Consider the following 227,128-nt stretch of genomic DNA (forward strand, 5'->3'; position numbering starts at 1 on the left):
CATCCGGGTCAGAAAATAGAACGGGCTGACAATCTGCAGTGAGGATCGAAAGCGCAATACCGGGGGTTTTGGTCACAATGGCGTCGGCTTTGGGGCGATCTGCTGCCGGTGCATCTACTGTAACCACGTCAGGTGAATGGATTTGATGAACGCCCATCAAAGCCAAATCATCAACACCCATCGCATCCGCAACGCGTCGCCGGTTCAGCAGCACGATTTCGCGCTGATCAGAAGAACCAAGTCCGCAGTTCAAACCTTCAAACACCCCAGAGGAGGCGCCGCCTTTGCGGGTGAAAAAGCCATGTTTGACAGGCGCGAGCTGATCAGCAGTTAAAATTTCGAGCGTCATGCGTCCAGTCCCGGTGGTGGTGTGTGTGATTTCGAATATAAGCCAACCACTTTAAAGAGGGTGCCCATTTCGTCAGGGTGCGTCAAACGGCGATGCGCGGCAATCAAATTTTCCAGCGCATCCCCAGCCAACCCTTTTGACAAGGCCTGCGCCCGCGCAGTAATGCCGAGGCGCTCCAGAAACACCCCTTGGGGGGTGACTTTGCTAAAAGCGCAGTTTTCAGATGTGGCAGCCTGTGTCAGGGCTTCAAAGTCCACATGTGTGGTCAGATCAGCTTGTCCGGGCGCTTTAAGTGGGTCTGTAGGCGCATGTGCGCGCAACGCTTGCAAGGTATCTCCCAAAGAACGCCAATCACCGTAATCAATGATAAGAGCCGCACCGCCAGAATTTGAAATGCGTCGCGCGACCTCTTGAACAATGGGGCTAGCGGCATCGCAGATCTCGACGAGGTCGCCTTCGCGAGTATCTGTCAGGCGATGATCCAGCGCTTTTTGGGCGCTCGCTTGTGTAAGACCAAAGGTCAGTTCTCCCTCAGATTGCCCAATGCAGCGTTCGGCCCATTGGTCTTGTGTGCGAATGAACTGCCGTACAGGCAAGGCATCAAAAAATTCATTGGCCACTAGAAACAGCGGCTGTTCAGGCAATGTGGTCACCGTGTCGCTCCACTGCGCCTTATATCCCGTAAGTGCGGTTTCCTGCGCGCGCTGCAGGGTAGGGGAGGCCTCGACCATGTGAATTTGCATTGCGTCATGAAAGCCGGGCACAGCTTTGGTTGCGCGTAAAACATCTGCCATGAGGGTTCCGCGGCCGGGGCCAAGTTCTGCCAGGGTAAACGGAGCCGGTGCCCCCTGATCGATCCAACTTTGCGCCAAAGACAATCCGATCAGTTCACCAAACATCTGGCTGATTTCCGGTGCCGTCGTAAAATCTCCTTCGGTGCCAAAGGGCGTGCGGGTTGTGTAATAGCCGAATTCTGGATGTAGCAAACACTCGGCCATATAATCCGCAACCGATAGCGGCCCCTGTGTGGTGATGCGTTCAATTAAATGTGAAAGCAGGCTCATCGTGTAGATGTCTTTGTTTGTAAGGTCGGGCGTCTTAGAAGGAAGTAAAGACCTAGTGCAATCATTGGGACTGAAAGTGTCTGCCCCATCGTCACTCCGATACCGTTGATATGATAAGCTAGACCCAGAGGGTTACCGATCTCAACAAATTGCGCATCAGGTTGGCGTGCAAATTCAACAAGGAATCGCGCCAAACCGTATCCGGTAAGGAAAACACCTAAGATCTGGCCTGGCTTGTGAAAAGCACTGCGTCGGTAGACCATCCACAAAATGACACCTCCTAACAGGAGCCCTTCTAGGAGCGCTTCATAGAGTTGGGAGGGATGGCGTGCGCACAGGGTTCCAATGGCTTGGCCGCAATCCTGTGCCGCACGTCCCGGAAAAGCAACACCCCAGGGCAGGTCTGTTGCACGTCCCCAAAGTTCAGCATTGATAAAGTTCGCAAGCCGCCCCAACAGCAGGCCGGGGGCAACCGCATGCGCCACAAGATCTGCCATCTGTAGTTTTGCGATCCCATGACGATGGGCAAAGATCCAGGCTGCTACAACGACGCCGAGCAGCCCGCCATGAAAAGCCATGCCACCGGTCCAGATTTGCAAAATCTCGGCCGGATGGGCGAGGTAGTAGGCAGGCTGATAGAACAACACATAGCCAAGACGCCCTCCCAAGACGACACCAAGGATAATCCAGGTAATAAGGTCCTCGACCTGTCGTGCATCCATCGGCGATTTTTTATCGGGCCACAAAGGCGCCGTGCGGACGGCCATCACAGCCAGACGCCAGGCAATCAGAATGCCGACAATATAGGCCATGGCGTACCAGCGCAGGGCAAATTCAAAGCCAGCCACAGAGATGGTGAAAATCTCAGGTGATAAATTGGGGAAAGGGATCATTGCTTGCATATATGGTCAATGCCTGTGCTGAGAGCAGAAAGTCAACGGCTTGCCGAACCGGCTGTGGTTGCCCATATAAGGGGTAAGCTTCATACGGAGAAGACGATGCAAACACGCAACAAGATTCTGGACGATATTTCTCAACTTATGACAAACGCGATGGGCGTTGCTCAGGGCGCGCGCGACGAGGCGGAGACCGCTATGAAAAGCGTCATCGATCGCTGGCTCGCAGATCACGATTTTGTCACACGTGAAGAATTCGACGCAACGCGTGCGATGGCACAAAAAGCGCGCGAAGAAAATGAGACACTGAAGGTGCGCATTGCAGCGTTGGAAGATAAGCTGAATAATTGATGCGTTCGTCATAAATGTATCTTGCGATATATCTAGGCGTCCGACGGGCGCCCGTGATGTGCCCGACCTAGGGCACAGAGCCATATGATCACTTAAAAATCTGATATGATTTCCGCAAGCTTCATCGCGGATGGCGCTTGCGCGTGTGCGGCATTAACAGGTGTTGAAGAGAAAAATGCGCTTGTGAGGTCGTAAACCCTCAACGCTCTAGACGGTGCAACGAAATGACTCAAGCGAAGGAATAGCATATCAAGCACATCTGATATTGCAAAGGGGATGCAGGTAAAAGCCGTGCAGCCTGTGATGATCCTGAAAAGTCTCATTCTGCTTGCATGCGATTCGCAGACACATTTGGACAATGTATAATTTGGCAAAATCAAAAATACCCAAGACTATGGTTTGATCTGGGCCGTTGCGCCTATATACGCGAAAAGTTGCCACTATATGTGGGCGAAATTATATACCATCCACAACTTATTGAAGATATCCCCAGAGAGAGGGTTGCTATGATGGGTGACACCGGGCAGTCTATATCTTGTATTGGAGGAGCTCTCAGCCCCTTCAAGTAGAGCAGAAGTCCAGTCATTGGGGGTGTTGGAACTCTCGCGAAACTGGATTTGTAGAGAGGTGCCCCATGTCCCTATCTGAACACCAATTTTATGAAGAGACGCATCCAATTGATGTGGTTGAACATTTGGCTGCAGGCCATGACTGGGAATTTGACCGAATTGCCGAGGATCAGATTGCCATGGCGATTGAAGGGCAATGGCGAACATATTCACTGACTTTGGCGTGGTCTGACCCAGAGGAAACGCTGCGTCTTGTTTGTAGCTTTGAGATGGATCCACCGCAAAACCGCGTGTCGGAGCTTTATGAGCTGATCAATAAGATGAATGATGAATGCTGGACAGGGTCTTTTACTTATTGGCCTGAGCATAAGTTGATGTTGTATCGCTATGGCCTTTTGTTAACGGGTGGGCTGTTGGCAGGTTCCCAACAAATCGACAAGTTGCTTAATATTGCTGTTTCGAATTGTGAACGGTTTTATCCTGCAATTCAGATGAATGTGTGGGGAAAGCAAACCCCTACAAAAGCTATGCAGGTCGCCATTGCAGAGGGATATGGTCGGGCGTAAAGATTTCCCCAACGATTGAATGATGGGGAGAGGCGGATTTATGACGCAATCAGATCTGGCGACACGCGGCTTAGTGCTTTTGGGCTGCGGGAAAATGGGCTCTGCCATGTTGACGGGATGGCTTGAAGGAGGACTGCCAGCAGCCTCCGTCTGGGTTAAAGATCCACATCCATCTGATTGGTTAAAAACCACAGGCGTTCGGATCAACGAAGACTTGCCCCAAAGCCCCGCGATTGTGCTAATCGCCGTCAAACCACAGATGATGGGTGAAGCTTTACCTGCGCTGCAAAACTATGGCGGCGGACAGACCTTGTTTGTCTCGGTGGCAGCGGGGACATCTCTTACCACCTTCGAAGAAATATTTGGATCTCAGACACCGATTGTACGCTCAATGCCGAATACACCAGCGGCAATAGGCAAGGGTATTACGGCAATTGTTGGAAACGCCGCCTCGACTGCGGCGCATTTAGATCATGCTGAGGCGCTGTTGCAGGCTGTTGGACAGGTCGTGCGTCTTGACGATGAAGGACAAATAGATGCGGTTACGGGGGTAAGTGGCTCTGGCCCAGCTTACGTTTTTCATCTGATTGAAACCTTGGCAGCGGCTGGTACTGCGCAAGGGCTGCCTGAGGCGCTTGCCCTTAAACTTGCTAAAGCAACGGTCGCTGGGGCTGGTGCTTTGGCTGAAACCTCAGAAGAGAGCCCCTCACAATTGCGTGTTAATGTGACCAGCCCCAATGGCACGACACAGGCGGCTCTTGAGGTTTTGATGGATGAGGGAACGGGTTTTCCACCATTGTTGAATCGTGCAGTGGCCGCTGCCACCGAACGATCTAAGGAGCTTTCTCGTGGGTGACATTGCTTTTGATGATTTTTTAAAAGTCGATATTCGTGTTGGTCGGGTGATCAAGGCCGAACCTTTCCCGGAGGCACGCAAACCCGCCATCAAGATGTGGATCGACTTTGGCGCAGAGATTGGTGAAAAGAAAACCTCAGCCCAGATTACGGCACATTACGATGCCGACAGTTTGATTGGAAAAGAGGTCTTGGCGGTGGTGAATTTTCCGCGGCGTCAGATCGGTAAGTTTATGTCAGAAGTGTTGGTATTGGGCTTGCCCGATGCGCAAGGTGAGATCGTTTTAATAGGGCCAGACGGTACCATTTCAACGGATCTGCCGCTTGGAGGGCGCTTGCATTGAGTAAAGTCTTTATTACACGTCCGATGACGGCTGAGGTCGAGGCGCGGGCACGAGAAATCTTTGATGTAGAAATACGCGCCAAGACGTCGGTTATGGAGCCGTCGGAAATGTGCGATGTACTGCGTGAATTTGACTGTATTGTCCCAACGTTGGGTGATTTATTTTCAGCTGAAGTCTTGGCTGCGGCGGGGGATATTCGGTGTAAATTGCTGGCGAATTTTGGTGTTGGTTACAATCATATCGATGTGGCCGCAGCTAAGGCGGCTGGCATTGCTGTGACAAATACCCCTGGAGCGGTGACCGATGCGACAGCTGACATCGCGATGATGCTGATTTTGATGTCCGCCCGTCGGGCCAGTGAAGGGGAGCGCCTTGTGCGGGCGGGTGCTTGGCAGGGCTGGCATCCGACGCAATTGCTAGGACAGCATGTGGGTGGAAAACGGGTCGGCATCTTAGGCATGGGGCGCATCGGGCAGGCGATCGCGCATCGCTGTCATTATGGGTTTGGAATGAAAATCTCATATGTCGCACGCAGTGAAAAGAGTCTGCCTCACCCCGCTACCTTTATGAACTCCGTTGTTGATCTGGCCAGAGAGGTGGATTTTCTAGTGCTGGCAGTACCTGGTGGTGCAGAGACACGCCATCTGATCAACGCTGAAATCCTAGCTGCGATGCCACAACATGCCCATTTGATCAATATTGCCAGAGGCGAAGTTGTCGAGGAGGCTGCGCTGATAGCCGCCCTGCAATCTGGCCAAATCGCAGGTGCGGGGCTTGATGTCTATGAGTTTGAACCAAAAATTCCTGAGGCACTGACTGGGCTGAACAATGTAACGCTTTTACCTCATTTAGGAACAGCTGCGGAAGAGGTGCGCAGCGGGATGGGGTATATGGCGCTTGATAATGTTTTCGCCCATTTGACCGGAATGACACTGCCCAATTTGGTGGTATGAACAGCAGCAGGAAAAGGGGGCTCTCCCGCCTGCTCTGACATTGTGACCTATCGGCCTATGTCTCACCGTTGGGCGTGGCAGCGCATCTGCGGTGCGCTGCGGCAGTTTATTCTATTGGGCTTTGTACGAGAAGCGCAGAGGTTTAGCTTTCTGCCGACAGATCTCCCATCGCTTCGCGCCAATGCTTGCGACAGAGAGAAATATAGCTTTCATTACCACCAATTTGGACTTGATCCCCTGTGGTAATCGTGTGGCCATCAGGGGTTTGACGGATCACCATTGTTGCTTTCTTCCCACAATGACAGATCGTGCGCACCTCTCGCATCTCATCTGCGAGTGCAAGCAGTGTTGCTGAACCGGGAAACAGATTCCCCTGAAAATCCACGCGCAATCCATAACATAGGACAGGCACCCGAAGATCATCGACGACTCGGGCCAATTGCCAAACCTGTTCAGGGGTGAGGAATTGTGCTTCATCTACAAAAATCGCAGCCACACCACTCTGTGCCAACCGGGTGGTGATTTGTGCATAAAGATCATCCTGTGCATCAAACATGTCAGCTTCGGCTGCAATGCCGATCCGTGAAGCGATACGCCCAGTACCCGCCCGATCATCTATCCGAGCAGTGAGCAAATAGGTGTCCATATTATTTTCACGATAGTTGTGAGACGCCTGCAAGAGCACAGTGGATTTGCCTGCGTTCATGGTGGAGTAGTTGAAATAAAGCTTTGCCATGATTCCGGGTCTAATGTGCTTTTAAGGGGCGTGGAACCAGAAATAGACGCCAAAAGCATCGACGTTGGTAGATGGGGCGTAACAACTAAGAAATCAGGCGCATTTCGGCGCGTTTATTCACCTGAACATCAAGCATTGAGCCCACAGGCTTGTGTCATGGATGGTACATCCCGTACAGAATGCGCCTGACGTGGCAGAACAATTGCCGGAAACCAGCTCTACAGTCACTCACACCTGATTGGAGCCGAACATAGGCGTGTTTATCTGACACGGTCTTCAAAACACACACGCCCTTTTCCTCTAAGGGATGGTAAATAAAGTGTAACTCCCTTACAAAATATAAACTGGGAAAGATGAAGTATTCTTCCCCAGGTAACGATCAGGACGTCAGCGAGGACTGAAGATATGGCCGATATTTGCGCCTACTTGAAAAAGCACACAGAGGCTTTGGTAAAGGATGTGGGCATTGAAAATGCTTGTGCAATCACAGGCAAATCAAAGGCGACTCTTGGACGCTATTACTCTGACAATGCCGAGCATGCGGACCGCTTTATGCCAGTCGATGCAGTTGCCCGGCTAGAGGAGCAATCGTCTTTTCCTCATGTCACCTCTGCCTTGGCAGATCTGCGAAATATCACCTTATCGTATAATGAAACAACACCTGATTCGGCGCGAAATGGGAATGTGAACTCGGATGTGATCGCACTGAGCCAACGTTTCGCAATGTTGATGAGCGAATATCAAACAGCCATCGAAGATGGAATTATTACTGTAAATGAGACTAAGAGGTTGCTCAAAGAGACCGTCTTGCTTCAGCAGGTTTTGCTTGAGATGAAGCTGCACCTTGAAGAAGGTCCAGCCTAAACACCATAGCCCGCTCTTTAGCGGGCTATTTGCTTTTTAACGACTCTGTTAGATCAATGGCACCAATGGCACCCCTCCGCAGGCAGCTAGTGCGATGAGAGTTGAAAGGGCAAGCAAGACGCGCATGAGAGAGCTCCGAATATTACAAATGATGGCGAGCGTAGGCATTGGGCGTCTTCTGTCAACGGTGTACCTTCGCTGCAGAAGGCTGAGCATGTGCAAATTGCGAAATTTCGATGTTGTGGTGTCGTGGGCTATGGGTCAGGCTTTCGCGAATTGTACAAGCTGATCAATCGATTGCGCGAGATGATCCGGTTGTCCAATGCCTCTTGCAACCAACATGGCACCTTCAAGACTTGATACAAACATTGCAGAAAAATCATCAGGATCGATGGTCGTGATGATTTCACCATTTTCCTGACCTTTTCGCAGCACTTGGCTTAGCCAAAGTCGTTGTTCTTCAAAGAAACATTCAACTTCATAGCGGACCGTTTCAGGTAAGGTTGTCGCGTCTGAGGCTAAAATGCCTCCAAGACATACTCGACCATGGTCACGAAGGGTTGCGACAAATAAGTTTCCGTAGGCGGATAACATTCCAATGGCATTCGTACTGGGCAAAGCGTTTAGCGCGGTGCTGAAATCTTCCCGGTAGGTGCGTGCTGCTGCCCTGGCGAGTTCAGCTTTTGTTGGGTAGTGATAGTGGATGCTTGCACTTTTTATGCCGACCTCTGCTGCGACGTCGCGAAAGCTAAAGCCGTTGTAACCTCTATCCATCATTAGCTTTCGAGCGACGTTTAGAATCTCTGAGGCTTTTTCAGTCTGCATGGTTGGATATATCTCGCTACCTATCAAGTACTAGATAGAGGGTTGACGATAAGATCGTCAACCCTCTAAGAATTTATCTACCAAGTACTAGATAGATTCGGAGGGTGATAAATGTCTAGACTGATAACAAATCGACGTTCACTGTTGGTAGGGGGAGCCGCAGCCGCCTTGTCCGCGCCCAGTATTTTACGCGCAAACACACTGGGAGGCGGGCCATTGGGGCAGGGAAGCAAACCGTTAGAACATGGTGTCGTTACGGTTGCGGATTTTGGTGAAGTAAAGATCCATAGCTATCAAAGCCCTGACCTGACAGGGTGTGTGACAACTCACGTAATTGAAACGCCTGAGCGCCTCGTTTTCGTCGATGGACAAAGATCTGTGATCTATGGACAAGAGGTCCGTGATTATGCGGAGAGGACCGGTAAGCCTGTAGATCGCATGATTGTTTCACACCTGCATCCGGATCATTGGTTTGGGGCCTATCAGTTCCGGGATGTGCCGATTTATTCGTTTGCGGAGACACAAGCTGAAATTAACCAACTTGGTGATTTCTTTATTGAAATCAGTATTGCCTCACTTGGGAAACATGTCCCACCAAGCAAGGTTGTTCCAAACCATATCATTGCCCATGGCGCGACAGAGCTGATTGATGGAGTGACACTAGAATTCCGTCATGTCACAGATGCAGAATCTGATAATATGATGACGATTTATCTGCCTGATCAAAAGGTACTGATTGCTCAGGACATACTTTATAATAACTGCCACCTCTTTTGTGGGCACGGAAATTTCGATGGCTGGTCAGCAGGTCTGCGTGAAATGCAGGTAGATACAAGTTTTGATCTTGTGCTGCCCGGACACGGCCCAACAACTGGGTCACGACAGGCGATTGATGACGGTCTTGTATATCTTGACCATGTTCAAACAACTTATGCGGCTTCAAGCTCGGGAGATGAGCTCAAGGCCGCAATTTTGGAACGTTATCCGTCATATATGGCTGCTGGTTTGGTGGATATTCAAAACCTCTTTTTGTTCCCAAAATCCTGACATCCAACGCGGATCTCTGGTGCCTTTAATTTGAATTGCAGACCTGCGGGATAACGTGCCGTATCGTAGATGTTTGGCGATATGCTGAAAAGACAAACGCCGCAGTCAACTCCGACTGCGGCGTTTGTAAAATTTGGGACCTCTGCCGAAAAGATCAGCCCTGTAGTGACTTAACCTCTACGTCGCCCTCGGATTGGGCCTTGATAGCCAAGGCTGCAGCATGAGCACCAGCTGCGGTGGTGAAATAAGGAATTCGACCATAAAGCGCCACAGAACGCATTTCTTTGCTGTCTTCAACGGCTTGCGTGCCTTCGGTCGTGTTCATCAAGATTTGAACCTTACCGTCTTTGAGCAGATCTACGACATGGGGACGGCCTTCATAGACTTTGTTGGTCAGACCACAGGGAATACCTTGTCCATCAAGCCAAGCTTGTGTTCCTTGAGTTGCAACAAGCGTAAAGCCAAGATCCACTAGGGTTTGCGCAGCTTCGCGCATCTGATCGCTTTTATCAGAATCCTTGATCGATACAAAGGCACAGCCCTTGCGCGGAAGCACCATCCCAGCGCCCATTTGCGCCTTGAGGAAAGCGCCTGCAAAAGAGCGATCCCAGCCCATAACTTCCCCGGTGGAGCGCATTTCAGGACCCAAAATCGTGTCAACGCCAGGGAAGCGTGCGAAGGGTAGCACCGCCTCTTTGACTGAGAACCAGGGCATATCTGGATCGGCCAGGGTCATCGGATCTGCAATCGGTGTGTTGACATCATAGCCTGCATCCGGCCCATAAGGTGCGCGCATGGGGAAATTCGACAGAGGCTCTCCCGCCATTACACGGGCTGAGATGGACGCAATCGCACTGTCGGTCGCTTTGGCCACAAAAGGCACGGTCCGTGATGCGCGTGGGTTTACCTCAATCAGATAGATCTCATCATCTTTGATTGCGAACTGTACGTTCATCAGGCCAACCACATTCAGTGCAGTTGCCAAGGAATGCGCCTGATCTTTGATCCGGTCGATCACATCTTTGCTGAGAGAGTAGGGCGGCAGAGAGCAGGCAGAATCGCCAGAGTGAACACCAGCCTCTTCGATATGTTGCATGATACCTGCGACATGCACGTCTTTGCCGTCGCAGATCGCATCTACATCCAGCTCCACCGCGCCGGCCAGATAGCTGTCAAGAAGAACAGGGCTGTCGCCGGATACAACCACGGCCTCTTTAATGTAGCGTTTCAACTGATCCATATCACGCACGATTTCCATCGCGCGACCACCCAGGACATAAGAGGGGCGGATAACCAGTGGGAAACCAATCTTTTCCGCAATATCAATTGCCTGCGCATCTGTTGAGGCGATGCCGTTCTTTGGCTGTTTCAGACCCAGTTCATTGACCAGTGCCTGAAAGCGTTCACGATCTTCGGCTAAATCAATCGCGTCAGGAGAGGTTCCGAGGATCGGAATACCTTCGGATTCGAGCGCATTTGCCAGTTTCAGCGGAGTTTGGCCGCCAAATTGAACGATCACACCATGCAATGTACCTTTTTCCTGCTCAACGCGCAGGATTTCCATGACATGTTCCAGCGTCAGAGGTTCAAAATACAGACGATCTGAAGTGTCATAGTCAGTGGAAACCGTTTCAGGGTTACAGTTGACCATGATGGTTTCATAGCCCGCATCGGTCAGTGCATAGCAGGCGTGACAGCAGCAGTAATCAAACTCGATCCCCTGACCAATTCTGTTGGGGCCACCGCCAAGGATCACAACTTTTTTGCGATCAGATGGGCGTGCTTCACATTCGGCTTCCCCCATCATTGGGGTTTCATAGGTCGAATACATATACGGCGTTTGCGCTTCAAATTCTGCGGCACATGTATCGATGCGTTTGAACACAGCCTTTACGCCAAGATTATGACGGGCTCGCCGCACGTTATCTTCGTCACGCCCGGTTAGCGCACCAAGGCGCGCATCAGTGAAGCCCAGCATCTTGACAGCGCGCAGCTCATCTTCGCGGACGGGCAGGCCGTTTTTGCGAATCTCACGTTCCATATCGACGATTTCACGAATGCGATCCAGGAACCAAGGATCAAAGGCAGTGACGTTGTTGATTTCGTCGTTGGTTAAGCCGTGACGCATCGCTTGTGCAATTGTGCGCATCCGGTCAGGGGTTGTCTGGCTGATTGCTTTGATTACAGCAGCTTTATCGGTTGCTGCTGCGTCTTCCCAAAGGCCGACGGTCACACCGGGAATTGCAATTTCATCAAACCCTGTCAGGCCCGATTCCATCGAAGCGAGTGCTTTTTGCAAAGATTCGTGGATGGTGCGGCCGATCGACATGGCTTCACCCACGGATTTCATCGCGGTGGTCAAGTAGGGCTCAGATCCTGGGAATTTCTCAAACGCAAATTTGGGGATCTTGGTGACGACATAGTCAATCGAAGGCTCAAACGAAGCTGGAGTGACCTTGGTGATGTCATTGTCCAACTCATCCAGCGTGTAGCCCACAGCCAGCTTTGCGGCGATTTTTGCAATCGGGAAGCCTGTTGCTTTGGACGCCAGCGCTGAAGACCGCGATACACGCGGGTTCATTTCAATCACAACCATACGGCCGTCAGCGGGGTTCACTGCCCACTGCACATTTGAACCACCCGTTTCTACGCCGATCTCACGTAGAACGTTGATCGAATGGGTCCGCATGATCTGATACTCTTTGTCAGTCAGCGTCAGGGCAGGGGCGACCGTAATCGAATCGCCGGTGTGCACGCCCATTGGATCGACGTTTTCGATAGAGCAGACGATAATGGCGTTGTCCGCTTTGTCGCGAACTACTTCCATTTCGTATTCTTTCCAGCCCAATAGGCTTTCATCCACAAGGATCTGATTTACGGGTGAAGCATCCATGCCAGACCGGCAATAATGGATGTAATCTTCCCGGTTATAGGCGACACCGCCACCTGTGCCGCCCATTGTAAAGGCGGGGCGAATAATGGCGGGCAGGCCGATATCTTCCAGCTCTTGCAGGGCAAGGCGAATACCTTCGTCAAGGTCGGCATCGCCATTGTCTTTCTTTGGAGCAGTTACAATCGATGCACGGGGGTTTTCGATTCCCAAACGATCCATTGCTTCGCGGAACAACTTGCGATCTTCTGCCATTTCAATAGCATCGCGGGTTGCCCCAATCATTTCGACATCGAACTTTTCAAGCACACCCATTTCTTCTAGTGCAAGTGAGGTGTTCAGGCCGGTCTGCCCACCCATCGTTGGCAGCAAAGCGTCAGGGCGCTCTTTTTCGATGATCTTGGCGACCACTTCTGGTGTAATCGGTTCAATATAAGTCGCATCCGCCAGGCCTGGGTCTGTCATGATGGTCGCAGGATTTGAATTTACCAGAATGACCCGATAGCCTTCTTCGCGCAGCGCTTTACAAGCCTGTGCGCCGGAATAGTCAAATTCGCAGGCCTGCCCAATTACGATGGGGCCCGCCCCAATGATCATGATAGATTGAATATCTGTTCTTTTGGGCATGGCTCTTCATCCTTCGATTGTGCGGGCGCGATGGGCGAGTCGGAAAGGGTGCTGAGGTGCACCCAAATTGTCCTGCGTTATAGGGAGCGCGTGGAAAGGTGCAAGAGAAAGCGTGTCTGATCGTGTAAGTTCTGCAAAATGCACAGCGGTGCTTGGCAATTCTCTTTTTTCTAGACTTGGCACAGAGGGCGAAAACACTATATCGCCTGCCCATAATCACAGGATGACCATAGGGATCCTTATATGAGACTGCGTTTTGATCGTGGCCCACTTGAAAGCGGAACTGCTTTTGCTGCGCCACGCGAAATCATTCAGGCAGAATGTGCCGCAGAGGTCGCCTCGGCACTTGTCGCAATTGATGCTGCGCGGTCGGCGGGTGCGTGGATTGCGGGTTATGCAACCTACGAGTTGGGCTATGCTCTGGAACCCAAACTTGCGGCGTTCATGCCTTCTGATCGCGCATTGCCATTGCTGCGTTTCGGGGTCTACGATACCCCTCATTCAATAAACCACAAGTCGGGCGATGCAGCGTCATTGGTGCAATTTGCGCCGCGTTGGGATTTAGAACGCTATCGTACAGCGTTTGATGTGGTGAAAGAGAATATTGCCAGCGGTGATTTCTATCAGGCGAACCTGACCTTTCCAATAGATGCAGATGTCGAGGGGGATACTGAGGCGTTGTATGCGGCGCTTGTTGCGCGGCAGCCAGTGAAACACGGGGTGCTGGTTGAACAAGACGAATTGCCCGATCTCCTGTCGCGATCACCTGAATTGTTCTTTCGCACGAATGCGCAAGGGCAGATTGAAACGCGCCCAATGAAGGGGACGCAGCCCCGGCACGCAGATCCAATTAAAGACGCGGCTCATCTTAGTTTCTTGGCGACAGACGAAAAAAACCGTGCTGAAAACCTAATGATCGTGGATCTTTTGCGAAATGATATTAGCCGGGTTGCCGAGGTGGGCAGCGTTGACGTGCCGGAATTGTTTAAGGTCGAAACCTATGCAACCCTGCATCAAATGGTGTCGTTGGTGCGGGCCCAATTGCGTTCTGATGTCAAGCTTGGTGATATTTTTAGGGCTCTTTTCCCTTGTGGTTCGATTACGGGCGCGCCCAAAATTCGTGCAATGGAGGTTTTGGCAGACCTAGAGCCGTGGCCCCGAGATATCTATTGCGGCACCATAGGTTGGGCCGCCCCTGATGGTCGGTCTGAATTTAACGTCGCGATTCGTACTCTGATGGTAGATGGCACGCAAGCGCGACTGAATGTGGGGGGCGGGGTGGTCTGGGACAGCACTGCTGACGCAGAATATGAGGAAGCCTTATGGAAAACGCGCTTTGCCCAGCCGATCTGATCAGAAACGATCCCGATTTTCAGTTGATCGAAACATTTGGGCATGTGCCGGGACAAGGCGTCGCGCGGCTCTCGCTCCATCTGGCCCGGTTGCAACGTTCGGCTGACGCTTTCGGGCTGGCGTTTAATCAAGCAGAAATTAGACAAAGCTTGCAGGACAGGCATGGTGATACGCCTCAACGCGTGCGGGTAACGTTGTCTGTAGATGGCAGTGTTGAAGTAACCTTTGCGCCGATGCCTGATGCAGCGCGCGTCTGGACCTTTGCAATTGCACCTGATCGGTTGAATTCTGAGGATCCATTCTTGCGGTATAAGACCACCCGCCGGGCGCTGTATGATGACGCACGCCAGAACTTGCCACAGGGTATTGATGAGTGGGTGTTTCTGAACGAACGCGATGAGGTGTGCGAAGGGACTATCACCAATATCTCAATCACAACGGAGACAGGAACGCGTTTGACACCGCCGACCTCATCAGGGTGTCTGCCAGGGGTCTACCGGCAAAGTCGCCTCAACAAAGGTCTGGTACGCGAAGCTGTATTGACGCTTTCCGACCTGCATGCAGCCGCCAGTATTAATCTGACCAACTCTCTGCGTGGATCCATCCAGGCCCGCTGGGATCCGGCCTGTGCAGTCTTGCAAACTATGTAGAGCGAAACAGGGGCTCCCGCCCGTCGCCAGAGGCAAGTATTTGCCCCTGCTCCCGTTGGGCCAGGCATCGCGCCCTGATCGGGCACGATGGTGGCGACTAGACGCAACCGCGCCGCCCTTAAAAGGCAGCGCTATGCTTAGGGGAGATGTGTTGGATTGCGTGTGCAACCCAGCTAGAGTGCGTGGGCGCCCCTTTTTGTCATAAGTAATAGGCTGATGAAGCCGGGTTGCTTGACAACTGCGATGCAAACCTGTGTATCGGCAGAGACGGATTTTGCGCCTCATGCTTTTGCCATGTATGGCGCGCTTTTGAATGACGACCGGATCGATGAAAGGTCATGCTATGCACGCATATCGCAGCCATACCTGCGCAGAATTGAATAAATCCAACGTTGGCGAAACCGTTCGTCTTTCAGGTTGGGTTCACCGGGTTCGGGACCACGGCGGGTTATTGTTTATCGATCTGCGCGATCACTACGGCATCACCCAAGTCATGGCTGACCCTGACAGCCCGGTGTTTACAGAGATTGAAAAAGTTCGCTCTGAATGGTGTATCCGTATCGACGGCAACGTCATGGCGCGAGATGAAAGCCTTGTGAACACAAAAATCCCAACGGGTGAGGTTGAGGTATTTATTCGCGATATTGAGGTTCTGGGCAAATCTGAAGAGCTGCCTTTGATGGTTTTTGGGGAGCAGGAGTACCCGGAAGAGACCCGCCTGCGCTATCGTTACCTCGATCTGCGTCGTGAAAAGATGCAAAATAACATGTTGCTGCGTTCCAATATGGTACAGTCAATCCGTAAGCGCATGTGGGGCAAAGGATTCAACGAATACCAAACCCCGATCATTACAGCCTCAAGCCCAGAAGGTGCACGTGACTTTCTGGTGCCCTCACGCCTGCATCCGGGTAAGTTCTATGCGTTGCCACAGGCCCCACAGCAGTTCAAACAGCTGATGATGGTGTCTGGCTTTGATAAATACTTCCAGATTGCGCCTTGTTTCCGGGATGAAGATCCGCGCGCAGATCGCTCTCCAACCGACTTCTACCAACTTGACATGGAAATGTCCTTTGTCAGCCAGCAGGATGTGTTTGATACGATCGCGCCAGTGATTGCTGGTGTTTTCGAAGAATTCGGCAAAGGCCGAAAAGTGGATGCAGCCGAGGATTGGCCGCAGATTTCTTATAAAGATGCAGCGCTGTGGTACGGCTCTGATAAGCCGGATCTGCGCAACCCGATCAAAATGCAAGTGGTCTCTGAACATTTTGCCGGTTCTGGATTTGCGATCTTTGCAAAACTTCTAGAGCAAGAAGGCACAGAGATCCGCGCGATCCCTGCGCCCACCGGTGGGTCGCGCAAATTCTGCGACCGTATGAACAAATTCGCCCAAGGCGAAGGCCTGCCCGGCATGGGCTATATCTTCTGGCGTGAAGGTGCCGACGGTATGGAGGCTGCGGGACCGCTGGCGAAAAACATCGGCCCCGAACGGACCGAGGCAATCCGTCAGCAGCTGGGTCTGGGGGTTGGCGATGCAGCCTTCTTCTTGGGCGGCAAACCCAAGGCCTTTGAAGCTGTAGCGGGACGTGCGCGAAATGTGATTGGCGAAGAGTTGGGTCTGATCGATAAAGACCGCTTCGCCTTTGCGTGGATCGTGGATTTCCCAATCTACGAAAAAGACGAAGAAACCGGCAAGATCGATTTCGAACACAACCCCTTCTCAATGCCTCAGGGTGGAATGGAAGCGCTGTTGGCGGATCCACTGGCTGTCAAAGGCTATCAGTATGATCTGGCGTGTAACGGGTATGAGCTGGTTTCTGGTGCGATCCGAAACCACCGCCCCGAGATCATGTTTAAAGCTTTTGAAATTGCAGGATATGGCAAGGACGAAGTCGAAAAACGCTTTGGCGGTATGGTCAACGCCTTCCAATATGGTGCACCGCCCCACGGCGGGTGTGCTGCGGGTATCGATCGGATGGTGATGCTGTTGGCGGATGAAGCAAACATTCGCGAAGTTATTATGTTCCCGATGAACCAGCGTGCCGAAGATCTGATGATGGCAGCTCCGTCTGAACCGATGTCAGAGCAATTGATGGAACTTGGGTTGCGCGTAATCCCGCAAGATCAATAAGTCGCCGTTTGAACGAATGGAAAAAGGCTCGAAGATATTTAACCTTCGAGCCTTTTCTATGTCGGGGTATTGGGTCAAGTTTCCGTTTGGCGAGAAAAGGGGACGCTGCACTCGTTTTCTATCCTTTGATGATCGTACAAAACGGGTACCAATTGGCGATCTGCCTGTCTGTTTCGGCGAACTTCGCGGGCGAACTGACGGGCTTGACCATATAGAACAAGACCTAGAGCCAGACCTGAGACGCAAAATGTTTCTAGCATTTATATAGCGACCTTGTTTTCCAAGCGATCCTGCACAAGCCCGGCAATCAGCGTCTGTGCAGAATCCGTTATATCGCCACTCTTGCGGGCACTTGCGAGCCTGTCGGCCGCATCTGCAAGTGGGGTGTCTCCAATGCTGCGGGCAACTCCCCCAAGAAACTGTGCAAGGTAGTCGAGGTTTGCACTGCACTCAGCATCTGCCAGAATGTCTGCTGCATGCGCCATGTCATCCTGGAAGGCGAGCACATCGGGTTCGATGATTTCATCGCTCAGAGATCGCGGACCAGCCAGGCGCCATTCTTCGGGCAAGTGATCAATGATCGACTGCTGGAATGTCGCAAGGGCACTGACTGGTTTTTGTAAAAACCCATTGGCACCGGCGTCGCGTGCTTCATCTTCGCGACCGAGATCACCTGAAGTGCCAAGCAGAACGCTGACACGTGGTGTTGCGCTGGAAATTTCACGGATAAGATCAAGCCCAGATCCATCAGGAAGCCCGATATCTACAATCGCAACCGAGGGCCGATACGCCTTGAGGTGACGACGTGCTGATTTCACGCAATCTGCACGTCGAATACGTGCGCCGCTGCGCAAACATAAAAGGCGCATTGCTTCACATGCAAAGCGGCTGTCTTCAACAACTAGGATCGTTAGGCCGAGCAACGGACGTCGGCTGGTCGGCAACCGTTGGGCGGCAGAGAATAGTTCCGAATCTTCCATTTCAATACATGCTCCTCATCGCAGCTGATTCGACGCTAAAAAATATTGGCTAATTCTCGGTTAACAGGGCGCTTATCGGGGGGGGCTGAGCGCGCGTATCAGGACTGGTGTCGTTAACATTGTCGCCCGGTCTTGCTTCGCTGCAGCGCAGCGCGCATAGTTTGCGCTCCAAATTGACTTGAGTGGAGGAAGCAATGATTGGACGATTGAATCACGTGGCGATTGCTGTGCCGGATCTGGATGCAGCTGTGGCGCAGTATCGTGACGCTCTTGGTGCAACTGTTGGTGCGCCACAGGACGAACCAGACCATGGCGTAACCGTGGTGTTTATTGATCTGCCCAATACAAAAATAGAATTGCTCTATCCGCTTGGTGAAAATTCTCCAATTCTGGGTTTTTTGGAAAAGAACCCAGCAGGCGGAATTCATCACGTGTGTTATGAGGTCGAAGATATCCTGGCTGCGCGGGATCGCTTGCAAACGCAGGGCGCACGGGTGCTTGGCAATGGTGAGCCTAAGATTGGCGCACATGGAAAACCGGTTTTGTTTCTCCACCCCAAAGATTTCAACGGATGTTTGGTGGAACTCGAAGAGGTTTAGCGCTATGTCCAGCCTGTGCAGTTTGCACAGGCTTTCGGATCGGGGGATATCATGGGCGTGACATCAGGACTGGTACTTTATGCGGTTCTTTGGTTTTTGACGTTTCTGACTGTGTTGCCCATTCGGGTTAAAACACAGGGTGATCTGGGAGACGTGGTGCCAGGAACACATGCAGGAGCGCCTGAACACCATTATCTCAAGCAAAAAGCGTGGATCACAACTGGCCTTGCTGCGGTGCTGTGGGCGGTTATTGCTACGATCATTTTCAGCGGGGCAATAACCCTGAATGATTTCGACTGGTTCGACAGCATTCCTGATCCTCAATAGGAATAGATCACCAGATCAAGAGCGCGCACGCAAATTGTGAAAGATGTGCGTAAAGGTTGCTGCGCCCAAGACCGGTATAACAAGGTTTAACAATGGCACTGAAAGCGGTATCGCCATCAATGTGCCCGCAATCCAGATTGTGACAGCATGTTTGCGTCGCATCTTTTTCGCCTCGATAAATCCGATCCGACGGGCTGCTGCCAATGTGAAATATTCGCGGCCAAGCAATAGCCCATTCAGCGCCCAAAAGATCACCGGAGCCGCCACCGAGAAGGTTAGATACAGCACCAGTGCGACAAGATTGGCAAGAATGAGGAAGCCTAAAAAGACGATACTGTCTTTAATTCCGGCCCAAAATGGTGTGCTGGCTGCGCCCGGTAGATGTGAATAGTGTTTACGTTCAACGGCCTCTGCGACCTGATCCAACATCATTGATGTAATAGCCGAGGCAACAGGCACCATCAGGACCACAGACAGAAACAGCATGAATACAAAAGAGCCCCAGGATAAAATATTATCCAGCCAGGTGACCTGCCCAATGAGGGGCAGGGTCGATTCTGGGCCGACAAATATGTGAATCAACAGCAAGAATGCGACGTAGATCGCTGCAAGTAACACAAGCGCAAGACCAATGCCGGTCAGCAGAACTTTGCGAAACCGGGGATCACCGCTTTGTGCCAGTGCTTTTAGGAATGCGTTTAGGATCATTCAGAAACCCATTGTGTAATTGTATCCAGGGCCGGGCGAGGGCGCTCTGTCGGGCGGGGGCCCTCGGTTGCGATATGGATCAAACCTGCAATCCGCTCCCCTTCTTTTAGATCAAAGGCTTCTGCACAAAATCTGGCATCGTGGCTGGCCCAGCCGGACAGCCAGTTCGCTCCCCAACCGGCAGCAAGTGCCGCATTCAAAAGCGATAGGCAGACAGCACCAGCGGTATAGGTCTGTTCAATCGCGGGGACTTTGACCGATTGTTTTTGGCTCTCAACCACCGCAACTGCGAGCTGACTTTGTTCAAACTGAGTGCGACCTTTGGTGATATCTTCTGCAGATTTGTCCAGGCGTGTACCTGCCTTTGTTACCAGGTCAGCCAACCGAGGCATGGCTGATTTTTCCAAGATGACAAAACGAAAAGGCACCAGCATGCCGTGATCCGGCGTGCGGGCTGCTGCGGTCAAAAGCTCCGTTAACTGTTCGCGATCTGGAGCAGGTGCAACCAGCGTTTTTGCCGGGCGCGAGCGGCGTGTCATCAAAAAATCCAGAGCGGCATCGTTGCGATCAGGCATGTCTAAAACCTTTTTTCATGGCAAAGCCTACTTCGTTGTAAAGCAGCTTAATTTCAAGGGGATGATGCGTAGCTGGAGGGGGGTGTGACTGAGAAAAAGAGCCAAACCGCTCTGGCGTCGTGAGCACAGATAATTTGAGGCTGCTATCGCCCCTTGTCCATCTGAAAATCGATCTGCACAGCGCCTGTGCGGTGGTTGACCAGATAGCGCTATGCCACATTAAGACTTTTCTGGGACCAGACGATAAATTCCTTCCGGGAGATCCAAAGCTGCGGCCAGATCGCGAATTTGTTGATGGCTCAACTGTAGGTATTGTACTTCTTCACTTTGAGGATCGAGCTGCTCAACCGTGACGCATTCCGCAAAAACATTGACGGTCACATCTTCTTGAAGCTGGGTTTCGCCTTCATCGATGACGGTAATGACTGTGGAGTCAAATTCGTGTTCAATCGTAAACATATCTGCAGCTTGCCACCGGCGGGGTAAGCTTACAAGGATTTGCTTTGTCACGATATATTGCAAAAATGATCAAAGGTAGGGGGCTTTGTGTGATTGATCCCACCCCCAAAGCCGCGATAGTCTGACAGGGAGAGCTGCAAGGGGATCATGATGCGCCGATATGCACTGCTACTTGGATTATTGGTTGGGGCTTGCGATATTGTTCCCACTGTGAACACAGGCGGCTCACAGCCCGTGCCTTCGGTGGCGCCCTCCTCCGGGGTGACCCGTACAGGTTTTGCACGGGTCACAGCGCGGGTTGAACCTGTCGCGGAACGTGAATGCCGGGCCCGCGTGCGTGGGTTGAACTGTGATTTTCTCGTGCAGATTGACCGCAATCCAAATGCCCCGCCAAACGCGTTTCAAAGCCTGGACCGCAATGGCCGCCCGATTATCACCTTCACCCAGTCAATGCTGCGCCAGCTAGGCAACGATGATGAATTGGCTTTTGTAATGTCTCATGAGGCCGCCCATCATATTCGTGGCCATTTGAAACGACAGCGTGAAAATGCGGTGGCAGGGGCTGTTTTGCTGGGGGGGCTTGCCTCTCTGGCGGGTGGGACCGCAGCGGATGTTGCCAATGCTCAGGATCTTGGCGCGGCCGTTGGGGCGCGTGGATACTCAAAAGAGTTTGAACTGGAAGCGGATGAATTGGGCACGGTGATCACTCATCTCTCGGGCTATCGTCCCAGTGTTGGCGTCCAGTTCTTTTATCGCCTACCTGATCCCGGAGATCGTTTTTTAGGGACCCATCCGCCCAACCCAGAACGTATCCGCGTGGTGCAGGAAACAATCCGTAAAAATGGCCTGCGCTGAAGAATGGCAGAGCCAGAAGGCGTAACGCCTGACCTTTACCAGCTTGGCGTGGTGCTGACGGATCGCGGCTCTAAATACGCAGTGACCGGTGCGCCTGTAACTTCTCGTGCTGAGGTGGATGCGGTGTTACGCGCGCTAAAACGTGATCGTTCTTATGCGAAGGCTACCCATAACACATGGGCGGCCATTCTTCCTTCAGGGGGATTAAAAGCAGATGATGGAGAAAGCGGTGCGGGTATTGTCATCCTGCGTATGATGGAACGCGAAGCGATCAAAAATCATGTCATCATCGTGACACGTTGGTACGGTGGTAAAAAGCTTGGTGGTGATCGCTTCAGACGCGTTCAGGATGCGGTACGCGCGTATTTAGATACAAACAGTGCAAGCTGAATGACTTGATAAAGGTAATATCGCCGCCTTTGATGTGTATCAAAGCGTATCTCCCAAGATGTCTATGTAGTGTGTCCTGAATTGGTTGAAGCCTCAGGAGATCTACAATGACAGAGCACCGCATCAATGCAGAGCACGCAGCCCTTTTTGATCGGATGGGGCAGGCGCTTGGGCTGGATCTGGAAGAAGAGGCGATCGCAGGGCGGATGCCGTTTGATGAAATCGCGGATTCTGTTCTGCGTTGCAAAACCTGCGGTACACCACAAGCCTGCAAGCGTTGGCTCGATCGCATTGAAGGCAGCGCCGAAGTTGCAAGCGCAACTCCAAATTATTGCCGGAACAAGGAGCTCTTGTCCGAGCTCCTTGAAATGCAACGTTAGTTTCAGGATCCAGTGATCTGGCCCCAAAGGTCATATTCACCGGCTTCATCTACCTCAACCTGCACCAGATCGCCGACGTTCAACCCTTCTGTTCCTTCATCAATGAATAGATTTCCGTCAATTTCGGGGGCGTCAGCTTTGGTGCGGCAGGTGGCTATTCCTTCATCGTCGATGTCATCCACGATCACTTGTAAGGTCTTGCCGACCTTGGCCTCTAGTTTGGCCTCAGAAATCGCCTGCGCCTTTTCCATGAAACGTTCCCAGCGCTCTTGTTTGATCGCTTCTGATACATGATCCGGCAGTGCATTTGATCGCGCGCCATCGACGTTTTCATATTTAAAACAACCAACGCGATCTAATTGCGCTTCATCCATCCATTCAAGAAGATGCTGAAATTCCGCTTCGGTTTCTCCGGGGTATCCCACGATAAAGGTTGAACGCAGCGTGATGTCGGGACAGGTCGCGCGCCAGGCTGTAATTTCATCTAACGTTTTGGCCGCCGCTGCAGGGCGTGCCATCCGCTTTAACACATCAGGGTGGGCATGTTGGAACGGGATATCAAGGTAAGGTAACAGCGCGTTGCGATCATCTGCCATCAAGGGGATCAGTTCACGCACATGTGGGTAGGGGTAAACATAGTGCATTCGTACCCACAGTTCATCAGCAGGTGCAAGCCGCCCCAGTTCCCGTGATAGATCCTGTATATGGCTGCGGACATCGCTGTCTTTCCACGGGTGCGTGGAATATTTCCGGTCCAACCCATAGGCTGAGGTATCCTGCGAAATCACCAACAATTCTCGCACGCCAGAGGAGACGAGTTTCTCAGCCTCGCGTAGCACGGCATGCACAGGACGTGACGCCAGCTTGCCGCGCATATCGGGAATGATGCAGAATTTACACTTGTGATTGCAACCTTCTGAGATTTTCAGATAACTGAAATGACGTGGGGTCAGTTTGACACCAGCCGCAGGCAAAAGGTCTACAAACGGATTTGGCGCAGGGGGTACTGCCTGATGAACTGCATCCAGCACCTGCTCGTACTGATGCGGTCCCGTGACGGCAAGAATACGCGGGTGATGTTCGCGAATATAGTCTGGTTCTGCGCCCAGACACCCTGTCACAATCACCTTACCATTCTCTTTGAGCGCCTCACCGATGGCATCAAGGCTTTCAGCCTTAGCGCTGTCCAAAAAACCACAGGTGTTTACAATCACTGCATCTGCACCGGTGTAATCAGGAGAAATTCCATACCCTTCTGCGCGTAGCCGAGTGAGAATCCGCTCACTGTCCACTAGCGCTTTTGGGCACCCTAAAGAGACCATGCCCAAGGTTGGTTGGTCGGCGCGGGGACTGTCACCAATCTGTAGTTTGGGGGCGAGGTCCGGGCGGAGTTCTGGCGGATTGCTGGAGCGCGTGTCTGTCATGAGCGGGCATATACCTGCTGTATCTCTGTTTGAAAATGAAAGTTTTGCACCAGTGCAGCAATATGCGTGCCCGCGCTGAACTGTGCAATTTTTTGCGATGCGTTAGAACTTTGATTGCGCTGCGGTTCTTGGCTTTTTACTCTATGGTTAACGAAACGGGAGAAAATACCATGCGATGGGTCATACGCGGCATCTCAGCCCTTCTTTTTACAGCCGCAGCCTTGCTGGGTCTCTTGTTACTTTTACCAGGAGAGAAAATCGCGGGATTGGCAGCCGATCAGGTCGAAAAACAGACCGGACGTAAATTAACGATCTCGGGCCCTGTGCAATTCAGCTTCTGGCCAACCGTTGGAATTAAGGCAGATGGTGTCTGGTTTCAAAACGCTGGATGGGCAGGGCCGGATCCAATGTTTCAAGCCGAGCGGTTGAACATCGGTCTTGATGCGGCGGATCTTTTGTTTGGCACAGTGAATATCACCGAACTGACCGCAATTTTACCTGTTCTGAACCTCGCGGTGGATGCGGACGGGCGCGGGAATTGGGAATTTAGTCAGGCGCAGACTTCTGCAGCGACATCTGATCCTGAGACCACAACACTTCTTAGCGTTGCGCGTATGGGATTGCGTGGGGCGACGTTGCGATATGCGCCGCATGGTGAGGCCCCGATTGAACTTACACAGGTGGATCTTGATCTGAACTGGCCAAATCCCGATGCGGCCGCAGAATTTGATATCTCTCTGCGTCCGGCAGGCGCGCCTGTTCGCCTCACCGGGAATGTGGAAGATATGGCGGCCCTTATGAACGGAGCCAGCACCAGATCCCGCGTGGCTGCAAAACTTCCGGGCGGCAACGCCTTGTTTGAAGGTGCCATTGCGACAAATGGGCAGGTGCAAGGCCAGCTGACACTGAACAGTGACAATACAAGTGATGCTTTCCAAGCGGTTGGATTGGGGGATGTCGAGCTCCCGAATGGGATGGGGCAGCGTGTAGATCTTGCAACTGCGGTGACTTACGATGGTGTTGGGAAGCTAACGTTTGATGATCTCAGCGCTGATCTGGATGGCAATCGATTTACGGGAGAAGCGACAGTTGATCTGACACCTGAACGGCCCAATGTTGTGGCACGACTGACGGCGGATGCGCTGAATCTAAGCGAAGCTCTTTCAAGCGATGAAACCACGCCTGCATCCGCACCTCAAACGGGTTGGCCGACTGATAGAATTGACGCAAGCGCGCTTTCTTTTGCGGACGGAGATGTTTCTTTTACGTTCAACAGTTTGCGGGCAGGGGATCTACGCTTTGGGCCTAGTCAGTTGCAACTTTCTCTTGAACGTTCACGGGCAGTGATGAAACTGCAGCCCGCTGCCCTGTTTGATGGTCAAGTGCGCGGTCAAATGGTTGTAAACAATCGATCTGGTCTCTCGATCGGTGGCGATCTCAATTTCGAAGGCGTGCGGCTGGAACAGTTACTTGGTCAGACCGCGGGTTTTGATAAATTGAACGGTGAAGCCGTGGGACAGCTGCAATATCTTGCGTCGGGCAATTCGATAGACGCTTTGATGAAATCAGTGTCAGGCAAAGGGCGTCTGGATGTCGGCAAAGGATTTTTCACAGGTTTTGATCTGGAAGCCCTGATGAAACCCGGTGGAGGTAACGGGGGCAGCACAGTATTTGATGCGATGAAAGGAACTTTCGCGATGGAGGCCGGGATTTTGGACAATCAGGATCTCTTGATGCAAGTGAAAGGAATTTCTGTCGAAGGTGCGGGGCAAGTTTTGTTGGGCGTACAAGCATTGGATTACCTCTTTACACCCAAGGTGGAAACTGGCGATCAGTTGATTTCGATCCCTGTCAAAGTGACTGGCCCCTGGGCCGATCCAAAGATCCGTCCCGATCTCTCCCGCGCGGTTGCCCCCAAGCTGGAGGAAGTGAAAGAGGATGCAAAGCAAAAGCTTCGAGAGACCATCAGTGAAAAACTTGAATTGGACGTGACCCCGGATCAGAATGTAAACGAGATCCTGAAAGACCGGATTGAAAAAGAGGCAAAAGACCAGTTGCTGAAGTTTTTATCCGGCAACTAACGAATGTTTTTTACCGGATACGCAGGCGCTCCCGCCATTATGGCGGGAGCGCGGTCGCTTGCCGGAGGCAGGCGAAACGTCTTTGACGTTATTGTTCAGTCAGCAGGTTAAATGCGAATTGGATTGGCTTTGGCCAAAGCATCAAACTGCATCAGACTGTCCACAAGAGAGGGCATTTGATCCAGATAGATCATATTCGGCCCATCTGAAGGTGCCTGATCCGGGTCTTCATGTGTTTCAATGAAAACAGCTGCAATACCAAGCGAAACCGCCGCACGTGCCATCAAAGGTGCAAATTCGCGCTGCCCGCCCGTTGAACCACCTTTGCCACCAGGTTGCTGCACAGAATGGGTTGCATCCATCACCACGGGATAACCGCCTTTGGCCATCTGCGGCAGGCCGCGCATGTCAGCCACAAGAGTGTTGTAGCCAAAAGATGTTCCGCGTTCGGTCAGGAGTATCTTGGTGTTGCCCGTGCTTTCGACCTTTTTGACAACATTCTCCATATCCCAAGGAGCAAGGAATTGCCCTTTCTTGATGTTGATTGCCTTGCCTGTTTCACCAGCGGCCAACAACATGTCGGTCTGACGACATAGAAACGCTGGGATTTGCAGAATATCTACAGCGTCAGCTGCAAGCGCGCATTGCTCTGCTGTATGGACATCGGTCAGAACCGGCACTGCAAACTCTCTCCCGATATCGGCTAAAATTTGCAACCCAGCATCAATACCGGGGCCGCGTTTGCCGGATAGCGAGGTGCGGTTGGCTTTGTCATAAGAAGCTTTAAATACATATTGCGCGCCTGCTTTTTCACAGGCTTCTTTCATTTGCCCCGCAATCATTTGTGCGTGATCTGCGCTTTCCAGCTGGCAAGGGCCGGCAATGATAGTCAACGGTTGATCATTGCCAACAGTGATCCCGGCGATGTCGATATTTTTCATGATTATGACGAAACCTGTTCTCTGAGAATGGACGCGGTAAGCGAGCACATCAGATAAATACCGGAAAACACCAGAAACGCCAGAATGGTATTTTCGAACTTCCGTGGATAAGAGGGTTCTTCGCTGGCAACAGGTTCCACATGCGTGGTGAGATAACGCACTTGGCGGTTTGCCTCCATCTGCGTGGTTTGCCGTTGTTCGAGTGCTGCCTGCAGCATTAAATCACGGGTTGCCAGATCCATCTGAGCCATCTGGATTTGGACCCGCAGGTTTGCAAGAGAATTCTCTCCGGCTGAGGCATCTTGCATGCGCGCATTGAGGTTGGCGATCACAGCTTCCAGACGGCTAATATCACCTTCGACACCAGCAACTTTGGCGCGATTAGGGCGGCTGTTGTCCACCAAAGCGGCAAGTTCCAGCTGTTTCTCCTGCAGTTGCAGTTCAAATGTGCCGATTTGAGAGCGAAGAGACGCGATCACGCCTTCTGGGTCAAGAACGGACCCCTGTTGTTGCAGGCGGACCAGATGCTCTTGTGCGTCGCGACGTTGCGATTCCGCCTGTTCAAGCGCGGTTTCAGATTCAGATAATTGATCTGAACGTTTTTGACTGGAGAGATTATTGACGCGCTCCTGTGCATAAGAGATCAACTTGCGCGAAAATTCAGCTGCAATCTCTGGATCGGCAGCCGAAACCTCCATACGGATCACGCCTTCAGTCGGATCATACCCAATGTTGATGTTGCGCGTGTAGGCTTTGAACACATCTTCATTGGTGGCTTCAGAATCGAGCCGCTGAATAGGATCAATCCATTCCTGTGTGAAATGTGTGCGAAATCCGATTTCGTTATCCAAACGCAGCATTGCTTCTTTGGATTCCAAATAACCCTGAACCGCAATGGAATCCTGGCTCGTTGCAAATTGCGTGCCGCTTAACAGACCGCCAGCCCCGCCGCCGCCGTCTGCTGTCAAAACCAGAAATTCGGATTTTGAGGAATACATCGGCGTGGCGATTTTGGTGAAATAAATGCCTGCCGCCAGAGTTGGTATCAACACAAAGAAGGACAAGCGGCCAACCAACAGGGCAAGTTTCTTGCGCCGCCGCCGTGCAATGTCCTCTTGTATTGCTTTGATCTCTTTCGTGCGTCGTTCCGCCGGGCTCAGTTCGGTTGAGGGCAGAGAGGATTTTGCGGTGGGCAGTGTCTGTGGCAATTGAACCGCTGCGGGTGCCTCTGGGTTGCCCTCGGGTTGGGCGGTGTTTTTTGGAACGACCAGCTCCAGCATATTGGCATGTTTAAAGGGATCAATGCCTTTTGTACGAAGCAAACGCACAGCGTCAAAATCGGATGTCGCGGACAGTCCATGTTTTTGCGCAAGCCGCCGGGCCATACGAAGTTGGCGTCCGGTCAGGCCTTCGCGTTTGATAACCTCAATGTCGGTATCCATCGAGCGTTCTTGCGGATCCCGCAGCGCAGCCGCCATTTTCAGCTGAGCCCCCTTATCGTTGCCTGCAGCTTTAGGGGAGTCCGCCTCTGACGGGGACACCTGTTCAGCCTGAGGGCCTTCAATCGCCTTTGCGGTCGCAGGTGTTTCACTGCTGGGCGTGTTGCCGTTGCGGCGGATCCGAAACTTTTTAGCCTTGGGTTTCATAGTCATAGAGCTGTTTCGCTTCTTCCAAGGAGTCAAACATATACAACTGCCCGTCCAACAGCACGGCGGCTGTTCGGGCGAATTTCTCGAGGGTTTTGGCCTGATGAGACACAATCACAATAGTCGTTGTCTGCAATCGTTCTTCAAGAATGGAACCGGCTTTCTTGTTGAATTCCACATCGGTGGTGCTGGGCATGCCTTCATCGATCAGATAAATGTCGAAATCCAGGGCCAGCATCAAAGAAAAATTGAACCGTGCGCGCATCCCTGAAGAGTAAGTGCCAAGGGGCTGATCAAAATATTCCCCCAGACCACAAAGCCAGCGGCAATAAGCTTCAACATAGTCTGGATCAAGACCATAAAGCTTGGCGATGTAGCGTGCATTCTCCATAGCAGAGAGACGTGAAACCACCCCACCCATAAAGCCAAGAGGAAAAGAAATTTTGCTGCTTCGGCGAATTTCGCCCTCATCCGGTTTTTCTAAACCCGCCATCATATTGACAAGTGTTGTTTTGCCGGTGCCATTGGGGGCCAGAATACCCATTGAAGTGCCAAGCTCCACCTTAAAGGAGACCCGGTCAAGGATCACCTTGCGCTGTGTGCCCGTCCAAAAGGACTTGCTGACATTTTCAAACTCTAGCATCAGATATTCCGCTATGGTTCATCAAGACCCGTTCTGGGTTCCATCTATGGAGACCCCAAAAGGTAAAGCGCCCTATTGGTAAAACATCCCCATTAATTCAATATGTAGCGATTTGGGCTTTATTGTGTCTATTTGAGTCTTATTTTATCAAAATAAGATTAAATGTCTGTCGTTTATTACTGTGGCATTTGAACGCGTTGTGGGAAACGGGGAGTCGTATGAAAAAAACGGAGCATGGTAGCCTTGCACAGGAAATTCGAGGTTGCCGTCTTTGCGCAGATCGCTTTGCTGCCACGGCTACAGCGCATCGGCCCCGCCCGGTTGCATGGTTTAAACCTGGGGCGCGCCTCTTGATTGCGGGGCAGGCGCCGGGCTTGCGTGTGCATGAAAGTGGCAAACCGTTTACAGATGCCTCCGGCGATCGCCTGCGAGAATGGTTGGGGTTAAGCGATGATGCGTTTTATGATCAAAACCGCGTTGCGATTGTGCCAATGGCCTTTTGCTTTCCGGGCTATTCCGCCAAAAAAGCGGATCTGCCACCGCCTAAAATATGTGGGCAGACCTGGCATGACCGTGTGATGAAAGCGCTTCCCGAAATTGATCTGCGCATCCTTGTGGGAGGGCACGCGCATAAATATCATCTAGGGGTCAAAGGCGGCGTAACCGAAGTGGTTCAGAACTGGCGCGCTTATGCGCCAAACGTATTTCCCTTGCCACATCCTTCATGGCGCAATACCGGATGGTTGAAACGGAACCCCTGGTTTGAAAAAGAATTGCTGCCGGTGCTGCGCCGCCGGGTCAAGGAGGTGATGATATGAGCGAGACAACCCCGATTGATCAGGCTCACGCGGCGATGGAGTTGGCTCCGAATGACGCCAATGCACGCTTGCGATTTTACGAACGCTTGGCGGACAGCGAGCTGTTTTTGATGCTGGAGGCAGAACCTGAGGGCGAAAAGATTTCACCTGCGTTGTTTGAAACAGAGGAAGGACGCTTTGTGCTGGTGTTTGACCGCGAAGAACGTCTTGCGGAGTTTGCAGGTCAGGTGGTGCCTTATGTGGCGCTCTCTGGGCGGATGGTGACCCAGATGCTGGCCGGGCAGGGGATTGGACTGGGGGTAAATCTTGATGTCGCGCCTTCGGCCATTTTGATCCCTGAAACCGGTGTGCTTTGGTTGCAGGAAACGTTGGGGCACGGGCCTGAAGAGGTTGAGGCGGGTGTTGAGGAATTCTTACCGCCAACCGGACTGCCTGAAGCGCTATTGACGGCTCTGGACATGAAATTGGCAACAGCGGCAGGATTGGCCAGCAATGCGTATCTTGTTGCGCTACGATACGCCGGTGGTGGACAAGGTCACTTGTTGGGCTTTGTAGGGGCGCAAAAACAAGCCGAAAGTGCCTTGGCCAAGGCCGTATCAGAAGCACTGACCTTTTCAGGGATCGAGGTGGGGGCATTGGATGTGAGCTTTTTTGATGCCAAAGACCCTGCAGCTGCGCGTCTTGCACGTGCAGGATTGCGATTTGAGTTGCCAAAGGCAGAAGATCCCAAAAGTTTCCAACCTGTCGCACCCGGATCTGATCCTGATAAACCCCCGCGTCTTATTTGACGGTGTGAAACATCGGGGAGAGGCTGAGGGTTTTGCTGATGTCTCACATGAAAAGAGAGGGGCTCCCGCCCGTCATCAATTTCAAAGAAATCTCTTCCCGTTGGGCCAAGCGCCACCCTTCGGGCGGCGCAGATGGGACCGCCACGGTATATAAAAACACGCACCAGTTGGCGCGTGTTTTTGTCAAGATTTATTGCGGATCAAGATTGTTCGGATTCCAGCTTATCTTGAGTTTTTGTCTCGAAGTCTTCTGCACTGTGACGTTCATGTAGTTGCAGATGCAATTCTCCAAAAGAACGATTTACCATACGCCCCCGGAGCACAGCTGGTCGTGCATCAATGGCTTTTGCCCAACGCATAACGTTTTCATAGCTTTCCACATCGAGGAATTCCGCGGCCCCATAAAGGCGACCAAGCGCCAATTGGCCGTACCATGACCAAATCGCGATGTCGGCAATGGAATAGCTGTCTCCCGCGATGAATTCAGAATTGGCGAGCTGGCGGTTCAGAACGTCCAATTGACGTTTTGTTTCCATGGTGAAACGGTCAATCGGATATTGCCACTGTTCTGGTGCATAGTGATAGAAATGACCAAAACCGCCGCCAAGGTAAGGCGCGCTGCCCATCTGCCAGAACAACCAGTTCATCACCTTTGTACGCTCTGGGCCTGATTTGGGTAGGAAGGCGTCAAACTTGTCTGCAAGATGGACAAGGATAGAGCCGCTTTCAAATACTGGCAGGGGCGCTTCACCAGTGTGATCCATCAGTGCAGGGATTTTTGAGTTCGGATTGATATCAACAAAATCCGATCCAAATTGATCACCTTTTCCGATGTTGATCAGCCATGCATCATATTCAGCGCCATTGTGCCCGGCCGCCAAAAGCTCTTCGAGCATGATTGTCACTTTGACACCATTGGGGGTGGCAAGCGAATAGAGCTGGAACGGATGTTCGCCGACCGGCAGCTCTTTGTCATGGGTTGTGCCTGCAATGGGGCGATTAATGCTCGCAAATTCGCCACCATTGTCTTGCTCCCAAACCCAGACTTTTGGCGGCGTGTAGGGTGTCTCTGTCATAAGATATGCCTTATTTTTTGATCACTCGGCCTTGCTCAGGCCAGAAGTTCGAAATGGCAACACGTCCGGATACGTATCGTAGGGCTAAAATATGCAAGCGGATGAAAATTCCAATGACTGGAATGTTGTTTTTTCGACTTGTAACGAAAATTGCGAGTTTCGTAACAAAAGGTCCGCTTTCTACACAGACGCGTGTCCCCCCCTACGCAAAGCAAAAAAAAAGAATATGATATTGTCAACGGCGCCCAACAGGAGGGCGTACGGATCACAACCCTTAATTCAGGAGTTCACATGAAACGTTTTGCACTTGCTGCTCTCGCAGCCGCGAGCTTTGCCCTGCCAGCCTTTGCAGGTGACCAATATGTCGATGAAACCGGTTTTGCGGTTTCTGGTTACGATGTGGTTGCATACCGCAGCTTGGCTCAGTCCGCGGTCGGTACCTCACAGCCTGAAGCAATTCCCGGTAAGGCTTCGATCACAGCTGAATATAATGGGTCTACTTTCGCATTTGCGACCGAAGAAAATCGCGACAAATTTGTAAGCAACCCTGATTTTTACGCGCCTCAGTTCGATGGCCATTGTGCTTATGGTGTCGCTAAAGGTGGTAAAGTTCCTGGTAACCCACACCTGTGGCGGATCGTTGATGATAAACTGTACCTGAACATCACCAAAAACGTTGTTGGTTTTTGGGAAGAAGACATCCCGGGTAACATCAACTTAGCGGGTGGAAACTGGGTCGGCCTAGAGCCAACAGAGGCATCTGATCGCACCATCCCTAACTTTTCTTCCCCCGCACCTGCAAAGAAGTAAAATCTGATTTGATACAGATTGCGCGCGCTGCGTGATCTGTATCTTTAACAAAAAAGCGGAGCACTTGAAAAGGTGCTCCGCTTTTTTGTTGTTTATTGTTTCGGATTAAGTCTGCCCGTTGATAATCAAACGTGCCTCTTTGAAAGACACAAGGGTACGACTGTCTTCATCCCAAAGGTGCAGGCGCGCGTTTTGAAAACTTTCTGCAATTGTCATCCGGTTGCTGTCTTCCAGCGCGGAATGATCGTCCAACACCTCGGTCAAACGATAAAAGGGGATGCGACTGTTTAAATGATGTACATGGTGAATACCGATGTTAGCGCTAAACCACTGTAACACAGGAGGCATTACATAGTGCGAGCTGCCTTCAAGTGCGGCTTCATGCATATGCCAGTTTTCATCTTGTTCCCAATGTGTGGTTTCAAACTGATGCTGCACATAAAACAACCACATGCCAAGTGTCGCCGCGAGTAGGGTTGAAGGCACGAAAATGGTCAGTAAAGGCATCCAACCACCGATCATATAGACGCCTAGAAGCCAAAGGCCGAGCACCGCATTTGTCACCATTGCACTGATCCAGAACTGGCGATGTTCGGTTAATCCAAGCGGCAAGCGGTTCTGAAAGAAAAACAGATAAGCAGGTCCAAAGCCAAATAGCACAACGGGATTGCGGTAGACCCGGTAAACAAGCCGATCAAACCGCGACAGCGCTTTATACTCGGCGACCGTTTTTGTGTGGATATCCCCCATGCCGCGCCGTCCAAGATTGCCGGTGGAATTGTGATGTACCGAATGGGTTCGTTTCCAGACATCATAAGGCGTGAGCGTGACGACCCCTAAAAGGCGACCTGTCCAGTCATTGACGCTTCGTGTCGCAAAAAACGAACCATGGCCACAATCGTGCTGGATTGCAAAAAGGCGCAACAGGAACCCGGCATTGATCAGTGAAAGAAAAACCGCAAGAAATGGGCTAAAGCTGAGAGCCCACCAAGCCAGCCCCCACAAGCCCACAAAGGCACCAAGCGTCACGCTTAGCTCTAACACCGAACGGCGGGTATTGGGGTCGCGGTAGGCTGCAAGAAGTTTCACCCACTCACGCGCGTTGCGTGCTTCGGGCTGTTCGCCCCCGGTTTGTGTCGTTTGATCGAACATGCGCCTGCTTTTGTTATCTGATGGAAACGGCCAGGCATCCATGCGCAGCCATAAGGGGTCATCATACGCATCTATGATGCGCCTGCCCATTGAAGAAAGAAAGGCCCCAATAGAACGTGATCCGTTGTGACACAGTCTCTGGAGGGTTAAAAGGAAAACGCCCCGTTCGGTGTCGAACTGGGGCGTTTTGTCACCGGGCAAAGCGAATCGCTTACCGCTTGCGATCGCGCCGGTTGTTCATAGGTTGGAACGCTACACCAACATGTGCCTCGCAATAGGGTTTGCCTTGCTGCACCGGTAGGCCACAGAACCAGAAATCTTCGGTTGCAGGATCCCCGACCGGCCATTTGCAAGTGCGCTCGGTCAGCTCCATCAAGGTCAGCTTTTTGGCCTTTTTCTCAATCTCGTTTACCTTGGCGAGCGCTTCAGGGCTGATTTCATTCGCCGAGGGTTGCGGAGGGAGAGGCTGGCCAGCAGGGATAATCTGCTTGCGTGCAGGCAGGCTGGGCTTGGAGGTTGCTGCAGGCGCAGGAGTTTGTGGGCGTGCAGGCTCCGTTTTGGGTTGTGGTTTGGGCTTTGGCGCTGCTGCTGCAGGTTTTGGTGCAGGCGCGGCTGCCGCAGCAGACTTTTCTTTAGCCTCTGTGGTCTTTGATGTGGTGGTCGCACGGTTGGACAATCCCAGCCGATGGACCTTGCCAATCACCGCGTTACGGGTCACCCCGCCCAGCTCTTTGGCGATCTGGCTGGCCGATTGCCCTTCGCCCCACATTTTCTTGAGCAGTTCAACGCGCTCGTCTGTCCAGGACATTGTTTGCCTTTCCAAGCTAATAGCGGCCCCAGGATCCTGCGGCCGCCATCGAATTCCATATCAGCTGCTCATTCTAGCGAATCAAGCCCGAGTTACAAGGCATCTTGCGCCTTGTGGTGAAGAAGCTATGCAAGGGGACAACAGACAGGCGAGGGTAACATGGCACAAAGCGGGTACAAAGTGGAATTGGGCGAGCGCAGATTTGGCCGTATCAATTGGCTGGGCATGCGGACTCTTGCGCAACGCGAGATCAAACGATTTTGGGTTGTCTGGACCCAGACGCTCATGGCGCCCATGGTGACTGCGGCGCTTTTTCTGTTGATTTTCAATATCGCAATTGGTCCAAGCCGGGGCGATGTAATGGGCGTGCCGTTTCTTCACTTCCTCGCGCCGGGCATTTTAACGATGACAGTGATCCAAAATGCCTTTGCAAATACATCCTCTTCCATTGTGATTTCAAAAGTGCAGGGCAACATTGTTGATACCTTGATGCCCCCTTTGTCGGGAGTGGAACTATTGCTTGGCTATCTTGCAGGTGCTGTTGTGCGTGGGCTTTTTGTGGCCTCTGGTATCGGGATCGGGCTGATGCTGGTGTTGGGTCTGGTGCCAGCACATCCACTGGTGGCGCTCGCCTTTGTGGTGTTGGGTGCTGTGTTTCTGGGCGGCGTCGGCATCATCGCTGGGGTCTTTGCTGATAAATTTGATCAGATGGCCGCCATTACAAACTTCATTGTTACGCCGCTCGCCTTTTTATCGGGGACGTTTTATTCAGTTGCCGCATTGCCTCCGGTTTTGCAGGGGCTGTCGCGTGTCAATCCGGTGTTTTATCTCATCGATGGTGTGCGATTCGGTGTTATCGGAACCTCTGATAGCTCTCCGATGTTGGGGGCGATGGTCTGTCTTGGGGCTTGTGGCGCAGTTTGTGCTCTGGCGTGGTGGATGCTGCGCACAGGATATCGCCTGAAAAATTGATATATCGCGATTTGTTCTTTCTGAAACCCGGTCTGCTTAGCTGGCCGGGTTTTGTTTTGGGGCGAGCCGACTTGAGGCTTATAAAAATAGGACGAATTGAAGGAATAAGCAGCCATAAAGGCTTCACAACATAGATTTCCTCCGTTATGGAAGCTCTCATGATCAGATTTGTCACATCCCTGACGCTACGACGTCGACGTTGAAACAACACTACAGGGCCATTGCGCTCTGATTTGATCATTGTGCCCAAAGATTGGACGCATAACCTCCTTAAATGATTGACCCTTTGGCTTGGCTGTGTACAGCTTTGGCCTTCCATTCCGAGAAAAGGATGATCCCGATGATCGCATCCGTATTGCCCACCTATTCGCGCGCGCCGCTTCAGTTTGTGAAGGGTGAAGGCTCTTGGCTGATCGAAGCAGATGGCCGCCGATTTTTGGACCTTGGGGCAGGGATTGCGGTGAATGCGCTGGGTCATGCACATCCAAAACTTGTGGATGCACTCACAAGTCAGGCGCAGAACCTATGGCATGTCTCTAATCTCTACGAGATCCCGCAGCAACAGGCATTGGCAGACACATTGGTCGACAACAGCTTTGCCGATACGGTATTTTTCACCAATTCAGGCACGGAATCTTGTGAACTCGCAGTGAAGATGGCGCGTAAATATTTTTACGAAAAAGGAGAGCCTGATCGGGTTGAGATCATCACTTTTGACGGCTCTTTTCATGGCCGCTCTGCTGCTGGAATTGCTGCTGCGGGTTCTGAGAAAATGACCAAAGGCTTTGGTCCTTTGTTGCCGGGTTTTGTGCACCTTACCTTCGGGGATCTGGATGGTGTGACCAATGCCATTACGGATAAAACGGCTGCCATCCTCATAGAGCCCGTGCAAGGTGAAGGCGGTATTCGCCCCGTGCCGGATGCAGAACTGAAGACGTTGCGCGCTTTGTGTGATGAACATGGCCTCTTGCTTATTTTTGACGAAGTCCAATGTGGAGTGGGCCGAACGGGCAAGCTGTTTGCGCATGAATGGGCAGGCGTGACGCCTGATATCATGATGGTCGCCAAAGGGATTGGCGGTGGGTTCCCTCTGGGGGCTGTGTTGGCCACCGAAAAGGCCGCCTTTGGTATGACGGCGGGCACCCATGGTTCGACTTATGGCGGCAACCCTCTGGGCTGCGCGGTTGGAAACGCGGTTTTGGACGAAGTTACCTCTGACGGGTTTCTGAATGAGGTGAACCGCAAAGCCGGTCTTTTGCGCCAAAAGTTGGAAGGTTTGATTGCACAACATCCGGCAGTTTTTTCAGAAGTGCGCGGTGTGGGGCTCATGCTGGGGCTGAAATGTATCGTGACAAATATGGATGTTGTGCAGGTGGGCTATGACAATCAGTTGATTACCGTACCTGCGGCTGACAATGTCATCCGCCTTCTGCCTCCTCTTACACTCACGGATGACGATATCGATGCTGCTCTTGATTTGCTGGACAAAACCGCAGCCCAGCTCAGCGCTGCCTAATGCCTCGGTGCTGTTGGGCGCTTGCGTCCATAAGTGAGGCCTGAAACGAAAGACATATGAGATGAACCACTTTCTTGATATTCACAGCACTCCTGCAGATGAGCTGCATAAGATCATTGCGCAGGCAGGGGCGATGAAACAGGCACGTCTTGGGCGCCCCAAAGGTGCGCTTGATGATGCGCAACCGCTGGCTGGCCATATGGTTGCTTTGATTTTTGAGAAACCTTCGACCCGGACGCGTGTGTCCTTTGATGTGGGGGTGCGCCAGATGGGCGGGCAGACCATGGTCTTGTCTGGCAAAGACATGCAGCTTGGTCACGGTGAAACCATCGCAGATACCGCGCGTGTGCTCAGCCGTTATGTTGATCTGATTATGATCCGAACCTTTGACGAAACCGTGCTAACTGAAATGGCTGAATACGCCACTGTGCCGGTTATCAACGGGCTGACCGACCGCACCCACCCCTGCCAGATCATGGCAGATATTTTGACCTATGAAGAGCATCGCGGATCGATCAAAGGCAAAAAGGTCGTCTGGGCGGGGGATGGCAACAACGTTTGCGCCTCCTTCTTGCACGCGGCTGGCCAATTTGGCTTTGATTTAACCTTTACAGGCCCTGCGCAACTGGATCCAGAAGATGAGTTTGTGGGCCTTGCCAGACAACAGGGATCAACGATTACTATCGAACGTGATCCAGTTAAGGCGGTTCAAGGGGCTGATTTGATTGTCGCAGACACTTGGGTGTCCATGCACGACAGCCAGTCTTCCAAAGAACGTCGCCACAATATGCTGCGCTCGTATCAGGTGAATGACGCGCTGATGGCACATGCGAAACCCGATGCATTGTTTATGCACTGCCTGCCTGCGCACCGTGAGGAAGAGGTTACGTCTTCGGTAATGGATGGCCCCCAGTCGGTGATCTTTGACGAAGCCGAGAACCGCTTGCATGCACAAAAGGCTGTCATGCGCTGGTGTCTTGGGGTCTGAATTCCCTTCTTGAAATGGGACCGGCCCTTTTATGGGCCGATCCTCGAAGTTAGTTACTGGTTCAGTAATCTACCACTGTGTGGATTATCGATTACCATCTTCCAACTGCCATCTGATTGCTTACGTAATACAGCGACTGAAAGCCCAGACTGCTTTATTTCTTGCCCGTCTGGTGTATGTCCTGTCATCGACCAAGGCGCAATGTGCATGGCAATGTCACCGTTTACGACCACCTCATGTCCGGCGACATAGTCAAAGGTAGGGTTTATTGCGCTTAACTCTGTGAAGAGCCTCACCTGTTCGCCCGTATCGGGTTGGGGCGTATCGGGTTCAAAGACGATAGTGGCTTTTTCCTCGTAACTTTCCATTACGCGTGCGATGTCACCGGCTTGAAAATACTGGGTCATCGTTTCGATTGAGCCAATTACATCTTTTTGATCTTGAGTCATTATTTTGTGGTCCTCTGCAAGAGTTTGAGTTGTGCTGAAAGCGAGCGCGATCAGCCACGCGCAGGCGTGTTTCATGGATGTCTCCTTCTGTGTGGTAGCGGGTGGATTTAACCAGGTGGATCTATGAGTTTTAGAACCGCATTGGCGTAGTCTTTGAGAGGGTGTAACGGTCCTGTTGCCCGTTGAAGCTTCGCTGTTCTAAGAACAAATGCTGCTTTTTCTGCTGCTACTTTTACCTCTGTAAACGAGGGGGCATCTGAGAGCTCTGCCGAGGGTGTGTGCCCTATGCGTCCTATTGCCATCGCAGCTGGTAAACGTTTAGAGCAAGAGCAAGGGGCCGAAGAATTGGCCAAGCCGCAGGTTTGCGCGGTAAAGGCTTGAACCTGCTTGCGGGCTCGTGACAAACGTTTGCGAAAATTAGCCTGAGAAATTGAAAGCACATCAGCAGCATCGACATGTTCAAATTCTAATACCTCTCCCAATATATAGGCGGCGCGGTGGGGAGGGTCTAAGCACAACAACATCGCCATTGTACATTTTAACCGCAACTCATTCAGCATCACATGATCATCTGGCGCTGCAGCATTTTCATCCGCAAGACCATCGAGCAAATCATCGGCGAAAGCTGAAAACGTAAGACCTGGATCTTTCGTCAGCACTTTGCGCGCAGTCAAAAGATAATTTGTCGCGACACGGTAACTCCATGTTTCAAAACTACTTTGCCCCTGAAAGGTCGAGAGCTTTGTGATAACGCGAATAAGAATTTCTTGGGTGGCGTCCTGCGCCAAATCGGGATCTGCCAGCATTCGCAGCGATAGTTTATAAAGCCGCGATTGCATCCGTCGAACAATCAATTCCAGCGCTTTTGCATCTCCTGCTTGGGCTGATGCGACATCTGTCTTACTTATCTGTTGCATGTCGTTTGCTATGCTCTCTAAGTGTCTCATGATTTATTAGACACGCGCACGGCTTAATGTGTGACAAGAAACTTTTGAGGTCTTGATCAGGCTGTCGCAATTCTGCTCTTTATCGACGTGCTTTATCCTGAAATCCAGCGCAGCAACGCATAGATCAGGGCTGAGATCAACGCTGAGGCCGGGACAGTCACAATCCACGCGGCCAAAATTGTCATGAAATGACTGCGGCGTACCAGCTTTCGACGGCGGCGTTCTTCGGCTGCAATATGTTCAAAAGCGCTGGCCTTACCCTTTTTGCGGCGTCGTCTGTCCTGAAACCATTCTCTAAAAAAGCCCACTCCAAAAACGGCGCCAACTGCTGTGTGGGTTGAAGAGACAGGCAATCCCAAAGCGCTGGCCACAATCACCGTAAAGGCTGTCGCCAAAGACACGCAAAAGGCGCGCATTGGATTAAGCTTAGTGATCTGACTGCCGACCATTCGGATGAGTTTGGGGCCAAACAGAAACAACCCAAAGGATATCCCAAAAGCGCCGATGATCATTACCCAGGCAGGGACGGGCGCATCAGCTGAGATTGCTCCTGTCTGCAGCGTTTGGACAATGGCGGCGACGGGGCCAATGGCATTGGCAACATCATTTGCCCCATGCGCAAAAGACAGCAGAGTCGCAGAGAGGATCAGTGGCAGAGAGAATAATGCCTTGAGCGATTTGTTTTTATTGTCCAGCCCTTTGGACTGGCGGTAAATAATTGGCTTTACGATAAAAAAAGTTAGCGTGCCGGTTCCTAAACCAAAGGGAAGAATGGCTGTTAGTGGCACTTCAATCAGACGTCCCAGGCCTTTGTGGATCAGATAGGTGATAAACACTCCGGCCATGACAGCTACAAGCACCGGTAACCAACGCTGTGCGGCCGCGATCCGGTCTGTCTGATAGAGGATTTGTACCTTGATAAAGGCGAGAAAAGCGGCTGCGATGATCCCGGCCAAAATTGGGGAAATTACCCAGCTCAGACCAATCAAGCCGACAATTTTCCAGTTTACCGCCGCTATGCCTGCCGCAAAAAGCCCGGCCCCAAGCACGCCGCCAACCACAGAATGCGTGGTGGACACCGGGGCACCGATCCAGGTCGAGAGGTTTACCCACAGTGCTGCTGCCATCAATGCTGCCATCATGGCCCAGATAAAGGTTGTGCTGTCAGACACGCTGCCCGGCAGCAGTATATCTGTCGCAATGCGTTTGACGACGGCATCTCCAGCCAGCAAAGCCCCTGTGCTTTCGGCAATTGCTGCAATCAAGAGCGCCCCCCCCAACGTCAGCGCACGGGCGCCGACAGCTGGTCCCATGTTATTGGCGACATCATTGGCGCCAATGTTCAGCGCCATATACGCCCCAAATCCAGTTGCTGCGATGATGAGGATGGGATGGCTTTCAGTGCCAAGAAAGACGGATGCCACAAGCGCGGCAAGCACCACAAAGGCGAGCGCCATCCCTGTTGCGATTAAGGGGCGCGAAACATAAGCCGTCGCAAGTTCAAGCTGGGAAATCCGTTTCAGGTCTTTGTCGAGCGTTTTCCAGTCAACCGGTTCTGGCATATCGCTCATTTGATTATCCTCGCCTGTTCGGAGCTCATGCGCAAGGCCTGCCCGTCATCTGGAATTGATGCTTTGGATGATTATAGCGCGCGCAACACGGCTTGCAATTCAGGTTCGGCGACCAGCGTGGCGGCTTTGACGGGGGTGAACCACGCCCGTTTGCGTTCGGACACTTCAGGAAACTCATCAGCCAGATGTCCGACCTGCACCTCGTAGATCAGAACGGTGACTGGCTCTATCGCGCCATGTTTCAGGCGTTTGTCGTAATTATATGTTCCCAGAGGAGTAGATGTAATGCTGGATTCTGTCACGCCAGCTTCTTCCCAGGCCTCCTGCAAAGCGGCTTCTGCACAGGTCTTGCCGTTCATCGGCCAGCCTTTAGGGATAATCCAGCGGCCGGTGTCGCGGCTGGTGATCAGCAATACCTCTTTGTCCCCGCCATTTTGGCGAAGGCACAGCGCTGCGGTCTGCAAGCGCCGGGGGCGAAAAATCATAGGTCTGAGATATTCTTCCCAGACCCCATTGAGCGTGTGGATCATTTGCTCGGCCTAAGGGGTGCAATCTGGTTGTTACGACAGCCTGTCGGTGATCGCTTGTTTATATCGTAATTTAAGGTAAATAGAGCTTTAAAGCCATCATTCAAGATCAATTTTAGAGAGAAACACCTCCAAATGGTGTGCTTTATGACGGTCTGCGCTTTGCGCGCAGGGTTGGGTCTGCCTGTGTCGGATCTTCCGGCCACGGATGTTTGGGGTATTGTGCTCGCATATCTTTGCGCACATCCGCATAAGATCCCGCCCAAAACCCCGGTAGGTCTCGAGTGATCTGAATGGGGCGTTGTGCGGGGGACAAAAGAGTCACTTTTAATGCAATTCCTGCAACGACGGGATGCTGGGTGACGCCAAACATTTCTTGCAACCGAACCGAGATTTCCGGGATATCGCTGCCGTAATCAATTGGAATTTTGCGTCCCAGAGGTGTTTTGAAACTGCCGGGAGTGGCGGCGTCTAACAATTGGGTCTGTTCCCAACTCAGCGCGGCTTGCAAGGCTGGCAAAAGATCAAAGCGTTTCCAGTCGTCAGCACTGCGGACATTATTTAACATCGGCAAAAGCCATGTCTCCAGATCTGCCATTAACCCTGGGATCGAGAAATCAGGCAGGTCATGACCGTCAGAGCGCACCAATTGCACCCGTGCAGCCAATCTTGCTGCCGCGCCGGTCAGCCGCAGACCTAAATCGCGCACGCCCTCTAACATGGCCACCGCGACCTGGTCGTCTGGCGCGTTTTTCCAGATTTGATCGTCCAGCAGGATTGACCCAAGTCGTTTTTGGCGGCGGGCAACCACTCGGCGATCCCGTTTAGACCACTCACAGAAGGAGACATCTTTTGTCTGTGTTTCAAATAGGGCACGGATATCACTCTGGCTGATCTGACTTGCCAGTCGAATGCGCGCTTCACGTGGATTACCATCCGTATCTAAGGCGACCACAAAAGGTGCATTGGCCAGCGGGTCCTCGTTTGACAAAATACAGCCTTTGCCCCCCGACAGGATATAGCGCGGCGTATCCCCTTTGCGCTTTTGGCCGATGCGATCAGGGTAGGCTAAGGCAGCCATTGCGGTTGTGGTCAGGTCCGATGTGGGCACATGTTTTACCATTTGACCCAATCGTTTTGTTTCGGCTCTGATCCGTTCAATCACTGGCCGGTTCAGCTGATAACGGTATCGTTGCGCAAAGCCTTTTGGGTCTTTCAATGCTTTTAATCGCAGCCCAACATCGCTTGGCGCACCCCGCAAAGGGTCGCGCTCAGACAGCAGCGCGGCCAGTGGGGCCGCGTCAGCTCCTCCTCGCAGCAGCATATGGCCAAGACGGGGGTGCAGTGGAAGTTTTGATAAGGCTTTACCGTGATTTGTAATGCGGCCCCCAACGTCTAATGCACCAAGCATCATCAACAGGTTTTGTGCCTCAGCCATGCTGCCTCTTGGAGAAGGCGTCAGAAACATCAAGTCGTCAGAGGCGGCCCCCCAAAGAGCCAGCTCCAGCGCCAGCCCCGCAAGATCGGCCGATTCGATTTCTGCTGGTGGAAAGGCGGCTAAAGCCCCTTCTTCTCCTTTGGTCCACAACCGGTAACAGATTCCTTCTGCCACACGTCCCGCACGCCCTTGTCGTTGCACGGCTTCCGCGCGTGTGACTTTTTCAGTGACCAATCGTGACATGCCAGATCCGGGGTCAAATCGCGCGCGGCGGGCCTGTCCCATATCAACCACCACGCGCACATCCTGAATGGTCAGCGACGTTTCCGCGATGGAAGTCGCTAGAACCACTTTGCGCCCAGACTTGAGCGGCTGAATGGCCGCTTGTTGTTCCGCAAAGGGCAGGGCCCCAAACAGGGGTCGAATCTCACAATGGGCAGGCAATTTTGTCTGTAATTGCTTGGCCGCACGGCGAATTTCACCTTCACCGGGCAGAAACACCAAAATACCGCCGCCAATACTGCGCGTGTCATGCTGCGCCTGAACCACCAGATCTACCAGCGCGTCCAGCCTGTGCGCTTGTGCGCTCAATGGTTTTTCCAACCAACGGGTTTCAACCGGAAAGCTGCGCCCCTCAGAGGTGATCATAGGTGCTTTCATCAGATCAGCCACCGGGCCTGCATCCAATGTTGCGGACATCGCCACCAAGACCAGATCATCTCGCAGTGCTTCGGCCACTTCAAGACATAAGGCCAGCCCAAGATCCGCGTTGAGAGAGCGTTCATGAAATTCATCAAAGATCACCGCGCTCACGCCGGGCAAGTCGGGGTCAGATTGCAGCATCCGGGTCAAAATGCCCTCGGTCACAACTTCTATTCGGGTCGCGCCCGACGTCTTTGATGCGCCACGCATCCTGTACCCAACGGTTTCTCCTGCGGTTTCGCCCAAGGTTTCCGCCATACGCTCTGCTGCGGCACGCGCCGCCAGCCGTCTGGGTTCCAACATCAAGATCTTGCCCTTAATTAGCCCTGAATCCAGCATGGCAAGCGGCACGCGGGTGGTCTTCCCCGCGCCTGGCGGAGCCTGTAGGACGGCACGACTTGTGGTGCGCACAGCATTCAGCAGCGCGGGTAAAGCATCATCGATGGGAAGGTGAGGGCTATAAGTCTTCATGGGGATGTTATTGCGGGGCTCTCTGCAAAGGTCCAGAGCAACAAGCCTGCGAAAAGATCCGAAAGAATGCGCAACGGCACTGGAAGAATCTTACGTAGCGCATGAAACTGTTGCAACGGCATGGCAATAGGGGGCTCTGGTGCAGATCACAGAATTGGCTCAACGGGTCGTAAATGGAGAAAGACGTGCGCTGGCGCGCGCAATTACCCTCATTGAAAGCGCCCGCAGTGATCACCGCGTGGATGCAGAGGCACTTTTGACGCAGCTTGCGACAACTCCGCGTGAGGCGTTACGCATCGGCTTGTCTGGCACGCCGGGTGTGGGGAAATCTACTTTTATCGAATCCTTTGGTATGATGCTGATCGGGTTGGGTCTGCGCGTGGCGGTGCTGGCTGTTGATCCCAGTTCGTCTCGTTCTGGTGGATCCATTCTTGGGGATAAAACCCGTATGGAACACCTGAGTCGCGAGAAAAATGCCTTTATTCGTCCGTCACCTAGTCAGAATTACCTTGGAGGTGTTGCGCGACGTACCCGAGAAGCCGTGTCTTTGTGCGAATCTGCAGGTTTTGACGTGGTTTTGATCGAGACGGTCGGGGTTGGGCAGTCTGAAACCGTGGTGTCTGAATTATCAGATCTCTTTTTGTTGCTGTTGGCGCCAGCTGGCGGGGATGAATTGCAGGGTGTCAAACGCGGCATCATGGAAATGGCCGATATGATTCTGGTGAACAAGGCTGATGGCGCGCTGAAACCCACCGCAACGCGCACCTGCGCGGATTACGCTGGTGCCCTGCGTTTGATGCGAAAACGCCATCAGGATCCCGAGGGGTATCCCTGTGCCCATATGGTTTCAGCGCTTGAAGAAAACGGACTTTCAGAGGCTTGGGAGCGGATGCAACACCTGCTCAATTGGCGGCGTGAGCATGGGCATTTTCAGGCCCGCAGATCACATCAGGCCCGTTATTGGTTTGAGCAAGAAGTGAAATCAGCCCTTTTAGCGCGTCTGGAAACCTCAACCGCGCAGCGCATGATGGAAGGTCTGGCTGAACAGGTCGGGCAGGGGGTGGCCTCTCCCACACAGGCAGCGCGACAGCTATTGGACGCTTTATAAATCGATAATGGCGGTGTTTTGTGTGGAATTTAAAGGTTCAATAAAGGGGTTGCGCATCAAGGTAGAAAATTTGCGCAAGGAAATCGCCGAAACCGTCATAAATCCGGCGTAGATGGCTTGACCCTTTGCCAAAATCCTCCTAAACGCATCCAACCAGTTTTCGGGCGCAGCCAATGGCCGCGCCCTAGTGATTTGGCGTTTAATGCAGAGACCCGAATTTGTGTCGCTGATGAGAATGCCGCAGATACGAAGGATGAACCCATGTCGCGCCGTTGCGAATTGACCGGAAAAGGCCCGATGACTGGCAACAATGTCAGCCATGCGAAAAACAGAACCCGTCGTCGGTTTCTGCCAAATCTGAATGATGTTACCCTGCAGTCCGAAACTTTGGGCCGTGGCATCAAGCTGCGCATTTCAGCAGCAGCTCTGCGTTCTGTTGACCACCGTGGTGGTCTGGACGCATTCTTGGCAAAAGCAAAAGACGAAGAGCTCTCAACCGCAGCTCTGAAAGTGAAAAAAGAAATCGCCAAAGCACAAGCTGCTTAAGCACAAGCTTCTTTCTGAGATTTTTTAAAGCGCCGTACATCTGTGATGTGCGGCGCTTTGCCGTCTTAATGCTTTGAAAACCCGGCTTGAGCTTACCAGCGTCAGCGGTCATACAAGCGCTATGTGGAACCGTTTGCGCCTTTATATAGTCGTTGGTCTGTCTCTGTGTCTTGCAGGGGTCAGCAATAGCGCTGTGGCACATATCGGGATGCGGGATGTGCAGGGCCAATTCGTCATCTGCACGGGGCAGGGTGTTGTCACGATATACGTGGACGCCAATGGAGACCCGGTTGAACCAACTTCGGCTGCGCAGGTCTGTCCTGACTGTCTTTTACTGTCGTGGGATCTGAGTTTTGCATCTGAAGCGGGAGTGCCGCTTAGTTTGCCAAAGCAAACACAGCTATACGTCGCGTTAGAGCAGTCTATCGTTCTCACGCTTGATGGGTTTGCACTGGCGCGCGCGCCTCCGATGGGGGTCTGTTTCAGCCATAACGACACCCACAAATATATATAACGGAGACGAATAGATGTCTTTGAAAACACTTCTTCTCGCCGTGACAGCGGCAATTGCGTTCAGCACAGCCAGCTTTGCAGATCACAAGTCCGTCGAAATTGAGGACGCCTATGCGCGCGTCTCTTCCCCCTCTGCGAAAACCGGTGCGGCCTTTCTGCATATCACCAATCATACCGAGGTCGATGATCGTCTTATTGGCGTGAAATCAGATGTGGCTGCACGGGTTGAATTGCATACCCATGAAGCAGGCGACAATGGTGTTATGCGCATGATTCACGTGGAAGAAGGTTTTGATCTTCCTGCAGGGAGTGAACATGTGCTGAAACGCGGTGGCGACCACGTGATGCTTATGGGGCTCAACCGCAGCCTGGCACATGGTGATGTGGTTCCAGTCACTCTGGTTTTTGAAAAAGCGGGTGAGATGACCGTCGACATCAAAGTTGACCTAGAGCGCAAAGCGCAGCACGGCGCAGGGCATACGCATGGGCACGGCCATTCTGATGGTAATGTCGAACATGATCACTCAAAACATCATTGATTTGATCTTTCTTCTTTTTACGGCGTAGCATCTATGTGCTGCGCCGTATTCTTTTTCAGGATAGTAATGTGCGACTGAACGCGGATCTAAAGGAGGGCTGCCGCTCATGACAAAGCGCATTTTATTCGTGTGTTTGGGTAATATCTGCCGCTCCCCTGCCGCCGAAGGCGTGTTTCGCGCACTCTGCCCTGAGGTCGCATGTGACAGCGCAGGCACCGCCAGCTGGCACAGTGGCAAACCACCTTACGAACCGATGCAAGAGGCCGCGCACAGACGAAATGTTGATCTTAGCGCATTGCGCGCGCGACAGTTTGCAGCATCTGACTTTGATGATTTTGACCTGATCATTGCAATGGATGACAGCAATCTGGAAGACATTGATGCCCTCCGTCCGAAAGGCCATAAAACCCCGGTTAAGCTGTTTACGGATTATGCGCCTCAAAGTGGCATGGATCATGTGCCAGATCCATATTACACCCGGGATTTTGAAAGCTGCCTCGATCTGATTGAAGAGGCAGCTCAGGGTTTGAAAATAACGCTTTAACGCGCTCAGATATCTAGAGTGCGGAAATTCCCTGCCAGCCAAGGAAGGCGGCTAACAGCCGGATCAATGGCTTGCGTTTGGGCAAGGCGCAGAACGGTTGTGGCAACATCACGTGGTACACGATCGGCCCAATCTGACGCCGCAAACATTGAAATTGTGCGCGCACATGATCCGATCGGCAATGGGAAGACATCCAGCTGATCATGAAACCGCACTGCCCGCATATAGCCAAGCGGCGTCGTTATGGTCCAGCCAATCCGCCGGGCTACCATCGCCATCAGCGCAAGATGTGAGCCAATTTCAAACCGCTCTTCATACTCCAGCTTGTTGCGCTGCAGATGGGCTTCAATCTGGCGTGAAATCAACTGTTCCCGCTCATATCGAAGGAAGGGCAGCCGGTTCATCAGGTCGGTCTCGCTGGATGGGTCTTTGAAGAATCCCCGAGGAGCCACTAGGATAAACGGATCTTGAATCAACGGATACTCGGTGATCCCATCGCGCAGCTCTCCAGTGGATGCGCCAACCGCAAGGTGCAATTCACGTGCGCCAATCGCGCGGCTGATTTCCAGACTGGACGCCGTGATGATTTTAAGATGTGAATGCGTCAGGCTGTCTGCCAAAATTGTAGCGAGCCGTGGCGTAAGATCGTTGTCAAAATCGTCAATCAACCCAATTGTCAGCGTGCTGAGGTGGGTCAGATCCATAACCGTCAGCTCGCTGCGCGCAAGGCGCAACTCTGATAAAACAAGCTCTGCGCGACCTAAAAAGCTCCGCCCTGCGGATGTTAACACCATCGGTCTGCGCGCATGGTCCACCAACTCGCCTCCAAGCGCCTTTTCAAGGTTGCGCAATTGCTGGCTGACGGCGGGTTGGCTGAGCCCAGTGATCTCAGCGGCTTGTGCAACTGATCCTGTCTTTGCGAGAGCTTCAAAAACCTCAAGACCGCGGAGCGTGACCCCTTTTAACAACATTAAACCACTCCAAAACTACCTTTAAATTACTTAAATATTTCCCTTAGGTCAGGAAAGGTGCTTGAGATGGTGATTTTCCCCCTGATGCAGGTAAGAAAAGTTCACCTAAATATATGAATTAAACATAAAAAACGTGCCCTGCTGAGGACACGTAAGGCGGGTTTTATCCGCATTGACGCACGGCAGAAGTGCCAAAGCTTTTGTAGCGTCTCCATAGGCGTTCATCACTGCTGCGATCAGATTGTCGTGTCTCTTGGGCTTCGTCCGGGTTGGCAAACCAACGGGCGACAGTGCGCTGCTCTGACCGGTTCAGCGTGGCATCTGCGACCCGGCCAATACAGCGGCACAGGGCGCGGCTGGCGGCGCGGTCGGATTGATGACATGCACGTTCTACATCTGCAAAAGCGATAGACGCGGGGGTAAAGGTTGCCAGCGCAAGGCTGGTTGCAATCATAAATCTGAGGGGCATGCCTGTTTTCCCAAAAGTAACTCCACACGCCCTGTTGCCGAGCGTTTCCAACACTATGGCCGAGCCGCCGGCAAAGTGCAATTGCAACGGTTTAGACCAATGTGTGTTTCGTGAAGGCCATTCTGGGCAGAGAACCTCCTAAAGGACACCAAACAGGCGTAGGCCGATTTGAACTAATGAGTACAAGAATGCTCCAATGCCGCTGGCAAGGCGGAGGGACTTAGCTCTATTGCTGTCGAAAACGTCCGCCCCTTTGGCTTCAAGCGCTTGGATCTGGTCCACCAAGAGCGCCATTTTCGAAGCGCGGCTGAAAATTCGGGTCGAAACATCCGCGCCCGGCAGGGCTGGTGCGCCATTCGACGGGGGAGTGATCGCATCGTTGAGCAGTTCGGAAATGTCAGCTGCAAAGTCATCCGCCAATCTAGCCTCAGACATCTCTTCAAGAATTGGTTTCGCCTGCTCCAGCGTGTTGCGATCTTCCTCAGACAGTTCTTGTATGGCGAGCTTTGCGTATTCTTGCCTGTTTTGGGCGACTTCGGGGTGGTTTGATCGAATGCCGCGTACAGCGTCCTCAACGGAAGACAGTAGCGCAGTGTTATCGGTATTCTCTGGCAACCACTGATCTTCATGAATCTGTTTGCGCAGGCTGGTCGCAACTCGGGTTAAGGCGAGTTCAGCGTTTTGCGGATCATCACGATATTTGCTGAGAACACGTTTGATTTTGCGTGCATCGCCCATATCCGCCCGAAGGCCGTTGTGGCCATCCAGACAATCCTCCAACGCATCTTCGACCTGATCCAACAGCGCTGACGTAAAGGGCGCATTTTCAACAGGGATCGGGACCGCATGGAATTTCCTGATTTCGGGATTCAACTCGATGGTTTCCGCCATCGGCAGTTGTTCCGCCAGCCACTCAGTCTTGATCCGCTCAATCTCCCGCGCGACGGCTTCGGGGCCTTCCTCCCAAATGGGATCGGGGATCAAAGCCACCCGGCGTTGAAGCTCCCAGTCGAGTGGTTTGCCGTCTAGGAAACCTTGGTACCAATCCATCCAGAAGTTGGTGCCTCGCATACACAGCTCTTCCCAAGCGCAGAGATTAGCTTTGTCACCTACACCCACAATTGTCTCGCGTAATTCCAATCGGGGCTTTTGTAGCGATGCGGAGAACAGCTCTATAGCATTTTTGCACTGCGAGATGAAATGCGCGTCGCCTTCCATGCTGAGAATTAAGCTGTTTTCTATGTGGCTGATGGCGATAGCGTTCGGATCGTCATCTACGGAGTAGAGAGGGCGTGAAAGCTGGTGATCGATATGCTGTGCAGCTACAATCACTGGAGACGAGTTGTCTCTCTTTAGCAGCATAGATTCAATCGCAGCGTCGACCTGCATCTGTGTTGGCAAGAGGAGGCGTTTGTCATTTCGGCGTACCGTTGGCGACGGGATTACGTATCGAGCATTGTGCACGTAGGTGCGCGACAAAATGCGCTCCTGAAGTGATTGGAGTGCTTGGGTGTTCAGTTTTTTTTGAGTTCGATCGTATTGTGTAGCTCTACGCCCATCGAGAGAAGGGCACGTGCTTCGGGCAGTGCGTCTAGCCAGTCAATTTGAGATGCGTATCTTAGTGAGCGCATGGCCATTCGCCAACCTGTGACCCACGAAAAATGGCGGTGTTTTCGTTCTAAGGCATAGAGTAAAGACGTAGACAAATTAGCTTTCCTTTTGGGCCTTGCGTTGCACACAAGATCCTTGACCAATCCAATATTTCAAATCATATCCCTCACCTATGACAGAGCTCTCGAAAATCCGCAATTTCTCCATCGTCGCGCATATCGACCACGGTAAATCCACTCTCGCTGACCGGCTCATCCAAGAGACCGGCACGGTGAAAGACCGCGATATGAAGGAACAGCTGCTTGATAGCATGGATATCGAGCGCGAGCGTGGCATCACCATCAAAGCCAATACCGTGCGTATCGACTACACCGCCGATGACGGTGAGGAATACGTACTGAACCTGATCGACACCCCCGGCCACGTCGATTTCGCCTATGAGGTCTCCCGCTCAATGCGCGCAGTTGAAGGATCCTTGCTGGTGGTGGATTCAACGCAAGGGGTTGAGGCGCAGACGCTGGCAAATGTCTATCAGGCGATTGAGGCGGATCATGAGATCGTGCCGGTTCTGAACAAGATCGACCTGCCGGCCTCAGACTGTGATCGCGTCGCAGAACAGATCGAGGATGTGATCGGCATAGATGCAACCGAGGCCATTCAGGTTTCCGCCAAAACGGGGCAGGGCATCCGCCCTACGCTGGAAAGCATCGTTAATAAACTGCCCGCGCCCCAAGGCAATCTGGATGCGCCGCTCAAGGCGATGCTGGTTGACAGCTGGTATGACGCCTATCTCGGCGTGATCGTTCTGGTCCGCATCATGGATGGCACGCTGAAAAAAGGCATGCGGGTCAAATTCATGTCCAATGACACCCTGCACCATGTGGACCGCGTTGGGGTCTTCCGTCCTGAAATGGAAATGGTCGACAGCCTCGGCCCCGGCGAAATCGGATTTCTGACGGCCTCGATCAAACAGGTGCGCGACACCCGCGTGGGCGACACCATCACCAATGATCGCCATGGCACTGAGGTGGCGCTGGACGGCTTTAAACCCGCACAGCCGGTGGTCTTCTGTGGTCTTTTCCCGGTGGACAGTGCCGAATTTGAAGACCTGCGCGACGCGATTGACAAGCTGGCGCTGAATGACGCGTCCTTTAGTTTCGAGATGGAAACCTCCGCCGCGCTGGGCTTTGGTTTCCGTTGCGGCTTCCTTGGCCTCTTGCACCTGGAGGTGATCCGCGACCGGATTGAGCGCGAATATAACATCGAACTGATCACCACCGCGCCTTCTGTGATTTACCACATCTTTATGAAGGCCAAAGAAGGCGAAGAGCCGGAGCGGATTGAACTCCACAATCCCGCTGACATGCCTGATATGTCAAAGGTTGATCACCTGGAAGAGCCGCGCATCAAGGCGACCATCATGGTGCCGGATGAATACCTTGGCGATGTGCTGAAGCTGTGTCAGGATCGCCGCGGCATTCAGGAAGACCTAACCTACGCAGGCACCCGCGCCATGGTGGTCTATGATCTCCCCCTGAACGAGGTGGTCTTTGATTTCTATGACCGTCTGAAATCTGTGACCAAGGGCTATGCGTCCTTTGATTATCAGATGACCGGCTACCGCGAGGACAATCTGGTCAAGATGTCCCTTCTGGTGAACGATGAACCCGTGGATGCGCTTTCAACCATGGTGCACCGCGACCGCGCTGAAATGCGGGGCCGCGCCATGTGTGAAAAGCTCAAAGATCTGATCCCGCGCCACATGTTCAAAATCCCGATCCAGGCAGCCATCGGCGGCAAGGTCATCGCGCGCGAAACACTCTCAGCCCTACGTAAAGACGTAACGGCCAAATGTTACGGCGGCGACGCAACCCGGAAACGCAAATTGCTGGACAAGCAGAAAGCCGGTAAGAAGAAGATGCGCCAGTTTGGTAAGGTGGATATCCCCCAAGAGGCGTTCATCTCAGCATTGAAGATGGATGATTGATTTGGTATCAATTTGATACAATGGAAAGTCGGCGCAAGTTTTGCGCCGATTTTTTTGTTTGTTGTGAGGTATCAGGTGACAAAGATTGTTGATGTTTTTCGCTCGAATAGAGTTAGGGCTCGTCAAGAAGCCTTTGAGCTTATGTGGGACAATCTGGAAAACAGCATTTGGTGGAACCATTATGCTGAGTTGGACCAGCGAGAGAAGGGGATCGAAAAAGTCCGTATTCAATACGATCACTATCACCCGACTCTCGTGTCCTTTCAGACGGCGTTTACTCCGACGGTCTTAGAAATTGAGAATGCGAAGATCCGAGAAGTTTTACAATTCGGTGCCGGTCGGAGGCTGCGCTCGATCTATCGTGCTGCCAATAAATTTGCGGACGTTGCCTATCCTAAACGAACTGATGTGGCGACGGAAGATGAACAAGCTGATCTCGACGATGCTCTAATGCTCATTTACATTGGCATACCTGCATTTTTCGATGCGCTTTCTGTCGCTTCCTATAGATCCGTAGAACCAAAAAAGTTTGATGAGAAGAGCGCGGATCTTTTTAGTAAAAAGTACATGCACGCGATAGATCTAGCGTTATTACACGAAGAAATCTCGCCCTATATTTCGTGGTATAAACGTTTAACTCAGCAACTTCGGCATCGTTTCGCTCATCGCATTCCACCCTATGTACCCTCTGCTATTCACGGTCAAAGAGATACGAGGAAGTATGAGGAGTTGCAAGGAGAGTATCGTTTGGCCATGGAGGAGCAACGTTTTGATGATCTTTCGTGCATTATGCGGCAGCAAGCCGAGCTTGGTAAGTTCTGTTCAATGATTTACTTCATTGAGGATGACGCTCAAATGCATCTTCAGAGCACGGTTCTCAATGATCTACTTACTTTTCAATTCGTTGCTTTGACTCTCTTCGAGCGGTTGTTGGAATTGCCGGGTTTTTACGAAAACTCATCTTCGGCGTAAGTCGGCTCTCTAATTGTCCCCGGTCGCGGGACCGGGCAGCCCCCGCCCGCCCCCTAGGCGGGGTCTTTGCCCCCACATCGGCCGGACGCTGCCCTCAGCGCTTGAGGCGATGTCAGTGCGATAAACTCCCGTTTGCAGCATCACCCAGATGCCACGATCTGGGATAAAATACGGGGTCTTTGCCGCCGCTTATCTAGGCATTGTCCTCAGCTATAGAGAACCTCTCCAAAATCACAGCGTGTCTTGGACATCCTGCGCAGCACCAGTGATGGCTTGGCCTGCCTTTTGCAGATCACGGCCTGCGCCTTTGGTGGTTTCGCAGGCAGATAGCGCGACCAGCGCGCAAAGAATCACAGCACTTCGGATCATCAGTTTTTGTCCTCTTGTTCTCGTATCTTGCCACTCTGCACGTAATGCGTGCCTTGTGACGGTTTGTCTCATGCATATGCTTGTGTGGATTTCTTATAGTAAAAGCATCTGCGTCTTACTGAATTTGCCGCAGTTTTCCTATATTTTCAAGGTAAGGTCATGTCACTTCTGGTCCAGAAAATATACCTGTGCAAAGAGGTTACACTCTTTACGCCTCACCAGATCCAGTGAGTTTTGCAGGTGGAGCTTCTTCATTAACTTTAATGTTAGAAAAGTTGAATTTGTGAGGTTTGGGGCGCAATGGATTTTGCCGCGCAACGATTGCTTTTAGAACAGCTCCGGCACAATATTGTCGCGGGCGCCTCCTCCAATACAACGCCCATTCCGGGTCTGCAGGCCGACAATCCTGGTGATTGGCATCTGGATGAAGTTTTTGATCATCTTGATGCAAAGGCGCAGGAAGAGCTACGCCAGATCGAAGCAGCTCTTGCCCGGCTGACTGAAGGGTCATACGGGTTCTGCCATATCTGCGGCGATCCCATTGATGATCACCGCCTTGAAACAGACCCGGCCAATCCAATCTGCTCAAATTGCAAACCCTGATCTCTATCTGCGTAACTGATGCGGGAGCTTTGGCTTTTCTTTGGAGTTTTATGAGCATAAAGGGAAACAGACCTTTGTGATGGAGCCCTTGGATGCCGTGTTCTTTGTGTGCAGCTGATGCGCCTTTGTCGTTTTTTGCCGTAACCGGCGGCCCGACTGGGTCGGGCTGCGACATCTGTGCAATCTGTGAGGAGCAGATTGAAGGGGAACTGGACCCTAACCAGATGCGCGGTCTTGCCACTGCAATGTGGAGCGAAGATCCAGCAACGCAGGTACTGGCGGCCCGATTGCTTCAGCGTTTGTCTGATGAAAACTGGGCGCGTGATCTTGCTGATCAGCTTTGGCTTGATGATGAAATGCGGGCTTGGGTGGCTGCCGTGTCTGTGCCGCATCGCGATGCCAACGGAACGGTCCTGAAATCCGGTGATAGCGTGGTTTTGATCAAAGATCTGCCGGTAAAAGGCGCTGGGTTTACTGCCAAACGCGGTACGGCTGTGCGTAATATCTCTCTTGTAGCTGATGTGCCTGAACACATTGAAGGCCGCGTGGAAGGTCAACGCATTGTGATCCTGACCCAATATGTGAAACGAAAATAACTCACCTTTGTCTCAACTGACACAGGGAGAGGTTCCGCCCGTTGCTGCCACTGCAGCGATGTGGCACAAGCAAACCAAACGACTGAACAGACGAGTTTAGCCCATGACCGATTTTGCCGAACGTCGCCGGATGATGGTAGACACCCAGGTGCGCCCTTCTGACGTAACCAAATACCCGATTATCGAATCCATGCTCTCCGTCCCGCGCGAGGCCTTCGTTGGTGAAAGCCAGATCGAAGCGGCCTATGCGGACCAGAACGTGCCCCTCGCGGAAGGGCGTGTGCTGCTTGAAGCGCGAACGCTTGCGAAGACACTGGATGCTCTGGATATCACCAATGAAGAGCTGGTGTTGGATGTGGGCTGTGGCCTTGGGTACTCCAGTGCGGTTGTTGCCCGTATGGCGCAGATGGTGATCGGCGTTGAAGAAGATCAAGATCTGGCTAAAGAAGCGCAGGCACAACTTTCCGAAGTGGGGGTTGATAACGCAATCGTCCACGAAGGCCCGTTGGCTGCAGGGGCTGCTGAGCATGGCCTATATGATGTGATTTTGGTGCAGGGTGGTGTTGAAACTTTGCCATCAGCATTGGTCGATCAGTTAAAAGAAGGCGGCCGTATTGCTGTACTCTTTATGACCGGAGCTTTGGGTGAAGTGAAGATTGGCTACAAAGCCAATGGAGCTTTGTCCTGGCGCTTTTCCTTCAATGCCACTGCGCCTGTTTTGCCAGGGTTTGCTGCTGAAAAAGAGTTTTCTCTTTAACAACGTCGCAGATTTCAGCTTTTCGTGATAGACTGTGATCTGAGCTACATACGATCTTGTTCCGCTCGCCTAACGATCTGATCGGGACAAGATAACAAAAACTGTATTCAATCAGGTGCATAAGATGCGAGCGACATTTCTAAAAAACAGGTCTTCATTTCAGAAGTTAAAGAAGCTTGTGCAGATCGGCGGTGTTGCCGCAGCGCTTGCGGTTCCGGTGACAGCGCGCGCGGATAATCTGACGGATGCAATGATCGGGGCCTATAACAGCAGTGGTCTGTTGGAGCAAAACCGGGCCTTGTTACGGGTGACAGATGAAAGCGTCGCAACCGCACTTGCGGCATTGCGTCCTGTGGTCAACTGGACAGTACAGGTTGCCCATCAATTCAATCGCACACCGAATGTTTTTGGTGGTATCTCAGAGAACGAGACCAATTCCGCCTCGACCAACCTGAACCTTAGTTGGGTGGTCTGGGATGGTGGTCAACGTCAATTTACACGCCTTGCGGCAGAACAGGCCGTTCTGGCAACGCGCCAGTCTCTTTTGAACATCGAACAGCAGGTTCTGTTTCAGGCGGTTCAGGCATATGTGGGTGTGCTCACCCAGCAGGAAAACGTGCGTTTGCGTGAAAGCAACCTGCGTCTTTTGCGGGAAGAATTGCGCGCTGCAAACAACCGGTTTGAGGTCAAAGACGTCACGCGCACCGATGTAGCTTTGGCGCAAAGCCGTGTCGCCGGGGCGCAGGCTGCGCTGACACAGGCGCGCGGGGATCTGGAAGTCGCAAAAGCCACTTATAAAGAGATCGTTGGCCGCGCACCGGGCCCTATTCAGGGACAACCCCCACTGCCAAAAGGACGTACAAATCTGTCGGCGGCGCAATCTTTTGCGATGCGCAATCACCCTATTATTCTGGGGCAGCAATTTGCCGTAAAAGCGGCTGAATTGACCACCCGCGGCAGCAAGGCTGCGCTTGGTCCAACTGTAACCCTGAACGGGAATATTGGATTCACCGATACGCGGGGCACCTCGCGCACTTCGTCAACCTCAGGGGCTGCTTTGGTTTTGTCGCAGAACCTTTATGCAGGTGGTGGTCTGGCGTCAGCGAAACGGGCGGATGTTGCCCGTCTGGATGCCGAAAAAGGCGCGTTGATCACTGCGCAGCGCGGTGTTGCAAGCGGTGTTGCGGGCTCTTTTGCGGGTCTGGAAGCTGCAACAGCAAGTCTGGTGTCTTCAAATGAGCAGGTTCGGGCCGCGCGATTGGCTTTTGAGGGCCTGCGCGAAGAGGCGACACTGGGGGCACGAACCACGTTGGATGTGCTTGAAGCCGAACAGGATTTTCTGGACGCGCAGGTGATCCGCATTCAAGCCAGGGCAAATCAGGCGCTTGCGGCGTATTCGCTGTTGCAGGCACAGGGCTTGCTAACGGCTGAAAATCTGGGTCTCGCGGTCGAGATCTACGATCCAACGCTTTATTATAACCTGATCAAAGACGCTCCCGCCGAGCGCAGCAAACGCGGTCAGGATTTGGAGCGCGTTCTAAAAGCACTGGGTAAGAATTAACGGAGGGTTTTGTTCATAATTTGTTGAATCTATTGTGCGAACGCACAACCGTCGCTACAGTTGCTGCAGAGCACAAGGTAGATTGAGCAGTTATGTCAGATCCCGTTCAACAGGCAGATGTCGAAGATGTTCTGTCCTCCATTCGCCGGTTGGTGAGTGATGGCAGTCAAGAAATCGTAAAACCAGTTTCGCGCCCTAAATCAACGGCGCCACGTCTGGTTTTAACCCCTGCATTGCGTGTATCGGAGGGTGTGAAACCCGCAGCCTCCAACACCAAAACTCAATCAGAAACCAATCCTGACCGCCCTACGTCGCAGGTTTATTTGTGCGAACCTGGGCACCGTGCAAGTGGCGACACGGATGCGCCGTGGCAAAACCCAGAAGCCAAGCTTTTTGATGCGGCAGGCGTGGGGCAACCCGCTGCTGAAACATCTGAAACTGTAGAACACCAAGAAGCAACCATCGTGTGGCGGCCTCGCCCTGAACGTGAGGCGTTGCAAAACGCGGCTCAAAAAGCCGCCGCGGTTGTCCAAAAACTGGCAGAACTTGAAGCCGCAAGCGGTGCTGCACCACAGGAGTCATGGGAGCCTGCCGCGCGTACCACACCGCCTTTCGGTGCGGATCTCACCTCAGAAGTGACGTGGGATACCGAATCAGACGCCGCTGAGAAAGAGACACCTTCTGATACCAGCGCAGCCGAAATCATCGCAGACCCAAGAGAACTGCAAGACGATGTGGAAGAGCGCACCATCGAAAAGGTGGCTGAGCACGTCGAAGAAACTCTGATGGATGAAGACGCCCTACGCGAAATGGTCACTGATATCGTGCGCCAAGAGCTGCAAGGCGCACTGGGCGAGCGTATCACGCGCAATGTACGCAAATTGGTGCATCGTGAAATTCAGCGCGCATTAGCCGCACGGGATCTGTTGTAACCGGCGCCATATAGGCGTCGTATCATCGTGCAAGCTGTAGCAGCTGATCAAGATCCATATAGGTTTCCAGATGCGCAGCCAGATCATCAAGTGCTGCGTCGACACCGGCATCATATCCAATTTGGCTGCTTTGGCCAAAATCGGCAAGAAATGCAGCTCGAAACGGGTCTGATGCGAACAGCCCATGCAGATAAGAGCCGCGTACACGCCCATCGGCGGACATTGCGCCTTCTGTCCGCGCACCAATCTTTAGCCAGGCTCGGGCACAATCTGCCCCTGTGGTTGCCCCCATATGGATTTCATACCCTTTGACTGGGATTTTTGTGTCGCGCGTTGTCGCCTCTACAAGTGTGACGCGTTTTTCGCCCTGCATTGTGGTTTCCACATCCAACAGGCCAAGCCCGTCAACACGGCCCGCACGCCCATCCACGCCCTCGGGATCATGGATGGATTGGCCCAGCATCTGATAGCCGCCGCACAGTCCTAAAACATGGCCGCCGCGTCTGTGGTGTGCTTTGATATCAATGTCCCAGCCCTGCGCACGCAGATAGGCAAGATCGCCAATCGTAGATTTGCTGCCGGGGATCAAAATCAGATCGGCGTCGCCGGGCAGGGCCTGACCTGGGGGAATAATCTCAACACTTAGATCAGGTTCGGTGGACAAGGGATCCAGATCATCAAAGTTTGCCATGCGCTCCAGCTGCGGCACGACCACCTTAAATCCACCTCCGCGATGAGAGGCAATATCCATCATGTCTTCGGCCGGAAATTTCCACGCGTCCCAAAACCACGGGATCACGCCCAACGCAGGCCAGCCTGTGCGTTTTGCAATATCATCGCGCCCGGCATCAAACAGGCTGAGGTCGCCGCGAAACCGGTTCACAGCAAATCCAACGACTTGATTAAGGTCACTTTTCTCTAAGACCGCCTGAGTGCCTACAATTTGTGCAATCACCCCGCCACGGTGAATATCCCCCATGATCACCACTGGAACATCGGCAGCGCAGGCAAAGCCCATATTTGCGATGTCACCTTTGCGCAGATTGGTTTCCGCAGGCGATCCGGCCCCTTCGATCAAGACCAGATCAGTGTCGGCGCGCAGGCGGCTATAGCTTTCCAGTGCGGCTTCCAGCAGGCCAGCTTTGTCCCGCATAAAAGAACCGGCCGCCCGTGTGCCACGTCGTTTGCCCTGAACAATTATCTGCGCCCCGGTCTCGGTTTCCGGTTTGAGCAGGATTGGATTCATATCCGTATGCGGCGCACGTCTCGCGGCAAGCGCTTGCAGTGCCTGAGCACGGCCAATCTCTCCCCCTTCGGGGGTAACAGCCGCATTGTTTGACATATTCTGCGGCTTAAATGGCGCAACGCTCAACCCCCGGCGCGTATAGGCGCGGGCAAGGCCTGCAACGATCAAAGATTTGCCAACATTGCTGCCGGTGCCTTGGATCATGATGGACTGCGCCATAAAAATATCTCCTACTGCGGATCAGTGCCGCGCGTGATTCCGGTGCCGAAACATAGACCTGTTAGGATCTGAAATGAATACGCCTGCTCACCTCTTAGTCGGAGCTGCGCTCTTTGGGCGCAAACAGGGCAAGGCCCCCTTCGCGGCAGCTCTGTTTGGCTCTTTGCTGCCTGATCTGTCGCTTTATGTGATGGTCAGCTGGTCCTTGTTTGTACAGGGGATTTCACCCCGTGTGGTTTTCGGCGAACTCTATTTTTCTGAAGACTGGCAACAGGTTTTCGCCATCGACAATTCCATCCCGCTTTGGTTGGTCTTACTCGGGCTTGCTTTATGGTCGCGTAAATTCTGGCTGGTTGCACTTACAGCTTCGGCACTTTTACATGTCGGTCTTGATTTCTTCATGCATGCTGGCGACGGGCGGCCAAATTTCTGGCCTTTCAGCGATTGGGTGTTTCACAGTCCCGTCAGCTATTGGGACAGCCGATATTATGCGGGATGGCTCGCGCCTGTGACCTTTGCTGCAAGCACGGTGTCCTGTGCTGTTTTAATGCCGCAGCGGGGCTGGAGGATGCGGGGGCTTATTCTTGTCTTGTGGTTTGCAGAATTATGGACGACTTGGCGAATGCTGACGTTTTTCTGAACAGCCAGATCGCAAGACTTAAATTTAAGGGCCTTAAAAAATAAAAACGCGCCCCCCACGGACGCGTTTTTACGCTTAAAGCAAATTTTTGACCCAAGCGGAAATTATGCCGCTTCAGCCTGCGCTGCATTGCGGCGCTCGCTCTCTTCACGAGACAGCGCAACAGAGGTCCGTACACCGCGGCCTACAAAATCCATCAAGCCTTCGACCACGCGCTCGTTGGGATCGATACCCGCGCAGCTCAGCACTTCACGACCGTCGCGCGACCGCGCCCAGCGTGCAATTTGTTCGGGGCCATTGCCGTATTTTTTATCGTCAGCAATTGCATCATCTAGTGCGGCCAAAACAACCGCTGCAAACAGTTTGCGCGCGCGGTTGCCTTGCTCGTTATTATAAGCGGAGCCGTCAACGAAATCTTGCATCTCGTTTCCTTTGTTGTTCTTGGTATTGCATTTCGGCGTGACGCTCCTTATGGCGAAATTGTGACGATTCGGATAGCCTGTATTTGCATATCTTCCATGCATTTAATGCATATCTAACGCTTTGCAATTTTCCTGATGTACATCCGATGGAACGCCAGCTTGCCAGCTGTCCTTGTGGCAGATATAGGGGCTTAAACCTCGTCATCAACCATCCGAAAGGCTTTCTCATGCCCAAAATCAACGGCAACGAAATCCGTCCCGGCAATGTTCTGGAACACAATGGCGGCCTGTGGGCTGCTGTAAAAGTGGATCATGTGAAGCCTGGCAAAGGCGGCGCGTTTGCTCAGGTCGAGCTGCGCAACCTGCGCAACGGCTCTAAACTGAATGAACGTTTCCGCTCCGCAGACAAAGTAGAACGCGTGCGCCTGGAACAAAAAGACCAGCAATTCCTCTATGAAAGCGATGGAATGCTGGTGTTCATGGATGCTGAAACCTACGAACAAATTGAATTGCCTGCAGACCTATTGGGCGAACGCCGCCCGTTCTTGCAGGATGGTATGACCATCGTTGTTGAATTCTACGAAGCCGAAGCGCTGAACGCGACGCTGCCACAAAAAGTCACCTGTCAGGTGGTTGAGACCGAACCAGTGGTGAAAGGCCAAACCGCAGCGAATTCTTTCAAACCAGCGGTTCTGGACAATGGTGTAAAAGTCATGGTGCCCCCCTTCGTTGGACAGGATGAGATGATCATCGTGAACACCGAAAGCATGGAATATTCCGAACGCGCCTAAGGCCGATTTTACAGCTGATTTTGCGAAAACCCGTGCTATTTGGCGCGGGTTTTCTGTATTGCCTAATATTTGTGCGTTGATATGAACCAGTCTCGCAGAGGATCGGGTCGGGAGGTTAGAAAATGGATCTGCAACAACTGGTGACGCAAATTGCAAAGGATATGATAGCGCGCCGCGATCGCGGGATTGTCGCTGACTATATTCCAGAGCTGGCGTCGATCGATCCGGATCACTTTGGCATAACTATCGCCTTGCCGGACGGGCGGATTTACTCGGCAGGGGATAGCGATACCCGATTTTCCATTCAATCTGTGTCGAAACTGTTCACGCTGGCCATTGCTCTTGGCAAATTGGGAGACCGTTTGTGGCAACGTGTTGGGCGCGAACCTTCGGGCCAGCCGTTCAATTCCATTTTGCAGCTGGAACACGAACAGGGTATACCGCGCAATCCGTTTATCAATCCGGGCGCTTTGGTGGTAACCGATGCCATACTGCAGGGACATGAACCACGCGAAGTGCTGGGCGAGGTCTTGCGTTTTATTCAAAGTGCGGCTGGCGATGGTGATATCCGTATTGATGAAAATGTCGCCCGATCTGAAGCCATGCATGGAGATCGCAATCTGGCGCTGGCTCATTTCATGGCCGCACATGGAAATTTCTTCAATCCACCGGAAAAAACCTGCGGTACTTATTTTCATCACTGCGCGATTGAAATGACCTGTGAACAGCTGGCGCGGGCAGGGAGATTTCTGGTGGGCGGAGAGGGGGCGCCGCGTTTGATTTCACCGGCAAGTGTGCGGCGCATCAATGCTTTGATGCTGACATGTGGCCACTACGATGGATCAGGTGATTTTGCTTACCGGGTTGGCTTGCCGGGCAAAAGCGGCGTTGGCGGTGGTATTTTGGTCATTGCACCGGGGCGCGCTGCAATCAGTGTGTGGTCGCCCGGATTGAACGCCCATGGCAATTCCCATCTTGGAACCCTTGCGGTGGAACAATTGGCGCGGGCGACCGGCTGGTCAATCTTTGGCTAGTCTTTTGCGCGAGACTAACTGGGAAGGTGGAGCGAAAAGCCGCATTCATCCATCATTTTGCCATAAGCTGCGGTGAATCCGCTGAGCGAGGCTTCGTAGATCATATCATTGCCAATCCAGCTCTCAACGTAACTCCCCTTTTTCATCGCGCGCAACATGGGCAAAGTGTCACCCTGCTGCAATCGGCTTTGGGCTTCCGCAAGGCCTTCGTCGTTGATCCATCCCGCTACAGGAGCCGCGATGTAGAATTCGCGATCAAAATCAAACAAGAAATCAACGGTTTGCCCATCCTGCATCTGCGTTGGGTAATGGCGCGGTGCGATTTCGCGCAGAGTGGCCATGGGATAGTGATAAGGCGGTCCAGCATCGCCTGCGTAGACTTCAAGTGTCAGGATGGGGTCTCCATCACCCCCAGTCCAGGCTCTGCATGTGACATAGGTGTCTTCGACACCGCGTGGGGCTTCAACTTGAACACTCCAATCCCGAAATGCCCAATACCCCTCAGCGAAACCAGAACCGGCAGTCAGTCCCAAACAGCATCCAAGCAACACAGATCGCATACCGGCTTTCCTCCACATGTAAAACCTAAGTGGAGACTATATGAAAAGATGTGAGTAAAGCTTTTACGCAGAGGCGTTTTGCCGGGATTAATCTGGGTTGGTGTTCCACCGCAGCTCTGCAGTTTCCGCCTTGAGCACGCCGCGCGCGCGATCAAAGCGCAAATAGGCAATCGCTTTTGACCCGCTTTGCGAATACAATGTGCCCGCAGTCTTTTCGCCAGCCCTGATATCGCTGCCAATAGGGGCTTGCCCCGTGATCTCTACGGTTTTTAGACCTTTGCGCAGCTCAGTTTTGTGTTTCATCCGGGCTGTGACCTCTTGCCCGACATAGCAGCCTTTGCGGAAATCAACGCCGTTCAAGGTTTCAAAACCGGCCTCCAGAATAAAGGTATCAGGAGTCAGCTCTATTCCGGTTTCTGGGATGCAATGGGCCACCCGCAGGGCGGTCCAATCGGTGCCATCGCTTTGGTCTGTATCGCCATAAAGACGCCAGCCAAGCGCGGGATGACGAGGATCTATGAGCCCGCCTTCTGGCATGTCGCCCGTTCCGCGTGCGACCTTTAAAGGGCTCTCTTCAATTGTGACATCTGCGCGCAGGCGATACATTGTCAGCCGTTTTAACGTGGCCTCGGCACTTGTCGCATCGATGTCCAGCAAGATGCCACCGTCTGTATCTGCGCTCAGGAAGAAATCAGCTAGAAACTTTCCCTGTGGCGTCAAAAGCGCTGTGTAAACAAGGCCCTGATCGATTTTTTCCACGTCATTTGTCACCAGCCCTTGCAAAAAGGAACGGGCATCCGGGCCGGTCAGGCGGTAGATCTTGCGCGAGGATGTCATGAAACCTCCATTGGGTCGTCATCAGGTGTCACGCAGCAAGATATAAGCAACGTGTGAAAGATGTGAAGCAGCTGCATCAAAAGAACCTCTGATGCGATCAGTTATCCTCTGAAAAAGCGCTTTTTGAGCTGGCCAAACCACCCCAGAGAGGGTGGGGAAGCTGGCGCATTTTCAGGGGACGGAAATGGCGCAGGTGCAGGGGTGTCGGAGCTGCTGTCCTGAAATTGCAGCCGGTAGAGATCAGCATAAAGACCACCGCGCGCTAAAAGCTCTTCATGGTTGCCCTGATCAACAATTTGACCCTGATCCATCACGATAATCTTGTCGGCGGCGCGAATGGTCGACAGACGGTGTGCAATTACCAGCGTTGTGCGCCCCCCTGCAAGCCGTTCAAGCGCGGCTTGAACCACCTTTTCAGATTGTGCATCAAGGGCCGAGGTTGCTTCATCCAGCAATAAAATCGGTGTATTTCGCAACAGGGCGCGTGCAATGACCACGCGTTGGCGTTGCCCACCTGACAGGGCAGATCCGCGCGGACCAACGGGGGTATCTAGCCCCTCTGAAAGATTGGGCAAGAAATCAGACACATGTGCGGCGTCCAGCACCTTTTGCAGTTGTGCGTCATTCACATCTGTGCGCCCCAATAAGATGTTTTCGCGCAGGGTTTCATCAAACAAAAGCGCGTCCTGGGTGACGACGGAAAACAACCCGCGCAAAGCGGTAAGGTCCATATCAGTCACTGCAGTACCCGCAATGCGCGCGCTGCCGTTTTGTGGATCTACAAGGCGTGTCAGCAGGTTGAAGATCGTTGATTTGCCCGCGCCTGAAGCCCCCACCAAGGCGGTGGTTTTACCTGCTTCCGCCACCAGTGAAAGATCGTGCAGGATTTCTGTTTCTCCGTAAGACAGACGGATGTTGTCCAAACGAATTTCCGGCAGGCCCTCGGGTACAGATTTTGGAGTCGCAGGTGACAGAAGGCGGATGGGCATATCCATCAGGTCTTTGATCCGCTCTAGCGCAGCCGCCGCAGCCTGCCAGGTGCCTGACACGGCAGCAAGGCGGCGCATGGGATCAAAGGTGAGGCCAATTGCGGTGAAAAAGCTCATGAATTGGCCAACAGTTTTCTCGCCAGCAATGATTTCACTGCCGCCGTACAGAACCACACCCATCACACCAAGGCCCGCCATGATATCAATCATGCCCGTGATGGAAGAGGTGCCAAAGTTTGCACGTACCTCAGCGCGGACAAAATCATCCATATGTTTCCCAAAACGGCGCTGTTGGTAGGGTTCAAGACTGTTTAGTTTGATCGGAATGATGCCGTGAAAGATCTCATCCAATCGGGTGGAAAGTGAGGCTCCAAGATCACGAGCCTGAGACGCTTTGCGACGGACGTAACGCTGAACCGATGAAATCGGGATTAACAGCAGGGGCAAACCTACAAGCATGAGGAGTGTCCATCTCCAATCCACCATCAGGGCCACGTAAAGGGTCGCCAGCAGCTGAGTGATATCGCGCCCGGCACCAGTAATTAGTGCGCGCCAGACCGCGTTGATGCTGGTCACATCGCTTTGCACCCGTTGAATCAATGCACCTGGGGGATGATCTTTGTGAAAGGCGGGGTCTTGCTGGATAAGACGCGCCAACATGTCTTTGCGCAGGTGTGCGGCTGAGGTCTGCGAGATCTTGGCCAGAAGAACCTTCTGACAGACGGATGCCACGCCACGTACCGAGAAGATAATCAGAAAGGCCATACTGACCCAGAAAAGAGCGTCCGCATTGCCTGCGACGAACACGTGATCAAACATTGGCTGCATCATATAGGCAAGCCCCCCAACCATTGAGCCTTCGATCAGCATGAAGACGACAGCAATGGCCAGAAGTCCCATGTGTGGGCGCAGATAGCCGCGCCACAGCCAAGGCAAGAGCTCGCGGGAGGATTTATGGGGGGTGCTCATCTGCGGCTCTGCCTATGTCGTTCTTGGAGTCTGCGCAGGGGCGCAAAGACGGTTTCAGCATTTAAGCAGCTCTTGGCAGCGGTGCAAGGTTTCGCATCACTGGAATGGTACGTGATCTTGAGATGGGAGGGCTCCCGCCCCATTGGGCGGACGGCTGCCCCGTCCTGACCAAATGCGTTGGGCGTAGCGCCGGACCCCACGGGCCCGGCGCGGTCGACCCATTCAAACAGGGTGTGCGCGACGGGCTTGTGCAAGTGCACTGGGAAGAGCAGAGGCAAATTTTTCCAACACCACGCGTGGCGCACAGCTGACGCGAATGCAGCGGTTTTGTGGGGCGGCAAAGGGCATACGTACAAAGACGCCTTGGGCGATGAGTGCCTCAAGAACCTCTTTGGCAAAGGCCTCATCCCGCCCGCAATCAATTGCAACAAAATTTGTTGCTGATGGCAGAGCTGTCAGACCATTGCTCTGTGCCACCTCATATATAAACTGGCGGGCGTCTTTCAGTTCTCTTTGAATATGAGCCAGCCAGTCTGGATCTTGAAGGGCCGCGAGAGCGGCTTTTTGTGCCAGTAGATTGACGCCAAAATGATTGCGGATTTTGTTAAAGGCGGCAATCAGATCGGGATGGCCAAGTGCATAGCCAATGCGCAGGCCCGCCAGACCATGGGCTTTGGAAAAGGTGCGCATTCGGATCACGCGTGGATCTTCAAATGCAATGTCACACAATGCATCCGTTGGCGCGCACTCTATATAGGCTTCATCCAAGATGAGCAGTGTGCCTGTCGGCAGGTGATCCAGCGCTGCAACAATGTGTTCGCCCTTTAGATAGCTGCCCATTGGATTGTCAGGATTGGCAAAGTAAATCAGTTTCGCACCGGTGGATTTCGCCCGTTCGATCAACGCCAAAAGATCTTCGCAGTCGTCTTTATAAGCTACCGTTTCAAGAGATCCGCCGCAGCCTGCAACGTGGTAGTTAAACGTGGGGTAAGCGCCAAGTGAGGTCACAGCCACGTCGCCGGGGCCGATCAAAAGGCGAACCAAGGTGCCAAGGAGCCCGTCAATTCCCTCTCCAACAGAGATATTATGCAGGTCACATTTGTGATTCTGCGCCAAAGCGTGACGCAGATCATGACATTCTGGGTCAGCGTATTTCCAGACCTCAGTTGCGGCCTGCTGGATGACATCAAGTGCCTTGGGGGAAGGGCCAAATCCGTTTTCATTTGCGCCAAGCCTTGCCTGAAACAACTTCCCAGTGGCCCGTTCTTGGGTTTCGGGACCAACAAATGGCGAGGTGGCGCTGAGGCTGGCAGCAAGAGGGGTGTAACGAGGGACTGTCATCGTTGCAGTAAAGCGAGGTTTGAAGGTGAGAACAAGGTGAGCAGGGCCGGATTTTGTACGCCTCCCGGGTTCTTTGGCGCGAAACCCAAAAACTTTGGATACGTTAGCGCAACCGGTCGTTGTGATGCGCAAAAACCGGAGTATAGACAGGCAAATTGTTTTTCACGCGGAGTAAGACGTTATGGCCAACGGTGTTTCAACACAGACAGAACAGCTCGATCGTATTACGAACGGCAAAGGGTTCATCGCAGCGCTGGACCAATCCGGCGGCTCGACCCCGAAAGCGCTGGGCCTTTATGGTGTGGCCGAAACAGCTTATGCCAATGATGACGAAATGTTTGGCGAAATCCACAAGATGCGTACGCGGATCATCACGTCTCCGGCCTTTGCTAAAGAGAAAGTACTGGGTGCGATCCTGTTTGAAAAAACGATGGATAATGTGATTGATGGTACCCCCGTTGCGCAGTACCTCTGGGACAGCTGTGGGGTTGTTCCCTTCCTTAAAGTGGACAAAGGGCTGGATGCGGAGGCAAACGGCGTTCAGGTTATGAAACCGATGCCGGATCTGGACGCGTTGCTAGCGCGCGCAAAGGATGCGGGGATCTTTGGCACTAAGATGCGTTCCGTGATCAAAGAAGCGAATGTTGAAGGAATCAAATCTGTGGTTGCACAGCAGTTTGAGGTTGGAAAACAGATTGCCGCAGCGGGCCTTGTGCCTATCATCGAGCCCGAGGTGGATATTCATTCCACCACCAAAGGTGAGGCTGAGGTGCTGCTGAAAGGGGAGATCCTGAACCAGTTGAACGCGCTGGAGGAGGGCACCAAAGTTGCGCTGAAGCTGACGATCCCGACCGAAGCTGGCATTTATGATGCGCTGGCGGATCATCCCGCCGTGGTGCGTGTGGTTGCCCTCTCTGGCGGCTATTCCACCGCGGACGCCTGCGAGAAACTGGCGCAAAACTCCAAGATGATCGCCTCCTTCAGCCGCGCTCTGACCGAGGGTCTGAATGTTGCGATGTCGGAAGACGAGTATAACGCGGCGCTGGGCGCGAATATCTCAAAGATCTACGACGCTTCGCTGTAAGGTTTTCCGCGCAGGTTTTAACCTGTTACGAAGGATCTAGCACCCCGTGCCCTCTAACTGTGGCGCGGGGTGTTTTCGTGTGGGCAATGGAGCAAAATGTTGCGCACACGAAAGAATGGGTCAGGAGGGATGATGCACTTTCCTAGGCAGCGAACCTTCGTGCTTTACGTGGCGAACTCGGGTTTCGAGCCCAAAACAACAAATGCTGCACTTCGGATCAAGAGCCACAGAGTGTGGATTGCTAACGTTATTCACGTTCCAAGCCTAACACCGGTCATGTCGGCCATGACTTTCGCAGACCCAGCTCCAAAGTATCCCTGCGAAGAGCCTTTGATCTCGGACCAAAAGTATCACGAATCCTATTGTCAGGTCATTCGCTGCAAAAAAGCTTCGGCCGTATCGATGTGTTTGTGTTTGACTTCTGGTGACATGCGTTGTGCCGTTCGACACATCATTGCCCAGCGTGGATTCTTGGCCAACCTATCGGCATGTTTCAGGATAAAACGCCAATACAGAGCGTCCCATATATCGGCCCAAGGTCCGGTGCCCCAATGACTCATTTTACGAATGTAGTTTGAACCGGAAAAATATGGCTTTGTGGTTATCAGCCCGCCATCGGCGTGCTGGCTCATAGCATAGGCATTTGGAACCATGACCCAATCGTAGCTGTCGACGAACATTTCCATAAACCAGCGATAGACGGCGTCCGGGTTAATCTCGCACATAAACATAAACCCACCCAAAACCATGAGCCGCTCTATGTGGTGGCAATACCCCGTTTTGAGCACGCGTTGAATCGTATCATCCAGCGGGCCTATACCCGTGGTGCCGTCGTAAAAGGCCTGGGGCATGGGGCGATTGTGGTCCCAATGGTTTGTCGTGCGTATCTGGACCCCAAGACTATCATACGTCGCGCGCATGAACTCGCGCCAGCCGATGATCTGGCGAATGAATCCTTCGGTCGAGTTCAGTGGAATTCCCTTGCGATCTGCATGAGTAAGCGCTGTATCCACGACCTGCTGCGGTGTCAAAAGCCCAATGTTCAGCGCAGGCGTGAGAACCGCATGCCAGAGCCAGCTTTCGCCTTCGACAATGGCATCCTCGTAATCGCCGAAACGTTCAAAACGCCGTTCCAGAAACTGGACTAGCCAATCTGCCGCTGCTTTGTGCGATGTTGGATAATAGAGCGTGTCAAGGGTGCCCAAAGCGTCCGGAAACTCAGCGAGCACCTGTACCCGCGCGGCGTCATCAACCTCATCATGAACAGGCCAATCGATCCAAGGTAAACTTGTCAGCTGCCTTTTGGGGACCTTTTTCCGGTTGTCTTCGTCAAAGCTCCATTTCCCACCAAGCGGCTGATCCCCATTCATCAAAACATCCATGCGGCGGCGCTGGCTTTTGTAAAACTCGGCCATGAACCAACGTTTGCGACCAGCCGACCATGCCAAATTGTCAGCCCGTGTATTCAAAAAGCCCGGAGAGGGCTTAAAATCAAGCTTGATACCAGTGATCGCCGCCGCTGTTTTCAAGCGCTTTTCACATATAAAATCAACGGGCTCTGCCATGGTGACTTGATTGAAGCCACACTGGCGCAGCTCTTCGAAAAGCCGCGTAGAGGCCCCTGCATGTGCCTCGTACTTACAGATCTTAGCCTTGAAACCCCGGCTCTTTAGATCGTCACGATACCGCGTCATAGAAGCTCTGTGCAACCAAAGCTTTTGCTTGTGCATTGTGGCCGGATAAACCGCATCTCCAAAGAAAAGAGGATCTTCAAAAAGCACAACCTGATCGGTCTGCGAGGACAGGCCGGGATGTTGGGCAAAAAGCTGGTTAGGAAGAATAATGGTGGCTGAAGACATGAGGGGCTCGTGCAATTAGGCTAGCTGGTCAGCTTCATCTGGTTCAAAATTGAGGGAATCTTTTTTTTCAGACTGAAAAATCCCGCTTTTGCATGGGGCCAGGCAAAAGCATCACTTGGTCGCACAACCCTGTGCAGAGTGATACCCGCGCTGTTCAGAACAGGTTCTGCGCGATCCAATCTGGATCGTACCGGCCCCACAGGGGCGTATGCTGTTGCAATTGTCGATACGTCAGCAGCCTTGGCCGCATTGAGCAGCGTGATAGACCAATCTTCGGCCCGTTCAGCAAGCTGTGCAAACGGGCCCAGAGCATTGTTCATTGCACCTATCGCAAACTCCTTTGCCGGACGCCCCAACGAATTTGGAGAGCGACCTTGGGTGGCCGAAAGGCCAATCACGGCAGCAGGCGCGGATGACATAAGGGCCGCGCCCGACAGGTCCTCTTCAGTCAAGAGTAAAAGATATGGGGAGCACGGCTGAGTTTCACACAATGAAAGTGAAACACGCGGATGATCCACCTGCTCGGTCAGCGGCTCTGCCGAAGTCGCCAGCTCTCTGGGGTTGAAACGGCCTTCGGTGAATTTTGCAATGTTGTCGGCGCGTGCCAGATAGATCTTATCTTTGGTGTGTAACCCACCAACCCAACGCCAGCTCAGCGTATTTGACGCCGGATCACCGTCCAGCAGGTGCCGCAGAAAGAAGTCTGCACCAAGCTGCCACGGTAGGCGCAGCGTGAAAATCCAAATCGATGCGAACCACATGCGTGCATGATTGTGTAGGTAGCCGGTCTTAATTAGTTCACGCACCCAATGATCAAAGCAATCGATACCGGTCTTTCCGGTCACCGCGATGTTCACTTGGGTCTGTAACGCAGCATCACGGCCTAACACCTGTACCAGATCAACGAGATCGCGTTGATACTGGGTCCAAACGCTTGGGCGCTGTTCCAGCCATCCTTTGAAGTAAGTGCGCCAGAACACTTCCTGTATAAACTTTTCTGATGCGTTGGTGCTGTGTCTCGCCAAAACCCGTTGAAGGACCTCTGTCTCAGTGATCAACCGGTGCCTGAGCCAGGGCGAAAGGCCCGAGACATTGCTGCGTCTTGCAGCCCCAAAATCATAGTTGCGCATGTTTGCATAATGTCGCCCGGTCCGCGCTACGAACTGCTCCAACCTTTTCAGGCCCTCTGCACGTGTAGGTTTGAAGCTAATGGGCTCGGATCTTTCGGCAAATTCTGGAAAAATCTCGCTCATCCGGTCGACCGGCATTTTTTCGAGCAGAACTTCACCTCGTCCCAATGCTTCGCCCATTTCTTACGCCAGGTGAACGGGCGCAGGCAGACGGGGCAGATCTTTTGTGGCAAGTTGGCTTTTTTCCGCATCTTCATGATGGATCTCCAAATGGCAGGCTGAGCTGCGCGGGATTGTCCCCACTGCGTGCTTTCTTGCGCGAGCCTTTTCTATTTTTACGGCTTGCATGCTTGGCAGAAATTGCTCTTGCTTCCGTGCGAAACTCTGTGCTGCGCCGGACACCCCAGACACGTTCACGGGCTGTTTTCGCCGCTGCAAGATGGTCGAAAACACGCTTTGGGTAGATGGTCCCAACGATCTGTTGCGCATTGCTGGCGATCCAAGGCTCATGGATATGCTCATCCGAGACATGTGCCAACTCTGGCACCCATTTGCGAATGAACACGCCCTGTGGATCCTGATCGTACCCCTGTTTGACTGGATTATAAATGCGTACTGTATTGATCCCGGTGGTGCCGGATTGCATCTGAACTTGGCTCCAATGAATGCCCGGTTCGTAGTCAGTGAACATCCGCGCCAAATGCAAACCGGGTGCCCGCCAGTCTAGCCATAGATGATAACTGGACGTGGCCATTACCATCGCTCGCATCCGAAAGTTCAGCCATCCCGTGGCCCGCAAGGATCGCATACAGGCATCCAAAAAGGGATAGCCGGTCTCGCCGTTTGCCCAAGCCGCCAACAGTTCCGAATCCGGCTGGGTGGGCCGCAGCCCGTCGTAAAGACGGTGCAAGTTTTCAAACTCGATACGCGGTTCGTCTTCGAGTTTCTGTATAAAGTGGCAATGCCAATGCAATCGACCAGAGAATGATCGAAGTGACTTGCGCCAGTTCGTAGCGTGTGGCGGTAATGCGTTACGTTGCAGTTCTGTTGCCTGCGCCACCTCGCGCATCGAAAGCGCCCCCCAGGCAAGATATGGTGATAGCCGAGAACAAGCGACGGCCCCTTGTACTGGACTGGACATTTCGCGTTGGTAGCGTTCACCTCGCTGTGTCAAAAAGCTGTTCAGCCGTTCCAACCCAGCACGCCGCCCGCCAAGTTGCCGTTCCGGACATGGATCCTCCGCCAATCCAAGGTCGCACGCAGTTGGGATAGACCCAAGCTCGACTTGGACAGGTTCCAGCGCGATAGGGGAAGAAACCTGTTGCTGCATGAACTTATCCCAGCGTTCTGCCCATCCATTGCGCGATTTAAGCCTGCGAAACACACCATGATTTTGCACCTCGTACTGTCGCACGCCATGCTGCCTGCACCACGCGGCAACCCGCAAATCCCGGCGATAGGTCCAATCATTTCCGGTTTCTTCATGTGACCAAAGGCCTTCTATCGGGGTGAATTTCCTCAGCTCAGCCAATATCGAAGTGACCTCGCCCACGCGCACGACAAGAGGTTGGCCAAGTTTGCCAAGGCTGGCGCGCAACTCAGTAAGTGTCTCAGCAACAAAGGACCATTGCCGCGCTGAGGCATCCGACTGTTTCCAAAGTTCAGTTTCCACTGCGTAAAGCGGTAGAACAGGCCCCAAGCGCGAGGCTTGCGACAATGCAGGGTGATCTTCTACCCGCAAATCACGTTTAAACCAGACGATCTGCACAAAGCCTCCAAACTTTTCTTAGTTTGAATACGTGTGCTGACCTGAAATGGATCAAGTGATATCGAACACCAGTTTCTACGAGCGCTATGAATTGCACCAAGAGGCCGTTGGCTTTCTATAGGTCGATGTCAGTAACTTGCCCATTATAGCACTGCGAAATCACGCGGCGAAGGTCCGCTACCGTAATTCGCACCAGAGGCCTTGGGGCTGCGTCCAGCTGAGCGCTGTTTTTCAAGCAAGTCTTACAGAATTTGGTTCGCTATCATTGTTCTCGTGCGAAACAAAACGCCTCGGAGTTTTCCGAGGCGTTTTTCAGTTCTGTTTTTGGCCTTAGACCAGACGGGAGGCGTCTTTGGCGGCGCGGACGAAATCTTTGAACAGGGGGTGCGGCTCAAAGGGTTTGGATTTCAGTTCGGGGTGGAACTGAACGCCGATGAACCAGGGGTGGTCTGTCCACTCCACAATCTCGGGCAGGCGGCCATCAGGGGACATGCCCGAGAACTTCAGGCCGCACTCTTCCAGTTTTTCACGGTACTTGATGTCCACCTCATAGCGGTGGCGGTGGCGTTCCTCGATTGCGGTGTCGCCATAAGCAGAGGCCACACGAGAGCCCTCGGTGAGGGTGGCGTCATACGCGCCCAGACGCATGGTGCCGCCTTTGTCGTCGCCGACTTTGCGTTCAACCTTGTGATTGCCCTGCACCCACTCTTTCAGGTGGTAGACCACGGGCTCAAAACGTTTTTTGCCAGCTTCGTGGTCAAATTCTTCAGATCCGGCTTCGCTGATGCCAGCCACGTTGCGGGCGGCTTCGATCACGGCCATTTGCATCCCCAGACAGATGCCAAGGTAGGGCACGCCATTTTCACGGGCGTATTGCGCGGCTTTGATTTTGCCTTCGGTGCCCCGTTCGCCAAAGCCGCCGGGGACCAGAATGGCGTGATAGCCCTGCAGGTAAGGAGCCGCGTCTTCTTTATCAAAGAGTTCAGCATCCACCCATTCGATACGCACTTTCACCCGGTTGGCCATGCCGCCATGGGTCAGCGCTTCGGCAATGGATTTATAGGCGTCTTCCAGCTGGGTGTATTTGCCCACGATGGCCACGCGCACTTCGCCTTCGGGATTGTAGATACGATCCGCCACATCTTCCCAGCGGGCAAGGTTTGGCTTGGGCGCTGGCGCAATGCCAAAGGCATCCAGCACGGCCTGATCCAGACCTTCGCGGTGATAGGCCAGCGGCGCCTCATAGATCGATTTCAAATCCTGCGCGGCAATCACGCTGTCAGGGCGCACATTGCAGAACAGCGCCAGCTTTTCGCGTTCTTTCTTTGGGATTGGACCTTCGGAGCGGCAGACCAGAATATCAGGCGCAAGACCGATGGAGCGCAACTCTTTAACCGAGTGCTGGGTGGGTTTGGTTTTCAATTCCCCCGAAGCCTTAATGTAAGGCAGCAGGGTCAGGTGCATAAACAGGCATTCGCCGCGCGGCTTGTCCTGCGCAAACTGGCGGATGGCCTCAAAGAAGGGTAGGCCTTCGATGTCGCCTACGGTGCCGCCGATTTCACACAGCATAAAATCCACTTCATCTTCGCCGATTGAGATGAAGTCTTTGATTTCATTGGTTACATGGGGGATCACCTGAATGGTTTTGCCCAGGTAGTCGCCACGACGCTCTTTCTCCAGCACGTTGGTGTAGATCCGACCTGATGAGACCGAATCTGTCTTGCGGGCAGGAACACCGGTAAAGCGTTCGTAGTGACCCAGATCCAGATCGGTTTCCGCACCATCATCGGTTACAAAAACTTCGCCGTGTTCAAACGGGCTCATGGTGCCGGGATCGACGTTGAGATAGGGATCAAGTTTGCGCAGGCGGACGGAATAGCCGCGGGCCTGAAGCAAAGCGCCCAGAGCGGCGGAGGCCAGCCCTTTGCCAAGCGAAGAAACCACACCACCAGTGATGAAGATGAAACGCGCCATAAGTGTTCGGCTGCCCCCGTGAGAGTTGCAAGATAAGAGAATGCCCGGTGGTCAAAAAACCACTGCACCACGGGACTTCAGTATATATGAGATTCGCTGCGCATACGCAAGGGAACCGCAAGATGCTGTTACGGTTCCCGAAATCCAGTCAAGGTATAGGTTATTACTCGGCGCTGGGAACCAAAGGTGCGCTGTCTGCCGCTGAAGGAGGCAAAAGATCACTACCCAAAGGAATGCTTGGCGCTGCAGGTGTGCCTGTATCGCTAGGTGGCAGGAGAGAACCATCAAAAACCGAGCTGCCAGAGGACTTCTGTGCAGAAATCACAGTCAGGGTAATGGATGTACAGATGAAGGCAATCGCCAAAATCCAAGTCAGCTTGGTCAGCGCTGTGGCTGCCGCCCGGCCAGATACGGCTCCGCCGCCACCACCGCCGCCCATGCCAAGGCCGCCGCCCTCAGAGCGTTGCAGCAATACGGCCGCAATAAGGCCCAGAGCCAGAAGAAGGTGGATAATAAGTACAACGTTTTCCATGGGACCCTGCGGCTGTTGGCTGAGTATCGGCAGGTATGTAGGCAAGAATGACGGAGGGAGCAAGTAGGAAATGCGTGCTTATTGGCTTCGGTTGGGCTTGTGCATGTCCCGATCAAGGTCTCGCTGTTCTTGTCCTATGTCAGTTCTGTGAATTTTGGGTTCCCTCCTGCGATTTGCCTCGCTATATGGGGCTCTGGTTTTATCCAGCACTTAAACACCCAACATGCAAAGGACCTGAGATGGCCAATGTCGTGGTAGTCGGCGCCCAATGGGGCGATGAAGGAAAAGGCAAGATCGTTGACTGGCTCAGCGAACGTGCCGATGTAATCGCGCGCTTTCAAGGCGGACATAACGCGGGCCACACGTTGGTGATTGACAGCAAGGTTTACAAGCTGCACGCGCTGCCCTCTGGCGTTGTGCGCGGCGGTAAACTGTCGGTGATCGGGAATGGTGTGGTTCTGGACCCCTGGCATCTGCTGAAAGAGATCGCCACCGTGCGTGAGCAAGGTGTTGAAATCACACCTGAAACGCTGATGATTGCGGAAAATACGCCGCTGATCCTGCCCATTCACGGTGAATTGGACCGTGCGCGCGAAGAAGCGGCCTCAAAAGGCACCAAAATCGGCACCACGGGTCGCGGTATTGGCCCAGCATATGAAGACAAGGTTGGCCGCCGCGCTGTTCGTGTTGCAGATCTGGCGGATGATGCAACGCTAGAAGCACGTGTGGATCGTGCATTGCAGCACCATGATCCTTTACGCAAAGGTCTGGGCATTGATCCTGTCGACCGTGACGCGCTGGTGGCACAGTTGAAAGAGATCGCAGCAGAGATTCTGCCGTTTTCCGCTCCGGTCTGGAAAGTGCTGAACGAAAAGCGCAAATCCGGCAAACGTATCTTGTTTGAAGGCGCACAAGGCGCGCTTTTGGATATTGATTTTGGCACATATCCTTTTGTGACGTCCTCCAATGTGATTGCAGGACAGGCGGCAACGGGTGTGGGCATTGGTCCAGGATCCATTGATTATGTGCTGGGCATCGTAAAGGCATATACAACCCGCGTCGGCGAAGGGCCGTTTCCAACCGAGCTGGAAGATGAAGACGGCAACCGACTGGGCACGCGCGGTCATGAATTTGGCACCACCACGGGGCGCAAACGTCGCTGTGGCTGGTTTGACGCCTGCCTTGTGCGCCAGACCTGTGCCACCTCTGGCATCACCGGTATTTCTTTGACCAAGCTGGATGTGCTGGATGGGTTTGAAACGCTGAAAATCTGCGTGGGCTATGATCTGGACGGCGAACGTCTGGATTACCTGCCGACGGCGGCTGATCAACAAGCGCGCTGCACACCCATTTATGAAGAAATGCTAGGTTGGAGTGAAAGCACCGAAGGGGCGCGCAGCTGGAATGATCTACCTGCTAATGCGATCAAATATGTCAAACGCATTGAAGAGCTGATCGATTGCCCAGTTGCCCTGTTGTCAACCAGCCCTGAGCGGGACGACACCATTCTGGTCACGGATCCGTTTGCGGACTGATGGCGGACGGGCTGAGTTATAAAGCACGGCGGCGATTGTCTTTGGTGATCCTGTTGTTGGGATTGCCGACCTATATCATCGCCGCAGTTGTTGTGGTTGGCCTGTTTGACAGGCCACCTTTGCTGCTGGAACTGGCAATTTATGTTGGCCTTGGCGTGCTATGGGCTTTTCCTTTTAAGTTCGTCTTTAAAGGGATTGGCAAAGCTGACCCGGATGAGGACACGCCTGAATAAAGCGAGTGCTTTTGGGGAATAGCAGATATAAAAACGGCGGCTCATGTCAGAGCCGCCGTTTTTGTTTGATGTTCTTACGTATGATTTAGCCAGCTGCGCTGCCGGGTTGAAATCCGATAGTTTCAGCCGCTGAAAACCGCCCATTTGCGGCGCGTGCGATTTTTCCTTCGCGCAACAGCTGACCAAAGGAACGCAGGCCATCCTCGCGGTTAAATTCGCTACCGCTTGCACGCAGTTTGTTCATCAAATCCGGACGCGAGAACACCTCGTGACCTTCAACAAAACTGAGGTAAGAGGCTGCGGCTTCTAGTAGCTCGTGCAACTCGACCGCACCGGCATCACGGGCGTAATCGGCAAAGGCGCTTGGGCTTGCCTGTGCGCTGGCCCCTTGTGTCATCATGCCAGACCGGATTCGGCGCGGGCGGACAGGGGCGGCAGAGTGCGCAGCCTCGTCTTCGCCCGTGATACGTTGTTCGGCCACCAGTTTGAGCGGCGCAGGGCGAGATTCGCCTTCGGGTATGCGCGGCGTGTCGCGTCGTTTGGCGACCGGGCGGCGCGGTTGTACCACGCTGGCCAGATCCTTACGGTAGACTTCTTCTTCGTCTTCCGTGGTGGCGCCCGTTGTATCATCGTCCTGTGCGGCAGCGACGGCTGCGCGCATGTGGCTATAAGTCTCGCGAGAGGAGCTGGTTTCTGGATCACCAAGCATCTCATCGGCCGCATCCATCAGGCGCGACACATCGCTTTCTGTGGTTGGCTGATCGCGCGAGATCGCAGGGGCTGTTTCGGCTTCTGTTGGGGGTTCCTCAACAGGGACGGCTGTCTGTGCCTCAACCTCATCGGGCTGGCTGGCAGAAAGCAGGTCTGCTTCGACTTCAGCAAGTTCACGACGCAGATCTTCCTCGTCTTCCTCACTCAGCGTTGAGAATTCTGCACCGGGAACTGGGGACGGCTCTGCCTTTGGAGCAGGTACTGGTTCTGAAGGTGGTTCTGCGGTTTGCTCTTGGGTTTGGGGAGCTTCATTGAGGGTGCCATTTGAAACGGCCTCATCCACTGCAGCGCGTTTTACCCGGATCAGGCGACGGCGGCGTTTGGGTTGCGCGTCTTCTGTTGCTGGCTGCTCTTCAGCCGCGCTGTCAGCTTCGGCTTCTGGCTCTTGTTGTGTTTCGCGTTTCGCATCCAGTTTGCGCAGGGCTTTTTCGATTGGGTCATCGAATGGATCTGTATCCGCATCAGAGACCTCATCTGCGGCGACTTCCTGAACACGTTCCTCGACGACATCTTCTGCGATGTCTTCAAGAGGCGGGGTGTTCACAGGGGTTCGAGATACGACCGAGCGGATACGCTGAAGTTTAGAAGCGATGCTTTCTGCCTGCTGACGGGGCTTTTCGGCCTCTTCTGCGGCGATATCTTCGGCTTCCGCCTGACGCACCTGAGAGACCATTTGTGCAACGGCACTATCAACATCGTGCGTTTCCGCCAAATCGACGAACTGTTCATCCGGTGTGCTATCTGCAAAGAAGTCTGAGGCGTCATCAGGGATGTCTGAAAGCGTGCTTTCTTCTTCGTGTTCCGCTTCTGTAATGTCTTGCGCTGGTTCTGTAACCTCTGCCATTTCAAAGGTTTCAGGTGCAGTCGCTGCGCTGTCTTCTTCAACAGGGGCCGGATCGTTTTCTGCCTGCTCCACGGCCACATCGACTGGATGCGCCTCAATGGTTTCAGCAACGGGAAGGTCGTCGACAGGTTCAGATTCAATGGGTGTGGCTTCATCCGGTGTGACGATATGTGTTTCTTCAGCAGGCGCAGCTTTTGTGTCTGCAATTTCTACAGCGGGTTCTTCGATAACGGGTTCCGGTGCCTCAGGTGCATCTAATGTGGCGGCGCGCAGGTGGACACCTTGATCGCTTGTGCTGGCCTGCACTTGGCGGGCGATTTCACGCTGCGCAATCCGGGCCAGCATATCGGCATCAGGTTGCGGTGGCTCTGCTCCAAAATATCGATCATCGGCAGCCAGATCCCGAAAATACTCAGCAATGACCTTCATCGTGCCAAACGAGTCTTCGAACCCCTCCAGCGTACAGGAAAAGGTTCCGTAAGATACTGTGAGTACTTTGTTGTTCTGTACCATGTTTCAGCCCGTCCTCGCTGCAGATGTTCTGTTCATCATATTGGTCAGAGCGTCAAATTATGCTCGAATCCATGCAATTGTTCGTATCTTTTTGTGTTCAGATTGTGGCTGCGGCCCGAATCTGAAAGGAATAGGCCATGACACAGCTGATTGTAGAACAGGCAGGCCCGGTCACTTTAGTTGGCGGTGGGGCGCTGCAGGCCGAGGATTTACGCGTGGCCCAGACGCTCGCACCTTATGTGGTTGCAGCCGATAGTGGGGCGGATCAGGCGCTTGCGCAAGGGGTCAGGCCGGATCTGACGATTGGAGACTTGGATTCCATCAGCGCCGAGGCGCGGGTGCGGCTGGGCGCTGCAGGTTTATGCCATATTGGCGAACAAGACAGTACAGATTTTGATAAAGCGCTGCGCGCAATTTCAGCCCCCGTTGTTTTGGCCGTGGGATTTCTGGGGGCTCGATTGGATCACCAACTGGCGGTCTTGCACAGTTTGGTGCAGCCCGGACGTTCGCCCTGTATTCTGATCGGAGCTCATGAGATTGTATTTCACCTCACACACAGGCTGGAGGTATCCTGTGCGCCCGAAGAACCCGTTTCCTTATTTTCGCTTACAGGCGTGCAGGGGCGCTCCACGGGATTACGCTGGCCGATTGATGGGCTTACCTTTCACCCCATGCAGCAAATCGGCACATCAAACAAAGCTCAAGGCCCCATCACGCTAGAGGCAGATGGGCCGGGGATGTTGGTGATGTTGCAAAAATCACATTTAAAAACTGTGATGGCTCAAGTGTAGATTTAGCAATTGGGCACATTGACGGCGAGCCCGCCCAAAGAGGTCTCTTTGTATTTCTCATGCATATCGGCGCCGGTCTGGCGCATGGTTTCGATCGCAACATCCAGTGAAACGAAATGTTGGCCATCGCCGCGCAGCGCAAGGGAAGCGGCTGAAACCGCTTTGATGGCACCTAGCCCGTTGCGCTCGATGCAGGGCACCTGAACCAGACCTTTGACAGGGTCGCAGGTCATGCCCAGATGATGTTCCAAAGCGATTTCAGCGGCGTTTTCCACTTGTTCCGGGCTACCACCCATCACCGCACAGAACCCGGCCGCGGCCATGGCTGAAGCTGATCCAACCTCGGCCTGACAGCCTGCCTCAGCGCCGGAAATAGACGCGTTGTATTTCACCAGGCCGCCAATTGCAGCGGCAGTGAGCAGAAAATCCTCGATATGGTTTTCTGAGGCGCTTGGAACATGGTCTAGATAATACCGGATCACAGCGGGCAAAACACCAGCTGCACCATTTGTGGGAGCGGTGACAACCTGTCCCCCAGCGGCATTTTCTTCGTTTACGGCCATGGCATAAACGCTCATCCAGTCGTTGATCGTATGCGGTGCGATGAGATTCATACCGCGTTCGGCTTGTAACTGATCATAGATCCCCTTGGCACGGCGGCGCACATTAAGGCCGCCTGGAAGGATGCCATCACGGACAAGGCCACGGTCAATGCAATCATTCATCACCTGCCAGATGCGGGCGCTGCCAGTTTTTAGCCTGTCGGCGCCGGTGCGCGAGATTTCGTTTGCGCGCTTCATCTCGGCAATAGTTTTGCCACTAGAACGGGCCATTTGCAGCATTTCTTGGGCTGTTTTAAAGGGGAAGGGCACCGGTGCGCCTTCCTCGGTCGCCTGTCCGGCGTCCAGCTCTTGCTCGGTCAGAACAAAGCCACCGCCAATGGAATAAAACACCTGTTGCAGGATCACGTCACCCTGGGCGTCGGTTGCCATCAGGATCATGCCATTGGCATGGCCGGGCAGGGCGGTATCGTAGTCAAAGATCAAATCCTGTTTGGGATCAAACCGTAAAGATGGCAGGCCTGCTGGCTGCAAATGATGTGTCTTGCCGAGCTCTAAAAGCGCGGCTTCAGCTTTTGTGTCGTCATAGGTGTCAGGTAGAAATCCTGCGAGGCCCAGAATGGTTGCGCGGTCAGTTGCATGCCCCACACCGGTAAAGGCCAAAGACCCATGTAGTGACGCCCGCAGGCCGGAAAATTCGAAAGGAGAGGCGCGCATCATGTCAAGAAAGCGCGCTGCCGCCACCATTGGTCCCATGGTGTGCGAGGATGACGGACCAATGCCAACTTTGAACATATCAAGGATGGAAAGAAACATCGGCAATTCCTGTGTTGCTGCCGTACTTGGCAGGAGGGTTCGTGTGTTTCCTATCGGAAACAGTGTTGATATGACAATAATTAATTTACTCTTGATCGATGTAATGGAATTCACACTCGCCCGACCAAAACGCGCTGGCTATATTGAGGCTAGGCTTTTCTTGCCAATGGAACCAATTTGATGACTTTAGATCTCCCTCCGATCGATATCGCAAAATATGTCGCCGCAAAACGGGCGGCGGATATGGTGGAAGATGGTATGAAGGTTGGTCTGGGTACAGGATCAACTGCTGCCTGGCTGGTGCGCTGTCTGGCAGAGCGTGTGCAGGAGGGATTGGCCATCAAAGGTGTGCCAACCTCACAGCGCACGGCGCGTCTGGCACAGGAAGCGGGGATTGAGCTGATCACCTTGGAGGAGGCCCGCTGGCTGGATATAACCATTGACGGCGCTGATGAATTTGATGGGGAACTGAACCTGATCAAAGGCGGCGGCGGTGCGCATCTGCAGGAAAAGATTGTGGCGACGGCTTCTGATCTGATGGTGGTGATCGCTGATGTGGGCAAGGCGGTTGATGCGTTGGGCGCTTTCCCCCTGCCGGTAGAGGTTTTACAATTTGGCTGGCGCACCACGCAGATGTTGATCGAAGAGATGTTGGTTTCTACGGATGTTTTGGGCCGCAGCGCCAGCTTGCGGATGGGTGGACAGACACCCTTTGTGACGGATGAAGGCAATTACGTGCTGGATTTGCATTTGCATCGTATTGGTCATGCGCGACAGCTGACACTGATGCTGAACCAGATCCCGGGTGTTGTCGAAAATGGCTTGTTCATTGATATCTGTGATCGTGTGGTAATCGGCCATGGGGATGGTCGCGTGGTTGTGCGCGATATCAATTTGGGTACCGAAGAGGTGAGCCATATGGAGAGTGAGGCCGAAGACAATCTCTTTCGGGATCTGTAACGCAATGTAAGAGATCCTCTGTTTTATATCCTGTGTGCACACGCTGGAGATGAGGTTGTGCGCTTTACTTGCCTTTTTGATACAGAACTGCGGCAAACCCGCTCAATTTAACGATTATACTTCGAGTTTGGGTTGAAAATGCCCGTTAAACGACCACTTGGGCGTATGGCATTTGGGTTCCGCTTGTGGGATACCAATCGAAAGATATCTGAAGGGGCGACTTCCATGAGCTTTGATTACGATCTATTTGTCATTGGCGGCGGATCCGGTGGTGTGCGCGCGGCACGTGTTGCAGCGCAGGGCGGCGCAAAAGTCGCCTTAGCCGAAGAAGACCGCTATGGCGGCACCTGTGTGATCCGGGGCTGTGTACCGAAAAAACTGATGGTTTTTGCCTCAGAATACTCTGGAATGGTAGAAGATGGCCGCGCCTACGGCTGGGATCTGTCCAATGGCGGTTTTAACTGGGACACATTCAAGGGCAAGCTGCACGCGGAACTGGACCGTTTGGAAGGCGTTTATCGCAACATTCTGAAAAACAACGCAGTTGAAACCTTTGATCAACGTGCCAAACTGGCGGATGCGCATACGGTTGAACTGGCGGACGGTACGAAAAAAACTGCAAAGCACATCCTGATCGCAACTGGCGGTTGGCCGATGGTGCCAGACTTTCCCGGATCTGATCTTGCGATCACATCAAACGAGATCTTCCATCTTGAAACCCTGCCGGAAAGCATTCTGATCGTAGGCGGCGGCTATATCGCGTCTGAATTTGCGGGTATCATGAACGGCCTTGGGGTGAAAACCACGCAGTTCTACCGAGGAGAGCAGATCCTGCGCGGCTTTGATGAAGAAGCGCGCAATATCGTGGCCGCAGGCATGGGGGAAGCCGGTGTTGACCTGCAATTGAACACCAATGTGGTGTCAATGGTCAAAGAAGGTGACAAGATCCGTGTCACCGACACAAACGGCAAAGAAACCCTGTTTGATCAGGTTATGTATGCCACCGGTCGTGTGCCCAATGCGAAAAACCTCGGACTTGAAGAGCTGTGCATTGAACAGGCGCGCAATGGTGCCATTCAAGTGGATGCCTATAGCCAGACGGCTGTGCCCTCAGTCTATGCGATCGGGGATGTGACGGACCGCGTAAACCTGACGCCTGTCGCGATCCGCGAAGGCATGGCGTTTGTGGAAACCGTGTTTAACGGCAACCCAACAAGCCCGGACCATGATCTGATCCCAACCGCGATCTTTACCCAGCCTGAAATGGGGACTGTTGGCCTGTCAGAAGAGGCAGCGCGCGCACAGGAAGAGATCGAGGTTTATTCAGCCTCGTTCAAGCCAATGCAGCAGTCCTTTGCAGGACGCGCACAAAAAGTGCTGATGAAGCTGATTGTGTCGAAGGCAAACCGCAAAGTCTTGGGCTGTCATATCGTCGCACCAGGTGCTGGTGAAATGATCCAGCTGGCAGGTATTGCCGTGAAGATGGGGGCAACCAAAGAAGATTTTGATCGTACCGTGGCTGTGCACCCAACCATGTCAGAAGAACTGGTTACGATGAAGACGCCAACGCGTTAAAACGGTCGTGTTAAGATTGGTGCGTTAAACTTGATTTTTTACGCATAGCGAACACATCAAAGAGATTGCTGCGCCTTTGCGCAGCCCCAAAAGGGATAGGAGACAAATGGCGGGCAATAATGGTGGCCCCTGGGGGGGCGGAGGCTCTTCTGGCGGTGGCGGAAACCGGGGTAATAATGGCGGCGGCGACGGTGGTCGTGGTCCCGAAGATCCCCAGATCCCCGAAATCGATGAACTGGTGAAAAAAGGCCAGGAGCAACTGCGCGTCTTGATGGGCGGTCGCGGTGGTGGCAATGGCGGCGGCAAAGGTACCGGTGGTGGCGCAGGCGGCGGCGCGCCCATGTTCACCAAAGGTGTTCTGGGTCTTGGCGCAGTTGCAGCTGTGGTTCTTTGGGGTGTTGCAAGCTTTTACACAGTCAAACCCGAAGAACAGTCAGTTGAGCTGTTTTTGGGGGAATATTACGCGACTGGTAATCCAGGTCTAAACTTTGCGCCTTGGCCGGTTGTCACCCGTGAAATCATGCCAGTGACCCGGGAACAGACCGAAGATATCGGAACGGGTGCACGCGGTGGTGATGCGGGGCTGATGCTCACCGGAGATGAGAATATCGTAGACATTGATTTTCAGGTGGTCTGGAATATCAATGACGCGGCAAAGTTCCTGTTTAATCTGCGCGACGCACGTCCAACCATCCGTGCGGTGTCTGAATCAGCGATGCGTGAAATCATCGCGCAGTCTGAACTTGCTCCGATCCTGAACCGGGACCGTGGTGCGATTTCACAGCGTCTGGAAGAGCTCATTCAATCCACGTTGGATAGCTATGATTCCGGTGTGAACATCGTGCGCGTCAACTTTGACAAAGCAGACCCACCATTGCCGGTGATTGATGCCTTCCGCGATGTCCAGGCTGCGGAACAAGAGCGCGACCGTCTGCAGAACGTAGCGGATGCCTACGCCAACCGTGTTCTGGCGGAAGCGCGTGGTGAAGCTGCACAGCTGCTGGAAGAAGCCGAAGGCTACCGTGCACGCGTTGTGAACGAAGCCGAAGGTGAGGCAAGCCGTTTTGCAGCCGTTCTGGCCGAATATGAAAAAGCGCCAGAAGTGACACGCAAGCGTCTTTATCTGGAAACCATGGAAGAAGTTCTGGGCCGCGTGGACAAGATCATTCTGGACGAACAAAACGGCCAAGGACAAGGCATCGTGCCTTACCTGCCTCTGAACGAACTCCGTAGATCCGGGGGAGACAACTGATGAACAAGAGCAATTTTCTGATTGTTGCCCTCGTTGTGATTCTGGGCGCGGTGTTGTCTTCGGTGTTTATCGTTGATGAACGTGAAAAGGTTCTGGTGCTGCGCTTTGGTGCGGTAAAAAGCGTGAAGGATGAGCCCGGACTGGCGTTTAAGCTGCCATGGCCTGATACGGTTGTGCGTTACGATGACCGTATTCTTAGCCTTGATGTAGAACCGCTTGAGGTGACACCTCTGGACGATCGTCGTCTGGTGGTCGATGCCTTTGCACGCTACCGTATTTCCGATGTGGAACAGTTCCGCGAAGCAACCGGTGCTGGTGGCGAACAAGCAATTGCTGTTGCAAGCCGCCGTTTGGATTCCATCCTGCGTTCGCAAACGCGCGAAGTTCTTGGATCTGTGTCGTCAAACGATATCCTGAGTTCTGACCGGGCCGCTCTGATGCTGCGCATCCGCAATGGTGCGATCCAGAATGCACGTGCCGTTGGCCTTGAGGTGATTGACGTGCGTTTGAAACGCACCGACCTGCCGACTGACAACCTTGGCGCAACTTTCGAACGGATGCGGGCTGAACGTGAACGTGAAGCAACCGACGAACGGGCCCGTGGTAACGAGGCCGCACAACGTGTGCGCGCGCAAGCAGATCGTACCGTGGTTGAGCTAACTTCCGAGGCACGTCGTGAAGCCGAAGTGGTTCGCGGTGAAGCAGATGCGGAACGCAATGCGATCTTTGCGGAATCCTATGGCCGTGATGTGGAATTCTTTGAATTCTACCGTTCGTTGAACGCCTATCGCTCTGCGCTTCAAGCGGGGAATTCTTCGATGGTTCTGTCCCCGGATTCGGACTTCTTCAATTATCTGAAGTCTTCTGGCGGTATTTCGGCTCAGTAAGAGACTGATTTTTAGGTGCTTTTACCCAGAAAAGGGCCTGCAGATTTGCGGGCCCTTTTGCGTTCTTCAGACCGGAAAAGAACGATATGTTTGGGAAAATATATTTCAATCATTTTCACGTCGTTTTGAAAGCGTGCAACAGTCATTGCAGGATGCGCGCAAGTCACTACATTAAATCAGAGGTCTGCGCCAGGATCGGCACTGCTAGAACACGCAAGGCGAGATAAGGTGTTGGGACCAAAAATAATTCACGTGATGACGAGGAGTAGATCCGTGCGTTCACAGGCAATTGCAAAGCAGCTCTCAGATGGCCGTGCCCTTCAGTGGCGCGTGCTTTGGGGCATGATGCTGACCACCCTTTTTGTGCTTGCGCAGGCGTTGACCGCGCAGGCGCGCCCAGAAAGCTTGGCCCCCCTCGCGGAGCAGGTCAGCCCCTCAGTGGTGAATATCACCACAACCACAGTGGTCGAAGGGCGCGCAGGCCCGCAAGGGATCGTGCCCGAAGGTTCACCGCTGGAAGATCTGTTCCGTGACTTTCAAAACCGGGGCGATAATGGCCCACGCCCCCGCCGTTCGTCCGCGCTGGGATCGGGATTTGTCATCTCAGAGGACGGTTTTATCGTCACCAACAATCACGTGATTGAAGGTGCAGATGAGATCGAAATCGAATTCTTCCCCGGCGAAGGTCAGCCCAAAGAGCTGTTGCCCGCTAAGGTGATCGGTACCGATCAGAATACCGATCTTGCGCTGTTAAAGGTCGAGGCGCCATCACCACTGAAATTTGTAACCTTTGGCGACAGTGATACGGCACGGGTTGGTGACTGGGTGATTGCGATGGGCAACCCTCTTGGTCAGGGGTTTTCGGTATCGGCTGGGATTGTTTCAGCCCGCAATCGTGAACTGCAGGGCAATTATGATGACTTTATCCAGACTGATGCAGCGATCAACCGGGGCAACTCTGGTGGGCCTTTGTTCAACATGGATGGCGAAGTGGTTGGCGTAAATACCGCAATCCTGTCACCGAACGGTGGCTCCATTGGAATTGGCTTTTCCATGGCCTCAAATGTAGCCAGCAAGGTCGTTGCACAGCTGAAAGAGTTCGGTGAAACCCGTCGTGGCTGGCTGGGTGTTCGCATTCAGAACCTTGACGAAGATGTTGCAGACGCGATGGGCCTTGATACCGCGCGCGGCGCTTTGGTGACGGATGTGCCAGAAGGCCCAGCTGCAGAAGCCGGCCTGTTGTCGGGCGACGTGATCCTGTCATTTGACGGTGTCGAAGTCGAAGATACACGCGGTCTGGTGCGTCAGGTTGGAAATACGGATGTTGGAAAAACTGTTCGTGTTCTGGTCTTCCGCGATGGCAAAACAGAGACCCTGCGTGTGACACTGGGACGTCGTGAAGATGCGGAACGCACCTCTGATTCCGAAGAAGTACCTGCGCCTGAAGGCGAAGATGAAACAACCGAAAAAGAACTTTTAGGCCTGACCGTTGGGGTGCTGACAGACGAGATCCGCACTGAACTTAACGTTCCAGAAGGCACAGATGGTCTGGTGATTCTGGCGGTGGATGAAGCATCTGAAGCTTGGGAAAAAGGCCTGCGTGCTGGGGATGTGATTACCGAAGCGGGACAGGAAAAGATTGCTGATATTGCATCACTTGAATCGCGGATTGATGCGGTGCGTGATGCAGGGCGCAAATCGCTGCTTCTGCTTATTCGCCGCAATGGTGAGCCGCGCTTCGTTGCGCTGAACCTCAGCGAATAATCGTATATCTCTTTAAGAAATGAAACGGGCCAGAGCATCTGCTCTGGCCCGTTTGCGTTTGTCGATGATCATCGTGTTTCTGGTGGGTGCCCCACCGCAGTTTGAAAATGGCGCGGGATTTCTCTGGTGATCTGATACCACTGTGACTGTTGCGTGCGTAATTGATGGGCGTCAAACGCGGTTTGATCCTTGAATATTTCAAAGACCCGAAGGCGGCCTGAGACGGCATTATCTTCGCTGACTTCAAATGTCAGGCAACCACGTTCGGCACGTGTGAGCGCAACATGCGTTGGCAGGGCAGCCATCACAGTGGCGTAAAGGGTTTCAGGAATATCGATATATCCAGTGAGAAAAATGCGGATGTCGGGGGCTGAGGTCATCTTTAGGCTCATCGATATCGGGTTATATCAGGTCAGGTTCGGCCAGTTCTTCAAGGCCGGGGCGATCAAGAATTTCGATACCACCGCGTGACACCTGCACAATTTCAATGCGTTTCCAGCCTGACAAGGTTTTTGAAACAGCTTCGCGCGTAGCTCCAATGTATTCGGCCAAATCAGATTGGGACAGCGCCAAACGCCCTTCGCGCCCTTCAGGGGAGAGATGCAGCAATTTGCGCGCCAGTCGCACAGGGAGTGGCAAGAACACTTGTTCGTTAAATTGCGTACTCATCCAGCGCATTCGTTGACCTGCCAAACGCAACAGATCTTCGGCAAGGTCGGGGTGGCTTTGCAGCTGTGCGATCACATCCCGGCGACGCAGGCGACGTAGAACCGAGGGGACAGTTGCATGGGCTGAAGCCGTGCGCACGCCCGGATCAAACAAAGCGATTTCTCCAAAAACAGCACCAGCCTGAATGCGGTCCAAATTGTGTTTGCGCCCCGATGCTGCGAGAATAGAGAGTTCCAGCTCCCCTTCCATCACCGCATAAAGTGATTCACCGGGATCACCCTGAGCAAAGAGGATTTCACCTGCCGCGATGCGAATCTCGGTCGCTTGGCTGTCGAGCATGTCACGCAGCCGTTCAGAGGCACCGGACAAGAACCCGGAAATTGGCAGTTGGGCCATGTTGTTTCTCCCTGGGCTGGTTGGACTACAGTTTGATCGTAACAAGCCCTAGTTTTCGTGCATTCTCTAAAGACAACTGGTCGCTGTCTAGCCCTAGTGTGTTTTGGTAGCGTCGAATGGCTGTCTGGGTGGGCCGATCTATTGTCCCGGTGATGCGGCTTGTAAAATGCCCCCGTGCGGCGAGGGCGCGTTGAAGTGTGGCGACTGTATCTGGAGACAATTGTGCCGGGCAGAGTGTTTGAAACCATGTCTCAGAGCGAGGGCGCAGGATTTCCTGTTGCGTTGAACTGCGCACAATCGCCGGCTTTGTGACGTTACCGTTTGCATCAAGTTCAGCAGGGCGGATGATTTCCTGACGTGTTACGGTTTCGACAATTGCAGGCGTGATTTCAGTGTCCCAACAGGTGCCTTCAGGTGCGCCGGGCGGGGTTTTGATGGCTGCGCCGCGTACCGCTTGTCCCGGTAAAACCGGGGCGAGTTCCGTACAGGCTGAGACAGCCATCGCAAGGAATGTAGTGAAAAAAATCGGGCGCGATCGGGAGGGCGGCATAGGACGTGTCTTTATTGGGCCTGTTTGTGGCGTATTGCATTGCACCCTAAACCGGATTTTGATGTAGGACCAAGGGACAAAGCAATTTCTCTAAGCTGTTGCGGTAAATCCAACAGGATAACAACAAAAACCTGCGTGGGCCTGATAAAATAGACTGGTCTGGCAAAGGTGCCTTGGATAGACAGTTTTTGAGTACCGAAAAAGGGAATGAGATATCATGGCAAAAATCACTTACATCGAGCACAACGGCACCGAACATATGGTGGATGTGGCCAATGGCTTGACCGTGATGGAAGGCGCACGTGACAACAATATTCCGGGCATCGAAGCGGACTGTGGTGGCGCTTGTGCTTGTTCTACGTGCCACGTCTATATCGCGCCGGAGTGGGTCGAAAAGATCCCTGCGAAAGATGATATGGAAGAAGACATGCTGGATTTCGCGTTTGAACCAGATCCTGCCCGCTCACGTCTGACCTGCCAGATCAAAGTGAGTGATGCGCTGGATGGTCTGATTGTTCACATGCCTGAAAAGCAGATCTGATGCGGACCGGAGCCAAAGCGCGGCGTCTGAGTGAGCGCTTGTGGCTCCGACCCGTTCGCCGCGCGCTGAAAGCTATGTACGTGTGGGCAGTGGTGTTCGTTTGTGGAGCGGGCAGTGGTTTGGCCGCAAACGAGGTGATTTCCGCAGAGTTTGCAGACCCCACACGCCGCTATGGCCATGCGGTTCTGGGCGATGATGTAGAATATAGCACACTGGTTTTGCGGTCACGAGGCGCAAGCTCAAGCCTCTTGAACCATGCGGTTGTCAAAGATGTTGTTGTACGCGTGAGATTGCCCCTCGATCATGTGTTTGAGGATCTCACGCCGCGCCTTGTGGATATTACAGGTGATGGTTCCCCCGAGGTGATGGTTGTTGAAACGGATGTGGCGCGGGGGGCGCAGCTTGCCATTTATGATGCAGATGGCGAAAAACTGGCTGAGACGCCGCATATTGGTCGCACACATCGCTGGCTGGCGCCCATAGGTGCTGCCGATCTTGATGGGGATGGACACATTGAGGTGGCTTATATTGATCGGCCACATCTCGCCAAAACACTTCGGGTCTGGCGCTACAAAGACGGGCAGCTGCAAGAGGTCGCAGAATTGCGGGGCTTGACCAATCATGCGATCGGGCAGGATTTTATCACCTCGGGCATTCGCGATTGCGGTGCTGGACCAGAACTTGTGACGGTTGATGCCGGGTGGACGCAGGTTATGGCGACGCGCTTGGTTGCAGGCGAACTGACAAGCGCTGGGATCACGCAATTTACAACGCAACAGGCTTTTGCGGACGTGTTGGCCTGCCACCACTAACCGTCCGACCCTGTTTTCGAAAGCCTGGCGAGAGAACGTTGAAGCGCCGCACCAAAGGTGCGGCGCTTGGCCCAACGGGCGCGGATCGCAGATCCTGACGCCGGGCGGGAGCGCTTGCGCTGTTAAAGTGCGCGCCAGCCGATGTCGCGGCGACAAAACCCCTCTGGCCAGATAATCTGATCAAGTGCTGCATAGGCGCGGTCGCGGGCTTCTTGCAGATCTGCGCCACGGGCTGTGACGTTCAAAACGCGCCCGCCTGTTGCCAGGATCTTGCCCTCTTCAGACTTGGTGCCTGCATGAAAGACCATGTTCGAACTGTCTTCCGTCAACCTATCTAGCCCTTTGATCTCGGTACCTTTTTCATAAGAACCGGGGTAACCATTGGCTGCCATAACAATTGTGATGGCGTGATCCTCAGCCCAGTTGACCTTGGCCTCTGCCAGACGGCCTTCAGCTGCGGCCTGCATCAGATCCAGAGCTTGTGCGCCAAGACGCATCATCAGGACCTGACATTCCGGATCTCCAAAGCGCACATTGTATTCCACCAGACGGGGCGCGCCATCTTTGATCATCAGACCCGCATAAAGAACACCCTGGTAGGGCATGCCACGATCTGCCATCGCTTTCATCGTGGGTTTCACGATTTCCTCCATGGCGCGGGCTTCAACCTCTGCCGACAGGACTGGTGCAGGAGAATAGGCGCCCATGCCGCCGGTGTTCAGACCGGTGTCCCCTTCGCCAACCCGTTTGTGATCCTGAGCGGTGCCGATTGAAAGCACGTCCTCGCCATCGACCAGAACAAACAAAGAGGCCTCTTCGCCGTCCATAAATTCTTCGATCACCACTTCAGCACCGGCACCGCCAAAGGCACCGCCAAACATATCATCAATGGCATCCAGCGCGGTTTGTTCGTTCATTGCAACGATCACACCTTTGCCAGCCGCGAGGCCGTCGGCCTTTACCACAATCGGGGCACCATTGGCGCGCACATGCGCTTTTGCGGCTTCGGCATCGGTGAAATGCCCATAGCCTGCGGTGGGGGCGTTCGCCGCATCGCAAATCTCTTTGGTGAAACTTTTGGAGGCTTCCAGTTTCGCAGCTGCTTTAGAGGGGCCAAAGACCAGAATACCTGCTTCGCGCAAACGATCCGCAACACCTTCAGCCAGCGGCGCCTCTGGGCCAACGATTACAAAATCAATCGCGTTTTCTTCGGCAAAACCAACAACTGCGCCACCATCATTGATGTCCAGCGTTGCACAATCTGCCAGCTGCGCAATGCCTGCATTGCCGGGGGCGACAATCAGCTTGTCACATTTTGGGTTCTGCTTCACTGCCCAGGCCAACGCATGTTCGCGTCCGCCGCTGCCGAGGATAAGGATGTTCACGCCGCTCTCCACTTGCTGTGCTTTGGCGGTGGTCTAGTGGCAAGTGACCGCTGAGGCAAGAGAAGGCTGCTTTGCCTTCACTGTTAGATGCGTCCGGGATTGGCCTTTGTAGGTCTGCGCGCTATAGCAAGGAAAAGACCTTGGACGGCTGTCTTCGGGCCGTCCTTTAACGCCAGTCCACCCTTTAACGAAAGAGCATTGCCCGTGGCTGATTTGTTTGATGAACCGCAAGCCGGACAAAACACGCCTGAATTCACAGTGTCGGAAATCTCAGGCGAGGTGAAGCGTACGCTGGAAGGCTCCTTTGGTCGGATCCGCGTCAAAGGTGAAGTGGGGCGCGTGTTCAAGGCGCGATCTGGCCATATCTACTATGATATCAAGGATGATCGCTCGGTTCTGGCCTGCACCACTTGGAAAGGGCAGATCGCCAATCTGTCTGTGGTGCCCGAAGAAGGGCTGGAGGTTGTGGTCACAGGGCGGCTTACAGCGTTTGGCGGTCAATCGAAATACAATATGAACGTGGATGAAGTTGCCGTCGCGGGACAGGGCGCGCTGATGGCCCTGCTGGAAAAACGTAAAAAGCAATTGGCCGCGGAAGGCTTGTTTGAGGACAGCCGCAAAAAACCATTGCCCTATCTGCCGCGTTTCATCGGTGTTGTGACTTCTCCCTCTGGGGCAGTGATCCGCGATATTCTGCACCGCTTGCGGGACCGGTTTCCCCGCAAGGTGCTGGTTTGGCCGGTGGCGGTGCAAGGGCAAAACTGTGCCAGCGAAGTTGCCCATGCCATTCGCGGATTTAATCAGTTCACACCGGGAGGGGCGTTGCCGCGCCCGGACCTGATCATCGTCGCGCGGGGTGGTGGATCAATCGAGGACCTTTGGGGCTTTAACGAGGAAATTGTTGCTCGGGCTGCTGCCGAAAGCGAGATCCCGTTGATTTCTGCGGTGGGGCACGAAACGGATACAACGCTGATTGATTTCGTCTCTGACCGCCGCGCGCCAACGCCAACGGCGGCAGCAGAACTGGCGGTGCCTGTACGATTAGAACTGGCAGCTTGGATCAATGATCAAGGGGCGCGTGCAGTGCGGGCTGCGGGACAAGCGGTGCAGCTACGGCGTCAGCGCCTGAATGACCTATCGCGGGCAATGCCGCGTGCGGAACGTTTGCTGGAAAGCCCGCGCCAGCGTTTGGATCAGGTTGCAGACCGTTTGCCCAATGCGCTGATTGCAGGTGTGCAACGCCGCCGGGTGAGCTTGTCGGAGCGTGGCGCCAGCCTGCGTCCTGCAACCCTGCAGCAATTGGTTGCACGACGTCAGGACGGGCTGCGCAATCTTTCGGCGCGGTTAACTCTGCGACCCATTGTGCAAGATGTTGCGCGCAAGGGCGAGGCTTTGCAGGCTTTAGCGCAGCGCTTGGACAAGGCGCAGACGGCACGGGTGGAACGGCAGAAACAGCTGCTTGAAGCGTCAGGACGACAGTTGGAGATCCTTAGCTACAAGGCGACCTTGGCGCGGGGCTATGCTGTTGTACGCAATGAATCCGGAGTGATCACAACGCGCGCGCAGGCAGAGGCTTCAGAGACCGCGTTGAACATCGAATTTAACGATGGTGTTTTGCCGCTTTCTGAAAAGTAAATTTTATAACATTAGGTTATGGCGTCCAGCCGAGGGTGCATCACCCGCCGCCACAAAGGCGGGTAAAGCGCGATGACTGCCATAACCGGCAGTGAATGGGGCAGCTGTGGCATCTCGGAGGTGAGATCCAGCGCAGGAAAGGACTTGCGTGGATTGATATGATGATCAGAGTGGCGCGGTGCGTTGAGCATCATCGCAGATGAATACCAGTGCGGAGCGTTCCAGGAGTGGGCAGGGCCAACCGGTTCATAGCGTTGATTGGCGCTCATTTTACGTGTTAGCCCATAGTGTTGCACGTAATCTGCAAGCAAAATCTGGGATTGTGCAAAGATTGCGATGAAAACCCAGATGAACACACCGTATGTCCCTGCGATGAAGGCGGCAGAGGTCAGCGTGATCGTGCTCCACATGAGGTAGGAATAATAGGGGTGCAGATGTTTGAGGCCGCTTTGTCCTGTACGCAGATGTTTTTCAGCCTGAAAACCCGCGCGAAATGAGCCAATCCAGGCGCGGGCAAAGAAGGCATAAAACCCTTCGTTAAATCGGGCTGAATTGGGATCTGCAGGCGTTGCTACATGTACATGATGCACCCTGAGATGGGCTGAAACGTGATGACCAATGAGCAACGTGCCGTAGATCATTCCCCCCAGCATGCGTTTGATCCGGCTTGATGCGTGAATAAGCTCATGCGCGTTGGGATGTGAAATCTGACCTGAAATCAAACCAATAGAGAGCATCAGCGGCATCGCCTCTGAGAGAGGAGCTTGTGCGATTAGAGACAGGCCAAGACCGATCAGGGCCAGATGAGCGTAGGCCAGCAGAACGGGAAGACTGCGCGCACCGGTTGTGCTCTGTGTCTGTTTGCGGCGCCCCAAATGGTCTAGGAGAAAAACACCAGCTGTGACCCAAAGGAGCGCAAGGCTGGGCCAGATGCCACCAATCCAACCCGCACAAAGTGCGGCAATCGGGGCCGAAAGGCTTGCCATATAAAACCAGTGCATCATGAGGCTCCTAAAGCGGGGTTTGGAGGGGTTTACAGCGCAAATATCATCACGACGAGACATTTATGTGGTGTTTTTTGGCGGCTGAGGGCGCTTGGCCTTTGCAACCGGTGAAAATCCCCATTAGGTGAAGGTTCAGTTTAATCTGCGGAGTGCGCGATGGCCTTTTTCTCAAAGCTCAAGGATCGGCTTTTTAAATCTTCCTCAAAGCTGGAAGCGGGGCTGGATGCCATTGTTGAGGAAGGCGCGTCTGAGACACCAAAACAGGAGGGCACCCTGGATGCACCCCCTGTGCACCCCCCGTACACCGATCCAACGCCAGAACCAACAGCTGAGCCTGCGCCTGAGCCCGTGCCAGCAGCTGTGCCTACACCAGAACCAGCGCAGACCAAAGCGGAAACACCGGCTGATGAAGCCCCTACAAAACCGCGCGGTGGTTTGCTTGGGCGTCTTATGGGGCGCAGCAGTGAGAGTGAACCGCGTCGGGTTTTGGATGATGACATGCTGGAGCAGCTGGAAGAGCTGTTGATCGCCTCGGATATGGGCGTGGATACGGCGCTGCGCGTGACCTCCAACATGGCAGAGGGTCGTCTGGGAAAACGCCTGTCGAGCCGCGAGATCAAAGAACTATTGGCCAAGGAAATTGCTCAGGTGATGGAACATGTGGCCAAGCCTTTGCCAATCTATGCCAAACGCCCTCAGGTGGTTTTGGTGGTGGGGGTCAACGGTTCTGGCAAGACCACGACCATTGGCAAACTGGCGAGTCAGTTTAAGGCCAGTGGTAAGAACGTGGTGATTGCGGCGGGTGATACCTTCCGCGCCGCAGCGGTCGAACAATTGCAGGTTTGGGGGGATCGCGCGGGCGTTCCGGTTTTGACCGCGCCAGAAGGATCGGATCCGGCAAGCCTTGCCTTTGATGCGATGACGCGCGCCGAAGAAGAGGGCGCGGATCTGTTGATGATCGACACCGCAGGGCGTTTGCAGAACCGGGCCGATCTGATGGAAGAGTTGGCCAAGATCGTGCGCGTCATTCGCAAAAAGGACGAAAGCGCGCCGCACAATACATTGCTGGTACTGGATGCGACCACCGGTCAGAACGCGTTGAGCCAGGTTGAAACCTTCCAGAAACTTGCAGATGTCTCTGGTCTTGTGATGACCAAGCTGGACGGCACCGCAAAAGGCGGCGTTTTGGTGGCCTTGGCAGATAAGTTTGGCCTGCCGATCCATGCTATTGGCGTAGGAGAGCAGATCGAGGATCTGGATGCCTTTGATCCCGAAGAATTTGCCGCAGCGCTGACCGGTTTGGATACTGGTTCGGATAAAGGCTGACTGCGCAGTGAGGGGCGCATATCCAAGCCGCATTGGCGTGACATATGAGTGATTGGCTGATCTCACTTGAGGGGACAGAAGCTGGTCACACGGCAGCGCTGATCCTTGCCCTCTCTGCAGCGCTTTTGCATGCGATTTTTGGAGCGCTTCAAAAGGGGCGGCATGATCCATGGCTGTCACGGGGGGCAATTGATGCGTCATACGCGGTGATGGCTGCTCCGTTTGCGCTGTTTGTTGTGCCCTGGCCGGAACCCCATATGTGGCTGATCTTTGTCGGCGTCTGGGTGATCCATATGGGGTATAAGCTGTTGCAGGGCTATGCCTATACGATGGGCAGCTACACTGTGGTTTACCCTGTTGTGCGTGGTACGGGGCCGTTGTTTACGGTTTTTGGGGCCTATCTGATTTTCAGCGAAAGCTTCACAGGGGTGCAGTGGTTTGGCGTTGCGGTGCTGCTGGCGGGGATCTTTGGGCTGGCACTGTACAATTATCTGTACCTCGACAGTAATCGTGAAACCCTTGGCGCGGCGCTGGCGCTGGCCTTTGCCACAGGCCTGTTTGCAGCGCTTTACACCACCTATGACGCTTACGGCATCCGCGCGACAGCGGATCCGTTTACCTTTCTAGCCTGGTTCTTTTTGATTGATGGGCTGGCCTTTCCGGTGATTGCCTATCGCCGCTGGCGGGCTATGGCCGTGCGCCCTGATGTGGGGCCTTTGATGCTGCGCGGGGTGATTGGCGGGCTGGTTGCCGTGGCCTCGTTTGGATCGGTGATGCTGGCGACCCGTCTTGACAAGGTGGGTGAGGCGGCCGTCCTGCGTGAGACCTCCACCGTGTTTGCCGCCCTTATTGGCTGGGTGTTTTTAAAAGAAACCGTTGGCCCCAGACGTGTTGCGCTGATGGCCTTGATTGCGCTGGGCGCTGTCATAGTTGAGATGGGCGGATAAAGCCGCGTTTGAATACAGGAAAGAAGACATGAGTGATCAAAAATCCAAGTCAATGTTGAAACCCCTGCTGGAGTTTGGCCCGGTTGTCTTGTTCTTTGTTGCTTATCTGAAGCTGAAAGATGAGGTCTTTCAGATTGCAGGCACCGAATACAGTGGGTTTATTCTGGTGACAGCCGGGTTTGTGCCCTTGATGGTGATCAGCACACTGGCTTTGTGGAAGCTCACCGGGCATCTGTCAAAGATGCAGATTGCCACGCTGGTTCTGGTGGTGGTCTTTGGCGGCTTGTCGATCTGGTTCAATGACGAACGCTTTTTCAAGATGAAACCCACGATGATCTACCTGTTGTTTGGCGGTATTTTAGGGGTCGGCCTCATGCGCGGGCAAAGCTATCTGAAAGTGGTGATGGAAGAGGCCTTGCCGATGCAGCAGGAAGGCTGGATGATCCTGACCCGCCGCCTGTGTCTTTTCTTCTTTGGTCTTGCGGTGTTGAACGAAGCCATCTGGCGCACCCAAAGCGAAGAGACCTGGGTGTATTTCAAAACCTTCGGCCTGACGGCGGCGATGTTTGCCTTCTTCATGGCGCAAAGCCGGGTCTTTCAGACCTATGGGATTGAGAAGGAAGAGTGAAGCTTCGGTAAAACGCTGGGAAATTTTTTAGTGCTTGGCTTCTCCATCAAGAAGAAATTCAGTTTGCTGATGCTTCTGATTTTAACTCTGACTTTGCTCCATAGTTATTTTGTGAGCTACAAGGCCACGGCACAACTCACTCAGCAAGCAAATGCGACATTGTTGGTCCAGCCTATGTTTGGTTTTCATAGCGACTGGCAGCGGACATTCATCGTCAATGATGGGCAGTCGACAAAGTCTATACAGCTGTTTGAAGATACAGGCTGGTGGAGCGGGTCCAATTTGTATCTGCATACGTCAGGAACATATGTTGTTCATGAGGGACAAAACGGATGCTTTGGGTTTGCCTTGAACCCTCTTACCTACGATATTAGAGATTCAATTAGCTGTGAAAAAAGACCTGAGTTAACCGCAGATGCTTCTAAAGCAGTATCACGGTTAGATGGCTATCCTGCCTCGCCCTACTATGAAGGTCTTTTCTATATCGGACGGTTCGTTGAAACGAATAGGGTTGGTGCTTCACAAGAAGACCAACCCAGGTCAAAACCTGTCATATTTCAAACATTTATTGAACACTCTGAAACTGAGTTGCCAGACATATTATAAGTCCGGGTCTGGTCCTAGAGGATCAGGATTTGAAATCGTCCTGCACCCATGTGTCTGATTTGTCTTTGCGCAGGTCTGCAGAAAGGGCGCGGCCTTTGCGTAGGGCGGGGCGCTCCCATAGCAGTTTGAGCCAGCGGGCGAGGTGGGGTTTGTCGTCAAGGCTTTGCTCTTGGCCTTCCCACAACGACGCCCAGGGCCAAATTGCCATATCAGCGATGCTGTAGCTGTCCCCTGCCACATATTCGGATTTCGCCAGCTGCCGGTCCAGAACGCCATAAAGGCGCGCGACCTCGGTGCGGTAGCGATTTTGTGCGTAGGGAATGGGATCGGGGGCATATTTCAGAAAGTGATGCGCTTGCCCGGCCATAGGGCCGACACCGCCCATTTGCCACATCAGCCATTGATCAATGGCGATTTGTTCGCGGGGGCTTTTGCCATAGAACTGGCCGGTCTTGCGGGCAAGGTATTGCAGGATTGCGCCGCTTTCGAACAGGTTGATGGGCGCGCCATCTGGCCCGTTTGGATCCGTGATGGCGGGCATCCGGTTGTTGGGGGAAATTTCCAGAAAACCCGGAGCAAACTGATCCCCTTTGCCGATGTCGATGAGAGTGACCTCATAGGGAAGGGCAAATTCCTCAAGCGCGATGGAGACCTTCCAGCCGTTTGGAGTGGGCCAATAATAGAGGTGAATGGGGTCTTGTGCAGTCATCAGAGCCTCGTGGTTGCGCAGGTTGGTCAACTGGACCATGTTTTTGCCTTTGATGACAAGGTGAAGAATGCCGCGGACTTTTAATTGGCTTGTACTTATTGGTTTGCACTGCTGCATATGTATGGGACTGAATAGGCCTCTTTGTGTGTTTCGTTTGACGATTGTTGGGTTCAGAGCTATCCCGCTTTGCGCGAGTGTGCGCTGAAGTGTGCATTTTGAATGACGAGTGTGATCGTGCAAGTCCGCAGGATCGTCGTGACTAAAGACTGAAGAAAATCATGAAAAAAAATTATAGCTTTTACAACTGTATTTTTGACCTGCGCGCAATGCATGTCAGCAGAAACTCAATCAACTGGGGAAATCCCAACTGGCAAAGCCTTGGAACAGCAGCTTTCTGGGAAGCGGGTGCTTGTTGAAAACGCGCCAAAGGGCACATTCCTGAGCTTTCTGAAGGGCGGTGTTTTGAAACAGGAAAGTCGTGGTTGGCCAGACGAATTGGACCGTTGGGAAATTGAAGGTCAGATGCTGTGTTTTGAAGGTCGTCGGCCGCGCAGCTGTGCGGTGGTTACGAAGCTCACCAATCATGACTTGTTTCTGATTGAACCTGGAGCGGAAGAAAACCGGCAGACCGTAGAAATGCATTTTGTCAATCAAGACGGTGTGCTGTTGCAGGATGTGATTGCCTACGATGGGGTGCTGGCTGGAAAATTGCGCGGTCGGGTCATTACAACCGAAGACGTTAATCCATCAGAAATTCTTAAAGGCAGCAAAACGGTGTGGGACTTTGAGACCAAAGACAGGGTGTCAATGACCGCCTTTGACGCGTCTGGATTTCCTTTTCCGGGGGGAACAGTTGTTTATAATTCAAAAGACAATGATCTATGCCTGACCCCACCAGATGAAAAACCGGTTTGTATACGTGTAGAGGTTTCGGGCAGTGATGTGCGTATGATACCTCTGCAAAATGGCGCGCTTGTTGAAAAAGAGGCGATGGTCGGCACCATCGAGTAAAAAGCGCATATCTAATCAACGCTAGCACAACAGCGATGCTAGCGTTGACTTTGTCAGGTTAGATTTTTGATATATTTGAAATTTAATCTGTCCTGAGCCAAGACGTATGAAACGATAACGGTGAACTTAAGCGCCTTGAGCGTCTCTTATGTTTCCTTGCAACTTTTCTAACATTCCAGCACCAGTCATTTCGCGTCTTTCGGCGCGCTCTGCAGCTGCTTTTGCGCGTTCGTATTCACGCTTTTCTGCTTTACTGATTATTCCATCTTTATTCTTGTCAAAATCCTTAAGTTTTGGATCTTTTGTTGGGTCATCAGCCTGGCTCGATGGGGGCATTAGATTAGAAGCGAGGGCGGCGCCAATCTTCATTATAACTCTTTCGTATCTAGTAATTTTAGAATTGGCATAACGTCATACGTTTAGGTAATTTTGAATTAAATTTTTTATAAGGTCTTAAATTATATGATTATTTTACGATAAAATTTGCGTGTACGGTGTTCGATAGGGGAGGCTAAAGTTGCATTTGATTGAGGAAAGAATAGCTGGCTATTTTAGGCGTATGGTTGGTGTCTTCCCTCTTGACGCATTGCGCCTTGACGCGTAGCAGAAGAACACTGCATTTGTTCAGGAAGTGGCGATTTGTACCGGATTGCGGGCCACGTTAAATAAACCGCTAAAGAGGTCAGGACGAGAAGGACTCCCTTTCGCTTGGCCGAACGGGAGTTTTTTTATGTGCCGTTCAGGAGGGCATGAGATGAGTGAGACTTGGAACAAGCGCACCAAATTGGTGCACGGCGGCACCCGTCGCAGCCAGTATAACGAGGTGAGCGAAGCAATTTTTCTGACGCAGGGCTTTGTTTATGACACGGCAGAGGCTGCAGAGGCGCGGTTTATTGAAACCGGCCCGGATGAATTCATCTATGCGCGCTATGGCAACCCAACGGTTGATATGTTTGAAAAACGCATCGCGATGCTGGAGGGGGCAGAGGATGCCTTTGCTACAGCATCCGGCATGGCGGCCGTCAATGGTGCGCTGTCCTCTTTGCTGAACGCAGGCGATCACATCGTTTCAGCCAAGGCTCTGTTTGGGTCATGTCTTTATATCCTTGAGAACATCCTGGCCAAAAACGGTGTTGAGGTCACGCTGGTGGATGGCACCGATCTTGAGGCCTGGCGCGTGGCTGTGCGTCCAGAGACCAAAGCGGTGTTTTTTGAAAGCATGTCCAACCCGACGCTGGAAGTGATCGATGTTGCGGCCGTGGCTGAAATCGCCCATGCGGTTGGGGCAACTGTGGTTGTGGATAACGTCTTTTCGACCCCGGTTTTCTCAAATGCGATTGCGCAGGGGGCGGATATTGTCATTTATTCTGCGACCAAACATATCGACGGGCAGGGTCGGGCGCTGGGTGGTGTTATTCTGGGCACCAAAGAGCTGATCCGCGGCACTGTTGAGCCCTATATGAAGCACACCGGCGGGTCGATCAGCCCGTTTAATGCCTGGGTGATGTTGAAAGGGTTGGAAACGATCACGCTGCGTGTGGGGGCACAATCCGAAAGCGCCTTGCAGATTGCCACAGCCCTGTCGGGGCATGCGGCGTTGGAGCGCACCATTTATCCGGGTCTGAAAGATCATGCGCAGAATGATCTGATCCAAACTCAGTTGGACGGCAATGGCGGCACTGTGTTGTCGCTGGATATCAAAGGCGGCAAAGACGCGGCGTTTAAGTTCCTGAACGCGCTGACCATTCCGGTGATTTCTAACAATCTGGGCGATGCGAAATCCATCGCAACCCATCCTGCGACAACCACGCACCAGCGCCTGTCTGATGAGATGAAAGAGGATCTGGGTATTACACCGGGTCTTGTGCGTTTCTCAGTGGGTTTGGAAGATGCTGAGGACTTGATTGCGGATTTGAAGCAAGCCCTTGACGTGTCTCAAGCGTAAGTTGTCGTAAAATAGATGTTTAAATAAACTTGTAAATGGGGGCTATATGCCCCCATTGGTATAAATAGGCATTTGACGAGAGTATTTATGCCTGCGTACAATTTTTCAGCGATTTTACGGTCGCATTTTTTTTGAAGTTACTTGTCTTAAACCTATATAGAAATCGAACAGGCATGCGAGGCCTTGAGAAAGAGCAAGGGGTAGTCCCAATGAATATGCATTCCCGATCCTCCAGTGAGGAGAGCCCGGACCGCGATGCCGCTACTGCAGCGCTGGAAACTTTGCGTGCCTGGGCGCACAAGGCAAGCGCGACTGAGATTGCAGAGCTGGATCCAGCCGTCGCACGTCTGTTGCCCGGGCAGGATGTGAGCAACTACCCAGACCTTTCCCGCCACTATCCTGAGGCTTTTGAAGTCACCCCGACCTACCGTGAAACGTTGCCTGATTTGCAGAATGGCCCCTCTAGCCTGATTAAGGGCGCAAAAGAGCAGATCCAGCATGTGGGAATTTCAAACTTTCGCCTGCCGATCCGTTTTGCGGGACGTGATGGCGGAATGCAGACGCTTGAAACAAGTGTGACGGGCACCGTTAGTCTGGACGCGGAAAAGAAGGGCATTAACATGTCCCGGATTATGCGCTCGTTTTATAAACACGCCGAAAAGACATTTAGTTTTGAAGTGATGGAAGCGGCGATTGAGGATTACCTGACCGATCTTGAAAGTCTGGACGCACGTTTGCAGATGCGCTTTTCCTTTCCGATGCGGGTTGAAAGCCTGCGTTCGGGGCTAAGCGGTTATCAGTATTACGACATTGCGCTAGAACTGATTGAGCGTGAGGGCCAACGACAGAAGATTATTCATCTGGATTACGTGTACTCCTCCACATGCCCTTGTTCACTGGAGCTGTCTGAACATGCAAGGCAGGCGCGTGGGCAATTGGCGACACCGCATTCGCAGCGCTCGGTTGCGCGGATTTCGATTGTAATTGACCCAGATGCAGACTGTTTGTGGTTTGAGGATCTGATCGATCATTGCCGCAAGGCTGTGCCGACCGAAACGCAAGTGATGGTGAAGCGTGAGGATGAACAGGCTTTTGCAGAACTGAATGCAGCGAACCCTATTTTTGTTGAGGATGCGGCGCGTCTGTTCTGTGAGGTACTGCAAAATGATTCGCGGATTGGGGATTTCCGGGTGATGGCAAGCCATCAGGAAAGCTTGCACAGTCATGATGCGATCAGCCTGCTGGTGCAGGGCGATACTTTTGCGGCGCAAAGTGTGGACCCCTGGCATTTTGGTACATTAATTCATCGCGGCTGAGTGTGATTTGCGCAGGCCGGTAAATTTACGCTGCATTGCGGCATTTTTATGCTGCAATACGCATTTCTCCTGTTAGTCTGGATTTGAGGCCTGTTGTTTGGGTCTTAGGTGCTAACGACTGAGGAATATGCCCTGCGTGATCCGTGCTTTGGATTTTGCGCAGGCACAAGGAGACATCGATGATCCGCTTTAATCCCTTTTCCGAACCAACAATGACACCTCAGGAATGGGCTGGGCTGCTGGCGGGACGTCAATTGCGCGCGTGGCGTGCGCTTGCTGACGCAACAGCGCAGCTGCCTTATCAGCAAATGCGTTATGCCCAATCCATGATGGAATTGCAGCGCGCGTTCTGGACTGTTCCTGACGCCGAGGCAGGGACTGAAGCGCCTAAAAAGGCCGCCGCCGCGCCTGCTGCAAAAACGAAGCCTGCTCCCAAACGCCGGGCCAAGCCAGCAGCAAAAGCGGCAGCAAAAACAACCACGAAATCTACGGCAGCTCAGCCTGCGACAAAAGCAGCGCCCAAACCTGCTTCTGTACAAACCAGTGCAAATACAAGCACGGCTCCAAAGAAAGCAACGACACGACGGGCTGCGCCAAAGGCTGCTGCGAAAGCAACAACAGCGGCTGCGAAACCGGCTTCACCGGCTGCTGCGAAACCTGCAGCGCCTGCGAGCACGAAAAAGCCTGCCTCTGCAGCCTCTGCAAAATTGGCGGCTGCGCCTAAATCTGCAGCGGCCAATCTGGCGGCAAACAGAGCCGCCACTGCAAGCAAAACAGCACCGTCTGAAGCAGGTTTTGCAACGAAACGGGAAAGTACACCGCAAAACACTGCTTCGGCACCAGCGCGTAAAAGCACCCGTACGCCGTCTGTGCCGCCTAAAATGCCCGCACAATCCGGCCCAAAGTCCTCTTGAAGGTGATTGCAACGGGTTGACAGCGCAGCTGCGTCACGCCAACGCTGCGCCTTATGTTGGATCTTCGTCCCGTTGGATATGTCATTGGCCTGCTGGTCATAATTCTTGGGGGAACCATGGTGTTCCCCTTGCTACTTGAACTGTATGACGGGCGAGGGCACTGGCCCGTATTTCTACAGAGCGGCGTGATCACCATTCTTGTGGGGGGGCTGTTGGCCCTGTCCTGTGCAAGCGGGATGAAACAGGGGTTGGATATCCGCCAGACCTTTTTGCTCACAACCGGGGTCTGGGCCGCATTGCCGGTTTTTGGCGCTTTGCCCTTGATCATGGGGGAAACAGATCTGCGATTTGTGGATGCGTTTTTTGAAGCGATGTCTGGCCTGACGACGACCGGGTCGACTGTTTTATCCGGATTAGATGATTTGCCACGCGGACTGCTGTTTTGGCGCGCGATTTTGCAATGGTTGGGCGGTATCGGGATTATTGTTGTGGCGATGGTGTTCCTGCCCGAGCTGCGGGTTGGGGGCATGCAGATCTTCCGCTCCGAAGGGTTTGATACCATGGGCAAAATCCTGCCGCGTGCTCAGGTGATCGCACGGCAGATTTCCTTGATCTACGTTGGCATAACATTGGCCTGTGCCATGGTTTATGGAGGATTGGGCATGGGGCCGTTTGATGCGCTGGCCCATGCGATGACAACGACGGCAACGGGTGGTTTCGCCAATTATGATGCCTCATTTGGGGCGTTTTCCGGGGCAACGGAGTATGCGGCTGTTGTTTTTATGATCCTCGCGGCGCTGCCGTTTGTGCGGTATGTGCAGCTGATCAACGGCAACAGCACACCGTTGTTCAAAGATGCGCAGATCCGTGGGTTTTTGCTGACCTGTGCGGTTTTGCTGGCAGTTGTTGCGCCGGTTTTGGTTGTGCAATCTGAACTGCCCTTTGAACAGGCCCTGCGGGAAGGGTTGTTTAACACTGTCTCTATCCTGTCGGGGACGGGCTATGCGAGCGCGGATTACATGGGATGGGGCAATTTCCTGATCATGGTGTTTTTCTTTATCGGTCTTATTGGTGGGTGTGCGGGATCAACGGCCTGCTCGGTAAAGATCTTCCGGTATCAGCTGTTGTTTGCTTCTATCCGGGTGCAAATTCAAAAAATCCGTTCACCCAATGGGGTCTTCTTTCCGCGCTATGAAGGGCGGCGCGTGGATGAGGATGTGCTCAGCTCGGTGATTTCCTTCTTTATGTTCTTCATCCTGACGCTGGGGGTCGTGGCCTGGCTGCTGGCGCTGACGGGGCTGGATTTTGTCACCGCAGTTTCCGGAGCTGCTACAGCGGTTGCCAATATTGGCCCTGGCCTGGGCGATACGATCGGGCCTGCCGGCAATTTTTCGTCCCTGAATGACACCGCCAAGTGGATTTTGATCGCGACCATGTTGATTGGCCGGTTAGAGCTGCTTGCGGTCTATGCCATCTTAACCATTCGTTTCTGGAGAGCTTAAATGCGCAAACCACTTGGTGCCCAAATCTCACACATGTTGAGCGATCACGGTGTCGAGGTCATCTTTGGGGTGCCCGGCGTGCACAATCAAGAGATGTACCGCGGCATTGATGAGGCGGGTATTCGCCATGTTTTGGCGCGCCACGAACAGGGCGCGGGGTTTATGGCAGATGGCTATGCTCGCGCCACGGGACAGCCGGGGGTGGCGTATGTGATCACGGGGCCGGGTTTGACGAATATCATGACGGCGATGGGGCAGGCCTATTCAGATTCTGTTTCGATGCTGGTTCTGTCTTCTTGCCTTGATGAAGTCGATGCACAGAGGGGGCAATTGCATCAGATGAAGGATCAGCGCGCGGCTGCGGAAACCGTGGCAGATTGGTCTGTGCAATGCGCAACACCTGCCAGCACCTACCGGATGATTGAACGGGCCTTTGAAGAGTTTGAACTGGAACGCCCACGCCCCAAACATATTCAAGTGACCCGTGGCGCGCTGGAGGCGGTTGCGGATCCAGCTGCACCGCCTGCAATGCCAGCCATGCGTGCAACCAGCGGTGCGCCGGATGTCGCCCCTGTGGTTTCGCTGTTGGGGATGGCCAAACGCCCACTGTTTATTCTAGGGGGCGGTGCGCAAAAGGTGCTGTGGCGCGATGTGTTGGAACCGCTGGGCATTGCGACCTTTACAACCATCGCCGGGGCGGGGGCTGTTGGGCTGGATTATGCGCTTGATTTTGGTAGCAGTTTGGCGCGTGGTAGCAGTGCAGATGTGATCGGATCGGCGGATCTTGTGGTGGCGATTGGCACGGAATTGGCTGAGGTTGATCTGTGGCGGGATCATCTGGGGCATACGGCGTCTTTGGTGCGGGTTGATCTCGATCCTGAGGTTCTTGCGGATGAGCATGCGGCGCAGATCAAACTGTGCAATGATGCAGAAAGCTTTGCCCGCGCCTTTTGGGACGCAACTAAAGACCGCCCAGCAGCGACGGGTTGGGATGCGGCAGAGGTGCAGACAGCACGTCAGCGTTGGCGCAGCGAAGTTGAGATGGAGCGTCCCGGCATTGTGGCGATTTGTGACGCGTTGCGGGCCGCGGTGCCACTGGATGCAATGATCTATTCAGACATGACCCAGTTTGCCTATGTGGCGAACGAGGTTTGGCCTATGTCACGCCCGAGGCATTGGCATCACCCTGCGGGTTTTGGCACGCTTGGCTATGCGCTGCCTGCTGCCATTGGCGGGGCTGTGGCACGGCCCGGAAAGCCAACGCTGGCGATTGCGGGGGATTATGGGTTTCACTATACCCTGCAAGAGCTGGGGGTTGCGGTTGAGCTTGGCCTGCCGTTGCCAATCCTTTTGTGGGACAACGCCCGTCTGAAAGAGATCGAGGAAAGCATGGAGCGTGCGCAGATCGCGCCCTTTGCTGTTGCTGCAAAAAATCCTGATTTCTGTAAACTGGCAGAAGCTTTTGGGGCAGCCTCTGTTGCGCCAACCACGTTGGAGGCGTTGCAAGAGGCCTTAAAGGCAGCTTTTGTGGCGGATGGCCCGACATTGATCTATATGACCCCAGCCCTGACGCAGGGCTGATAGGACTATAAAAACAAGGGGGGCTTGCGCTTTGTATTGCTACAATACGCAAGCTTGCTCTTGCATTGTACCAGGTTTACATACCCCCGAACTGTTAACCGCGAGCGCATGGAGAGTTTTGACGCATGCCCGTACTAGTGATGAAATTCGGCGGAACGTCCGTCGCCAATCTGGACCGCATTCGCCGCGCTGCAAAGCGTGTGGGTGTTGAAGTGGCAAAGGGCTATGACGTGATTGTCATCGTTTCTGCCATGTCCGGTAAAACAAACGAGCTGGTGGGCTGGGTCAACGAGACATCGCCCCTGTATGATGCGCGCGAATATGATGCGATTGTCTCCTCTGGTGAGAATGTCACAGCTGGTCTGATGGCATTGACCCTGCAGGAAATGGGCGTACCGGCGCGCAGCTGGCAGGGTTGGCAGGTGCCGCTGAAAACAGATAGCGCACACAGCCAAGCGCGGATTGAAGAGATCCCAACCGACAATCTGAATGGCCGTTTTAACGAAGGTATGAAGGTTGCTGTGGTTGCGGGCTTCCAGGGCATTAGCCCAGAGGGGCGTATCACCACGCTGGGGCGTGGCGGGTCTGATACCACAGCAGTAGCCTTTGCGGCTGCCTTTGGCGCGGAGCGGTGTGATATTTATACTGATGTGGACGGGGTTTACACCACGGACCCCCGGATCTGCACCAAAGCACGCAAACTGGATAAAATCGCCTTTGAAGAGATGCTGGAACTGGCGTCTTTGGGGGCCAAAGTCCTGCAGACACGATCCGTCGAGCTGGCGATGCGCTACAAGGTGAAGCTGCGCGTCCTTTCGAGTTTTGAAGAACAATCCGACGAGGCCGGAACGCTGGTCTGCGATGAGGAGGAAATTATGGAATCCAATGTAGTCAACGGCGTTGCCTATTCTCGCGATGAGGCAAAAATGACCTTGGTGTCGGTTGCAGACCGTCCGGGCATCGCGGCAACGATCTTTAACACCCTGTCTGATGCTGGCGTGAACGTTGATATGATCATTCAGAACATCTCTGAAGAGGGCCGCACGGATATGACCTTCTCATGCCCCACCGATCAGGTTGCACGCGCGGAACAATCGCTTGTTGCGATCAAGGATCAGGGTGAGCTGAATTATGCGGAACTGGTTGCAGATACGGATGTGGCCAAAGTGTCTGTTGTTGGCATTGGCATGCGCTCACAATCTGGTGTTGCAGCCAAGATGTTCAAAGTGCTGTCGGATGAAGGCATCAATATCAAGGTTATCACAACCTCTGAGATCAAAATTTCTGTTCTAATCGACCGGAAGTATATGGAACTTGCCGTGCAGGCGCTGCATGATGCGTTTGAGCTGGATAAAGCCAGCTAAGCCATTGGCTCCTTTGGGCGGTGGCACCGGAGGAGCTAATTTTGTTTAGATATTTGATTGCACTAATTTTCACCTTGGCTGGGACTGGCGTGCAGGCTGAGCCTTTATTCCCCAATTCTGTCGTGTCCAATGACCTTGAATTTATCAAGGTGAGTGACCCCAGCGCGCTTGCGTCTTTGGCACTTGTGGGGCGGGACAGACGCGAAATGCCGGGCAAAGCCACACCGGGCTTGTTTTCCGATAACGTGTTTATTTTTGAGGCCAGCTACAGTGATGGTGCAGTACTAGAATTCTGGGCGCACCGGCGTTTTAAAAGTGAGGCGCGTGCGTTGAAAACGGTCGCACCCGTGGCCTGTGCGGTTGGGCGTTTGCCGATTAAGATGCGGCAACATCTGGATCATGTGGTGTTGCACACAGGGGATCACACGGCACATGCCGAAGATCTGGGACGGTTTTTCATGATCTATGAGAAAAACGTTGCGAAACGCCTGCGTACCCATGATCTGGATGAGACGGTGTTCCATGAAAGTGTTCATGCAACACTTGATGTGCCCCATGCCAAAAGCAGAGCCTGGCGGCGGGCTCAACAACGGGATCAGGCGGTGTTGACCGCTTATGCGGCAGACCATCCCAAAGGCGAAGATCTGGCTGAGACAGCGCTTTTTGCCTATACGCATTTCAAAACACCGGGACGATTGCCGGATGAGGTGACGGTGGCGATGACGCAGCTTGTGCCTGCGCGGTTAAAGGTGCTGGAGAAGATTTTACCTCTCAAAACGGCAAGAGATGGCGGATCAAGTCACTGCCGTTGAACCAAGCTTGCGCAAATTGGCGGCTTGTACCTTTCGAATTTTCCTGCAAAATTACCATATATAGTATTTGCTCTGCAATGGGGTGCCAAAATCATGTCCGAGACAACAGAAAGCGAGAGCCGAAAACTGCTTGGTCGGTTGCGTGAGGCGTTGGCAGCTGAGGATGCTGGTCAGGAACGGTTGAACAAGATCACGGGCCTGATTGCCGATAGCATGGGGACGGAAGTCTGTTCGATCTATCTGTTTCGTGATGCGGAGACCTTGGAGCTTTGTGCGACCGAAGGTTTGAATGTTGAATCCGTGCATGAAACCCGTCTGCGCATCGGTGAAGGTCTTGTGGGCCGGGTCGCAAAGACCGCAAAGGTGATAAATACGCCTGACGCGCCTAATGCCAAAGGGTTCCGTTATATGCCGGAAACCGGCGAAGAGCGGTTTTCAGCCTTTTTGGGGATTCCGGTGCAACGCTTGGGCGAGATGCTGGGCGTTTTGGTTGTGCAATCGCGTGAGGCACGCGAATATTCTGCTGATGCGGTCTATGCGCTGGAAGTTGTCGCGATGGTTCTGGCAGAGATGACCGAGCTTGGCGCCTTTGTCGGGGAAGGAGCCGCGATGTCTCCGTTGCATCAACGCCCGGTGCAGATCCCCGGTGTTTCTGCGCAGGAAGGTGCCGCAGAGGGGCACGTGTGGCTGCATGAACCCCGCGTGATTGTCACCAATCCAATTGCGGATGATCCAGAGAAAGAACTGGAACGTTTGAACGATGCGGTGGAAGAGCTGCGTGTTGGCGTCGACAAAATGCTGGAGATGTCGCAAAGCGGTGACAAAGAACAGTTAAAGGTTCTGGAAGCCTACCGTATGTTTGCCAATTCCAAAGGCTGGATGCGCCGGATGGAGGAAGACATTGCGCGCGGTCTGAGTGCTGAGGCGGCTGTTGAAAAGGAACAATCCGTTGCACGCGCACGGCTGTCGCAGGTGCAGGATTCTTATCTGCGCGAACGACTGAGCGATCTGGATGATCTGTCCAACCGCTTGCTGCGAATTTTGACCGGGCAGGGCAGTGAGACGGGGGTCGAGTTGCCAGATGATCCTATTTTGGTTGCCCGCAATATTGGTCCAGGCGAGTTGCTGGAATATGGTCGCTCGCTACGGGGGATCGTGCTGGAAGAGGGGTCTGTTGGATCTCATGCTGCGATTGTTGCGCGGGCGCTGGCGATACCACTTTTGGTGCAGGCGCGTCGTGCCACAACCGAAGCCTTGAACGGTGATCATATCATGGTTGATGGCGACAGTGGTCTTTTACATTTGCGCCCGGATGAGAGCGTAAGTGCTGCCTTTCGCGATAAAATCGCAATGCGCGCCCAAGCCAATGAGCGGTACGCATCCATTCGTGAAAAGCCTGCGGTGACCAAAGATGGCGCGCGTATTAAGCTGTTGATGAATGCAGGGTTGATGGCGGATCTGCCTTCGCTGGAAACATCCGGGGCCGAAGGGGTTGGACTGTTTCGCACCGAATTGCAATTTCTGACTCAAAATAAAATGCCGAAACGATCAGATCTGGTGGCGCAATACAAAAAGGTATTGGATTCCAGCAAAGGCAAACGGATTGTGTTTCGCACGCTGGATATCGGTTCAGATAAGGTTTTACCTTATATGACTCCCACGGATGAGCCAAACCCGGCGCTGGGCTGGCGTGCGATCCGGGTTGGGCTGGACAAGCCGGGTGTGATGCGGATGCAGCTGCAGGCCTTAATCCGGGCAGCAGAGGGGCGGCCGCTTACGATCAAATTCCCATTTATTGCCCAAGCAGATGAATTCCGTATGGCGCGGGCTGAAATTGATAAGACACTGGAACGCGAACGGATCTTGGGTCACACTTTGCCAGAGCGGTTAGAGGTGGGAGCGATGCTGGAAACGCCTTCTATGGCGTTCTCTCCGCAGAAGTTCTTTGATGATGTGGATTTCCTGTCCATCGGTGGAAATGATCTGAAACAGTTCTTTTTTGCAGCGGATCGCGAAAATGAACGGGTGCGAAATCGCTATGATACGCTGAACGTTAGTTTCTTAAGCTTTATTGAGCGCATCGTAGAGCGCTGTGAAATTTCCAGCACACCGCTGAGCTTTTGTGGTGAGGATGCTGGTCGCCCCATCGAGGCTGTATGTTTCGCAGCGATGGGGCTACGAACACTGTCGATGCGTCCGGCGTCGATCGGGCCTGTAAAATCACTGTTAATGCGGGTTAATCTGGATGATCTTCGCGCAATCATTTCCAGCGCGCGGCACCGGGGTGTTCAATCCGTGCGCCCGGCGATCATGGATTACCTGCGCGAGGTGTAATGTGCGGCCTGCAGATCTGCTTCTGCAGGCTGTTTTTAGGGACCGGCTGCGGAGACCGGTGCGTAAACCCTCATAGGTTTTTAGATCGGCAATCCGCGCAGCCCTGTGATCAGGTCTTCAATCGTGTTTGTGCGCTCCTTAAAAGAGGTTTTTGCGCGGCTGACTTTGTGTTTCCAGCAGCGTTGATTAACCGATTTCTGTTCGCACCAAGGCAAGAAAGGCTTTTAACGCGTTTGATCGCAATTGGCCGGAAGGGGTGACTGTATAAATCCCACCTGTGCGCAGGGACCATTCCGGCAATAGTTGTACAAGAGCACCCGTGGCCAGCTGATCCTGAACCAGAATATCAGGCAATATTGTGAAGTACCGCCGGGATTGAACTGCTGCCAGAACGGCCATGGTGATGTTCATTTTTACGACGGGGTTGAGGAGCACATCGCAAATGTCGTGATCCTGAGTAAAGCGCCAGGGCGCGATTTCGGCGACAGCGGTGTTGAGTATAAGCGGTATCTGAGTCAGATCTTTGGGGTGTGAAATCTCATGATCCGCTGCAGTGGCGGGTGCTGCCACGACAATTTCACGGAAAGTGTTGATTTTGCGGGCCACGTTGCCAGTTTCACGAAGCCAGCCGATCTGAAAGCTGAGGTCCAGACGTTCACTGATCAGATCCTGTCGTTCATCGCTCAGTAATAGGTCCACTTGCACCTGCGGGTACATCTCCTGAAACCGGGTGACCAATGGGCTAATGAAATCCAAACCAAAATCAACTGGGGCTGTAATGCGCAATAACCCGCGAGGTGTTTGATCGCGTTCTGCGACTTGATCAAAGGCATTTTCAACGGTGGTTAGTGCGCCACGCGCACTTGAATACAGCAGGTTGCCTGCCTCAGTTGGGGCAACTCTGCGGGTGTTGCGCAACAAAAGGGATTGTCCAATGTCAGTTTCCAGCATTTGTATTTGCTTGCTCACCACGGCTTTGCTGACGCCAAGGCGCTCGGCGGCGGCGGTGATCGTTCCTTCTTCTACAACAGCAGTGAAGTAGAGCAATCTGTTTAAGTTTGGGCGCATTTTGTCATCTTTTTGCTGACAGTGAATTTCATTAATATCTGTATATTTGACAAAGGCAGACGTCTACCTTGAAGACACAGAAACAGGAGGTGTACATGCCGCGGAAGTTCACCATCATTTACGATACCTATTGTGGCTGGTGCTATGGCGCAGCGCCGGTTTTTGATGCCCTACTTGACACGGGGGCTGAGGTTGAGGTGCTGCATCGGCATCTGTTTCAGGGCAGCAATGCGCCCAAGATGTCAGAAGGCAAAGGGGATTATATCTTAAAAGCTGATGCGCAGATCGCGGCATTGACCGGGCAGACCTTCAGCCAGACCTATGCCGAGAAGGTCGTGATGTCGGGCAAGGAAGTCTTGGAATCTGGATATACAGCACAGGCAGCGGCGCTTGTACATGATCAAGGCGCGCGGCGTGAGTTTGAAATTCGCCACAAACTGGAAGTGCTGCGTTACATTGATGGCGTGTCTGCCCAAGATCGTGACGCGGTTGTAAGTGCGCTTGTGGATCTGGGGATTGAACCTGCTGAAGCTGAAAAGATTGGTACCCCAGAACTGGCAGAACGCGCGCAGGTTCTTTCGCGCAAAGCGGATCAGTTGATGCAAGAGATGGGATCTTTTGGCGTGCCAACGGTTCTATCACATGATGAAACTGGAACCGAAATTGTGAATCACAGTGCCTTTTATGGCAATCCCAGCGGTGTTTCTACACTGCTGTCTTAAAACGAAATATCAATTGATTGGAGTGTTCCAATGACTTTTACACGACGTGACACGTTGCGTGGCCTAATGGTGATCCCGCTTGTTGGGGCCATGGGCACGGGGCTGCAGGCGGCAACGCCAATTCAATGGGCGGATTTCAGATCTGACCAAAATGATTTCTTTCGTGCGCCAGTTCTGTTGACCGGGCAGGAAGAGGCGATTTTGCTGGACGGGACTTTTAACTTTCCGTCCGGTCGGGCGCTGGTTGAGCAGATCCGGGCCAGTGGCAAACGATTGAGCACTATTTTTGTCAGCTGCAATGACCCAGATTACTATTTTAGCCTGACTGAGGTTGTAAAAGCCTTTCCTGAGGCGCGTGTGATTGCAGCTCCCGATACTATTGCGCTGATCAAGAAGAAAGCGCAGGGAAAGCTGGATGTATGGGGCCCACGCCTTGGTGAAAATGGTCCGCAAACTCTGGAAGAACTGGTTATTCCTGAACCGTTTGATGGGGATCACCTGGAACTGGAAGGTACACGGATCGACATTGTGACCTCTACGACAATGGCGGACCGGCGGTACCTGTGGGTGGAAGACCTACAAGCCGTGTTTGGCGGGGTTTATGCGTTTCAAGGATTGCATGTCTGGGTCGCGGATACGCCAACGCCAAAGGAACGCGCGAACTGGATTGCTGAGCTGGATACGCTGATCGCCTTAAATCCAAAGATTGTCGTTGCGGGTCATGCGCGCGAAGGCGGCAACAACGGTGTGGAAAGCCTTGTTTTTACTCGTAACTATCTGCGTGTTTTTGAGGAAGAGCTGGCAAAAGCATCTGACAGCGCTGCGCTGATTGCGGCAATGCAAGCGCGTTTCCCTGAATTGGGTCTTGGCGCAGCCCTTGAGATTGGCGCGAAAGTTGCAACTGGCGAGATGAAATGGGGCTGAAGCCGCAAGGGGCATCGGTTAGCGGGACCGATGCCAGAATTGACAGGTAATAAGGATTTAAATCCATGAACATTCTATTGATTGGTGCCTCCGGTATGGTTGGCAGTCGTGTGTTGAGCGAAGCGGTCGCGCGCGGACATTCTGTTGTCGCGGCGGGTCGGAATCCTGATAAAATTGAACAACAAGATGGTGTACGTGCGATTGCGCTTGATGTTGAAGACACTGACGCAGTGCTTGCTGAGGCGGCAAACGCAGATGTGGTTATTTCTGCTGTCAGCCCGCGCAACTCTGGTGATGCGATTCAGGATGCGATCAACTTTACCACTGTGTTGATCAAAGTGTCCGAGCAGACCGGCAAGCGGATTTTGATGGTGGGGGGCGGTTCTTCTTTGGTGATGCCAGATGGTACAAGCGCATTAGAGCTGACGCCTGATTTCATCCTGCCTGAGGCCACAGGAATGCGCAAAGCTTACGCGATGATGGTGGATGCCGATATCGATTTCACCGTACTTGCCCCGGGTGGCATGATCGAACCAGGGGACCGCACAGGGGAGTTCCGCACGTCTGGTCGGGTAATGTTGACCAACGCGGAAGGCGGCAAAAGCCGTATTACTGCCGAAGACTATGCAATCGCGATGCTGGATGAGGTTGAAAACCCCAAACATTACCGATCAATCTTTAACGTTGCCTATTAAGCAGTAAAATCGCCCCTCCTTTGGGGTGTACATGTTTTATAATAACCATTTATGGCGCTATGTCTCTGGCATAGCGTCATTTTTCATGGTTATCTATTTTGACTGTGCTTTTTCTTTTGGCACCTATGCTTTGCCTATTGCTATTTTGCGACAAGTTTTGTCGTTTTTGTTCGCATCTTTGGCAAGTTGTTATTTTGTATTGATTAGCAAAGGTTCGCGCGTTTTAACTTGGCTTAAGGATCAATGGTCTCCGCTTAAGAGAGACACAATTGACAAAACAGGGGGTCGTGTGACCGAAGGTAATACTGACGCGGCATTCGTTGAATTCCAACGTGTGCAAAAGTCTTACGACGGGGAAAACCTTGTTGTAAAAGATCTGAACTTGGCGATGCCAAAGGGCGAATTTCTCACCATGCTGGGGCCATCAGGGTCTGGTAAGACCACGTGTCTTATGATGCTGGCAGGCTTTGAAACAGCGACGCATGGTGAGATTTTGTTGGATGGGCGGCCCATCAACAATATCCCACCGCACAAACGTGGCATCGGGATGGTGTTTCAGAACTACGCGCTGTTTCCGCATATGACCGTCGCCGAGAACCTGTCGTTTCCGCTGGAAGTCCGTAAAATGGGCAAATCTGAGCGGGAAGAAAAGGTGCATCGTGCGCTTGATATGGTGCAGATGGGGGCTTTTGGGAATAGACGTCCGGCGCAGTTGTCAGGGGGGCAGCAGCAGCGGATCGCCCTTGCTCGTGCTTTGGTGTTTGAACCTGAACTGGTGCTGATGGATGAACCTTTGGGTGCGCTTGATAAGCAGCTTAGAGAGCATATGCAGTTTGAGATCACCCGTCTGGCCCATGAGTTGGGCATCACGACGGTTTATGTTACCCATGATCAGACCGAGGCGTTAACTATGTCAGATCGCGTTGCTGTGTTTGACGATGGGCGCATTCAGCAATTGGCCCCACCGGATGAACTGTATGAAGCGCCTGAAAACAGCTTTGTGGCGCAGTTCATTGGTGAAAATAACACGCTAGAGGGCGTCGTGACCGCCATTCGGGATGATACATGTGTCGTACGACTGGATGATGGGTCTGAAATAGATGCAACACCTGTCAACGTGCAGGAAGTGGGGCAGCGCACCAAGGTCTCTATTCGTCCAGAGCGTGTGGAGTTTAACAAAGACCGTTTGCACGCGGATGCGCATACATTGAAGGCGGTTGTAAAGGAATTCATCTACATGGGAGATGTGTTCCGGTTTCGCATGTCGGTTGCGGGCAATGATGATTTCATTGTCAAAACTCGGAATGCGCCAGACGCTGTGCGCCTGAGCCCGGGCCAAGAAGTAGAGATTGGCTGGCTGACACGGGATTGCCGGGCGCTTGACGCCTGAGCAGAGTTTTAACGACCAGCCGATGAAACCCGTGCATCGGTTGCAGACCTAAACCTACGGGAAATCACTGGGAGTCGCAGATGAAATCAACCAGAACCCTTCTGACTGCAGCCGCCGCTTTGGCAACTGCTGCAGGGAGCTTGAGCGCGGAAGAGATGACCATTGTGTCGTGGGGCGGCGCATATGCAAAATCACAGCTGAAAGCCTATCACGAACCCTATTCTGAAAAGACTGGCATCACCATTTTGAATGATGACAGTTCAGCGGAAGCAGTGGCCAAGCTGCGTGCGATGAATGAAGCGGGGAACATCACGTGGGACGTTGTGGATGTGGTTGCCTCTGATGCAATCCGTCTGTGTGATGAAGGTCTGGCGCTTGAAATCGATGCAGATACGCAGCTGGCAGCTGCGCCAGATGGCACATCCGCGTCAGAAGATTTCGGTGACCTTTTGGTCAGCGAGTGCTTCATTCCTCAGATCGTTTATTCAACCACATTTGGCTATCGTACAGATCTGGTTGGTGACACGCCGCCCGCAGATGTGTGTGCGGTCTTTGATCTGGACGCTTACCCCGGCAAACGCTCACTGGAAAAGCGCCCCATCGGCAATATGGAATGGGCCTTGTCATGTGATGGCGTTGCCAAGGATGACATCTATGATTTGCTTGAGACGGCTGAAGGTCAGGATCGCGCTTTGGCGAAACTGGATACCATCAAAGACAGCGTGATCTGGTGGTCTGCCGGCGCGGATACGCCACAGCTGCTGGCGGATGGTGAAGTTGTGATCGGATCAACCTTCAACGGCCGTTTGTTCAGCCTGATTGAAGAGCAAGATCAGCCTGTTGCCATGCTTTGGGATGCGCAGGTGTTTGATCTGGACGGTTGGATTATTCCTGCAGGTCTAAGCCCCGAGCGGGAAGCACGTGCGCTGGAATATGTAAAGTTTGCGACAGACACGCAGCGTCTGGCAGATCAGGCGAAGTATATTTCTTATGGTCCGGCGCGTGCCTCTTCTGCGCCGCTGGTTGGTCAGCATGCTGAACTGGGGATCGATATGGCGCCTCACATGCCAACAGATCCGAAGAATGCGCAGAACACTTTCCTGTTCAACTATGAGTTCTGGGCGGACTATCGTGATGATATCGACGCAAAGTTCCAGGCTTGGTTGGCGAAATAAGCCTTTGAGCTGAAAATTTTTTCCGGGGCGGTACGCGTCCGCCCCGGATACTTGAAAGTATGAGGCAACAATGACAGACGCAGGCAGCTCTACCGGCCCGATGCGCGCCGCTGATGGCACCCCGTTAAAGCAATCGCTTGCACGGTCTTTGCGCCGCCAGAAACTGCGTGCTTTGATGCTGATCGCACCGCTTCTGGTGTTTGTGATGCTGTCCTTTATTATTCCAATAGCCTCTATGCTGTTTCGTTCCGTGGAAAATAGCATTGTGTCAGAAACGCTCCCGCTGACGGTTGAAGCGTTGCAGGATTGGGATGAACACGCTGGTACATTGCCAGACGAGGCGGTTTATGACGCTTTTGTGCGTGATATGATTGTTGCCATTGAAGCAAAGAAACATACACGCCTTGGATCTCGCCTGAACTACGAAGAGACGGGAATGTCATCTATGTTCCGTCGGTCCGGGCGTAAGATCAAGCGGCTTGATCCTGACACAGATGGCCCTTTTAAAGAGCAGCTTATCGATATCCACAAAGGGTGGGGTGAGGTTCAGACGTGGAGCACCATCAAAACCCATTCCCCAGAGCTGACCAACGGGTATTTTCTGAATGCCATTGATATGCAGCGCACCGCCGAAGGTGCACAGGCCCAACCGGAAGATAAACAGATTCTGATCCGGCTGTTTGGCCGCACGCTGTTTATGTCGCTTGTCATTACCGGGTCGTGCATCCTGTTGGCTTATCCGGTGAGTTATTTGCTCGCCACCTTGCCGATGCGTACATCAAACCTGTTGATGATATTGGTGCTTTTGCCGTTTTGGACCTCGCTCTTGGTACGCACCTCTGCCTGGAAAGTGATGCTGCAGCAGCAGGGGGTGATCAACGAGACCTTGGTATGGCTTGGCTTTATCGCGGATGATGCGCGGCTGGTTATCATCAATAACCAGATTGGTACGATTGTTGCGATGACCCATATTTTGCTGCCGTTTATGATCTTACCGATGTATTCGGTGATGCAGACCATTCCGATTACGTATTCACGGGCGGCAAAATCGATGGGAGCCACCAATTGGACGACGTTCTGGCGGATTTACTTCCCACAGTCGGTGCCTGGTATCGGGGCGGGGGCAATTCTCGTGTTTATCTTGTCAATCGGATACTACATCACCCCTGAGATCGTAGGCGGCACCAAAGGCGTCTTTATCTCGAACCGGATTGCCTATCACATCTCGTCCTCGCTGAATTGGGGGCTTGCTGCAGCGCTTGGAAGCATTCTGTTGGCTGTGGTGCTGCTGTTGTACTGGGTCTACGACAAGATCGTGGGCATCGATAATGTGAAACTGGGATAAATTTAATGGCTGCACTTACTCCAATTTCACGCAAACCTCTGTCTATGGTGCTGCCAAGCGTAGCAGGTATGGGGGCTTTGATCGGGGTCTTTATCGGGGCTGGCAATGGGTCTGTCGCTCTTGGTCTTGTGGCCGGGGCAGCCGTTGTGACGGCGCTTGCCTGGGTCTTTGTAACTTATCTGCAGAATGAGACACTGGCACGCTGGGGCAGTGTTATTGGTTTCGGCGCTTTGGGCTTTGTGTTTGCCGGCGCGCTGGGCGCGCTTTTGGGCCTGATGGGCGGGTGGTTGATCGGCTGGTTTATCTACTGGCTCTATGAGGGGCGATATCGCCGGAAACTGCTGCCTTATCTGACGCCAAAACAGGTATTTTTTCATTACCTGTTTCGTGTGATCTGTGGTTCGATTTTTGTATTTCTGGTGACACCTATTCTGGTGGTCTTGCCGCTATCATTTAATGCGCAGGATTTCTTTACCTTCACGCCTGAAATGCTGCGGCTGGATCCTGAAGGGTATTCGCTGAAACACTACCGGGATTTTTTCACCAACAACGAATGGCAGCGCAGCTTTAAGAATTCTTTGATTATTGCACCGCTTGCAACGTTGATTTCGGTATCTCTTGGCACGCTTGCAGCCATTGGGTTGAGCCAGTCCCATGTTCCGGGGCGGCGATTGATTATGGGGATTCTGATTTCCCCGATGATCGTGCCTTTGATCATATCTGCGACAGGTATGTTCTTTTTCTACAGCGATATTGGTCGCTTTCTTGAAGGCAGCCTCGGACTTAACAAAACCTTTGTTGGGTATCTCAAAGTGGTTTTGGCCCATGCGGTATTGGGTATTCCATTTGTGATCATCACCGTAACCGCAACCTTGGTGAGCTTTGATCGCTCTCTGACGCGCGCAGCCGCCAATATGGGGGCAGGACCTGTACGGACATTTTTCAAAATTCAAATGCCGCTGATCCTGCCAGGGGTGATCTCAGGTGGGCTTTTTGCTTTTATCACTTCATTTGATGAGGTTGTGGTTGTTCTGTTTGTGGGATCAACCAACCAAAAGACGCTCCCCTGGCAGATGTTTACGGGGCTGCGTGAGCAGATCAGCCCAACCATTCTTGCTGTGGCGACAATCCTTGTTGTTTTATCCATCGCTTTGCTGACCACGGTTGAACTGTTACGACGTCGTTCTGAGCGTTTGAGAGGACTGTCGCCAAGCTGATACATCCTTGTAATGCTGACCTATGACGCCAAGCGAATCATCTGTTTCTCTGGTAGGTATAATGACTTTCGCGTGATATAAGCCTATTTTGACGATACCTTTAATTTGAAAATTCGAAATACTCAGACCTAAATTCAACGCATTTTAAAGTGTGCAAAGGCTGTAATTTTAGGTGTTCGCTGCCATGAGGATGTCAAATTTCCATTTGATATCAAAGCATAACTGTAAATAAGTGTCAGTGGTCGTGATGACGTATCGCCATTTCCTATAGAAAGTACGTAAAGGTATTTTTACAAAGCATATTTTGCGGCAAAGTTTCTTTAAGGAAGTGCTGTCTAGCTAAGGATTATCCCCGCGCGTGGGCGCTGGGAGGGGAAACTGTACTTAGATAGAGAGCACTACATATGACCAGCTTTTCACGCCGTACACTGCTACAAGCCACAGCTGCAATTGCAGCGTCACCCGTCCTGATGCAAGCCAAGGCAGCTTATGCTGCTGCTGCGTATCATTTTGTTCGTATCGAAGGTCTTGCAGAGCAGGCCGTCGGCGAAATCGTTCTGAAAGAACTGTATCGCCGTGCTGATATGGATATCACAATTACCGCAATGCCGGGCCGTCGCGCGCTGCAAGAAGCTGCTTCTGGGAATAAAGATGGCGAAACCCTCCGTGTTTATGCGCTGGGTGAGAATAAACCTTCGCTGATCCGCTTGGAAACGCCTCTGTCCAGCCTGCAAACTGTTGCCTTTTCCAAAAAGGGCGCGGATATTTCGCTGAGCTCAAAAGAAGATCTGGCAAACTATCGCAACATTATGGTCAAAGGTGTGCTGCATACTGAGGCGATCACCAAGGGTATCAATGGTGTGCAATCTGCGACCGACGCAAGTTCTATGTTCAAAATGGTGAAAGTTGGCCGCGCAGATCTGGCCTTGACCAGTGGCTTTGACGGTTTGGTTTGGGTTGAACGTTTGGGATATGGCAACGACATCGAAGTGGTCAATCCTGTACTGAACGACCAGCCTTTGTATCACTATGTTCATGAAAGCAAGCGCGGTGTGCTTGACGTTCTGGAGCCGCTGGCAGCTTCCCTTGAAGCTTCAGGTGAGTTGAACGAAATCCGCTCATCAGCGGAGCAGGCGTTCCTGTCCGAGCTCTAATTTTCGATGTTTAAAAGGGGCAGCTTCTTAGAGGCTGCCCCTTTATTTTAAAGCACTAACGGACCGCTTCAATGGGACCCTCAGCACTGCCAGAGATGAACTGTGCGACATAGGGATCACCGCTTGCATCCATATCTGCAACAGGGCCAGTCCATTTGATGACACCTTCATGGAGCATGGCCACGTTATCGGCAATCGCGCGTACTGATGTCATGTCATGCGTGATGGTCATCGCAGTTGCGCCCATTTCGACAACAATTTCACGGATCAGATCATTGATCACACCTGACATGATCGGATCTAGCCCGGTGGTTGGCTCGTCAAAAAAGATAATCTCTGGATCTGCTGCAATGGCGCGGGCAAGGCCTACACGCTTTTGCATGCCACCTGACAGCTCAGCGGGCAACCGATCTGCAACATCAGCCTTTAGCCCCACGCGCCTTAATTTATCAATTGCGATCTCGCGGGCTTCGTCTTTGGGCCGTTTGAGTGATCCACGCAGTAGGCGAAAGGCGACATTTTGCCAAACTGGCAGAGAGTCAAAAAGGGCAGCGCCCTGAAACAACATGCCAAAGCGGGCCAGAAATGCGTCACGGTCGCCTTGTTCGGCTGGTTTTCCATCCACATAGATTTTACCGTGATCGGGTTGGATCAAGCCAAGAACAGATTTCAGGGCGACGGATTTCCCAGTTCCTGAGCCCCCGATGATGACCATCGAGGTTCCTTTGGGAATTTCCAGTGTGAGGCCCCGGAGCACCTGATTGGAACCAAAAGACTTATGGACGTTCTCAAGACGGATCATAGGGAAAAGAACACTCCTGTGAGCGCAAAGTTTGCTGCAAGTATCAAGACTGCCGCTGCTTCAACTGAGCCTTTTGTTGCGCGTCCCACACCCTGTGCACCACGCCCTGAGTTCATCCCATAATAGCATCCCATTAAGGCAGCGATTGTGCCAAAGGCTGCGCCTTTAGCAAGCGAAGAGATGATATCGCGCAATTCAAGGAAATTGACGGTATTCTTGAGATAGGCAGCAGGGTTAAAGCCCAGACTTTGCGTTGAGACCACATAGCCCCCCGCGATCCCAATGATATCACCAACCGCGACCAAAGCAGGCACGGTCAAAAGGGCCGCCAGTACGCGTGGCGCGACAAGATATTTCATTGGATGCGTAGATAGGGTGACCAGTGCATCAATCTGTTCGGTCACCTTCATCGTCGCAATTTCTGCAGCAATAGAAGAGGTCACGCGTGCAGCGATCATCAGGCCTGCAAGAACGGGCCCCAGCTCTCGCACCATTCCAATTGCGACGATCTGTGGAACCACGGCTTCGGCATTAAATCGCGCCCCACCAGAATAGATCTGTAGGGCCAAGGCCCCGCCAGTGAACACGGCAGTCAGGCCCACAACCGGGAGGGACAACCAGCCGACCTGCAACAAGGCAATCAGAAATTCCCGAGGGTAAAATGGCGGACGCAGCATATGGCTGAAGGTTGACACGGAAAACAGCATCACCCGCCCGATTGAAGCCAAAGCAGCCATGGTGGCACGACCTAGACGGGCAAGAAGTGTCAGGGGGAACATCAGGGAAATTAACCTTTGTAGGTGCGGGCGTAGCGTTGCCCCAGTGAGGTTAAGATTTCATAGCCAATGGTTCCAGCAGCTTCCGCCACCACGTCAACTGTTTGGGTTTCTGTCAGCAGACCTAGGGTATCTGGAACGACCTCTAAATCAGTGACATCCACGGTGATCAGATCCATTGAGACCCGCCCCACAATCGGGCAGGGGGTTTGACCAGAAAATGCCTGAATGCCGCCAGATCCCATCGCACGGATCAACCCATCCGCATAGCCAGCTGCGACAGTTGCAATCCGAGAGGGGCGTTTGGCTGTCCATGTGTTGCTGTAGCCGACAGTTTCCCCTTCGACGACGTCGCGGACCTGTATCACCGGTAAATCCACCGTGACGACGGGCATTGCTTCGGTGAAGGGGGCGCCGCCATAAAGGCCGATACCGGGGCGGCAGAGGTCAAAGTGATACTTTTGTCCGAGCAGCAGGCCACCGGTTGCGGCGAGCGAACGTGGCACCTCTATACCGTCGGTAAGTTCGTGAAACACCTTCAGCTGCTGCGCATTCATTGGATGATCAGGTTCATCAGCGCAGGCCAGATGTGACATCAGCAAAACCGGACGTTGGCTAAGGGCAATTTCAGCCACTGCGGCCCATTCACCGGCTTCCATACCCAGACGGTTCATACCGGTGTCGAGCTGGATACCAAAAGGATGACCCGGCAGAGCTTCAAAATGGCGCAAAAGTTGATCAAGGGAGTTTAGCATCGGTGTAAGCTGAAACTCTTTCAACAGTTTGGTGTCGCCCTCCATATGGCCAGAAAAGACCGAAATGCCGGGGCCTTCGCCAATGGCCCGGCGCAGGGCGATCCCTTCTTCTGCAGCGGCCACAAAGAAATTGCGCGCCCCAGCAACAGCCAGCGCTTTGCCAGCGCGGCCTGCATCAATGCCATAACCATTTGCCTTGACCACTGCGGCGGTTTCGCAATTGGTCTTTGCATCCAAAGAGCGCCAGTTGGTGACGAGCGCATCGAGATCGATTGTCAGTTTTGCCGTACTCATGCCCCTGTTCATGACATCTGCGCGTGGCAGGTCAAGTGGAATGTTTGTACGCACACAGCATGAGCGGGATCGCTGACCTATTTTATAAGCAATGCGTGCGTGTAGGGGGGCACATCGTTGACAGAAATCCGTAAAGGGCGGTTAGATTAACCGGCAAACTTGATAGGAGCGGTCATGGAACTGACGCATATTCTTGCCTTTAATCTTGCACTTTTTGCGGCGATGATCAGCCCCGGTCCGGCGTTTCTGGTGGTGGTGCAGAATACATTGTCCTCTGGGAGACGGGCGGGCAGCGCAACCGGGTTTGGTTTGGCTTGCGTTGCTGCTCTGTGGACGACAGCTGCCTTACTGGGGTTAGATGTTGTTTTCACGCTGTTTCCCTGGGCCTATGTGGTGGTGAAAACGATTGGTGCGCTATACTTGTTATATGTCGCCTATGCCACATGGCAAAGTGCGTGTAAGCCGGTGGTCGATCACGCAAAGCCGATGCATCATGCCTTTCGTCAGGGCTTGATGGTCAATGCATTGAATCCAAAATCGGTGTTATTTGCAGCTGCGGTTTTGGTGGTGATCTTTCCCTCAAATATGAGCCTGTTGGAAAACGGCTTTATTATTGCGAACCACTTGATACTAGAAATTATCTTTTACACGGCGTTGGCCTTCTTCATGAGCCGCCCAGCAGTGAGCAAAGGGTATCTGGCTGCAAAACTATACATCGACCGCTGTTCAGCGGTGGCTTTAGGCTTGCTGGGCGGACGGTTGCTGATTGGTAAGTGAAAGGAGTAACTGGTCTCAGATGTAAAAAATTGATTAAAAATAGAGGATGACAGGTATGAATTTAATTGCAGAGGTGAACAGGTGTTGGAGCTGGACAGGGCTTCAAGCTGTTTCCGTTGAGGCAATGAACAGCTTTGGAAACCTGCTGATTTGTGATGCGCAGGGACAATATCGGCGTATTTGTCCGGAGGAACTCACATGTGAAATCGTGGCAAGCTCGGCGCAAGCTCTGTCAGAATTATGGTCTCACGAGGACTTTGTGCTTGATTGGGAAATGACCGACCTAGTGCAGTTGGCGCAGGCGCATCTTGGGGAGCTATCCGAAGGTTGGGTGTATACTTTGATTATCCCGGGGATGTTTGGGGGCGCCTATGAGGCCACAAATATGCACAAAGTGCCGCTGAGTGAGCTGATCGAGCATTCGGGCGCGTTTGCCCTCAAAGCCCAAGAGATCCCAGAAGGTGGGCAGATACTGTTTGATGTTGGGCATTGAAGCCATTGTCGCGGAGCAAAAGCGTCCTTTCTTCTGCGCGATGGAGACGAAACGGATGCTGAAAGTTGCGGCGATAAGATCGTCCACGTCCGAGGGGCGATCAGGAGGTTTATCAGCCTCAGGATTGCTGCGGTAGCTTTCAAAGCGAAAGCCAGCGTTCTAAAGTTTTTCGACTTTTTACCATTGTGCGATTTCTGACTGTTTCGGAACCTGCAACGAGCGGCTCATCATACAAACGTCTCCACCACGTTGCGGGCATCCGTGGGCGGGAGCCTCAATACTCCTCCGGCCCCTGTTGCCAGGGTTTAGCCAGATTCCCAAAGCGGGTGAATTGCGCTTCAAAAGATAGTTCGACCGTACCGATGGGGCCGTGACGCTGTTTGCCGACGATGACTTCGGCCTTGGCGTGTAGCCGCTCCATCGCCTGCTTCCATTCTTCCATTTTATCTAGCTCGTGATCACCGGGTTTTTCACGTTCTTTGTAGTATTCCTCGCGGAACACGAACATCACGACATCGGCGTCCTGTTCGATCGAGCCGGATTCACGCAGGTCTGACAGCTGCGGGCGTTTATCATCGCGGCTTTCCACCTGACGTGACAGCTGTGAGAGGGCGACCACGGGGATGTTGAGTTCCTTGGCTATGGCTTTCATGCCCATTGAGATCTCGGCGATCTCGTTCACCCGGTTATCCGACATGCCGCGGCACAGCTGCAGGTAGTCGATGACCAGAAGGTCTAGACCATGTGTGCGTTTCAGACGGCGCGCGCGCGCGGCAAGCTGTGAGATCGGGATTGCAGGTGTGTCATCAATAAACAGGGGGCAGGCTTCCAGATCTTTTGCAGCCTGCACAAAGCGGCGGAACTCCCCTTCGGTCATGTCGCCTTGGCGGATCTTATGTGAAGAAATTTCAGAGGCTTCCGCCAGAATCCGCCCTGCCAGCTGTTCGGCGGACATTTCAAGGCTGAAGAAACCGACCACGCCCCCATCAACGGCACCCTCGGTTCCGTCTGCCTTTTGCCCGCGTTTATAGGCTTTTGCCACGTTAAAGGCGATGTTGGTCGCAAGCGAGGTTTTCCCCATCGAGGGGCGTCCGGCGAGGATCAAAAGGTCGGAAGGGTGCAGACCACCAAGCTGTTTATCCAGGTCCGCAAGCCCTGTGGAAATCCCAGCCATACCACCGCCGCGCTGATAGGCTTCATTGGTGACATTGACCGCCTCGGTGACCGCTTTGAGGAAGGATTTAAAGCCGCTTTCAGACTGGCCCTGTTCGGCCAATTGATACAGCGATTGTTCCGCTTCAACGATCTGCTCTTTGGGTTCAGATGCAACATCAACCCGGCGCGCCTTGTCTGCGATGGAATTGCCAAGCGATATCAGCTCGCGCCGGATTGCCAGATCATAGATCATCTGGGCATAGTCACGCACCGCAAAAGATGAAATCGACGCCCCGGCAAGTTTCACCAAATAAGACGGACCGCCAAGTTCTTTCAAACCAGCGTCGTCTTCCATAAAGGCCTTAAGGGTCACAGGCGACGCCAACGCATTTTTAGAGATCCGCGCAGCGGCAACTTCGAAAATACGCGCGTGAACCGGATCGTAGAAATGTGATGAATTGATCGTTAGTGCGATGCGATCATAGACATCATTATTGGTCAGGATCGCGCCCAGCAACTGCTGCTCAGCCTCCACCGAGTGAGGCAGCTCATTGGACCCAGCGGCCTCATTGTGATCCATTGGCATGGGAAGGGGAGCTGTGTCACCTTCAAAAGATTTGATCTCGTTCATGGGCCTGATCTTTGTGCAGGGTCAGCAAGCTGACGGGGTGTTGGGCGCTGTCAGTATCGCAGAACGGGGAGGGGGGGCAACATGTATAAATCTGTGGATAGATTGTGGATCTTGATTAGCCAGATCTATGTCCGCGCAGCTTGATCGCCAAAGGCATCATTCCAGCTACTAAAATTGCGGCAAACAGGAAAGGGGCACCAGGCATATAGGGGCCGACTGGATCAACGGACGCCTGAAACAGTGCAGTCATGACCAAGGGCGATATGATCGCAGCGACTGAGGACAGCGAAGCAATCACGCCTTGGACAACACCTTGTTTGTTGTCGTCCACGGTGTTTGACGCCAGGGCTGTTAGCAAGACCGGCACAAGATCTGAAAACGCGGCCAGTACGATGAAAATGGCCAAGGCAGCCAGCGTTGAGGTAAAGCCAAACCCAATCATACTGATCACGGCAGCGGCTATGCCTAACATCAATGTGGGAAAATTCCCGATCCATTTGAGGATCACAGGCATGAGGCCCGCCTGAAAGGTTGCCAATAGAATGCCGTAAACGGCCAAAGAAAGCCCGATATAGAGCGTTGACCAGCCAAAAACCTCACGGCTCCAGAAGGCCCAAATTGTTGGGTATACGAGGTTTGCGAATTCAAAGGTGAAGATACAGATGAGCGGGATCGCAAGGCCGGGGCTTCGGAAAGCATCAAGGATGGATTTAAACGGATTGAGATCCCGCTTTCCAAATGGGCGGCGTTTGTCTTTGGGCAGGCTTTCTGGAAGGTTGAAATAGCCAAAAAGCGCGTTGCCCCCAGATAGGAAAGCGGCCAACCAGAAGGGAGCGGTTAGGCTTATTTCGGCAGCAAGGCCACCAATGGCGGGGCCCAGCACAAAACCGATGCCGAACGCGCCTCCTACCAAGCCAAAATTGGCGCTCTTTTCTTCAGGGGATGATATATCGGCAATATATGCCGTTGCGGTGATGTAGGTTGCTCCGGCAAGTCCCGCAAGCGTGCGACCGATCAGAAGCAACCAGAAGCTGCCTGCGAGGGCCATGATCGCATAATCCAGCGCCAGCATAGAAAGAGCAGCGATCAATATGGGGCGGCGTCCAATTTTGTCAGACAAGCTGCCAACAACGGGACCGCACAAAAAGAGTGCTCCAGCGTAGGCAGCCATCAGTAAACCACCCCAAAACGCGCCTTCACCCGTTGCTCCAGCGCCGACACGTGCCATCAGATCTGGCATGATGGGAAAGACGATGCCGACGCCAATGGCGTCAATCATCAGTGTTATAAGAATAAAAACAATAGCGCGGTTTTTGAACATAATCGCCTGTCTATCAGGAGTTTTTAAACGCGAGCGTGTGGGTGTTGGAGCAGCAATCAGAGTATTGAAACGCGAGAAGATCAGTTTCGCAGAATGTAAAAACCCGGCCAAGGAGACCGGGCTTTTGTTGATTATTTTTTGTTGGCTTCCTGCCAGGCGCGGGGATCGTTCAGGAATTTTTCGACCTCAGCCAGAGTTTCTTCGCTAAAGGATTTCTGCGCCTTGGCCTCGGCCAGCACATCCCACCAGGTGCACAGGTAGTGCAGCTCAACTCCGTGATCACCGAGGCGTTTTGTGGTTTCAGGGAAGATATCATAGTAGAAAATCACCGCCGTGTGGCCGCAGGTGGCGCCCGTGTCGCGGATTGCGTCCACGAATGACAGTTTCGAGCCGCCATCGGTGGTCATGTCTTCCACCAAGAGCACGTTTTGCCCCTCAGACATCGCGCCTTCAATGCGGGCGTTCTTGCCGTAGCCTTTGGGCTTTTTGCGCACGTAAGTCATGGGCAGGGCCATGCGCTCTGCGACCAATGCGGCAAAGGGGATGCCTGCGGTTTCACCACCTGCGATGTTGTCGAAGGCTTCAAAACCTGCGTTGCGCATTACGGTGATGGTCATGAAATCCATCAGGGTGGAGCGGATGCGGGGAAAGGAAATCAGCTTGCGGCAATCGATATAGCTGGGCGAGGGCAGGCCCGAGGCCAGCGTATAAGGTTCGTCAGTGTTGAAATTCACCGCGCCGATTTCCAAGAGCATCCGGGCAGAGAGACGGGCGATTTCTTCTTTTGAAGGATAAGAGGAGGGGATCATGTGGCATCACCTTTGCGCAAGCGAGACTGGTTTTTCTGCTGATAGCGGAGGTGTGGGGGCGATGTCGAGGGGGCTTGCTGTGCCCTTCTTGGCTGTCTTCGTCTCCGCCACCTACCATTTTCATTCAATTCTGTTGGCACTCATTCAACCCCTTACGGGGCTGTTTTTGTTGGTTTATCTGCATTCGTTGTTGCTATTGAATTTTCTTCGATTAGACTCATTTTTATTCATTGCGTGGTAGGAATTGTGGTATTTGATGGCTGCTCTGAGCGGAAAGTTGACGAAGAATCTGGTGCGAACACTCGGCCCTGGTCGCCATGGCGACGGGGGCGGGTTGTACCTTGTTGTTGATCCATCCGGCGCTCGGCGCTGGATTGTTCGCGTCACAGTGAAGGGTCAGCGCAATCGTGAAGGCAAGCCGTTGCGAACTGATTTTGGCCTTGGTGGCGCGGATGTTGTGACACTGAATGAAGCGCGTGACCGAGCTCTAGAATATCGCCGCCTCGCAAAGCAAGGCATCAACCCGCGCTACAACGGGCGACAGGAGATACCTTGCTTCGAAGAGATTGCGCGGCAAGTTCACATTGAACGCTTGCCGACGTGGAAGAATCCTAAACACGGCCAGCAGTGGATCAATACTCTAGCCGACTATGCATTCCCCAAAATAGGCCGTCTGCCTGTTTCTGAGATCGGTCAACCGGAAGTCCTGCAAGTGCTATTGCCAGTCTGGACTGAGAAACATGAAACTGCAAAGCGGCTTGCACAGCGGATAAAGGCCGTTCTCGACGTGGCGAAGTCAAAGGGATTTCGTGACGGAGAAAATCCTGTGACCACGATCCGCGATGCTCGTGTTCTGCCGCAAGTTAAGCAGAAGGTGCAGCACCACAAGGCCATGCACTGGAAAGATGTTCCCGCTTTCTATGCGGAACTGGCGACCAAAGATGTGATGGCAGCAAAGGCGCTTATGTTCACCTGCCTCACCGCTAGCCGTACAAGCGAAGTTCTCCATGCTCGTTGGGAGGAATTTGATTTTGACCAGCGGCTCTGGATTGTTCCGGCGGCTCGGATGAAAGCGGACCAAGAGCACCGCGTACCTCTGACACCAGAGATGTTATCAATCATTGAGCCACTCAAAGCCCTACGGTCCGATATCGTTTTCGAAGGACAAAAGCGCCATAAACCAATGAGCAACATGGCCATGCTGATGCTGCTTCGCCGAATGAAGGTGGAGGGTATAACGGTTCATGGGTTTCGTTCGACGTTTCGGGACTGGGCAGCAGAACAGCCTGGAATTCCTAGAGAAGTCGCTGAAATGAGCTTGGCGCATCAAGTTGGTTCCGAGGTCGAACGAGCATATGCAAGGTCTGACCTTCTGGAGAAGCGTCGAGAGCTCTTGAGGCTTTGGAGTCGTTTTGTTGCCGGAGCCTCAAATGGCTGATCTGCTCGCTCCAACCGAAGGGCACGAGTTTATCAGTCCGCAGGAAGCCCAATGGCTGGCTGTTGACGCATTGTTTGTTTCTTTGGCGCGCCAATTAGAGTTCGATGAGGTCTTTGGTGGAGGACTATCAAAGTACTACCAGGTCTGGTTGCTTGAGATCGCAAAAAAGCAAGGTCGCACTGCGGGGTTCACACAACTTAATAAGCTTAAAGCGACCGAGCGTTCACGCGCAGTGTTCGACGATCCGAAAAATAGTGTGTGGCGGGTTATTGAGGAAGACTTGTTGCCTTTGAGGATGGTAATCGAAGGCGTGATGAGTGGCGCAAGTCAAAAAGACGCAATGGAGCGTGTCTCAGAGGCTCTAATGCGACCAGACGGGTTCCGTACCGAATTTGTTAATGATCCTGAGTTTGCAGATGCCATGCCGAAAACGCTACGGCATTCTAGTGTCAAACGCCTTGAACAGTTGTGGCGGAAGTATCGAAGTGTCTTTCATTACATCCTTATTTGGCACGCTGGTTTCTTACGGACCCGCGCCGGGCATGAATTGGAGCCCGTCCCGGACGCTTTGAGAGCCTTCAGAAAAATCTCTTCCCGAATAGAGGCTTCCTCAAGAACCAAGCGCCTTCTGTTGCCTGAGCCAACAGTGTTGAAGTTCGTCAGTGCTGCCGATTACGCGGCTTCCATGAGAGATTCCTAAAACCAAAATAGGTTTTTAACCGGGAACAAAACTGGACAGCATTCGATCAGATGCAATCTCGCAAGGAATGATTGAATGCGACCGAACATATTTGAAAATGATCGACTGTACGACGATACCGATGAAGAGCTTGATGTCATCGCGCCTCGGTCAAAACGCGCGCAGTGGCGACACCGAAGGGTCGGCCCAAACTTCATGCGATTTGGGCGGCGCATCAAGTATCATGGCGCAGACCTAAACTCGTGGGTGAATAAAGCTTTGGTTGTCAACGAAGCTCCCGCTTCATAGACGACAAAACCCCGCTTGCGCAGGGCCCTGTTTCGTTAGCTTTAACACCTGAATCTTAACAGAGCCGCAGCGCATTTCCAAGAAAATCATGAGCCGAAAGGCTGACAGAACGCCGGACCCTGTTCCGGTGAGCAAGGGAGATTTGCCAAATGGCTAAAAAAGATTTTGTGATGATCGAGACCGCCCTACTTCGAAGGAAGAGCTTCCATTCGCTAGAAACATGCTCAGAGCGAAATGCTTACCTAACAGCGACATTGAGCAGTCAGGCCAATTACATCGGCGTCTTTAGGTATCCCCTCGACTGGTTCTCAAGCGAATCCAAGATTCCCTCAGAAGAATTGGTTCGGGTTGTAGGTCGCCTCGAAGACGCTGGGCTGATCGAGTATGATGAGGCTGAGGAAAATCTCCGGCTTAGGGACTGGTTCTACACTTCAAACATTCGTACGAGTGCGAACACGGTGAAACGCGCAGCACGCGATTTTCTCAAATCCGATGTGCCACGCATCGCAAGCGTTTCGAGAGCAACTGCCGAATTCGTTGTGGCTTCGTTGAAAGGTGTCAGCGGATATGGACACGAAAGCGATCACGGCCCCAAGGTTTTGGAGGTCCTTCGTGATTTCTTGCGCAGCGCAGTCAACGAGTTTCCGGAGCTTGAAGCATCCCTAATAGCAGAGATGGAGCTACACGGAGCCGGGGTGAAGCTCGGCTTTGATGAGGTGTTTCTGGGCTTGGTAGAGGGGGAAGCAGTTGCAGCGCGGACCATTTGCGTGCCCCCTCCGAAGGGGCTTCAAAGCGGCTCCGATGACCCTTCGAAGTACAGGACAACACCAGATCATACTGAAACCAAAAATATAGGAAAACCTGACGCTTCACCGCAAACTTCCGTCAGCCAGAACCGAGCTCAAACTTCCTTTGGCCCCACAGCATCCACATTGAACAGCCCGCTTGCATTGGCAGCAAAGAAGGTGTGCTCGTCGAACAGGCAGCCTTAAGTGCGTGAATGCCAACCTGCAAAATCCGTCTCGACATCGCCCGCCATCAGGCAGGGGAGGGAGGGGTTTTGCGCCGCCCAATGGGCGGCACGCAAAGATCAGAATGATCTGCGCAGGCGAAGCCGGAGTGGGATCGAAGGGGAACCCTCGACCGCTCTTTTTAGGACTGCCAGCGGCAGGATGAAAAAGGGTAAGCGGGTTACTCTTTTTTAAAAAAGTAACAGAAAAGCGGGGATCAAATATGGGTAAGTCAGGAGCCGCTAGAGTAACAGCCCACGACTTAGCTTAAGGAACTGTCATGCAAGATCACGAAGAGCGCAACGATCAAGCTGGCTATCGTAGAAGTATACGTGATGCACGCCCTTATGTCTTCTCTCCATACGCAGGGCCAGAGGCACCAGATCCGTTTATCGAAACCACCAAGAGGTGTTCGGCCAATAAGGATGATCGGATCAATGAAATTTTGTCGCTCGTTGAGGAGAAACCGAAGGGCAGGAACTTCACGATCATGGATGCTTGTAGTGCTCATGTCGCGGGTGCGAAGAAGAGTGCCAATGCCAAGAAGGTGTTCTTGCATGGGTTCATGCAGTTCCCGACCGACTTGAAAATTACGGACCGCAATCAGCGACTGATGCTCGCTATAGCCGTGGATTTTGTGAACCAAACTTACGGCGGTAATGCCGTTTTTCATGCACGGATTGATCGAGATGAGAAAGGCCAACACGGCGTCGATGTCTTCTTTGCTCCGAGGTATGAAAAACACACTGCATCCAAAGGCACAGAGCAATGGATATCCCTTTCGAAATTTTCCAAGGAAAACGCGCGAAAGCGATACGGCAAACGCCAAAAAGAAGTGAAGAACAAGAAGACGGGCAAATTTGAGCCGGTCTTTGGTGCTAATCGTAAGCCAGTCATGGTTTGGAACGATGCCGATGTTTTTCAAGGCAGGGCTCTTCAAGACGCATGGTTTGAACATTTGAAAGCGCACGTTGGTGGGAAGTATGAGATTGAGCGTGGCAAGCCTAAGAAAGGCCGAGGCTCCGACCGCCTGTCGCCGGAAGACTATGCGGCAGAGCAGGAACAGCAAAAGCTGTTGGCAGAGATTGAACGCCAGATCCAGACTAGACAAGAAAAGGCCCAGCTGGGAGGCCGTCGCCAAGAGGTCGCAGCTCAACTGATCGAACAGGCGCGCGAAAAAGCAGAGGTCGCGGCTCATCAAGCCGCCGAAAGCATTGTAGCCGATGCACAAAAGAACGCTGATGCATTCATGGATGGAATTTTCCAAGGAGCAGAGAACGATGCACGTGCAATCACACACTCAATGCTATCGACTGATGTAAAAGAGTTTTTGGAAATCAAAGAAGAGAATACTCGACTTCAGGCCGAGGTCATTCGCCAGGGCAAGACAATAAAACTGTTGAGCGAAGTCCTGAAAACGGTCTTGCCAGCAGGGCTGCGTAAGCTAGTCAGAAGCGCGTTTGACGCCGGTTGGGAAAAAATCAATCAAGATACCAAACCGAATGGTAGTGGTGAGCAAAGCAAGCCAAGCATTTGAGCTGCAACAACAGATGCCGTTTCGCTTGGGGCTATGCGCTATGGTTGTGGTGTGACGCTTGAAATTCGCTTAAAGAGAAATCTGAATGCCATTTGAGAAGTCCTTATGTTTCAAGTTGATCGCCCCAAAAACAAACTACGCCGTCTTGAAGAACGCAAATTCTCTGATCTTCAGCTTAGGGAGCGCGAGCATCTCCAAGAATGGCTTGCTGACATGCCGGAAGCACTTGGAGAGGAACTGCTAGTTATACAAAAGGAGTTTGATGGCTTTGCCGATACCAGGGAGCGTCTCGATCTGCTTGCGCTCGACAAGGATGGGCAGTTGGTCGTTATCGAGAACAAGCTCGATGACTCGGGAAGAGACGTTGTTTGGCAGGCGATCAAATACGCAGCTTATTGCTCGAACCTGAAGAAGGCTGAAATCATCGAAATTTTTCAGCAGTATCTTGATCGATACTGTGACGGTGGCAACGCATCGGCATTGATTTGTGAGTTTCTGGATGAGGTTGAGCTGGATTCTGTGGTGCTAAACCCTGGCAACCAACAACGTGTCATGTTCATCGCGGCCAACTTCCGTAAGGAGGTCACATCGACTGTTATGTGGCTCTTGGGCCATGGCATTCGCGCGCAGTGTTTCCGGGTTGTCCCTTACACATTTTCCGAAGAGTTGTTTGTGGACCTTCAACAGATCATCCCGACCCCAGAAGCGGCTGATTTCATGATCGGCATGGCGTCAAAGGAAACAGAAGAAAAATCGGCGCAAGGCGCGCAGCGCCGAAGCCATAAGCTTCGCTTGGAGTTTTGGGAGCGCGCCCTTGATGCCCTACGAGAGCAAGGTCTTTCCCGCTATCAAAACATAAGCCCGACAAAAGATCACTGGTTGAGCTCAGGGACCGGGGTTTCGGGCTGTGTATACAGTCTGATTTTCGGCAAAGATGAGGCGCGCGTGGAGCTGTCGCTGCAGCGTTCCTCAAAGGTCGAGAATAAGTGGATCTATGATCAATTGGTGTCTGCACAATCAGCCATTGACGCAGCCTTTGGTGCTGAGATGGATTGGCGGCGAATGGACGATAAGAAGTCCAGCAGAATTCAATTTGCGAAGTCGTTTGACGGCTTCAATCGCGAGTCTTGGCCGGAAATGATCCGCTGGTTGGGCGTACACATAGAAAAGCTCGAAGCTGCATTCGCACCACCCTTGTCAGAGCTCAACAACCGCCTTAAATCGGGTGAAGCAGGTAAGTGACAAACACTGCGAACGACGGAAGATTTAGGAAAGAGTGCGTTAGCACAGTTCCTTTCGCGCTTCTGCGTCAGCCCAGTGCTTATTGACTGGCAACCCGCGTGCTCGTCGCTCAACGTCTGCAAAACAGATGGGAGTGAAGTCCCAGACATCAACACCGACGTTCACTGAATTCCGGCTCCCGCGCCAATTTTTGTGTACGTGACCAAAGAGCTGTAGCGCTCCTCGGCGAGCATGGTTCCATGTGATCATTGGGTAGTGGCACAGCGTGTTGTTCTGCTTAAGTGTGCCATCCCGCACTTCAGATAGATGTCCAACAGAGTTCCAGGGCAGCTCAAGGGTAAGAGGACCATCGTGGTTCCCAATGACCAAGTGCTTTTCCTTGCCTGGAAGTTGTTCAAAAGTTCGAAGTAGATAGCTTTCGTCTTTGGCTGCAGGTCCAAAAGCGAAGTCACCGATGACCCACAACACATCTTCCGGCCCCACAACTTTCCACATGTTTTCAATCAGGATGCCATCCATGTGAGATGTCGATTTGAAGGGGCGGGCGCAATGGGAGATGACGTTTTCATGGCCGAAGTGTGTATCGGCTGTGTACCAGATGGCCATAGATGGCCTCCTACTGATTCAGAAATTTCGACGGGTCAAAAAGTGTTAAACGATACCAAACCGATGGCGTTCGGAATTCGGTAAGCGGCGACCCGTTGTCGGATCTACCAACTTACCTGTTTCAGTGTAAGTGATCCTAGCCTGCTCGTTTAGGTCTTCGACGCTTCCAAGGGGTGGCTTGGGCTTCTCGCCCGAACGGAAGCTAACCGCCTCACCCCGCACCTGTACCTCGAAAAGGGTACCGTCTCTGCGGATTGCCCAGCCATAGAATGAAAGCTGTGCGTTGAGTTTAGAGATCGCAATGTAGCGCTTCAGCTTTGGGCCAAGACCAACACCGGGAACACTGTTGATCTCAGCCAGGCGGGATTTGGCAATTATGCTCATGTCCGCAAACTGTTCTGAACCAGCTTCGATTTTACCATCTAGGTATGCATCAAACATGTGAAAAATCCTCGGCGCAAAGCGATCATTGATAAAATGATACGATAAGTCCGTAGACGATTAAACATCTTTCTTGCCGTTAAGGGGGATGAGAAATCGGTTCACAGCTCATGACTTTGGGAAAAACCTGAGATCGGCCCGCAAGGCGCAAGGCTATTCGCAGGAAAGCTTTGCTCATGCGGTTGACTTGGATCGTACGTATATTGGTGGAATCGAGCGGGGGGAACGAAACCCCGGCCTCAAGACTGTCATCAGAATAGCCGACGCACTAAAGCTTGATGTTGCTGACCTCTTTCGGCTGCAGGGTTAAGCTGCTCACTCCCGAGGTCGAACCACTAGCTCAAGATCGTTGGCTTCTAATAGAGCGAGGACGGTTTCTAGCCTAACACCTTGATCTCCGTTCTCAACTTTAGAAACGGTGGCCTGGCGCAGGTCAGCTTTCTCAGCAACTTCGGCTTGAGTCATTGCCGATGCTTTGCGCGTAAGGGCAAGCACATTTCCTAAGCTTTGTGGACTTGAAATCAGACTACTCATTTGTCCTGCCATTTAGCTCACTTCGCACTAGGCACTATACGCTTTTGCGTATAAATGTATAGCCATAGCATTGCCGAGAGGTCACGATATTGGCGTAATTAGCGCCCCTAGGAGTTAGCTAGAAAATGTCTTTGACGCCTGAAGAAAAGAAAAAACTCAGCGAGTCTGACATTTGCGATTTGTATATTACTCCGGCGCTTAAACAAGCTGGTTGGGATCCTTTCACACAGATTAGGCGAGAGGTTACGCTGACGCCCGGGCCCATCATTGTTCGAGGCAATATGTCGTCTCGAAACAAGAAAAAAAAGAAATTTGCCGATTACGTGTTGTCTTGGGAGCCTTCTCTCCCTGTCGCGGTCCTAGAAGCGAAAGACAATAATCACTCTGTCGGGCACGGGATGCAGCAGGCGCTTGGTTATTCTGAAATTATGCAGGTTCCCACAGCGCTTAGTTCAAATGGGGATGGGTTTGAACAACACAACAAGCATCCTCAAGCAGGTGAGGACATTGAAACTTCGCTTCGCCTTGATCAGTTTCCTGAGCCGCGAGTTCTTTGGCGCCGATACAAGTCGTATCGCGGGATAGAGGGAGACGAACAAGAACTGTTGATGGAGCCTTACCACGACGACGGTTCAGGCAAAGAGCCTAGATACTATCAAGCCGAGGCTATTAATCGAACCATCGAAGCAATAGCCAAAGGGAAAGACCGGGTCTTGCTTGTTATGGCTACCGGTACCGGAAAAACCTACACGACTTTTCAGATCATTTGGCGGCTTTGGAAGGCCGGAGCGGCGAAGCGCATCTTGTTCCTCGCTGACCGCAATATCCTTGTGGACCAGACGTTGGTGAACGACTTCAAACCCTTTGGCTCGGTGATGGCCAAGATTGGCAACCGAAAGATCGATCCATCCTACGAAATACACCTAGGCCTCTACCAATCTCTTACTGGGAAAGCCGAGGCCGATAAAACATTTAAGACCGTTTCACCCGACTTCTTTGATCTGATCGTTGTCGACGAATGCCACCGTGGCAGCGCGTCTGAGAACTCGGAATGGCGCGAGATTCTGGAGTATTTCACCGGAGCCGTCCAAATCGGGCTTACTGCCACCCCGAAGGAGACCAAAGATGTCTCAAGCAGTACTTACTTTGGAGAAGCGGTCTACACCTATAGCCTCAAGCAAGGGATCGAGGATGGCTTCCTGGCTCCATACAAGGTGGTGAAAATCGACATTGATAAAGATGTCGAAGGTTGGACACCTCCACCTGGCACAGTTGATGATCTTGGAAACCCACTCGAGGATCGCCAGTACAACCAGAAAGATATGGATCGAATTCTGGTTCTGAACCAACGAACGAAGCTTGTAGCGGCAAGAGTGATGCAGCTACTTAACGCGACTGATCCCTTCAGCAAGACAATCATCTTCTGCGAAGATATCGATCACGCTGAACGTATGAGGAAGGCCATCGTGAATGCGGCAGGCCAGCTCGCAATAGACCATCCTCAGTATGTGCGACGTATTACCGGAGACACCAAGGAAGACGGAAAAGCTGATCTGGACAATTTCATCGATCCAGAAAGCAAGTTTCCGGTTATCGCGACGACCTCTGAGATGCTCACTACTGGCGTTGACGCCAAGACCTGCAAGTTGATCGTTTTGGACAAAAACATCACCTCAATGACGACTTTCAAGCAGGTCATTGGCAGAGGGACGCGTGTCGATGAAGAGCACGGAAAGTGGTACTTCACGATCATGGACTTCAAGAAGGCAACCGAGCTCTTCAATGATCCAGAATTTGATGGCGAAGCTGTAGTCATCTATGAACCGAGTGATGACGATCCGCCGGAACCACCAGATCCGCCAGTCGGTCCAGAGGACGATGAAAATGATGCCCCAGATACTTCGGGCACTACCAAACTGGTCGTAAGTGGCGTGGAAGTTGAAATCATCGCCGAGCGGGTCAGCTTCATCGGGCCGGATGGCGCTTTGATTACGGAATCCTATAAGGAGTTTGCAAGAAAGCAGATGTTGACGGAGTTCGCATCGCTGGATGATTTCATCAGAAAATGGAATGAAGCCGACAAGAAAGCCGCCATCATCGCGGAGCTCGAAGAACACGGGATTTTACTTGAGAACCTGGCCGAAGAGGTTGGCAAGGACTTTGGCGACTTCGATATGCTTTGTCACATTGCATATGATCAGCCGCCACTTACAAGGGCGGAACGCGTGAATAAGGTGAAGAAGCGCAACTACTTCACAAAATATGGCGATCAAGCACGCAAAGTTCTGGCGGCGCTGCTAGACAAGTATGCCGATGAAGGTGTGAAAACCATCGAAGACGCTCGGGTCTTGCGCCTTGAACCTTTCGATGAGATTGGAACGCCGGTCGAGATCATTAGAGATGTTTTCGGCGGTAAAGAACAATATGAACAAGCCGTAAGAGAGCTTGAAGAACAACTATTTAGGCAGGCAGACGGATAAATGGGCGACCTAACAAGCATCATCAAAGCAATCCAGGACATCATGCGCAAAGACGTTGGTGTCGATGGTGATGCGCAGCGTATTGGTCAGATGGTTTGGATGTTTTTCCTCAAGATACTCGATGATCGTGAGCAGGAACTTGAACTCATCGACGACGGCTTCGTATCGGCTTTGCCTGAACACCTGCGCTGGCGTAACTGGGCGGGAAAACGCGAGGGGCTAACAGGAGAAGGGCTTTTCGATTTTGTTCAGGATACTCTGTTTCCCAAACTGAAAGCCCCTGTACAAATTCAGGGGCCGCAACGCCAACAAGCGCTGATCATCCAGCGTGTGTTCGAAAACGCTTACAACTACATGAAGTCCGGCACGCTTTTACGCCAGGTCATCAACAAGATTAACGAGATCGACTTCAACAACCGGGAAGATTGGCACACGTTCGGCGGCATCTACGAACAAATTCTGCGCGACTTGCAAAGCGCCGGGAATGCGGGTGAATTCTACACGCCGCGCGCCGTTACTCGTTTTATCGTGAACCGCGTTGACCCCAAACTGGATGAAATCGTGTTCGACCCTGCCTGCGGTACGGGTGGTTTCTTGACTTGCACAATCGACCATAAGAAAGAGAAGTACGCTAGGACCAACGATCAACGAAAGTTGCTGGCCAAGACCATCCGAGGCGTTGAGAAAAAGCCTCTACCTTACATGCTTTGCATGACCAACATGATCCTGCACGGGATCGACACGCCATCAAGCATCCGGCTCGATAATACGCTCGCCAAGCCCTACCGTGACTATGGCGACAAAGACCGCGTTCACTGCATTATCACCAACCCACCCTTTGGCGGAACCGAAGAAGACGGGATTGAGCAAAACTTCCCGTCCGGCTTGCGCACCCGTGAGACGGCCGATCTGTTCATCGCAATAATCATCAAGCTACTAAAGAAGCATGGCCGCGCCGCCGTCGTTCTGCCAGACGGCTTCCTCTTCGGCGAAGGCACCAAGACGCGGCTGAAGGAAATGCTGCTCTACGAGTGCAACCTACACACCATCGTTCGCCTGCCCAACGGCGTTTTCAACCCTTACACTGGTATCAAAACCAACATCCTTTTCTTCACCAAGGGTGAGCCGACGACTGACGTTTGGTTCTACGATCATCCCTATCCAGAAGGCGTGAAAAACTACAACAAATCCAAACCCATGCGGTTTGAGGAATTCCAGCCCGAGATTGACTGGTGGGGGGATGAGGCTGATGGGTTCAAGGCGCGAAAGGAAACCAACCAGGCTTGGAAGCGGAGCGTTGAGTACTTCGAACAGCGTGGTTTCAATCTCGACGACAAGAACCCTTTTGAAGAGGCGAAGAAAGATCTGAATCCCGACCATCTGTTGGCAGATTATCAGAACGCACAGGACGACATCCAAAAGCTGCGCGACCAGCTAAAGGCGATTTTGTCGAACGCGCTGAACGGTGACCGCTCATGACGGATGTGAACCAGTTGATCACCGACCAACTAGATACCTGGACGGCTGCCACCGAGAAGAAATCCAGCGCGGGGCGCGGCAATGGAGGCGGTGTCAGCCTTCATGGGATCAAGAAGCTGAGAGAATTGATTTTGGAGCTGGCGGTCCGAGGAAAGCTGGTTCCGAACGACACGACAGACCATTCATCTGAGATGCTGCTAGATGGATTTCGCCACCGGCGTATGCAGGGCATAAAGGCGAAACGCTACAAAAAGCAAAACTTGGGAGAACCGCTTTCGGCCTCTGACCAACCATTTGATGTTCCGGCATCCTGGAGTTGGTCTCGTATGGGCGAGATCGGGTTTGTATTTAACGGAAACAGCGTAAGCGCGCGCGCCAAAGCTGAGAAATTCAGCGCTCCAGATGGACTTCCATTCATTGCTACAAAGAACGTCGGATACGGTTTTGAGCCTTTGGACTACGACGTGGAGGCATGGATACCCGTAAATGAGCCAAAATTTAAGGTGGCTCTAGCAAACACACCGCTCATTTGCTCAGAGGGTGGTAGCGCAGGTAAGAAGTGTGGTCTGACTGACCGAGATGTCTGCTTTGGAAACAAGCTATTTGCCTGCGAATTCTATGGCGAGTTCGTCTCCGAATTTCTTTTGGCTTGGTACCAATGTCCCAGCTTCTTCTCCCAATTTTCTAAAAAGATGACAGGCATCATCGGTGGAATTTCTCTTGCTAAATTCTTGCGACTGCCGGTGCCAGTGCCGCCAATTAGTGAACAACAGCGCATCGTGGCGAAGTTGAATGAGCTGATGGGACTGTGTGATGTATTGCAGCGGCAAGCCGAGCACAGCCAAAAGGCGCACCAAACCCTCGTCGAAACCTGCCTCGCCACCCTCACCAACAGTCAATCCCCCGAAGACCTTACCAAAAATTGGACCCGCATCGAAGCCCACTTCGACACGCTCTTCACGACTGAGGAGAGTGTACAGGCACTTGAAGCCGCCATTATAGAACTCGGTGTGACAGGCCTTCTGGTACCCCAAATTGAAGCAGATGAGCCAGCCACACTCTTGTTAAAGCGGGTCGCTAAGGATATCGCCGCATACTCAAAGTTGAACAAAGTCAGACCGGTTAAGCCAGCTAAGGTCGTTGAGCAGGAAAGTCAGGCTGAGCGTCTTCCTTCGGGTTGGGTTGAAACTCGTCTTTCTTCATTGTTTCGGGTGGTGACAGATGGCGATCACCAAGCACCACCCCGTGCGAGCGATGGTGTTGCGTTTCTAACTATCGGAAATATCAGCTCAGGGCAGTTGAACTTCGAGGGCTGCCGCAGGGTTCCCGATGATTACTACAAGGGATTGCCAGCCTATAGAACGCCCGGTTTGGGTGACATTCTGTATACAGTAGTTGGCGCGACCTATGGTCGTCCGGTGCTTGTTGAGACCGAAGAGCAGTTTTGTGTTCAGAGACACATTGCCATACTCAAACCATCTGTTGAGTTGGACGTCGACTATTTAGTGTGGATGTTAAAATCTGCGTGGGTCTACAATCAGGCACGCGAAGGGATTACCGGATCGGCGCAGCCCACTCTCGCACTCAAGCCTCTCAGGAATTTCTTAGTCTTACTCCCCCCTCGCGCGCAACAAGAACGTATTTCTGCTAAAATCAAACAGCTGCATCAGCTTACGGCGCGACTTCGCGAGAGAATTTCGGTATCGACCGAAACACAAGTCAGTTTGGCCAATACCATTACCTCCAAAATTCATTGAGAAAACATGCAATTAAAATCTGTACGGTGCTGTGAGCACAAATGCCGTAGCCAAGTTACCTCAACCTCTTTGCTTTGCGAGAGGGTTGCCCATGCCCTGGCCTGATTTTACTGAGCTCACCTTTGGTTTCGCTTTCCTGCGCGAGCTGGAACAAAATTACGTGCTTGGCGGTAAGTTCCCCAAGGCCCCTGACTTTATCAGCCAAGGCGCAGAGGCGACTAAAGGCTATGACGTCGAGGTCACCCTAGATGGTTCAACCCCAGTGTTTCTGCAGCTGAAACGCTCCTACGTGCTTGTTCAGAAGAACGCACGGGAGATACAGCAAGGGCTCTATACAGCGCCGAAAGTCTATCGGATGAAGTTGCACAAGAATGGCAAGTACCGCCAACACAAGGCGCTGCAGGGGCTCGAAGCGCTCGGTAACGCGGTCTACTACGTGACTAGCCAGATACACACACCCAAGGAATTCTCGGACGCTTATAGTGCCGGAACGGTCGTGTCGCAGGCCTCGGCTATGTTCGCACCGAATGAGATCGTTTTGCCGGACGATACGAAGGATCATCACGTCAGCTTCAAGCCGCATGATAGTTTTGGCTACGTGTATTCCAAAGAGCCGTACCAGTTTGAACGAAAGTTTCAGAGCTTTGATAGCTGGCTTCCGACTGTTGGGCGGCGCGCGCGAAGTGCGAAAGAGAACCGGCAACTACTTGAAAAGACAGTTGAATTTCTGAAGAAGAAACGTAGGCCTCGCGATCCAGTTCTGCAAATGATCCGCGACCAACCGCTCGAAGCACAAGCCGCGATCCTCGCCTATTTCATCCTTGATGCTCAACTGACGTTTATGAAGGTCTGAAGATTTACCACCATGCGCCTGAAACATGTTTCGATCAAAGAATACAAAAACCTAAAAGATCTTGAGGTCGATTTCGCCGGTGACGGTTTTCTCGATGTTTTTGTCGGCAAGAACGGCTCTGGCAAGTCCAACTTCCTCGAGGCGCTTCTCGAGATATTCAACCATCTCTATGAATTTGACCCAAAGGAGCTCGGGCCGGGTTTCGAGTATCGGCTGGTCATCGAAGTCCGTGGGGGCGAACACGTCTACCAATGGTCCGAAGGCGAGCTTCTGGATGGTGAAGGCAACAAAACGACGCCAAGTGAAGTTGCGCTGCCGGACCATGTGATCACCTATTATTCCGGCCAGAACGGAACGATGGACGCGCTTGGCAAAGCCTATGTTGATCGGTTCTTACGTAAGATCAGAACCGCGAGTTTCGGTGATCGTCGCAAGATCATTCAGATCGGACCCGACTACAAAGAACTCCTGTTGGCGGTGCTTCTGTTGCAGCGGGAAGAATGCACGGCGCGTCAGTATCTGCTTCAAAAGCTTAGGATCAACTCTGTGGGAGACGAGCTGCGGCTCGTATTCAAACGCCCGCGATATGCGAGTGGAAGCAAGCCTGAACGCTTCGACGTTGACGCGGACGACAAAACAGCCGGGCGTTTTTGGCGAGCTGAAGGCCCAACGAGAGAGTTTTTGGAGAGGCTTTGGTCCTGTAAAAGCGACGGCCCGGCAGATGGAGCGGTCAGGACCGAGGGGTACTTAAGCGACGACGACGAGCATATCATCTACTTGAACGTTGCCAAATTCCAAGATGAGTTTGCAGGGGATAGCGCGGAACAGCGCTTTCATATGTTCGACAACTTATTGCTGATAGACATGCTGAAAGAAGTGTCGTGCTCACTTCAAATGGAGGACGGGATCAGCGGTGCGATCAGTCACTTTAGCGATGGTCAGTTCCAGTCGATATACATTCTGGCGGTGACAGAACTCTTCAAGAATTCGGATTGTGTGACACTTTTGGATGAGCCGGATGCTTTCTTGCATCCCGAGTGGCAGCATGAATTTTTGCAGCAGGTTGTAGCCGTTTCTGACGAGGCGGCAAATACCAACCATGTTCTCATGAGCAGCCATAGCGCTTCGACGATAGCATCTCGCGTGCAAAGTCGAATTCGCCAGTTTGATATGTCGACTGGGTCAGCAAAACTCAAGGAACCTGCAAAAGCCGCCGCGATTGATGCTCTTTCCTGCGGTATGATTTCCTTCTCTGATGCGGATGCAAAGATCAGCATCTCAGACAACCTCAAAGACTACGACGGTTCGGTCCTGTTTACAGAAGGCCTGACAGATCAGATCATTCTTGAGAAGGCATGGCAAAAGCTCAATCCTGGTGTCACTCAGCCTTTCGCAATTCAGGCTACATTTGGATGCGATTTCCTGAGGCGTTTATTACTTGATGAAAGGTTCTGCGCCGAAAACTCCGAACGGCATCTCTTTGGCCTGTTCGACTTCGATGAAGCCTTTAAACAATGGAATATCAAATCAAATTTTTCGCGACATCTGCAGGAAGATGTGACCTTAGGCTTAGTGAGGCAAAAGTTGGCCAACGATCAGGCCACTCCTCTTAACGTCTATTTCATGCTGCTTCCTATTCCTGACCCCCACCCGCTAAGAGATCAGGTTGTAAACCCCGCCACGGGCCACCACTATAAAGCCGAGTCTAGGTTTAGCATTGAGATGATGTTCAATGGCCTTGAAGGTACAGACGAGTTCTTCGTAACAGACAATAAGCGTCCACGTTCGCAGTGCCTAAAGTTCTCGGATAGCCAAAAAAACCGCTTCGCAACCGAGGTAGTTCCGGAGTTTCCCGAGGCGGCCTTCGAGCCATTCAGGCCAATTTTTAACTTCATACTCTCCAAGGTCGAGAACCATGAAGAAGAAAGTGACGTGGTGTGAATTGTGGTATGAGTGATGGAGCATCTGAAAATATTGACTATTTACAGTGATTTATCGCAATAGTTAGCCTCCTATCGTCGCATTCGAATTTCTTTGAGGTATTTTTATGGATTGGAAAAGGTATTTCCGTTCGGCAAAGGGTAGGGCGGCTCAGCTTGCGAGAGCAGGCCTTTCGTTACTTAATCAACGGATGCTCAAACGTTCGCAGCGATACTTGATCGTCTGGACCCAGCGCTACCCGTTCGGATTTTTCGCCATTGTTGCGATGGTTGTTGTGATTTTGTGGCTCCTTAATCCTATCTACATCCGCTGGCTTTCTGGGACCGTCGAAAAGGCTGGACCGCTTGGAGATTCTTTTGGCGCGTTGACATCTTTGTTTACGGGGGCTGCTTTTGTTGGATTGATTGCAACCTTGATGCAGCAACAGCGTGAAATACGAATGCAACGCCAAGATCTGAAACTGCAGCGGGATGAAATGAAGGCCGCGCGGGAGGAGTTGGCCGGGCAAAAAGGCCAGATGGAACTACAGAACCAGAGCATTAAGCAACAGATGTTTGAGCAGACGTTTTTTAATCTGTTGAATGTGTTCAACAGCTACATTGCGGATCTAACGCAAGCAACGCAAAATGAAGGTAAAGAGCCAAAGAAAGGCCGAGATCAACTGGAGTATATTCAGGCCTCATTGACCGGAGATTATGGGTATACCCAGACTAAGACACGACAGATCGCAAATAAATTTCTGGATAGATATAATCAATATTCTAACGATTTAAATAGCTATTTTCGGTTGTTGTATAATATCATTCGCCTTGTCGATGAAAGCCAAGTTGATGACAAAAAGAGGTATGTTGATATCCTCAGGGCTCAACTATCGGACAGCGAGTTGGTGTTAATTGCACTTAATTCCGAACGCCCTGAAGGCGCTAAGCTGAAAGAGCGGGCAGAACGGCATAAACTGCTAAAGCACTTGCCCAAAACGATCAATGACCTGCCAACTGCTGATGTATGTAACGCTGTTGCAACGCTTTCAAAAGCAGAGTGCGAAAATGAATAAGGGAGGCGATGCCTCCCTTACGTGTTTTATTCAACGTTCCAATACACGTCGAACCCCGGATCAAAAACGGTGACGGGGCCGGAGCCGCCGATGATTTTCTCTGGAAACTTCACCGGGCTGTCCTGTTTGGTCAGGGTCAGTGTTTCGGTATTCTCTGACAGGCGGTAAAAGGCGGGGCCGTTTTGTGAGGCAAAGCCTGCGAGCTTGTCCAGTTCGTTTTCTTCTTCAAACACATGCGCCAAAAGCGACATGGTGTTGGTTGCGGTAAAGCAGCCGGCACAGCCGCAGCCGGTTTCTTTGGCGGCGTCCACGTGGGGCGCGCTGTCGGTGCCCAAGAAAAAGCGTGCATCACCTGATGTTGCCGCACCGCGCAGGGCAAGGCGGTGTTCTTCGCGTTTGGCGACGGGCAGGCAGTAGTAATGAGGGCGAATACCACCGGCCAGAATATGGTTCCGGTTGATGATCAGATGGTGCGTTGTGATGGTTGCGCCCAGGTCGGTGTCATTGGACTTCACATAGTCCACGCCGTCTTTGGTGGTGATATGCTCCATCACCACGCGCAGGCCGGGGGTGGATGTGCGGATGGGATCCAGCACGCGATCAATAAAGACGGCTTCGCGATCAAAAATGTCAATATCGCTGTCAGTGACCTCGCCGTGTACGCAAAGCGGCATGCCGATTTCGGCCATTTTCTCCAGCACGGGGCGGACTTTGTCAAAATCCTGCACCCCTGACGCGGAGTTGGTGGTGGCGCCTGCTGGATAAAGTTTCACTGAGGTCGCAATGCCTGCTGCATGGGCTGCTGCGACGTCTTCTGGATCGGTGTCTTCGGTGAGGTAGAGCACCATAAGGGGATCAAAACGCATTCCGTCGGGCAATGCAGCTAAGATGCGATCACGGTAAGCAGCGGCCTGTGCGCCGGTCACCACTGGGGGGACCAGATTGGGCATGATAATGGCACGAGCAAAATGGCGGGCTGTTTCGGGCAAAACGGCTTTCAGCATCGCGCCATCGCGCAAATGCAGATGCCAGTCGTCAGGGCGGGGGATGGTCAGCGTCTGGGTCATGGGGCTGCGTTAGCACATAGCATTTAAAAGGAAAAGCAAGGGTCACTCACCGCATGTGTTGTAAAGGGCTTCAATAGGGCCAGATGTCTTGGCCGAGTGCTTCAATTGCAACTGTGATCCGTTCAAAGCTTTCCTGCGCGCGGCGCACGCTGTGACGGGCGCGAAGGTAACCGTGTACAAGGCCGGGCTCATTGATCCAATGCGCTTTGCCGCCGGCGGTTTGGATTTTTTGACAGTAAAGCTGTGAATCGTCGCGCACGGGATCACAATCCGCGGTGATCAGCACAGTAGGCGGCAAGCCTGAAAAATCCGTATCAGACAGGGGGGCGAAACTGGGATCATTTTCAGGTAAGACCCCATCACATCGCAGGTTTTGGAAGGTTTTTATGTCCTTGCTGGTCAGCATGGGGGCCTGCGCGTGTTCTTGGTATGAAGGGAGCGAGGTATCTTGACCAAGGACTGCATAAATCAGCACTTGGCCCAGAATGTTTGACATGTTTGGGCGTGATTGATGCGCAAGTGCGGCACAAAGGTTGGCACCAGCACTGTCTCCGGCAAGAACGATGTCTTCTTTGTAGGTTTGATTGACCCAATTGAGCGCGATCTGAGCATCGTTGAGCATGGTTGGGTGTTTGTGTTCGGGTGCGAGCCGATAGTCTACAGCAATGACGCGATAGCCGGTCTGCGCGCAGATTTCGGCACAAATGTCCGTATGACTGTCGAGACTGCCCAAAACAAAACCGCCCCCGTGGAGATAAAGGACGGTGCGTGTGGGAGAGCCTGCTGTGTATTCGCGCAGCTTGATATCTGCGATATCGAAATCTTGTCGCTTGACCTGCGGCGGATAAGGGGCGCGAAAGTGCCGGGCCATGTCTTCATAGGCGCGGCGTTGTTCCGGAATGGGAAGGTGTTCGCTTTCGTCAGGGTAACATTCACCCGTTGTGCGAATGAAGCGCCAGGTTTCTTCGTCGATCCGCCGTTCATAATCCATGGGCTTCCCTCATCCTGCGTCTATCCAGAGTAGCGCTATTGCGAGGAAAGGGAAGCAAAAAGCCTCAAAACAGGGCACCTTGCCGATACGCTAGGGGAATTTAGCGTATCGGTATCGAACAGTTCCTTACAGTTAGGTGGTGACATCCCAGGGGCGCGTAAAGCCCCCAAGCACGCGGCTGATCTCTTCGTTTGATGTTTCTGCGGCGTCAACCTGAGCCACAAGCCCGCGTGATTTATCGTCAATGACTTGGGTGACGCGGGCTGTCAGGTTGGCCTGTTCCAATGCGGTGTTGTAGACCCGCGTGATGGCCTCTTTGCGCAGATCAGGTTTGAAGACTTTACCCACCGCTGTTTTGGGCAGTTCGTCTAGGATTGTTATGTGTTTTGGGAGGGCCGCACGTTCTTTGACGTGGGTTTCACAATGAACGCGTAAAGCCTCACTGGTGATATCCGCGCCATCGACCAATTCAACGTAAGCGCAGGGTAATTCACCTGCATAGGTATCAGGCTGGCCGATTGCACCGGCAAAGGCAACGGCTTCGTGTTTCAAAAGCGCTTCTTCTATTTCACCGGGGTCGATATTGTGTCCGCCCCGAATGATCAGATCTTTGGCCCGTCCCGTGATCCAGAGGTAGCCGTCTTTATCAAGGCGACCCAGATCACCTGTGCGCAGATACTTATCCTGATGATAAAGATCTTTGTTTTTGACCTCTTCCGTATAGGTGTGACCAGCATAGACGCCGGGGCTTGAAATGCAGATTTCGCCAACCTGATCTACGCCGCATTCGACTGGCACGTCCGTATCAGATGTGATGATTTTGACATCTGTATAGGGGAAAGGAATCCCGATTGATCCCACGCGCTTTTCACCTTCAACGGGATTACAGGAGACTAGGCATGTGGCCTCGGTGAGGCCATACCCTTCGACAATATTGATGCCTGAGAGTCCTTCAAAGCGTTTAAACAGCTCAAGCGGCATAGGCGCAGAGCCGGAAAAAGCGATTTTCACCGATGAGATATCTGCATCGACTGGGCGTTGCATAAGAGCCGAGACCGCCGTGGGCACGGTGATCATAAAGGTGATGTTCCAACGTTCGATCAATTTCCAAAAGTTGTCAAAAACCCCGTCGCCGCGATAGCCTTGCGGTGTTGGAAAGATGACATGCGCCCCTGAGGCCAATGCAGCCATGACAATCACATGACAGGCAAACACATGAAAGAGTGGAAGAGGACACATGATGTTGTCGTCTTCTTTGAATAGGAGTGTTTCACCAATCCAACCATTGTATATGAGGCCGCTGTAGCGGTGTTGGGCCACTTTCGGCATGCCCGTGGTGCCGCCTGTATGAAAATAGCAGGCGACGCGATCTTCGGTACTATCTGCAAAGGCCAGGGTGGTCGGTTGGCGTGCGATTTCGGTGTTGAAGTCTTTGAAAGTGATACGGTTTAATGCGTTTCGATCAAGCTTGGGGCGGATAAAGGGAACGATCCATGATTTTGGAGGGCTGAGATAGCGGTTCAGGTCCACTTCGAGAACAGTCTCTACATTCGGCGCGTCAGCGACCGCTTGAAACACCTTTTGAGGCACATCCGTTTTGGGGAACGGCTTTAGTGTGACGACAACTTTTGCACCTGTTTCACGTAAAATAGAAGCGATCTGGTCGGGGTCAAGGAGGGGGTTGATCGGGTTGACGATCCCCGCAATGGCACCACCGATAAAGGTAAATAAAGTCTCGTGACAGTTGGGTAGAACATAAGCCACAACGTCTTTTTCGCCGATCCCAAGAGTGCGAAACAGATTGGCAGTCTGGACTATCCGATCCTTGAGAGGGCCCCATGTGAGCGTTTCGGCTTTGTCTGTCGGGCCCGACAATATCTGATAGCTTGAGGCATTGCTGTTTGGAAAACGACCAGCCGTTTGTTCCAACAACGCATAAAGCGTCTTTGGCATATTGCGCGCCTCGTAAGGCATTTCCTGTTCAAATAACTTGCAGTCTTGAGCCTGCGCAAAAGCTACCATTCTTATACTCTCCTCCCTAGTGGACCGCATCTAGAGTGAAATGCAGTCTATTTAGGATGGGAGTATTTTGATCACTGTGCAAGCTCTTGTAGAGATTGCCTAACGTCACTTCCGTCTGTGAATTGCAGCCGCGCAAGCCGCGCATACAACCCGCCCTGTGCGACAAGTTCATCATGAGTGCCGGTTGCGACGATGGCGCCATCTTCCATTACGACAATGCGATCGGCTTTTTTGACGGTGGCCAAACGGTGCGCCACGACCAGCGTAGTGCGCCCTTGGCTGAGTTCATCGACGGCAGCTTGAACCAGTCGTTCACTTTCTGCGTCCAATGCGGATGTGGCTTCGTCCAACAGCAGAACCGGGGCGTTTCTTAAAATAGCACGAGCGATGGCGATCCGTTGTTTTTGCCCACCAGACAGCATGACGCCGCGCTCACCAAGGAAACTGTCGTAACCATCAGGCAAAGCGGTGACAAAGTCATGGGCTGCGGCAGCACGGGCCGCGGCTTCGATCTCATCATTTGTGGCGTCAGGGCGGCCAAAGCGAATGTTTTCGCGTGCTGAGGCGGCAAAGATGACGGGGTTTTGAGGCACCAAAGCCATATGTTGACGAAAGGCGCTGCGTTGCAGCTGATCTAGCGGCAGCCCGTCCAAAAGGATCTGGCCAGCGTTAGGATCATAACAGCGCTGGAGAAGTTGTATAATTGTGGTCTTTCCCGCGCCAGATGGCCCAACAAACGCGATGGTTTCCCCCGGTTTGATATCCAGTGACACCGCATCAAGGGCTTTTGCATTTAACCGTGTTGGATAAGAGAATGTAACATCTCGAAATTCAATCTGGCCTTTTACGGTGTTGGGAAGCATTTGAGGGGCGACGGGATCTTTGACGCTGTCCTCAGTCTCTAGCAATTCTATCAAACGCTCTGTGGCACCTGCCGCGCGCTGCAGTTCGCTCCAGATCTCTGAAAGCGCGGCGACAGACCCCGCGACCAGGATTGCGTAGATCACAAATTGGATCAAAACGCCTTCGCTCATGCGGCCCGCGCGTACATCGTTTGCACCGATCCACAGCACGCCTACGACACCGGAAAACACAAGGAATATAACGATCACGGTCAAATACGCACGTGTGCGAATGCGGCGTTGTGAAACCATATAGGCGGTTTCGGTCAGGTCTGCGAACTGGTCGCGACTTGCCTTTTCATGGGTAAAGGCCTGAACTGTTTGCACGGCACTTAAAGCTTCACCCGCGTTTCCGGACGAGGCTGCAATCCAATCCTGATTTTCTCGGCTGATGCTGCGCAGCTTACGCCCTAAAAATAGAATAGGCACCACGACGGCCGGGACGATAAGCAGAACCAGGACGGTCAATTTGGCAGATGTCAGGAGCATCAAAACGAGCCCCCCCATAAAGATCAGCATATTGCGCAAGGCGATAGAAGCTGATGAACCAAGCACAGATTGGATCAATGTTGTATCGGTGGTGATCCGGCTGAGCACTTCACCGGTCATGATCTGTTCAAAGAATGCCGGGCTCATTGCAATGGTGCGATCAAAAACGGCCTTGCGAATGTCCGAGACCACGCGTTCCCCCAAGCGTGTCACCAAAGCATAGCGCAGCCCGGTCCCTATGGCCAATAGCGCAGCGATCGCCAAGGCCGCCATGAAATATTGATTGAGCAAAGCTGCTTCTGACAGGCGAAAGTTATCAACAACGCGCCGCACTGCGAGAGGCAGAGTAAGAGAAACAGCTGCTGTCAGGACCAGAGCAGCAAGGGCTGCTGTCATCAATAGGCGATAGGGGTAAATAAATGGCCAAAGCGCCTGCAGAACACCAATTTTGCGCGACGTTGCACGGTCTTCCTGCGATTGCGGAGCTTTTGCCATGGAGAATCCTTCGCGATGGTTTGTCGGCGTTAGAAGCCAGCAGCTTCATGACCTTCACCAAGGCAGAGGTCAAGCAGTCAAAATATCGCGCTTTGGAGGTGACCAGAAAGGTTTGATCGATTGAAGCAAAGAGGGGGCTTAGATCGTCGTCATGGGCTTTTATATTATGCAATCAGGTACAATATAATCTGTTCGCGGGGCTTACTATTGTGAACACGCGAAGTGTTCAGCAGGCTTCAGTGTCTATGTCATGTTTTTATTCTATTTCAATGACTTGATGTACTTTATCACTGGGGTGGATCGCTTAAAACAGCTTTACCTCGGAGGAGGCGTATATAGCTAAGAGTTTCTTTTGAACAAAAACATCAGAGCGACCAGGGTTAGAATAACAGCTGATGATACAAATGGATACATTAGCAAACAGACCCAGAACGGGAAGCTAAATTTGAAATAACAAATAATGGACGTGATCAGTCCTATAAGAATACCCGGAAACGCCGCTGCCCAAATCATTGAAATTCCACTCCCACGAGCATCAAGTTAAACGTACCTCTACTATGAATTGAAAGTGCTCAATAGGTTAGTTTCGCTGATAAAAAGGCTATATTACGTGACGTACTGCATATGTACGCAATCTTGCATCTATAATTCAAGTCTGAGGTGGATACCTATTTCGTGAAGAGTTGCACGCAGATAACAGGGAATGATGCAATGTTATTTTGGTTCAAGGTTTTAAGAAAGGTAAATAGTGGCGCGTGGTTCAGCTTGAGGCGATGTCGGCGCGTTTGGCAGGACAGTTACTTAGGTCGGGTTTATACTTTATTCTCTGTGGGTGCGAAGAAGGGTCTGAGCGATCAAAGAAGGAACCTCTGATAACGCTCCAATGACAGGGAGTGTTACCCCCTGAAACGCAGCCTCTGTTAAGCCTTCTGGGATGTCTTCTTGCACGTGGTCGCCAGCTTGCGCAAAAAATGGCAGACAAAAGCTTTGCGGTGGCAGCGCCTTGGCTGCCTCTGCAATTGTTGGGCGTTCTTCAACAAATCCACAAGAGATCTGAGGTCCGGGAAGTTCATGCCGGAGCGCCGCCGCAAAAGCTTGCGCAGCATTGGCGGCGCGAGGTCCGCGTGCCGAGCCATGTGCTGCGAGCAATATTTGGCTTTCTTCAGGCTTCCAACCTTGATGTATGAAAGCACTAGACAAAGCTTGAGCCGTGAAATGCGGTAAGTTTGGGTCTAGGCCAAAAGGTTCAGCATAAGTTACGGCGATGTCTTTCAGACGTTTCGGTAGAACATCTGCGGTAAACCAACCTTTGGCCATAAAGAAAGGATAGATCACGGCACCGGGTTCAACTTGTTGTTCTAATCTTTCAGGTGTTGAAAGCGTCGCAGATCTGACTTCCCATCCGGGTAAATGCGTGGCCACTTGTTCTGCAAGCTCCGCAAGTTTTTGTTCTGGGGGACGCGGGGCCGAGGGCTGGCCATGAGAGGTCAAAACAGCGAGAGGCATAGGTATTCGCACCTGTGTTACAAACAGTATTTGAACCAGAAATAGAACACAAAAGCCAAAAAGCGAACTTGTTCGATAAAGATTTTATCGACGTAAATGCAAAATGCTCATGTGTTGAACAACCCGCCAGAACAGAAATGGGAAAATTCTTGCAAATTAGTTGGTTGACCTTCTCTGAGGCTTCCCATAAATGAAGGTTCAGAAATGAGCGGGTATGGTGAAATGGTATCATAAGAGCCTTCCAAGCTTAAGGTGCGGGTTCGATTCCCGCTACCCGCTCCATAAAAATTCTTTCACACAAAATAGAACTCAGCAATAATGCATACGTAGTTTTGCTTTTGTATTGTTCACATTGATTCCCCCACGAAACGCCACACATAGAGTCTTTGCGGGGCGAGCAAGGCACAGATTAAAATGGTAGGTCGAACTTACAGATTTCACATGCGTGCGCCCAAGCGGTTTGCGGTTGTTGAGCGTCGAAAAGAGATCGATCTTTCACTAAAGACGTCGGACTTGCTGCATGCAGAAGCCAAAGGGCTAGAGCAGGAAAAAAGTCTGCAATCTATGTGGGAGGCCCGCATGGCTGGGCTGAACCCTGATTACGAAGCGATCATCAAATACTGCTAAGCTATGTGGATTACATATAGTCCGATTGAAGAGCAAAACGACGATGAATTTCTGTCGCGGATGAAGAGCCTTGACCCAAAAGACAAGATTCAGGCGCAATCGCTCATGGGAACAGTAAAGTCTTGCGGGCTACTCGTTTCCAAGTGGCGTGACGCATACGAGAGAATCGACAGCTATCGCCTCAAGAGCAAAAATGAAGAGCAGTGGCGCATTTGGAGGATACCATTCAATCGGGCTGCTGCTCTTTTGGGGGAAATTTGCAGTGATCTGCAGTTGCAGGAAATTAAAGCTCATGAAGGTTTACCATTCCGTGATCACCTTCGCGCCCAGGTCGAGAGTGGAAAGATCACAGCAAACACCGCCAATCGCATGATTGGATCGCTGCAAAAGATGTTCAAGGAAATTTGCCGCGATGAAAAGCTTGTCGTAGTGAACCCATTCAACGACCTGCGCCTTAGGGAGGCAAAGACTAAAGGCAGACCCATATGGCACAGGGCTAACCAAAGGTGGTCTCGTGAAAGCCCACGCAGAACACATCGATGGTGCCCGAGTTAACAAGGGTGCATCCAAGATCGCACGTCATGCCTTCCTGCAGTTCCCAACAGATCTCGACATCACTCCAGAGACTGAGCAGATGATGCTCGATCAGGCAGTCGAGTTCGTGAACCAAACGCACGGCGGCCAGGCAGTGTTTCGTGGGCGGCTTGATCGGGATGAGAAAGGCAGACACGGGGTCGATGTATTCTTCGCACCGCGTTACGCGAAGACAACAAAGCGCGGTAACACGGACTGGATCAGCCTTACGAAATTCGGAAAGGAACGGGCCGTCGAAACCTTCGGGCAAAAGCCGCTCCGAAAGAAGAACAATGAAGGGGAGTTCAAACCAGTTGAAGACGACGACGGCAATCCGGTGATGGTCGATTGCGATAGCCAATACTATCAGGGGCGGGCGTTTCAGGATCTATGGTTCAAGCACCTGCGGGATCAGGTCGGCCTGGATTGGGTGGAACGCGGGAAAAGGAAGCTCGGCCGCGATCAGGATCGGTTGGCTGTTTCGCACTGAAGGTCGTGGCGCGGGCAATCACACAGAGTATGACCTTCGCGCTCCCGCCAAAATCATCCCGTTTCGCCCGAAGAAAAAGGGTGCACCAGTGAGCTTTTCGGAAGGTCGAAAGGGCTCATCGGCGGTAGGTAAAGGGCGCATGGGTGAGCTTTCCTATATAGAGATAGAACAATCCAAAGAACAAAACCCCGCGCTTGAGCCGGATCTGCCGGATGGAGGGCCATCCGGCTCGGCGCGCGGGGGTGGTGCGCCAACCGTTTTCGTTTCTCGCCAATCTTTCGGTTGCCGCCAGTGGGAGCAATTCACCGAGCGAATGTTTGGCGCATGGATCGACCGGGTACTTCCCGAATCCATCGAAAATGGAGAACGCGGATATTGGTTGCCTGCCAAGTTCCCCCCAACCAACAAACACGACTGGCCCGAGTGGCGTAGCTGGCTAATCAATTCGGGCTGGACCCTGTTTGCACCTTCGAATCAGGAGTTTTGCCATGCGGTTTGAGCAAAGAGCAAGGCGACCCATGTCATACGCTGGCGCTGTTGACACGGGACCTTGCGAGAGGTGGCAAGCCTCCCCTTCGAACCCCACCGGCGGAGGCACGCCCCACGCCAAAGCACCGCTCACCGAAACCTTCGTCTTTCGGTGCAGCGCTGCTGAAAAGGTCGAGCTTCGCGCAAAAGCCGAAGCTGCGGGTGTACCTGCCGCGACCCTTCTACGTGAAGCCCTGGGGCTGACAGAGGCTCGTCGTCGCAAGCCAGCACCCAGTGTTGATCCTACGCTCGTGCTGGCCGTTGGACGCATAGGCGGCAACCTCAACCAGATTGCGCGATTTGCGAACCGGGCGCTTTTGGCTGGGCGCGTTGACCTAAATACGCTTGCAATGGCCCGCCAGCTGGTTGTGATCGAGCGCCAGCTTGCTCTGATACTTGATGAGGCACAGCAATGCTGATCAAGTTCTTTTCCAACGGCAAGGGCGCGGGCGCTGGTCCAGTCGGCTATCTCGTAGCCCGCGAGGTGCTGGCCTATGACGCCAATCGCCATCTGATCCGCGATGCTGAGGGCCAACCAACGACGGTCACACGCGACCCTTTGCCCGAAGTGTTGCGCGGCGATCCTGCACGCACCGAGGCCCTGATTGACGCTAGTCGCAATCAATGGACCTACCGCGCGGGCGTGATCAGCTTTGCCGCCGAGGACGCACCCAGCGAAGCGCAGCAGGCCGAGGTCATGGACGCCTTCGAACAATTGGCCTTCTCCGGGCTGGACGGCGAGCAATACGACATGCTCTGGGTCCGTCACAGCCACGAAGGCCGTATTGAGTTACATTTCTGCAGCCCGCGTTTGGAGCTGACCACGGGCAAAAGTCTCAACATTGCGCCACCCGGCTATCAGACCGCTTATGACAGTCTGCGCGACCTCATGAACAAGACGCATGGCTGGGCCGACCCGATGGACCTAGATCGCGCACAGGAAGTCCAAGCCACCGTTGAAGCCCCAACGCGGGCACAAGGTCGCGAAGAACTGCACGAATGGATTTTGGGCCAGATCAGTGTCGGCACCATCAGCGACCGCGCCAGCATGGTCGATGCTCTGACCGAGGCAGGTTTCGACATTCCCCGCGCGAGTAAGAATTACATCACCGCCAAAGACCCCGACACGGGCGAACGCTGGCGATTGAAAGGAGAGATTTTCCATGACGACTGGCAAGCCGAACCGCCTAGCCGAGAAATTGAACGCGGACCTGGAAGCGATCCGCAAAGAGCACGCCGACTTGATGGCTTTACAATTGCAGAGCTTCAGGAGCGATATTCAGGACAGTGTGAGGCTCGCGCGGGATACAATCGAAACCGATACCAGCACGTTTCTGGATTGGAGCGGGAGAGCCTGGCAGGACCACATCAACACGATCAGGCGTTTGATGCGGATTTCACCATGGATGGTGGGCTTGGCGTGTCTGTTGATGGTAACGATGTAGGGCAGCACAAATGTCTGTAGTTCAATCTCATTCTAAGGCGAAGCAAGTAGTGTCTCTGCTGATTTCAGAGGCCAGAAAGGCAGGTTGGTTACATGCAAGATTTGAAATCCGTCCAGACGGAAGCGTGACCGTTGAAGCAGGCATGAGGGAGCATGTTGGAGCGGATGATTTCTTTGTTGAAGATTTACGAATGAAATAATGACACGCACAGCATTACCCAAATACGTCTATTCGGATCGAGGTTATTTGCGGTTCATTCGCCGGTCTCGCGGGCAGTCTGTCATGATGAAAGAGACTTTCGGATCCGTTGAGTTTTGGGAGCACTACAACAGGTTGGTGAATGGAGCTCCTGCAGTCAGTTCGGGGCGTCGAACATTCGAAAACCTCATCCTAAGCTATTATAAGAGCAAGAAATTTGAAAAGTTAAAGCCAAGAACCAAACAAGACTACAGAACCTATATCGGTCATATCCGGGAAATTTGGGGTGAAAAAGACCCAGCGAAGATCGAGACCAAGCATATTTATGGTTTGCAACAAGCAAATGCTGACAAGTGGAGGCGAGCTAACTACCTAGTGCAGGTAATGGTGGTCCTCATGAATCACGCTCGCTTGATTGGGTTCCTTCCACGTGATCAATCCAACCCTGCCCACGGAATACCTCTTCTTGAGCAGGAGGGGGATGGTTGGGAACCGTGGCCTGATAAGTTGCGGAAAGAATTTGAGCAAAAAGCGACACCACGGGCTAGACTCGTATACGAACTGAGCATTGGTCTTGGTCAAAGAATTGGAGACACGCGTAAAATCCGGTGGTCTGACATCCAAGATGGCGCTTGGGATTTCAATCAAGGGAAGACTGATAAGCCACTTTGGATACCTTTGACCAAGAGGCTGCAAGATTTCTTATCAGAGGTTCCGAAGGCTGGAAGTACTGTGCTCACAAATCGCTCTGGAGGCCCCGCATCTTATCGCTCTTTAGCTGGAGAAATGAGGGACGTGAAAGCTGGTTTGGAATTTGACCGAGCGCAAGAGTACGTGACTCACGGCCTTCGAAAGAATGCAACCATAGAGCTCTATCTAGCTGGTTGTGACGACGAGATGGTCAAAGCGGTGACAGGACATTCTGGTGTGGAAATGCTGAAAAAGTATGGTGGTCAAGTTCGCCAGAGAGAGCTGGCAAGGCGTGCGCAGATCGCTCGCAATTCAAAAGAACAAGACGGGACCGAAACGTGAAAGTTTCAACGGTTGTTTCAAAAACGGCAGTGAAGGAGAAGAAGGATGACGCAAGTCATTGATTTTATTGGAGGCGAGTACCGGAATCGAACCGGTGTACACGGATTTGCAATCCGCTGCGTCACCACTCCGCCAACTCGCCTTTTCTATGACTTAATGTGTGTCCGTGGTGTTGTTCACACTGTCTAGGCCATTCTTTATGGATGTTTCTATTGGCTTGCAACCTAAAAACAATACTTCTTGGTGAGCTCTCTCCGAAATTCGGACACAGACGTAAGCTACGATTTGTTGTCTGCAGATTTTCGACGAGAATGAGATCAGAGATATTGAAACGAAAGAACCACAGCCCTGAATTAAGGCGAAAGTCCTGCTTGAAGCATTGAAGAGCGAATGGGTCGAGTTCTACGCTCACAAACGTCCACGCAGTGCCCATGGTGGCAACCTCCTAGCTGTGATCTATTGGCTGAGATAAAGACGAAACCGAACCCGGTCCCGGTCCGCAGGAGCAAAGAGTAGCTTAAGCTACGCTGAAAACTGCCCAAACATTGGAGATTAGATAAGTATCCACTCCTCTTCGCGATTAGTAGCAAGACTCGCCATCCCTTCGTGGAAATCGAGGGGTTTTAAACTTAGCGACCACTAGGTTTTACGAATTTTAATAATTTGGTTGAAAGCGAACAAGCCAGCGAGTGGCTGGCTTGTTGGCGGAGAAATTATATCGTTAAAAGCGCGCTCCAGATCAGTTACCGGCGCTTTCCATTTTGCGGTTGGCGACGACGCTTTCGAGCCAACCCAGACGCATCTCTGGAACAGAGCTCAGTAGGAGGTCTGTGTAGTCGTCAAAGGGGGGAGAGAGGACTTCGCTTTTGCTGCCATAGCGTTGCAGATTCCCTTGGTACATCACCGCGATCGTGTCGGAGATCGCGCGCACTGTCGCAAGATCATGGGTGATGAAGAGATAGGCAACATCTTCGGCTTTTTGCAGGTTGAGTAGGAGTTTCAAAATGCCGTCTGCAACCAAAGGATCCAGTGCTGAAGTGACCTCATCACAGATAATTAACTTTGGTTTTGCCGCCAAGGCGCGTGCGATACAGACGCGCTGCTTCTGACCTCCAGACAATTCTGCGGGATAACGATCTAGGAATTTTTCTCCCAGTTCGATCTCATCCAGCAATTCAATCACACGTTTGCGTTTTTCTGCGCCACGCAGGCCAAAATAGAATTCAAGCGGGCGGCCAATGATGGTTCCAACAGTCTGGCGCGGGTTCATCGCAGTATCTGCCATTTGGTAGATCATCTGCAACTCACGCAGGTCATCACGACTGCGGCCAGCCAGTTCAGGCGACAAAGTGCGCCCGGCAAAGCTGATTTCCCCGGCACGTGGCGGCAACAGCCCCGTTATGACACGCGCTAGCGTGGATTTTCCCGATCCGGACTCGCCGACTACGGCAAGGGTTTGGCCAGGGTGCAGTTCAACAGAAACGTTGCTCAGCACGTCATGTGTAAGACCCTTGTAACGCGCAGAGATCCCATCAACCTTGAGCACCGGATCTGAGTTTGGGGTTTTTTCCTCGTGTTCGATAGAGCGAACAGAGACAAGCGCTTTGGTGTACTCTTCCTGAGGGTTGTTAATAATCTGATCAACCGAGCCATATTCCACCATGTCGCCCATACGCAGGACCATTATATCATCACTGACCTGAGCCACGACAGCGAGATCATGGGTGATGTAAAGTGCGGCAACACCGGTGTCTTTGATGGCTTCTTTGATAGCCATCAACACATCGATCTGTGTCGTAACGTCAAGTGCGGTGGTTGGCTCATCAAACACAACCAGATCGGGTTCAGGGCAGAGTGCAAGGGCCGTCATACAGCGCTGCAGCTGGCCTCCTGAAACCTGATGAGGGTAGCGATCACCAATATTGTCGGGATCTGGCAGGCCCAGTTTTGCAAACAGGGTGCGTGCGCGAGCCTCTGCCTCGTTGCGGCTGAACTTTTTTTGTTCAACAGCGGCTTCGATCACCTGTTCCATGATCTTCTTGGCAGGATTGAAAGAGGCAGCTGCGGATTGCGACACATAGGTTACCTCTGCGCCACGTAGGGCGCGTATATCACCCAGTTTTGATTGCAGGATATCGCGCCCATTCACCCAGACTTCGCCACCAGTTAGCTTTACGCCGCCGCGTCCATAAGCCATGGAGGCCAGACCAATTGTGGACTTTCCCGCACCTGACTCTCCAATGAGGCCAAGAACCTTGCCACGTTCAAGGTCAAAACTGACCCCGTGGACGATCTCGATATCACGTGGTTTCTCACCCGGCGGGAAGATGGTCGCGCCAATCTTAAGGTCGCGCACTTTGAGTAAAGGTTCGCTCATCCGCGGCCCCCTTTCAGAGAGGTGGTTCGGTTCAGGACCCAGTCAGCGACCAGATTCACTGAAATGGCCAAGGTTGCGATGGCAAAAGCAGGGATCAGCGCAGCAGGTATGCCGTACACAATGCCTTCTTTGTTTTCCTTCACGATGCCGCCCCAATCAGCCTCTGGTGGCTGAACGCCAAGGCCAAGGAATGACAATGTGGAAACAAACAGAACCATAAAGATAAAGCGCAGTCCCATTTCGGCAATAAGCGGCGAAAGCGCATTTGGCAGGATTTCACGGAAAATGATCCAGCCGGTTTTTTCACCTCGAAGGCGGGCTGCCTCGACATATTCCATGACAGAGATATCAACCGCGACCGCCCGCGCCAGACGGTAAACGCGTGTGCTGTCCAAAAGCCCCATGACAACGATTAGGATTGGTATGGTGACAGGCATGACCGACAGTACAACCAAGGCAAAGATCAGGGTTGGGATCGACATGATGAGATCGACAAAACGCGATAGGAGCTGATCCGCCCATCCGCCAACAACAGCTGCAAAAAAGCCAAGAATGGAGCCGATCACAAAGGAAAGCAGTGTTCCTGCCGTCGCAATAAAGATGGTTGTACGGCCGCCGTAGATCATACGGCTCAGCAGATCACGCCCGATGTTATCGGTGCCTAAAAGATAGCTGCTGCTTGCTGGTTCCCAGACGTCTCCAACAATTTCACCAACGCCATAAGGCGCGATGAGAGGGGCAAAAATTGCCATAAAAAAGTAGATGCCGGTAAAGAACAGCCCGATTTGTGCTGAGATAGGAATGTTCTTCATTTGGGATGCCTCAGACGTGGATTGGCAAGGATCGAAATGATGTCAGCCAGCATATTGAGACCGATATAGACGGCTGCAAAGATAAGGCCGCAGGCTTGCACGACTGGAACGTCCCGCTTTGATACATGATCAACCAGATATTGCCCCATGCCGGGGTAAACAAAGACCACTTCGATCACCACTACCCCTACAACAAGGTAGGCAAGGTTCAACATGACAACATTGACGATTGGTGCAATCGCATTAGGGAAGGCGTGGCGGTAGATCACCTTAAAAGAAGACAGGCCTTTCAGCTCGGCCGTTTCAATATAGGCGGATTGCATCACGTTCAAAATGGCGGCACGTGTCATACGCATCATATGGGCTAACACCACCAAGGTCAGAACTGTGACGGGCAGGGCGATTGCATTTAACCGTTCAAGGATCGACATGGAGTCATTCACCATGGCGACCGAGGGGAACCATCCAAGGCGTACCGAAATAAAGAACATCAGCACGTAACCGATCAGAAATTCGGGTATCGAAATCGACGCCAACGTCACCGCTGAAATCAGTTTGTCGGGCCAGCGGTCCTTGTAGCGCACCGCGAGAAGGCCGAGGAAAATCGCAAGAGGCACCGAGATCAAAGCAGCCCAGAAGGCCAAGAACAGGGTGTTGCCTAGGCGCTTGGAGATGCTTTCGGCAATGTCACGCCCATTTGTAAGCGCAGTGCCAAGATCACCTTGGAGCGCATTGAAGAGCCATGAGAAATAGCGTTGCAATGCAGGCTCGTTCAAGCCGAGTTCACGACGCATGTTTTCCAGCGCTTCTGGAGTGGCAGATTGACCGAGGATGGACTGGGCAACGTCCCCTGGTAGGATCATCGTTCCCGCAAATATCAGCGCTGACGCTGCAAATAAAAGCAGGAGGCCCAGCACAAAGCGCTGGGCAACCAAAGCGATTACCGGATGCATGAACTGGGCCTTATGCCTTCAGCCAGCATTTGATTTGCGCCGCATTGTTCATCAATGGGCTGTTGGGGTCGACGGCATACCCGCCAACTTTGTCAGAAATCGCGTCCACAAAGTCGTTAAACATCGGGCAAATTACGCCGCCTTCGTCGCGCAATGTACGTCCCAGTTGCGAATAGATCTCTTTCCGTTTTGCGGGGTCGACCTCCGCACGTGCGGCAAGAATTTGCGCATCAAAGCTTTCGCGCTTCCAGCGGGTGTCGTTCCAATCCGCGCTAGAGAGATAGGCGGTTGAATACATCTGGTCCTGAACAGGACGACCTGACCAGTAAGACGCACAGAACGGTTGGGCATTCCAGACTTCGGACCAGTAACCGTCGTTTGGTTCACGCTTAATCTCAAGCGGAATACCTGCGGCCTGTGCAGACTGTTGGAACAGAGCCGCTGCATCAACCGCGCCTGGGAAGGCACCATCTGCAACACGCAGAATGATGGGCGATCCATCATGACCTGATTTTTTATAGTGCTCTGCTGCTTTGGCCACGTCATATGTACGCTGGGGAATGCTATCATCAAACAGCGGATAGGCTGCATTGATTGGCATATCGTTGCCAAGCCCACCGTAACCCCGCAGGATTTTGTCAACCATCTCTTGGCGGTTGATCGCATATTTCAGCGCCAGACGCAGTTCGTTTTCATTGAACGGGGCAGTGTCCACGTGCATAACGAATACATAGTGACCTGGGCCAGCGACGTTCTTCACATGCAGATTGGGTGCACGATCCAGCAATTTCGCGATCTTTGGTTCAACCCGGTCAATCATGTGTACCTGACCAGATTGCAAAGCTGCGGTTCTTGCAGTCGCATCGTTCAACACAATCGTTTCAACCTCGTCGGCGAATCCGCGATTGTCATCCCAGTAGTTTGCAAACTTTTTGAACTGATGGCGCACACCGGGTTCATCAGCGACAACTTCATACGCGCCTGCGCCAATGCCTGCGGCGGGGCTGTCAAAACCACCGTCGGGCTGGATGACGAGGTGGTAGTCAGAAAGAAGATAGGGCAGGTCAGCATTGCCGGTTGCCAGATTGACGATGAAATTGTCGCCATCGGCTTTCATGGACTCAATGCCGCGCAAAAGGCCAAGCGCGCCTGATTTACTGTCTTCGTTGGAATGACGCTCCATTGTGCGCAAAACATCTTCGGCAGTTACGGTCTTGCCGTTGTGGAATTCCACACCCTTGCGGATTTTAAATGTCCAGGTTTTTGCATCGGCCGAGGATTCAACGCTTTCTGCGATACGAGGGTCAATCGTGCCTTCAGCGCTGGTTTCAACAAGACGCTCACCAAAGGTGGTAACGTTTGTGATCGGCAGCTCTGACGCAACGGTTGCAGGGTCAAGCGTATCGGTGGATCCGCCGCCGCCTCGACCGACTTTGAGGAGGCCGCCGCGCACGGGACCAGCAGCGTCAGCTGCGGTCGAATATAGATTACCTGCAACCACGGCACTGACGCCCAGGGCAGCAGCTTTGCCCATGAATTCACGCCGTGTCATTTTTCCTGCGGTTACACTGCGTGACAGGTGATCAAGTTGGTCTTGCATGGAGTTCTCCCTGTTGAACTTTATTGCTTTACGCATCTTTTCCAGCGCGATGATTGAAGAGATGCGCTTTGGATGCAACCCGGCAAGTTCAAAAAGCGACACAAGGTGCGTCGGTTTCAGGTCTTGCGGAGTATTGTTTTTCCAAATTTATGTCGCAAAGAAAGGTTTAGGGGTCGTTTGTAAAGAGCTGAGCGTCTTTAAAATCAGATGTAGGTGAAAAAAGCGACTTTTATCTACCGATTTACGTCAGAATGAGAAGATGTCACTTTTTAGTCATTAATTGAGAGAATTACAGGCTGATGGCACGAACTCTGACTAAGCATTCAGAGAATCTGGCTCTGTTATTTCTGATCGCTGTCGATCCAGATGGTTACAGGGCCATCATTCGTCAGCGCGACTTTCATGTCGGCTCCAAATTGCCCTGTGGCTGTGTTCAGCTCCAATGTGTGACACTGTGAAACAAAATAATCGTAGAGGTTTCGACCTACCTCTGGCGATGCCGCTGCGGAGAACCCTGGACGATTGCCTCTCCGCGTATCGGCTGCCAGAGTGAATTGGCTCACCACCAAGAGAGATCCGGCGACATCCTGCAGCGAGCGGTTCATACGGCCCGCATCGTCGCGAAAAATCCGCATTCTAGAGATTTTTCGCAACACATAGTCTGCGTCTTCTTTTTCGTCACCCTGCATTGCGCAAAGCAGGACCAAAAGGCCGTTTGCAATTTGGCCTATGATCTCTCCATCCACCGTGACAGAGGCTTCTGATACCCTTTGAACAACTGCGCGCATAAGACCGTTCCCGTAATCAACGGCTGCCGAGATATGCGGCGGCACCAACAATGACAAGAGCGGCAACTGCCGCAAGCACTATTTTGATCGCGGAATAAGGGCGCTCGCCCTGAACACGTCCGGTTTGGCCATTGATAACAAAACGATAGCTTTTGCCCCGGTATTTATAGGCCGCCATCCACACAGGTAAAAGAACATGCTTGAAAGTGACATCTGAGACCTCGGTTTGAAGTTGATCAATGCGCTGTCGATCCCCCCCAATGTCAAACCGGACGTCTCGCCGGATAACTTGGTCCATCTTTTGACGAGCATCCCCAAATCCCTCTTTGAGGTCCACCGCATAGGCTTCTGCTCGAAACCCTGCCAGATAGCGAGGTTGATAGGGATGAAGATGTGACAAATCCCAGGGTTCCAGCCCCTCAGTGTGTTTTTGCGGCAAAGAGCGCGACCCCAATACAAGGACATCATCAAAAAATCGCGCAACCCGCCCAGACGCGCGACGCCAGCGCGTTTTGGCGACCTGTCGCGTTTGTTCTTTGCCATCTATTACGATACGTTGGGTTTCATAATAGATGGTGCCGCGTTGTCCCTGATAATGGCTGCGGGTGTGCGCATCAAAGGTCCAGAAGGGCACATAGATACCTTCCATTCTGCGTCCTTTGCGCGCGTATTGTTGCAGGCCATTTGGGGCAAACCAGAGGCCACCTAACCAGTCGTTCATGGCTTTCTGTGCATCGCCTTCTTGCACGGCGAAAGGCAAAACGCCCTTGGGTTTTATGTGACGATGCGCACCGGTATCTCCCACGACGGGTGTTGCGCAAAACGGGCATTCACGGGCATGGGTTGTGTCGTCGAATTCAACCTGTGCAGCGCAATTGGGACAAGAGGTAACACGTGTGACCTCCATTTCAGCCTCGGGTAAATTGGCGGCAAGGGCTGCTGTGAAATCCAATTCTTCCAATGCAGGTGGTGCGGGTTCACTCAAAACATCGGTATGCCCGCAGTGATCGCAGGTGAGGCTGCCAGAGGCCGGATTATAGCGGTAGTCCGCGCCGCATTGCTCACAGGGGAACCGATGCGTTTCAAGTTCAGACGTGTCGGTCATGTCTCGATCGGGCACGGGAGGAGGTGTGCTCACCATGATGGGTCTTTCGTCAGATCATAGAGGAATACGACAGATGCGGAGGGCTACACACCGGGTGGCGGAGGTGGTGGCGGAGGCGGCAAGATCGTAAACAATTGCGCAAGCTCCATTACATCACCGGCCGCTTTCCAGCCATCTTGGCCTGGGGTCCACACCAGGGTTTCACGGGTGAGCGTGCTTTCCTGCGCCATGCGTCCCAACCGTGCCTTTGAAAAAGGGCCCTTGGTCGCGCCATTTTCTGCAATATGCCAGACATGCTCGACAGGCGGGGGAGGTGGTGGCGCCGCCACAGGTGCTGTGGCTTGCGGCGCAGCGGGTGCGGGGCGCGCGCCCCATGGACCTACGGTTTGACCCGCTGCCTGTGTTGCCATGTTCTGGGCCATTGCCATGCCCATTCCCATGCCTAGACCTGCCCCCATGCCACTGTTTGGCGTTTGCGCCGCTGCTGTCATCGCCTCAGCTGCCGAAAATTGTGTATAGCGGCCCAGATCTCCAACAATTCCCATCTGAGTGCGTTTATCCATAGCTTGCTCAACTGCGGGCGGCAGAGAAATATTTTCGATGTACAACTCTGGGATTGAAAGCCCGTAGTCGGAGAGCGTCCCTGAGATTTCAGCTGAGACCAGTTTCCCGAGGTCCGCTGTATTTGCCGCCATATCCAAAACGGGAATGCCAGAGCCGGCAATCACTCGGCTGAATTCCTGGACAATAATATTGCGCAGCTGGAATGAGATCTCATCCATGGTGAATTCGCCATCCGTGCCCACAATTTCTGTTAAGAAACGAGCAGGGTCTGCGACGCGAATGCTATATGTTCCAAACGCCCGTAGTCTGACCGGGCCAAATTCTGGATCCCGACAGATAATAGGATTCTTTGTACCCCATTTGAGATCGTTGAATCTGGTCGTGTTTACAAAGTAGATTTCGGATTTGAACGGAGACTGAAACCCATGATCCCAATGGTTCAGCGTTGTCATGATCGGCATGTTATTGGTTTCAAGCATGTACATGCCCGGCGTGAAAACATCTGCCAGTTGACCCTCGTGTACAAAGACAGCAGCCTGTCCCTCGCGCACGGTCAGCTTTGCACCATATTTGATTTCATGCCCTTCACGTTCAAACCGCCAGACCATTGTGTCGCGGCTGTCATCTACCCAGTGAATGACATCAATGAACTCACCCTTCAAAAAGTCGAAAATACCCATAAGGTTCCCCAAGACAAAATCTAATCTGAATTTAGCGGGGAAGTATGACGCAAGCCAAGCGCTATATTTGTGCAGCGTGCTGGGCTGTGCGTTTTACGGTCCACAGGGCGCGTGCCGGTTCATGCTCTGGCAGGCTTAGAAGTGCGGCGCGTTCTTGCTTGGGTGCATATTGTAAGCTGACTGGACCTGCATAAAAGCTTTCTGTTGGGGCACCGTTGCTGATCACAACCTGATGGGCCTCAAAGACAAGGTGATGGTAAGTGATGCGTTTACAGCTTCGCAGCTGACGCACGCCTGGGCGTTTTAACAAGGCTTTGGCGGGTACCAGCACCTCTTGGCCTGTGGGCGTGTGGATCAACATTCTATGCTGTGGTGAAACCACCAGTTTTCGATGTGGCCGACCACTGCCCAACGCACCAAAGTCAAAGGCAATTGGATGATCCTTTTGATGTTGCGGATCGCTGAAATCCAGTTTGCGTATCAAAATATGGCGCAGGGGTTGCGGACCATTGTCTAAAGTTATGATTAGGTCACCGATCGCAAGCGTTTCGACTGGCTTGGGGCCGTCTGGGGTTTCGATCAGCGTGCCAGACGCAAAGCAAGGCACGAACACTTTGTCATATTCGTAGGCGCCCGCTGTATCGTTGAACTGGTAAGAATATCCTGCTGCAAAATCGTCTTGTATCGTATGGCCGTCGACAGTTCCAAGATTCACAGTCCCGGGGAAGCCAGGAAGGCTTTCGATCTCAGGCGGCGTACTGGACATGTTGAAGGTTATGTATTCGCCGGAGCTGGGGTTGACGAGCGCGACAGCTTCTGGCGTCGCACCTGACATGCCTTCCGAGAGAAAGTTGGTAGAGGTGCCACCTGCACCAGATTCTACACCACCTTCTGAGGCTTCTTGTGCCCAGACCGGGGCAGAACCGGAAATTTCATTGACAACATAGAGGGTCTCTCCGGGGGAAAGAACAGTGCCAGCTGGGAAAGTGTGGAACAAACCATCTTGCGCGATGTCAGGCGCATTGAAACCAGCAGAGTCTGACCAGACCTGCCAGCCGGAAATATCAAGAGGAGCGCCGGATGAGTTTGTGAAAGAGACAAATTCGTCTTCCTGGGTCGCTGTCCCATCTCCATCGGTGTCGAAAACGGCGCCGCCGCTATTGTCACCATATACCTGATCAAAACGTATGCCAGAAAGATTTGCTGCCATGGTTTGCCCCTTTGTTTGGGTGAACCATACGAGAACAGGCTTAGACAGAGGTTAATGAAAAAGGCTTATGGCTTCATTTCATTTAAGATATCGAGCAGTAGGGGCCGTGCGGCCTCTGGGTTCATACCGGGTGTGAGGCGTGAATCGTAGAGGATGCGCAACAAGGTTTCATCATGGCTGGTCAGGCGCGCAAATTCATCATCATCATTAAAAATCGATGGTCGCGCCTTTGGGCTGTCATTTCGCAGCCCAAGGCCTTGGGCGACCTCTTCGTGCAGGCAGGCTTCACGGGTCCGCGCAGGGTGTTCTGAACGGATCAAAGCGACGGCATTGGTATAGGCAAACGGAGCCTCACTTGGTCCACCTGCAATAACGATGCAGTAGTACAGGCGGGGAGCATCCAGCAAAGAGGAAAGTTGGACGGTATCAATTCCGGGAAGATGTGATGTGATCTGCTTTTGTACAAAACGACGATCATCAAGCCCGGCGTAGATTACTTTGAAGTTGCCATCTTGCGTCACATTGGACATGGGATGACCCGTCACACGGTTGAGCCGCTGGGTATATCGTGTCAGCGCTGCGCGGTCCGTTTTTTGTTGTTCTTCCGAAATTGAAGGACCAAAGACAGGCTCAAATCGGACCGGATCTTGCCAGCGACTGAGCGCACCACTGGAGCCTAGGCCTTGGCGAAAATGTTCATCAAAGAAGGCAATCGTTTCAAAATTGCGTAGGAGATCCTCGTCCGAGTATGGCGTGTCTGGTCCGCCACCATCACGGCGCAACAACCCACGTGTGAGCAGGTCCTGCTCCAGCCCGCGATAGAACTGGGCCAACTCAGCACTTGCCACCGAAGGGGGCGCGGGCCTAGCCAGCTGCGGTGGTCGGCTTTGCGGCACCAAGGACGTGGGCGGTGGAGCGAGTGGTGCACATCCCACCAGAGTAGCCATTGCAAGCGAACAGGCCACGCGCATTTTATGTAAGTGAGGTCGCAAATACGCCATGTGGCCTATGCCCAGTGCTTTCAAATCAGTTCGGAACGGCTGTTCCTGAAGTGTCGCCAACGCCGTCTTTTCGCGCTTTCGCCGCGGCAAGCGTGTCTCTCAGATCGGCTTCCATTTGTTGCAGCTCAGCCTCGGCGGCTGCGCGTTTTGTTTTGCCTTCATCAGCAATTTGCAGACTTTCTTCGATGGTGCCGATCAAATCAGAATTGGCCTGTTTTACGGCTTCAATGTCAAAGACGCCACGCTCCATTTCTTGACGGATCATTTTGTTGGATTGCCGCAGGTTCGCCGCATTGGCGGTCAGCAATTCATTGGTAAGATCATTTGCTTCATGCACGGCTTTTGCAGCTTCGGCGGAACGCTGGATTGTCACCGCTTGCGCCAATTGCGTTTCCCAAAGTGGAACCGTATTGACCAGAGTCGAATTGATCTTAGTGACAAGTGATTTGTCGTTTTCCTGCACCAGCCGGATGGAGGGCAGGGATTGCATTGTGACCTGTCGGGTCAGTTTCAGATCGTGAACGCGGCGTTCCAGATCATCACGTGCAGCCCGCATATCGCGCAGCTCTTGTGCAAGGATCACCTGATCTTCTTTTGGAGCATCCAGCGCTTTGGCTTCCATGTTGGGGATGTCAGTTGCGTCCAAATCCGCGAGCTTGGCTTCTCCTGCAGCAATATAAAGACCAAGTTCATCATAAAAATTCAGTGTCTTCTCATAGAGAAGATCCAGCGATTTGATGTCTTTCAGCAGTGTATGTTCGTGGGCAAGCAGGTCATCTGTGATCTTGTCGATCTGCCCCTGTATGCTTTCGTACCGCGCGGTGAATTTTGCAAAGGGAGCGGCTTTACCCAACAGTTTTTCCCAAAAGGTTGGTTTGCGGCGCACGTCCAGTTCAGAGACTGAAAACCCACGAATGGTGGTGACAATATCGCGCAGGCTGTCGCCAGCAGGTCCGACGTCTTTGTTGCGCACATCGCTCAGCATCGCCTGACTGATTTGTTGCAGCTCACTTTGTGCAGCGGAGCCAAACCCAATAATCGAGCCCGTATTGCCCATGTCGATTTCATCCATGCGCACCCGAATAGCGGCACTGGTTGTTTCATCCGCTTGTGTGAGTGGAGCAATCTCAGCCGTTGGATCAGGCAAGGTCACCGCGGTTACTTCACTCACCAAAGCTTCGGCATCGCGGGCTTTTTTTTGGATGATCTCTGACATCAGCGGTGTCCTCTCACAAAGTTACTCAAATACTGGGGTTATAAGGAGTTGTTGAGTGTTATACCTTCACGCTCAAGGCGTTCACGTAAAACTTCTATTTCGATGGTCAGATCGCTTTGATCTTCCAGCAGCATCTTTTGGTTTTTTGCTGCAAAATTTTGTTCAAGATCATCTAACAGATCCAGGTACTTTATGCGCGCTTGCTCATCTTGGCTGCGCGCGAAAATATCTGCAAATTTAACTGTCGCATCACGTGCGCCCAGCAAATAGACCGTCAGATACTTGCGCGCGGCGGTCAGATCGCGTGGATCTTCTTCGACGGTGCGACACAGGGTGCGAACCACCTGCGCAAACTGATCCACACGATTTTCGAGCGCGCGATTTTTGGCGCGCCGAATAGCGTCTGCCATTTGGTGCAAATATTCTTCGGCTTCATCCACAACACGCGCGACACGATTTTGTTGGAAACTGTCGATGCCTTCGGTCCCTTTGTTGCTGAGTGGATCAATGCCGAATGCGGCCAGATGCAAGCCTAAGGTGGCCACAGCATATATTCCAACCGTCGCAAACGACGCACCATCACTCAGAGCCGCGCAGGCGGAGCCAGCTCCGACAAGAAGGGCTGCAAGAATTTTACGTGGTAGGGCCGGGCGTGTTGCAACCCGGCGTTCGTGATAAGCGGCCTCTGCGCGCAGTCCCTCGCGAACAAGGAAGGCAGCACCTGCCCATAGTCCCGCTCCGGCCAAACCAAAAATCAGGCTCTCTGCGCTACTGAAAACAGAGAGCAGCAACAAAAGCGCTGGCGGGACCATCATCAGATTGGCGCGCAAGCCGACGGGGCTGACTTTGCTCTGCTTTATGTCAGTCGTGCCTTTGACCGCTTTGGATGAGGTTGTTTGCGACCCGCCATTTGGGCTGAATTTGCCACCAAAACGTTGCGCCATGCCGTTAGCCTCCTACAACCCAGCCAGTGCTGAGGCCAAACAGCAAGATCATCAATGCTACAAATGCAATCTTTTGCACTGTGCCACACCCCCAAGTGCTTAAAACCTATTTAAACCTAGGGGATGGTGGGGGTCCTTACCAGCGTTAAGCCGCTATTATCCGGTCAACGGCGCGGATTTTTGCTGTTTTTTCTGTTGGTCTGGCCGTTTTGAGATCTGGCGGGGCCTCTGGCGGGTTTCCCACGTGATTTTTCCGAAGATGCACCTGATTTGAAAGTACCAGAAGTGCGGGCGTTGCCCTTTGCCTGTGTGGGTTGTCTCGAACGATCACTGTCACTACCTAAGTTGCGTGCATGCGGTTTGCCGGGTTTTCGGGCGCGGGTCGGGCGTTTGGGTTTGGCGGTGTCGTCCCGCTCCAGTCCTAATTGATCGTGCAGGACACGGCGGCGTACTTCCTCGACCTCTCCGGGCTTTAGTTCGCCAAGTTGAAAAGGGCCGTAGGAAATGCGCAGTAGGCGGTTGACGGCAAAGCCGATATCTTCCATCGCGCGGCGAATTTCCCGATTTTTCCCTTCGCGCAAACCCACGGTAATCCAGGCATTAGCACCTTGCTGGCGATCCAGCGTGACGATCATAGGTTGAAACTTCTCTCCCTCAATCACCAGGCCTTTGCGCAATGGTTCAAAATCTGCATCGCGCGGGCGCCCATTGATACGTACACGGTAGCGGCGCAGCCAGCCGGTTTCTGGCAGCTCCAGCTTGCGTTTTATCCCGCCATCATTGGTCAGCAGCAGCAACCCTTCAGAATTGAGATCGAGCCGTCCAACCGTCATTACACGTGGTAATTCTTCGGGCAGTTCATCAAAGATCGTTGTGCGCCCTTTTTCATCACGGTTGGTGGTTACGAGGCCGATGGGTTTATAATAAAGCCACATCCGTGCATCTTCTGCTTCGGGGAGAGGCTGATTGTCGACCACAATACGGTCTTGTTTGGTGACATTCAGGGCGGGGCTGTCGATCACCTTACCATTGACCATGATCCGACCTGCCGCGATCATGCGCTCGGCCTCGCGACGAGAGGCAACACCAGCACGTGATAAAACCTTGGCGATGCGGTCTCCTTCTGGGGTTTCGGAGGCTTGGTTGGTCGGAGGTGTCGGTTTCTGTGTCATACGCCTGCCATAGAGCAATTCACACTCTTGCGAAAGCAGGCATTGTGGGGCAGGGAAAAGCGATGCAGTTTAAATCCCATATGGATCTTGCCTTAAAGGAAGCGCAGGCCGCCGCTGACCGCGGTGAGGTTCCTGTCGGAGCTGTGCTTGTTGCGCCAAACGGGGATATTGCGGCGCAGGCTGGCAATCGCACGCGAGAGCTGAACGACCCGACAGCCCATGCCGAAATCCTGGTCATCCGTGCTGCTTGTGATGCCTTAGGCGCTGAACGGCTGCCCGATTATGATCTCTACGTAACGCTTGAACCTTGCGCGATGTGTGCGGCAGCGATCGCGGCAACTCGTATTCGGCGCGTTTATTACGGGGCCTCTGATCCTAAATCTGGCGGCGTTGCCCAGGGCGCTTGTGTTTTTGATCACCCGCAATCGCACCACAGCCCCGAGGTTTATGAAGGTTTGGCGGAAGAAGATTGTGCCAAAATGCTCAAAGATTTTTTCGCTGCAAGGCGCTGAAATATATCGGTTGTCGCGCAGATGGATTTGACCTTGTGAATTTAGGTCGAATGTCCTAATTTTGTTTTTAGGTCAACTGTCCTAGAGATTTGAATGTCTACACGCAAAAACATAACCGCAACTGCGGATGAGCTGTTTTACCATAATGGTTTTGACGTCACTTCGTTTGCGGATATTGCGAAACAGGTCGGCATTTCTCGTGGAAATTTCTATCACCACTTCAAAACTAAGGATGATATCCTTGAGGCGGTGATCGATCTTCGGCTAGCAAAGACGCGTGATATGTTGCGCCTTTGGGCTGAAGGTGCTGAAACACCGTTGGATCGGATCAGTTGTTTTATTCATATCCTGATCCGTAACCGGAGAGAAATCGCAAAATATGGATGCCCGGTCGGGACCTTGGTTTCTGAGCTGGGTAAACTAGACCATGTCAGCAAGTCACATGCTGCGACCTTGTTTACGCTGTTTGTCGATTGGCTGGTAACACAGTTCTCTGACTTGGGGTGTGAGCCCCAAGATGCACGCCACCATGCACGCCATTTGTTAGCTCTCAGTCAAGGTGTCTCTAGTGTAGCGCAAGCCTTACAAGATGATGTCTTTGTTGATGATGAGGTCAACATGATGCTTGATTATGTTGCCGAAATTGCGCGTACAAACTCACTTAAAAGGAAAAGCTAAATGTATTTTATTCTCCTCACCTTTGCAAAAAACCGCGACCAGCTGGCCGCGTATCTGGACGGTCACAAAGCGTGGCTGCAAAAAGGATTTGAAGACGGTGTCTTTATCATGGCCGGTTCTATCACTGATGGGGAAGGTGGTGCGATTCTAGCCGTCGGTGAAGATGAGACCGCGCTGATGGAACGCGTTGCAGAAGATCCTTTTGTGGTAGGTGAAGTGGTAGAGCCTGAAATCATCGGCGTTGCGCCTACGATGATGGATCCACGTCTCGACTTTTTGCGTGGCGATGCATGAGCACGTTATTTAAAGGCCCTGATGGGCAAGATCGCTGCGCTTGGGCGGGATCTGCGCCAGACTTTCTTGATTATCACGATCAGGAATGGGGCTATCCCGTTGGGGATGATATTCGTTTGTTCGAAAAAGTCTGCCTTGAGAGCTTTCAGTCTGGGTTGAGCTGGCGCACCATCCTCGCCAAGCGCGAGAATTTTCGCACGGCATTCGCGGGGTTTGATCCTGTTGAAGTGGCTGCTTTTGATCAGGTCAAGGTGGAAGCGCTACTGCAGGATGCTGGCATCATTCGGCATCGCGGAAAAATTGAAGCGGTGATCAATAACGCGGCCCGTGCATTGGAATTACAACAGGAAGCAGGCTCTTTGGCTGCGTTTTTCTGGTCGTTTGAACCAGATCCGGCCACTTTGCCTCCACCGCAGACACAAACGACAAGCCCTGACTCCATCGCGCTGTCTAAAGCTTTGAAAAAACGGGGATGGAAGTTTGTAGGTCCGACAACCTGTTTTGCTTTTATGCAGGCCATGGGGTTAATCAATGATCATGCACTGGGGTGTTGTTGTCGCGCAAAAGCCGCTGAAGCGCGGGCTTCCTTTGAAAAACCCGTACCACGTTCTGACTAAAGAAACCCCGAGAGGCTGTTGTGGATCTGACGCGTTACATTGACGGCTATTGTGAACGCTTGAATCCCGGATTTTGGGATGAGCCAATCAATGCCCTGACCAATTTGGCCTTTGTCATTGCAGCGTTTGTTGTATGGCAGCGGCATCGATTGCAGAGGGATTGGATCATTTCGCTCCTCTGCGCTGTTCTGGCCCTGATCGGGGTAGGGAGTTTTTTATTTCACACAACCGCTCAGGTTTGGGCGGCAATTGCAGATGTTTTGCCCATATTGGCGTTCATTCTCGTCTACATTTTTGCGATAAATCTGCGCGTTGTGGAGGTACGGCCAATATTTGCCCTACTGGGGGCTGCGCTTTTTATACCTTTTGCTGCAGTGCTTTTGCCGGTGTTTCAAATGGTGCCGGGGTTAGGGAGCTCCGCGTCTTATGGGCCGGTTCCGCTTCTCATTTTGATTTACGCGTTTTATCTACGTCGCGCGCAACCACGTTTGTCTCGCGAATTTACCATTGGTGCCGGGATTTTGATCCTGTCTATTACGTTCCGCAGCCTCGACCTGCCTTTGTGTGCATCCGTTCCTCATGGGACGCATTTTATGTGGCATATTTTGAATGCAATCATGCTGGGGTGGATGGTCAACGCTTATGCGCGGCAAATGCAAAGGCCTGTCGGGTAGTGTGATTGAGCCGCGCTGGGCGACTTCTGTCTCGCACACCCTTGCGAGTGTGGCGTGAGGGGGGTAAATGCCAGATAACACAGATGAGGGTTATCCATGTCGATTGACCAAACTACCGCCGCAAAGGTGGCCAAACTGGCCCGGATCAAAGTCGAAGATGATGCGCTTCCTGCGCTCGCGACCGAGTTTAACAATATCCTAGGCTTTATTGAGCAACTGAACGAAGTGGATGTCGAAGGCGTTGAGCCGATGACATCTGTAACGCCTCAGCGTCTGAAACGTCGAGTGGATGAGGTAACGGATGGCAATCAGCAGGAAAAAGTGCTGGCCAACGCGCCCGACGCGCGTGAAGGCTTTTTTGCGGTTCCAAAGGTGGTTGAATAAGATATGTCTGATCTGAACAAACTGGGCCTTGCAGAGGCCCGTGATGCGCTGCGCAATGGCGACACCACCTCGGTTGAATTGACACAGGCCTGCCTGACAGCAATTGAAGGCGCAGATGCGCTGAACGCCTATGTCCATAAAACACCGGAAATCGCGCTGGAGCGCGCCGCCGCAGCGGATGCGCGCCTGAAAGAAGGTGAAGCACCAGCGATGTGTGGCCTGCCGATTGGTGTAAAAGACCTGTTCTGTACGCAAGGTGTGGACAGTCAGGCGGCCTCTAACATTCTGCAGGGCTTTAAGCCTGAGTATGAATCCACGGTCACCCAAAACCTGAAAGACGCAGGCGCGGTGATGCTGGGCAAGTTGAACATGGACGAATTTGCCATGGGATCGTCCAATGAATCCTCAGCTTATGGGGCCGCAGTGAACCCGTGGAAGCGTGAAGGTGATGATACGCAATTGACGCCTGGCGGCTCATCTGGTGGCTCTGCCGCTGCAGTTGCTGCAGATCTGTGCTTGGCGGCGACAGGCACAGATACGGGGGGGTCAATCCGCCAACCTGCAGCCTTTACCGGCACAGTCGGTATCAAACCGACCTATGGGCGGTGCTCGCGCTGGGGGATTGTCTCTTATGCGTCCTCGCTGGATCAGGCAGGCCCAATGACCAAATCGGTTCGGGATGCCGCAATCATGCTCGAAGCGATGGCGGGTCATGATGCAAAAGACAGCACCTCTGCAGATCTGGCGGTTCCCAATTTCGAAGCCCTGCTGACTGGTGACATTCGTGGCAAAAAAGTAGGTATCCCGCGCGAATATCGTGTCGACGGCATGCCTGATTCTGTGGAACGCCTTTGGAACGAAGGGGCAGAGATGCTGAAAGCGGCCGGGGCTGAGGTCGTAGATATCTCGCTGCCGCACACCGAATATGCATTGCCTGCTTATTATGTGATCGCACCTGCGGAAGCGTCGTCCAACCTCGCACGCTATGATGGTGTGCGCTATGGTCAGCGGTCTGCGCTGGACGCTGGGGATGGCATTACTGAAATGTATGAAAAATCCCGTGCGGCAGGCTTTGGCCCCGAAGTGCAGCGCCGGATCATGATCGGTACTTATGTTCTTTCCGCGGGCTTTTATGATGCGTACTATAATCGTGCCCGTAAAGTGCGCAGCCTGATCAAAAAGGACTTTGAAGACGCTTTTGCAGCTGGTGTGGATGTTATTCTCGCGCCTGCAACCCCCTCTGCCGCTTTTGGCCTTGGTGAGAAAGCATCAGCAGACCCGGTGGAAATGTATCTGATGGATATATTTACCGTGACGCTGAACCTTGCAGGCCTGCCCGGTGTGGCCTTGCCTGTTGGCACCAACAGTCAGGGTTTGCCTATGGGGCTGCAAATGATCGGTAAGCCTTGGGAAGAAGGTGATCTGCTGAACACCGCTTATGCGCTTGAACAAAGCGTTGGTTTTGTGGCCAAGCCACAAAAATGGTGGTAACCCCGTAACTAAAGTTTGAGCAATTCCATAGGTGCCAATATGCGTCTGAAGACCCTTACAACCGTTGCTATGAGCTCGATTGCGCTCTTAGCCTGTGCGCCGATCGTGCCGGAGAGCGGAGCAAGTGTTGGAGCAGGCGGCGCACCTTTGGGGCAACAAAGACCTGCGCCGGGGACGACAATCAATGGTGATCCGTTGATCCCTCCGGCGCAGATTACGACAGAACCTTTACCAAGTGCAGGCGTGGATCGCCGCGTTGCCAGCGAATGGAACCAAAGCACCAGCGTCGGAACACAGACGCTGCAGCGTCAAACAGCAGCCACGCGCCAAACGGCGCCTGTGTCTTCTGGCGATGATATCGCCCGCGAAGCGGCTGCAGCGTTGCGTGCTTCATCCAGCAATTCAGGTGTGAGGCCGCTTGAGGCCAGCCCAAATAATCCAGCGCCGACACTCGTTGGCAATCCGCGTATTTCAGATGAAAACGATTTTGGTGCGGTTTCTGCCCGCCAGTCCATTGAAAGCGATGCGCAACGCTTGCAGCAACAGCGCGATCAATTCCAGCAAATCCAACCTTCGGCATTGCCGCAACGCAGTGGTGAAGACACGCCCAATGTGGTGCGCTACGCCTTGAGCACCCGCCATCCGGTGGGGCAGCGGCTCTACAGCCGGGCTGGGATCAATTTACGGGCACGTTCCGCACGCAATTGTGCAGAATTCGCCACCGTAGACGAAGCTCAAGCTGCCTTTTTGGCAGCGGGTGGACCAGAACGTGATCGAAAAGCTCTGGATCCAGATGGGGATGGCTATGCCTGCGCTTGGGATCCGCGCCCCTATCGCGCTGCGCTGCGGTGATCCTGACGCAAGTCTGCGATGGGGCTCAGAGAGATGAAGATTGATCAGGTCCCCAGCCCAAACTTTGGTCCACGCAAGGAAGGAGCTCTGCCGTCCCTTGTTGTGCTGCATTATACCGCAATGGAGACAGCACAAGCCGCGCTTGAGCGTCTTTGTGACCCCATGTATGAGGTTTCGGCGCATTATCTGATAACACGTACAGGACAGGTCTGGCAGCTTGTTGATGAGCAGCACCGGGCCTGGCATGCAGGGGCTGGCGAATGGACAGGGGTGCGGGACGTCAATTCGCATTCAATTGGCATAGAATTAGATAACTCCTCCCAACACCCGTTTCCCGAGCCGCAGATGTGCGCGCTAGAACGGCTGTTGCATCAGATCATGCAACGGTGGGACATACCGCCCGAAGGTGTCATTGGGCATTCTGATCTTGCGCCGGGGCGCAAAGTTGATCCCGGGCCGCGCTTCGACTGGCAGCGTTTGGCGCTTGGTGGACTGGCGCGGCCTGCTGGGGGCAGGGAGCAGGCGCAGGGGGCGGATTATCGCGTGCTGCGCACCAAGGCCAAAGCTCTGGGTTATACGGCTGCGATGACGGATGAGGTGCTGTTGAACACGTTGCGCCTGCGATATCGTCCCTGGGGCCAAGGTGCATTGTGTGGGGCAGATATCAAGGCCTTGCCAAGTGGTGATTGACGCACGGGACAGCAGTTTAAGCAGGTCATCCCTTGACGCACCGGGTTTGTGCGCGTAGGGCAGCGCTGCACAGAAGGCTGGACGGCCGCGCGTGAGGCCTTGGCCTCTCTTGCGAGGAAAGTCCGGGCTCCCCAAAGCAACGGTGCCGGGTAACGCCCGGGCAGGGCAACCTGACGGATAGCGCCACAGAAAACAAACCGCCTTGCATGTCGAGGTAAGGATGAAACGGTGGGGTAAGAGCCCACCGCGTGTCTGGCAACAGATGCGGCATGGCAAGCCCCACTGGGAGCAATGCCAAATAGGGTCCCCGCGCGGGCAGGTCGGCTTTTGTCGATACCGCCGCTAGGTAAGCTTTGACCGAGAGGGACCGGGTTGGCAGCTAGAGGCGTCTGGCAACAGGCGTCGCAGATGAATGGTCGTCGAAGGGGCGTAAGCCCCGGGACAGAACCCGGCTTACAGGCCTTCTGTGCATATTTTTCCAAGCAGATTTACCATTCGAAGATATAAAGATATTTAATGTGGATTATTCGTGGAAAACTCTCGCCTTTCACACTGACTCCCCTTGACTTGCCTGCCTATCAGGGTAAAAGCCGATCCTCATATGGAATTTACCGAGAGGCCCCTGCCTTTTCGGACGCAGGAGAAGCGACATGGCGAAGCCGACCACCATCAAGATCCGCCTGAACTCGAGCGCGGGCACCGGCCACTTCTACGTGACCAAGAAAAACGCACGCACCATGACCGAGAAAATGGTTGTTCGTAAATACGACCCGGTTGTGCGCAAGCACGTCGAATACAAAGAAGGCAAAATCAAATAAGCCCTTCTGGATTTACCAGATCAAAAGAAACCACACCCTTTGGGTGTGGTTTTTTTGTTTGCCCTTAAGTGTCTGCACGCCATTCTGTTACGACGCCAACGGGCATTAAGCCCATCGCTTGCATCAACCCTGCAGAAGCAGTGTTGAACGCCGCATGGCTTGATTTGATGATCGAGACGTTTTGCGCCATCACACGGGTCTTCATTTCAGAAATCAGAGCTTGGCCAATGCCCATACGCTGCCAGGGTTTGGCAACGGCAATATGGTGCAAAACAGCACGCTGCTCTCCTTTGCGCAGAGGTGTGCTTGGTCGTTCTTCGATCTCATAGATCAGATATCCTAAGAGACCGCCATGGGGGCTCTCAGCGGCGATTGCAGCCACCTCTGGCGTCGCCAGCCATGTGCCCAGCCAGTCTGTCAGTGCGCGGCTTCCGGGGACCGCGTCGTAGCGCTGTGGATCATATATGACATGTAGCGCATGAAGTTCTTCGACCAGAGGAACCAGCCGCTCTGCCTCGGCTGCGGGGATGTTGATAATTTTCATTTTTATTCCCTGAAAATAAAAAGGGCGGGTCCGTTGCGGCCCGCCCTCAGTGTTTGATTGTGATGTTAGCGCGTTATTCGCGATCACCAAACAGCTGGAGCAGCATCATGAACATATTGATAAAGTTCAGATAGAGGCTCAGAGCGCCCATAATGGCGGATCTGCCCAGCCATTCGCTGTCACCAGAATGTGCCATCTGCAGGTAGGTGGTTTTAATGTTTTGCGTGTCATAGGCGGTAAGGCCTGCAAAGATCAGAACGCCGATAACTGAAATCGCAAATGCCATTGCAGACGAGGCGAGGAAGATGTTCACGATAGACGCCACAAGCAGACCAATCAGACCCATGATCAGGAATGTGCCCAGACCTGACAGGTCTTTCTTGGTGGTGTAACCATAAAGAGAAAGACCACCAAAAGCGATTGCAGTGATCAGAAAGACCTGAATGACCGATTCACCTGTGAAGGTCAGGAAGATCCATGAAATGGAAACGCCCATGACAGCAGCAAAGGCATAAAACACCAGCTGTGCGGTGGCGGCTGACATGCGATTGATCGCTGCGCTAAAGCCAAACACAAATGCCAAAGGTGCAAACATGATCACCCAGCGTAGAGGCGAGGTGTAAAGCGCCACGCCCAGAGGGCTGAGCTGACCGTCTTGGATCGCCAGGTTAGAAATCGCCCAAGCACCAGCGAATGTGATCAGCATGCCGATCGACATGGTGCTGTAAACTTTATTCATATGGGCGCGCAAGCCCTCATCAATCTGAGCCGCGCGTGCGCCCGCGGCGGACCGAATTTGGTCAAATTGTGCCATTGGTCATGGTCTCCGTCGCAAAGGTTTCTCCTGCGCAGATCATCCGCGCAGGTTTGCTAGAGATATTGGTCGAAGTTGCGGCAGGTTCAAGTGTTTTCGATCTCTTTTGGCTCGAAAATATCTAAATCTTCTACCACTTTGACACAGGCTCAGTTCCTTTGCGACGAATTGCCCCTCTAGGGCCGTCTGGACAGGGCAGGCAAGTCCCAGACAGGGCGCGCAGCCTCAAGCTGTGCCTCATGCGAGGTGAGGCCAATGTCAGAAAGTTGTTCAGGGGTGAGCTGTGCCAGTACGCGACGTTCCTTAGCAATCATGAAGCCTTGTACCATCCACGCAATCACACTTTTGGGGCGCGGCGCTATAACCTTAGAGGTGGAAATATAAGCCATCAGACGATCTCCTTCTTGGTTGGTGATGATTTGTATAACTTTCATCATTTCTATTGATGTTTATGATGGAACGCGGCATATTTTGAAAACGAATGTTTTTGATGCTTTTCATCAGAGGGTGTGATGGTTCGAAATCTGGATATCACGACGCTACGGTCTTTTGTGGCCGTGGCAGACAATGGCGGCGTAACACGCGCTGCTGGGTTTTTGCATCTGACGCAATCTGCCGTCTCGATGCAGCTGAAGCGTTTGGAGGAGCTGTTAGGGCTTGATCTTCTGGATCGTAGTGGTCGCGGGATTGCGCTGACTCCGGCGGGGGAACAAATGCTGGCCTATGCCCGACGTATGGTTGCTTTGAATGATGAAGTGATGGGGCGGCTCACAGATCAGGCTTTTGAAGGAGAGGTCGTATTGGGCATCCCTCACGACGTTGTCTACCCCGTTGTACCGCGCGTCTTGAAGCAGTTTAATGCGCTATTTCCACGGGTGAACGTCAATCTTGTGACGTCGAATACCAAACAACTAAAGGCTGAATTTGAACGTGGCGCATATGATTTGATCGTGACCACAGAGACGGGTGGGAGCCATGGAGCTGAGACAATCCATGATATGCCATTGCGCTGGGTGGGGGCTCCCGGAGGGTCAGCCTGGAGGCAGCAGCCCTTGCGACTGGGGTTTTGCCGCAGCTGTATCTTCCGCCGTGTGGCGACAGAGGCATTGGATGCTGCGGGCATTCAATGGGAAATGGCCGTTGATAGTGAATCTGACCGTACCGTCGAAGCAACCGTCAGCGCAGATCTGGCGGTTGGGGTACTGCTTGAGGGGACGCAGCCTGCGCATCAAGAGTTGATCGACGAGGGGGCAGCCTTACCGGTACTGCCGGTGCAGCAGATCAATCTATATGGGGCTGACAAGGTGCGGGTACCTTATGTATCAGATCTCGCAGATCTTCTGCGCACAGGTTTCGCCGCTTTACGCCCTGTCACGCTGCGTGCCGCAAGCTGACGCAAATGTATGGACTGGTAAGAAGGCAGCGCTGCCTTCTTATGTCATCGAAATAACGACCTTTCCGGTTGATTTTCGTTGTCTGAGCAGTTCCAACGCGTCTTCCACCTGTTCAAGAGGTAAGACGTGGCTCACATGTGGGTGCAGCGCGCCTTCGGCATGCCATTTAAAGAGTTTCTCAAAGGACTCTCGGATGATGTGAGGGTGTGTTTTTTGATAACCGCCAATATACAGACCTATCACCGTGAGGTTTTTTACAAGCAGATGATTGGCAGGGATTTGCGGTACCTCACCCCCTGCAAACCCTATTGGCAGCAAGCGCCCACCTGGGTTTGTTGCGCGAAAAGCGGCTTTCCAGACGTCTCCCCCAATCGCATCATAGACTACATCTGCACCACCAAGTTCTTTTAGGCGGGCTCTGAGGTCTTCATCGTCATCGATCAGAATGTCGGCGCCTGCCTTTTCTGCGATTGCCAGCTTGTCTGCTCCGCGCGCATGGGCAATGACACGGGCCCCCATCTTCTTTCCAATTTCGACTGCGGTTAGCCCGACACCACCTGCCGCACCCGTGACAAGTAGTGTTTCTCCAGCTTGCAAACGAGCGCAATGATCCAATGCGATCTGGCTTGTGCCATATGCAATCTGAAATCCTGCAGCGGTAATGAAATCCATCGTGTCCGGTAATTTTACGGCACAAGAGGCTTTGAACACGCCATGACTTGCCAGGCCGCCTTTGCCAGAAAATACGGCGACACGATCCCCGATTTCGAAACCCTCAACTTTGTCTCCAAGCTCAGTCACATGTCCAGCTAGCTCCAGACCTGGGATGAATGGCAACTCTGGCGTGTCTTGATAGGTGCCCTTCCGCATGAGAAGATCTGCAAAATTCAAACCACATGCAGCGATTTTTACGCCAATTTCCCCAGCGCTTGGTGATGCGGGCTGAAGCGAGATGAGCGTGCCTGTGTCAATGGCCTGAACTTGGTAGGCTTTCATGTGATTCACCTGATGATTGTATGGCGCGATTGCCGCGTCATGATTCGACGAGATAGGATAGCGACCTATACTTTAGTTTATAGTCTCTGCGCAGCATTGTTTGCGGCATTATTCACGGTGTCGTTATGTGTAAGTTTTTTATTATTTAGAATCAATTGCTTGTTTTTTTTGAGGTGTGAATGGAACTGAGGCGTGCTTGTTTTCAACCGTAAAGGTCGTAAACTCGTCTCGTGGTTGGGCTCAGATCATGGATGATGGGGAAAATCCTAGTCAGGGCGTTTCGTCGGAGGTGTATCCGAGGAAGCGCTCTTTTTGGCTGTCGATCTGGACCAATTGCAGTGGATTATTTTGACTAGGAGAACAGAATATGGCACATCCTGTAGACGTGCATGTCGGAAAACGCATTCGCCATCGTAGATGGCTAATTGGCATGACACAACAACAGCTGGCCGAGCAGGTGGGTATCAAATTTCAACAAATCCAGAAATACGAAACTGGGGCAAACCGAGTGAGTGCCTCACGTCTTTGGGATATTTCGGATGCGTTGGATGTGCAGGTTAGTTTCTTTTTTGAAGGTCTGCAAGAGGACGGCAAAGAAGTATCTGCAGATTCAAAACTTATGCCTGACGATTTGATGGGGGATAAAGAGGCGCTAGACTTGGTGCGCTCGTATTATGCAATCCCAGAAAATCAACGCCGTCGCTTGTTCGATCTGGCGCGCGTGCTAAGCGATGCTGCTTGATCAATAGCGAATATTGCTTTTTTCACCGATCTTAGGTTTGGTGTTTAAACTCGATATCAGAAAATACCTTGTATTTTGGGCGGCTTGGTGTCACCGGTGGTGACATGACCAATGCCGCCCTTTCTGATCTTGATGTTGCACATCTTTTGGCTGATGCAGCCCGTGCAGCAATCCTCCCTCACTTTCGTAAACTCTCCAGTGCCGCCGAAAACAAGGCGCAGGATGGGTTTGATCCTGTGACGATCGCAGATCGCGCTGCCGAGCGCGCCATGCGTGAAATTTTGTCGCAGCATCGCCCTGCCGATGGTATCTTGGGTGAAGAATACGACAATCTGGTGGGAACGTCAGGGCGCACCTGGGTGCTGGATCCAATTGACGGGACCAGAGGCTTCATCAGTGGCACACCGACGTGGGGTGTCTTAATCGCTTTATCTGATGAAACAGGGCCTTTTTTGGGTATTATCGACCAACCCTATATCGGCGAGCGTTTTGTCGGAGGGGCTGACATTGCCTCAGTAACAGGTCCGCTGGGGGTTGCGAATCTGAATTGCCGGACGACGACGGATCTCGCTCAGGCAACGCTGTTTACCACATTCCCTGAGGTCGGAACGCCTGAAGATCGGGCTGCGTTTGAACGTGTTTCTGCGCAGGTTCAGCTGACCCGCTTTGGGTGTGATTGCTATGCCTATGCACTGCTGGCCGCTGGGCAGATCGATCTGGTGATTGAAAGCGTGCTAAACCCTTATGATATTCAAGCTCCGATTGCTGTTATTCAGGCGGCAGGGGGCATTGTTACGGATTGGGATGGAGCGCTGGCGCATAATGGCGGGCGGGCTCTTGCGGCCGCAACGCCAGAATTGCATCGCGCAGCTATGGACCTGCTGAAAGGCGCTTGAAAACGGCGCAGCGCTTGCGCTAACATCTGCTCGGATCCGAGTCCTTTGCCCGTCTTCTGTCGGATTAACATCACACTTCTCAACCGAAGCGGGCAGATATGAGGTGTGATCAATGCGTGAAATACTCCTGAAAAACGCTCGTAAAATCATCACGATGGATGAGCAGCGCCAGATCTTTGAAGGTGCAGATGTCTTAATCCAAGATGGGGCAATTGCAGCTGTCGGGCCGGATTTGGAGAGTAAGGGCGAAACACTCCTTGCAACAGATTGTGTCATTACGCCGGGGTTGGTGAATACCCATCATCATCTCTACCAAAACCTGACGCGCGCCGTTCCTGCTGCACAGGATGCCTTGCTGTTTGGGTGGTTGAAAACGCTCTATCCGATCTGGTCTCGCATGACGCCAGAGGATTTCTTCCTCTCTGCACAGCTGGGCCTTGCTGAACTTGCACTCTCTGGATGCACGCTGAGCGCGGATCATTTGTACCTCTATCCCAATGGTGCCCGTCTCGAAGATACAATCGAAGCGGCAAAAACGGTTGGATTGCGATTCCAGCCCACACGTGGCGCGATGAGTATTGGCGAAAGCGCTGGTGGTTTGCCTCCAGATCACCTTGTGGAGCGCGAAGCCGATATTTTGAACGATATGATCCGGGTTGTGGATGGCTTTCATGATGCAAGCCCGGCCTCAATGTGCCGGGTTGGACTTGCCCCGTGTTCTCCTTTTTCAGTCAGCCGGGATCTGATGCGGGATGTCGCCGTTTTAGCCCGTGACAAAGGTGTTATGCTTCACACGCATCTCGCGGAAAATGACGAGGACGTGGCCTATTCACTCGCGCAGTTTGGCTGTCGCCCGGGCCAATACGCCCAAGACCTGGGCTGGACCGGGGATGATGTGTGGCACGCACATTGCGTGAAACTGAACGGGGCAGAGATCGACCTGTTTGCCAAAACCCGCACGGGTGTCGCCCATTGCCCCTGTTCCAATTGCCGCCTTGGTAGTGGTGTTGCCCCTGTGCGCGCAATGCGTGATGCAGGCGTGCCGGTGGGGCTGGGGGTCGATGGCTCCGCCAGCAACGATATGGCGAATATGATCGGAGAGGCACGTCAGGCCATGATGTTGCAGCGTGTGGTTCTTGGCGCAGATGCAATGGGATCTTACGAAGCGCTAGAAATCGCCACGCGCGGTGGGGCTGATGTGTTGGGGCGCCCAGAATGCGGTCGGCTGATGCCGGGTGCCCGTGCTGATATCGCTGTCTGGGATGCACAGGCGCTTGGCGCAAGTGGCAGCTGGGATCCCGGTGCCGTGCTCTTGGCTGGTGCGACGCAAGTGAAGCACCTTTTTGTAGAGGGGCGTCAGGTTGTTGCTGATGGTCAGTTGACAACACTGGATCTGCCCGCCCTGATCGCACGTCATGGCGCAAGAGCAGTGGACCTTGCACAGGCAACATAATCTTTAGGGGTGGACCGCTTCACCTGCGATATAAACCTGCGCGATGGCCCGATCATCTCCCATCATCAGTGTCGGAAAGACGGATTCCCAGATGTCATCGGCGCGTTGCGTTCGTTGGGCAATTGCTGGGGTGGAGTGCAGATCAAGAACCACCAAATCGGCTTCCAGCCCAGGGGTGATGTTGCCGACCTTGTCTTCCAGACGCAGCGCAGCAGCCGATCCTTGTGTTGCAAGCCACAAAAGCTGCGCCGGGTGCAGCGCATGACCTTTCAACTGGCCGATTTCATAAGCAGCTGCCATGGTTCTGAGCATCGAAAAGCTTGAACCGCCGCCCGTGTCCGTGGCAAGCCCGATACGTTGTCCTTCAGCCATGAGCCCAGCCATATCAAACAGCCCCGACCCAATGAATGTATTTGATGTGGGGCAATGGACCAGTGCGGCGCCATATTCGCGCAAGCGATGACGTTCGCGCTCTTCTAGGTGGATCGCATGGCCATAAACTCCACGCGCGCCAAGCAGCCCGAACTCTTCATAAGTATCAAGATAATCACGGGCTTGGGGGAATAGGGATTTGACCCATTCGATTTCATCCGTCTGTTCGCTGAGATGGGTCTGCATCAGGCACGTCGGATGCTCTTTCCAAAGCGCGCCCATAGCTTCCAGTTGTTCAGGCGTCGAAGTTGGCGAAAACCGTGGCGTGATGGCATAAGTCAAACGGTCTGCGCCGTGCCACTGGCCAATCAACGCCGCACTTTGATCATATGCAATTTGCGCCGTGTCGCGCAGCCCATCCGGCGCGTTACGATCCATGCAGGTTTTCCCGGCGACAAGACGCTGGCCGCGTGCGCGGGCTGCGGTAAACAGCGCCTCGACACTTTCGGGATGAATGGTGCAGAAACTACAAGCCGTGGTGGTGCCATTGCTGACAGACAGATCAAGATAGCGCTCCGCGATCTCTCGTGCATAAGCGGGGTCACAAAACCGCATCTCTTCTGGGAAAGTATAGGTGTTTAGCCAGTCAATCAGGCGTTTTCCCCAACTGGCGACAATTGCGGTTTGGGGATAGTGAACATGGGCATCCACAAACCCGGCCGAAATGACCATATCACCATGATCAATGACCGTCGCTTCAGGGGACTGCGCCATTAGGGTTTGAACCGCGCCAAGAGCTGCAATCTTGCCATCTTGGATCAGCACGGCATCAGAAAGGGTAACAGCATCAGTTGGCGTCTCACCGGCGAAAGGTGTGCCTGTGAATGACAGAACCTGCCCGGTCAAAATTTTCGCCATCTGTGCACCCTTTTCTTGCTGTTGTGCGTGGTGCACCCTAAAGCACACAAACCTTCTGGTAAATTATGCCATTGTCATTGTTTTCCGGTAACTGCTTCTTTTAACGTGCAACAAAACAAGCATTGGGGGACAGCCAGCATGAGCAGCGCGCAAGAGATCGCCAGCACAGACGTGGCACCTGATGAACGGTTTGAGCTTACACGAAAATTAACCGCGGCCGTACTTTATGCTGTGGACCGTGAAGATCAGGCTCAACTGGCGGATCTGATGGAGCCGCTGCATGCGGCTGATATTGCTGACCTTCTGGAACAGATCAACGCCTATGACCGAAAGCGCCTGATCCAGTTATACGGACGAGAATTCGAAGGTGAGATCCTTTCAGAGCTAGACGAAAATATCCGCGAAGAGGTTATTGCAATCCTCAATCCCGTGGTTCTGGCCGAAGCGGTGCGGGATCTGGAAAGCGATGACGTTGTTGATCTGATCGAGGATCTTGAAGAACCTCAGCAAGAAGCCATTCTTGAAGCACTCGAAGATTCAGATCGTATCGCGGTCGAGCAATCAATGTCTTTCCCCGAAAACTCTGCCGGGCGTTTGATGCAGCGCGAAGTGGTGATGGCACCTGAGCATTGGAATGTCGGCCAGGTGATCGATTTCATGCGTGAAAGCGATGATCTTCCTGAACAGTTTTACCACGTTGTTCTGGTTGATCCGCGGCTGCGTCCGGTTGGGAATGTGACCTTGGGGCGTATCATGGGCTCGCCGCGCAATGTCCAGATCAGTGATTTGATGGAAGAGACGTTTGAAGCTTTCTCCGCTGATCTGGATGAAGAAGACGTGGCCTATGCTTTTAACCAATATCATTTGATCTCGGCGCCGGTGGTGGATGGGAATGGTCGTCTGGTTGGGGTGATCACCATCGATGATGCGATGGCAGTGCTGGACGAAGAACACGAAGAAGACATCCTGCGTCTTGCAGGCGTTGGTGAGGAAAGCTCACTCTCAGACCGTGTGATGGATACCACGAAAAAACGGTTTCCCTGGCTTGCGGTGAATTTGGTGACGGCCATTCTGGCCTCTCTGGTGATTGCGCAATTTGAAGAGACCATTGCGGGCTTTGTCGCGCTTGCGGTGTTGATGCCGATTGTTGCATCCATGGGGGGCAATGCAGGCACGCAGTCGCTGACAGTTGCGGTGCGCGCTTTGGCCACGCGTGACCTTACAGGATCAAACGTGTGGCGGGTGATCCGGCGGGAAACACTGGTCGGGCTGATCAATGGCGCTGTGTTTGCAATTGTGATGGCTCTGATTGGGATCGTGTGGTTTGGCTCGCCACTTTTGGGAGCCGTGATTGCGATATCCATGGTGATAAATCTTGTGGTGGCGGGACTTGCCGGAACCATTATTCCCATTGTTCTGGATAAGCTTAAAATCGATCCGGCTTTGGCTTCTGGTGCCTTTGTGACGACGGTTACGGATGTTGTTGGCTTTTTTGCCTTCCTTGGCCTTGCTGCGATGATTTTACTATAGGAGTAGATATGAGCGACACCGATCTGGTTGAGATCAAGGCAAAGGCCCGCAAAGCGGCTTTTGTACGCCGCAAGGCTGCGTTTGATGCGCGCCCGCCCAGTGTTGCAGGCTCGCTATCAGGGGTGCTTGCAGGCTATCGGGGAGTGCCAATCGCCGGTTATATGCCGATCCGCACCGAAATTGACCCCTTGCCAGCAATGGCAGAGGCTGCAGCTTATGGCCCTGTTGGTGTGCCGGTGATCACTGGTATGGGGCAACCTTTAAAGTTCAGCAGATGGCAGCCCGAAGGCGCCTTGCGTGACGGCCCCTTTGGCGCAAAAGTGCCCGAACAGGATGATTTTTTCGAACCCGAAATTCTGATTGTGCCCCTTGTTGCGTTTGATCGTACAGGTGGGCGGCTTGGCTATGGCGGTGGGTTTTATGATCGTACCCTTGAAAGATTGCGGGCCAAACGCGCGACCCTGGCAATTGGGTTTGCATTTGCCGCGCAAGAGGCAGAGGATCTGCCACTGGAAGCAACCGATCAGCCGCTTGATATGATTGTGACAGAGCAGGGCGTCCTGAGTCCCGCCTAGGGTGTGATGATTTCGCGAAACTTTCTGTAACTCTGCGTGCGTGCCCTTGTTCTTTTGCAAGGTGAAGCCTAGGAGAGGGTATGCGTATACTCTTTCTTGGCGATGTAATGGGGCGCTCAGGGCGTCAGGCAATCACGGAACGTCTTCCGCAACTGCGGCAGGATTGGCGTCTCGATTTTGTTATTGTGAATGGTGAAAATGCTTCAAACGGCATGGGGTTGAGCGGAGACCACGCAAAATCCCTCCTTGCGGCAGGCGTTGATTGCCTGACCTTAGGGGATCATGCCTTTGATCAAAAAGATATGTTGCAGTTCATTGAAAATGAAAGCCGTATCGTGCGGCCTCTGAACTTTGCCAAAGGCGCGCCGGGACGGGGCTATCGTTTGTTTAACGCACCTGGTGGACGCAAGATCTTGGTGCTGCAGGCACTGGGTCAGGTGTTCATGAAGCGCGCTTATGATGATCCGTTTGGATCAGTTGAGGCTGTGCTGAAAGCGCATCCACGCGGCGGGCTGGCACAGGCGGTTATCGTTGATATGCATTGCGAAGCCACATCCGAGAAAATGGCCATGGGGCATTTTTGCAATGGGCGCGCGTCCCTTGTGGTGGGCACGCATACGCATGTTCCTACCGGCGATGCGCAGATCCTGTCAGAAGGAACCGCCTATCTGACAGATGCTGGCATGTGCGGCGATTATAATTCTGTGATCGGCATGGAAAAATCAGAACCCATGCGCCGCTTTTTGACAGGCATGCCCAAAGGGCGTTTTACCCCGGCCAACGGCGAAGCTACCTTATCAGGCGTTTATATCGAAACCGATGACCGCACCGGAGCCGCAACAAAGGTTCAGATGGTGCGAAACGGCGGCCTGCTCCAAGAGAGCACCCCTTAAGTTGAATGCTTGCGCAATGGGCAGCTGTCCTCTCTGGTCTGCCTTTTGCTTGCCCCCATGGTTTGAATTGGGCAAAATACCAGCCTAACGCGTGGCGCTTAAGGCTTTGGTAGAGCGCTCTTTTTTAAATTAATGGGGCGTTTCATCTCATGATTCATCTTCTCAACCTTGGCCCAAACGCCGCACCGATTTTGGCGCTGGTGATCGTGATGGTGATGTTTCTTGCATTTCTGCGGGAAGCTTACCCGACCGAGGTCGTAGCGGTGATGGGCGTGGCGCTCATGCTGGCCACAGGTGTTTTACCCTATGACGCCGCGCTGCCCGTGCTTTCAAACCCTGCGCCTTGGACCATTGGTGCGATGTTTCTGATCATGGGAGCTTTGGTGCGCACAGGCGCGCTTGAGGCCTTTACGATTTTTGCGCGGAAAAAAGCAGAAACCAGCCCGCAGGTCGCGATTGCGCTTTTGATGGGGTTTGTTGTGGCTTCTTCCGCTGTGGTCTCTAACACGCCTGTTGTTGTTGTGATGATCCCGGTGTTCGTACAAATCGCGCGCACGCTTGGAGTGGCAGCGTCAAAGTTGCTTATCCCGCTCAGCTATGCAGCCATTCTTGGAGGCACTCTAACGTTGATCGGGACCTCGACAAACCTCTTGGTGGACGGGGTTGCGCGCGCGCAGGGGCTGGAAGCGTTTTCTATCTTTGAAGTCACCCCGCTTGGTGTGATTTTGGTCATTTGGGGTATGGTGTACCTGCGGTTCATCGCACCTCATCTGCTGCCAGACCGTGACAGTATGGCGACCCTCCTCAGTGATCGTTCCAAGATGAAATTCTTTACCGAGGCGGTCATTCCACCAGACAGCAACTTGATCGGGCGAGACGTGCTTGGCGTGCGGTTGTTCAAACGCCCCGGTGTGCGCTTGATTGATGTGGTGCGCAGCGAAGTCTCGCTGCGTCGCAATTTGAAAGAGGTGTCTTTGCAGGTCGGGGACCGTGTGATTTTGCGCACCGAGATGACTGAATTGCTCAGCCTTCAAAACAACAAGGAACTGCGCCGCGTGGATCAGGTTTCGGCGGTGGAAACCACGACTGTTGAAGTCTTGATTACACCCGGATGCCGTATGGTCGGGCGCACCTTGGGGGCGCTGCGTTTGCGTCGGCGGTATGGTGTCTATGTCTTGGCTGTGCATCGGAAAAACCAGAACATTGGCACCCAGATTGATGATCTTGTGGTCCGTGTTGGCGATACGCTTTTGCTTGAAGGGTCTGCAGAAGACATTCAACGTCTGTCGGTTGATATGGATATGGCCGAGGTGTCGCAACCCTCTCAGCGGGCCTATCGCCGCAGCCATGCGCCTGTGGCCTTGTTGTCTTTGTTTGCGATCGTTGCATTGGCCGCGTTTGGCGTTGCGCCCATCTTTTTACTGTCGATCCTTGCGGTGGCGCTGGTCCTCGTGTCGCGCTGCATTGATGCAGACGAGGCCTTCTCATTTGTCGATGGGCGGTTGCTGGTGTTGATCTTTTCGATGCTCGCCATTGGCGCAGCGCTGGAACACTCTGGTGCGGTGCAATTGATTGTGGATGCAATTGCACCGGGGCTGTCGATGTTACCGCCAGTGTTGCTTGTCTGGGCGATCTATCTGCTGACCTCTGTTTTGACCGAACTCGTGTCAAACAATGCGGTGGCTGTGGTGGTGACGCCCATTGCGATCGGTCTTGCGCAGGCGATGGGCCTTGATCCACGCCCGCTGGTCGTTGCGGTGATGGTCGCAGCCTCTGCCTCTTTTGCAACACCTATTGGCTATCAGACCAATATGTTGGTCTACGGACCCGGTGGATATCGTTTTTCAGACTTCTTGCGTGTTGGGATCCCATTGAACCTGTCCGTGGGCCTTTTGGCCTCTGCCTTGATCCCTGTGTTCTGGCCGCTCTAGGCAGGCTTTCGCACAAAGGCCCAAAGGTCAGGTCTTCCATACTGGAAATGCACCACGATTTTCCCATTTGTGACACATATCCAGTCAAGGAGCCTGTCCTATGAGTAGTCGCGTTGTTTTTCTGTCCATCGTTGTTGGCGGCTCTTTTCTGATTGCTTTAACATCCCAGATTGCCCCCCTGTTCTAAAGCCCATGCATCCATGCGCGCTGAGATGGCTTGAAAGCCCGGTCTCTCCCCGGCTATATGAGTGTCAATTCAAACAGACTTCACACGACTAAGGCAGGGATGCATCATGGCAGGCCATTCAAAATGGGCAAATATCCAGCACCGCAAAGGCCGTCAGGACGCGGTACGTTCAAAGCTTTTTTCTAAACTCGCAAAAGAGATCACAGTGGCCGCAAAAATGGGCGACCCGGATCCTGAAAAGAATCCCCGCCTGCGTCTGGCGGTGAAAGAAGCAAAAAGCCAATCCGTCCCAAAGGATGTGATTGAACGCGCGATCAAGAAATCACAGGGCGGCGACGCTGAAAACTACGATGAAATCCGCTACGAAGGCTACGGTCCAAGCGGGGTTGCGGTTATCGTTGAAACAATGACCGATAACAAAAACCGCACGGCTTCAACAGTGCGCTCTACCTTTTCCAAAAACGGCGGCAACCTTGGCGAAACCGGTTCGGTTGGCTTTATGTTCGACCGTAAAGGTGAAGTGATCTACCCCGCATCAGCAGGTGACGCTGACACCGTGATGATGGCCGCCATCGAAGCAGGGGCAGAAGACGTTGAAAGCAGCGAAGAGGGACACGTGATCTACTGTGAAGACGTAGATCTGAATGAGGTGTCCACCGCGCTGGAAGCAGAACTGGGCGAATCTGAATCAACCAAATTGGTATGGAAACCCACCACCACCACCGAATTGGATCTAGAAGGCATGCAAAAGCTGATGAAGCTTGTGGAAGCTTTGGAAGATGATGATGACGTGCAGCGTGTGACCACCAACTTTGAAGCCTCTGATGAGGTTATGGCGCAGCTGTAAAACCGATCTTACGTGACACAAAAGCTCGCCAATACTGGCGGGCTTTTTGCGTTTCCGGCCTGTCTGCATTGCGCTGTCTAACGGGCTGCCCTAGCCAAGATGGTAACGCAGCGCGCTGCGGATCAGAAATTCCAGCTGTTCGTTGGGCACCGCCTGTGTGGTTGCAAGGTGGACCGCACGTGTGCCATCGTATTGAAAATGATCTGGGAAAAGGTCACGAAACTGCGGGATCACAGTGGTTTGGCAATGGGTGTACACCGCCACGCCGCCGGATTTTGGACAGCCCAGCCGCAGGGGCGTGCCGGTGTTGCGTTTCTTTGGCACATAAGACGGCTGACCCCACTTTAGAGTTTCATCAATCGCGCCCACCTCAGGCAATTGGGCTGCTGTGGCAAAAATCAAAGCGCGGATTTGCAAAAGAATCTGCTGCTGATCCGGCGCAAAGGCTTCAAAGGCGGCGGCGACAGGGGTGGTCTGAAACGGCGGATCGACGGTGGGCATGTTTGTTTGACCTTGCGCAGTTTGCCGGGGGGGCGCTAGGTCATAGCAAACGAGAAAAGGCGATAAGATGCAACTCAAAGGTAAAACGGTCATTGTCACTGGTGGAAGCGACGGAATTGGTCGCCATATCTGTCTGAAACTGGCAGCTGAAGGGTGCCGAATTGCCGTTCTGGGGCGCAATCAAACGCGTCTGGACACGGTCGTGGCTGAAACGCTGGCGCTGGGCGCAGCAGAGGCGCGGGCTTATGCGGTTGATCTGATGGATCCGGCTGCAATTGAAACGGGCGCGCAGCAGATCCTGGCGGATTTTGGCGGCGCGGACATTCTGATCAACAATGCGGGCATTTGGCACAAGGCAGGGCCTTTGGACAGCATTGATGCGGATATGCTGGTGACCACCGTTCAGACCAACCTTACAGCGTTGATGCAACTGACACGGCATGTGCTGCCAGCCCTGCGTACGCGTGATGAGGCGGCGGTGCTGAATGTGGCCTCAAAATCTGGCGTTGTGGCGCAGGCAGGGCAGTCCGTTTACTCGGCCACCAAATACGGCGTGCGGGGCTTTACCGATGTGCTGAAAGAAGACGAGGCCGAAACCGGCGTGCGGGTGGCAGGTCTGTATCAGAGCGGCACCAACACGGGCATGTTTGCCAAAGCCAGCGAAGAGGTGCCAAACCACATTTTCACCGAACCCGATGATTTGGCTGATGTGGTGGTCTTTATGTTGTCGCGCCCGGCAAAGCTCTGGATGCATGAGGTACGGGTCGAGCTGTAAACAAGCCCCCCTATCTAACCTGCTGCAGTGACTTGCAGCAGGTGTTTCTGGGCTGTTTTTCGAACCGCTTTGGTGACGGATGTGAGGGCAGGGGCCAGCATTCGGCTGACCTGCCAACACAGATGGGTTGCAACATCGCTATCTGGCAATAGCGTTTGCAATTCCCCACGTTCGATCAGCGGATCCACCAATACGGCGGGGTTTAACCCCCATCCCAACCCTAGACGCGCTGCATCCACAAAGGCATGGGTGGAGGGCAGAAAGTGATGTGGTGGTCTCAACCCCGGTCCCACATAGTGCGAAAGCCAATTCTTTTGCAGCCCATCTTTGGTATTAAAAATCAGGCTGGGGGCTTTTGAAAACGCCTCAGGATCAGCGCTATTTGACAGCCAGCGATCTATAAATTCCGGGCTTGCCGTTGCGCGATATTGCAACGCACCAAGCGCATAGCTGTCACAGCCCTGCACAATGCTGTTGTCGGCTGTCACCGCTGCAGAAACTTCGCCCCGACGCAGCCAGTCTGCGCTGTAGTCCTGATCATCTATGACCAGATCAAATAGAAACCCGTCACAGGCGGCCATGGCCTCTACAAACCAGGTGGCAAGACTGTCCGCATTTACTGCCACGCGCAACTGTGTGGGCGCCGTTTGTTTCGCCAAGCCCAGATCCGCAAGCAGTGTCGCATCCAAAAGGTTGATATCTTCGGCGTGTTTTGCCAATCGCAGACCTGCCTTGGTGCCTGTGCAAGGGGGGCCGCGATGGATCAAAACAGCACCGATCCGATCTTCTAGGGCTTTGATCCGCTGAGAAATCGCCGAAGGCGTCACTCCCAGATCATGCGCTGCACTGTCAAAGCTTCCCAACCGCAAAACAGATGACAGTGCTGCAAGGTGTCGCGGATCAATATGCATTAGAGACTCTTACTTAGCGTCATTCATATTAATTAGTCTAATGCTTGCGCGTGCTTTATGCAAAGACAAGACACAAAAGGAGGCACCCCATGTGGCCCAGTTTTATTGCCGGTTTCTTCCTCGCATTTAGCCTGATTATGGCGATTGGCGCGCAGAATGCCTTTGTGCTGAGGCAGGGATTGCGACGGCAACATGTCTTTGCTGTTGCGTTAACATGTGCGGCCTCAGATGCGGTCTTGGTCGCGGCGGGCGTGTTTGGCTTTGGTGCCCTCACATCCGCAGTGCCTTGGTTTGAAACTGCTATGCGTCTGGGAGGGGCTGCATTCTTGTTCTGGTATGGACTGCGCAGCTTGATTTCAGCCTGGCGCGGCGGTGCCGCACTTTCAGCGGCAGAAGAGAAAAGCCAGCCTTTATGGCCTGTTCTGATGACCCTGCTTGCGCTTACCTGGCTGAATCCGCATGTCTATCTGGACACTGTTGTGCTGTTGGGGTCAATTTCGGCACAATACGATACGCCGCCGATTTTTGCTTTGGGGGCGATTGTGGCCAGTTTCTCGTTCTTTTTCATGCTGGCCTATGGGGCAAGTCTTCTTGCCCCGGTCTTTGCCCGGCCACGTGCGTGGCAGGTTCTGGATCTGGGGGTTGGCCTTGTGATGTGGGCGATTGCCATCAAACTGCTCTTGATGTGAGTAGGGATCTCAGGCGCGGTTTAAAACCACATCCACAACCCGGTGCGCCGCGGCGCGCGCCTCTGCAGGAGACACATGAAGCGCACCAAGCGCGACCTGAAGCCAGACGCCATCCATATAGGCCTGCAGGGCCTCTTGCGCTGGTTTCACACGGTCCGCCGGTAAAAGACCACGCAATTCCGCCAGAAAATGGCTCTCCACACGGGATCGGTTGATCCTGTGAAGGCGCGCCAGCCGTTCTGAATAAGGGGCGTTTGACCAGAATTGCATCCAGACGCTGCATTGCGCCGGGGTGAACAGATCGTCTGAAAAATTGGCATCAATCACCGCATAAAGACGATCCAGCGACGAAGGGGCCTGTGCAAAGCCGGTAATCATTGCGCGTCTTAATTTGTTCAGCAAATGGCGCATGGTTGCTTCCATCAGGCCTTCTTTTGACCCGAAATAATAGTTGATCGATGCAGCCGAGGCGCCAGCTTCGCGCGCAATTTCTGCCATTGTGACAACACCATAGCCACGGTCGTGCACCGCTATGATGGTGGCTTCGATCAACTCTTCGTTGCGGATATCTCTGATACTCTTTCGTCCCATGGCGCATTCTTGCGACAGCTAAAGAGCGGTGACAATCACTGATGTGAAAAAAGATGAAACTTAAATGGCGATACAAAAAAACATTCCGTGATTTAACTGAGGGTGATATAGGGGCTGCAACAGTTCGCTCAGGCAGGGCGGAGGCCGCGTAGGACGGCTTATGCCACCGGTGCCTGATCTCACATCCGCAAGAAACCTCTGTCTAGGATCCGCTCAGATGACCCATCTCGCTCAACCGACTGCAAGCCATTTCATCAATGGTGAATATGTTGAAGACACGACTGGTACACCGATCCCGGTGATCTATGCAGCTACAGGCGAAACCATCGCGACGGTTTATGCCGCAACACCAGCGATTGTTGAAAAAGCGCTTGAAACCGCGAAAGCGGCGCAAACAGCCTGGGCAAAAATGACGGGAACAGAGCGGGGTCGTATTCTGCGCCGCGCTGCGGATATCCTGCGCGAGCGCAATCACGACCTGTCGGTCTTAGAGACCTACGACACCGGTAAACCCTTGCAGGAGACCTTAGTGGCAGACGCAACATCCGGGGCGGACGCGCTGGAATATTTTGGTGGGCTTGCTGCCAGCCTGACCGGAGAGCACATCCCGCTGGGCGAAGATTGGGTCTATACCGTGCGCGAACCACTGGGCGTCTGCGTCGGTATCGGTGCGTGGAACTATCCAACGCAAATCGCCTGCTGGAAAGGCGCACCTGCCTTGGCCTGTGGCAATGCGATGGTCTTTAAACCTTCTGAGACCACCCCGCTTTGTGCCCTGAAAGTGGCTGAAATTCTGCACGAGGCGGGTCTGCCGGCCGGTCTTTACAATGTCATTCAGGGCATGGGTGAGGTTGGGGGCGCATTGGTCACAGACCCACGCGTTGACAAAGTGTCGCTGACAGGCTCCGTGCCAACAGGCAAAAAGGTCTATGCCGCTGCTGCAAGTGAGATGAAACATGTCACCATGGAGCTGGGCGGCAAGTCACCGATGATCGTCTTTGAAGACGCAGATATCGAAAATGCAATTGGTGGCGCCATCAACGGCAATTTCTATTCATCTGGGCAAGTGTGCTCAAACGGGACGCGTGTTTTTGTTCATAAAGACATCAAAGAGGAATTTCTGGCCCGTCTGGCAGAGCGCGTGTCTGGCGCGATCTTGGGTGATCCGCAGGATGAAGCCACCAATTTTGGGCCGATGGTCTCAGAACGTCAGATGGATATCGTGCTTGGCTACATAGAGCAGGGTAAAGAAGAAGGCGCGCGCCTGATCTGTGGTGGCAATCGCGTTGATATGCCCGGATATTTCGTGGCACCAACCGTTTTTGCAGATGTCACGGACGATATGGTCATCGCCCGTGAAGAGATTTTTGGCCCGGTTATGGCGGTGCTGGACTTTGAAGATGAAGCAGAGGTGATTGCCCGCGCCAATGACACTGAATTTGGTCTTTCTGCGGGGGTTTTCACACGTGATCTCAGCCGTGGACATCGGGTGATTGGTGCCTTGGAAGCGGGAAGCTGCTTTATCAACTCTTACAATGATGCGCCGGTTGAAGCCCCGTTTGGAGGCGTGAAGGCGTCTGGTGTTGGACGTGAAAATTCCAAAGAGGCGATCAATCACTACAGTCAGGTAAAGTCTGTTTATGTGCGGATGGGAGATGTTGAAGCGGCGTTTTAATCGCCCTTTTGAGCGACGCCCACCCTCCCACCCCGTCGCCCAAAAGGGCGATGGGTCTTGGGCGCAGATGTAGCTCCCCAACAAATGGGGACAGACCAAGCAGCCATGGCTGCTATTGGAGATCCGAGATGAACGCAGAATATGTGATCGTCGGCGCAGGTTCAGCTGGCTGCGCTTTGGCTTATCGTTTGTCCGAAGCAGGCAAGCGCGTATTGGTGATTGAACATGGCGGCACGGATGCCGGCCCTTTTATTCAGATGCCGGGTGCTTTGTCTTATCCAATGAATATGTCGCGCTATGACTGGGGCTATCAGACGCAGCCTGAACCACACCTGGGCGGACGTCGTCTTGTTACCCCGCGAGGGAAGGTCGTAGGCGGTTCGTCCTCGATCAATGGGATGGTCTATGTGCGTGGCCATGCAGGCGATTACAATCACTGGGCTGAACAGGGCGCACATGGGTGGTCTTATGCAGACGTCTTGCCCTACTTTAAGCGCATGGAGAATTGGCATGATTGTGGCCACGGGGGGGATCCAGAGTGGCGTGGCAGCGATGGCCCGCTTCATGTCACCCGTGGTCCACGGGATAATCCGCTTCATACGGCCTTTGTTGAGGCGGGGCGCCAAGCAGGATATCCTGTCACAGATGATTACAATGGCGCACAGCAAGAGGGCTTTGGCCCGATGGAGCAGACCGTCTGGAAAGGCCAGCGCTGGTCGGCTGCCAATGCTTATTTAAAGCCTGCCTTGAAACGTGAAAATTGCGATCTGATCCGGGCCTTTGTACGCAAGGTGGTCATCAAAGACGGGCGCGCTGTTGGGGTCGAGATTGAGCGCGGCGGCAAAATCGATGTGATCCATGCCAGCGCAGAAGTGATCCTGTCAGCCTCCTCTTTGAATTCCCCCAAGCTGTTGATGCTGTCCGGGGTTGGACCGGCGGCGCATCTTGCAGAGCATGGGATTGAGGTGATTGCAGATCGCCCCGGGGTGGGGCAGAACCTGCAAGACCATCTGGAACTCTATCTGCAGATGGCCTGCTCACAGCCCATCACGCTATATAAATATTGGAATCTCTTTGGCAAAGCTTGGGTTGGCGCGCAGTGGTTGTTTGCGCGCAAAGGGCTTGGTGCTTCAAATCAATTTGAAAGCGCGGCCTTTATTCGCTCTGATAAAGGCGTGGATTACCCGGATATTCAGTATCATTTTCTCCCCATTGCAGTGCGCTATGATGGGCAGGCTGCGGCTGAAGGGCATGGGTTTCAGGCACATGTTGGCCCGATGCGATCGGAATCGCGTGGGGCTGTGACATTGGCGAGCAGTGATCCAAACGCTGCGCCAAATATCCTGTTCAATTACATGTCGACGGAAAGCGATTGGTCTGATTTTCGCAAATGTATCCGTCTGACGCGGGAAATTTTTGCCCAAGACGCGTTTAAACCCTATGTGAAACACGAAATCCAACCGGGTGATGCTTTGCAATCTAATGATGAACTGAACGGGTTTATCAAAGAACATGCCGAAAGCGCGTATCACCCCTGCGGAACCTGCCGGATGGGGGATGCCAACGATCCAACTGCGGTGGTGGATCCCGATTGTCGTGTGATTGGGATTGAGGGCCTGCGGGTGGTGGACAGTTCAGTCTTCCCCCGTGTGACCAATGGCAATCTGAATGGCCCTTCGATCATGACCGGAGAGAAGGCAGCAGACCACATTCTGGGACGCCGCCTGCCTGCGTCAAATGCGCAGCCTTGGATCAATCCAAACTGGCGTGATGCACAGCGCTGAAAAACATTAGACCGCGCTCAGCGACCGCCTGCCATGTGCCGCAGGCGGTCTTTGCGCTAACACCGGAGCATACCCTTTTATTCGTTCACAGATGTTGAAGGATTGCTCAACCAAGTTTAAGTGACGCAGCCCCTTTTCAGTGCCATTTCCCCGTTAGAAACTGGAAACACGAGGGGAACTCGAAATGTCTTTGAAAGTCCTTTTAGCGGGTGCAGCGATTGTAATGGCAGCACCTGTGGCAGCGCAGGAATACTATGGTCAGGTCTTTGGCGGCTTTAGCAATCTGACAGACAGTAATTTTTCCGGCACAATTGGTGGCTCTACCCAAAACGTCGATACTGATTTTGATGATGGCTTTAACTTCGGGTTTGCCATCGGGCGCACATTTGAGGCCTGGTCCGGCAATGGATATGGCCTGCGTGGTGAAATTGAACTGTCTTATAGCGACAATGATGTGGATGGCGTGGATTTCTCGGGCAACGGTGCGGGCGCAGAGGCCAATCCTGGCGGCGATGTGACTTCCACCCGCCTGTTTGCAAACCTCATCGCAGACTTTAACACCGGATCGCGGTTTTCGCCCTATATCGGTGCAGGTCTTGGCATCGACTTCGTTGATCATGATATTGTTTATGGCAACAATGTTACCATCACCGGCTCAGACGAGGCCTTGGCAGCGCAGCTGATCCTTGGCGCGTCATATCAGTTGAATGACCGCACCGCTCTGTTCACGGACGCGCGCTATGTGCGCAGTTTTGATGTGGACAGCACCCGCACATCCCCTGCGGGGACTGCCTCTGTCAGTGATGATCTCAGCCGGGTGAATGTAAACTTTGGTGTCCGGTTCCAATTCTAAGACCGGATCGAGCAGGGCCTGCGCAGTCGAACCCTTTACGTTATTTCATAAGGGAGGGTGCTGCGCAGGTCAGAATTGACGCGCAAACGACGTTCAAGCGGTGGAACAGAGCGCTGATGGCAATTGGCGCGATCACAGATGCGGCAGGATATGCCGATCGGCTCATAGGCCTGTGCATTGTCCAGATCCAAACCATCGGCATAGATCACAAGCGGGGCATGCTGCACCTCACAGCCCAGGGCGATGGCAAACCGCCGTGTCGGGGCCCCAAAAGCTCCACCGGGTTTGGAGACATCTCGTGCCAACGACAGGTAGCGCACACCGTCGGGGGTCTCTGCAAGCTGTCGTAAGAACCGTCCGGGTGTTTCAAAGGCCTGATGCACATTCCAAAGCGGGCAGGCTCCGCCAAAGCGTGCAAACTGCAAACGGGTTGCAGAATGGCGTTTGGTGATGGTGCCCGCCTGATCAACCCGAACAAAAAAGAACGGCACACCGTTTGCACGCGGGCGCTGCAGGGTCGACAGCCGGTGCGCGATTTGTTCAATGGAGGCGTTAAACCGATTGGCCAAACGCTCCAGATCGTGTCGCTCTTCATGGGCCGCGTTCAGGAACGCCTCATAGGGCATTTGCGCGGCACCTGCGAAATAATTCGCAAGTCCGATTTTGGCGATTGCACGGGCGGCTTCACTTTGAAATTTTGCAAAATCAAGGGTGGCCTCTAGCAGATCATCATATTGCAAGAGGGCCAATTGCAAAAGCAGTTGAAACAACTGGCTTTCAGGGGCTGCACGCCGCGATAAGCGTAAAACGCGGGTTTCCGGGGTGTAGCGGCGCAGTGTCTCATCATCGGAAAACTGAACCGTTATGCCTGCAGCCTCCAATCGGGAAAGGGCTGTTGCACGTATATCCCCCCCGCGTGCAAACTGTTCTGCCGCGCGATCGACCGCATCGATATAGTTGTCGCAGTAATGAAAAAAGTCGCGCACCTCTTCCCAGGGACTGGCTTGCAGGCGGGCATCCTCGCGCCCCAACGCTTCATCTAATGAAGCCAGCCGTTCATGCGTTTCGCGATAGGCGCGGTGCAGTGACAAAAACGCACGGGCTAGGGCAGGTGCATTGGATGCAGCAAGGCGCAGATCATTCAGCGGCGGAATGTCCTTTTCAAACAACGGGTCAGCAAGGGCTTCACGCAGATCACTGGTGAGCCGCTCGCTGTCGCTTGTACTCAGCTCGGTAACATCGACCCCAAACTGCTGCGCAAGCGCCAGAACAACCGTGGTGGAAACGGGGCGATTGTTGTTCTCCATCTGGTTCAGATAGGGCAGGGAGATCCCCAGCTTTGCCGCAAAGGCTTTTTGCGTCAGATTCAGACGTCCGCGAATTTCACGAAGCTTGGCTCCGACGTATAGCTTTTGAACGGCCATGGGCTCTCTTTGCAAATTTGGCGTTCAAAAACTGTATATTTGCAAACTTACCTGAGCAAGCCTTTACAGGCCCATCTGTCGTTCACGCCGCAAAACCAGCATTATGGTGATCAATGCCGCAAGGCCAGACGCTCCCATCAAGATCAACAAAGGCAGCGCACCCCGCTCTGCGTTCAACATCGTGCCTGCAATTGCGCTTAGCGCGGCGCCACCTCCTAGCATGATTGCGCCACTCAGGCCGGATGCGGTGCCCGCCAAATGTGGCCGTACAGACAGGGCTCCGGCCGTTGCGTTGGGGATCGAAAGCCCATTGCCGATGCCAATAAAGATCATAAGCCCAAAAAAGCTTGTGGCGGTGTCCAGATCCAAAAGCGTGATCACGATAGACAATGTGACGCCAATGCCGTTTGTCAGGCAGCCCCATAGGGTCATCCGGTTGATGCCAAACTTGGTTGAATACCGACCAGACGCAAAGTTCCCTGCGAAATAGCCGATTGCAGGCGCTGACATGAAAAAGCCAAGCTCTGTGGTCGACAACCCGTAAACCGCTTGCCCGACAAAAGGCGCTCCGCCGAGATAGGCAAAAAACGTTCCCGAAGTCAAAGCAGAGGCAAGTGAGTAGCCCCAAAATCGCGGCGAGGTGAACAGCAACGGATATTCGCGAAACTGTGCGACGATAGATTTCCCGCTTTTGTAGGCGGTCTCACCAAAATCAAAGTAGACAAGGACAAAGGCCACCGCCCCTGCAAGAAACAGCAGCCAGAAATTGGCCTGCCAGCCAAGTGTTTCATCCAGCACGCCGCCAATCGCAGGGGCGACCATTGGTACGACGGCCATACCCATGGTGACGTACCCGATCATGCTGGCGGCGCTATCCTGATCATATAGATCACGCACAGAAGCCCGGCTGATCACCATCGCCACCACAACAGAGGCTTGCGCCATGCGAAATCCAAGAAACACCTCAGCGCTGGGGGCATAGATACAGCCCAGCGTTGCCAAGAGGAACACACCGATGCCGGCCAATAAGACAGGTCGACGTCCCCATTTGTCTGATAAGGGGCCTACGAGGATCTGTATGACGGCATTGGTGGCAAGATAAAGCGAAATGGCGAGCTGAAGGGTCGCATATTCCGAATTAAAATACGTGGCCATGCCGGGCAGGGAGGGAACAAATACATTAATCCCAAGTGCCGATATGCCCGACAATATAATCAACGTCGAAATATGAGGCGGGGCGTGGCGGCGTAAAAACCGCTGTTGGGTCAGTTGCATGCATATGCCTTGGGTTGCTTTAATTTATTTGTCTATCGTATGCATTGAGCAGCGGTCTGTGATCTGGCCCACAGGAGAGGGGCTTTTGGTGTGATTTGCAATTATTCAATATTCAGGTATTATATTTTACAAAATTTGCAAATTTACAAAAATTACCATTTACTTTGTGATTGTGAAATATATTGTCGCGATGAAAGTTCAAAGGGGAGCCGCCATGAAGGATATTCTGTCCGAGTTGGAAGAACGCAGAAACGCAGCGCGTCTGGGGGGCGGTCAGCGTCGTATTGATGCACAGCACGCGCGCGGCAAACTTACAGCGCGTGAACGCATCGAATTGCTGTTGGATGAAGACAGCTTTGAAGAATTCGATATGTTTGTGGCACACCGCTGTACCGACTTTGGTATGGAACAGCAGCGCCCCGCTGGCGACGGTGTCGTGACAGGCTGGGGCACAATCAATGGCCGTATGGTCTATGTCTTCAGTCAGGACTTTACGGTCTTTGGTGGCTCTCTGTCAGAAACCCATGCCCAAAAGATCTGTAAAATCATGGATATGGCCGTGCAAAATGGCGCGCCTGTCATTGGTATCAACGACTCTGGTGGCGCACGTATTCAGGAAGGGGTTGCCTCGCTTGCGGGTTACGCCGAAGTCTTCCAGCGCAACATCATGGCTTCTGGGGTGGTGCCGCAGATCTCAGTTATCATGGGGCCTTGTGCCGGGGGGGCGGTTTATTCGCCTGCCATGACTGACTTTATCTTCATGGTCAAAGACACCTCTTATATGTTTGTGACTGGCCCTGATGTGGTGAAGACAGTGACCAATGAAGTTGTCAGCGCAGAAGAGCTGGGGGGCGCATCAACCCATACAAAGAAATCGAGCGTTGCAGACGGTGCCTTTGAAAACGACGTCGAAGCACTGGCCGAAGTGCGCCGTTTGGTGGATTTCCTACCGCTGAACAATCGTGAAAAGCCACCTGTTCGCCCCTTCTTTGATGACCCTGCACGCATTGATGCAAGCCTTGATACTTTGGTTCCCGACAATGCGAACACGCCGTATGATATGAAAGAGCTGATCCTGAAGCTTTCAGACGAAGGCGACTTTTTCGAAATTCAGGAAGACTTTGCGGCCAATATCATCACGGGTTTCATTCGTCTGGAAGGGCAGACCGTTGGTGTGGTGGCGAACCAGCCGACGGTGCTGGCGGGATGTCTTGATATTGATTCCTCACGCAAAGCCGCACGTTTTGTCCGCTTTTGCGATTGTTTTGAAATTCCGATCCTCACCCTTGTTGACGTGCCCGGCTTCCTGCCTGGCACCAGCCAGGAATATGGTGGTGTGATCAAACACGGCGCAAAGCTCTTGTTTGCTTACGGCGAAGCCACCGTGCCCAAGGTGACTGTGATCACCCGCAAGGCCTATGGGGGTGCGTATGATGTGATGGCGTCCAAGCACCTGCGGGGGGATTTCAACTATGCTTGGCCAACAGCTGAAATTGCTGTGATGGGGGCAAAAGGCGCGACTGAAATCATTCATCGCGCAGATCTAGGAGATCCTGAAAAGATCGCGGCCCATACGCAAGACTATGAAGATCGGTTTGCCAACCCGTTTGTGGCCGCTGAAAAAGGCTTTATCGATGAGGTGATCCAACCCAAATCGACGCGCCGCCGCGTGGCCCGTGCCTTTGCGTCTCTGCGCAATAAGTCGCTGCAGAACCCGTGGAAAAAGCACGATAATATTCCACTTTGATGTGAAGAAAGAACAGATCAAAACGTTTAGGTGAGGCTCAGGAAATGGCTCGATCACATTGGCATGTTCTGCGTGACGAACAGGGGTTAACGCTGTGCCGTGAAAAGCCTGCGCGTTTTGACGTTTCTGTGCAGACGGTGCTGCCAGATGGCAACCCGCTCAGGTATGCGCATCAAATCCGGCAGGACCTCTGGCGCAAGCTGCAGCGGGTGCGTGGTTTTTCTCCTGTTGTGCAACTGACGCGCGGTGCAGATGGCAGCTGGCAGGCCCGTGTTGGAGGGCGCGCCTCAGGGCCCGTTCCTGCTTCGATCGTGGACAGTATCGAGGATCTCTTGTCAGATCAAACGCGGCGTGCGCGCTGGGCCCGCCATGCGGCGACCGCGACGACCCGCCAGATGTGAGTGCGCCATATGTCTGTTGTTGCTCTGCAAAATAAGCTTGGTTTCTGCAAAGGTGAGATCGCTCTCAACTTATGGGGGAATTTACCGCCGCGGGAAAATAATTTCCCTCCAAATGCTTTACTGCGACATTTTGACAGGAACGCGTTTGACAAATCAGGCGAATCAAAGCCATGATCCCTTCACCGCTTATAAAGTTAGCGCGCACCGCAGGTGCAGCGCCTGCGGCCCCGGCAGGAGGAGGCCCTTTTTTAGGGTGTCGGGGCTGCGGAATTCTTTTTGTAGCGACATTTTGCATTGCACTTTTGGGTTGTGTGCTGAATGTTTCAGCAGATGAACTGCAGCCCGCCAAAACGCTGAAAGTCCCGTCTCGTCAACCAGTTACACTGATGGATGCGTTCGTGGATGATGCGCCCGGCGCACCTTGGCTCCGTCTTCGCTTTGTTGCGCCCAAGATTGCTGATCCATCATTGCCTCATGCTGAGGTGGCAGGTGACATGGATCATTTGTGCAACCATGTCGCCCTGCCGTACATGGACGAAAACAACCTCACCCCTGAGCGTATCGTTATCTCATTGTCTGATCGCGAACTGGCCTTTGGCGCGCGGGATGTGACAGCTGTTCAATATTTTGAAGTCTATCGTCCCGAAGCGGGCGCCTGTATCTGGGAGGGCTTGTGATGCGGTGCGCATTCTGGGCCAAGAACAGGCAATACTTTGCGACTTTGCCGCCACAAATGTCCAATGTGGACAAAGCCCTATGTTCTTCACAGTTCTGCTGCGATAGAATTGCCGCGGGCAGGCGGTTGTCTGGCCATGATTTGACACTGGACCCAGCGAAACCCGCATGTTTTTCTGGGATCATATATCTAACCAGGAGACTGAAATGTCCAAAAGCATTAAGCTGTTTGCAGTTGTTGGCCTTATGGCTGCAGTTGCGGCCTGCGCTGGCAGCCGTGAAGAAGAATTTGTTGTGGTTGAGCCCGAGCCCATCTCGGTTGAACCAACCTACACCGGCAAGTTCAAGTAATTCTAACAGGGGTCCGGCTCTGTGGCCGGGCCCTTGTACCGCGCGCGGTGCCGGACCAGAGGCACTCACATGTTGAAACATCGCGGATTCCCCGGACGACTGCCGGGCACAGATTTCCAATTCACAATTCGCCGTCCAAACCCAAAAGGGGTCACGCCAATCGTTGCGCGTGAACGCTTTCGCGACCGCAAACCAGCGGATCGTCGCGCGGATGCAGGCTTTATGAAAGCTCTTTGGCTGCAATTCGGCAATGATACCTTTGAACGCGGCAATCTGGATGCAGGCCGTCTCAGCTGGCTGTTTGGTCGTGAGGTCATTGCCGCCGAAGACCCCTTTGATCCAGAAAGCTATGATGCGCTTTTGAAAATTGATGTGGATGTGGCGATTGCATCCTTTCCTGACGCCTTTGATGGAAGCACTTGGGAATGAGACCTGGGCAACCATATGGTTTGCCCCAAGTGTTTCGCACAGGCGGGGAGGCAAGGGACGGGCAGGCCAAAGCGGCCTGTTCGGCAAAAGCTTGCCCGCCTCTCTTCATAAATGCGCATCTTTTTGCGATTGCTGTCCGTGATCACACCGCCCTCTTGCTGGCGGGATGTGGCACGCTATCCCGGTCCGACAGAAAACCACTGTCAGTGAAAGGACCGTTTTCATGCAACGCTCTTCCCTTTTTGCCCTCTGCGCGCTGTGTGCCGGGCTGGCTGCCTGCGGGGATACCACCGCAGAACAAGCCGCCATTGGCGCAGCTGCAGGGACTGTCGGCTCAGCACTTATTGATGGCAATCTTGTCACCGGTGCTGCTGTCGGCGTCGCGGCCAATGTTATCTTTTGCAAGGAAAACCCGCACCGCTGCTAACGCGGCACGCGCCCTGCATTTGTTGAAATCTCTTTGCAAACCGCTGCATCCAACAGGCTTGGGCGCAGCGGTTTTGCATTTCCAGTTAAGACCCCGAGGGAGAGCCGATGTTTGAGAAGATCCTGATTGCCAACCGTGGAGAAATCGCCTGTAGGGTTATCAAGACCGCACGTAAGATGGGTATCAAAACGGTTGCGATCTATTCCGATGCCGACCGTCAGGCGCTGCATGTGAAAATGGCAGATGAGGCCGTCCACATTGGCCCACCACCTGCGAACCAGTCTTATATTGTGATAGATAAAGTGATGGAGGCCATCCGCACCTCTGGCGCGCAAGCTGTGCACCCCGGCTATGGGTTCCTGTCAGAAAACGCTAAATTCGCCGAAGCACTGGAAGCCGAAGGCGTCGCTTTTGTTGGTCCTCCAACAGGCGCGATCGAGGCGATGGGCGATAAAATCACCTCCAAGAAAATCGCGCAGGAAGCCGGCGTTTCAACCGTTCCCGGCTACATGGGGCTGATCGAAGACGCAGAAGACGCCGTCAAAATCTCAAACGAGGTTGGCTACCCCGTGATGATCAAAGCCTCCGCTGGCGGTGGCGGCAAGGGCATGCGCATAGCCTGGAATGACGAGGAAGCCCGCGAAGGCTTTCAGTCATCCAAGAACGAGGCGGCGAACTCTTTTGGGGACGATCGGATCTTTATCGAAAAATTTGTGACCCAGCCGCGCCACATCGAAATTCAGGTGCTGTGTGATGCCCATGGCAACGGCATCTATCTGGGGGAGCGGGAATGCTCGATCCAACGCCGCAACCAAAAGGTTGTAGAAGAAGCGCCAAGCCCCTTCCTGGATGAAGAAACCCGCCGCGCGATGGGCGAACAATCCGTCGCTTTGGCCAAGGCCGTTGGCTATGCCTCTGCGGGCACCGTTGAATTCATCGTCGACGGCAATAAAAATTTCTACTTCCTTGAAATGAACACCCGCCTGCAGGTGGAGCATCCCGTCACCGAACTGATCACTGGCGTTGATCTTGTCGAACAGATGATCCGCGTCGCCAATGGCGAGCCACTGACCATCACGCAAGACGATGTCACGCTCACAGGCTGGGCCATTGAAAACCGCTTGTATGCGGAAGATCCTTACCGGAACTTCCTGCCTTCTATCGGGCGTTTGACCCGCTACCGTCCACCGGCGGAAACCGCGGCTTACACGCCCGGCACCGCTGCTGGTGCTGCCGGGGATGTGGTCGTGCGCAACGATACAGGTGTCTTTGAAGGCGGTGAAATTTCCATGTTCTATGATCCGATGATCGCCAAACTCTGCACATGGGCACCCACGCGTGAGGCGGCGATTGCTGCGATGCGCACCGCGCTTGACAGTTTTGAAGTCGAAGGCATTGGCCACAATCTGCCGTTCCTGTCTGCCGTGATGGACCATGAAAAATTCACCAGTGGTGATATGACCACGGCCTTTATCGCCGAAGAATACCCAGATGGATTTGAAGGCGTCACCTTGGCAGATGCAGATCTGCGTCGCGTTGCGGCATCGGCTGCGGCGATGCACCGTGTTGCAGAAATCCGTCGCACCAAAGTGTCTGGTCGGATGGACAATCATGAACGCAAGGTTGGCGATGATTGGGTTGTTTCCTTGCAGGGGCAAAACCACGCCGTGGCCATTGCCGCTGACAGTGATGGTTCTACCGTCACCTTTGAGGATGGCACTGCGATCCGCGTGGCCTCAGATTGGACACCGGGGGATCAACTGGCGGAACTGACCACAGATGGCGATCCACTTGTGATGAAGGTTGGCAAAATCACGCAAGGGTTCCGCCTGCGTTTGCGCGGTGCGGATCTGAATGTCCATGTGCGCACACCACGTCAGGCCGAACTTGCAGCGCTGATGCCGGAAAAGGTGGCGCCAGATACCTCCAAAATGCTGCTCTGCCCAATGCCCGGTCTGATCGTAAAGGTTGACGTAGAGGTTGGTCAGGAAGTGCAGGAAGGGCAGGCGCTGTGCACGGTTGAAGCGATGAAAATGGAGAACATCCTGCGCGCCGAAAAGAAAGGCATTGTTTCCAAAATCAATGCCGCTGCGGGGGAAAGCCTTGCGGTTGATGATGTGATCATGGAGTTCGAATAATCCGATGACTTGCGCCCAGCCACATATGTTTGATCCGCAGGCGTTTGCGCCGCAGATCATGGCTGGGCGCATTAACCATAAGCCCCGAAACCTCTCTGGGCGCCGCTCTGCGTTAAACGTTTCTGCAATATATCGACCTACCTTGCGGAGGCACCTTTCTGTCGTGGGGGCAGAGCTTGCGCATCCTGCGCCAGTCTTTGGTGCATCAAAGGAGGGTGGTGAGGTGCTTAGACGTCTTTCGACATCAGGTCTGCGTCTTGCGGCACTTGGTGCAATATTCGTGCTGGTTGGCTGCACAAAACAGGACGAAGAAAGCCTGCGCGTGGCGCTGGCGGATTGGTTCAAGCTGGGTGAAACACAATATTTCTATGCCACAAGAAAATGTTCCGCCGGTTTGTTTGAACTCAAAAGCACGCGCGTGTCCTCGCTGGTCAAACGCGCACGCTCTCTGCCAACAGGAATACGGCAGATCGAACGGGGTGAGCCGGTTGTTTTCAAACTCGAAGGGCAAACCCCAACGCAGGTCACTGAACTGATCATGTCCAGCAGTCTGCACCGGGGAATTGGGGTCATTTCCTCAGGCCTTGGGGCGCGTGCCTGTATGACGGACCCCTTGCAAATCGCGTATTATCAGGCCCTTCTGGATGTTGAAGCCCAGTTGGTGCTTGATACAGAAGACCGCGCAATCCTTGTGGTGGATCAGACCCACAAGCGCTTGTTCTACCTGCGGGGGAAAAGCTGATGGCTCAGCTGTCTCTGCGATCTTCCACCTCACGCAATCGCGTCGGGATCTTGTCGATGGTGCGGCTCAGCTCGCGCACTGTCCACGGGAAGGGTTTGCGCAGTTTGACGCCACCATCCTTGCCAATCAGCACCAATTGGAACCCACGTGGCCGCAGCTTTGTGCGCCATGGAGATTTTGCGTCTGGGGTGCTGTCAAACAGAACAACAACATCACGCGCTCGCAAAGCTTCCTCGTTTTCCCGTAATAACGCCAGCTGTTCTTGGTACCGTGGGTCCGCCTCGGTGTCTGCGAACACCAATATCGGGCGTTTCTTCCATAAGAAATCATTCAAATTTGACTCAACTCCCGCCATAAATAGCGGCTCGTTTGCGCCTGCGGTCACCTCTTCTGCCCCAATTGGGGAGGTAAGAAAGAGTGTCAAAACAATGGCTAAGAAAGGTCTCATTGCGCCTCCTTTTCTAGCCAATATAGGCCAGAAAATGGCAAATGCGATGGGGCATCCCAATATGTCTCGAAAAAACCTCATAATCTTAACCGTCCCGGTAAGCTTTGGTCGCCAAACTGGAAACAGTTTAGGGTTATTGCTGCTCCGACAGCCTCCGGTAGAAGGACCGGTCAAGATTATGAGAGTTTTTCTGCACATTGGTGCGCACCGCTGCGCAACCACATCATTCCAAGAATACATGCGCCAGAACGTGGCTTCCATTGCCACACAGGGCGTGGGGTATTGGGGGCCCAATCAGACCCGCCGCGGCCTGTTTCAGGGTGTTCTGCCCGGACCACAAACAAGCCCTGATGACGATCAGGCCGAACGCGCGCGCGGCCGTGTCCAGCTGAAACTGGCGGCCGAACGCGCAACTGGTTTTCAACAGCTGGTGATTTCAGATGAAAACCTGATGGGGTCGATGCGCCAGAACCTCCATATTGGCGGACTTTACAGCGACGTGGGCGAACGTATGGCGCGATTTGCCGCGACGTTTGATGATCAGCTCACAGATGTGGTTCTGAACATTCGCAGTCTGGATCACTATTGGGCTTCTGCGCTGACCTACGGTGTTGCGCGCGGCTTCCCCTTCCCAAATAAAAACACCTTGGATCGCTATGCCCGCGCCACCCGCAGCTGGCGTGATGTGATCACAGATGTGGCGCTGGCTCTGCCAGACGTAAATCTGTGGGTGCAGCCTTTTGATGCGTTTGGCGGCCGCCCTGATGCGCAGCTGAACTCCATGACAGGTATTGATGCGCCGCGCACACATGCACGCATCCGACTGAACAGATCGCCGCGCGTCGAAGAACTGCGGACCTATCTGGTGGAGGAAGATGCGCAGAAACTAGATGGCCAATTTGGCCGCTGGCGCCCCTTTGACGAAGAACAAGTTGCGCTGATGCGCGAAGCCTATGCTGACGATGTCATGTGGCTGGTCAGCGGTGCCGATGGTTTGGCGCAACTTTCAGAAGACAATCAAGACCAAGCGGAAGGACCACAACCATTCCGCAGAACACTGACACGAGGAAGACCCCATGACCAAAACCAACAAGTGGCGGGATCTGGCTGAAAAAGAACTGCGCGGACGCCCGCTTGAGGAACTGACCTGGGACACGTTGGAAGGTATCCCGGTCAAACCTCTTTATACCGAAGATGACACCAAGGAGCTGCCGCATATGGGCTCCTTGCCCGGATTTGGCCCCTTCACCCGCGGGGTCAAAGCCACCATGTACGCCGGACGTCCCTGGACCATCCGGCAATATGCGGGGTTCTCAACAGCTGAAGAAAGCAACGCCTTTTACCGCCGCAACCTTGCGGCCGGTCAGCAGGGTGTCTCTGTTGCCTTTGATCTGGCAACCCACCGTGGCTATGACAGCGATCACCCCCGTGTTGAAGGGGATGTTGGCAAGGCAGGTGTTGCCATTGACAGCGTCGAGGACATGAAAGTCCTGTTTGATGGCATCCCGCTCGATAAGGTCTCGGTCTCGATGACAATGAATGGCGCGGTGATCCCGGTGCTGGCGTCTTTTATTGTGGCGGGCGAAGAGCAGGGGCATGACAAATCCGTGCTAGCAGGCACCATTCAGAATGACATTCTGAAAGAATTCATGGTCCGCAACACTTATATCTACCCGCCCGAACCTTCGATGCGGATCATTTCCGATATCATCGAATATACCTCAAACGAGATGCCAAAATTCAACTCGATCTCGATTTCGGGCTACCACATGCAAGAGGCCGGCGCGAACCTTGTGCAGGAACTGGCCTATACCATCGCCGACGGGCGTGAATATGTGCGCGCTGCGATCAATGCCGGAATGGATGTTGATAAATTCGCAGGCCGTCTGTCGTTCTTCTTTGCCATTGGTATGAATTTCTTTATGGAAATCGCCAAATTGCGCGCGGCCCGTACGCTTTGGCATCGGGTGATGACCGAATTTGGCGCGAAATCCGAACGCTCTAAAATGCTGCGCACTCACTGTCAGACCTCTGGCGTATCTCTGCAGGAACAAGACCCCTATAACAACGTGATCCGCACCGCCTATGAGGCGATGAGCGCGGTTTTGGGCGGCACACAATCCTTGCACACCAACGCGCTGGATGAAGCCATTGCGCTGCCCACAGATTTTTCCGCCCGCATTGCCCGCAACACACAGCTTGTCTTGCAGGAAGAAACAGGCGTGACCAATGTGGTCGATCCTCTGGCGGGGTCATACTATGTTGAAAGTCTCACCAATGATCTGATCGAAAAGGCCTGGGCTCTGATCGAAGAGGTTGAAGAAATGGGCGGCATGACCAAAGCGGTCGAAAGCGGCATGCCCAAACTGCGCATCGAAGAATCTGCAGCGCGCCGTCAGGCCATGATTGATCGCGGCGAAGAGGTGGTGGTGGGCGTCAACAAATACCGCAAAGAGCAGGAAGACCCGATCGATATTCTGGATGTCGATAACGTCGCAGTCCGGGAAAGCCAGATTGCACGTCTGAACCAGATGCGCGCAGATCGCGATGAAACCGCCTGCCAAACCGCGCTGGATGAATTGACCCGCCGCGCAAAAGAGGGCGGCAACCTGTTGGAAGCGGCAGTGGAAGCTGCCCGTATGCGCGCCTCAGTCGGAGAGATCAGCATGGCCATGGAAAAAGAGTTTGGACGCCACCGTGCAGAAGTCAAAACACTCGCCGGTGTTTATGGCGCGGCCTATGAAGGCGACGAAGGCTTTGCCGCCATTCAGAAATCCATCGAAGACTTCGCAACAGAGGAAGGCCGCCGCCCCCGTCTGTTGGTGGTGAAAATGGGGCAAGACGGCCATGACCGTGGCGCCAAGGTGATTGCCACTGCCTTTGCAGACATTGGCTTTGATGTGGATGTCGGGCCTTTGTTCCAAACCCCCGCCGAGGCCGCGCAGGATGCGGTGGACAATGATGTGCATGTGATCGGCATTTCCAGCCAGGCCGCAGGGCATAAAACCCTTGCACCACAATTGATTGAGGCACTGAAAGAACAAGACGCCGAAGATATTATTGTGATTTGTGGCGGTGTGATTCCGCAACAGGACTATCAGTTCCTCTATGATCATGGAGTAAAAGCCATCTTTGGTCCTGGAACCAATATTCCAGAAGCTGCCAAAAATATTCTGGATCTGATCCGCGTGGCACGTCGCTAAGGGCAGGGGCAAAGTGCCCCAACTTGCAAATCAAACAGATCAAGCACAGGAGAGCGCTTTGCTGTGCTTGAGCGATACTGCAGTTTATTTAAGTACATAAAAAGTTCGGATGGAGCCCTTTTAGGGCATCGGAATTGTGTTGATACCGAACTTATGTGGGCTGTTTGTCGTTTGTGAAAGCGAGCGGCCCCGATACATAAGACACAAACAGTTTAGGTCGAAATTAAATTGAAACATGAAATTACATTCACCCGCTTATCCAAAATTGATCCGGCTGAGATCATAGCTCATATGTCTGATCCTCGTGTTGCAGAACATATGCCGCTTCTGACCTTCGAATGGGATGAAGCAGCCGTAGCCAAATTTATAGCCACTAAAGAAGCATGCTGGAGCCGCGACGGGCTAGGCCATTGGGCCATATTGCAAGACAATCAGTATGTCGGCTGGGGAGGTTTTCAGAAGGAAGGAGATGAGTGGGATTATGGTCTAGTTCTCAAGCCAAACTCTTTTGGGCACGGTGTACGCATTTCGAAAAAGGCGTTTGAGTTTGCCGTCGCTGATGAACGCATCCCATATGTAACTTTTCTGCTGCCGCCATCGCGCAAAAATCTGGGCGCGCTCAAAAGGCTTGGGGCAGAATTTGTGGGTGAGATAAGTTATGACGGTTCAACCTTTCTCAAATACCAGCTCAAAACCAAATGATTGCAAGGCCTGTGTCTGACTTATTCAGACATGCTGCAATCTGTGAAAACGTGACGATGTAGCGGATGCATACATAGTGAATTGACGCTCCTTTCGCTCTCTTCAGAAAACGCTAGTGTCAGCCCCATTGCGGGCAAACTTATGCGGGGTATCTCATGCTGAAACTTGACCATATCGCAGTGGCTGGCGAAACGCTCGAGGCCGCGCGGGCACATGTGGAAGGCGCGCTGGGCGTGCCTTTGCAGGAGGGTGGGCAGCATGCGCGATTTGGCACCCATAATGCGCTTTTGGGGCTTGCAGATGGCCTATATCTGGAGGCAATTGCCGTCGATCCTGCGCAAACGCCGGAACATACGCCGCGCTGGTTTGACCTGGATCGTTTTACAGGTCAGCCACGGTTAACCAATTGGATTTGCAGCGCAGAGGATCTGGCGCGCACTTTGGAAAACCTGCCGCAAGCCGGGCACATCCATGCTCTCAGCCGTGGGGCGCTCCAATGGCAGATGGCGGTGCCGGAAACCGGCGTTTTGCCCTTTGATAACCTGTGCCCGGCGCTGCTGCAGTGGGACTGCCCACATCCTGCGGCATCGCTCACGCAACAAGGATGCAGCCTTCAGCGTCTCGTCGTTTGCCATCCAGAGACCAAGGCCTTGGCGCAGCTTTGCGGGCCGGTGAAGGGTCCTGTTGTTTTTGAAACGGGTGCTCCGCAGGTGATTGCTGAAATTCAAACCCCGCATGGTCTGCGTCTCTTGCAATAAAGCAGCATCAAAGAGGCGGGCGATCAAAAAATTTGTATCAATATGTCTTTGTTCACTGACAGCCCGCCTAAAGCGGAGTAAACATAGGCTATGTCACTCTGGTCTCGAATTTCTGAAGCTCTGTCTGCGCTTGCCAATGGTGAGACGCTCAGCGAGGTTTTCGATCGCCTGCGCACCCCACCGGAACGCACCGTGGCTTTTGCCATTGCCGTTGTTGCGCTTGGGGCAAAGATGGCCAAGGCAGACGGGCAGGTGACGCGGGATGAGGTCACAGCCTTTCGGGAAGTGTTTCGCATTCCACAGAAAGACGAAGCAGGCGCTGCAAGGGTGTTTAATCTGGCGCGTCAGGATGTCGGCGGCTTTGAAGACTACGCGCGCCGTATTCAGAAAATGTTTGCAGATGATCCCACAACCTTGTGTGATTTGATGGAAGGCCTGTTCCATATCGCAATGGCAGATGGGTTTTATCATCCTGGCGAAAATGAATTTCTGCACGAGGTCAGCCGGATTTTCGGCCAGACCGAAGCGCAATTCTTAGCCCTGCGCGCCCGGTTTGTACCAGATGCCCCACGGGATCCCTATACCGTTTTGGGCGTGTCACCGACGGCCAGCTTGGATGAGATCCGCAAACATTGGCGGCAATTGGTGCGCGATACGCACCCCGATTCAATGATGGCACGCGGCGTCCCCGAAGAGGCAATCCGCCTTGCGGAAAAGAAGATGATTGATATCAACCGTGCTTGGGATGAAATCAATGGCTGTGCTTCAAAACGCGTTGGCGCTGCATAAGGGGGTGCACAAGAGGTGCATGGGCGGTGTACGGACCGTGCCCGGCGTTTTTGCGCTGATTGGCATGCCTTCTGCAGGCCGGTGTCTTACATTTGTGATGTCCCCTTTCCATATTGAAGCCATGAAACAGATTTTTTTCACCTGTCTGCTGATGTGTTCAACTGCATCGATGGTTCGCGCCGAAGAACCGCCTTCGTTGATTGAACAAGGATTGGAACTGTTTATGCAAGGCTTGCAGGATGAGATGAGCCCGGCGCTTGAGACCATGCAAGACTTGCTGGAACAGGTCGGACCCTCGCTTGGCGCATTCCTTACCGAAATGGGACCTGCGCTTGCGGAGATCGCCAGCGAGATCGAAGACTGGAGCGCTTATGAGCTTCCCGAAATTCTGCCCAACGGCGATATCATTATCCGCAAGAAACCCACTGAAGACGCGGATGAACCACGCCCGGAAGGCGAGGTCGAACTCTGATCTACATGGGCCCAGGGGCTAATCTTGAATTTTCACATCAAGCGTTGCATCCAGCGATGAACACAGCGAATTCAGTCGCGCTTGCGCCACTTCGCTGAACAGATCTGCATGCGCTTGTGGCAGGGTAAGGTGTAATTCGCGTTTGCGTGGTTGCCACTGGATCTGGCCCAGCGGGGCTTTGTTGGTCACCATCAACATGGCGCCAAATCGCATGGCTTTGCCCAGAATTTCCGCCTCAGCCTGTTGTTTTTCATCGATAAGCGCAAACAGGGCTTTAAAACGGCCACCTTGGCGTTTGTTGCTGTAGCGATGCATCAGCGCAAGGCCCAGATACACCCGTTCCGTGTGACGCAGGCCGCCCAGATGGGCGCGCGTTGCGTTTTCAAAACAGGTCTCAGCACGGTAATCAGGATGGGCGCGCCAGCTGACATCATGCAAAAGGCAGGCGGCTTTGATCAGGCGGCGCTTTTGATGATCGGCGCGCGGAAACAAAGGCAAAACAAAATCATATAGTGTTTTGCCAAATCCCGGCAGGCGGGCATCTTTTGCTTCTGCAAAACGGCAGGCTTCGATCAACGGATCGCGATCCCGCAGACGTTGTGGCATTTGTTCATACAGCATGCCCTCACGGATACCGTAGCTTGAAATCGCGATATCTTTGGGTTTGAAGGTCTTGACCAATCGGGCCAGAACATCCGCTGCATAAGGCACCAATGCCATCCGGGATGAGGAGACCCCGCAATTTGTACGCAAACTCTCAAGGTCTGACAGTTCGATGTATTTCGCCGTGTCCTGAACCGCTTTGATGGACATCCGATATTCATGCTGAACCTTCAGCGGATAGCCGCGCCGCATCATATCGATACGGGCAATCGCGCGCCAACTGCCGCCCACCAGAAACAGTCGATCGCGCTGCGGTCCCATTTCTTCAACAAGGCGTTCAACCACCTCTTTGATATGGGCTTTGCGTCCACGCCGACCACCGGGAATGTCTTTGAGCTTGAGCGGGCCAAGATCAGACGTCACCCGTTTGCCCACCGCGCCGTCTTCGATCTCGGCCAACTCCATGGATGAGCCACCAATGTCACAGATCAACCCATATGCGCCGGGCCAGCCCAAAAGCACGCCTTGGGCTGACAGGCGCGCTTCTTCGCGGCCATCGACGACATGGATGGTCAGCCCCGTTTCGCGCAGCACTTCGGCGCAGAAATCCGGACCATCCTTGGCATCGCGCACCGCAGCCGTGGCAACAACAGTGAGATGGGGCAGCTCCATCCCGTCGGCAAGCTGTTTGAAGCGGCGCATTGCAGCCACCGCCCGTGTGCGCCCGGTTGGATTCAGCTGGCCCGTTTCAGACAGGCCAGCGCCCAAAGCGCACATGATCTTTTCGTTAAAGAAATAAGCAGGGCTGCGTGCCGCGCCATCAAAGACCACCATTCGAACAGAATTTGATCCGACATCAACAACGCCAACACGTGATAAGGCACGTGCATCTGCATCATCAAACAATGGACGCCCGAAGGGTCCCCAGTCGGCCACGATTTCAGAACTCTCATTCATGACAGATGCCTATGTCTCTATTGGCTGGGTCTTTCGGGATAAACTATCGTGAAGGCACGACAAATACCATCGTTTATGCATGTCTTTGTATCTCTGCCAGCGCACGAATGGCGAGAGGACGAGACAGGCTGCGTTTCTCGGCGAGGCTGAGGTGATCAAGCTGCCGCACCACCTGATCCGCCGCAACAAATGATCGGTTCATATGGCCGACCAGATAGGGGATGACATCGGGTTTTGGAGCGATCTGGCGATCATTGAACAGTTTGGCGAGAACAATGCTCAGCAGCATATCATCGGGCGCTTCAAGACTGGCGTGTGTTGCGCCTTGCACACGGCTTTGCAAATCGGGCAGGGACAGCGCCCAAAGATTTGGCGCGTTGCGGCCAGTCATCACCAGTTTGTGGCCCGCGGCCAGCACCATATTGTGTAAATGAAACAGTGCGTCTTGTGCCGCTTCATCCGCTGCAATCTCATCAACATCTTCAACTGCAACAGGCCCCATGGCCAGATCACACAGATCTGCATCAGGAAGTCTTTCGGCCCGCACAATACGTGCCCCAGCCTGCGTTGCCCACACATGGGTGAGGTGGGTTTTCCCTGATCCAGCCGGACCGGTGAGCACCAGTTTTCCCTGTGGCCAGTTGACATGTGATGTCAGCAGTGTAACTGCCATCGCATTTGAGGGCGCGACATAGAAATCTTCCCGCCCCAAGGCGGGTTTGGCAGGGAGGTCAAAGCTGAGTTGCTGGGCATACATGGTCATTCCGCGTCCTTATGCGTCTGCCCCTGATAAAGACGGCTTTCCATATACTGACTGGTGAAAAAGCGCGCGATCACACCCAGAGCCGCGGCGACAGGAACCGCAACCAACATGCCCACAAAACCAAACAATGCCCCAAAGACTGAGAGAGCGAGCAGCAGCCATACGGGATGCAGGCCAACTGAATTGCCAACCAGTTTTGGTGTCAGATAGTTGCCTTCAACGATTTGGCCCAGCACAAAAATGACAACCACAATACCAATCCGCAGCCAATCTGTTGCGTAGGTTACTGTGTCGCCTGTTGCGATCTCAACCGCGCCCCAGAACTGAAACAGCGCAAGACCAATGGCAAGCGCGCCACCAATCAGCGAGCCCAGATAGGGAATAAACGTAACCATGCCTGCCACAAAGCCAACAGCAAGGCCAAAGTTAAGACCGACCAGCATCAGGGCGACAGCATAATAGCTGCCAAGGATTAGACAGACAGTGCCCATGCCACGTACAAAAGAGGCAAGGACCGCGTCGATCTCTTTGGCAAGTTGACGCAGGATCGGAGCATGATCGCGGGGCAACAGCATATCAACCCGTGCGATCATCCGATCCCAATCTAAAAGAAGATAGACCGAGACGACAGGCACAATCACCACCAGCACCACCAGATTGAGAATGGACGCAGCCGACCCCAGGGCGGTTTCCAAAATGACAGCCGCTTTTGTCTGCAGGGTCTCTCCCAGAGCTGAAAGCGTTTGATGTATGCGAGATTGATCATCAAAGATCGCAGGAAAATTTGTTTGCGCATAAGAGCGCGCGTTGCCAATTGCCTCGGGCAGGACGGTGATCAGGTCTGACAGTTGGTAAATCAACGTTGGCACGATGATCAGCAACATGACCAGAAACAAAAGCGCGGCGGCAACCGTGATAGATGCAGTCGCTTGGGGGCGTGAAAGGCCCCAACGTTCAAGCCGGTCGGCAAGGGGATCAATTAGGTATGCAATGCCTGCGCCCAGAACAAAAGGCAGAAGAACATTGCCGAGCGCCCAGAGAACAACAGCAAAAACGACCGTTGCGATGCTCCAATATTGAACTTGTTTCCGTGCTGGCAGGGCCATCACTCACCTATATCTTGTGTTGTGCAAAAATGCGTATTCTATTTGTTGCCGAAGGCGTCTCGTGGTGCAAGCTCTCGCTGCGGTGTCGCAGTGGATAAATAAAGGATAGGTTCTGATAAGATGTGGAGCTGCAGGGGATCATTTGGGACAACTTTTATGAGAACCTTAACCCAGCGCAAAACCTGATGTGATTCTTGCGAGGCCTCAGGACGAGGGGAAAGCCGCCATTCGCATTGCTTGCAGGGCTTGGATCGCCTAAACCCGTAGCAAATCGTTTATAAGAATGAGACCGATATGCGCTTGTCCCGCTATTTTCTGCCTGTCCTGAAAGAAAACCCTTCAGAGGCACAGATTGTCAGCCATCGCCTGATGTTGCGTGCTGGCATGATCAAACAGTCCTCTGCCGGGATCTATTCCTGGTTGCCTCTGGGCTTTAAGGTGCTGAAAAAGATTGAAAGCATCGTGCACGATGAACAAATTCGTGCCGGTCACATCCCGATGTTGATGTCGACCATGCAATCCGCTGATTTGTGGCGCGAGTCCGGGCGCTATGATGATTACGGTCAGGAAATGTTGCGCATCAAAGACCGTCATGATCGCGATATGCTGTTTGGTCCCACCAACGAAGAGATGATCACTGATATTTTCCGCAGTCATGTGTCCTCTTACAAAGATCTGCCGTTGACGATGTATCAGGTGCAGTGGAAATTCCGCGATGAGGTGCGCCCACGCTTTGGCGTGATGCGGGGCCGTGAATTCTATATGAAGGATGGCTATAACTTTGACCTCACCAAAGAGGATGCGCTGCATGCGTATAACCGCCATCTGGTCAGCTACCTGCGCACTTATGAACGTATGGGCTTGCAAGCGATCCCGATGCGCGCCGATGGTGGACCAATTGGGGGCGATTACACCCATGAATTCCTTGTTCTGGCAGAAACAGGTGAATCTGAGGTCTTTTATGACAGCGCCGTCACTGACCTGACTTTCGGCGACCGTGAGATCGATTACGACAGTGTTGAACAGTGTCAGGGTGTTCTGGAAGAGTTTACCTCTAAATACGCACGCACAGATGAGACCCATGAAGAGGCGCTGTTTAACGAAGTCCCGGAAGAGCGTCGCCGTTCAGCGCGTGGGATCGAGGTGGGGCAAATTTTCTACTTTGGCACCAAATATTCAGAGTCCATGGGGGCTACGGTGCAGGGGCCGGATGGCAAACCAACGCCTGTGCATATGGGCTCGCACGGGATCGGCGTATCCCGTTTGCTGGGCGCGATCATTGAAGCCAACCATGATGACAACGGCATTATCTGGCCCGAAGGTGTGACGCCGTTCCATTGTGGTATCGTGAACCTCAAGCAGGGTGATGAGGCTGCAGATGCGGCGTGTAATGATCTGTACAAAGCCATGACTGCAGCAGGGCTTGATCCGCTGTATGATGACCGCAAAGAGCGGGCAGGGGGCAAATTTGCGACGATGGACCTGATTGGCCTGCCCTGGCGGATTACAGTTGGCCCGCGCGGATTGAAAAACGGAGTGGTTGAACTGACCTCGCGGCGCAGTGGTGAAAGTGAAGAGCTTGCACCAGAGGCGGCAGTTGCAAAACTGGTTGAAATCTACGCAGCCCATCAGACCAGTCGCGGATTCTAATTTTACGTATTTGCGTAAAAAACAGCCCCGCCGGATTGTATCGGCGGGGCCTTTTTATTTTAACAGTAGAGCCTTACCCGAAGTCGTAAGAAATATCGCTTAGATCGCTAAGGCTGATGCGGCCCAGTTCAAGGCTGTCACCGTCGCCAAAATCAAGCACGACGCCAAAGCGATTTGTAGAGGCTGAATCAACAACATCTGCAACGCTTTCGATGCCTTCTACGTTCAGGACAAGCGTGTCTTCTTCAACATCAAAGCGGCGGATCTGATCATTGTCATCCCCTGTTGCAAAGATGAATTGATCTGCGCCGCTGCCGCCAACCAGAACATCGTTGCCTGTGCCTCCGGCCAGAGCGTCGTCACCGCGCCCGCCTTTCAAGACATCTCGACCGGCTCCGCCTGCAAGCGCATCGTTGCCATTGCCGCCGAACAGAAGATCGTTTCCGTCGCCGCCATCCAGAGCGTCATTGCCTTGACCGCCAAAGAGGAAGTCGCGTTGCGTGCCACCTGCCAGACTGTCATTGCCAGAACCGCCAAAGAGGATGTCGTTGCCGCTGTCACCTTCAAGAAGATCGTTGCCACGCCCACCGCTGATCCGGTCGCTTCCACCGCCACCAGAGATTTCGTCCCAGCCGTCGCGTCCTTGCAAGAAGTTAGAGCGACTGTTGCCGGTCACAATGTCATCAACATCTGACCCGATGAAGAAGCGATCCCGCGACGCGAGCTCTGTTTCGGCGACTTCATTGATGTGAATTTCTGCAATTTGTGCGCCGGGTTGTGTGAAATCCGCGGCAACCGGATCAATGAATTCCCCAAATGCGTTGGTGCCGCCAAGAATGGAGCCTTCGCCTTCGGGGAGGAAACCGGGGTGATCGGTGACAACGCCATTTTCATCCACACCGGTATTGGGGCCCGTCTGATTGATGAAGGCTGCATCTTCTTCGGTGTTGACTTCGGTGCCTGCATCCAGAACGTCGCTGCCTTCAAATGTCAGCGATTGCGCGCCAATAAAGTTTCCTTCGTCGTCAAACAGGCGCACGGCGGTGCCTGTACCCACAAAGGCATCGTTGGAGGGAAGGATCATAGCTGCCAGTGACAGATACGGATTGGTTGTCCCATCCACTGAAACGCGGGCAGATGTGGTTTCTTGCGCGACGATGGGGCCACGGGCACCAAGAACAGCGCCCGTTACAGCATCTGCGTCAAAGGCGGTCACTTCGGCGTTGATTGGGGCAAAATTACCGTCTTCAGCAAGCGCTTCAAGACCTTCAGAGGCTGCGGTGTCGCGTGTGTAAACGCGAAAGCCTTCGTCATGGGCTGCAAACCAGAAGGGGGTCAAAGCGGTGCCACCTTCGGCGCTTGTGTTTTGAACGGAAATTCGAATTTCAGTCATGGGGTACTCCACATGTTGGATAATGTGAGGGAACCCTGCAGCAGCTCAAAGATCTATGGCTAGAGCGTGTTCGATCACGCTAGATAACGTCGCCGCGAATTAACTGTTACCTCCTGAAGTTGTGATCAAATTCGAAAAATCTTGACTAACTTTGGAATTATTTTTTACGTTTCGTTAAGATTTTTTGAATTCATGCATCTGTAATAGTTTGAAATTTTACGAAAAATTAACAAATGAATTGATGACCATCGCACGTGACCGGGGTGCCTGATGGCAAGAGGGACTTTTTATCTGCTGAGTCGATGTGAACAACGGGGCCGGGTATTAAGCCAACATCAGCATCAGAGTTGACGTCTTTTTGAGGCAGGTAAAGTGAGTGATATCTTAGATGAAGCCGGTTTCTGCCGGGGCAAGGTATCGGGTCATTTAAAGAGACCTTGGCGAGGCACAAAGCGATTTTGCGGCCAAAAGCGCAGCCATGAAATGAAAGCCGTCGTGGGTTGCTCTGGTCAAGACAATGCCCCCCTGAATAAGAGCGACTGTTTGCGCCGCGGCCTGTTTTGCGGCGGTTTGCTCCCATTGGTCCTTTACAAGGCAATGTGTCAGGGCCTCAGTCCAGCGGGCAAAATAATCGTTGATCTCATCACAGAAGCGGTCGCGCGATTGCTCCAGCGCAAATGCGCCAACAAGACAGACCCGCCCCCCACTTTGAAAATAACGATCTGTCGCGTCAAACATATGTGTGAGCGCATCGCTGGGCGGCTGCGTTTCGAGCGGTTGGAAAATATGTTCTTCGAACCAGGCGTCGATATGTGCAATCACCGCCCGCGCCATCTCTTCTTTGCCGCCGGGAAAGAAATGATAAAGACTACCGCGCCCATAGCCTGTTTCTTCGCGGATGATACCAAGGCTCGCGCCATCATAGCCATATTTGCGAAACACTTCGGCGATGCTGGCAATCACTTCGGATCTGTCGATTGGAGGGCGCGGCATTTGTCTACCTTCTAAGAGTGGTTACTCGGGGATCACGGGATAAGTAGTCCCGGTTGCACGGTGATAGGCCACTGCGACGCCGACTAAGATGATCGCGCCAGAGGCAACGGGGAAAAGCAGGAACCAAAAGCTTGGATCTGCAGCGAAGACCACAAGCGGATTAGCGCCTGCGGGCGGATGGGTCACACGCAGAACAGCCATGGCTGAAATCGCCAGTCCCACCGCAAGACCTAAGGCCCAGAATGTATCTGGAAACAAGGCGTTGCAAATCAAACCAACGAGAGTTGCGACAATATGACCGCCGATCACATTGGCAGGTTGGGAGAGCGGGCTAACCGCGACCGAGAACATCAGCACACAGGTTGCGCCAAAAGGGGCCATGATAAAAAGAACTGAGCTTTGTGATGTGAGAAGGGCGACGACGGCGATTGCGATTGCGCCGCCAAGGCCTGCCAGTAAGACCTTGGGCAATGGTGCTTGCGGCTGCACACGCGTAAAGAAATGTTTCATTGGAACCTCATGTGTTTCCTCTTATTTGTACCTAATGGTACAGTAATTCAAGTCACGACTGCGTGTGATGGTATTGGGCAGGAACTCTCTGGCGAAGGGGTGCCGCACTCGCCTTCGCCTTGACCCCAATTCATACGGCCCCTAGGGTCGCGCTCGATTGCAGAGGCGCAAAAAGTACCGGAGCAGACATGGCAGCGACCCCCCCTCCTTTTGCTCGTTTTGAATGGATGATCGCATGGCGCTATCTTAGGGCCCGTCGCAGTGAAGGCGGCGTCTCTGTGATGACCTGGATCAGCCTTATCGGGATCACGCTTGCGGTTTTTGCGCTGATTGCAACGCTGGCCGTGCGGTCAGGTTTCCGATCTGAATTTGTCGGCACGATTTTGGGCGCCAACGCGCATGTGACAGTTTATTCCTACGGAGATGTGACGCCTGCAGGTCGTGTGGATCGCACGTTGAAAAACTATGAAGCTTTGGCTGAAAGGATGGCCACCATTCCAGGGGTGGTGCGGGCTGCGCCTTTGGTCAAAGGGCAGGTGATGGCGGCCCGTGAACAGCGCAATGCAGGCGTT

The 227,128-nt window shown here is 53.1% G+C and carries 224 protein-coding genes, 2 tRNA genes, 1 other RNA gene and 1 riboswitch (2 of these 228 only partly in view); of the genes, 134 read left to right on the top strand and 93 right to left on the bottom strand.

Annotation, left to right across the window (positions count from 1 at the left end):
- The 3 genes in view from pgeF to lgt are tightly spaced (each overlapping or abutting the next) and all read right to left on the bottom strand, a layout consistent with a single transcriptional unit that may run on beyond the window.
- A protein-coding gene (pgeF, locus tag BLP79_RS02720) for a peptidoglycan editing factor PgeF (protein WP_090215903.1) crosses the window boundary here: on the bottom strand, positions 1-349 show its 5' portion. 407 nt of this gene lie to the left of the window's left edge; only the first 349 of its 756 coding nucleotides appear in the window; it begins with the start codon at positions 347-349; its stop codon lies beyond the left edge, outside the window.
- Complete coding sequence (locus BLP79_RS02725; RefSeq protein ID WP_090215906.1) at positions 346-1,413, bottom strand: class I SAM-dependent methyltransferase; 1,068 nt, start codon at positions 1,411-1,413, stop codon at positions 346-348. The genes pgeF and BLP79_RS02725 overlap by 4 nt, the downstream gene beginning before the upstream one ends.
- Positions 1,410-2,315, bottom strand: a complete 906-nt coding sequence (gene lgt, locus BLP79_RS02730) for a prolipoprotein diacylglyceryl transferase (RefSeq protein ID WP_090215910.1) — start codon at positions 2,313-2,315, stop codon at positions 1,410-1,412. The genes BLP79_RS02725 and lgt overlap by 4 nt, the downstream gene beginning before the upstream one ends.
- Positions 2,316-2,411: 96 nt before the next feature.
- Here lgt and BLP79_RS02735 point away from each other — a divergent pair, with 96 nt between their 5' ends.
- The 5 genes from BLP79_RS02735 (at position 2,412) to BLP79_RS02755 (ending at position 5,947) form a co-directional block, all read left to right on the top strand.
- Positions 2,412-2,660 (top strand): accessory factor UbiK family protein, encoded by a 249-nt coding sequence (locus tag BLP79_RS02735; RefSeq protein WP_090215913.1) that lies wholly within the window; start codon positions 2,412-2,414, stop codon positions 2,658-2,660.
- Between the two features lie 634 nt (positions 2,661-3,294).
- The gene (locus BLP79_RS02740; RefSeq protein WP_090215916.1) at positions 3,295-3,795 is read left to right on the top strand and encodes a type III secretion system chaperone family protein; all 501 of its coding nucleotides are present in this window, start codon (positions 3,295-3,297) and stop codon (positions 3,793-3,795) included.
- A gap of 40 nt (positions 3,796-3,835) precedes the next feature.
- Entirely contained in the window at positions 3,836-4,651 is an 816-nt protein-coding gene (gene proC / locus BLP79_RS02745; protein ID WP_090215919.1) for a pyrroline-5-carboxylate reductase, read from the top strand.
- Positions 4,644-4,994: a tRNA-binding protein gene (locus BLP79_RS02750; protein WP_090215922.1), complete on the top strand. Its 351-nt coding sequence runs from the start codon at positions 4,644-4,646 to the stop codon at positions 4,992-4,994. Before proC ends, BLP79_RS02750 begins: the two co-directional genes overlap by 8 nt.
- Positions 4,991-5,947 carry a 2-hydroxyacid dehydrogenase gene (locus BLP79_RS02755; RefSeq protein WP_269799310.1) on the top strand — a complete coding sequence of 319 codons (957 nt, stop codon included), beginning with the start codon at positions 4,991-4,993 and terminating at the stop codon, positions 5,945-5,947. The genes BLP79_RS02750 and BLP79_RS02755 overlap by 4 nt, the downstream gene beginning before the upstream one ends.
- Positions 5,948-6,089: 142 nt before the next feature.
- Here the strand turns inward: BLP79_RS02755 and BLP79_RS02760 are convergent, their stop codons facing one another.
- Positions 6,090-6,683, bottom strand: coding sequence for a thymidine kinase (locus BLP79_RS02760; RefSeq protein ID WP_090215926.1), 594 nt, complete (start codon positions 6,681-6,683; stop codon positions 6,090-6,092).
- Between the two features lie 405 nt (positions 6,684-7,088).
- Here BLP79_RS02760 and BLP79_RS02765 point away from each other — a divergent pair, with 405 nt between their 5' ends.
- Positions 7,089-7,547 carry a hypothetical protein gene (locus BLP79_RS02765; RefSeq protein ID WP_090215928.1) on the top strand — a complete coding sequence of 153 codons (459 nt, stop codon included), beginning with the start codon at positions 7,089-7,091 and terminating at the stop codon, positions 7,545-7,547.
- Between the two features lie 261 nt (positions 7,548-7,808).
- Here BLP79_RS02765 and BLP79_RS02770 read toward each other — a convergent pair whose 3' ends face one another.
- Positions 7,809-8,372, bottom strand: a complete 564-nt coding sequence (locus BLP79_RS02770; RefSeq protein ID WP_090215931.1) for a TetR/AcrR family transcriptional regulator — start codon at positions 8,370-8,372, stop codon at positions 7,809-7,811.
- 111 nt (positions 8,373-8,483) lie between these two features.
- On the opposite strand from BLP79_RS02770, the gene BLP79_RS02775 reads away from it, so the two are divergent.
- A complete protein-coding gene (locus BLP79_RS02775) occupies positions 8,484-9,419 on the top strand; it encodes an MBL fold metallo-hydrolase (protein WP_090215934.1) in 936 nt (311 codons plus the stop codon).
- Between the two features lie 154 nt (positions 9,420-9,573).
- On the opposite strand, the gene carB is transcribed toward BLP79_RS02775, so the two are convergent.
- Entirely contained in the window at positions 9,574-12,936 is a 3,363-nt protein-coding gene (carB, locus tag BLP79_RS02780) for a carbamoyl-phosphate synthase large subunit (protein WP_090215936.1), read from the bottom strand.
- 243 nt (positions 12,937-13,179) lie between these two features.
- On the opposite strand from carB, the gene BLP79_RS02785 reads away from it, so the two are divergent.
- From BLP79_RS02785 to aspS, 3 genes are all read left to right on the top strand, one after another.
- Complete coding sequence (locus BLP79_RS02785; RefSeq protein ID WP_090215939.1) at positions 13,180-14,289, top strand: aminodeoxychorismate synthase component I; 1,110 nt, start codon at positions 13,180-13,182, stop codon at positions 14,287-14,289.
- A complete protein-coding gene (locus tag BLP79_RS02790) occupies positions 14,259-14,939 on the top strand; it encodes an aminotransferase class IV family protein (protein ID WP_090215942.1) in 681 nt (226 codons plus the stop codon). The genes BLP79_RS02785 and BLP79_RS02790 overlap by 31 nt, the downstream gene beginning before the upstream one ends.
- Positions 14,940-15,282: 343 nt before the next feature.
- Positions 15,283-17,067, top strand: a complete 1,785-nt coding sequence (aspS, locus tag BLP79_RS02795; RefSeq protein WP_090215945.1) for an aspartate--tRNA ligase — start codon at positions 15,283-15,285, stop codon at positions 17,065-17,067.
- Between the two features lie 260 nt (positions 17,068-17,327).
- Here the strand turns inward: aspS and BLP79_RS02805 are convergent, their stop codons facing one another.
- Complete coding sequence (locus BLP79_RS02805) at positions 17,328-18,047, bottom strand: response regulator (RefSeq protein WP_090215954.1); 720 nt, start codon at positions 18,045-18,047, stop codon at positions 17,328-17,330.
- 194 nt (positions 18,048-18,241) lie between these two features.
- On the opposite strand from BLP79_RS02805, the gene mce reads away from it, so the two are divergent.
- Together mce and BLP79_RS02815 are read left to right on the top strand one after the other, a co-directional pair.
- The gene (mce, locus tag BLP79_RS02810; protein ID WP_090215957.1) at positions 18,242-18,646 is read left to right on the top strand and encodes a methylmalonyl-CoA epimerase; all 405 of its coding nucleotides are present in this window, start codon (positions 18,242-18,244) and stop codon (positions 18,644-18,646) included.
- 51 nt (positions 18,647-18,697) lie between these two features.
- Positions 18,698-18,973 (top strand): DUF1467 family protein, encoded by a 276-nt coding sequence (locus tag BLP79_RS02815; protein WP_090216900.1) that lies wholly within the window; start codon positions 18,698-18,700, stop codon positions 18,971-18,973.
- 15 nt (positions 18,974-18,988) lie between these two features.
- On the opposite strand, the gene BLP79_RS02820 is transcribed toward BLP79_RS02815, so the two are convergent.
- From BLP79_RS02820 to BLP79_RS02830, 3 genes are all read right to left on the bottom strand, one after another.
- Complete coding sequence (locus tag BLP79_RS02820) at positions 18,989-19,681, bottom strand: EI24 domain-containing protein (protein ID WP_090215961.1); 693 nt, start codon at positions 19,679-19,681, stop codon at positions 18,989-18,991.
- On the bottom strand, positions 19,678-20,256 hold the full coding sequence (locus tag BLP79_RS02825) for a nitroreductase family protein (protein WP_090215964.1): 579 nt from the start codon (positions 20,254-20,256) through the stop codon (positions 19,678-19,680). The genes BLP79_RS02820 and BLP79_RS02825 overlap by 4 nt, the downstream gene beginning before the upstream one ends.
- Positions 20,257-20,475: 219 nt before the next feature.
- Positions 20,476-20,715, bottom strand: coding sequence for a hypothetical protein (locus BLP79_RS02830; RefSeq protein WP_090215967.1), 240 nt, complete (start codon positions 20,713-20,715; stop codon positions 20,476-20,478).
- A gap of 150 nt (positions 20,716-20,865) precedes the next feature.
- Here BLP79_RS02830 and BLP79_RS02835 point away from each other — a divergent pair, with 150 nt between their 5' ends.
- The 3 genes from BLP79_RS02835 to BLP79_RS02845 all read left to right on the top strand — a co-directional run bounded on the left by BLP79_RS02835 (position 20,866) and on the right by BLP79_RS02845 (position 22,340).
- Entirely contained in the window at positions 20,866-21,570 is a 705-nt protein-coding gene (locus BLP79_RS02835; RefSeq protein WP_090216902.1) for a M48 family metalloprotease, read from the top strand.
- Positions 21,571-21,573: 3 nt separating this feature from the next.
- On the top strand, positions 21,574-21,960 hold the full coding sequence (locus BLP79_RS02840) for a YigZ family protein (protein WP_090215969.1): 387 nt from the start codon (positions 21,574-21,576) through the stop codon (positions 21,958-21,960).
- Between the two features lie 107 nt (positions 21,961-22,067).
- On the top strand, positions 22,068-22,340 hold the full coding sequence (locus tag BLP79_RS02845) for a DUF6455 family protein (RefSeq protein WP_090215972.1): 273 nt from the start codon (positions 22,068-22,070) through the stop codon (positions 22,338-22,340).
- A 2-nt stretch (positions 22,341-22,342) separates the two neighbouring features.
- Here the strand turns inward: BLP79_RS02845 and rimO are convergent, their stop codons facing one another.
- The gene (gene rimO, locus BLP79_RS02850) at positions 22,343-23,764 is read right to left on the bottom strand and encodes a 30S ribosomal protein S12 methylthiotransferase RimO (RefSeq protein ID WP_090215976.1); all 1,422 of its coding nucleotides are present in this window, start codon (positions 23,762-23,764) and stop codon (positions 22,343-22,345) included.
- A 170-nt stretch (positions 23,765-23,934) separates the two neighbouring features.
- Between rimO and BLP79_RS02855 the strand changes: the two genes are divergently transcribed.
- Positions 23,935-25,845 (top strand): AsmA family protein, encoded by a 1,911-nt coding sequence (locus BLP79_RS02855; RefSeq protein WP_170830442.1) that lies wholly within the window; start codon positions 23,935-23,937, stop codon positions 25,843-25,845.
- Positions 25,846-25,952: 107 nt separating this feature from the next.
- Here BLP79_RS02855 and kdsA read toward each other — a convergent pair whose 3' ends face one another.
- Genes kdsA through BLP79_RS02870 form a run of 3 tightly spaced genes read right to left on the bottom strand, consistent with a single transcriptional unit; the run spans position 25,953 to position 29,075 of the window.
- Entirely contained in the window at positions 25,953-26,786 is an 834-nt protein-coding gene (gene kdsA, locus BLP79_RS02860; RefSeq protein ID WP_090215982.1) for a 3-deoxy-8-phosphooctulonate synthase, read from the bottom strand.
- A gap of 2 nt (positions 26,787-26,788) precedes the next feature.
- Positions 26,789-28,438 carry a KpsE/RkpR family capsule polysaccharide export protein gene (locus tag BLP79_RS02865; protein WP_090215985.1) on the bottom strand — a complete coding sequence of 550 codons (1,650 nt, stop codon included), beginning with the start codon at positions 28,436-28,438 and terminating at the stop codon, positions 26,789-26,791.
- Positions 28,416-29,075, bottom strand: a complete 660-nt coding sequence (locus tag BLP79_RS02870; protein WP_090215988.1) for an ABC transporter ATP-binding protein — start codon at positions 29,073-29,075, stop codon at positions 28,416-28,418. The genes BLP79_RS02865 and BLP79_RS02870 overlap by 23 nt, the downstream gene beginning before the upstream one ends.
- 218 nt (positions 29,076-29,293) lie before the next feature.
- On the opposite strand from BLP79_RS02870, the gene BLP79_RS02875 reads away from it, so the two are divergent.
- Positions 29,294-29,893, top strand: a complete 600-nt coding sequence (locus BLP79_RS02875) for a uracil-DNA glycosylase family protein (protein WP_090215991.1) — start codon at positions 29,294-29,296, stop codon at positions 29,891-29,893.
- The gene (locus BLP79_RS02880) at positions 29,890-30,681 is read left to right on the top strand and encodes an SseB family protein (protein WP_090215995.1); all 792 of its coding nucleotides are present in this window, start codon (positions 29,890-29,892) and stop codon (positions 30,679-30,681) included. Before BLP79_RS02875 ends, BLP79_RS02880 begins: the two co-directional genes overlap by 4 nt.
- Positions 30,682-30,881: 200 nt before the next feature.
- Here the strand turns inward: BLP79_RS02880 and yghU are convergent, their stop codons facing one another.
- On the bottom strand, positions 30,882-31,757 hold the full coding sequence (gene yghU, locus BLP79_RS02885) for a glutathione-dependent disulfide-bond oxidoreductase (protein ID WP_090215999.1): 876 nt from the start codon (positions 31,755-31,757) through the stop codon (positions 30,882-30,884).
- A gap of 291 nt (positions 31,758-32,048) precedes the next feature.
- Here yghU and BLP79_RS02890 point away from each other — a divergent pair, with 291 nt between their 5' ends.
- The gene (locus BLP79_RS02890) at positions 32,049-32,567 is read left to right on the top strand and encodes a YHS domain-containing (seleno)protein (RefSeq protein WP_090216004.1); all 519 of its coding nucleotides are present in this window, start codon (positions 32,049-32,051) and stop codon (positions 32,565-32,567) included.
- A gap of 105 nt (positions 32,568-32,672) precedes the next feature.
- On the opposite strand, the gene BLP79_RS02895 is transcribed toward BLP79_RS02890, so the two are convergent.
- Positions 32,673-33,719 carry a fatty acid desaturase gene (locus BLP79_RS02895; protein ID WP_090216903.1) on the bottom strand — a complete coding sequence of 349 codons (1,047 nt, stop codon included), beginning with the start codon at positions 33,717-33,719 and terminating at the stop codon, positions 32,673-32,675.
- A gap of 211 nt (positions 33,720-33,930) precedes the next feature.
- Entirely contained in the window at positions 33,931-34,527 is a 597-nt protein-coding gene (locus BLP79_RS02900; RefSeq protein ID WP_090216008.1) for a GcrA family cell cycle regulator, read from the bottom strand.
- Between the two features lie 159 nt (positions 34,528-34,686).
- On the opposite strand from BLP79_RS02900, the gene BLP79_RS02905 reads away from it, so the two are divergent.
- The 3 genes from BLP79_RS02905 (at position 34,687) to argF (ending at position 38,003) form a co-directional block, all read left to right on the top strand.
- The gene (locus BLP79_RS02905; protein WP_090216012.1) at positions 34,687-35,499 is read left to right on the top strand and encodes an ABC transporter permease; all 813 of its coding nucleotides are present in this window, start codon (positions 34,687-34,689) and stop codon (positions 35,497-35,499) included.
- A gap of 340 nt (positions 35,500-35,839) precedes the next feature.
- Positions 35,840-37,015 (top strand): aspartate aminotransferase family protein, encoded by a 1,176-nt coding sequence (locus tag BLP79_RS02910; RefSeq protein ID WP_090216015.1) that lies wholly within the window; start codon positions 35,840-35,842, stop codon positions 37,013-37,015.
- A 61-nt stretch (positions 37,016-37,076) separates the two neighbouring features.
- A complete protein-coding gene (gene argF / locus BLP79_RS02915; protein ID WP_090216019.1) occupies positions 37,077-38,003 on the top strand; it encodes an ornithine carbamoyltransferase in 927 nt (308 codons plus the stop codon).
- A 53-nt stretch (positions 38,004-38,056) separates the two neighbouring features.
- On the opposite strand, the gene BLP79_RS02920 is transcribed toward argF, so the two are convergent.
- The 5 genes from BLP79_RS02920 to hrpB form a co-directional block, all read right to left on the bottom strand.
- Positions 38,057-38,527 carry a YybH family protein gene (locus BLP79_RS02920; protein WP_090216023.1) on the bottom strand — a complete coding sequence of 157 codons (471 nt, stop codon included), beginning with the start codon at positions 38,525-38,527 and terminating at the stop codon, positions 38,057-38,059.
- A gap of 32 nt (positions 38,528-38,559) precedes the next feature.
- Positions 38,560-39,369 carry an RNA polymerase sigma factor gene (locus BLP79_RS02925; RefSeq protein ID WP_157843953.1) on the bottom strand — a complete coding sequence of 270 codons (810 nt, stop codon included), beginning with the start codon at positions 39,367-39,369 and terminating at the stop codon, positions 38,560-38,562.
- Between the two features lie 122 nt (positions 39,370-39,491).
- Positions 39,492-40,970: an inorganic phosphate transporter gene (locus BLP79_RS02930; protein ID WP_090216030.1), complete on the bottom strand. Its 1,479-nt coding sequence runs from the start codon at positions 40,968-40,970 to the stop codon at positions 39,492-39,494.
- 71 nt (positions 40,971-41,041) lie between these two features.
- Positions 41,042-41,500, bottom strand: a complete 459-nt coding sequence (locus BLP79_RS02935; protein WP_090216033.1) for an NUDIX hydrolase — start codon at positions 41,498-41,500, stop codon at positions 41,042-41,044.
- A gap of 142 nt (positions 41,501-41,642) precedes the next feature.
- Positions 41,643-44,108 carry an ATP-dependent helicase HrpB gene (gene hrpB, locus BLP79_RS02940; protein WP_090216036.1) on the bottom strand — a complete coding sequence of 822 codons (2,466 nt, stop codon included), beginning with the start codon at positions 44,106-44,108 and terminating at the stop codon, positions 41,643-41,645.
- 139 nt (positions 44,109-44,247) lie between these two features.
- On the opposite strand from hrpB, the gene meaB reads away from it, so the two are divergent.
- A complete protein-coding gene (meaB, locus tag BLP79_RS02945; protein ID WP_090216039.1) occupies positions 44,248-45,216 on the top strand; it encodes a methylmalonyl Co-A mutase-associated GTPase MeaB in 969 nt (322 codons plus the stop codon).
- Here the strand turns inward: meaB and BLP79_RS19445 are convergent.
- A complete protein-coding gene (locus tag BLP79_RS19445; RefSeq protein WP_139163160.1) occupies positions 45,211-45,390 on the bottom strand; it encodes a hypothetical protein in 180 nt (59 codons plus the stop codon). The two genes, meaB and BLP79_RS19445, sit on opposite strands and share 6 nt — an antisense overlap.
- Before the next feature lie 87 nt (positions 45,391-45,477).
- Between BLP79_RS19445 and rpmB the strand changes: the two genes are divergently transcribed.
- The 4 genes from rpmB to BLP79_RS02965 all read left to right on the top strand — a co-directional run bounded on the left by rpmB (position 45,478) and on the right by BLP79_RS02965 (position 47,358).
- Entirely contained in the window at positions 45,478-45,762 is a 285-nt protein-coding gene (gene rpmB, locus BLP79_RS02950) for a 50S ribosomal protein L28 (RefSeq protein WP_090216042.1), read from the top strand.
- Positions 45,763-45,883: 121 nt separating this feature from the next.
- Positions 45,884-46,276 carry a hypothetical protein gene (locus BLP79_RS02955; RefSeq protein ID WP_090216046.1) on the top strand — a complete coding sequence of 131 codons (393 nt, stop codon included), beginning with the start codon at positions 45,884-45,886 and terminating at the stop codon, positions 46,274-46,276.
- Between the two features lie 13 nt (positions 46,277-46,289).
- Positions 46,290-46,814 (top strand): copper chaperone PCu(A)C, encoded by a 525-nt coding sequence (locus BLP79_RS02960; RefSeq protein ID WP_090216049.1) that lies wholly within the window; start codon positions 46,290-46,292, stop codon positions 46,812-46,814.
- 106 nt (positions 46,815-46,920) lie between these two features.
- Positions 46,921-47,358: a low molecular weight protein-tyrosine-phosphatase gene (locus BLP79_RS02965; RefSeq protein ID WP_090216052.1), complete on the top strand. Its 438-nt coding sequence runs from the start codon at positions 46,921-46,923 to the stop codon at positions 47,356-47,358.
- Between the two features lie 5 nt (positions 47,359-47,363).
- Here the strand turns inward: BLP79_RS02965 and BLP79_RS02970 are convergent, their stop codons facing one another.
- From BLP79_RS02970 to BLP79_RS19910, 3 genes are all read right to left on the bottom strand, one after another.
- Positions 47,364-48,329 (bottom strand): LysR family transcriptional regulator, encoded by a 966-nt coding sequence (locus BLP79_RS02970; protein ID WP_090216055.1) that lies wholly within the window; start codon positions 48,327-48,329, stop codon positions 47,364-47,366.
- 163 nt (positions 48,330-48,492) lie between these two features.
- Positions 48,493-48,798, bottom strand: coding sequence for a hypothetical protein (locus tag BLP79_RS02975; RefSeq protein ID WP_090216057.1), 306 nt, complete (start codon positions 48,796-48,798; stop codon positions 48,493-48,495).
- Between the two features lie 138 nt (positions 48,799-48,936).
- Complete coding sequence (locus tag BLP79_RS19910) at positions 48,937-50,277, bottom strand: hypothetical protein (RefSeq protein ID WP_232716303.1); 1,341 nt, start codon at positions 50,275-50,277, stop codon at positions 48,937-48,939.
- A gap of 304 nt (positions 50,278-50,581) precedes the next feature.
- Between BLP79_RS19910 and lepA the strand changes: the two genes are divergently transcribed.
- Entirely contained in the window at positions 50,582-52,396 is a 1,815-nt protein-coding gene (gene lepA / locus BLP79_RS02985; protein ID WP_090216060.1) for a translation elongation factor 4, read from the top strand.
- Between the two features lie 75 nt (positions 52,397-52,471).
- A complete protein-coding gene (locus BLP79_RS02990) occupies positions 52,472-53,368 on the top strand; it encodes a hypothetical protein (RefSeq protein WP_139163162.1) in 897 nt (298 codons plus the stop codon).
- Positions 53,369-53,599: 231 nt separating this feature from the next.
- On the opposite strand, the gene BLP79_RS02995 is transcribed toward BLP79_RS02990, so the two are convergent.
- Positions 53,600-53,737: an entericidin A/B family lipoprotein gene (locus tag BLP79_RS02995; RefSeq protein WP_090216066.1), complete on the bottom strand. Its 138-nt coding sequence runs from the start codon at positions 53,735-53,737 to the stop codon at positions 53,600-53,602.
- A 300-nt stretch (positions 53,738-54,037) separates the two neighbouring features.
- Between BLP79_RS02995 and BLP79_RS03000 the strand changes: the two genes are divergently transcribed.
- From BLP79_RS03000 to BLP79_RS03020, 5 genes are all read left to right on the top strand, one after another.
- Complete coding sequence (locus BLP79_RS03000; RefSeq protein WP_090216069.1) at positions 54,038-54,340, top strand: TraR/DksA family transcriptional regulator; 303 nt, start codon at positions 54,038-54,040, stop codon at positions 54,338-54,340.
- Positions 54,341-54,432: 92 nt separating this feature from the next.
- Entirely contained in the window at positions 54,433-54,936 is a 504-nt protein-coding gene (locus tag BLP79_RS03005; protein WP_090216073.1) for a PhnA domain-containing protein, read from the top strand.
- A gap of 103 nt (positions 54,937-55,039) precedes the next feature.
- Positions 55,040-55,693, top strand: coding sequence for a protein-L-isoaspartate O-methyltransferase family protein (locus tag BLP79_RS03010; RefSeq protein WP_090216076.1), 654 nt, complete (start codon positions 55,040-55,042; stop codon positions 55,691-55,693).
- Between the two features lie 124 nt (positions 55,694-55,817).
- On the top strand, positions 55,818-57,254 hold the full coding sequence (locus BLP79_RS03015) for a TolC family outer membrane protein (RefSeq protein WP_090216078.1): 1,437 nt from the start codon (positions 55,818-55,820) through the stop codon (positions 57,252-57,254).
- A 92-nt stretch (positions 57,255-57,346) separates the two neighbouring features.
- Positions 57,347-58,186: a hypothetical protein gene (locus BLP79_RS03020; protein WP_090216080.1), complete on the top strand. Its 840-nt coding sequence runs from the start codon at positions 57,347-57,349 to the stop codon at positions 58,184-58,186.
- A 22-nt stretch (positions 58,187-58,208) separates the two neighbouring features.
- On the opposite strand, the gene BLP79_RS03025 is transcribed toward BLP79_RS03020, so the two are convergent.
- Positions 58,209-59,651, bottom strand: a complete 1,443-nt coding sequence (locus tag BLP79_RS03025; protein ID WP_090216083.1) for a cobyric acid synthase — start codon at positions 59,649-59,651, stop codon at positions 58,209-58,211.
- 73 nt (positions 59,652-59,724) lie between these two features.
- Between BLP79_RS03025 and BLP79_RS03030 the strand changes: the two genes are divergently transcribed.
- Positions 59,725-60,291: a hypothetical protein gene (locus BLP79_RS03030; protein ID WP_090216086.1), complete on the top strand. Its 567-nt coding sequence runs from the start codon at positions 59,725-59,727 to the stop codon at positions 60,289-60,291.
- A gap of 104 nt (positions 60,292-60,395) precedes the next feature.
- On the opposite strand, the gene BLP79_RS03035 is transcribed toward BLP79_RS03030, so the two are convergent.
- Complete coding sequence (locus BLP79_RS03035) at positions 60,396-60,713, bottom strand: DUF6280 family protein (protein ID WP_090216091.1); 318 nt, start codon at positions 60,711-60,713, stop codon at positions 60,396-60,398.
- Positions 60,714-60,940: 227 nt separating this feature from the next.
- Between BLP79_RS03035 and efp the strand changes: the two genes are divergently transcribed.
- Together efp and BLP79_RS03045 are read left to right on the top strand one after the other, a co-directional pair.
- Positions 60,941-61,504, top strand: a complete 564-nt coding sequence (gene efp / locus BLP79_RS03040; protein ID WP_090216095.1) for an elongation factor P — start codon at positions 60,941-60,943, stop codon at positions 61,502-61,504.
- 122 nt (positions 61,505-61,626) lie between these two features.
- Complete coding sequence (locus BLP79_RS03045; RefSeq protein ID WP_090216098.1) at positions 61,627-62,538, top strand: glutaminase; 912 nt, start codon at positions 61,627-61,629, stop codon at positions 62,536-62,538.
- A 14-nt stretch (positions 62,539-62,552) separates the two neighbouring features.
- On the opposite strand, the gene BLP79_RS03050 is transcribed toward BLP79_RS03045, so the two are convergent.
- The 4 genes from BLP79_RS03050 to BLP79_RS03065 form a co-directional block, all read right to left on the bottom strand.
- Positions 62,553-63,098, bottom strand: coding sequence for a hypothetical protein (locus BLP79_RS03050; RefSeq protein WP_090216101.1), 546 nt, complete (start codon positions 63,096-63,098; stop codon positions 62,553-62,555).
- Between the two features lie 87 nt (positions 63,099-63,185).
- Positions 63,186-63,935, bottom strand: a complete 750-nt coding sequence (gene ygfZ, locus BLP79_RS03055; protein ID WP_090216104.1) for a CAF17-like 4Fe-4S cluster assembly/insertion protein YgfZ — start codon at positions 63,933-63,935, stop codon at positions 63,186-63,188.
- Between the two features lie 101 nt (positions 63,936-64,036).
- Complete coding sequence (locus BLP79_RS03060) at positions 64,037-65,893, bottom strand: ABC transporter ATP-binding protein (RefSeq protein ID WP_090216108.1); 1,857 nt, start codon at positions 65,891-65,893, stop codon at positions 64,037-64,039.
- Between the two features lie 222 nt (positions 65,894-66,115).
- On the bottom strand, positions 66,116-67,234 hold the full coding sequence (locus tag BLP79_RS03065) for a pyridoxal phosphate-dependent aminotransferase (RefSeq protein ID WP_090216111.1): 1,119 nt from the start codon (positions 67,232-67,234) through the stop codon (positions 66,116-66,118).
- Between the two features lie 181 nt (positions 67,235-67,415).
- Here BLP79_RS03065 and BLP79_RS03070 point away from each other — a divergent pair, with 181 nt between their 5' ends.
- Positions 67,416-68,318 carry a fructose bisphosphate aldolase gene (locus BLP79_RS03070; RefSeq protein WP_090216114.1) on the top strand — a complete coding sequence of 301 codons (903 nt, stop codon included), beginning with the start codon at positions 67,416-67,418 and terminating at the stop codon, positions 68,316-68,318.
- Between the two features lie 365 nt (positions 68,319-68,683).
- On the opposite strand, the gene BLP79_RS03075 is transcribed toward BLP79_RS03070, so the two are convergent.
- The 6 genes from BLP79_RS03075 to secG all read right to left on the bottom strand — a co-directional run bounded on the left by BLP79_RS03075 (position 68,684) and on the right by secG (position 75,581).
- Positions 68,684-70,177 carry a cryptochrome/photolyase family protein gene (locus BLP79_RS03075; protein WP_090216118.1) on the bottom strand — a complete coding sequence of 498 codons (1,494 nt, stop codon included), beginning with the start codon at positions 70,175-70,177 and terminating at the stop codon, positions 68,684-68,686.
- 20 nt (positions 70,178-70,197) lie between these two features.
- The gene (locus tag BLP79_RS03080) at positions 70,198-71,487 is read right to left on the bottom strand and encodes an FAD-binding domain-containing protein (protein WP_232716301.1); all 1,290 of its coding nucleotides are present in this window, start codon (positions 71,485-71,487) and stop codon (positions 70,198-70,200) included.
- Entirely contained in the window at positions 71,427-71,564 is a 138-nt protein-coding gene (locus BLP79_RS20220; protein ID WP_090216124.1) for a DUF2256 domain-containing protein, read from the bottom strand. The genes BLP79_RS03080 and BLP79_RS20220 overlap by 61 nt, the downstream gene beginning before the upstream one ends.
- Complete coding sequence (locus tag BLP79_RS03090) at positions 71,561-73,075, bottom strand: FAD-binding domain-containing protein (protein WP_090216127.1); 1,515 nt, start codon at positions 73,073-73,075, stop codon at positions 71,561-71,563. The genes BLP79_RS20220 and BLP79_RS03090 overlap by 4 nt, the downstream gene beginning before the upstream one ends.
- Before the next feature lie 330 nt (positions 73,076-73,405).
- Entirely contained in the window at positions 73,406-75,049 is a 1,644-nt protein-coding gene (locus BLP79_RS03095; protein WP_090216130.1) for a CTP synthase, read from the bottom strand.
- A 163-nt stretch (positions 75,050-75,212) separates the two neighbouring features.
- Positions 75,213-75,581, bottom strand: a complete 369-nt coding sequence (secG, locus tag BLP79_RS03100) for a preprotein translocase subunit SecG (RefSeq protein WP_090216133.1) — start codon at positions 75,579-75,581, stop codon at positions 75,213-75,215.
- A 239-nt stretch (positions 75,582-75,820) separates the two neighbouring features.
- Between secG and BLP79_RS03105 the strand changes: the two genes are divergently transcribed.
- A complete protein-coding gene (locus tag BLP79_RS03105) occupies positions 75,821-77,116 on the top strand; it encodes an adenylosuccinate synthase (protein WP_090216135.1) in 1,296 nt (431 codons plus the stop codon).
- A complete protein-coding gene (locus tag BLP79_RS03110) occupies positions 77,116-77,349 on the top strand; it encodes a DUF2842 domain-containing protein (protein WP_090216138.1) in 234 nt (77 codons plus the stop codon). The genes BLP79_RS03105 and BLP79_RS03110 overlap by 1 nt, the downstream gene beginning before the upstream one ends.
- A gap of 85 nt (positions 77,350-77,434) precedes the next feature.
- Here BLP79_RS03110 and BLP79_RS03115 read toward each other — a convergent pair whose 3' ends face one another.
- The gene (locus BLP79_RS03115; protein WP_090216143.1) at positions 77,435-79,477 is read right to left on the bottom strand and encodes a hypothetical protein; all 2,043 of its coding nucleotides are present in this window, start codon (positions 79,475-79,477) and stop codon (positions 77,435-77,437) included.
- A 137-nt stretch (positions 79,478-79,614) separates the two neighbouring features.
- Between BLP79_RS03115 and BLP79_RS03120 the strand changes: the two genes are divergently transcribed.
- Positions 79,615-80,268 (top strand): thiamine diphosphokinase, encoded by a 654-nt coding sequence (locus tag BLP79_RS03120; RefSeq protein WP_090216146.1) that lies wholly within the window; start codon positions 79,615-79,617, stop codon positions 80,266-80,268.
- 2 nt (positions 80,269-80,270) lie between these two features.
- Here the strand turns inward: BLP79_RS03120 and BLP79_RS03125 are convergent, their stop codons facing one another.
- Positions 80,271-81,644 carry an L-serine ammonia-lyase gene (locus BLP79_RS03125; RefSeq protein ID WP_090216148.1) on the bottom strand — a complete coding sequence of 458 codons (1,374 nt, stop codon included), beginning with the start codon at positions 81,642-81,644 and terminating at the stop codon, positions 80,271-80,273.
- Positions 81,645-81,824: 180 nt separating this feature from the next.
- On the opposite strand from BLP79_RS03125, the gene rpiA reads away from it, so the two are divergent.
- From rpiA to BLP79_RS03150, 5 genes are all read left to right on the top strand, one after another.
- Positions 81,825-82,604, top strand: coding sequence for a ribose-5-phosphate isomerase RpiA (rpiA, locus tag BLP79_RS03130; RefSeq protein WP_090216152.1), 780 nt, complete (start codon positions 81,825-81,827; stop codon positions 82,602-82,604).
- A gap of 225 nt (positions 82,605-82,829) precedes the next feature.
- Positions 82,830-84,179: a glutathione-disulfide reductase gene (gene gor, locus BLP79_RS03135; protein ID WP_090216155.1), complete on the top strand. Its 1,350-nt coding sequence runs from the start codon at positions 82,830-82,832 to the stop codon at positions 84,177-84,179.
- A 106-nt stretch (positions 84,180-84,285) separates the two neighbouring features.
- Positions 84,286-85,431 (top strand): FtsH protease activity modulator HflK, encoded by a 1,146-nt coding sequence (hflK, locus tag BLP79_RS03140; protein WP_090216157.1) that lies wholly within the window; start codon positions 84,286-84,288, stop codon positions 85,429-85,431.
- The gene (gene hflC, locus BLP79_RS03145) at positions 85,431-86,318 is read left to right on the top strand and encodes a protease modulator HflC (protein ID WP_090216160.1); all 888 of its coding nucleotides are present in this window, start codon (positions 85,431-85,433) and stop codon (positions 86,316-86,318) included. The genes hflK and hflC overlap by 1 nt, the downstream gene beginning before the upstream one ends.
- Positions 86,319-86,573: 255 nt before the next feature.
- The gene (locus BLP79_RS03150; RefSeq protein WP_170830443.1) at positions 86,574-88,082 is read left to right on the top strand and encodes a Do family serine endopeptidase; all 1,509 of its coding nucleotides are present in this window, start codon (positions 86,574-86,576) and stop codon (positions 88,080-88,082) included.
- Between the two features lie 68 nt (positions 88,083-88,150).
- Here the strand turns inward: BLP79_RS03150 and BLP79_RS03155 are convergent, their stop codons facing one another.
- Genes BLP79_RS03155 through BLP79_RS03165 form a run of 3 tightly spaced genes read right to left on the bottom strand, consistent with a single transcriptional unit; the run spans position 88,151 to position 89,697 of the window.
- Positions 88,151-88,462, bottom strand: a complete 312-nt coding sequence (locus BLP79_RS03155; protein ID WP_090216906.1) for a putative quinol monooxygenase — start codon at positions 88,460-88,462, stop codon at positions 88,151-88,153.
- 22 nt (positions 88,463-88,484) lie between these two features.
- On the bottom strand, positions 88,485-89,147 hold the full coding sequence (locus tag BLP79_RS03160; protein WP_090216166.1) for a Crp/Fnr family transcriptional regulator: 663 nt from the start codon (positions 89,145-89,147) through the stop codon (positions 88,485-88,487).
- Between the two features lie 25 nt (positions 89,148-89,172).
- Positions 89,173-89,697 carry a peptidoglycan-binding domain-containing protein gene (locus BLP79_RS03165; protein ID WP_232716299.1) on the bottom strand — a complete coding sequence of 175 codons (525 nt, stop codon included), beginning with the start codon at positions 89,695-89,697 and terminating at the stop codon, positions 89,173-89,175.
- Between the two features lie 217 nt (positions 89,698-89,914).
- Here BLP79_RS03165 and BLP79_RS03170 point away from each other — a divergent pair, with 217 nt between their 5' ends.
- Together BLP79_RS03170 and BLP79_RS03175 are read left to right on the top strand one after the other, a co-directional pair.
- Positions 89,915-90,238, top strand: coding sequence for a 2Fe-2S iron-sulfur cluster-binding protein (locus BLP79_RS03170; protein ID WP_090216168.1), 324 nt, complete (start codon positions 89,915-89,917; stop codon positions 90,236-90,238).
- Positions 90,238-91,050 (top strand): FG-GAP repeat domain-containing protein, encoded by an 813-nt coding sequence (locus BLP79_RS03175; RefSeq protein ID WP_090216171.1) that lies wholly within the window; start codon positions 90,238-90,240, stop codon positions 91,048-91,050. Before BLP79_RS03170 ends, BLP79_RS03175 begins: the two co-directional genes overlap by 1 nt.
- Before the next feature lie 122 nt (positions 91,051-91,172).
- On the opposite strand, the gene purD is transcribed toward BLP79_RS03175, so the two are convergent.
- Complete coding sequence (gene purD, locus BLP79_RS03180) at positions 91,173-92,435, bottom strand: phosphoribosylamine--glycine ligase (protein WP_090216910.1); 1,263 nt, start codon at positions 92,433-92,435, stop codon at positions 91,173-91,175.
- A 204-nt stretch (positions 92,436-92,639) separates the two neighbouring features.
- Here purD and xseA point away from each other — a divergent pair, with 204 nt between their 5' ends.
- Positions 92,640-94,070, top strand: coding sequence for an exodeoxyribonuclease VII large subunit (gene xseA, locus BLP79_RS03185; RefSeq protein ID WP_090216173.1), 1,431 nt, complete (start codon positions 92,640-92,642; stop codon positions 94,068-94,070).
- 11 nt (positions 94,071-94,081) lie between these two features.
- On the opposite strand, the gene BLP79_RS03190 is transcribed toward xseA, so the two are convergent.
- A complete protein-coding gene (locus tag BLP79_RS03190; RefSeq protein ID WP_232716297.1) occupies positions 94,082-95,074 on the bottom strand; it encodes an alkane 1-monooxygenase in 993 nt (330 codons plus the stop codon).
- Between the two features lie 156 nt (positions 95,075-95,230).
- Between BLP79_RS03190 and ftsY the strand changes: the two genes are divergently transcribed.
- Genes ftsY through BLP79_RS03210 form a run of 4 tightly spaced genes read left to right on the top strand, consistent with a single transcriptional unit; the run spans position 95,231 to position 98,581 of the window.
- On the top strand, positions 95,231-96,400 hold the full coding sequence (gene ftsY / locus BLP79_RS03195) for a signal recognition particle-docking protein FtsY (protein WP_090216176.1): 1,170 nt from the start codon (positions 95,231-95,233) through the stop codon (positions 96,398-96,400).
- Between the two features lie 44 nt (positions 96,401-96,444).
- On the top strand, positions 96,445-97,347 hold the full coding sequence (locus tag BLP79_RS03200) for a DMT family transporter (RefSeq protein ID WP_090216180.1): 903 nt from the start codon (positions 96,445-96,447) through the stop codon (positions 97,345-97,347).
- 28 nt (positions 97,348-97,375) lie between these two features.
- Positions 97,376-97,975 carry an inner membrane-spanning protein YciB gene (locus BLP79_RS03205; protein WP_090216183.1) on the top strand — a complete coding sequence of 200 codons (600 nt, stop codon included), beginning with the start codon at positions 97,376-97,378 and terminating at the stop codon, positions 97,973-97,975.
- Between the two features lie 30 nt (positions 97,976-98,005).
- Complete coding sequence (locus BLP79_RS03210; protein WP_090216187.1) at positions 98,006-98,581, top strand: hypothetical protein; 576 nt, start codon at positions 98,006-98,008, stop codon at positions 98,579-98,581.
- Positions 98,582-98,603: 22 nt separating this feature from the next.
- On the opposite strand, the gene BLP79_RS03215 is transcribed toward BLP79_RS03210, so the two are convergent.
- A complete protein-coding gene (locus BLP79_RS03215) occupies positions 98,604-99,329 on the bottom strand; it encodes a glutathione S-transferase N-terminal domain-containing protein (protein WP_232716295.1) in 726 nt (241 codons plus the stop codon).
- A 291-nt stretch (positions 99,330-99,620) separates the two neighbouring features.
- Here BLP79_RS03215 and BLP79_RS03220 point away from each other — a divergent pair, with 291 nt between their 5' ends.
- Positions 99,621-100,301 (top strand): hypothetical protein, encoded by a 681-nt coding sequence (locus BLP79_RS03220; protein WP_090216190.1) that lies wholly within the window; start codon positions 99,621-99,623, stop codon positions 100,299-100,301.
- Positions 100,302-100,427: 126 nt separating this feature from the next.
- Here the strand turns inward: BLP79_RS03220 and BLP79_RS03225 are convergent, their stop codons facing one another.
- A complete protein-coding gene (locus tag BLP79_RS03225; protein WP_090216193.1) occupies positions 100,428-100,670 on the bottom strand; it encodes a hypothetical protein in 243 nt (80 codons plus the stop codon).
- 252 nt (positions 100,671-100,922) lie between these two features.
- Positions 100,923-100,999: riboswitch (SAM riboswitch) on the top strand.
- Positions 101,000-101,055: 56 nt separating this feature from the next.
- On the opposite strand from BLP79_RS03225, the gene metZ reads away from it, so the two are divergent.
- The 8 genes from metZ to ptsP all read left to right on the top strand — a co-directional run bounded on the left by metZ (position 101,056) and on the right by ptsP (position 112,069).
- Positions 101,056-102,246, top strand: a complete 1,191-nt coding sequence (gene metZ / locus BLP79_RS03230) for an O-succinylhomoserine sulfhydrylase (protein ID WP_090216196.1) — start codon at positions 101,056-101,058, stop codon at positions 102,244-102,246.
- A gap of 209 nt (positions 102,247-102,455) precedes the next feature.
- Positions 102,456-103,562, top strand: coding sequence for a GTP cyclohydrolase FolE2 (gene folE2, locus BLP79_RS03235; RefSeq protein ID WP_090216199.1), 1,107 nt, complete (start codon positions 102,456-102,458; stop codon positions 103,560-103,562).
- A gap of 179 nt (positions 103,563-103,741) precedes the next feature.
- A complete protein-coding gene (locus tag BLP79_RS03240) occupies positions 103,742-104,476 on the top strand; it encodes a hypothetical protein (protein ID WP_090216202.1) in 735 nt (244 codons plus the stop codon).
- A gap of 53 nt (positions 104,477-104,529) precedes the next feature.
- On the top strand, positions 104,530-105,978 hold the full coding sequence (locus BLP79_RS03245; protein ID WP_090216205.1) for a TrkH family potassium uptake protein: 1,449 nt from the start codon (positions 104,530-104,532) through the stop codon (positions 105,976-105,978).
- Positions 105,979-107,559 carry a thiamine pyrophosphate-binding protein gene (locus BLP79_RS03250; protein ID WP_090216208.1) on the top strand — a complete coding sequence of 527 codons (1,581 nt, stop codon included), beginning with the start codon at positions 105,979-105,981 and terminating at the stop codon, positions 107,557-107,559.
- 125 nt (positions 107,560-107,684) lie between these two features.
- Complete coding sequence (locus BLP79_RS03255; RefSeq protein WP_090216211.1) at positions 107,685-108,923, top strand: aspartate kinase; 1,239 nt, start codon at positions 107,685-107,687, stop codon at positions 108,921-108,923.
- Positions 108,924-108,964: 41 nt separating this feature from the next.
- A complete protein-coding gene (locus BLP79_RS03260; protein WP_090216214.1) occupies positions 108,965-109,735 on the top strand; it encodes a hypothetical protein in 771 nt (256 codons plus the stop codon).
- 93 nt (positions 109,736-109,828) lie between these two features.
- Positions 109,829-112,069: a phosphoenolpyruvate--protein phosphotransferase gene (gene ptsP, locus BLP79_RS03265; protein WP_090216216.1), complete on the top strand. Its 2,241-nt coding sequence runs from the start codon at positions 109,829-109,831 to the stop codon at positions 112,067-112,069.
- 186 nt (positions 112,070-112,255) lie between these two features.
- On the opposite strand, the gene BLP79_RS03270 is transcribed toward ptsP, so the two are convergent.
- Positions 112,256-113,137 (bottom strand): LysR family transcriptional regulator, encoded by an 882-nt coding sequence (locus BLP79_RS03270; protein ID WP_090216219.1) that lies wholly within the window; start codon positions 113,135-113,137, stop codon positions 112,256-112,258.
- A gap of 95 nt (positions 113,138-113,232) precedes the next feature.
- Between BLP79_RS03270 and BLP79_RS03275 the strand changes: the two genes are divergently transcribed.
- From BLP79_RS03275 to BLP79_RS03310, 8 genes are all read left to right on the top strand, one after another.
- Positions 113,233-113,859, top strand: a complete 627-nt coding sequence (locus BLP79_RS03275) for a DsbA family protein (protein ID WP_090216222.1) — start codon at positions 113,233-113,235, stop codon at positions 113,857-113,859.
- 30 nt (positions 113,860-113,889) lie between these two features.
- The gene (locus tag BLP79_RS03280; RefSeq protein ID WP_090216225.1) at positions 113,890-114,783 is read left to right on the top strand and encodes an MBL fold metallo-hydrolase; all 894 of its coding nucleotides are present in this window, start codon (positions 113,890-113,892) and stop codon (positions 114,781-114,783) included.
- Positions 114,784-114,848: 65 nt separating this feature from the next.
- Positions 114,849-115,478 carry an NAD(P)-dependent oxidoreductase gene (locus tag BLP79_RS03285; protein ID WP_090216228.1) on the top strand — a complete coding sequence of 210 codons (630 nt, stop codon included), beginning with the start codon at positions 114,849-114,851 and terminating at the stop codon, positions 115,476-115,478.
- 289 nt (positions 115,479-115,767) lie between these two features.
- The gene (locus tag BLP79_RS03290; RefSeq protein WP_090216915.1) at positions 115,768-116,868 is read left to right on the top strand and encodes an ABC transporter ATP-binding protein; all 1,101 of its coding nucleotides are present in this window, start codon (positions 115,768-115,770) and stop codon (positions 116,866-116,868) included.
- Between the two features lie 80 nt (positions 116,869-116,948).
- Complete coding sequence (locus tag BLP79_RS03295) at positions 116,949-118,043, top strand: extracellular solute-binding protein (protein ID WP_090216232.1); 1,095 nt, start codon at positions 116,949-116,951, stop codon at positions 118,041-118,043.
- Positions 118,044-118,113: 70 nt separating this feature from the next.
- A complete protein-coding gene (locus tag BLP79_RS03300) occupies positions 118,114-119,388 on the top strand; it encodes an ABC transporter permease (RefSeq protein ID WP_090216235.1) in 1,275 nt (424 codons plus the stop codon).
- A 5-nt stretch (positions 119,389-119,393) separates the two neighbouring features.
- Positions 119,394-120,605 carry an ABC transporter permease gene (locus tag BLP79_RS03305; protein ID WP_090216238.1) on the top strand — a complete coding sequence of 404 codons (1,212 nt, stop codon included), beginning with the start codon at positions 119,394-119,396 and terminating at the stop codon, positions 120,603-120,605.
- A gap of 404 nt (positions 120,606-121,009) precedes the next feature.
- Positions 121,010-121,759, top strand: coding sequence for a substrate-binding periplasmic protein (locus BLP79_RS03310; RefSeq protein WP_090216241.1), 750 nt, complete (start codon positions 121,010-121,012; stop codon positions 121,757-121,759).
- A gap of 55 nt (positions 121,760-121,814) precedes the next feature.
- Here BLP79_RS03310 and BLP79_RS03315 read toward each other — a convergent pair whose 3' ends face one another.
- Genes BLP79_RS03315 through alr form a run of 3 tightly spaced genes read right to left on the bottom strand, consistent with a single transcriptional unit; the run spans position 121,815 to position 124,386 of the window.
- On the bottom strand, positions 121,815-122,561 hold the full coding sequence (locus tag BLP79_RS03315; RefSeq protein ID WP_090216245.1) for an ABC transporter ATP-binding protein: 747 nt from the start codon (positions 122,559-122,561) through the stop codon (positions 121,815-121,817).
- A complete protein-coding gene (locus tag BLP79_RS03320) occupies positions 122,558-123,340 on the bottom strand; it encodes an MlaE family ABC transporter permease (RefSeq protein WP_090216248.1) in 783 nt (260 codons plus the stop codon). The genes BLP79_RS03315 and BLP79_RS03320 overlap by 4 nt, the downstream gene beginning before the upstream one ends.
- Positions 123,341-123,348: 8 nt before the next feature.
- Positions 123,349-124,386 carry an alanine racemase gene (alr, locus tag BLP79_RS03325; protein ID WP_090216251.1) on the bottom strand — a complete coding sequence of 346 codons (1,038 nt, stop codon included), beginning with the start codon at positions 124,384-124,386 and terminating at the stop codon, positions 123,349-123,351.
- Between the two features lie 174 nt (positions 124,387-124,560).
- Here alr and BLP79_RS03330 point away from each other — a divergent pair, with 174 nt between their 5' ends.
- The gene (locus BLP79_RS03330) at positions 124,561-125,163 is read left to right on the top strand and encodes a LysE family translocator (RefSeq protein WP_090216254.1); all 603 of its coding nucleotides are present in this window, start codon (positions 124,561-124,563) and stop codon (positions 125,161-125,163) included.
- A 55-nt stretch (positions 125,164-125,218) separates the two neighbouring features.
- The gene (locus BLP79_RS03335; RefSeq protein WP_157843952.1) at positions 125,219-125,656 is read left to right on the top strand and encodes a T6SS immunity protein Tdi1 domain-containing protein; all 438 of its coding nucleotides are present in this window, start codon (positions 125,219-125,221) and stop codon (positions 125,654-125,656) included.
- Positions 125,657-125,930: 274 nt separating this feature from the next.
- Here the strand turns inward: BLP79_RS03335 and BLP79_RS03340 are convergent, their stop codons facing one another.
- The 3 genes from BLP79_RS03340 to BLP79_RS03350 all read right to left on the bottom strand — a co-directional run bounded on the left by BLP79_RS03340 (position 125,931) and on the right by BLP79_RS03350 (position 129,572).
- Positions 125,931-127,442 (bottom strand): replicative DNA helicase, encoded by a 1,512-nt coding sequence (locus BLP79_RS03340; protein WP_170830444.1) that lies wholly within the window; start codon positions 127,440-127,442, stop codon positions 125,931-125,933.
- A gap of 115 nt (positions 127,443-127,557) precedes the next feature.
- Entirely contained in the window at positions 127,558-128,763 is a 1,206-nt protein-coding gene (locus BLP79_RS03345; RefSeq protein ID WP_090216918.1) for an MFS transporter, read from the bottom strand.
- A gap of 131 nt (positions 128,764-128,894) precedes the next feature.
- On the bottom strand, positions 128,895-129,572 hold the full coding sequence (locus BLP79_RS03350) for an orotate phosphoribosyltransferase (protein ID WP_090216259.1): 678 nt from the start codon (positions 129,570-129,572) through the stop codon (positions 128,895-128,897).
- A gap of 256 nt (positions 129,573-129,828) precedes the next feature.
- Between BLP79_RS03350 and BLP79_RS03360 the strand changes: the two genes are divergently transcribed.
- The 5 genes from BLP79_RS03360 to BLP79_RS03385 all read left to right on the top strand — a co-directional run bounded on the left by BLP79_RS03360 (position 129,829) and on the right by BLP79_RS03385 (position 135,787).
- Entirely contained in the window at positions 129,829-131,010 is a 1,182-nt protein-coding gene (locus BLP79_RS03360) for a tyrosine-type recombinase/integrase (RefSeq protein WP_090216266.1), read from the top strand.
- Complete coding sequence (locus tag BLP79_RS03365; protein WP_090216269.1) at positions 131,003-131,710, top strand: hypothetical protein; 708 nt, start codon at positions 131,003-131,005, stop codon at positions 131,708-131,710. Before BLP79_RS03360 ends, BLP79_RS03365 begins: the two co-directional genes overlap by 8 nt.
- 437 nt (positions 131,711-132,147) lie before the next feature.
- Positions 132,148-132,990 (top strand): hypothetical protein, encoded by an 843-nt coding sequence (locus tag BLP79_RS03375; protein WP_090216277.1) that lies wholly within the window; start codon positions 132,148-132,150, stop codon positions 132,988-132,990.
- A 298-nt stretch (positions 132,991-133,288) separates the two neighbouring features.
- Positions 133,289-134,545, top strand: a complete 1,257-nt coding sequence (locus BLP79_RS03380; RefSeq protein ID WP_090216280.1) for a hypothetical protein — start codon at positions 133,289-133,291, stop codon at positions 134,543-134,545.
- Positions 134,546-134,650: 105 nt separating this feature from the next.
- Positions 134,651-135,787, top strand: a complete 1,137-nt coding sequence (locus BLP79_RS03385; protein ID WP_090216284.1) for a DUF4268 domain-containing protein — start codon at positions 134,651-134,653, stop codon at positions 135,785-135,787.
- A gap of 39 nt (positions 135,788-135,826) precedes the next feature.
- Here BLP79_RS03385 and BLP79_RS03390 read toward each other — a convergent pair whose 3' ends face one another.
- Together BLP79_RS03390 and BLP79_RS03395 are read right to left on the bottom strand one after the other, a co-directional pair.
- The gene (locus BLP79_RS03390) at positions 135,827-136,393 is read right to left on the bottom strand and encodes a metallophosphoesterase (RefSeq protein ID WP_090216288.1); all 567 of its coding nucleotides are present in this window, start codon (positions 136,391-136,393) and stop codon (positions 135,827-135,829) included.
- Positions 136,394-136,438: 45 nt separating this feature from the next.
- Positions 136,439-136,834, bottom strand: a complete 396-nt coding sequence (locus BLP79_RS03395; RefSeq protein WP_090216292.1) for a hypothetical protein — start codon at positions 136,832-136,834, stop codon at positions 136,439-136,441.
- Between the two features lie 88 nt (positions 136,835-136,922).
- Here BLP79_RS03395 and BLP79_RS03400 point away from each other — a divergent pair, with 88 nt between their 5' ends.
- Positions 136,923-137,144, top strand: coding sequence for a helix-turn-helix domain-containing protein (locus BLP79_RS03400; protein ID WP_090216296.1), 222 nt, complete (start codon positions 136,923-136,925; stop codon positions 137,142-137,144).
- A 5-nt stretch (positions 137,145-137,149) separates the two neighbouring features.
- On the opposite strand, the gene BLP79_RS03405 is transcribed toward BLP79_RS03400, so the two are convergent.
- The gene (locus tag BLP79_RS03405) at positions 137,150-137,380 is read right to left on the bottom strand and encodes a helix-turn-helix transcriptional regulator (protein ID WP_198511974.1); all 231 of its coding nucleotides are present in this window, start codon (positions 137,378-137,380) and stop codon (positions 137,150-137,152) included.
- A gap of 113 nt (positions 137,381-137,493) precedes the next feature.
- On the opposite strand from BLP79_RS03405, the gene hsdR reads away from it, so the two are divergent.
- The 6 genes from hsdR (at position 137,494) to BLP79_RS03435 (ending at position 146,932) form a co-directional block, all read left to right on the top strand.
- Entirely contained in the window at positions 137,494-139,848 is a 2,355-nt protein-coding gene (hsdR, locus tag BLP79_RS03410; RefSeq protein WP_170830445.1) for an EcoAI/FtnUII family type I restriction enzme subunit R, read from the top strand.
- Positions 139,849-141,327 (top strand): type I restriction-modification system subunit M, encoded by a 1,479-nt coding sequence (locus BLP79_RS03415; protein ID WP_090216304.1) that lies wholly within the window; start codon positions 139,849-139,851, stop codon positions 141,325-141,327.
- On the top strand, positions 141,324-143,084 hold the full coding sequence (locus BLP79_RS03420) for a restriction endonuclease subunit S (RefSeq protein ID WP_090216307.1): 1,761 nt from the start codon (positions 141,324-141,326) through the stop codon (positions 143,082-143,084). Before BLP79_RS03415 ends, BLP79_RS03420 begins: the two co-directional genes overlap by 4 nt.
- A 91-nt stretch (positions 143,085-143,175) precedes the next feature.
- Positions 143,176-143,937, top strand: a complete 762-nt coding sequence (locus tag BLP79_RS03425; RefSeq protein WP_090216310.1) for a hypothetical protein — start codon at positions 143,176-143,178, stop codon at positions 143,935-143,937.
- 12 nt (positions 143,938-143,949) lie between these two features.
- Positions 143,950-145,878, top strand: a complete 1,929-nt coding sequence (locus BLP79_RS03430) for an AAA family ATPase (RefSeq protein ID WP_090216312.1) — start codon at positions 143,950-143,952, stop codon at positions 145,876-145,878.
- 106 nt (positions 145,879-145,984) lie between these two features.
- A complete protein-coding gene (locus tag BLP79_RS03435) occupies positions 145,985-146,932 on the top strand; it encodes a putative phage abortive infection protein (RefSeq protein ID WP_090216315.1) in 948 nt (315 codons plus the stop codon).
- Positions 146,933-146,958: 26 nt separating this feature from the next.
- On the opposite strand, the gene pyrC is transcribed toward BLP79_RS03435, so the two are convergent.
- From pyrC to BLP79_RS03460, 5 genes are all read right to left on the bottom strand, one after another.
- The gene (gene pyrC / locus BLP79_RS03440) at positions 146,959-147,999 is read right to left on the bottom strand and encodes a dihydroorotase (RefSeq protein WP_090216318.1); all 1,041 of its coding nucleotides are present in this window, start codon (positions 147,997-147,999) and stop codon (positions 146,959-146,961) included.
- 70 nt (positions 148,000-148,069) lie between these two features.
- A complete protein-coding gene (locus BLP79_RS03445; protein ID WP_090216321.1) occupies positions 148,070-148,990 on the bottom strand; it encodes an alpha/beta hydrolase in 921 nt (306 codons plus the stop codon).
- A 132-nt stretch (positions 148,991-149,122) separates the two neighbouring features.
- Positions 149,123-151,012: an acyl-CoA synthetase gene (locus BLP79_RS03450; protein WP_090216324.1), complete on the bottom strand. Its 1,890-nt coding sequence runs from the start codon at positions 151,010-151,012 to the stop codon at positions 149,123-149,125.
- A 71-nt stretch (positions 151,013-151,083) separates the two neighbouring features.
- The gene (locus tag BLP79_RS03455) at positions 151,084-152,898 is read right to left on the bottom strand and encodes an ABC transporter transmembrane domain-containing protein (RefSeq protein WP_090216327.1); all 1,815 of its coding nucleotides are present in this window, start codon (positions 152,896-152,898) and stop codon (positions 151,084-151,086) included.
- An 819-nt stretch (positions 152,899-153,717) separates the two neighbouring features.
- Entirely contained in the window at positions 153,718-154,404 is a 687-nt protein-coding gene (locus BLP79_RS03460) for a CbiX/SirB N-terminal domain-containing protein (RefSeq protein ID WP_090216330.1), read from the bottom strand.
- A gap of 208 nt (positions 154,405-154,612) precedes the next feature.
- Between BLP79_RS03460 and BLP79_RS03465 the strand changes: the two genes are divergently transcribed.
- The 9 genes from BLP79_RS03465 (at position 154,613) to BLP79_RS03505 (ending at position 159,297) form a co-directional block, all read left to right on the top strand.
- Positions 154,613-154,686, top strand: a tRNA-Gly gene (locus BLP79_RS03465).
- Between the two features lie 132 nt (positions 154,687-154,818).
- Complete coding sequence (locus tag BLP79_RS03470; protein WP_332835855.1) at positions 154,819-155,031, top strand: DUF6538 domain-containing protein; 213 nt, start codon at positions 154,819-154,821, stop codon at positions 155,029-155,031.
- A 3-nt stretch (positions 155,032-155,034) separates the two neighbouring features.
- The gene (locus BLP79_RS03475; protein WP_090216338.1) at positions 155,035-155,586 is read left to right on the top strand and encodes a hypothetical protein; all 552 of its coding nucleotides are present in this window, start codon (positions 155,035-155,037) and stop codon (positions 155,584-155,586) included.
- Complete coding sequence (locus BLP79_RS03480) at positions 155,546-156,094, top strand: hypothetical protein (RefSeq protein ID WP_090216340.1); 549 nt, start codon at positions 155,546-155,548, stop codon at positions 156,092-156,094. The genes BLP79_RS03475 and BLP79_RS03480 overlap by 41 nt, the downstream gene beginning before the upstream one ends.
- An 88-nt stretch (positions 156,095-156,182) precedes the next feature.
- A complete protein-coding gene (locus tag BLP79_RS03485; protein ID WP_139163163.1) occupies positions 156,183-156,593 on the top strand; it encodes a hypothetical protein in 411 nt (136 codons plus the stop codon).
- 19 nt (positions 156,594-156,612) lie between these two features.
- Positions 156,613-157,041 (top strand): plasmid mobilization protein, encoded by a 429-nt coding sequence (locus BLP79_RS19920; protein ID WP_139163164.1) that lies wholly within the window; start codon positions 156,613-156,615, stop codon positions 157,039-157,041.
- Positions 157,035-158,087 (top strand): relaxase family protein, encoded by a 1,053-nt coding sequence (locus BLP79_RS03495; protein WP_090216347.1) that lies wholly within the window; start codon positions 157,035-157,037, stop codon positions 158,085-158,087. Before BLP79_RS19920 ends, BLP79_RS03495 begins: the two co-directional genes overlap by 7 nt.
- Complete coding sequence (locus tag BLP79_RS03500) at positions 158,078-158,266, top strand: hypothetical protein (RefSeq protein WP_090216350.1); 189 nt, start codon at positions 158,078-158,080, stop codon at positions 158,264-158,266. The genes BLP79_RS03495 and BLP79_RS03500 overlap by 10 nt, the downstream gene beginning before the upstream one ends.
- An 83-nt stretch (positions 158,267-158,349) precedes the next feature.
- Complete coding sequence (locus BLP79_RS03505; protein WP_232716292.1) at positions 158,350-159,297, top strand: site-specific integrase; 948 nt, start codon at positions 158,350-158,352, stop codon at positions 159,295-159,297.
- 68 nt (positions 159,298-159,365) lie between these two features.
- Here the strand turns inward: BLP79_RS03505 and BLP79_RS03510 are convergent.
- The 13 genes from BLP79_RS03510 to BLP79_RS03570 all read right to left on the bottom strand — a co-directional run bounded on the left by BLP79_RS03510 (position 159,366) and on the right by BLP79_RS03570 (position 173,719).
- Positions 159,366-159,439, bottom strand: a tRNA-Cys gene (locus BLP79_RS03510).
- 597 nt (positions 159,440-160,036) lie between these two features.
- Positions 160,037-161,674, bottom strand: coding sequence for an ABC transporter ATP-binding protein (locus tag BLP79_RS03515; RefSeq protein WP_090216356.1), 1,638 nt, complete (start codon positions 161,672-161,674; stop codon positions 160,037-160,039).
- Positions 161,671-162,486, bottom strand: a complete 816-nt coding sequence (locus BLP79_RS03520; protein ID WP_090216359.1) for an ABC transporter permease — start codon at positions 162,484-162,486, stop codon at positions 161,671-161,673. Before BLP79_RS03520 ends, BLP79_RS03515 begins: the two co-directional genes overlap by 4 nt.
- A complete protein-coding gene (locus tag BLP79_RS03525) occupies positions 162,483-163,439 on the bottom strand; it encodes an ABC transporter permease (RefSeq protein ID WP_090216362.1) in 957 nt (318 codons plus the stop codon). The genes BLP79_RS03520 and BLP79_RS03525 overlap by 4 nt, the downstream gene beginning before the upstream one ends.
- 10 nt (positions 163,440-163,449) lie before the next feature.
- Positions 163,450-165,039 carry an ABC transporter substrate-binding protein gene (locus BLP79_RS03530; RefSeq protein WP_090216923.1) on the bottom strand — a complete coding sequence of 530 codons (1,590 nt, stop codon included), beginning with the start codon at positions 165,037-165,039 and terminating at the stop codon, positions 163,450-163,452.
- A gap of 341 nt (positions 165,040-165,380) precedes the next feature.
- Positions 165,381-165,827 carry a D-aminoacyl-tRNA deacylase gene (dtd, locus tag BLP79_RS03535; RefSeq protein WP_090216365.1) on the bottom strand — a complete coding sequence of 149 codons (447 nt, stop codon included), beginning with the start codon at positions 165,825-165,827 and terminating at the stop codon, positions 165,381-165,383.
- Between the two features lie 16 nt (positions 165,828-165,843).
- Positions 165,844-166,932: a TFIIB-type zinc ribbon-containing protein gene (locus BLP79_RS03540; protein WP_090216925.1), complete on the bottom strand. Its 1,089-nt coding sequence runs from the start codon at positions 166,930-166,932 to the stop codon at positions 165,844-165,846.
- A gap of 83 nt (positions 166,933-167,015) precedes the next feature.
- On the bottom strand, positions 167,016-168,176 hold the full coding sequence (locus tag BLP79_RS03545; RefSeq protein WP_090216369.1) for an SPFH domain-containing protein: 1,161 nt from the start codon (positions 168,174-168,176) through the stop codon (positions 167,016-167,018).
- A 61-nt stretch (positions 168,177-168,237) separates the two neighbouring features.
- Positions 168,238-169,386 carry a Hint domain-containing protein gene (locus BLP79_RS03550; RefSeq protein ID WP_090216372.1) on the bottom strand — a complete coding sequence of 383 codons (1,149 nt, stop codon included), beginning with the start codon at positions 169,384-169,386 and terminating at the stop codon, positions 168,238-168,240.
- Between the two features lie 65 nt (positions 169,387-169,451).
- Positions 169,452-170,387: a DUF2927 domain-containing protein gene (locus BLP79_RS03555; protein ID WP_170830446.1), complete on the bottom strand. Its 936-nt coding sequence runs from the start codon at positions 170,385-170,387 to the stop codon at positions 169,452-169,454.
- Positions 170,388-170,412: 25 nt separating this feature from the next.
- Entirely contained in the window at positions 170,413-171,603 is a 1,191-nt protein-coding gene (locus tag BLP79_RS03560) for a toxic anion resistance protein (RefSeq protein ID WP_090216375.1), read from the bottom strand.
- Between the two features lie 38 nt (positions 171,604-171,641).
- Entirely contained in the window at positions 171,642-172,547 is a 906-nt protein-coding gene (locus BLP79_RS03565) for a 5-bromo-4-chloroindolyl phosphate hydrolysis family protein (RefSeq protein ID WP_090216378.1), read from the bottom strand.
- A 164-nt stretch (positions 172,548-172,711) separates the two neighbouring features.
- Positions 172,712-173,719, bottom strand: coding sequence for a pseudouridine synthase (locus BLP79_RS03570; RefSeq protein WP_090216381.1), 1,008 nt, complete (start codon positions 173,717-173,719; stop codon positions 172,712-172,714).
- A gap of 62 nt (positions 173,720-173,781) precedes the next feature.
- Here BLP79_RS03570 and BLP79_RS03575 point away from each other — a divergent pair, with 62 nt between their 5' ends.
- The 11 genes from BLP79_RS03575 to rpmG all read left to right on the top strand — a co-directional run bounded on the left by BLP79_RS03575 (position 173,782) and on the right by rpmG (position 180,729).
- Positions 173,782-174,231, top strand: a complete 450-nt coding sequence (locus BLP79_RS03575; RefSeq protein WP_090216384.1) for a nucleoside deaminase — start codon at positions 173,782-173,784, stop codon at positions 174,229-174,231.
- A gap of 93 nt (positions 174,232-174,324) precedes the next feature.
- A complete protein-coding gene (locus BLP79_RS03580; protein WP_090216387.1) occupies positions 174,325-174,909 on the top strand; it encodes a TetR/AcrR family transcriptional regulator in 585 nt (194 codons plus the stop codon).
- A complete protein-coding gene (locus BLP79_RS03585; RefSeq protein WP_090216390.1) occupies positions 174,910-175,203 on the top strand; it encodes a YciI family protein in 294 nt (97 codons plus the stop codon).
- Positions 175,200-175,820, top strand: coding sequence for a DNA-3-methyladenine glycosylase I (locus BLP79_RS03590; RefSeq protein WP_090216393.1), 621 nt, complete (start codon positions 175,200-175,202; stop codon positions 175,818-175,820). Before BLP79_RS03585 ends, BLP79_RS03590 begins: the two co-directional genes overlap by 4 nt.
- 20 nt (positions 175,821-175,840) lie before the next feature.
- Positions 175,841-176,494: a ceramidase domain-containing protein gene (locus BLP79_RS03595; RefSeq protein ID WP_090216396.1), complete on the top strand. Its 654-nt coding sequence runs from the start codon at positions 175,841-175,843 to the stop codon at positions 176,492-176,494.
- Positions 176,495-176,590: 96 nt separating this feature from the next.
- Positions 176,591-176,878, top strand: coding sequence for an Asp-tRNA(Asn)/Glu-tRNA(Gln) amidotransferase subunit GatC (gatC, locus tag BLP79_RS03600; protein ID WP_090216400.1), 288 nt, complete (start codon positions 176,591-176,593; stop codon positions 176,876-176,878).
- A 3-nt stretch (positions 176,879-176,881) separates the two neighbouring features.
- A complete protein-coding gene (gatA, locus tag BLP79_RS03605) occupies positions 176,882-178,369 on the top strand; it encodes an Asp-tRNA(Asn)/Glu-tRNA(Gln) amidotransferase subunit GatA (protein ID WP_090216401.1) in 1,488 nt (495 codons plus the stop codon).
- 39 nt (positions 178,370-178,408) lie between these two features.
- A complete protein-coding gene (locus BLP79_RS03610; protein ID WP_090216403.1) occupies positions 178,409-179,221 on the top strand; it encodes an excalibur calcium-binding domain-containing protein in 813 nt (270 codons plus the stop codon).
- 33 nt (positions 179,222-179,254) lie between these two features.
- Positions 179,255-179,911: an N-acetylmuramoyl-L-alanine amidase gene (locus BLP79_RS03615; protein WP_090216406.1), complete on the top strand. Its 657-nt coding sequence runs from the start codon at positions 179,255-179,257 to the stop codon at positions 179,909-179,911.
- Between the two features lie 69 nt (positions 179,912-179,980).
- Positions 179,981-180,383: RNase P RNA component class A (gene rnpB, locus BLP79_RS03620), an RNA gene on the top strand.
- Between the two features lie 178 nt (positions 180,384-180,561).
- Positions 180,562-180,729 carry a 50S ribosomal protein L33 gene (gene rpmG / locus BLP79_RS03625; RefSeq protein ID WP_008554190.1) on the top strand — a complete coding sequence of 56 codons (168 nt, stop codon included), beginning with the start codon at positions 180,562-180,564 and terminating at the stop codon, positions 180,727-180,729.
- A gap of 64 nt (positions 180,730-180,793) precedes the next feature.
- On the opposite strand, the gene BLP79_RS03630 is transcribed toward rpmG, so the two are convergent.
- The 3 genes from BLP79_RS03630 to BLP79_RS03640 all read right to left on the bottom strand — a co-directional run bounded on the left by BLP79_RS03630 (position 180,794) and on the right by BLP79_RS03640 (position 182,476).
- Complete coding sequence (locus BLP79_RS03630; RefSeq protein ID WP_090216409.1) at positions 180,794-181,273, bottom strand: GNAT family N-acetyltransferase; 480 nt, start codon at positions 181,271-181,273, stop codon at positions 180,794-180,796.
- Positions 181,274-181,346: 73 nt separating this feature from the next.
- Entirely contained in the window at positions 181,347-182,087 is a 741-nt protein-coding gene (locus BLP79_RS03635; protein WP_090216413.1) for a Bax inhibitor-1/YccA family protein, read from the bottom strand.
- A 176-nt stretch (positions 182,088-182,263) separates the two neighbouring features.
- Complete coding sequence (locus BLP79_RS03640) at positions 182,264-182,476, bottom strand: DUF1127 domain-containing protein (protein WP_157843951.1); 213 nt, start codon at positions 182,474-182,476, stop codon at positions 182,264-182,266.
- Between the two features lie 123 nt (positions 182,477-182,599).
- On the opposite strand from BLP79_RS03640, the gene BLP79_RS03645 reads away from it, so the two are divergent.
- Positions 182,600-183,481 (top strand): LysR family transcriptional regulator, encoded by an 882-nt coding sequence (locus tag BLP79_RS03645; protein WP_090216422.1) that lies wholly within the window; start codon positions 182,600-182,602, stop codon positions 183,479-183,481.
- Between the two features lie 39 nt (positions 183,482-183,520).
- Here the strand turns inward: BLP79_RS03645 and BLP79_RS03650 are convergent, their stop codons facing one another.
- Positions 183,521-184,477 carry an NADPH:quinone oxidoreductase family protein gene (locus tag BLP79_RS03650; RefSeq protein ID WP_090216426.1) on the bottom strand — a complete coding sequence of 319 codons (957 nt, stop codon included), beginning with the start codon at positions 184,475-184,477 and terminating at the stop codon, positions 183,521-183,523.
- Between the two features lie 367 nt (positions 184,478-184,844).
- Between BLP79_RS03650 and BLP79_RS03655 the strand changes: the two genes are divergently transcribed.
- The 3 genes from BLP79_RS03655 (at position 184,845) to BLP79_RS03665 (ending at position 187,568) form a co-directional block, all read left to right on the top strand.
- Positions 184,845-185,219, top strand: a complete 375-nt coding sequence (locus tag BLP79_RS03655) for a helix-turn-helix domain-containing protein (RefSeq protein WP_090216429.1) — start codon at positions 184,845-184,847, stop codon at positions 185,217-185,219.
- 104 nt (positions 185,220-185,323) lie between these two features.
- The gene (gene hisN, locus BLP79_RS03660; RefSeq protein ID WP_090216928.1) at positions 185,324-186,115 is read left to right on the top strand and encodes a histidinol-phosphatase; all 792 of its coding nucleotides are present in this window, start codon (positions 185,324-185,326) and stop codon (positions 186,113-186,115) included.
- A gap of 112 nt (positions 186,116-186,227) precedes the next feature.
- Positions 186,228-187,568, top strand: coding sequence for an 8-oxoguanine deaminase (locus tag BLP79_RS03665; RefSeq protein ID WP_090216432.1), 1,341 nt, complete (start codon positions 186,228-186,230; stop codon positions 187,566-187,568).
- Between the two features lie 3 nt (positions 187,569-187,571).
- Here the strand turns inward: BLP79_RS03665 and guaD are convergent, their stop codons facing one another.
- Positions 187,572-188,858: a guanine deaminase gene (gene guaD / locus BLP79_RS03670; RefSeq protein ID WP_090216434.1), complete on the bottom strand. Its 1,287-nt coding sequence runs from the start codon at positions 188,856-188,858 to the stop codon at positions 187,572-187,574.
- 138 nt (positions 188,859-188,996) lie between these two features.
- Between guaD and mgtE the strand changes: the two genes are divergently transcribed.
- The 5 genes from mgtE to BLP79_RS03695 all read left to right on the top strand — a co-directional run bounded on the left by mgtE (position 188,997) and on the right by BLP79_RS03695 (position 194,821).
- A complete protein-coding gene (mgtE, locus tag BLP79_RS03675) occupies positions 188,997-190,388 on the top strand; it encodes a magnesium transporter (RefSeq protein WP_090216437.1) in 1,392 nt (463 codons plus the stop codon).
- An 8-nt stretch (positions 190,389-190,396) separates the two neighbouring features.
- Positions 190,397-190,963 carry a 5-formyltetrahydrofolate cyclo-ligase gene (locus BLP79_RS03680; protein ID WP_090216441.1) on the top strand — a complete coding sequence of 189 codons (567 nt, stop codon included), beginning with the start codon at positions 190,397-190,399 and terminating at the stop codon, positions 190,961-190,963.
- 80 nt (positions 190,964-191,043) lie between these two features.
- On the top strand, positions 191,044-191,856 hold the full coding sequence (locus tag BLP79_RS03685; protein WP_090216444.1) for a TIGR00282 family metallophosphoesterase: 813 nt from the start codon (positions 191,044-191,046) through the stop codon (positions 191,854-191,856).
- Between the two features lie 149 nt (positions 191,857-192,005).
- On the top strand, positions 192,006-193,787 hold the full coding sequence (locus tag BLP79_RS03690) for an SLC13 family permease (protein ID WP_090216447.1): 1,782 nt from the start codon (positions 192,006-192,008) through the stop codon (positions 193,785-193,787).
- Positions 193,788-194,080: 293 nt separating this feature from the next.
- Entirely contained in the window at positions 194,081-194,821 is a 741-nt protein-coding gene (locus BLP79_RS03695; RefSeq protein ID WP_090216451.1) for a YebC/PmpR family DNA-binding transcriptional regulator, read from the top strand.
- 90 nt (positions 194,822-194,911) lie between these two features.
- On the opposite strand, the gene BLP79_RS03700 is transcribed toward BLP79_RS03695, so the two are convergent.
- Positions 194,912-195,322 (bottom strand): DUF1801 domain-containing protein, encoded by a 411-nt coding sequence (locus tag BLP79_RS03700; protein ID WP_090216455.1) that lies wholly within the window; start codon positions 195,320-195,322, stop codon positions 194,912-194,914.
- A 67-nt stretch (positions 195,323-195,389) separates the two neighbouring features.
- Here BLP79_RS03700 and BLP79_RS03705 point away from each other — a divergent pair, with 67 nt between their 5' ends.
- The gene (locus BLP79_RS03705; protein ID WP_090216458.1) at positions 195,390-196,097 is read left to right on the top strand and encodes an SDR family oxidoreductase; all 708 of its coding nucleotides are present in this window, start codon (positions 195,390-195,392) and stop codon (positions 196,095-196,097) included.
- A 14-nt stretch (positions 196,098-196,111) separates the two neighbouring features.
- Here BLP79_RS03705 and BLP79_RS03710 read toward each other — a convergent pair whose 3' ends face one another.
- Positions 196,112-197,008 (bottom strand): LysR family transcriptional regulator ArgP, encoded by an 897-nt coding sequence (locus tag BLP79_RS03710; RefSeq protein ID WP_090216461.1) that lies wholly within the window; start codon positions 197,006-197,008, stop codon positions 196,112-196,114.
- Between the two features lie 89 nt (positions 197,009-197,097).
- Between BLP79_RS03710 and BLP79_RS03715 the strand changes: the two genes are divergently transcribed.
- Positions 197,098-197,697: a LysE/ArgO family amino acid transporter gene (locus BLP79_RS03715; RefSeq protein WP_090216463.1), complete on the top strand. Its 600-nt coding sequence runs from the start codon at positions 197,098-197,100 to the stop codon at positions 197,695-197,697.
- 9 nt (positions 197,698-197,706) lie between these two features.
- On the opposite strand, the gene betI is transcribed toward BLP79_RS03715, so the two are convergent.
- Complete coding sequence (gene betI / locus BLP79_RS03720) at positions 197,707-198,288, bottom strand: choline-binding transcriptional repressor BetI (RefSeq protein ID WP_090216466.1); 582 nt, start codon at positions 198,286-198,288, stop codon at positions 197,707-197,709.
- 217 nt (positions 198,289-198,505) lie between these two features.
- On the opposite strand from betI, the gene betB reads away from it, so the two are divergent.
- The 3 genes from betB to BLP79_RS03735 all read left to right on the top strand — a co-directional run bounded on the left by betB (position 198,506) and on the right by BLP79_RS03735 (position 202,600).
- A complete protein-coding gene (betB, locus tag BLP79_RS03725; protein ID WP_090216470.1) occupies positions 198,506-199,963 on the top strand; it encodes a betaine-aldehyde dehydrogenase in 1,458 nt (485 codons plus the stop codon).
- Between the two features lie 128 nt (positions 199,964-200,091).
- Positions 200,092-201,747: a choline dehydrogenase gene (gene betA, locus BLP79_RS03730; RefSeq protein ID WP_090216473.1), complete on the top strand. Its 1,656-nt coding sequence runs from the start codon at positions 200,092-200,094 to the stop codon at positions 201,745-201,747.
- Positions 201,748-201,931: 184 nt separating this feature from the next.
- Positions 201,932-202,600, top strand: coding sequence for an outer membrane protein (locus BLP79_RS03735; RefSeq protein ID WP_090216476.1), 669 nt, complete (start codon positions 201,932-201,934; stop codon positions 202,598-202,600).
- A 35-nt stretch (positions 202,601-202,635) separates the two neighbouring features.
- Here BLP79_RS03735 and BLP79_RS03740 read toward each other — a convergent pair whose 3' ends face one another.
- Together BLP79_RS03740 and BLP79_RS03745 are read right to left on the bottom strand one after the other, a co-directional pair.
- Positions 202,636-204,024, bottom strand: a complete 1,389-nt coding sequence (locus tag BLP79_RS03740) for a helix-turn-helix domain-containing protein (RefSeq protein ID WP_090216479.1) — start codon at positions 204,022-204,024, stop codon at positions 202,636-202,638.
- Between the two features lie 63 nt (positions 204,025-204,087).
- Positions 204,088-205,299 carry a multidrug effflux MFS transporter gene (locus tag BLP79_RS03745; protein ID WP_090216482.1) on the bottom strand — a complete coding sequence of 404 codons (1,212 nt, stop codon included), beginning with the start codon at positions 205,297-205,299 and terminating at the stop codon, positions 204,088-204,090.
- Between the two features lie 214 nt (positions 205,300-205,513).
- On the opposite strand from BLP79_RS03745, the gene BLP79_RS03750 reads away from it, so the two are divergent.
- The 8 genes from BLP79_RS03750 to BLP79_RS03785 all read left to right on the top strand — a co-directional run bounded on the left by BLP79_RS03750 (position 205,514) and on the right by BLP79_RS03785 (position 212,209).
- The gene (locus BLP79_RS03750; RefSeq protein WP_090216484.1) at positions 205,514-207,046 is read left to right on the top strand and encodes an acyl-CoA carboxylase subunit beta; all 1,533 of its coding nucleotides are present in this window, start codon (positions 205,514-205,516) and stop codon (positions 207,044-207,046) included.
- Between the two features lie 44 nt (positions 207,047-207,090).
- Positions 207,091-207,447, top strand: a complete 357-nt coding sequence (locus tag BLP79_RS03755; protein ID WP_090216487.1) for a hypothetical protein — start codon at positions 207,091-207,093, stop codon at positions 207,445-207,447.
- 170 nt (positions 207,448-207,617) lie between these two features.
- A complete protein-coding gene (locus BLP79_RS03760) occupies positions 207,618-208,124 on the top strand; it encodes a DUF6497 family protein (RefSeq protein ID WP_090216490.1) in 507 nt (168 codons plus the stop codon).
- Between the two features lie 205 nt (positions 208,125-208,329).
- The gene (locus tag BLP79_RS19610; protein ID WP_170830447.1) at positions 208,330-208,473 is read left to right on the top strand and encodes a hypothetical protein; all 144 of its coding nucleotides are present in this window, start codon (positions 208,330-208,332) and stop codon (positions 208,471-208,473) included.
- 69 nt (positions 208,474-208,542) lie between these two features.
- The gene (locus BLP79_RS03770; RefSeq protein WP_090216497.1) at positions 208,543-208,902 is read left to right on the top strand and encodes a hypothetical protein; all 360 of its coding nucleotides are present in this window, start codon (positions 208,543-208,545) and stop codon (positions 208,900-208,902) included.
- Positions 208,903-209,125: 223 nt separating this feature from the next.
- Entirely contained in the window at positions 209,126-209,329 is a 204-nt protein-coding gene (locus BLP79_RS03775) for a hypothetical protein (protein WP_090216499.1), read from the top strand.
- 107 nt (positions 209,330-209,436) lie between these two features.
- Positions 209,437-211,467 carry an acetyl-CoA carboxylase biotin carboxylase subunit gene (locus BLP79_RS03780; RefSeq protein ID WP_090216502.1) on the top strand — a complete coding sequence of 677 codons (2,031 nt, stop codon included), beginning with the start codon at positions 209,437-209,439 and terminating at the stop codon, positions 211,465-211,467.
- Positions 211,468-211,471: 4 nt separating this feature from the next.
- Positions 211,472-212,209, top strand: a complete 738-nt coding sequence (locus tag BLP79_RS03785) for a hypothetical protein (RefSeq protein WP_170830448.1) — start codon at positions 211,472-211,474, stop codon at positions 212,207-212,209.
- 4 nt (positions 212,210-212,213) lie between these two features.
- On the opposite strand, the gene BLP79_RS03790 is transcribed toward BLP79_RS03785, so the two are convergent.
- Entirely contained in the window at positions 212,214-212,657 is a 444-nt protein-coding gene (locus BLP79_RS03790) for a DUF4174 domain-containing protein (RefSeq protein ID WP_090216507.1), read from the bottom strand.
- Between the two features lie 178 nt (positions 212,658-212,835).
- Between BLP79_RS03790 and BLP79_RS03795 the strand changes: the two genes are divergently transcribed.
- The 6 genes from BLP79_RS03795 (at position 212,836) to BLP79_RS20205 (ending at position 218,581) form a co-directional block, all read left to right on the top strand.
- Positions 212,836-213,768, top strand: coding sequence for a hypothetical protein (locus tag BLP79_RS03795; protein ID WP_090216510.1), 933 nt, complete (start codon positions 212,836-212,838; stop codon positions 213,766-213,768).
- A complete protein-coding gene (gene scpA, locus BLP79_RS03800) occupies positions 213,734-215,860 on the top strand; it encodes a methylmalonyl-CoA mutase (RefSeq protein WP_090216513.1) in 2,127 nt (708 codons plus the stop codon). Before BLP79_RS03795 ends, scpA begins: the two co-directional genes overlap by 35 nt.
- Before the next feature lie 228 nt (positions 215,861-216,088).
- Entirely contained in the window at positions 216,089-216,562 is a 474-nt protein-coding gene (locus BLP79_RS03805; protein ID WP_090216516.1) for a GNAT family N-acetyltransferase, read from the top strand.
- 158 nt (positions 216,563-216,720) lie between these two features.
- Entirely contained in the window at positions 216,721-217,320 is a 600-nt protein-coding gene (locus BLP79_RS03810; protein WP_090216930.1) for a VOC family protein, read from the top strand.
- Positions 217,321-217,410: 90 nt separating this feature from the next.
- Positions 217,411-218,109, top strand: a complete 699-nt coding sequence (locus tag BLP79_RS03815) for a molecular chaperone DjiA (protein ID WP_090216518.1) — start codon at positions 217,411-217,413, stop codon at positions 218,107-218,109.
- Positions 218,075-218,581: a hypothetical protein gene (locus tag BLP79_RS20205; protein WP_332835854.1), complete on the top strand. Its 507-nt coding sequence runs from the start codon at positions 218,075-218,077 to the stop codon at positions 218,579-218,581. Before BLP79_RS03815 ends, BLP79_RS20205 begins: the two co-directional genes overlap by 35 nt.
- Positions 218,582-218,599: 18 nt before the next feature.
- Here the strand turns inward: BLP79_RS20205 and BLP79_RS03825 are convergent, their stop codons facing one another.
- The 3 genes from BLP79_RS03825 to BLP79_RS03835 all read right to left on the bottom strand — a co-directional run bounded on the left by BLP79_RS03825 (position 218,600) and on the right by BLP79_RS03835 (position 222,010).
- A complete protein-coding gene (locus BLP79_RS03825; RefSeq protein ID WP_090216521.1) occupies positions 218,600-220,141 on the bottom strand; it encodes a Ppx/GppA family phosphatase in 1,542 nt (513 codons plus the stop codon).
- Between the two features lie 73 nt (positions 220,142-220,214).
- Positions 220,215-220,904: a P-loop NTPase family protein gene (locus tag BLP79_RS03830; RefSeq protein WP_232716288.1), complete on the bottom strand. Its 690-nt coding sequence runs from the start codon at positions 220,902-220,904 to the stop codon at positions 220,215-220,217.
- Positions 220,901-222,010 carry an AI-2E family transporter gene (locus BLP79_RS03835; protein ID WP_090216523.1) on the bottom strand — a complete coding sequence of 370 codons (1,110 nt, stop codon included), beginning with the start codon at positions 222,008-222,010 and terminating at the stop codon, positions 220,901-220,903. Before BLP79_RS03835 ends, BLP79_RS03830 begins: the two co-directional genes overlap by 4 nt.
- Before the next feature lie 294 nt (positions 222,011-222,304).
- Between BLP79_RS03835 and proS the strand changes: the two genes are divergently transcribed.
- On the top strand, positions 222,305-223,660 hold the full coding sequence (gene proS, locus BLP79_RS03840) for a proline--tRNA ligase (protein WP_090216524.1): 1,356 nt from the start codon (positions 222,305-222,307) through the stop codon (positions 223,658-223,660).
- Positions 223,661-223,733: 73 nt separating this feature from the next.
- Here the strand turns inward: proS and BLP79_RS03845 are convergent, their stop codons facing one another.
- From BLP79_RS03845 to BLP79_RS03855, 3 genes are all read right to left on the bottom strand, one after another.
- Positions 223,734-225,053, bottom strand: a complete 1,320-nt coding sequence (locus tag BLP79_RS03845) for a spondin domain-containing protein (RefSeq protein WP_090216526.1) — start codon at positions 225,051-225,053, stop codon at positions 223,734-223,736.
- A 426-nt stretch (positions 225,054-225,479) separates the two neighbouring features.
- On the bottom strand, positions 225,480-226,046 hold the full coding sequence (locus BLP79_RS03850; RefSeq protein WP_090216528.1) for a TetR/AcrR family transcriptional regulator: 567 nt from the start codon (positions 226,044-226,046) through the stop codon (positions 225,480-225,482).
- A 21-nt stretch (positions 226,047-226,067) separates the two neighbouring features.
- Positions 226,068-226,556, bottom strand: coding sequence for an HPP family protein (locus tag BLP79_RS03855; RefSeq protein ID WP_090216530.1), 489 nt, complete (start codon positions 226,554-226,556; stop codon positions 226,068-226,070).
- Positions 226,557-226,744: 188 nt separating this feature from the next.
- Between BLP79_RS03855 and BLP79_RS03860 the strand changes: the two genes are divergently transcribed.
- On the top strand, positions 226,745-227,128 hold the start of the coding sequence (locus BLP79_RS03860) for a lipoprotein-releasing ABC transporter permease subunit (protein ID WP_090216532.1). 903 nt of this gene lie beyond the right edge of the window; the window shows 384 of its 1,287 coding nt (coding positions 1-384); its start codon is at positions 226,745-226,747; the stop codon falls past the right edge of the window.

This window comes from Epibacterium ulvae (assembly GCF_900102795.1).
Classification (GTDB): domain Bacteria; phylum Pseudomonadota; class Alphaproteobacteria; order Rhodobacterales; family Rhodobacteraceae; genus Epibacterium; species Epibacterium ulvae.

Excerpts from the sequence above, each read along its gene's own strand:
- BLP79_RS03105 (WP_090216135.1), top strand. The coding sequence starts at position 75,821 with ATGGCCAATGTCGTGGTAGTCGGCGCCCAATGGGGCGATGAAGGAAAA.
- BLP79_RS03095 (WP_090216130.1), bottom strand. The coding sequence starts at position 75,049 with ATGGCGCGTTTCATCTTCATCACTGGTGGTGTGGTTTCTTCGCTTGGC.
- betI (WP_090216466.1), bottom strand. The coding sequence starts at position 198,288 with ATGGGACGAAAGAGTATCAGAGATATCCGCAACGAAGAGTTGATCGAA.
- BLP79_RS03405 (WP_198511974.1), bottom strand. The coding sequence starts at position 137,380 with ATGGCAGGACAAATGAGTAGTCTGATTTCAAGTCCACAAAGCTTAGGA.
- BLP79_RS03070 (WP_090216114.1), top strand. The coding sequence starts at position 67,416 with ATGGCCAACGGTGTTTCAACACAGACAGAACAGCTCGATCGTATTACG.
- BLP79_RS03550 (WP_090216372.1), bottom strand. The coding sequence starts at position 169,386 with ATGGCAGCAAATCTTTCTGGCATACGTTTTGATCAGGTATATGGTGAC.
- BLP79_RS03395 (WP_090216292.1), bottom strand. The coding sequence starts at position 136,834 with ATGTTTGATGCATACCTAGATGGTAAAATCGAAGCTGGTTCAGAACAG.
- BLP79_RS03830 (WP_232716288.1), bottom strand. The coding sequence starts at position 220,904 with ATGACCATGTATGCCCAGCAACTCAGCTTTGACCTCCCTGCCAAACCC.
- BLP79_RS03435 (WP_090216315.1), top strand. The coding sequence starts at position 145,985 with ATGGATTGGAAAAGGTATTTCCGTTCGGCAAAGGGTAGGGCGGCTCAG.
- rpmB (WP_090216042.1), top strand. The coding sequence starts at position 45,478 with ATGTCGCGCCGTTGCGAATTGACCGGAAAAGGCCCGATGACTGGCAAC.
- BLP79_RS03050 (WP_090216101.1), bottom strand. The coding sequence starts at position 63,098 with ATGCGATCTGTGTTGCTTGGATGCTGTTTGGGACTGACTGCCGGTTCT.
- hrpB (WP_090216036.1), bottom strand. The coding sequence starts at position 44,108 with ATGAAGACTTATAGCCCTCACCTTCCCATCGATGATGCTTTACCCGCG.
- BLP79_RS03045 (WP_090216098.1), top strand. The coding sequence starts at position 61,627 with ATGGATCTGCAACAACTGGTGACGCAAATTGCAAAGGATATGATAGCG.
- BLP79_RS03645 (WP_090216422.1), top strand. The coding sequence starts at position 182,600 with ATGGTTCGAAATCTGGATATCACGACGCTACGGTCTTTTGTGGCCGTG.
- BLP79_RS03520 (WP_090216359.1), bottom strand. The coding sequence starts at position 162,486 with ATGAAGAACATTCCTATCTCAGCACAAATCGGGCTGTTCTTTACCGGC.
- BLP79_RS02995 (WP_090216066.1), bottom strand. The coding sequence starts at position 53,737 with ATGATCCGAAGTGCTGTGATTCTTTGCGCGCTGGTCGCGCTATCTGCC.
- BLP79_RS03705 (WP_090216458.1), top strand. The coding sequence starts at position 195,390 with ATGCAACTCAAAGGTAAAACGGTCATTGTCACTGGTGGAAGCGACGGA.
- BLP79_RS03590 (WP_090216393.1), top strand. The coding sequence starts at position 175,200 with ATGAGCACGTTATTTAAAGGCCCTGATGGGCAAGATCGCTGCGCTTGG.
- BLP79_RS03340 (WP_170830444.1), bottom strand. The coding sequence starts at position 127,442 with ATGAACGAGATCAAATCTTTTGAAGGTGACACAGCTCCCCTTCCCATG.
- BLP79_RS03445 (WP_090216321.1), bottom strand. The coding sequence starts at position 148,990 with ATGGATTATGAACGGCGGATCGACGAAGAAACCTGGCGCTTCATTCGC.
- BLP79_RS03475 (WP_090216338.1), top strand. The coding sequence starts at position 155,035 with ATGTGGATTACATATAGTCCGATTGAAGAGCAAAACGACGATGAATTT.
- BLP79_RS03030 (WP_090216086.1), top strand. The coding sequence starts at position 59,725 with ATGAATACGCCTGCTCACCTCTTAGTCGGAGCTGCGCTCTTTGGGCGC.
- alr (WP_090216251.1), bottom strand. The coding sequence starts at position 124,386 with ATGAGTACGGCAAAACTGACAATCGATCTCGATGCGCTCGTCACCAAC.
- BLP79_RS03025 (WP_090216083.1), bottom strand. The coding sequence starts at position 59,651 with ATGGCGCAGTCCATCATGATCCAAGGCACCGGCAGCAATGTTGGCAAA.
- BLP79_RS02770 (WP_090215931.1), bottom strand. The coding sequence starts at position 8,372 with ATGCAGACTGAAAAAGCCTCAGAGATTCTAAACGTCGCTCGAAAGCTA.
- BLP79_RS02830 (WP_090215967.1), bottom strand. The coding sequence starts at position 20,715 with ATGTTTACGATTGAACACGAATTTGACTCCACAGTCATTACCGTCATC.
- BLP79_RS02790 (WP_090215942.1), top strand. The coding sequence starts at position 14,259 with ATGGAAAACGCGCTTTGCCCAGCCGATCTGATCAGAAACGATCCCGAT.
- hsdR (WP_170830445.1), top strand. The coding sequence starts at position 137,494 with ATGTCTTTGACGCCTGAAGAAAAGAAAAAACTCAGCGAGTCTGACATT.
- BLP79_RS03455 (WP_090216327.1), bottom strand. The coding sequence starts at position 152,898 with ATGGCAAAAGCTCCGCAATCGCAGGAAGACCGTGCAACGTCGCGCAAA.
- BLP79_RS03650 (WP_090216426.1), bottom strand. The coding sequence starts at position 184,477 with ATGAAAGCCTACCAAGTTCAGGCCATTGACACAGGCACGCTCATCTCG.
- BLP79_RS02825 (WP_090215964.1), bottom strand. The coding sequence starts at position 20,256 with ATGCCTGATCGCAACGATGCCGCTCTGGATTTTTTGATGACACGCCGC.
- BLP79_RS20220 (WP_090216124.1), bottom strand. The coding sequence starts at position 71,564 with ATGAAGATGCGGAAAAAAGCCAACTTGCCACAAAAGATCTGCCCCGTC.
- BLP79_RS03710 (WP_090216461.1), bottom strand. The coding sequence starts at position 197,008 with ATGCATATTGATCCGCGACACCTTGCAGCACTGTCATCTGTTTTGCGG.
- dtd (WP_090216365.1), bottom strand. The coding sequence starts at position 165,827 with ATGCGCGCAGTTGTTCAAAGGGTATCAGAAGCCTCTGTCACGGTGGAT.
- BLP79_RS03835 (WP_090216523.1), bottom strand. The coding sequence starts at position 222,010 with ATGGCCCTGCCAGCACGGAAACAAGTTCAATATTGGAGCATCGCAACG.
- BLP79_RS03750 (WP_090216484.1), top strand. The coding sequence starts at position 205,514 with ATGAAGGATATTCTGTCCGAGTTGGAAGAACGCAGAAACGCAGCGCGT.
- BLP79_RS03205 (WP_090216183.1), top strand. The coding sequence starts at position 97,376 with ATGAGTGATCAAAAATCCAAGTCAATGTTGAAACCCCTGCTGGAGTTT.
- BLP79_RS03565 (WP_090216378.1), bottom strand. The coding sequence starts at position 172,547 with ATGGCGCAACGTTTTGGTGGCAAATTCAGCCCAAATGGCGGGTCGCAA.
- BLP79_RS03360 (WP_090216266.1), top strand. The coding sequence starts at position 129,829 with ATGGCTGCTCTGAGCGGAAAGTTGACGAAGAATCTGGTGCGAACACTC.
- BLP79_RS03760 (WP_090216490.1), top strand. The coding sequence starts at position 207,618 with ATGATCCCTTCACCGCTTATAAAGTTAGCGCGCACCGCAGGTGCAGCG.
- BLP79_RS03755 (WP_090216487.1), top strand. The coding sequence starts at position 207,091 with ATGGCTCGATCACATTGGCATGTTCTGCGTGACGAACAGGGGTTAACG.
- metZ (WP_090216196.1), top strand. The coding sequence starts at position 101,056 with ATGAGTGAGACTTGGAACAAGCGCACCAAATTGGTGCACGGCGGCACC.
- BLP79_RS03580 (WP_090216387.1), top strand. The coding sequence starts at position 174,325 with ATGTCTACACGCAAAAACATAACCGCAACTGCGGATGAGCTGTTTTAC.
- BLP79_RS03365 (WP_090216269.1), top strand. The coding sequence starts at position 131,003 with ATGGCTGATCTGCTCGCTCCAACCGAAGGGCACGAGTTTATCAGTCCG.
- ftsY (WP_090216176.1), top strand. The coding sequence starts at position 95,231 with ATGGCCTTTTTCTCAAAGCTCAAGGATCGGCTTTTTAAATCTTCCTCA.
- BLP79_RS03530 (WP_090216923.1), bottom strand. The coding sequence starts at position 165,039 with ATGCAAGACCAACTTGATCACCTGTCACGCAGTGTAACCGCAGGAAAA.
- BLP79_RS03450 (WP_090216324.1), bottom strand. The coding sequence starts at position 151,012 with ATGGTAGCTTTTGCGCAGGCTCAAGACTGCAAGTTATTTGAACAGGAA.
- BLP79_RS03175 (WP_090216171.1), top strand. The coding sequence starts at position 90,238 with ATGCGGACCGGAGCCAAAGCGCGGCGTCTGAGTGAGCGCTTGTGGCTC.
- BLP79_RS03815 (WP_090216518.1), top strand. The coding sequence starts at position 217,411 with ATGTCACTCTGGTCTCGAATTTCTGAAGCTCTGTCTGCGCTTGCCAAT.
- BLP79_RS03150 (WP_170830443.1), top strand. The coding sequence starts at position 86,574 with ATGACGAGGAGTAGATCCGTGCGTTCACAGGCAATTGCAAAGCAGCTC.
- BLP79_RS03680 (WP_090216441.1), top strand. The coding sequence starts at position 190,397 with ATGAGCGACACCGATCTGGTTGAGATCAAGGCAAAGGCCCGCAAAGCG.
- BLP79_RS03655 (WP_090216429.1), top strand. The coding sequence starts at position 184,845 with ATGGCACATCCTGTAGACGTGCATGTCGGAAAACGCATTCGCCATCGT.
- BLP79_RS03425 (WP_090216310.1), top strand. The coding sequence starts at position 143,176 with ATGCCCTGGCCTGATTTTACTGAGCTCACCTTTGGTTTCGCTTTCCTG.
- carB (WP_090215936.1), bottom strand. The coding sequence starts at position 12,936 with ATGCCCAAAAGAACAGATATTCAATCTATCATGATCATTGGGGCGGGC.
- BLP79_RS03300 (WP_090216235.1), top strand. The coding sequence starts at position 118,114 with ATGACAGACGCAGGCAGCTCTACCGGCCCGATGCGCGCCGCTGATGGC.
- gatA (WP_090216401.1), top strand. The coding sequence starts at position 176,882 with ATGTCTGATCTGAACAAACTGGGCCTTGCAGAGGCCCGTGATGCGCTG.
- BLP79_RS02905 (WP_090216012.1), top strand. The coding sequence starts at position 34,687 with ATGGCACAAAGCGGGTACAAAGTGGAATTGGGCGAGCGCAGATTTGGC.
- BLP79_RS03695 (WP_090216451.1), top strand. The coding sequence starts at position 194,081 with ATGGCAGGCCATTCAAAATGGGCAAATATCCAGCACCGCAAAGGCCGT.
- ptsP (WP_090216216.1), top strand. The coding sequence starts at position 109,829 with ATGTCCGAGACAACAGAAAGCGAGAGCCGAAAACTGCTTGGTCGGTTG.
- rpiA (WP_090216152.1), top strand. The coding sequence starts at position 81,825 with ATGACTTTAGATCTCCCTCCGATCGATATCGCAAAATATGTCGCCGCA.
- hisN (WP_090216928.1), top strand. The coding sequence starts at position 185,324 with ATGACCAATGCCGCCCTTTCTGATCTTGATGTTGCACATCTTTTGGCT.
- pyrC (WP_090216318.1), bottom strand. The coding sequence starts at position 147,999 with ATGACCCAGACGCTGACCATCCCCCGCCCTGACGACTGGCATCTGCAT.
- ygfZ (WP_090216104.1), bottom strand. The coding sequence starts at position 63,935 with ATGACATCCTCGCGCAAGATCTACCGCCTGACCGGCCCGGATGCCCGT.
- scpA (WP_090216513.1), top strand. The coding sequence starts at position 213,734 with ATGACCAAAACCAACAAGTGGCGGGATCTGGCTGAAAAAGAACTGCGC.
- BLP79_RS02935 (WP_090216033.1), bottom strand. The coding sequence starts at position 41,500 with ATGATCCACACGCTCAATGGGGTCTGGGAAGAATATCTCAGACCTATG.
- BLP79_RS03745 (WP_090216482.1), bottom strand. The coding sequence starts at position 205,299 with ATGCAACTGACCCAACAGCGGTTTTTACGCCGCCACGCCCCGCCTCAT.
- BLP79_RS03855 (WP_090216530.1), bottom strand. The coding sequence starts at position 226,556 with ATGAAACATTTCTTTACGCGTGTGCAGCCGCAAGCACCATTGCCCAAG.
- BLP79_RS03255 (WP_090216211.1), top strand. The coding sequence starts at position 107,685 with ATGCCCGTACTAGTGATGAAATTCGGCGGAACGTCCGTCGCCAATCTG.
- BLP79_RS03115 (WP_090216143.1), bottom strand. The coding sequence starts at position 79,477 with ATGGTACAGAACAACAAAGTACTCACAGTATCTTACGGAACCTTTTCC.
- BLP79_RS03380 (WP_090216280.1), top strand. The coding sequence starts at position 133,289 with ATGCAAGATCACGAAGAGCGCAACGATCAAGCTGGCTATCGTAGAAGT.
- BLP79_RS03065 (WP_090216111.1), bottom strand. The coding sequence starts at position 67,234 with ATGACAGTCCCTCGTTACACCCCTCTTGCTGCCAGCCTCAGCGCCACC.
- BLP79_RS03240 (WP_090216202.1), top strand. The coding sequence starts at position 103,742 with ATGATCCGCTTTAATCCCTTTTCCGAACCAACAATGACACCTCAGGAA.
- BLP79_RS03320 (WP_090216248.1), bottom strand. The coding sequence starts at position 123,340 with ATGTTCCCCCTGACACTTCTTGCCCGTCTAGGTCGTGCCACCATGGCT.
- BLP79_RS03515 (WP_090216356.1), bottom strand. The coding sequence starts at position 161,674 with ATGAGCGAACCTTTACTCAAAGTGCGCGACCTTAAGATTGGCGCGACC.
- BLP79_RS20205 (WP_332835854.1), top strand. The coding sequence starts at position 218,075 with ATGGCTGTGCTTCAAAACGCGTTGGCGCTGCATAAGGGGGTGCACAAG.
- BLP79_RS03295 (WP_090216232.1), top strand. The coding sequence starts at position 116,949 with ATGAAATCAACCAGAACCCTTCTGACTGCAGCCGCCGCTTTGGCAACT.
- BLP79_RS03430 (WP_090216312.1), top strand. The coding sequence starts at position 143,950 with ATGCGCCTGAAACATGTTTCGATCAAAGAATACAAAAACCTAAAAGAT.
- BLP79_RS03500 (WP_090216350.1), top strand. The coding sequence starts at position 158,078 with ATGTCTGTAGTTCAATCTCATTCTAAGGCGAAGCAAGTAGTGTCTCTG.
- BLP79_RS03335 (WP_157843952.1), top strand. The coding sequence starts at position 125,219 with ATGAATTTAATTGCAGAGGTGAACAGGTGTTGGAGCTGGACAGGGCTT.
- BLP79_RS03780 (WP_090216502.1), top strand. The coding sequence starts at position 209,437 with ATGTTTGAGAAGATCCTGATTGCCAACCGTGGAGAAATCGCCTGTAGG.
- BLP79_RS03785 (WP_170830448.1), top strand. The coding sequence starts at position 211,472 with ATGACTTGCGCCCAGCCACATATGTTTGATCCGCAGGCGTTTGCGCCG.
- BLP79_RS03035 (WP_090216091.1), bottom strand. The coding sequence starts at position 60,713 with ATGCAAGATTTCGTTGACGGCTCCGCTTATAATAACGAGCAAGGCAAC.
- BLP79_RS03540 (WP_090216925.1), bottom strand. The coding sequence starts at position 166,932 with ATGACCGACACGTCTGAACTTGAAACGCATCGGTTCCCCTGTGAGCAA.
- BLP79_RS03700 (WP_090216455.1), bottom strand. The coding sequence starts at position 195,322 with ATGCCCACCGTCGATCCGCCGTTTCAGACCACCCCTGTCGCCGCCGCC.
- BLP79_RS03560 (WP_090216375.1), bottom strand. The coding sequence starts at position 171,603 with ATGTCAGAGATCATCCAAAAAAAAGCCCGCGATGCCGAAGCTTTGGTG.
- BLP79_RS03775 (WP_090216499.1), top strand. The coding sequence starts at position 209,126 with ATGCAACGCTCTTCCCTTTTTGCCCTCTGCGCGCTGTGTGCCGGGCTG.
- BLP79_RS03740 (WP_090216479.1), bottom strand. The coding sequence starts at position 204,024 with ATGGCCGTTCAAAAGCTATACGTCGGAGCCAAGCTTCGTGAAATTCGC.
- BLP79_RS03005 (WP_090216073.1), top strand. The coding sequence starts at position 54,433 with ATGCCGTGTTCTTTGTGTGCAGCTGATGCGCCTTTGTCGTTTTTTGCC.
- folE2 (WP_090216199.1), top strand. The coding sequence starts at position 102,456 with ATGAATATGCATTCCCGATCCTCCAGTGAGGAGAGCCCGGACCGCGAT.
- BLP79_RS03245 (WP_090216205.1), top strand. The coding sequence starts at position 104,530 with ATGTTGGATCTTCGTCCCGTTGGATATGTCATTGGCCTGCTGGTCATA.
- BLP79_RS02895 (WP_090216903.1), bottom strand. The coding sequence starts at position 33,719 with ATGTTCGATCAAACGACACAAACCGGGGGCGAACAGCCCGAAGCACGC.
- BLP79_RS03000 (WP_090216069.1), top strand. The coding sequence starts at position 54,038 with ATGGATTTTGCCGCGCAACGATTGCTTTTAGAACAGCTCCGGCACAAT.
- BLP79_RS03420 (WP_090216307.1), top strand. The coding sequence starts at position 141,324 with ATGACGGATGTGAACCAGTTGATCACCGACCAACTAGATACCTGGACG.
- BLP79_RS03400 (WP_090216296.1), top strand. The coding sequence starts at position 136,923 with ATGAGAAATCGGTTCACAGCTCATGACTTTGGGAAAAACCTGAGATCG.
- secG (WP_090216133.1), bottom strand. The coding sequence starts at position 75,581 with ATGGAAAACGTTGTACTTATTATCCACCTTCTTCTGGCTCTGGGCCTT.
- BLP79_RS03415 (WP_090216304.1), top strand. The coding sequence starts at position 139,849 with ATGGGCGACCTAACAAGCATCATCAAAGCAATCCAGGACATCATGCGC.
- BLP79_RS03350 (WP_090216259.1), bottom strand. The coding sequence starts at position 129,572 with ATGATCCCCTCCTCTTATCCTTCAAAAGAAGAAATCGCCCGTCTCTCT.
- BLP79_RS02815 (WP_090216900.1), top strand. The coding sequence starts at position 18,698 with ATGGGCGTGACATCAGGACTGGTACTTTATGCGGTTCTTTGGTTTTTG.
- BLP79_RS03060 (WP_090216108.1), bottom strand. The coding sequence starts at position 65,893 with ATGAGCACCCCCCATAAATCCTCCCGCGAGCTCTTGCCTTGGCTGTGG.
- BLP79_RS19610 (WP_170830447.1), top strand. The coding sequence starts at position 208,330 with ATGTCCAAAAGCATTAAGCTGTTTGCAGTTGTTGGCCTTATGGCTGCA.
- BLP79_RS03315 (WP_090216245.1), bottom strand. The coding sequence starts at position 122,561 with ATGATCCGTCTTGAGAACGTCCATAAGTCTTTTGGTTCCAATCAGGTG.
- BLP79_RS02890 (WP_090216004.1), top strand. The coding sequence starts at position 32,049 with ATGAAACGTTTTGCACTTGCTGCTCTCGCAGCCGCGAGCTTTGCCCTG.
- BLP79_RS03470 (WP_332835855.1), top strand. The coding sequence starts at position 154,819 with ATGGTAGGTCGAACTTACAGATTTCACATGCGTGCGCCCAAGCGGTTT.
- BLP79_RS02820 (WP_090215961.1), bottom strand. The coding sequence starts at position 19,681 with ATGATCCTAAACGCATTCCTAAAAGCACTGGCACAAAGCGGTGATCCC.
- BLP79_RS03630 (WP_090216409.1), bottom strand. The coding sequence starts at position 181,273 with ATGAAAATTATCAACATCCCCGCAGCCGAGGCAGAGCGGCTGGTTCCT.
- BLP79_RS03575 (WP_090216384.1), top strand. The coding sequence starts at position 173,782 with ATGCAGTTTAAATCCCATATGGATCTTGCCTTAAAGGAAGCGCAGGCC.
- BLP79_RS03715 (WP_090216463.1), top strand. The coding sequence starts at position 197,098 with ATGTGGCCCAGTTTTATTGCCGGTTTCTTCCTCGCATTTAGCCTGATT.
- BLP79_RS02740 (WP_090215916.1), top strand. The coding sequence starts at position 3,295 with ATGTCCCTATCTGAACACCAATTTTATGAAGAGACGCATCCAATTGAT.
- gor (WP_090216155.1), top strand. The coding sequence starts at position 82,830 with ATGAGCTTTGATTACGATCTATTTGTCATTGGCGGCGGATCCGGTGGT.
- BLP79_RS19920 (WP_139163164.1), top strand. The coding sequence starts at position 156,613 with ATGTCATACGCTGGCGCTGTTGACACGGGACCTTGCGAGAGGTGGCAA.
- BLP79_RS03685 (WP_090216444.1), top strand. The coding sequence starts at position 191,044 with ATGCGTATACTCTTTCTTGGCGATGTAATGGGGCGCTCAGGGCGTCAG.
- BLP79_RS02925 (WP_157843953.1), bottom strand. The coding sequence starts at position 39,369 with ATGCAACAGATAAGTAAGACAGATGTCGCATCAGCCCAAGCAGGAGAT.
- BLP79_RS03165 (WP_232716299.1), bottom strand. The coding sequence starts at position 89,697 with ATGCCGCCCTCCCGATCGCGCCCGATTTTTTTCACTACATTCCTTGCG.
- BLP79_RS03110 (WP_090216138.1), top strand. The coding sequence starts at position 77,116 with ATGGCGGACGGGCTGAGTTATAAAGCACGGCGGCGATTGTCTTTGGTG.
- BLP79_RS02785 (WP_090215939.1), top strand. The coding sequence starts at position 13,180 with ATGAGACTGCGTTTTGATCGTGGCCCACTTGAAAGCGGAACTGCTTTT.
- BLP79_RS03160 (WP_090216166.1), bottom strand. The coding sequence starts at position 89,147 with ATGGCCCAACTGCCAATTTCCGGGTTCTTGTCCGGTGCCTCTGAACGG.
- BLP79_RS03015 (WP_090216078.1), top strand. The coding sequence starts at position 55,818 with ATGCGAGCGACATTTCTAAAAAACAGGTCTTCATTTCAGAAGTTAAAG.
- BLP79_RS03155 (WP_090216906.1), bottom strand. The coding sequence starts at position 88,462 with ATGACCTCAGCCCCCGACATCCGCATTTTTCTCACTGGATATATCGAT.
- rimO (WP_090215976.1), bottom strand. The coding sequence starts at position 23,764 with ATGACAGACACGCGCTCCAGCAATCCGCCAGAACTCCGCCCGGACCTC.
- BLP79_RS03615 (WP_090216406.1), top strand. The coding sequence starts at position 179,255 with ATGAAGATTGATCAGGTCCCCAGCCCAAACTTTGGTCCACGCAAGGAA.
- BLP79_RS02970 (WP_090216055.1), bottom strand. The coding sequence starts at position 48,329 with ATGTTGTTAAAAGGGGTCACGCTCCGCGGTCTTGAGGTTTTTGAAGCT.
- BLP79_RS03120 (WP_090216146.1), top strand. The coding sequence starts at position 79,615 with ATGACACAGCTGATTGTAGAACAGGCAGGCCCGGTCACTTTAGTTGGC.
- BLP79_RS03735 (WP_090216476.1), top strand. The coding sequence starts at position 201,932 with ATGTCTTTGAAAGTCCTTTTAGCGGGTGCAGCGATTGTAATGGCAGCA.
- BLP79_RS03390 (WP_090216288.1), bottom strand. The coding sequence starts at position 136,393 with ATGGCCATCTGGTACACAGCCGATACACACTTCGGCCATGAAAACGTC.
- mce (WP_090215957.1), top strand. The coding sequence starts at position 18,242 with ATGATTGGACGATTGAATCACGTGGCGATTGCTGTGCCGGATCTGGAT.
- yghU (WP_090215999.1), bottom strand. The coding sequence starts at position 31,757 with ATGACAGAGACACCCTACACGCCGCCAAAAGTCTGGGTTTGGGAGCAA.
- efp (WP_090216095.1), top strand. The coding sequence starts at position 60,941 with ATGCCCAAAATCAACGGCAACGAAATCCGTCCCGGCAATGTTCTGGAA.
- lepA (WP_090216060.1), top strand. The coding sequence starts at position 50,582 with ATGACAGAGCTCTCGAAAATCCGCAATTTCTCCATCGTCGCGCATATC.
- BLP79_RS03640 (WP_157843951.1), bottom strand. The coding sequence starts at position 182,476 with ATGGCTTATATTTCCACCTCTAAGGTTATAGCGCCGCGCCCCAAAAGT.
- BLP79_RS03385 (WP_090216284.1), top strand. The coding sequence starts at position 134,651 with ATGTTTCAAGTTGATCGCCCCAAAAACAAACTACGCCGTCTTGAAGAA.
- BLP79_RS03080 (WP_232716301.1), bottom strand. The coding sequence starts at position 71,487 with ATGGGCGAAGCATTGGGACGAGGTGAAGTTCTGCTCGAAAAAATGCCG.
- BLP79_RS03250 (WP_090216208.1), top strand. The coding sequence starts at position 105,979 with ATGCGCAAACCACTTGGTGCCCAAATCTCACACATGTTGAGCGATCAC.
- lgt (WP_090215910.1), bottom strand. The coding sequence starts at position 2,315 with ATGCAAGCAATGATCCCTTTCCCCAATTTATCACCTGAGATTTTCACC.
- BLP79_RS03190 (WP_232716297.1), bottom strand. The coding sequence starts at position 95,074 with ATGATGCACTGGTTTTATATGGCAAGCCTTTCGGCCCCGATTGCCGCA.
- BLP79_RS03790 (WP_090216507.1), bottom strand. The coding sequence starts at position 212,657 with ATGAGACCTTTCTTAGCCATTGTTTTGACACTCTTTCTTACCTCCCCA.
- BLP79_RS03525 (WP_090216362.1), bottom strand. The coding sequence starts at position 163,439 with ATGCATCCGGTAATCGCTTTGGTTGCCCAGCGCTTTGTGCTGGGCCTC.
- hflC (WP_090216160.1), top strand. The coding sequence starts at position 85,431 with ATGAACAAGAGCAATTTTCTGATTGTTGCCCTCGTTGTGATTCTGGGC.
- BLP79_RS03010 (WP_090216076.1), top strand. The coding sequence starts at position 55,040 with ATGACCGATTTTGCCGAACGTCGCCGGATGATGGTAGACACCCAGGTG.
- guaD (WP_090216434.1), bottom strand. The coding sequence starts at position 188,858 with ATGGCGAAAATTTTGACCGGGCAGGTTCTGTCATTCACAGGCACACCT.
- BLP79_RS03305 (WP_090216238.1), top strand. The coding sequence starts at position 119,394 with ATGGCTGCACTTACTCCAATTTCACGCAAACCTCTGTCTATGGTGCTG.
- BLP79_RS03665 (WP_090216432.1), top strand. The coding sequence starts at position 186,228 with ATGCGTGAAATACTCCTGAAAAACGCTCGTAAAATCATCACGATGGAT.
- BLP79_RS03225 (WP_090216193.1), bottom strand. The coding sequence starts at position 100,670 with ATGAAGATTGGCGCCGCCCTCGCTTCTAATCTAATGCCCCCATCGAGC.
- BLP79_RS03345 (WP_090216918.1), bottom strand. The coding sequence starts at position 128,763 with ATGTTCAAAAACCGCGCTATTGTTTTTATTCTTATAACACTGATGATT.
- BLP79_RS03170 (WP_090216168.1), top strand. The coding sequence starts at position 89,915 with ATGGCAAAAATCACTTACATCGAGCACAACGGCACCGAACATATGGTG.
- BLP79_RS03795 (WP_090216510.1), top strand. The coding sequence starts at position 212,836 with ATGAGAGTTTTTCTGCACATTGGTGCGCACCGCTGCGCAACCACATCA.
- BLP79_RS02910 (WP_090216015.1), top strand. The coding sequence starts at position 35,840 with ATGATCGCATCCGTATTGCCCACCTATTCGCGCGCGCCGCTTCAGTTT.
- BLP79_RS02725 (WP_090215906.1), bottom strand. The coding sequence starts at position 1,413 with ATGAGCCTGCTTTCACATTTAATTGAACGCATCACCACACAGGGGCCG.
- BLP79_RS03275 (WP_090216222.1), top strand. The coding sequence starts at position 113,233 with ATGCCGCGGAAGTTCACCATCATTTACGATACCTATTGTGGCTGGTGC.
- BLP79_RS03690 (WP_090216447.1), top strand. The coding sequence starts at position 192,006 with ATGATTCATCTTCTCAACCTTGGCCCAAACGCCGCACCGATTTTGGCG.
- BLP79_RS03845 (WP_090216526.1), bottom strand. The coding sequence starts at position 225,053 with ATGACTGAAATTCGAATTTCCGTTCAAAACACAAGCGCCGAAGGTGGC.
- BLP79_RS03460 (WP_090216330.1), bottom strand. The coding sequence starts at position 154,404 with ATGCCTCTCGCTGTTTTGACCTCTCATGGCCAGCCCTCGGCCCCGCGT.
- BLP79_RS03220 (WP_090216190.1), top strand. The coding sequence starts at position 99,621 with ATGTCAGCAGAAACTCAATCAACTGGGGAAATCCCAACTGGCAAAGCC.
- gatC (WP_090216400.1), top strand. The coding sequence starts at position 176,591 with ATGTCGATTGACCAAACTACCGCCGCAAAGGTGGCCAAACTGGCCCGG.
- kdsA (WP_090215982.1), bottom strand. The coding sequence starts at position 26,786 with ATGAAAAATATCGACATCGCCGGGATCACTGTTGGCAATGATCAACCG.
- BLP79_RS03545 (WP_090216369.1), bottom strand. The coding sequence starts at position 168,176 with ATGGGTATTTTCGACTTTTTGAAGGGTGAGTTCATTGATGTCATTCAC.
- BLP79_RS03825 (WP_090216521.1), bottom strand. The coding sequence starts at position 220,141 with ATGAATGAGAGTTCTGAAATCGTGGCCGACTGGGGACCCTTCGGGCGT.
- proC (WP_090215919.1), top strand. The coding sequence starts at position 3,836 with ATGACGCAATCAGATCTGGCGACACGCGGCTTAGTGCTTTTGGGCTGC.
- argF (WP_090216019.1), top strand. The coding sequence starts at position 37,077 with ATGAACCACTTTCTTGATATTCACAGCACTCCTGCAGATGAGCTGCAT.
- aspS (WP_090215945.1), top strand. The coding sequence starts at position 15,283 with ATGCACGCATATCGCAGCCATACCTGCGCAGAATTGAATAAATCCAAC.
- BLP79_RS02735 (WP_090215913.1), top strand. The coding sequence starts at position 2,412 with ATGCAAACACGCAACAAGATTCTGGACGATATTTCTCAACTTATGACA.
- mgtE (WP_090216437.1), top strand. The coding sequence starts at position 188,997 with ATGAGCAGCGCGCAAGAGATCGCCAGCACAGACGTGGCACCTGATGAA.
- BLP79_RS02840 (WP_090215969.1), top strand. The coding sequence starts at position 21,574 with ATGGCAGAGCCAGAAGGCGTAACGCCTGACCTTTACCAGCTTGGCGTG.
- BLP79_RS02900 (WP_090216008.1), bottom strand. The coding sequence starts at position 34,527 with ATGTCCTGGACAGACGAGCGCGTTGAACTGCTCAAGAAAATGTGGGGC.
- betA (WP_090216473.1), top strand. The coding sequence starts at position 200,092 with ATGAACGCAGAATATGTGATCGTCGGCGCAGGTTCAGCTGGCTGCGCT.
- BLP79_RS03125 (WP_090216148.1), bottom strand. The coding sequence starts at position 81,644 with ATGTTTCTTTCCATCCTTGATATGTTCAAAGTTGGCATTGGTCCGTCA.
- BLP79_RS02965 (WP_090216052.1), top strand. The coding sequence starts at position 46,921 with ATGACAAAGCGCATTTTATTCGTGTGTTTGGGTAATATCTGCCGCTCC.
- BLP79_RS03310 (WP_090216241.1), top strand. The coding sequence starts at position 121,010 with ATGACCAGCTTTTCACGCCGTACACTGCTACAAGCCACAGCTGCAATT.
- BLP79_RS03505 (WP_232716292.1), top strand. The coding sequence starts at position 158,350 with ATGATGAAAGAGACTTTCGGATCCGTTGAGTTTTGGGAGCACTACAAC.
- BLP79_RS03850 (WP_090216528.1), bottom strand. The coding sequence starts at position 226,046 with ATGCCGCGCCCTCCAATCGACAGATCCGAAGTGATTGCCAGCATCGCC.
- BLP79_RS02975 (WP_090216057.1), bottom strand. The coding sequence starts at position 48,798 with ATGCCCCTCAGATTTATGATTGCAACCAGCCTTGCGCTGGCAACCTTT.
- BLP79_RS02760 (WP_090215926.1), bottom strand. The coding sequence starts at position 6,683 with ATGGCAAAGCTTTATTTCAACTACTCCACCATGAACGCAGGCAAATCC.
- BLP79_RS03020 (WP_090216080.1), top strand. The coding sequence starts at position 57,347 with ATGTCAGATCCCGTTCAACAGGCAGATGTCGAAGATGTTCTGTCCTCC.
- BLP79_RS02875 (WP_090215991.1), top strand. The coding sequence starts at position 29,294 with ATGAAAAAAACGGAGCATGGTAGCCTTGCACAGGAAATTCGAGGTTGC.
- rpmG (WP_008554190.1), top strand. The coding sequence starts at position 180,562 with ATGGCGAAGCCGACCACCATCAAGATCCGCCTGAACTCGAGCGCGGGC.
- BLP79_RS02765 (WP_090215928.1), top strand. The coding sequence starts at position 7,089 with ATGGCCGATATTTGCGCCTACTTGAAAAAGCACACAGAGGCTTTGGTA.
- BLP79_RS03770 (WP_090216497.1), top strand. The coding sequence starts at position 208,543 with ATGTTGAAACATCGCGGATTCCCCGGACGACTGCCGGGCACAGATTTC.
- BLP79_RS02920 (WP_090216023.1), bottom strand. The coding sequence starts at position 38,527 with ATGAAACACGCCTGCGCGTGGCTGATCGCGCTCGCTTTCAGCACAACT.
- BLP79_RS03200 (WP_090216180.1), top strand. The coding sequence starts at position 96,445 with ATGAGTGATTGGCTGATCTCACTTGAGGGGACAGAAGCTGGTCACACG.
- BLP79_RS03585 (WP_090216390.1), top strand. The coding sequence starts at position 174,910 with ATGTATTTTATTCTCCTCACCTTTGCAAAAAACCGCGACCAGCTGGCC.
- BLP79_RS02880 (WP_090215995.1), top strand. The coding sequence starts at position 29,890 with ATGAGCGAGACAACCCCGATTGATCAGGCTCACGCGGCGATGGAGTTG.
- BLP79_RS02835 (WP_090216902.1), top strand. The coding sequence starts at position 20,866 with ATGCGCCGATATGCACTGCTACTTGGATTATTGGTTGGGGCTTGCGAT.
- BLP79_RS02775 (WP_090215934.1), top strand. The coding sequence starts at position 8,484 with ATGTCTAGACTGATAACAAATCGACGTTCACTGTTGGTAGGGGGAGCC.
- BLP79_RS03270 (WP_090216219.1), bottom strand. The coding sequence starts at position 113,137 with ATGCGCCCAAACTTAAACAGATTGCTCTACTTCACTGCTGTTGTAGAA.
- BLP79_RS02930 (WP_090216030.1), bottom strand. The coding sequence starts at position 40,970 with ATGAGCGATATGCCAGAACCGGTTGACTGGAAAACGCTCGACAAAGAC.
- BLP79_RS02865 (WP_090215985.1), bottom strand. The coding sequence starts at position 28,438 with ATGACTATGAAACCCAAGGCTAAAAAGTTTCGGATCCGCCGCAACGGC.
- BLP79_RS02955 (WP_090216046.1), top strand. The coding sequence starts at position 45,884 with ATGTGGAACCGTTTGCGCCTTTATATAGTCGTTGGTCTGTCTCTGTGT.
- BLP79_RS03375 (WP_090216277.1), top strand. The coding sequence starts at position 132,148 with ATGGCTAAAAAAGATTTTGTGATGATCGAGACCGCCCTACTTCGAAGG.
- hflK (WP_090216157.1), top strand. The coding sequence starts at position 84,286 with ATGGCGGGCAATAATGGTGGCCCCTGGGGGGGCGGAGGCTCTTCTGGC.
- BLP79_RS03330 (WP_090216254.1), top strand. The coding sequence starts at position 124,561 with ATGGAACTGACGCATATTCTTGCCTTTAATCTTGCACTTTTTGCGGCG.
- BLP79_RS03280 (WP_090216225.1), top strand. The coding sequence starts at position 113,890 with ATGACTTTTACACGACGTGACACGTTGCGTGGCCTAATGGTGATCCCG.
- BLP79_RS03555 (WP_170830446.1), bottom strand. The coding sequence starts at position 170,387 with ATGGCGTATTTGCGACCTCACTTACATAAAATGCGCGTGGCCTGTTCG.
- betB (WP_090216470.1), top strand. The coding sequence starts at position 198,506 with ATGACCCATCTCGCTCAACCGACTGCAAGCCATTTCATCAATGGTGAA.
- BLP79_RS02845 (WP_090215972.1), top strand. The coding sequence starts at position 22,068 with ATGACAGAGCACCGCATCAATGCAGAGCACGCAGCCCTTTTTGATCGG.
- proS (WP_090216524.1), top strand. The coding sequence starts at position 222,305 with ATGCGCTTGTCCCGCTATTTTCTGCCTGTCCTGAAAGAAAACCCTTCA.
- BLP79_RS03075 (WP_090216118.1), bottom strand. The coding sequence starts at position 70,177 with ATGTCTTCAGCCACCATTATTCTTCCTAACCAGCTTTTTGCCCAACAT.
- BLP79_RS02805 (WP_090215954.1), bottom strand. The coding sequence starts at position 18,047 with ATGGAAGATTCGGAACTATTCTCTGCCGCCCAACGGTTGCCGACCAGC.
- BLP79_RS03570 (WP_090216381.1), bottom strand. The coding sequence starts at position 173,719 with ATGACACAGAAACCGACACCTCCGACCAACCAAGCCTCCGAAACCCCA.
- BLP79_RS03610 (WP_090216403.1), top strand. The coding sequence starts at position 178,409 with ATGCGTCTGAAGACCCTTACAACCGTTGCTATGAGCTCGATTGCGCTC.
- BLP79_RS03495 (WP_090216347.1), top strand. The coding sequence starts at position 157,035 with ATGCTGATCAAGTTCTTTTCCAACGGCAAGGGCGCGGGCGCTGGTCCA.
- BLP79_RS02855 (WP_170830442.1), top strand. The coding sequence starts at position 23,935 with ATGCGATGGGTCATACGCGGCATCTCAGCCCTTCTTTTTACAGCCGCA.
- BLP79_RS03635 (WP_090216413.1), bottom strand. The coding sequence starts at position 182,087 with ATGGCACAATTTGACCAAATTCGGTCCGCCGCGGGCGCACGCGCGGCT.
- BLP79_RS02870 (WP_090215988.1), bottom strand. The coding sequence starts at position 29,075 with ATGCTAGAGTTTGAAAATGTCAGCAAGTCCTTTTGGACGGGCACACAG.
- BLP79_RS02960 (WP_090216049.1), top strand. The coding sequence starts at position 46,290 with ATGTCTTTGAAAACACTTCTTCTCGCCGTGACAGCGGCAATTGCGTTC.
- BLP79_RS03215 (WP_232716295.1), bottom strand. The coding sequence starts at position 99,329 with ATGGTCCAGTTGACCAACCTGCGCAACCACGAGGCTCTGATGACTGCA.
- BLP79_RS03285 (WP_090216228.1), top strand. The coding sequence starts at position 114,849 with ATGAACATTCTATTGATTGGTGCCTCCGGTATGGTTGGCAGTCGTGTG.